We start from the raw sequence: 230,686 nt of genomic DNA, 5'->3' as shown, positions 1-230,686 counted from the left end.
AAGAGCCAAGTTGAAGTACTTTTCAGCTTTAGTTTTGTCTGAATCCTTAAATTTAATACCAAGGTTTTTGGCAAGTCCGTAAGTAGGCTCTTTTTCCTGAATTACTTGTCCGGCCTCTAACCATAGAGGATCATCAGTACATTTGCCGTTTAGCATAAAGGCAAATATTTTCTTAGCCAATTTAAGGTCTGTAGGATTTTCCTTGAATTTAGGAGCCAGATTGGCTCTTACGAAATCACAATCTACATCGATAACACTTACTAGCAATCCGTCGATTTTACTTTTATAATCCTCTAGTTTATCTACATACTTACCTCCTTCATTGATTTGGAAATCTACTGCTTCCATGATTTTATCATAGCGCTCTAATATTTCCATATCAGTAAGGTTGTCTAAATATTTTTTATTGTAAACTACGGCACTCATGTAAGGCACGTGCATGTAGTAAGGTATGTCGTTTCCATTAAGTTCATAGGCTTTATCAAAGTGAGTTAGCACTTCTTTAAGCTTATCTTTTTGTCTGATGTTGTAAACATAAAACTGATAAGCTTTTCTGGCGGTTACTTCGGCCTCTTCACCACAGTTTTCTATTCTCATATCATATATGAGCATAAGTGAGTCTACTAACGCTGCTTTTCTAGTTTCATCATCAGTAGCATCTATCAGACCTTTATATATTTTTTCTCCATTGATATATATGGAAGTGTTTAGTTTAGGTGCATTTTGCAATAACCACATATGCGGTTTTTGAGCAGCAGTGAAGTTATCATTTCTAACTGCGTCAGTGTAAAGTACGTTTTTTTCTTCTGCTTTTGCTTTGTCTTCAGGCCAGTTCCAGTCATTACATTGCGCCTGAAGCATGTAGGTCTGTAAACAAATAGCCGCTAACAAAAAGATGCGCTTCATTATTTTACTTTTCATCATTCTTAAAATTATTACTTAATCATATTTTCTTTTGATAAACCACTGGTCATTAAAGTTAAAGCCCAGGTTAACCTGGTAGTAGTCTTCTTCTATAGTGTTATCACTAATGCTTCCTCTTTTACCCACTTTAAAGGCAAAATCTAGACTTGACAAGCGGCCTACTGGTAATGACCAGCCAAAATTGATGCCAAGATCTTTCACTTGCTTTCCCGTTTCCGGATTTGGAAGCACATACGGTGTATTTTCATAATTAACACCTAGGCGATAAGTCACTCTTTTTAGATAACTATTTACCGAAGCATAATCTGGGGTGAATTCTCCTCCTAGAGCTATGTGATATGAGTTTTTCATGCCATCATCACTACCTCTGAAGTTTCTGAAATCAGACCATTGTTGTAGTTTTACGTCTATTCCTGCGGTCCATTTATAACCGTTGGTAAATGAAATTCCTGCGGTTAGTGCCTGAGGAAGCACAATTTCGCCGCGGTCATAGGATAGTGTGTCTGCTATTGCGGCTTGATTTCCCACCAGTTGTTCGGTGGCAATGTACCTTTTTGCTTTTACATTCGCTTTCATATCGTAAGTTAATCCTGCGTTGAACCTGATCTTGTTATTAAAGATCGAGTCTTTTCTAAATGCAACACCACCGCTAAACATGAAATCAGAAACACTGGTACGGGTTAAAAGGTTTGGGGTGTATGATATTCCATCAGAAAAACCTTCAATAGTATTGTTCAATTCGCGCTCAATACTACTAAAAAGGTATGTGATTTTTAAGCCCACACTGAAGTTCTTATTAAGAGCTACGCCATTAGACCAGTAAAGTTGATTGAACCCTCCACTACCTTGAGAGGTAATAAGTGCCCGCACCGAGTCGCTGGTATTAGCTACAGAGGTATAGTAACTATTTTGATAGTCAACATTGGAGTATGGCATGAGTCCAATTGACGAAGTCCATTTACCTGGTTTAATAGGTAATCCTAGTGCCAAATATCCTAAATTACCGCCTGAGTTAGATTCTGAGGTGGTTGCATTGCTAATATTTCTTTTCTCACCCAAAAAACCTGCAGTAAAAATGGTAAGCGAGTTGTATGGGAGTAATGCGGGGTTCAAATTATTAAGGTTCCAAGGAGTACCGTTACTAACACCAATTCCGCCCATTCCTTTATTATGAATGAGACCCATGCTATTAATGTCACCTATTCCGCGAGAAGTGAAAGGAGATTTGGAAGCCTGTCCTATAGCTACAGACGTGAAAACACAGAGAGTAACTACTAATAAAATTCCTGATTTTAGTTTATACATTGTAAAGTAATATCCTGTTTAAGCCCATTAATACCAATTCAGGGGCTACAAATATGTTAGCTTTGATTCTGTTTTCAAAGAATTTGGCATCTCCACCACACATAATAATCCGCAAATGTGCAAATTTGTCAGTATACATCCGAATTATTCCATCTATTTCGGAGATCATTCCGTTAATTACTCCAGAAAGGATAGATTCTTTGGTGGACTGACCTATGAGTTCAAATTCATTGGTAGGTTCTATTAACGGCAGTTTAGCCGTGAAATTATGTAATGATTTGAATCTCATTTTTAACCCTGGAGAAATGCCTCCCCCATGGTATACATTTTTCGAGTCGATGAGGTCATAAGTGATGCAAGTACCAAGGTCTATCACCAATACATTTTGATTTGGGAACAGCTCCTGGGCGCCTGCTATGCCTGCTATTCTATCGAGTCCAAGCGTTTGTGGTGTTTTATAGTTTATTTGGAACGGGAGTGGTAAAGAGGAGGATAGATATATGATATCCGCACCTAGTAGATTGGAGACTTCTAACTGACTCTTAGTTACACTGCTAACTATTAAATATTCAGGATTATTTTCCTTACTTAATTTTATTAGATGTTCAGTGGAAATACCTGTGTATGTTTCAATTAGCCTGGGTCCATCAAAAAGCGCTGCTTTGATAGATGTATTACCAAAATCAATTATAAGATTCACTAGAAATATTTTATGAATTTTAATGGGCTTTAAAGCTAAGATAGTTAAAGGTTTTGGACTAAATGAATTGAAGAAAAATATTGAGAAAGTGAAAGTAATTTGTAAGTTTAAGGATCTATAGATGACTTCATATCCATGCGATTTCCAAATTTCATACAGTTAGATGCTATGGACTGCGGTCCTACTTGCCTCAGAATTATTGCTAAGCATTATGGTAAAAACTACTCTTTGCAATCATTGAGGAAGAAGAGTCATATAACGCGAGAGGGCGTTTCTTTACTAGGTATAAGTGATGCAGCTGAAGCAATAGGGTTTCGTACACTAGCGGCAAAAATACAATATGATAAACTTCAAAAGGAAGCTCCTACTCCTTTTATCGCTCATTGGAGACAGAGACATTTTATTGTTGTTTATAAATTTAAAAAAAATACGGTTTTGGTTTCTGATCCAGCACATGGCTTAATGAAACTTAGTAAGCAGGAATTTCTTGATGGGTGGCTAAGTGATTCAGAAAAAGATACAGAAATAGGTGTGGTACTCTTTTTAGAACCTTCACCTGGTTTTTATGAGGCGCCAGGTGAAAAGTTAAATCGTTCTGGATTTCAATTCCTATTTAAATATTTTCGGCCTTATAAGAAATTCATCACTCAATTGATGCTTGGGATGATTTTGGGAAGTATTCTTCAATTAATATTTCCATTTCTTACACAGTCCATTGTAGATGTTGGAATCGCAAATCAGGATTTGAATTTTGTGACCCTGATTTTAGTTGCTCAGCTAATGCTATTTTTTAGCCGTACTGCAGTAGAGTTTATTCGAGGTTGGATCTTACTGCATATGGGTACTAGAATCAATATTTCAATTCTTTCGGATTTTTTGATCAAACTAATGAGGCTGCCGTTGTCATTTTTTGATTCTAAAATGGTTGGTGATCTTTTACAGCGAATAGGTGATCATAGTAGGATCGAGGCTTTTCTGACCTCTACTACACTCAATGTTCTTTTTTCATTTGTCAACCTCTTAATATTTGGAGTTGTACTAGCCATTTATGATTTAAAGATATTTTGGGTATTTCTTATAGGTAGCGCTTTTTATGTTTTGTGGATTTTTATCTTCATGAAGAAAAGACGGGACCTCGATTATAAAAGGTTCGATCAGATGTCGAGCAATCAAAGTAGCCTGATACAACTTATAACCGGAATGCAAGAAATTAAGCTGCATAATAGTGAGAAACAAAAGAGATGGGAGTGGGAGAGAATACAGGCAATATTATTCAAAGTGAGCATAAAAGGGTTGGCACTTAATCAATATCAGCAGGCGGGGTCATATTTCATTAATGAATTAAAAAATATTCTAATTACTTTTTTAGCTGCAAAGGCAGTGGTAAATGGTGAAATTACATTGGGGATGATGCTGGCCATACAGTATATCATAGGTCAGTTGAATGCTCCTTTGAACCAGCTTGTTGGTTTTATTCATACCGCACAAGACGCTAAAATTAGCCTGGAAAGATTAGGTGAGATTCATGGTCAGGAAGATGAGGAGAACGAGGAGGAAAAACAGGTAGATATATTTCCCGCAGACCTTTCATTGAAGTTGGAAAATGTTCAATTTCAATATGAAGGGCCTCATTCAGCATATGTTTTGGATGATGTGAGCTTTATGATCCCTGAGGGTAAGATCACTGCTATTGTAGGTGCCAGTGGTAGTGGGAAAACAACATTGATAAAGCTCCTTCTAAAATTTTATGAGCCAACTCAGGGAGAGATCAGATTAGGAGATATTAATCTGAGCAATTATGGCAATAAAATATGGAGAGAACAATGCGGAGCAGTGCTACAGGATGGCTTCATTTTTTCGGATTCTATAGCAAAAAACATTGCAGTGAATGATGAGGTAATTGATAAAGAAAAGTTGTTTTATGCCATACGAGTTGCAAATATTCAGGATTTTGTGAAAGCACTGCCTTTAGGTTATAACACTAAAATTGGCAATGATGGTCATGGTCTAAGTCAAGGCCAGCGCCAGAGAATTTTAATAGCCAGAGCAGTTTATAAAAACCCAAGATACCTATTCTTTGATGAGGCTACAAATGCTCTTGATGCCAATAATGAAAAAGTTATAATGAGGAATTTAAATGAATTCTTTGATGGCAGAACAGTTGTAGTGGTTGCACACCGATTAAGTACGGTGAAAAATGCGGATCAGATAATTGTTTTAAATAATGGACGAATAGCAGAATATGGTACACATAATGAGCTTGCAAATAGGGAGGGAGCATATTATGAATTAGTTAAGAATCAATTGGAATTAGGGAGATGATAGGTATGTGATTAACAGTATTTGGATCTATTATCATGTTCGTTCAACATTAATCCTTTTTTTATTATATTGTAAGAAATGATTATTCAATTAAATTTCATGGTTATGAAAAGTAAAAAATTAAAGATTGAAAATTTAAAGGTAAAAAGTTTCATTACAGAGGACTTAAAAGACGAGTCACAAACCATCAAAGGAGGTTATGTAACACATGATTGTACAGCTGGCTGGTCAGGTTGTCCTGTTGGTGGCGGTGGAGGTGGGGGCACATACGCGTCTTGCAAGCCTAATACCTGGCATACTCATCGACCTTGTGATACAGCAGAGCCTGTACATTGTAGCCCATGTGACTAGAATATGGACTAGGGCAATAAGGAGTATTGCCCTAATTTGCCTTTATGTATATAAAACGAAAGCTTTAATGCCCAATATTGATAATATTCGCTTAAGAAGTGAAGAGGTTCAGGAAATATTAAGTGACATTCCTCACTGGTTAATTCGTTGGGGTATCACAGTAATTTTTGTTGTATTAGGAGTGATCATCATATCTAGCTGGTTTATTAAATATCCGGATACTGCCAGTGCTAGATTAATTTTTACATCAGAAACCCCTCCTGTTCATCTAGTGTCGATGTCAGCAGGTAAATTGCTGTTGCAGACTGCTGATAAACAAAAGGTAGAAGAAAATACAATCCTTGGAGTAATAGAAAATCCTGCTTCATATAAAGATGTAATGTCCCTCGAGCAGCATTTAAAAGATATGAAGAGTGAGATCTATAACTATAGCTTTATAGGTAAATCAGCTGAATTAGATCAATCTTTAAACGTAGGCTCGCTACAAAATATTTATTTTTCTTTTACTTCGGCAGTAGAAGATGCTAAAAGATTTTCATCTATTTCTTTTTATAAAAATCAAAGATTGGCTCTTAGTAAGCGCATGAAATATTATGAAGAACTCAATGACGGTCTTCATGCACAAATAGTATTAGTAGAGAATGAAATTAAGATAGCAGAGAGTATATATAAAGATGATTCTTTACTTTTTAAACAGCGAGCAGGTACTAAGCCAGAAATGAATAAATCCAAATCTAATTACCTAGCGAGTAAAAGAAATAAGGAAAATTTACAGTCGTCTATTATACAGAATAGTATTCAAATAGCAGAAATACGTTCTCAAATTGATGAATTGCAGTTGAAGGAAATTCAGGAGATTGATAAGTTAAAAGCTAATGTTATAGTGAGTTACGAGCGCCTCGAAAGTGAATTAATGGCCTGGAAACAACAGTACCTGTTAATTAGTCCTATGGCAGGCCGAGTTTCATTTTCTAAATTTTGGAGTGATAATCAGTTTGTACAGACCGGTGAAGAGGTAATGACAGTTATTCCGCTCTCAGAGAAAGTTATTGGAAATGTTTCTATGCCCATATTGGGTTCAGGTAAAATAAAGACAGGCCAACGAGTTAATATTAAGGTAGATAACTACCCATCAAACGAATATGGGATGATTGTAGGTAGGGTAGAATCTATAGCACTTGTGCCAAGAGATGATACCTATAATATAAGAATAAGTTTTCCAAATGGGCTAACCAGTAATTACAATCAGATACTAGCATTTAGGCCGGAGATGCAGGGAACTGCAGATATTATCACTGAAGATAAAAGGTTAATAGAAAGAGTATTTAATCAATTTAGCTCCATTTTATACGGAATGGATTAATCCTGTCATTTCTGTCAACTATCCAATTACTAATTATTTCCAATGCAGTTATTTTCGAAAGCACTAGTAAGAATTGGAGGAGCTTCTTATGAAGAGTGGGAGTCATTCAGTTTCCCGGGTTTGGTTAACCTCATCAATCGGTTAGAAGTTTTAGAACTTAAAAGAACGGAAGCCAAGTCGATTCTATGTAATGATCTTTTTGATTTCATTAGTAATAGTAAAAGTGCTAATGATCAAAATAATTTACTGAATCTCAGACGAGATATTTATAATAACAGGAAGTTAAAAAAAAGCAAAATAGATAGGGCTTTATTAGTGCTTACACCGTCACTTACTACAAAGTTGTTAGATTATCTCACGCTTTTGGAGGAGATTAAGAGGGTAGAGAAGGAAGGTGAAGGAATATATATAAATGTAACTAGTGATGCCAAGGCAATCTTGAAGGATCTTGCTTCTTACCCCACTTTTCAAAAAGGACTCCTTCTATCTAGTAAGAGCCTTTTAGAAAGGATCTCAGCATATCAGAAGGGGAAAATTACAAGGAAAAGAGAGATGCAAGTGGAGAGTAGTCTACTTCAATACTTGTCCAGAATGTACACCAAAACTTCACCTTTTAGCACATTTACAAACCTATCTCTGATTCATTTCGATATTAATAATGAGGTTAGGAAAGATAATGTAGATTCTGCAACTCATTTCACATCACATATAAGATTAAACAATTATCTTTTTAAATACATATCAGATCTTCTTAAACATTATAGGGAGGCCTATTTAAACTTTTCGTTGAGGACTAACCCCACTATACAGCGTAATGAAGACCATTATTTATACCTAACTAATAGCAATAATATTGAATCATTTCAAAGAATACCACACAGTCCTCTGGTAAGCCATATCATTGAAATAGTTGATTTAAAAGAAGAAGGGGTCAAGTTTGACGAATTAATAACAGCTCTTCAAAATGATGTTGATGCCTCGTCGGACGAATTGGAAGATTACATCAATCAGCTCATCAATTATGGTCTTTTAGAGTATAACCTTGGTGTTTCTGGTATAGATCCGAATTGGGATGTTAAGCTTGTGAAAAAACTATCTTCATGGGCTGATTCAGTGCCATTCATGTCAGATTTGATTGAGGCTTTAAAGTCATTGAGAAGTTTTGCCATTAAATATGAAGGGGCTGATGTATTCGATAGAAAAAGGCTTTTGCATGAGGCATTTGAGGTGATTAGAGAAGCTTGCTTTAAGATTCATGAAGCAGCCAGATTGCCTGAAGATGAAAGAAAACCATTGAAGGAACTTGAGAAGCAGTGGAGGGAGACTAGTACTGATGAGAGCCCTCAAAATAATGAAGGTTCAGCTACAGAAGAAAAGAATTTTGAATTTAAGCACCGTGCCGTAACTATTTTCACATTCAAGCCTGAGCAGATATTTTATGAAGACACAACTCGTCAAAGTGCGATAACTTTTGAGCAAACAGAAATTGCTGAAGTGGTTCATAAATTCCAGCAGTTATTGAATCATATGAGGCTGTTAAGCCCTTATCAAAATGAGAAAGATAGAATGAAGGCCTACTTTCTTGAAAAATATGGTATGGAGAGAAAAGTTGATATTATTACATTTTATGAGGATTATTTTAGGGATATTAAAAGGCCCGAAAAAGAACAAAAGGAAGATTACGAAAAGTTAGAAATAGAGTCTAATAAGCTCAGAAGTCAACTTCTTGAAGATTGGAAAAGGAGTTTTATTGAGGAATTAGAGAAGCGAGAGTTAGGAACTGATGAAGTACATTTCGGCTTGGGTATCTTAGAGAAAGTAAATGACTTAAACCAATTTTCAGACACGGGACATCGGGCCGATTCTCATGGTGCTTTCTTTCAATTTTATTATGATAATGACCAATTAAGAGCTGTGCTAAATAGCAGCTTTCCTGGTTATGGTAAAATGTTTAGCAGATTTCTTCATGTTTTTGAAGAAGGTCTTACAAGCGAGCTGAAGGCAAGTAATGAGCGATTGGGAAATGAAAGAACGGTTATGTTAGAAAACTGTGACGCATCTTATTTTAACGCTAATTTGCACCCTCCGTTAATGCCTTATGAGGTCTGGATGCCCGGCGGGCATAATTCATTGGCAGAAGATAAACAGATCCCAATTACTGATTTTGCAGTGAGTTACAACCTCACTAATGAATCTTTAGAGTTAATACAGAAAACAACAAATAAGAAGTTGTATATCTTTGATTTAGGGTTTCAAGGGCAAAGCGGCAGATCGCAGTTGTTTCAACTTTTAGAAAAATTTACACCGACAGAGCAAGTCAACCCTAACATAATCATCAATTATATTAATCAGCTGATTGAAAAGCAGCAACATGATAGTGAGATAAAAGTTTATCCTAGGATTGTTTTTGAAGAGCGTTTAGTTCTACAGAGAAAAACCTGGGGTATACCTAAGGAGTTGTTGCCTTTTCGCCAACCCTTAGATACCGATTGGGATTATTTTAAAAGAGTTAACTTATGGAGAAAGGGGCAGGAAATTCCTCAAGAAGTTTTTGTACATGTAAATCAGGATAGATTTGGTAAAAATAAAGATATTGATGAAGAAGCAAGAAAGAAAATAACCAAGGATGATTATAAACCTCAATATATTGATTTTCGAAATCCATTGTTTGTGAATTTGCTAGAAAAGCTTTTTAAAAAAGTGCCTTTAAATCTACGTGTTGTAGAAATTCTCCCTAGCTCGAGCCAGATGCTTAGGGTTGATAATGAGAGGTTTGTTACTGAGTTTGTAGTTCAATGGTATACTAATAATTAATATGAGAGTACCTGAGCTAAATGAGGAAAAGTCGTGGATGGCAGCACATATCTATTATTCGGAGCCATGGGAAAATCTACTCATTAAAGGGTTGTTTCCTCTTATTATGAGTGAGGATTTTCGGAAATCCATGGATCAGTTCTTTTTTATAAGATTTTGGGAAAGAGGACCACATATTAGACTCAGAGTAAAGGGCGAAGAAAAAGTACTTGAAGATACTTTAAAGCCTTTGGTTTCAGCTCATTTTAATAGCTATTTCACCTCGTACTCATCAAAAAGAAATGGGTTTAATGAGCAGGATATATCTGGCTGGTATGATAATAATTCTATTCAATACCTGTCTTACGATCCAGAAATTGTAAGATATGGAGGGGCCTCCTTACTACCGCTTGCAGAGAAACAATTTCAGGCTTCCTCTTTTGCTGTATTGTCATTATTGAGAGATAATTCTGAGGAGTGGGACTATTCGAGCGCCTTGGGAGCAGGAATTCAGTTGCACTTGAGTTTCGCCTTTGCAGCCGGTATGAATGAACGTGAGGTTCTGTTATTCTTTAATCAAGTATTCCAAAATTGGTTTCCGAGGGCGTACCAGGTTTATGCTGAAAACATTACAAAAAGAGAGTTGAATGAGCGCAAACATCATACCTTGAAGGTGTTTAAGTCTAATCTAGACGCTCAAAAGGAAGTTTTGATTCCGCATGTTAAAACAGTATGGCAAGCTTTAAGGAGAGGTGAGGGTTTTGAGAATGACATTTTGAATGATTGGATAATCTCTAATCAAAAAATCACAAAAGAAATGACCAATGAGGTGAATTCTGATCGGTTTTCTTTTCCAAGTCTCTTTAAAGTATACAAGACACTCGAAACTTCTGAACAGAATCAAAGACTTTGGTCTGTGTATGATAGCTTAATACATATGACGAATAATAGGCTTGGAATTAGAAATCATGATGAAGGCTATTTAGCCTATCTTATGTATGAAAGTTTTAAAGCTTGATGAAAGATAAAGAATATTTAAAAGCATCTATAACCATTGCGGACGGGCTGCTGGATAAAGCTGAAGTTTCTGAAGGAGGTATTTTCTGGGAAACACTCAGTATGTTAAATAATAAGGATGTGGAATTTCAGGGTTCTGAGAGTCTTTATTCAGGTAATTCTGGTATCATCTATTTCTTTTTAAAGATGTATGAAGAAACAGCATTTGCCAGATATAAAGAGGCTTTAATTAAAGGGGTTGATTGGTTGTTAGGTTACTGTTATCGGCATCCTACATCTTATTATTCGTTTTTCACAGGTAGGGTGGGGGTTGCTTTCACCTTGATTGAAGTTGGCAAATCTCTGAAAGATCCTGATTATAGTAAAGAGGCTTTGAGATTAATAGAAGGTTGCGAGATGTTTTTGGAGGAAAAACCCATAATAGATGACCTCATAAATGGCATTTCTGGTACGTTACTGGGGCTTTTACATATTCACGCAGCTACCAATAATGATTTAGTTTTAGAAAAGATAAAGATCTACGTTCAGTATTTGGTCAATCGAATAAATATCGATGAAAATGGCTTTTACTGGGATAGAAATACAAAAGCCAGTAAAGGACTTTGCGGGTTTTCTCATGGCGTAGCTGGGGTGGCTTATGTATTTCTGGAACTGGGTAGGTACTTTAAGAATGAAACATTCTATTACATTGCAGCGGAGGCTTTTGCTTATGAAAACTATCATTTTAAGCAAGAGATAAATAACTGGCCAGATTTAAGAAATGGCTTTTACGATAAGGAATCTTTTAAAATTCAAAAAGAAGAATACCTTAATGGCAATAAGGATTTTTTCTTTCAGGAGAAAGATATGGTCGCCTGGTGCCATGGAGCTCCCGGGGTTGGGCTTTCTAGAATTAAGGCATGTCAGGTGTTAGAGAAAACTGATTATTTGAGAGATTTAAACATAGCTGTTAATAAAACAATTGATAGCCTAGAAAAACTGAATGCTTTGCCTGGTTGTTTTGTTCTTTGCCATGGGGGGGGAGGTAATGCTTTATTTTTGATGGAGGTAGATCGGTATAATAATACAAATGAACACTATCCTTTAGTTAAGAAAATTGCAGATAGTAGCATAGATTCCTATAATCGGTATGGATATTATAATTCAGGTTATGCATTTGCTAAAGATAATACTGATAACAGTCTGTTCATGGGAGATGCCGGCATAGGTTATTTTTATCTGTTAGTGTCACAAGGTAGGTTAAGAAACCCTTCTATTCTAAAGCCTGAGTTGTCAAAAGTTTACGATAAGAAGATTGAAGGTGTTTTATCATTAACCAAAAATCAGCTTTTTGATAGGTTGGTTAAGAAATGTTTCCCTTTATCAGGTTCGTATATCATTCATCATGTAAAACCTGATTTTAAAATTAGTTTTTTGAAGTATGTTACGGATGAATTGGCACTTATTTCATGTGATTTAGATGCATCGCTTAAATCTAAATTGAGTTACGAGCTTTTAAAGAAAAATATGGATAGAACTGAGCGAAGTGATGCTTATAGACATCTGAAAGCTGTCGTAGAAATCGAAAATAATAGATCAATTCTTCAGAGAAAGGAAGATTTGAAAAGTGCCATTTTAAAAGTACCTCATGATTATATGCTGGTTGATTATCCTAAGTTAGGATTGGAAGAGGGTGATTATGTATTGTTGGCTCCAGGCCCGTTTGGAGTTCGGGAATATTTTCTAGATGATTTCTCTTATGTTATTATCAAGAACTTTCTTCAACCTTCTAAAATTGAATTTGTAATAAAGAATGTAGCCAACTTATTTGAAGTGAATAGTGAGAATCAAAGGCAGGAAGTGGAGAATACTACCTTAGATCAAATAAAACAATGCCTTTTATCTGGTATGTTAGTAGAAGAAAGATGAAAAACAAAACTCAGTTTAATGTAATTGGCCTCATGTCGGGCACCTCGCTAGATGGTCTTGATATTGCCTATTGCCATTTTCGGTTGGATGATCAACAGTGGGGCTTTAAGATTATTCATGCAGAAACCGTAGAGTATCCGCTGGAAATGATTGAAAAGTTGATGAAGAGCACTACACTTTCAGGCCTTCAACTCACTCAGCTTGATCATGAATTAGGTAGTTATATTGGTAATGCTGTTCATAGGTTTGTTAATAAGTATCAGGTAGAAGTTGATTTGATAGCCTCTCATGGACATACGGTATTTCACCAACCTGAAAAAGGATTTACGCTGCAGATCGGAAATATTAATGATATCTCTGCTAAAACAGGTTTGCCGGTGATTGGAGATTTTAGGTCATTAGATGTTGCATACGGAGGGCAGGGCGCTCCTTTGGTTCCAATTGGGGACAAGCTGCTTTTCTCTGATTATGATTATTGCCTTAATTTGGGTGGTATTGCTAATATTTCATATGAAAACAATGGACAGAGAATAGCCTTTGATATTTCTCCGTGCAATATGGTTTTAAACCATCTTGCCGCCAGGCTCGGTAAATCTTATGACCATGAAGGTGGTTTTGCACGATCAGGGCACGTTGATAAGGAGCTGTTGAAGCAATTCAATAATTTGCCTTTTTATGCATCTCCAGCGCCGAAGTCCTTAGGGTTTGAGTGGGTGGAGAGGAACTTTTTTCCTTTGCTCGAGCCAGGTCAGCAATCCACGGAAGATCTTTTAGCTACATGTGTGGAGCATTTCGCTTTTCAAATATCTCGAACAATATCCAAGCCTGGGAGTAGGCTTTTGATTACAGGGGGAGGCACATTTAACAATTACTTAATAGAGCGAATTACTTCCCATTCTGGCGGTAGAAATACAGAAGTGATAATCCCAGATAAAGAAGTTATTGGTTTTAAGGAAGCATTAATTTTTGCTTTTTTAGGGGTTTTGAAAATCACAGGTCAGTCTAACTGTATGTCTAGTGTTACTGGAGCCAGCCAGAATACTTGTGGTGGTGTGAGTGTGGGGTTTATGTGAATCCTTTCTTTTACGTAGATTAGAGGCCTCATGAAATTGGATGCTATGAAAGAATTATTAGATAAATTTGAAAATAAGAGACCTGAAATAGTCTTTGAGTGGAGAGATAGTGAAACAGAAGCTGAAGGCTGGGTGGTTATAAATTCTTTGAGAGGAGGTGCGGCAGGAGGGGGAACCCGAATGCGGAAAGGCTTGGATAAGAATGAAGTAGAGTCATTGGCAAAGACTATGGAAGTGAAGTTTACTGTATCAGGCCCCCCAATTGGAGGTGCTAAATCAGGTATAAACTTTGACCCTGAAGATCCGCGAAAACAAGGGGTGCTGGAAAGATGGTATGCTGCAGTTAAACCTCTTTTAAAATATTATTATGGTACAGGTGGAGATTTAAATGTAGATGAAATACACGAAGTGATTCCTATTACTGAAGATGTAGGTGTTTGGCACCCTCAGGAGGGTGTTTTTCATGGGCATTTTCAACCTACAGAGGCCCAGATTATTAATAGAATTGGTCAGCTAAGACAAGGGGTTATAAAAGTACTGGAGAACGAAAGTTATACTCCCAATATAAAGAGGAAATATACCGTGGCTGATATGATCACCGGTTATGGTGTAGCTGAAGCGGTTAGGCATTATTATGCTATTTGGGGAGGTGATGTCACTGTTAAAAGAGCGGTGATACAAGGTTGGGGTAATGTAGGAGCTGCTGCTGGCTTTTACCTTTCTCAGATGGGTGTACAAATAGTAGGAATTATTGATCGTAATGGAGGGGTTATCAATGAAAATGGTTTTACTCATGATGAAATAACGAAACTATTTCTGAATAGAAAGGGCAACCAGTTAGTCTCTTCAGAATTGATTCCTTTTGCAGAGATGAACCAAAAAATATGGGATCTTGAATTTGAAGTTTTCATTCCTGCTGCTGCTTCGAGACTGATTACCCGTGACCAAGTAGAGAGAATGATAAATTCTGGCCTTGAGGTGTTTTCCTGCGGAGCCAATGTGCCTTTCGCTGATCCTGAAATATTCTTCGGACCTACCGGCTTGTATGCTGACAGTAACTTTTCAGTGATACCAGACTTCATTGCTAATTGTGGGATGGCTCGTGTATTTGCGTATCTTATGGAAAATGAAGTGAGTTTGGAAGACGAGGACATCTTCTCAGATACCTCTGAGAAAATTAGACAAGCACTGGAGAGAACTTATAGCTTAAATTCGAAAAAGACGGAAATTGCCAAAACTTCTTTGGCTTATGCTCTAAGTCTCCTAGTTTAATATAACTAAAAATTAGTGTGCAATTAACATTTTAAAAGCCTTTAATTTGAAGAGATTGCATACCTTTGAGAGGTAAGGGGTTAAATGAATTACCTTATCTTGCAAAACTTATTCATTGAATTAATAAAAACGTAAATTGGTGAGCAAAGCGCTATTTAAATTATTACTGGTTTTTTCATTATTTACCGCATCCACTTTATCGTATGGCTCAAATGAACCGGTTAGAATCGTAGAAGCAGAAGCACTTGAAGTAGTTCAAGAAGAAGAGCACGGGGCATCAACAGAGCATTCAGAGGAGTCGCATGTCTCAGAACATCACGCTCCTCCAGGATGGACGGTAATTCCTTTCGTAGTGTTACTTTTAATGATTGCTACTGGGCCCTTGTTTTATGAACATTTTTGGCATAAAAACTATCCGTTAGTTGCTGTAGCATTAGCGACTTTGGTGGTTCTATATTATTTATTTGGTCTCCATAATACGCATGGACCTATACATGCTTTAGCAGAATATGTGCAGTTTATCGCACTTTTAGCATCACTGTATATAGCCTCTGGGGGTATCATGATAGATATTGACAAGAAGTCTTCTCCAATTGCTAACGTCATTTTATTATTTGTGGGCGCTATAGTAGCGAACCTGATAGGTACTACGGGAGCTTCTATGCTACTAGTAAGGCCGTATATCCGACTCAATAAAACTAGAATAAAGGCATACCACATTATATTTTTTATTTTTGCTGTTAGTAATATAGGGGGCTCACTTACTCCTATCGGAGATCCTCCACTGTTTTTAGGGTTTTTGAAAGGAATTCCTTTTTTCTGGACTCTAGAACATAATATTGGAGCCTGGCTTTTTGCGCTAGTATTATTGCTTGCGGCATTTTATATTCTAGATAAAAGAAATCATTCAAACTACGGGTTGGCTGATGATGAGATCAGTTATACTAATAAAATTAAATTAGTAGGTTTTAGAAACTTCATCTGGCTTGCAGTTATAATAGGTTCTGTGTTTTTAGACCCTAATGTAATTAGCTGGGTGCCTGCTATTCATTACGATGGCCAGAAGTTTTCTTTTCTAAGGGAAGTTATTATGCTGGCAGTGGCATACTTCTCCTATAAATTTGCAAATAAAAAGGCTATTTATGGGAATGAATTTAGCTTTGAGCCTATTAGAGAAGTTGCCTTTATCTTCATAGGTATTTTTGGAACTATGATGCCTGCGCTTGCAATCGTTAGCGGCTTTGCGGCTTCGCCAGAAGGTGCTAAGCTGATCAGTCATAACACGTTGTACTGGGGCACTGGTATGTTGTCCGGTTTTCTAGATAATGCACCTACTTACCTTAACTTTCTAACTGCGGCTATGGCTTCACAAGGAGGGGAAATTGGCTCAATATCTCAAGTAGTGGACTTTGCTCGAGGAGGTGTTTTTCATGATAGTGTTTTAGACCTGAAAGCTATTTCAATTGCCGCCGTATTCTTTGGGGCATTTACTTATATCGGAAATGGGCCTAATTTCATGGTAAAGTCAATTGCTGAGCAAATTGGCATAAAAATGCCGAGCTTCTTCGGTTATATCATTAGGTTTTCAATCCCATTCTTATTGCCTTTATTAATACTTGTATGGTTAGTGTTTTTTGCATTTGTAGGCTAGGATTGGGTTAAAATAATAGAAAAGGCAGCTTAAAGCTGCCTTTTCTATTATTACTGTAGAGGTAATTATTAAAATATTGAATTAAGTTTTACAAGAACATCATTTTTATATTTACTATCTACTAGGATAGAGATGTTGTTTTTACTCCCGCCGTAAGAAACCATTCTTATAGTGATATCTTCAAGGGAGTCAAATATTTTAGTAAGTACACCTTTCTTTTCGGTTATCATGCTACCCACTACGCACACTATACTTTGGTTGTTGTCTACTTCTACATAACCAAAGTTTTCTAGTTCTTCCACTATTTCATGTAAATGAGTAAGGTTATCAATGGTTACTGAAACTGCTACTTCTGAGGTCGCAATCATATCAATCGAAGTTTTATACTTCTCAAATACCTCAAATAGCTTTCTTAAGAACCCATGAGCCAAGAGCATTCTTGTCGATTTAATTTTTATGGCGGTAATACCATCTTTAGCTGCAATAGCTTTGATGTCCGCAATGCCTGTAGTAGAGTTTATTAATGTGCCAGGAGCAGTGTGATCAATGGTGCTTTTTAATCTTACCGGAATGCCATATTTTTGAGCCGGTAATATAGATGATGGGTGCAATATTTTAGCTCCGAAATAAGCCAACTCTGCAGCTTCATCAAAACTGAGCTCAGAAATAGGGAAAGTGTTATCAACTATTCTTGGGTCATTGTTATGCATTCCATTTATATCAGTCCAAATTTGAACCTCTTTAGCTGTAATAGCAGCACCTACTAGTGAAGCAGTATAATCACTTCCTCCACGCTGTAAATTGTCGGTTTTGCCTTCATGGTTTTTGCATATGAAACCTTGAGTTATATATAGCTGCTTTTCATCCTGCTCAGCTAAAATGGCTTTGAGCTTTGTAGAAATTTCTTCTATCTCAGGCTCACCATTTTCATCGATAGACATAAAATCTAATGCAGGCAAAAGGCTACTGTCTATTTCTTTTTCTATAAGATATTGATGGAACAGGTTAGTGGCCATGATTTCCCCAAAGGCTAATAATGTTTTGTTATTACCTTCATTGAAATCAGGAATGTTAGTTAATGCATTGATGCTTTCAAAGAATCCTTCTATTAAGTCAGAACCTTTGTTTTTACTTTGTTCTGTGCTGTATAAATTATTGATGAAGTCGCTATAGTGCTTCTTAAGAATATCTACCTTAACCTTAGCCTCCTTTTGCTTCTTGTCTAAAAGCAAGTCTCCAATTTCAACTAGTGAGTTGGTAGTGCCGGATACAGCGGATAGAACCACAATTTTAGGCTCGCTATCTGCAGTAATGAGGTCCGCTACTTTGTGCATACGTTCTGGTAATCCTACAGAAGTACCTCCAAATTTGTAGATAATCATTTTGTAATCATTTTAAAATAAGACCGCTAAACTAAGATGATTTATTTAAAATCTTCGCACAGATATCCTTTTTTAATATAAAATGAGGTGTTTGTTTCTGTTTTTGGAATATATTATTGTTGATGTGTTTTTGGCGATATTTTATTCTTTATAAGTATGAAGTTAAAACATTTATGCGTTTGTAATTCCGGAAGGACATAAAAAAAGCCGTTTCAAATTTTGAAACGGCTTTCATGTTTATTTATTAGAGCGGATTATTTTTTATTATCATCCACCTCTTCAAATTCTACATCAGAAACGTCGCTGTCAGATCCACCTGCGTTAGCATCAGCGCCAGGTTGTCCTGCACCACCAGCTGCTCCTGCATCAGCGCCGGGCTGTCCGCCAGTAGCTGCATACATTTCTTGCGCCGCACCTTCCCAAGCGTTGTTCAGGCCTTCCATTGCTGTATCGATAGCGGCAAGGTCTTGAGATTGATGTGCTTTCTTTAATTCTTCTAGAGCAGAATTGATTTTACCTTTGTTGTCTTCAGATAATTTTTCTCCATACTCTTTCAACTGCTTTTCAGTTTGGAAAATTAAAGAATCAGCGGCATTTACTTTATTAATTTTCTCTTTAGCTTCTTTATCAGCATCAGCATTAGCTTGTGCTTCCTGCTTCATTTTTTCGATTTCTTCATCAGTTAAGCCAGAAGAAGCTTCAATTCTAATTTTTTGCTCTTTACCTGTTCCTTTATCTTTTGCAGATACGTTCATGATACCGTTAGCATCAATATCGAACGTTACTTCAATTTGAGGAACTCCTCTTGGAGCTGGAGGAATACCATCTAAATGGAATCTACCAATGGTTCTGTTATCCTTAGCCATTGATCTCTCTCCTTGAAGAACGTGTATTTCTACAGAAGGCTGGCTATCAGCAGCAGTAGAGAATACCTCTGATTTTTTAGTTGGGATAGTAGTGTTAGCTTCTATAAGAGGAGTAAATACACCACCCATAGTTTCTATACCTAAAGAAAGAGGAGTAACGTCTAATAGAAGTACGTCTTTCACATCTCCAGAAAGCACACCACCTTGAATAGAAGCTCCTATGGCTACTACTTCGTCAGGATTTACTCCTTTTGAAGGTTTCTTTCCGAAGAACTTCTCTACTTCTTCTTGAATTTTAGGTATTCTGGTTGAACCACCAACTAATATTACTTCATCAATGTCAGAAGCACTAAGACCAGCATCTTTAAGAGCTGTTTTGCAAGGCTCCATAGATCTTCTGATAAGATCATCACAGATTTGCTCAAATTTAGATCTGGTTAATTTTCTTACCAAGTGCTTAGGCACACCATCAACAGGCATGATGTATGGTAAGTTAATTTCTGTTTCAGTAGAGCTTGATAATTCTATTTTAGCTTTTTCCGCAGCTTCTTTCAATCTTTGAAGGGCCATAGGATCTTTTCTAAGATCTATGTTCTCATCTTTTAAGAATTCTTCAGCTAGCCAGTTAATAATGTGTTGGTCGAAATCATCACCACCAAGATGTACATCACCGTTAGTAGATTTTACTTCAAATACTCCATCACCTAGTTCAAGAATAGAAATATCGAAAGTACCACCACCAAGGTCATACACAGCGATTTTCATATCTTGATCTTTTTTGTCAAGACCATAAGCTAAAGCTGCCGCTGTAGGCTCGTTGATGATCCTTTTTACTTCTAATCCAGCGATTTGACCAGCCTCTTTTGTTGCTTGTCTCTCAGCATCATTGAAGTATGCAGGTACCGTAATTACGGCTTCTTTTACTTCTGTTCCTAGATAATCTTCTGCAGTAGACTTCATTTTTTGAAGTACCATAGCAGATAATTCCTGCGGAGTATAGTTTCTATCGCCTATTTTAACACGAATAGTGTCGTTGTTTCCTTGCTCAACCACATAAGACATGGCTTTTTTCTCATTACTAACTTCTGAGAATTTCTTACCCATAAATCTTTTTACAGAGCTTATGGTGTTATGAGGGTTGGTAATAGCTTGTCTTTTCGCAGGATCCCCGATTTTTCTTTCACCTTTACCATCTTCTAGAAAGGCTACGATGGAAGGAGTAGTTCTTCTTCCTTCACTATTGGGGATTACTACCGGCTCGCTACCTTCCATTACAGCCACGCATGAGTTGGTAGTTCCTAAGTCAATTCCAATAATTTTTCCCATGATAATTAAGTCCTTATTTATTTAATGAATCGTTTCTAATTTTCTCGTACTACAAACTTATCAATGGTTGTGCCAAAATACGGACTCTGACAGTATGGCAGTAGTGGCTGACATAAATGTAACAATAAAAAGAACTGCCAGAAGCAGTTCTTTTTATTGTTACATGTTGAATGAAGCTTACGATGGGGAATCTTCTACTCTATATACTTTAATATTTACTGCTCCAGACACCTTTAATTCGTGTTGCGTGGAATTATTTTCAGCCATTGAGGTTATTGAAAACTTAAAGCTCAACATGCCAGTGTTGGTGTCATAGTTGTAATCGGACACTGTGAAGGAGTCATTAGGATCATCATCAAAAGAAACCAAGTAAGCCTTAAAGTCATCAGTCTTTACAATGTAGGAAATTTGCATTTCTTGCAAAGTAAAGTTAACACTACTTATTAATGTATCTACTTGAAAGCCCATCGAAAGCGCAGAAGTTTCTGAAAATATTGGTATGGTAGGATCTTTAAACCTGTAAAATTGTATCCTATCTATTTTATCAATTTCATCATATGATGCTGTGGAAATAAATCCAGCTGAATATTTATAATTGGTAGTGTCTTTAAATGCCATATCATTAGGTAGTGTACCGTCAAAGTATAACATCACATTTCCGTCCTGGGTGAGCTCATCAAAGCCAACACCATCTTGTCCATCTACTCCGTCAGTACCATCAGTTCCGTCAGCCCCAGCCGGGCCGGGATCACCATCATCAGCGCAATTGATAAGCGAAATGGTAATAAGGAATGCACACAATAANATAAGCGAAATGGTAATAAGGAATGCACACAATAAGTAACTAATTCTTTTCATAGCTATAAAATTCGTTTGGTTAATAATTGAAAAAATAATACCGACCTGTATTTTAGGTTTTACTCAAATTAGTTATTATATGATGATAAATTAGAAGAGAATGGGCTAACTCTCTATTTGTGTAATTTTAAAGTGGAATTATGAAATGTGTAGATGTCTTTGGTTTTTTTAGAACTCAAGGGTATTGTTAACAATGGATGAGATGAATAAGATAGGGAAGTTATAGAGTTTCAGATTTGGTTTAATCGTTGACTAAATATGATTTAGTATTACTGATTTAAAATGGGCGCGCTAAAATGTAGATAGAGGAAGAGTGTAATATTGAAGGGATAAAGAGTTGTTATATTGAGAATTGTATTGATTATAATGTAACTCTTAAATAAAAAAGGCCGCTCCGTATTACTGAAGCGACCTGACTCTATGCCATTTTGATTATTTTACATTTGCTGTAGAACAATCGCGTCTACCTCTCCAGATACACTTAAGTCATTATCTGTAGCGTTGCTTGTTCCTGCTACATTGAAAGAAAATGTGAATTTCAAACTACCGGTGCTGGGTGTGTAACTATAGTTATCGATCACTAAATCGGTATAGTTTGAAGATGAAAAGGTATTACTCATATCAAACACCTTAAAGTCTGGAGTGACAATATCCTTGCTAATACTTATAGAAAAGTTAGAAAAAGTTGGAGTTGCCCCGCTCTCTACCGTTAGAGATAGATCTGAATATGCTTGTTGATATACATCGTCTGGGGCACTTATAAAGCGTTGAAGATTGAATGAATACCTTGTACCTGATATTGTAACAATATTACGGTCAGATAGATATTCTATAGGAACAAATTTGAAGTTAGAGGTATCCTTAAAAGCAATATCATCAGGCCTTATGCCATCTAGGTATGTCATAAAGCCGCCATATTTGGCTATTTCATCAAAGCCAACACCATCTTTTCCATCTACTCCGTCAACTCCATCAGTGCCATCAGCACCTGCCGGACCAGGATCACCATCATCAGCGCAATTGGTTAGAGAAAAGGTAATAAGTAATGCAAATAATAGGTAACTAATTCTTTTCATAGCTATAAAATTCGTTTGGTTAATAATTGAAAAAATAATACCGGACCTGTATTTTAGGCTTTACTCAAATTAGTTATTCTGTGTTAATTAGTTGTATTACAATTTGTTAAGTGCTGTAAATTGTAAGGTTCTGCTTATAATGGTTTAAATGAAAGGTAGTATTGAAAATTAGCCATATGATTTTCGTTGCTGGAAATTAAGCTATTGCAGGATTGGATATAAATTACAAGAAAAATATGGTTATTATTTTAATTAAAGGGATTAATCATGTATTTGGGCTGTCTAGTGAGATTCAATTAGAAGTGACAAATGTTATAAGCTTTACATGTATGAGATCGTTAAATATGTCTATTAATAACCATTGAATGTCAATGTTTTTTATAAAACGAATGTGTTACTTAAGATTCTATGAAATATCTATCTTTGCAGACTAATTCAAACTATTAGGTTAATTCATGGCACTGAAAGAAGAAATAGAGAAGCGAAGAACGTTTGGTATTATTAGTCACCCTGATGCGGGAAAGACCACGCTTACGGAAAAACTACTTTTGTTTGGTGGAGCTATTCAAACAGCAGGGGCCGTAAAATCCAACAAAATAAAGATGCATGCCCGCTCTGACTGGATGGAGATTGAAAAGCAGAGGGGTATTTCGGTGGCTACTTCTGTTATGGGCTTTAACTATAATGGCAAGAAAATTAACCTTTTGGATACTCCTGGTCACCAGGATTTTGCCGAGGACACCTATCGTACACTAACAGCTGTAGATAGTGTAATCATGGTGATAGACTGTGTGAAAGGTGTGGAGATACAGACCGAAAAGCTCATGGAGGTATGTAGAATGCGGAAAACACCTGTTATCTGTTTTATAAATAAGCTGGATAGGGAAGGACGGGATCCCTATGATCTTTTGGATGAGATAGAGGAGAAGTTAAATATAAAAGTAAGGCCTTTGAGTTGGCCCATAAGCATGGGAAAAACTTTCAAAGGAGTTTATAGTCTATTTAATAAAAGCCTGCATTTGTTTAAGCCTAGTAAATCCAAGTTGGAGGATGATGGAATACAGATAGCAGATATAAATGATCCTCAAATTGATAGAGAGGTAGGGGAAAATGATGCCGCACAGCTACGTGAAGATGTGGAGTTAATTGAAGGGGTATATCCTGAATTTGATGTGAACGAGTATTTGGCAGGTAATGTAGCCCCTGTGTTTTTTGGCAGTGCTGTTAATAATTTTGGAGTAAAGGAGTTGCTGGACTGCTTTATAGAACTTGCTCCAGCGCCTAAGTCAAGAGAGACGGAAGAAAGATTGGTAGCTCCTGATGAGAATAAGTTTTCTGGGTTTGTTTTTAAAATTCATGCTAATATGGATCCTAATCACAGAAATAGGATCGCTTTTATCAGGGTGTGTGCCGGTAAATTTGCCAGAGGAAATAACTATTACCATGTACGTGCAGATAAGAAAATAAGATTTTCCAATGTAACTGCCTTTATGGCGCAGGAGAAGGAACTGGTGGAGGAGGCTTGGCCCGGTGATATTGTAGGTCTTTATGATACTGGTAATCTTAAGATTGGTGATACCATTTCAGAAGGAGAGAAAGGCATGTACAAAGGAATACCTAGCTTCTCCCCAGAAATATTTAAGGAGGTAATTAATAAAGATGCCATGAAAACCAAGCAGTTGGATAAAGGTTTGAACCAACTCATGGAAGAAGGGGTAGCTCAGCTTTTTACTTATGAGATGGGGGCTCGAAAAGTTGTGGGTACGGTAGGAGCATTACAGTTTGAAGTAATACAACATCGATTAAAGCATGAGTACGGAGCTTCTTGTGATTTCATGTCAATGAATCTTTATAAAGCCTGCTGGATAACTAGTAAGGATAAGAAAAAACTCAATGAGTTTATAGATTCTAAGTATAGACACATTGCGAAAGATAAGGATGGTAAGTGGGTTTTCATGGCAGAATCCAGAGCGTGGCTCACTATGGTGCAAGATAACTTCCCAGATATAGAGTTTCATTTTACTTCTGAATTTTAAAATTGAGTTTGATGATTGACGAAAACAATGTTCTGTTTGAAGATAATCACTTATTGATTGTAAATAAGCCAGGAGGAGTGCTTGTGCAGGCAGATAAAACAGGCGATGTAACTTTAGCGGAGCATGCGAAGGATTATATTAAAGAAAAATATAATAAACCTGGAGATGTTTTTTTAGGGGTGATACATAGACTTGATAGGCCTGTAAGTGGGGCTGTAACTTTAGCTCGTACATCTAAGGCATTGGAGAGAATGAATAAGATGTTTAAGGAGAGAGAGGTAGAGAAGACTTACTGGGCTATCACTACTCATAGACCGCCTCAAACTCAGGATAAACTGGTACATTGGTTAAAGAAAAACCAAAAAATAAATAAGACCACAGCTTTCAATAAGCAGGTGAAAGAGTCTAAGAAGGCTGTTCTTTCTTACAAGCTCATAGGAAGAATCGCTGATTATTATTTATTGGAGATTACCCTGGAAACAGGAAGGCCTCACCAAATTCGAGTGCAGCTGGCAAAAATTGGCTGTGCTATTTATGGAGATGTCAAGTATGGCGAAGAAAAAGCAGCTAAAGATGGTAATATTTATTTGCATTCAAGAAGCATTAGTTTTAACCACCCGGTAAGAAAGGAGCCTGTTAATGTGATTGCGCCAGTGCCTGCTAAGGATCAAATCTGGAATTTGTTTGTACAAGGATGAGAAAACCGAAATGGCTGGATAGGTTAGAGAAGAGATGGCACGTCAATACCATCAGAGCTGTTTTAATTCTGGTTGTATTTGCTTGTACTGGTTTTACAGTTTTCTTTTTAAAAGAACCCATTCTAAATAACATAGCTCCTGGAGATGAAAGAACCTGGGTATTTTCAGTAGTTTATTATATCCTCATTTTTCCTGTTTATAATATTATTCTACTTTTTTACGGCTTCATCTTTGGACAGTTTAGCTTCTTTTGGGCCTTTGAGAAAAAGATGTTTCGAAGGATGACAGGAAAAAAAGACAAATAAAAAAGCCCTTAACTCTTAAGGGCTTTTTTAATATTTCTAGTATTATGGATTCTGTTATATGTTTTCTTCTAACAGACCATCAGCAAGTACTACGATCTTATTATTAAGCACTTCAGCTACACCTCCTGTTATTACAAAAGTGTCGGTTTCTCCGCTAGAAGTCTTATATGTTAATTGTCCTTCTTCTAAGGTGCTTACAAGTGGAGCATGGTCATTTAAAACCTGAAATGATCCTTCTGCCCCAGGAAGTGTAACTACACTTACCTTACCTTCAAATACCTTTTTAGATGGAGTAACTATTTCTAATAACATTTTACAGTTATAATTATAGAGTAAAGGCGCTCAACAAAAGCGCCTGTTATGATTTATTTTTTAGCTTCAGAGATCATTTTCTCACCTTTTTCTATTGCTTGCTCAATAGAACCTACAAGGTTAAATGCCATTTCAGGAAGGTGATCTAATTCACCGCTCATGATCATGTTAAAACCTTTAATAGTATCTTTAATGTCTACAAGAACTCCAGGGATACCTGTAAACTGCTCAGCCACATGGAAAGGTTGAGATAAGAATCTCTGTATTCTTCTTGCTCTATGTACTACTTGCTTATCTTCGTCAGATAGCTCGTCCATACCAAGGATAGCGATGATATCTTGCAACTCCTTGTATTTTTGGAGAATTTGCTTCACATTCTGAGCGCACTCATAATGATCTTTATCCAAAATCTGAGGAGACATAATTCTTGATGTAGAATCTAAAGGATCTACCGCAGGGTAAATACCTAGCTCTGCAATTTTACGTGACAATGATGTGGTAGCATCAAGGTGAGCAAAAGTAGTAGCAGGAGCAGGGTCAGTTAAGTCATCCGCAGGTACATAAACAGCCTGTACAGAAGTAATTGAACCTCTCTTTGTAGAGGTAATTCTTTCTTGCATAGCTCCCATCTCAGTGGCCAAAGTAGGCTGGTAACCTACTGCAGAAGGCATACGTCCAAGAAGTGCAGATACCTCAGATCCGGCCTGAGTGAATCGGAAGATGTTATCAACGAAGAAAAGAATGTCTTTTCCTTGTCCTTCACCGTCACCATCACGGAAGTACTCAGCAATGGTAAGACCTGAAAGCGCCACTCTGGCACGAGCACCAGGAGGTTCGTTCATCTGTCCGAATACGAAGGTGGCTTTAGATTCCTTAAGTTTTTCGCTATCTACGGTAGACAGATCCCATCCGCCTTCTTCCATAGATTTCATAAAATCATCACCGTAAGAAACAATGCCTGCTTCGATCATTTCACGAAGAAGGTCATTTCCTTCACGTGTTCTTTCTCCTACACCGGCAAATACAGAAAGACCTGAATAAGCTTTCGCAATGTTGTTAATCAACTCTTGAATAAGTACGGTTTTTCCTACACCCGCACCACCAAACAAACCGATCTTACCACCTTTTGCATAAGGTTCTATAAGGTCGATAACTTTAATACCTGTGAATAGAACTTCTGTAGAAGTTGATAGGTCTTCAAATTTAGGCGCAGGCCTGTGTATTGGAAGGCTAGTCTTTCCTGAAGGTTGTGCTATACCGTCAATTGCTTCACCTACTACATTAAAAAGACGACCTTTAATATCATCACCCGTAGGCATGTTAATAGGTGATCCGGTATCAGTAACTTCCATGCCTCTCACTAAGCCTTCAGTACTTTCCATAGATATCGTACGAACGCGGTCTTCTCCTAAATGCTGCTGACACTCAAGTACGACTTTCTGACCGTTTGCCTTAGTTACTTCTAATGAGTCAAGGATATTAGGTAACTTAGCTCCTTCTGTATCAAAGCTAACGTCTACTACAGGGCCTATTACCTGGGTAATTTTACCAATATTTGCCATTTTTTGTTATTTGATAGAAATGATTTAGTGCCTCGATAATTTTAGCCGCAAAACTAACGCTTAATCATACATAAAGCAAACTTATTTTACTACATAAAAAGCTTCAATGAATATAATTACGACTCGGTGCGAAGAATTATCCTGAAAGTGGTGCCTTTATTTTCTTCAGAGCTTTTTACGAAAATCTTACCATCATGATATACTTCTATTATTCTTTTAGCTAGTGTAAGGCCTAATCCCCAACCTCTTTTTTTGGTAGTAAAGCCTGGTGTAAAGATCTGTTTGATCTTAGATTTAGGTATTCCTTTACCAGTGTCAGATATGTCTACCAATACTCTATAATCACTACCTCTAAGTATGCTGATGTTTAACTCTCCTACACCACCCATGGCGTCTACCGCATTTTTACAAAGGTTTTCTATTACCCATTCAAATAGGGGTGGATTTACTATTGCATCTATATTCGGGGAGATGGCCTCAACATGCATGTTTACTTTTCTGGAAATTCTAGGCTTTAGATATTCTATGGTGTTTCTTATAATGATCTCTATATTTTCTTCTGAGAGTACGGGTACTGAGCCAATATTAGAAAATCGTTCTGTGATTATCTGTAGCTTATGAATGTCTTTGTCTAGCTCGCTAATCAGTTCTTTTTCTTCCATAGTAGCCTTGTCTTTGAAGTATTCAACCCATGCCATTAAGGAAGAGATTGGCGTGCCTAGCTGATGGGCAGTTTCTTTGGCCAGCCCTACCCAGACACGGTTTTGCTCTGCTGCCTTAGAATAATTAAAGGTCATAAATGCTATAAAGCCGAATATGGCAATTACAGAAAGCTGAATGTAAGGGTAGTACATCAGCTGGGTGAGTAAAAAGCTATTTTTATAGTAAACGTATTGAATGCCGTATATTTCGTCATTCTTGTCATCTCTAAGCTGTATTTCAATTGGCTCATAGGTAGCTCGCATTTCTTCGAGCTCATTATAAAGCTGTTTATTAATAGATACTTGGCTTTGGCTTGAATCTATATCGATGTTTTTAACACCATTGATCTTGCCATTTTCTGTGATCAGTAGGGTAGGAATGGAGTTATTTTGGAATAATATCTGATCAGTTACAAAGAAATAGGTTTCACTTTCCAGGGGCTGATTAGCCGTATATTCTAACGCCTTGGCGAAAAGTTCTATTTGTTGGCGCTCACGATCTTTTAGTTGATCTATAAGAATATCAGTATAATAAATAGAGGCTATACTTATGATTAGCGATACGGTAAGTACAATCCATTTAAGGTTAGACTTATCATAGTAGAATTCGGCGCTGGGTGTGATGCTGCTTTTTGCCATATAGACCCGGAAAATTAAATTAAAAAAACCGGATAGAAAACACTATCCGGTTCTAGTAACGCCTTATGTTAAAGTTAGTTTTTGAGCATAAACCATTTAGCCAGAGTTTTATAGTTCACTTTTACTCCATGCATGAGTATGCCTACTCGGTAGATCCTGCCGGAAAGCCATACTGTGCCAATAAAACCTGCAATGAGAAGGCTCATTGATAAGGCCAGCTCCCACCAGGGCACGCCAAAGCCTATGCGGCCCATCATTATTATAGGGGACGTGAAAGGTATAATGGAGAGCCAGAAGCTTACGGCTCCGTCAGGATTATTCACTACACTGCTCATGCCTATGATGCCAACAATTAAAGGCATCATAATAGGCATCATAAATTGCTGAGCCTCTGCAGGGGTGTCTACCGCTGATCCTATGGCAGCAAACAGAGATCCGTATAATAAGTACCCTCCTAAGAAATAGAATATAAAAGTGAGAATTATTTTAGTAAAAGGGATTGATGATATTAATCTCATAAATTTCTCCGTTTCCGCTGAGTTGCTGGCTTGCTGTGCGGCATCTGCCATCTGTGATGTTTGTGAAATGTCTACTCCGAAAATAGCACTGACTATTAAAGAAAATGTACTTACTATTACTATCCAAATGATTACCTGAAATAGTCCAACAGCAGCTACACCTAGTATCTTGCCCATCATGAGTTGAAATGGTTTTACAGTAGAAACTATTACTTCCACTATTTTACTGCTCTTTTCTTCAATTACTCCTTGCATAACCTGTCCGCCATAGGCAAACATGAAGATATAGATAAGAAAGCCGGTAGCGTAGCCGATTATGAATGAGATGCCTGCATCATTTTCCTTTTCTCCACCTTCACTTACGTTCAATGATTTAAGATCTATAGAGGTCTTTAGTTTTTCTAAAATCTCAGTATCTACCTTGTAGGCTTGTAGCTTTCTTTCTTTTACTGATTCTCTAATTTTTCCCTCAAGTTCATTTATTGTGCTAAAATGAGTATTGCTTTTAGCATATAGCCTAAAACCTTCGGGTTTTTCTATATCGTAGTCTGGTATATAAAGTAATGCAAAATCATCACTTTCCTTAAAGGCTTCTTTGGCATGATCTAAATTACCGCTTACTGACACAAATTTAAACTTAGCCAGGCTTTCCATACTTAGGCTATGGCTTTCATCAAGCACTTGTACCGTTTTTTGCTTGGCTGTATCATCTTCTTTTTTAATAAAATAAAATACTACCCCAATTATAGTAGGGAAAAGAAGGGGAACGAGAATGGTAGTAAGTAAAAATGATTTCTTTTTCACTCTACTTAGAAATTCTCTCTGTAAAATCAGAAACATCTTATTCATGACTTCCTCCTTCCACTAATGAGATGAAAATTTCGCTAACACTCGGTACTTTTTCCGTAAAGGAATGTACCTCTGTATTACTAATAAGAGAGGAAAGTAATTGGTTGGGGCTATATTCTGAAGGCATTTGAATAGTGCTTTTTTGGAGATTGTATTCTGTAGTAACCTGCTCTTTTATGGAGTATTCGGCTGATAAATCTTTTATAGGACCTTTGTGCTCTACGATGTAAGTATTAGATCTATAAGAATTTTTGATATCTACCTTGGTGCCAGATAGAATTAGTTTTGATTTATTGATCAATGCTATGTCATCGCACAGCTCTTCTACAGATTCCATTCTATGGGTGGAGAAAATGATGGTACTGCCTTTTTCTCTGAGCTCAAGAATTTCATCTTTAATAAGGTTGGCGTTTACAGGATCAAATCCTGAGAAGGGCTCATCAAGAATAATTAGTTTGGGCTCATGCAGCACGGTAGAAATAAATTGAATTTTTTGTGCCATTCCTTTAGAAAGGTCTTCTATCTTTTTATTCCACCAATCAAAAATGCCAAGCTTTTTAGTCCAGGCTTTACTTTTTTGTATAGCTTCTTTTCTGGGTAGGTCACGCAATTGGCCAAGGTACACGAGCTGCTCACCAACTTTCATTTTTTTGTAAAGGCCTCTTTCTTCTGGCAAATAGCCTATAGAAGCAATGTGTTTTTGAGATAACTTTTCTCCATTAATAAGTATTTCTCCCTCATCGGCTGCTATTATCTGATTGATAATACGTATAAGAGTAGTCTTCCCTGCGCCGTTAGGCCCTAGTAGACCATATATGCGCTGGGGGGAGATGCTTATGCTTACATTGTCAAGAGCAGTGTGTTCAGCATACCTCTTACTAATGTTAGATACAATAAGTGTTTCCAATATATACTTAGTTTTATGTAAATCTGTAGTCTTAAAAGTAGGGTGTTTATTACAGTACTTTTAATAAAATAAGATTGTAGTTTAAGCTTTCTATTGGAAAGAAAGAAGCTGGATGGTTTAAGCGGTTTGAAATATCAATGAATGAAAGAAACGATTGATAATCTGGGGCTTACTTTTCCTGGAATGTGATGCTGCCCATGCTTACATCTAAGTTAAAGCTGAGTAGATTTTTAGCATTTTCAGAATAAGCGGCATTAACAAAGGTATGTTCGTTAAGCTTTTTAAAAGACTTGGTCAGTTTTACTCTACAAAGCCATGAGTCATTTACTGTAACTATTACAGGAATTTTATTTTCTTCAGGCAGAACTATGAGGAGGTTTCCAGCACCTACACTACCTTTAATCGTACTGGCTACTTGGGGTTTGTCGCTAAAGTCTAAAAGAAGATTTCCAAAACCAATATCTGCTACTACATGTTTGGATTTGGAAAGGTTGAGCTGTTTTACATTTACCGAGCCCAGGTCTACCTTTACATAGAACGTATCCATTACTACGCCATTATCATTTCCTGAGAGGTAGCCAATATTTACATCTGCACTGCCGGTATATACCTTTAACTTACCCACAGAGAGACCAGAGAGATCAATATCAGCTTCTCCAATACCATATTTAAATTGGAGATCGTAGTTTTTATTTTCTTTGAGATATAATTTCCAAAGCTTTTGTTCAGAATCATTAGCTCCTCCAAACATACGGTAAGATATAGATTGGCTAAGACCTTCAGATTGATTGTCTTCAACGTGTAGGGCTACGTTGCAGGTTTTATTCGTTATATCTTTATCATAGGTATGAGAGTATCCGTTCTCATCTTGATTACTATAAACTGTTAAAACCTGACTGTTTAAACTAGGTTTTATAATGCAACTACCATTATTCACACTGAAATTGATATCAACTTTATCTATAGAAGAATCATCCTCTACAGAAAACTGTTTTTTAATTTGTGAGAATGTAGTAGTTACGCAAAATACGCTAACACCTAAGAAAAAAAGTTTTCTCCGCATGGAAGATTAATACGATATTCTAAAATATGTGTTGCGTGAAGAATAAAATTTTTCTACAAAAAAAGAGACAATTCAATCAATTGTCTCTTTTTTATGTAAAATATTATACTATTCGAAGAATTCTCTCATCTTCCCAAATATACTCTTATCATTTTTTCCAGGATTTGGCTTAAAGTTTTCGGAATCTCTCAGGCTTTCCAGCTTTGTTTTTTCATCAGAAGATAAATGTTTTGGAGTCCAAACATTAACATGAATGAGTTGATCACCTTTGCCGTATCCATTAAGGTCAGAAATACCTTTGCCTCTGAGTCTTAATATTTTTCCACTTTGAGTTCCTGCATCTATTTTTATTCGAGCTTTACCTCCTATGGTTGGCACCTCTACTGAAGTACCTAATGCGGCGTCTACAAAACTTACGTATAAGTCGTAAACTATATTATTTCCCTCTCTTACCAGTTCGTCATCTTCTTTCTCCTCTATCACAATCAGCAAGTCTCCTGGTATGCCTCCACCAGGTGCTTCATTCCCTTTGCCAGACATAGAAAGCTGTATGCCGTCACTCACACCACCAGGTATTTTGATGGATATCACCTCTTCTTTAGACTGTAGTCCTGAGCTGTCTACTCCTGGAGGTCTTTGATCTACTAATTGGCCAGAGCCGCCACAGGTAGGACAAGTACTGGTAGAAACCATTTGACCTAGCATGGTATTAACGGCTTTGCGAACCTGACCTGTACCTTGGCAGGTAGTACAGGTTTTGAAAGTAACGCCGTCAGCCTTAACCAGTCTGTTTACCTTTATTTTTTTCTCTACACCTTCAGCAATTTCCTGAAGAGTAAGTTTAAGCTTAATTCTTAAGTTAGATCCTTTTCGCTGACGTCGGCCACGGCCACCGCCACCACCAAAGAAACTGTCAAACGGGCTTCCGCCTCCTCCAAAAATATCCCCAAACTGAGAGAAAATGTCTTCCATGTTCATGCCTCCGGCACCGCCACCACCGAAGCCACCACCATTCATTCCGGCATGTCCGAATCTGTCGTAGCGCTGTCTTTTTTCTGCATTACCTAAAACCTCGTAAGCCTCGGCTGCTTCTTTAAATTTCTCTTCAGCTTCAGCGTTATCAGGGTTTTTGTCTGGGTGAAATTTTATAGCCACTTTACGATAAGCTTTTTTAATCTCATCCTGAGAAGCAGATTTGTCTACACCTAGTATTTCGTAAAAATCTCTCTTAGCCATATTGTTTAGTTTCTTTTATTAAAAAGGTTTAGTTGCCTATCACCACTCTAGCGTGTCTAATAACCTTTTCTTTTAATAAATATCCTTTTTCAATTACATCTACTACCTTTCCCTTGAGCTCTTCAGAAGGTGCAGGTATTTGAGTAATTGCCTCGTGAAGTTCTGTGTCGAAGTCCATTCCCTGTTTGTCTTCCATTGGCTTTAGGCCTTTTTGTTCCAGGGTTTTTTTAAATTTGTTTGAGATGAGAGATACACCTTCTTTTACTGCAGAAAGGTCTGTTTTTTCATCATCAAATGATTTTTCAGCTCTTTCAAAGTCGTCAACAACGGGTAAAAGTGCCGTCATTAGGTCTTCGTTAGCTGTTTGTACCAGATCCAATTTCTCTTTAGCTGTACGTCTTCTGAAATTTTCAAATTCAGAATAGAGTCTTAAATACTTGTCTTTACTTTCTGCTAACTCTTTTTTTAGTTTATCCACTTCACTCTCTGCCTTATTGTCTGTCACTTCTTCATTCTCTTCTGCCACCTCTTCCTGCTTTGTTTCAGATTCCTGCTTTGTTTCAGGCTCTTGGTTCTCTGTTTCAACGTTTTCTGGTGTCTCGTTTTGATCTATATTATCCTTCTTCATGGTTAAAGTAGTTCTAATCTGATTGAATATTACACTTTGGGACAATTATGCTGCCAACTATAATTTTATGTCAAATTGACATTTTTTACTTATTAAGAGACTTCCAGAGCATGTCTTTTAGCTCTAAAAGACCCTTTTGGGCAATGGATGATATGAAAATATGAGGGATGCTTTCTGGAAGTTCTTGCTTCATTTCTTCGATGAGTTCATCATCTAGCATATCTGATTTTGAAATGGCTAAAATGCGTTCCTTGTCCAGTAATTCAGGGTTATAGGTTCTAAGCTCATTTAGTAATATTTCATACTCCTGTTGAATACCCTCAGCATCTGCCGGGATCAAAAATAGAAGGATAGAGTTTCTTTCTATATGTCTTAGAAATCTAATTCCTAGTCCTTTTCCTTCCGAAGCCCCTTCGATAATTCCTGGTATGTCTGCCATTACAAAAGATTTATAATCTCTATAGGCAATAACTCCAAGGTTAGGCGTGAGGGTAGTAAAAGGATAATCTGCAATTTCGGGCTTGGCTGCCGAAAGTGCCGATAGAAGCGTGGATTTGCCTGCATTAGGAAATCCAACTAGACCTACATCTGCAAGTAGTTTCAGCTCAAGGATGATCCACTCTTCTATGCCCTCTTCACCTGGCTGTGCATATCGCGGCGCCTGATTAGTGGCAGTTTTGAAGTTTTCATTGCCTAGGCCGCCTCTACCTCCTTCGGTAAGTATTTTTTCTTCTCCATCTTCGGTTACTTCAAAGCGTATTTCACCTGTTTCCGCATCTTTGGCTACTGTGCCCAATGGCACTTCTAAAATAATATCTTCCCCTTGGGCGCCAGATCTACGACCTCCCTCACCGGGCTTACCGAGCCCCGCAATAACATGTTTTTTATATTTGAGATGCAACAGTGTCCATAGTTGAGAGTTACCCCTCAGGATGATATGGCCTCCTCGCCCGCCATTTCCACCGTCAGGTCCTCCTTTAGGAACGTGCTTTTCTCTTCGGAAATGGGCTGACCCAGCACCGCCTGCTCCTGACCTGGAGCAGAATTTTACGTAGTCAATAAAGTTAGATGATGACACGCAGTATTATTTTTCTACACTTAAAGAATCTACTACTTCGCTAATCTTGTCGAAGATTTTATCAATGCTGCCTACTCCGTCAATAGCATTGTATTTCCCTTGCTCTTTGTAGTACTCAGAAACAGGAAGCGTTTCTTCTTGGTAAACGTTTATTCTATTGTTGATTTTTTCTTCATTTTGATCATCTGCGCGGCCAGATACTTTTCCTCTTTCTAGTAAACGGGTTCTTAGTTCTTCAAAAGGAACTTCCAACGCTATCATACCTGAAATAGGAGTGCCTTTGCCATCCATAAGTTTATCAAGAGCCTTTGCCTGGGTTACAGTTCGAGGGAAGCCGTCAAAAATAAAACCATTAACATCTTCTGTGTTTTTGATTTTATCATCTACCATGCCTATTACTACCTCATCAGGCACGAGATTTCCGTCATCCATATATTTCTGAGCAAGTTTACCTAGCTCAGTACCCTCTTTTAAATGTTTTCTAAAAAGGTCTCCCGTAGAAATGTGTGTGAGATTGTATTTGCTAATGAGCTTTTCGCTTTGAGTGCCTTTTCCTGCTCCCGGAGGGCCAAATAATACTATGTTTAGCATGGAGTTGTGTTTTTTTATAAATATAAGGGAAATTAAGGGATTAGTCTTTGAGTTGATAAATGTCTTTTAAGTTTCTTCCTAAGCCATCATAATCAAGACCATAACCTAGTACAAATTTTTCTGGTATGCTGAAGCCTATGTATTTTATCTTATCTCCTAAATCATTAGAGGCTGGCTTTTGTAATAGCGTAATCACTTCCACTGAGCTGGCACCCAGTGATATGAATTCTTCTAGAATTTTAGTGATAGTTCTGCCCGTGTCCACAATATCTTCAATGATAATTACATCTTTGTTAAAGATGGTTTCGTTCAGTCCTATGAGTTGCTTCACATTTCCAGTGCTTTCCATTTCCTCATAGCTAGCTACTTTTACAAAGGAGATCTCGCATGGGATCGCCACTTCTTTAAGTAAATCTGCAGCAAACATAAATGAGCCATTCAGGATAGCAATGAACAAGGGGCGTTTATCCTTATAATCACTATTAATGGAGGTGCCCAATTCTGCTATTCTGCTAGAAATTTCGCTTGCGCTGATGTATTCTACGAATTCTTTATCCTTTACAATCATAATAATCAATAAAAAAGCCTTTTGTCTCCAAAAGGCCTGCAAATATAAAAATTATATTTTAATAAGTCATGTTTCAGCGTGTCGCAGGGTGTATTCTTTGCCTTCTCGGCCATAATTTAACACTTATTTAAAGCACTTTCATTAAGTATTGATAGAAACGGATCATGCAGCTAATGTCATGCTTATGAACTTTTTCATGAGGTGAATGTACATTATCTTCAGCAGCGCCTATAAAACACCAGTCGAAAGGATAGGGTGATGTTTGTAGCTCTCGACCATCACTAGATCCACTTCCTTCCACTTCTAGTTGGAAGTCTATGCTAGACTCATGGGCATGCTGAATGATTTTCTGAATATAAGCTTTTCTAGGGATGTTGCGGTCTCTCATAGATATTACAACTCCCTTTCCAGGATGTACACCATCAGTTATCCATGTAATGTCAGAAATGAGTGCTTGTTTAATCTTCCACTTTTCATAGATAAACTTGGCCAGGTAAGGAACGGAGCCGCCGCCATGTTCTTCCCAGGTGCTGAACACAATGACTCCATCAGTAAGTGTTTCGGCGAGTTTTAGAACATTATAAACGCCTAGCCTATTGTCTAGGTAGCAAGATGAGATGTATTCTTCTGTTTCTTCAAACTCACATTTAAAAACCAGATCAGTACCTGTTTCGATGGGGCGGCCAAACTTATAAAATAGCTGATGGTCCTCGCTCACTTCCAGCTCACATTCTATTGGCCCGAGGTTATCCTGGCCAACTAGCTGATAGCCGGTTTGAGCGTCTGGGCCTCCAATGGGTACTAATTGGTTTTGATACCTGACAGTAAAACCAATGGAATCTATATGAGCAAAAACGGCTGTCCTTGGGGAGCCAAATTTCAGAATGATACAGTCCTGAAAGTCATCACCTTCATATATCTCTGGAGAACTTTTCCAAAGGTGTTTGTTATCATTAATATAGTCAAGTAGGAATTTTTTCATTAAACCTTCGTTCCCAGAAGGAGCATGGACTTGACAAAGGCTTTGTAATAATTTCATAAAAACTGAAATTTGATTATATAATTAAATTTAAGAGAATGATAACCGGTTAATTGTTTAATTTTACCCTACATTAAAAGTTATTAAATAATAAGAATTATAAATAAATATCGTCCAAACCATTAAATGCTGAATATTCTAAACCATTCACCATCCGCCATTAATCATTTCTTATACGAAATGCGGCATAAAGATATCCAAAAGGACCGAGCCAAATTTCGAAATAACTTAAAAAGGTTAGGAATGATCATGGCCTATGAAATATCCCGAGAGTTCACTTATTCAGCAAAGACAATAACTACCCCGCTGGCAGAGCACGAGGTGCAGCTAATGGATGATAAACCTGTATTGATAGGTGTGTTACGTGCAGCCACCCCGTTTTTGGATGGCTTTATTGATGTGTTTGATGATTCTGACGTGGGCTTTATTGGAGCTTATAGAGTACAGGAAGGTGAAGAGGTAGGAGCTACGCTCGAGTATAAAGCCACTAATTCTTTAGAAGGGAAGGTTGTGATTTTGGTAGATCCTATGTTAGCTACTGGTAAATCTGTGCTGACCTCGGTAAATACCTTGATAATGAGTGGGAAACCATCTCATGTGCACATAGCCGCAGCAGTGGCGGCACCGGAGGGAGTGAATTATATTTCTGAAAATCTAAAAGTTAAACACACCATTTGGACAGCGGCACTTGACGAAAAACTCAACGAAAAGTCATATATAGTGCCTGGACTGGGAGATGCAGGAGATCTTTGTTTTGGCCCTAAACTGTAAGTAAATTTCTATGTTATCAGAAATATCTGTACTGATAGTTGGCTTAATTATACTTATAGTAGGAGGAGATCTTTTAGTGCGAGGCGCATCTAGTATAGCCTTAAGATCACATATCTCTCCCTTAGTGGTGGGGCTTACTATTGTAGCTTTTGGAACTTCTGCTCCTGAACTTTTAATCAGCATTAAGGCTGCTTTGGGAGGGAGTCCAGATATGACCATGGGAAACGTAGTGGGGTCCAATATATGTAACCTTGGTTTGGTGCTAGGTATTACTGCCATGATAGCTCCTATTATGGTGAGGCCAGATAGTATAAGAATAGACTGGCCAGTGACAATGGGAAGTTCTTTACTATTATACTATGTGGTGAAGGAAGATGTGTCCATGATTAAGGCTTATGAGGGGGCCATATTCATACTGTTTCTTGTCATATATACTGTTTTCATTATAAGGAAATCCAGAAAAGAAACTAAAGCCAAGATATCTAAAAGTGAAGGTTTAGATATTCCTAAGGCCTCCAAAAGTTTATGGAAAGACGTTTTACTAATCTTAGCCGGTTGTTTAGGACTTTACTTTGGCTCTGAGTGGTTTGTAGGTGGGGCTAAAGAAATGGCAGGATTCCTTGGAGTAAGTGAAAGGGTGATAGGAATTACCGTTCTGGCTTTAGGGACTAGCCTTCCTGAGTTAGTGACTGCCATAGTGGCATCCTTAAAAAAACAGACTGATTTGGCCCTGGGAAACCTCATGGGATCGAACATTTTTAATATCCTTTCCATTTTAGGTATAACAAGTATTATAAAAAATATTCATGTTAGTGATCAGATTATACATCATGACATGGTAGCTATGCTATTATTAACACTGATATTATTTCCTCTTATGATTTATAAACGAGTGGTTGGGAGAATAGCAGGAGCTTTTTTGTTATGCTTGTATTTAGTATATACTTATACTGTAATTATTTGATGGAACCAGATATATTTAAGGTATTAAGCATTATTTTACTCACAATGCTAAAGTTTATAGCAGGGCCTACATTAGGTTTTGCAGGAGGGTTTAGTTTGCTTAATACTATTCTTATCACTATCACAGGCATGATGTGCAGTGTATTTCTTTTTACTTTTTTGGGTGATTTTCTTAGAGAAAAGGTGTTTGCCAGATTTTTCAAGAAAAAACGAAGATTCACGAAAAGAAGCCGTCAGTTTGTTACTATCTGGAAGAAGTATGGAATAGTAGGCGTAGCTGCTCTTACCCCTTTAATATTCACACCTATAGGAGGCACGATACTGCTTAGCAGTATGGGCACTCCTAAAAAAACTATCATTTTTGTAATGTTACTCAGTGCTATATTTTGGGCCTGTTTCTTCTCTAGTATCATTCATTTTTTTGGAATGAAAATTCTGCCAGAATTTATGCAGTAATTTTTCTTATTCCTGATCTTCGTCTGACAGCATTTCGATATCCTGAATAAGTACAGATTTTGATATTTTCTGGCCGGTAGGTGTGGTAGCTAATCCACCTAGAGCAGTTTCTTTGTAGCGAGCTTCCATACTTTGCCCTACTTCACCCATTGCGTCTACACATTCATCTACAGGAATCACTCCGCTTAAATTTGCCAGAGCCATTTGTGCAGATGAATTAGCAATGGCTGCAGCGCTTGCGTTTCGGACCACGCAAGGTACTTCTACCAGGCCGGCTACGGGGTCACAGACTAACCCCAGCATGCATTGAATAGTGATGGCTACAGCATTGAAAATCTGATCCACATCTCCTCCCAGGCAGTATACTATAGCTCCAGATGCCATAGCGGCAGCACTGCCGGTCTCTGCCTGGCAGCCTCCGACAGCTCCTGCCAGTGATGCTTTTTGTTCTATAATAAGTGCTATGCCTGCTCCAATTAGCAAACCCTCTAGGATTTTCTGATCATCGAGGCCATGAATTTCTTGTAAAGTATAAAGAACACCGGGTAGAATGCCTGAGGCGCCAGCAGTAGGGGCAGCTACTATTCTTCCCATGCAAGAATTGACTTCTTTAGCCGCTAATGCTCTTGAAATAAGATTTTGAAATTCTTTTGATAACACTACTTGCTGGTGTTGAAAAACTTTTTTAGCTCCATTGTTGATCATTCCGGAGCGAGAACTCATATCTTCATTAAGGCCAGTTTCTACCGCTTCTTTCATTACTCCATATGCTTTTTGTAGGCCTGCCCATATTTCGTCAGGTATGCGCCCTTTCTGTTCCTGCTCGTAATCAAGAACAGTTTCGTGGAGCTTTAAATCGTGCTCAGCGCAGTATTTTTTCCAGCTTGCAAAGTCATTGAACAAAAAAGCCATATTATTTTTCGTTTAGGGTATTGAAATTATATTCAAAGGTATCATTAGGAGAGACACATCTGCAAATAGATAGCATACTATATAAAATTTTAGTGGAATATAGACTTTAGAAGTGTGATGATATGCCAAAAAAGAAAAGGCCGTCACAAACTAGTTGAGTGACGGCCTTTCTTATATGTTATTATCTAATGGGATTATCCATTCATAGAAATAAGGAATTCTTCGTTATTTCTGGTTCCTTTCATTTTAGAAAGTAAGAAATCCATAGCCTCATTAGAGTTCATGTCAGACATAAACTTGCGTAGGATCCATACTCTTTGAAGTTCTTCTTCAGAAAGTAATAAATCTTCTCTACGAGTACCAGAAGCAGGTACATCAATAGCAGGATAAACTCTTTTGTTAGAAAGTTTTCTATCCAGTTGAAGTTCCATGTTACCAGTTCCTTTAAATTCTTCAAAGATTACTTCATCCATTTTAGATCCTGTTTCTATTAGAGCAGTAGCTATAATAGTTAATGACCCTCCATTCTCTACATTTCTTGCAGCTCCAAAGAATCTTTTAGGTTTGTGAAGAGCATTAGCATCAACACCACCTGATAATATTTTACCTGATGAAGGTACAGTAGTGTTATAAGCTCTTGCAAGTCTGGTGATGGAATCAAGTAGAATAACTACATCATGACCACACTCTACCATTCTCTTTGCTTTCTCTAATACCATGCTGGAAACCTTCACGTGTCTCTCTGCTTGCTCATCAAAAGTTGAAGATACTACCTCTGCTTTTACGCTTCTGGCCATATCGGTAACCTCTTCAGGTCTTTCATCTATTAATAATATGATGAGATAGCACTCAGGATGGTTTTCAGCAATAGCATTTGCTATATTTTTAAGTAGTACCGTTTTACCTGTTTTAGGTTGTGCTACTATCATACCTCTTTGTCCTTTTCCTATTGGAGAGAAAAGGTCAAGAATACGTGCTGAATAGTTATCAGCCTTAGAGCTTAACTTAATTTTTTCTTCTGGAAATAGAGGCGTTAGGTACTCAAAAGGAACCCTGTCTCTTATTTCTTCAGTAGTCTTTCCGTTTACATTTTCTACCCTAAGTAGAGCAAAATATTTTTCCCCTTCTTTTGGAGGTCTGATTTGTCCTTTTACAGTATCACCAGTTTTAAGACCAAATAATTTGATTTGGGAAGGCGAAACGTAAATATCATCAGGGCTGGCAAGGTAATTATAGTCAGAAGAACGCAAGAAACCATATCCATCTTGCATGATTTCCAGTACACCTTCATTTTCGATTACCCCATCGAAATCGCGTACATTACCTTCTTTCTTCTTACCTCTGTTATTGTTGTTGTTATTATTGCTGTGACTTTCGCCTTTGCTGTCATTGTTATCTTTCGCTTTAACTTCAGCTTTCTCCTTATTTTCATTAGGAGCGGGCTTGCGTTCTCTGCGAGGTTTGTTTTCTTCAGCACTTTCCTTTTCCTTATCCTCTTTAGGTTTAGGAGCAGTCGCTTCTTTTTTAGGGTTTTCGTCAAAAGAAGTGATTTTATCATCTATCTCTATGTTAAAAGACTCAAGAAGCTCTTCAGCTGAAAGATCTGTATCTTTCTTGTCTTTTTTTTGAGCTTTTACATTTTCTCTTTTTCTAGGTCTTTTTGCTTTTTCTTCCTTAGGAGTTTCTGTAGCGCTGGTGGTTTTGCTATCGGAAGCTTTTTTCTTGGGTAGGTCGCTTTCGGGAGTTACGGCTTGCTGATCGAGTATTTTGTAGATTAACTCCTGCTTAGAAAGCCTTTTGTAGTTTTTCAGGCCTAGTTCCTCCGCTATCTCCTTGAGCTCTGAAAGAAGCCTTACGTTCAATTCTTCAATGGTGTACATAAATTCTTAGTGCTGAATTCTTTTTAAAATAAATGGGTAAATTTTAACAATTAACATGAGTTGTATCTTAATACGAACACTTGATTAAAGTGAATCTGTAGCTATTGAGTAGCTTATAAGATTGTTTCTAGATGGTATATTGAGTTGTTAGAAAAAATAAGCTTTAATGAATCGGAATGTCTTTTAAAGCTTCTTTAAAGTTATCTTTGATAATGCAATATTATACTAACCGCGCTCAATTGTCAAATTTTTATCACTAAATAATTATTCTTGAAGAGAAAAAGTGCGTTTTTACTTTGAAAATCCCTTATTTTTGCCACTGTTTTTAATATAATATTATGCTACAGGTAACCTATATTCGGGAAAATAAGGACCAAGTAATTGCTGGTCTCGGAAAAAGAAAGTTTGCAAACGCAGAAGATGTCATTAATGAAGTGTTAGAACTTGATGACTTAAGAAAGTCTACACAGCAGAAACATGACGAAGCTCAGTCGGAATCAAACGCGCTTTCCAAGGAAATAGGTACTCTTATGAAAGCCGGCAAGAAGGATGAGGCTGAAGAAATAAAACAAAAAACGGCGGACCTAAAAGTACAGGTTAAGGACCATGGAGAGAGGCTTACACAGTATGAAAGCGATTTAAAGGCTTTGTTATATAAAATACCTAATGTTCCTAATAACGACGTGCCTGAGGGGGCCGGAGAAAATGATAACGTTACGGTAGAGCAACATGGAGATGTGCCTGAACTTTTTGAAGGAGCATTGCCTCATTGGGAGCTCATAAAGAAGTATGATATCATTGATTTTGAGCTGGGAAATAAAATAACCGGAGCAGGCTTTCCTGTATATAGAGGCAAAGGAGCTCGTTTGCAGCGCTCTTTGGTTAACTATTTTCTAGATAAAGCGGTGGAAGCAGGTTATATGGAAGTGCAACCTCCAATTCTTATCAATGAAGAAAGTGGATATGGTACTGGTCAGCTTCCGGATAAGGATGGTCAGATGTACTTCGTGAGAGAAGAGAATTTCTACTTAATACCTACAGCAGAAGTGCCTATTACTAATATGTACAGAGATGTAATAGTTAATAGTGATGATTTACCTATTAAGCATGTTGGTTTTACACCTTGCTTCAGAAGAGAAGCCGGCTCATGGGGGGCTCATGTGCGTGGTTTGAATAGACTTCATCAGTTTGATAAGGTGGAAATTGTTGAAATTCATCATCCTGATGACTCTTACGCAGCTCTTGAAAGAATGTGTAATCATGTAAAAGGTCTGTTAGAAAGCCTTAATCTGCCATACCGTGTGCTTAATTTGTGTGGAGCAGATTTATCATTTACTTCTGCTCAGACATTTGATATGGAAGTGTTCTCTGCTGCGCAGCAAAAATGGCTGGAGGTAAGTTCTGTAAGTAACTTTGAGACTTATCAGGCCAATAGGCTTAAGTTGAGATGTAAAGGGAAAGATAATAAGAGCTTCTTTTTGCATACTCTAAATGGTAGTGCATTAGCTTTACCTAGAATTTTAGCGGCTATTTTAGAAAACAATCAGACTGAAGATGGAATTAAAATTCCAGAGGTATTAGTGCCTTACACTGGTTTTGATTCAATTAACTAATTTATAATACTTAAGATGGAGGGGGAATTCGCCATCCATCAATTTTTACTGGTAGATGTTTTTTACTTGTTCTAAATTTAGGTTCAATTCCAAGTTGACTATGAACATGAAACATCTATCAGTTTTTTTATTCCTACCATTATTAATTATATCCTGTAAAAAGAAGAAAGAGGTGGAAGATAACAAATTAACTTATCCTGAAACTGCAACGGTAGATACTGTAGATAACTATTTTGGAGAGAACGTACCAGATCCTTACCGATGGTTAGAAGATGATCAATCTGAAGCTACCAAGAGTTGGGTGAAAGCAGAAAACGAGGTCACTTTTGGCTATCTGAATAAAATCCCTTTTAAAGAAGATATAAAAGGCAGGTTGGAAGAGCTTTTTAATTATGAAAGGGTTTTCGCTCCTGCTAAACATGGAGATTATTACTATTTCTATAAAAATGACGGCCTGCAAAATCAGAATGTGCTTTATAGAAAAAAGGGTGAAGACGGTGAAGCAGAGGTTTTTTTAGATCCTAACAAATTTACTGAAGATGGCACTATTTCTTTAGCAGGTGCTTCTTTTACTAAAGATGGGTCTCTGTTTGGGTATCTCATTTCTGAAGGAGGTTCTGATTGGAGAAAGGCCATAGTTTTAAATGCTGAAACTAAAGAGCAGGTAGGGGACACTCTTAAGGATATTAAATTTAGCGGAATAGCCTGGAAAGGGACGGAGGGGTTTTACTACAGTAGTTATGATAAGCCGAAAGAAGGCTCTACATTATCAGGTAAAACCCAGCTTCATAAATTGTATTATCATAAAATAGGAACCCCTCAAGCTGATGATGAACTAATTTTTGGAGGTGAGCAGACACCAAGAAGGTATATTGGGGCTTACCTTACTGAAGATCAAAGGTTTCTTGTCATTAGTGCTGCTGAAAGGACCAGTGGCAATGAACTTTACATAAAAGATTTGAGTAAGCCCGATAGTGAAATTCAACCTATTGTTGAGGGCTATGATAGTGAACAATCTGTATTACTTAATGACGGAGATCGACTGATTATAAGTACTAATCTACATGCACCAAACGGTAAGTTAGTTGAAGCGGATATTGCTAATCCGACACCGGATTACTGGAAAGATCTGATTCCTGAAACAGAAAATGTGCTATCAGCTGGCAGTGCTGGAGGGAAAATATTTGCTGATTATATGATAGATGCTAAAACAGCGGTGAAACAATATGATCTTCATGGGAATTTTGAACATGAGATTGAGCTGCCAGGCATTGGTTCTGCCTATGGTTTTGAAGGTAAAGCAGAAGACAAGGAACTCTATTACACTTTTACCTCATTTACTTACCCTTCTACTATTTTTAAATATGATATAGCATCAGGTAAATCAACCTTATATCAGCAGGCTAATGTGGATTTTAATCCAGAGGATTATGAGACCAAGCAGGTTTTTTATAATAGTAAAGATGGTACGAAAGTGCCTATGTTTATAGTTCATAAAAAAGGGCTAGAACTAGATGGTAAAAATCCAACTTACTTATATGCTTATGGGGGGTTCAATGTTAGTCTTACACCTTCTTTCAGTACTAGCCGTATAGTGTGGTTAGAAAATGGAGGGGTTTATGCGCAGCCTAGCCTTAGGGGAGGAGGTGAGTATGGACAAGAGTGGCATAAGGCAGGTACCAAAATGCAGAAGCAAAATGTATTTGATGACTTTATTGCTGCGGGTGAATATTTAATAGAGAATAAATATACCTTTCATGATTATTTGGCGATATCTGGGGGTTCTAATGGAGGACTATTGGTAGGGGCTACCATGACTCAACGTCCGGATTTGGCGAAAGTGGCCTTTCCTGCAGTAGGTGTAATGGATATGCTAAGGTATCATACCTTTACCGCCGGAGCTGGTTGGGCATATGATTATGGTACTGCCGAAGATTCAAAGGAAATGTTTGAGTACCTATATGGCTACAGTCCGGTGCATAATGTGAGGGAGAATGTTGAGTACCCTGCTACTATGGTTACTACCGCTGATCATGATGATAGGGTGGTGCCAGCGCATTCGTTTAAATTTGCGGCTGAGCTTCAAAAACACCAAGTTGGAGATAATCCTGTATTGATAAGAATAGAAACGGATGCGGGGCATGGAGCAGGAAAGCCAATAGCTAAAATTATAGAAGAGGAAGCAGATAAATACGCTTTTGCTTGGTATAATATGGGTTACACTCCTCAGTTTGAGAACAAGAATGAATAAATAATGATCAGAGAAGGGAGAATAGAAGACCTGCCACAGGTATTGGCACTAATAAAAGAGCTGGCTGTTTATGAAAAGGCTGGTGAAGAGGTAGAAAATACCGTTGAGCAAATGGAAAGAGATGGCTTTGGCCCGAATCCAGCTTATGGGTTATTTGTAGCAGAGTCTGAGAAAGGTGATATTGTAGGTATAGCCATCTATTATTATCGTTATTCTACCTGGAAAGGCAGGAGAATATATTTAGAAGATATTGTAGTTACGGAAAGTGAAAGAGGTAACGGCTTGGGCAAGAAGCTTTTTGATACTGTAATAGCCAAAGGAAAAGAAGAAAAATGTACAGGAATGGTATGGCAGGTTCTAGATTGGAACGAACCTGCCATTAATTTTTACAAAAAATACTATGATGCAGATTTAGATTCTGAGTGGATTAACTGCAGCATAAATTTTTAAAATTTCAACTATAAACGATGTGCTCAAAAGGAACATCTACCATGTCGGCAATCTCTTTGCCTAGCTCTGCCATGTCTTCATCTTCAGGATCATATTTCCACCTTACCATGATCTGGTTGCCGAAAATGAAGAATTTGTTGAGCTCAAATAGAATATCCAAGAGCATTTTTGTGGAAGAAGTATTGAGATACTCCATTTCTAAGTCTAGAAAGGTCTCTTTCTGAGGACTTTGGAAATAGGTTCTTAGCCACCCTATTATAGCCTGATGAAAGGGGGCCGTGTCTTCCATGAATGATCTGCCTACTATAGATAACTTGCCTGAAGAGTAGTCCAGAAAAACTTTCGGACTGTCTTCGGTTGATTCTAGGTATAATGCATTCATGAAACAAAAGTAGGAAGAAATTGTAAAATTCATTTGAAAGTAAGTATTTTTTATATACTTAAATCAGAAGAATTAATCAACTTGTTGTAGTAACGTCCTGAATGCTACGTGTTTATCTTTGTAGTTTTTGTGTAACAGTTGAACTATAGAAGGAGCATGATTATCTAAATAATCGACCACCTTATCTACACTTTCTGTAAAGTATTGAAAAGAGTAAGAAACACTGGCTTCTTCGTCTTGACCCAAAACTTTATAAATCTGGCAATCTTTAAACAAACCTGTCGCCATTACCTTTGGAATATAAGTTGCCTTCATCCATGATAGCCACTCTTGCTCTACATCGCTGTCAATACCTATAGTTACGTTATAAAGAACCATGATTAATTATGTAAAATGATTAAATATTTAAAATTATTAATCTCAATTGCGAAAATTCTTTTGCAAAGCCAAAATTATGATTATTTTCATAGATTATGGCTTTATTATTTTACAAAAAAAGGCCTCTAAATTATTTCTATTTTGTGTTCATACTAGTGTTTATGGCAGGGTGCCATCAAACTACAAATGAAAGTAATGAACCGGAAGAAGAAGAGATTCCGACTGTTAGACCAGTTGATTTTGATCTTGAAGAAATTAGGAAAAGAGGCTCTATTATAGCTATTGTGGATAATAGCTCAACAGGCTATTTTCTATACAGAGGCCGCCCTATGGGGTATGAATATGATTTACTTTCTCTCTATGCTAAACAAATAGGGGTAACACTTGAAATAAAAGTTACACCCAGTATAGATGAGGCATTTGAAATGCTTAATAATGGAGAAGGAGATATCATTGCTTACTCTTTGGCTATAACCAGGGCTAGAAAAGAAATAGTTGATTTCACTCATAGTCATTATAGTACCCGGCAGGTGCTGGTACAGCGCAAGCCTAGAAATTGGAGGAGGATGACCCGTGAAGAGATCGATAAAAAGCTTATCAGAAATCAGGTAGATCTTATAGGTAAGGAGGTAAACGTGCGTAAGAGCTCATCTTTTGTAGATAGGCTGCAGAATCTTTCTGATGAAATAGGTGGAGATGTGCTAATTATTGAAGAACAAGACAGTGCTGAAGCAGAGGAGTTGATCAGAGAAGTAGCCTTTTCAGAAATAGATTATACCATTTCTGATGAAACGGTGGCCCTTGTAAATGCTTCTTATTATCCTATTTTGGATGTGAGAACGGCTATTAGTTTTCCTCAGCAGATTGCCTGGGCCGTGCGTAAAAATTCTGATGAGCTACTTACTTCTTTAAATGATTGGATAGCTCAAATAAAAAGGAAGCCTACTTTCAATATTATTTATAATAAGTATTTTAAAAGTCCCAGAGCTTCGTTAATTCGAGCTAAAAGTAGCTATTCTTCTATGGGAGGAGAGAAAATCAGCATTTATGATGATATTATAAAAGTAGCAGCAGATAGCATTGGGTGGGATTGGCAATTATTGGCAGCTCAGATATATCAGGAGTCACATTTTGATCCTAATGCAGAATCTTGGGCTGGGGCTATAGGTCTTATGCAGATAGTACCCGAAACGGGAGAGAGGTATGGCGCTACAGATTTAACTGACCCGATAGATAATATTATGGCTGGAGTGCATTTACTCAGATTTTTAGATGACCTATGGTCTAAAACCATTAAGGATGCCGATGAGAGAATCAAATTTGTGCTAGCCAGTTATAATGTTGGTCTGGGCCATGTGGTAGATGCACGCGAATTAGCTAAGAAGTATGGCCGAGATCCGGTTACCTGGGACCATAATGTGGAGTATTTCCTTTTAATGAAGTCTAAGCCAGAGTTTTTTCGTGACCCTGTTGTTAAGTCTGGTTATTGCCGTGGTGAAGAACCTGTCAATTATGTGAAGGAAATCTTAAGCAGGTATCAACAATATAGGCAGCTGATATCTACATAGAAGGTAGTTGGTTGATTATTGATTCAAAATCGAGGTGCTCCCATTGGCTTTCAAGATTAGGGGAAGCCATCACTTTATCCATAATAGAGGCCTGAAGCTTACCCAATGCCGCTGCTTTAGAATATCTGATGTTTTCGTTGAAAGTGACCATGGAATAAATAGGAATCCATTTTTCTGGATATAGCTCATTCAGTTTTGCTTCTATTTTTTTACGTAGAAGAAAATCGTTATCTGCTACATGATCTCGCATTTCGATGAAATTCTTGAGGGCCAGATCTGAAATAGCATTGGCATCAGGAGTTCTCATTTGGCTATATTCAGGAAGAGCTAAATCCCAATTATCTTCAAATTGGGTAAGTAAATCATTTAAAACTCTACAATCTTCAAAACCGCAGTTCATGCCCTGACCATAAAAAGGAACTATGGCATGTGCTGCATCTCCAATCAATAATGAACGATTTTTATACCATGGAGAGGATCTTACCGTGACTAGCGCAGAAGTAGGGTTGCTGTGAAAATCATTCAACAGGTCAGGCATCAGTTCATAAGCATCAGGGAATTCTTTCTTAAAGAAATTTATAATGGCCTCGTCAGAGTGCAGCTGATCAAAGGACTGGTCGCCTTCAAAAGGGAAGAATAGCGTACAGGTAAAGCTGCCATCCAGATTAGGGAGGGCGATTAGCATAAAATTTCCTCTAGGCCATATGTGTAATGAATTTTTATCTATTTTAAAATCATTGGTTGATGAGGGAGGAATCGATAGCTCTTTATAGCCATGTTCCAAATACTGCTGTGAATAATTGAAGCGGGAAGTGTGCTCCATTGCTTGCCTGATAACAGAAAAGGCACCATCTGCACCAATTATAATGTCAGAAGATATCTTTTTATCATTCAAGAGAAGAATGTTGTTATTTAAGTCTACTTCCTTACATTTTTGGTTGAAGAATACTTCAACGCCAGTGGCTTCTGCAGCATCTAGCAATAATGAGTTTAATCCACTTCTAGAGATAGAGTAAATGGCTTGTCCGCTTTTTCCATAAGGTTGAAAAGTTAACTCTCCTTTCTCATTGTGCATCATTCTGCCTTTCATAGGAATGGTCAGCTTTTCTGCTTTTTCTTTTAAGCCCACCTCCTGTAGCGGTAGCCAGCCTCTATTACTAAGAGCCAGGTTGATGGATCTTCCAGCAGAAATATCTGCTTTTCTAAGGTCAGGCCTGCTTTCGAATAATGAAACTTTATAGCCTCTTTTGGCCAGGTATACGGACATTAGACTGCCTACTAAGCCGGCACCTACAATAGATATTTTTTCAACTTTATTCATTGGGTACAGCTTGTTTTAAGATGTCATAAAATCGGTATACTTCTGAAAAGGTATTATAAAGGGGTACGGGAGCTACTCTGATGGCATTGGGTTCGCGCCAGTCAGCTACTACGCCTGCTTCTGTAAGTTGATTAAAGGCGGCTTTGCCATTCTTTTTAGCTTCTAATGACAGCTGGCAACCTCTTTCGGCGGGGTTCTCAGGTGTTATTATCCGGATACCCTCTAATTTTTTTAACAAAAACTCAAGAAAGCCAGTAAGCTCGATGCTCTTTTTTCTTAGGGCTTCCATACCTGCCTTGTCGAATATTTCCAAGGCCGCTAAGTTTATAGCGCTGCTCATAATGTTAACGTTGCTCGTTTGCCATCCATCGGCGCCGGGCATGGGTTTGAAGCCTTTTTCCATTTTAAATCGGGAGCTTTCATCGTGGCCCCACCAGCCCGCCAGGCGAGGAGTATCTGGGTTGAGGCCGTGCTTGTCATGAACAAATATGCCGCTGATTCCACCTGGCCCAGAGTTTAAATATTTGTAAGTGCACCAGGCGGCAAAGTCAACCTCATCATCATGAAGTGAAAGAGGAACATTGCCTGCAGCATGTGCTAAGTCAAAGCCAGCAATTGCACCCACTTTGTGAGTTGCTTCGGTAATTTCTTTTATAGGAAAGAATTGACCGGTGTAATATTGTACTGCTCCAAAAAGCACCAGTGCAAGCGAATCTCCTGCTTCATCGATGGCGCTGTTAATATCATCTATGTCTAAGGTATTCTTCCCTTCTTTAGGGTGTACCTCGATCAAAGCGTCTTCATAATCAAAGCCATGCAATTTTATCTGACTTTCTACAGCATATTGATCTGAAGGAAAAGCTCCTGCTTCCATGATGATCTTATACCTTTCTTTTGTTGGTCTGTAAAAAGAGATGAGCAAAAGATGGAGGTTAGTGGTAAGGCTATTCATAGAAACCACCTCGGAGGGGTTAGCCCCCATTATTTTAGAAAGTGTCTCTTTGCTGAATTTGTGATATTCAAACCAAGGTCTTTTGTTGGAATGAAAATGACCTTCTACACCTAGTGTGGCCCAACCTTCTAATTCTTCGTTTACATATTTTGCTGTGGTTTTGGGCTGAAGTCCCAGACTGTTGCCTGTAAAGTAAATACTGGCTTTGCCGTTGAGCTCAGGGATGTGAAATTGATCTCTGAAGTCTTTGAGAGAATCTATTTGGTCTTTATGTTGAGCAAATTCTAAAGAATCCTGATAGTCCATGGCTTTTACTTTTAACTCAATATTACCCAAAAATTTTCATCTGTGCGCCCTTGATAATGCCTTCGTGTTTTAAAAGCCATTCTTTCTTATCTAAGCCTCCGGCGAAACCAACTAGTTGGCCATCTTTACCTATTACGCGGTGACAAGGGATTATAATCGGTAACTTGTTCTTGCCATTTGCCGTGCCTGCAGCTCTTATACATTTGACATCTCCCAACCTGAGGGCAAGTTCAGAATATGAAATAGTTTTTCCATAAGGTATTTTTGTGAGTTCAGACCATACTTTATTTTGAAAGGCGGTTCCATTGAGCAGCAAAGGGACGGTAAAAGTTTTGAGGGTGCCTTTAAAGTATTGATCCAGTTCAGCAATGCAATGATCAATTACGTTGCTTTTTTTACTTTCTGATGGATCAATATCAGAAGGATTAAAAGTGATCGATAAAAGGCTTTCTTCATTAGCTTCAATACAAAGGGGGCCAACAGGAGATTGAAATAGTTTCTTCATTAACCTATTAAACAAATTTTTTGTCAGATTCCATTACATGGCCGCAGTTATCACAGGTCCGCAGCTTTTCAGAACTATAAAACTCTTTGAACCTGGGTAGAAAGTCTGTTTCAATATTATGAAGAGGAAAATAGGTTTCGTGTAGTTTGTGGTTGCATTTTTCACAATACCAGAGAAGGCCATCGGTAAAATTCTCGTCTCTTTTTCGCTCTATGACTAGCCCTACACTTCCGGCAGATCTGATAGGAGAGTGAGGTACTTTGGCAGGGTTAAGGTACATTTCACCTTCACTGATAGGTATATCTACGGCTTTTCCATCTTCCTGTATTTTCACCATTATGTCGCCCTCTAGCTGATAAAAAAGCTCTTCGGTTTCATTATAATGGTAATCTTTTCGAGCATTAGGTCCACCTACTATCATTACAATATAATCACCGGCATCTGCGTATAAGTTTTTATTGCCTACCGGAGGTTTTAAGAGGTCTCGATTTTCCTCTATCCACTTTTTAAGGTTAAAAGGTCTTTTAATAGCCATTATATTTCTAATTAATAAAATGATTATTGAACCAGTAAGCGGGGTTCGGCTTCCTGTTCATTTATTCTTAAATTTAGTGAATTTTGAACCTAAAAGAACATAAATAGTCATGGATATAGATTTAAGAGGCAAAAGAGCATTGGTTTGTGGTAGTACTCAGGGGATAGGTAAAGCTACAGCCATTGAGCTAGCCAGCTTAGGAGCTCACATTACCTTAGTAGCTCGAGATGAAAATAAGTTGCAAGAAGTGCTAGATGAGTTGCCTGTGGTAGGAGACCCTCAGCACCATTATATATGTGCTGATTTTGATGATCCTGAAAGCTTGAAAAATGGCGTTAATGCTTATCTCGTAAAAGAAAACGATATTCATATACTCATAAACAATACAGGAGGTCCGGCTGGGGGTGCAGCCATTGATGCTGAACTGGATGAGTTCACTCAAGCTTTTAAGAGACATTTGATATGTAACCAAATTTTAGCTCAGGCAGTAGTGCCATCAATGAAGAGTTTGGGTTATGGAAGAATTATTAACGTTATTTCTACCTCTGTAAAAGTGCCTATTCCAGGTCTTGGGGTTTCTAATACCATAAGAGGTGCAGTGGCTAATTGGTCAAAAACACTATCGTTGGAATTGGGATCATATGGTATTACTGTAAATAATATACTGCCTGGGTTTACAGAGACCGCTCGTCTTAGGTCCATCATCAGTAATAATGCTAAGAAGAATGGTATAAGTGAGGCTGAAGTTGAAGATAATATGAAACAGGGAGTTCCTGCACAAAGATTTGGTGAGGCATCTGAAACGGCAGCAGCAATAGCTTTTTTGGCTAGTCCAGCAGCAGCTTATATTAATGGTGTTAACCTCCCTGTAGATGGCGGCCGGTTAGGCTGCCTTTGATGGAGATTGTTTAAATTTTCAGTAACAATGCAGAAAATACAGAACTATATAGATGGAGAGTTAAATGATTCTTTGTCAAGGAATTATATTGATAACTATAACCCTTCAGAAGGGTCAGTGTATAGTTTGATTCCTGATTCTGACGAAAGAGATGTGCAATTGGCGGCAAAGGCAGCTGTCAGAGCTTTTCCTGTTTGGTCTGCTATGCCTGTGGCAGAACGCGCTGCATTGTTAATGAAAATTGCAGATTTAATAGAAAGAGATCATAACTTACTGGCTAAGGCAGAATGCATTGATAATGGTAAGCCATTGTCATTAGCTCGGTCTGTAGATATACCCAGGGCGAGTAGTAATATGCGCTTTTTTGCCAGTGCTGTACTTCATTTTTCTTCAGAATCTCACCTTACAGATGATAAGGCTATTAACTATACTACTAGAAAGCCAGTGGGGGTGGCAGGTTGTATTTCTCCATGGAACCTGCCTTTATATCTGTTTACCTGGAAAATAGCGCCAGCTCTGGCTGCAGGTAATACGGTAGTCGCTAAGCCTTCGGAGGTAACTCCCATGACTGCTTATCTCTTTTCAAAAATATGCATAGAAGCCGGTTTGCCAGCCGGAGTATTAAATATAGTGCACGGGTTAGGGGCAAAAGTAGGACAAGCTATAGTAGCGCATCCAGATATACCGCTTATTTCATTTACGGGAGGTACCACTACGGGTAAGGCTATCGCTGCTGCCGCAGCTCCAATGTTTAAGAAGTTGTCATTAGAGCTGGGAGGTAAAAATCCCAATATTATTTTTGATGATTGTGATTTACAAAATACTATCGAAGTCTCATTAAGGTCATCATTTTCTAATCAAGGCCAAATTTGCTTATGTGGATCAAGGATACTTGTTCAGAGCGGCATTTATAATCAATTTTTAAAGCAATTTGTAGACCGAGTGGCTGCACTGAAGGTGGGAGACCCGATGGAATCAGGTTCTGATATTGGGGCTGTAGTTTCGCAGGCTCATATGAATAAAGTATTAGCTTATATAGATTTGGCAAGGAAAGAAGGAGGTGAAATTCAATGTGGAGGACAGCAGGTGAAAGTATCAGGAAGATGTGAGAAGGGCTATTTTATAGCACCAACTGTAATCACCGGTTTAGATTATACCTGCAAAGTAAATCAAGAAGAGATATTTGGGCCTGTGGTAACTGTGATGCCATTTGATAGTGAAGAGGAGGTAGTTAATTATGCTAATAGTACGGTCTATGGACTTTCTGCTACTATTTTTACTGATAGCTTGAAGCGAGCCCATCGAGTTGCTGATGAACTCAAATGTGGTATAGTTTGGGTTAATTGCTGGTTATTGAGAGATTTGAGAACTCCTTTTGGAGGGGTTAAACAATCTGGTGTAGGTCGTGAGGGAGGGGAAGAGGCTTTAAGGTTTTTTACGGAGGCGAAGAATGTATGTGTTTCTTTAAAATAAAAGCAGGTTTTAGTGTTTCAAGCCTGCTTTTATTTTATTTCTAAATATTTTTTTTAGAATTTCTCTACTTCAGCAAAGAAGAATTTTCCTTCAATCTCAGCATTCTCATCAGAGTCTGAGCCATGTATTGCATTAGCTTCGATAGATTCTGCGAAAATTGCTCTGATAGTGCCTTCGGCAGCCTCTTTAGGGTTAGTAGCACCAATCAGTTTTCTGAAATCCTCTACTGCGTTGTCTTTTTCTAGTATCATAGGTACAATAGCGCCTGAAGACATATAAGTAGTAAGGTCGTTATAAAACGGTCTTTCTTTATGTACTTCATAAAACTGACCTGCTCTTTCTTTAGTAAGCAAGGCCTTTTTCATTGCTACAATTTTAAAACCTGCTTCTTCAATCATTTTAATGATTGCTCCTGTATTACCTGCACCTACTGCATCAGGCTTTATCATTGTGAAAGTTCTGTTTCCAGCCATAGTTGAATTTGTGTTTTGTTGATCTCAGGCAAAGCTAAAAACAATATTGAAATAAACGTTCTCTATGTTGTTAAAATCCTGCTTTTTGATAATCGTGGGTAGGTATTTTGTATATGAATGATTTTATTATCAATTTTGCCGTTTACCAAAACTTAAACCAGCCTTTTCTATAGGCAGAGATAAGCAACAATGCAAAATCTGGAAGCTTTTAAAACGCTCATCAGTACTCCGAAGAAGGTGGTTATTACTACACACCATAAGCCAGATGCTGATGCGTTGGGATCATCTTTAGGTTTAGCTGAGTATCTAAAAATGAAGGGACACGATGTTACCGTGATCACTCCCACTGATTATGCGGATTTTTTAACCTGGATGAAAGGTAATGATCAGGTTATAGTGTATGATGAGGGGAATGAGGAGGAGTCATGTCAACTCATTAAAGAGGCTGATATAATATTTTGTCTGGACTTTTCAAGTTTGCAAAGAATCAATGGTCTTGGAGATAAAGTGACGGAGGCACAGTGCGTGAAGGTGCTTATTGACCATCATCTTGAACCTGAAGACTTTGCAGACTTTCAAATGTGGAGTACAGATGCAGCGGCTACGGCGGAGCTTATTTATGATCTTATTCATATGTTAGGTGATGAGTCATTAATCAGTAAAGATATGGCGGAAGCTTTATACGCTGGTATTATGACAGATACAGGAGGTTTCAAGCATTCTAACACTACACGTCATGTGTTTAGAGTATGCGGGGAGCTGGTAGATAAAGGAGCTGATGCGGCTAAAGTTTCTAAACTGGTATATGATACGAACAGTTTGGATAAACTGAAATTCTTAGGCTACGCACTTAGTGAAAGGCTTACTGTAATGCCAGAGTTAAACACCGCTTACTTTGCTATATCTACTGAAGATCTGGAACAATTTCGGTCAAGAACAGGAGATACAGAAGGTCTGGTGAATTATGCACTTTCTATAGAAGGAATTAAGTTTGCCGCACTGATGATAGATAGGACAGATGTAGTTAAAATTTCTTTCAGATCTGTGGGAGGATTTTCTGCGAATGAATTTGCGCGCAAGCATTTTGAAGGAGGTGGTCATAAAAATGCCGCCGGTGGTAAATCTGATCTGTCTTTGGAAGAGACAGTGGATAAGTTTAAACAACTTCTCAACGAATATAAAAACGAATTAAGTAACCCTATAAATACATACGCTTAGATGATTAACAAAGTAAACCTAATGTTGGCGCTATTAATGGCAGTAGTCTTGCAATCTTGCGGACAAAAGGAAAAACAAACTGCTTCTGGTCTTACCTATACTGTCTTGGAAAAAGGAGATGGTGAAGTGATTAAAGATAGCCTCTTTCTTGTATTGAACATGTCATACAAAGATGATAATGATTCTACTTGGATGACTACCGCTGAAAAGGAGATCCCAGCCATCGTACCCAAAAATGATTCTATTTGGAGTTCTAGCCAGGGCAGTATTGAAGAAATATTAAATGAACTGAGTGTAGGAGACAGTGTTAGTTTTCAAATTAGCATTGCAGACTTTTTTGCTAACAGTGTAAAATCACCAGTTCCTCCTACTGTAAATAAAGAAGGTACACTTACTTTTAATATAGGAGTAGAAAAAGCAATGACTCAGGAGGAGTTTATGGCATGGAGACAAGAAATGATGCAAAAGCAACAAGCAAAAATGGCCGAAGAAGCAGACGCACAGTTAGAAACTGATGTTAAAATTATAGAAGAGTACCTTGCTGAAAATAATATTGAAGCAGAGAAAACTGAGTCTGGCTTATATTATGTAATTAAGGAAGAAGGCAGTGGAGATAAGCCTGAAGTAGGAGAAACAGTGTCTGTGAACTACGCAGGTCATGTATTAAACGGTCCTTATTTTGATACTAGCATTGAGTCTGTAGCGAAAGAACAAGGTATTTATAATGAAGACAGACCTAATGGGTATGGTCCTTTAGAATTTCCTTTAGGAAAAGGACGAGTTATAAAAGGATGGGATGAAGGCGTTGCTTTATTGAATGAAGGCGGAAAAGCTACCTTATATATCCCTTCAGGATTAGCTTATGGTCCACGTCAAAGAAGTGAAGAGATCACAGCTAATGCTATTTTAGTGTTTGATGTAGAATTGGTAGATATTAAGTCTGCTGACGATAAATAAAAAATATTAATAGGTTCAATCAAGTAAGATGAAAATCTGCTTTGCTACCAATAATAAAAACAAACTTGAGGAGGTGCAGAATATGTTGCCTCCTCATTTTGAATTAGTCTCCTTAGAAAAAATAGGCTGTACTGAAGAGCTTAGAGAAGACCAAGATACTTTGGAGGGAAACTCTCTGCAAAAGGCTCAATATGTGTTTGATACATTTGGCTATTCATGCTTCGCTGATGACACAGGTCTAGAGGTCTCTTCTATTAATGGAGAGCCAGGGGTAAGATCAGCCAGATATGCAGGGAATGAACGAGATAATGAAGCTAATATCCAGCTGTTATTAGATAAGCTTGAGGGAAAGGAAGATCGTAGTGCCCAGTTCAGAACAGTAATTACTTTGGTAACTCCTGATGGAACTAAACAGTTTGAAGGGATTGTAAAAGGCAAAATAATTTCAAAAAAGACCGGGGATAAAGGCTTTGGTTATGATCCTGTTTTTGTTCCAGAAGGTTATGATACTTCTTTTGCTCAGATGTCTATGGACGAAAAAAATAAAATAAGCCACAGAGCATTGGCTTTTAATAAACTATCAGATTATTTATCATCTTCAAAAATTTAATTATTAGTGAATCCTTATATTATAGGTATAACAGGCGGTAGTGGATCAGGGAAAACACTTTTTCTAAACAGCCTTTTACATCAGTTTGATAGCAATGATATCTGTCTCATTTCACAGGACAATTATTATCTGCCTCGAGAGAAACAACCGTTAGATGAAAATGGCGTTAAAAACTTTGATACTCCAGAGTCTATCGATGCTAAGGCTTTTGCTGATGATATAAGGAAAATCAAGTCTGGTCAACCTTTCGAACGGTTGGAGTATACTTTTAATAACCCTGCTATAACTCCCAAAACACTTACTTTTAATCCTTCGCCTATTGTAGTAATAGAGGGTTTGTTTGTGCTGTACTATAAGGAGGTGAGAGATTTATTGGATCTGAAGCTTTTTATATCTGCTAAAGATCATATAAAGCTAAAAAGAAGAATTATTAGAGATAAAATAGAAAGAGGGTATGATCTTGATGATGTGCTTTATCGTTTTGAGAAGCACGTAATGCCTACTTTTGAGCAATACCTGGAGCCTTTAAAGGATGATGCAGATCTTATCATTCCTAACAATAAGAATTTTGATTATGCATTAGAAGTTCTTTCTGGCTTTTTTAAGACTAAACTTAATGAGGCGCATTCTTGATATATTTATGAATATCACTACATTTGTAGGCTCTTGATATAATGAATACTAACTCAGCCATACGAAACTACAAGCATTCTATAGGTATTTGCCTGGGCATTATAGCCGCATTGGTAATAGTTACCTCAGAAACATGCTACTATGGCTATCTTGCTAGTCAGACTTCTACCATAGAAGTATCTCAAGATGACAATGGTGATAGCGAACAACATGCCATCATTAGCATTAGTAAAGATGCTGTGAGCTCTATGGCTCATATGTTTATTCAGCAAGTGCTACACTTCATTACTGAGATTTACTCTGGTAGTGCTGATGATGTAATTGAGATTCCTGAGAGTATTCCCGATTTCAACTCTTATTTTAGAACTCTTTTTCGGTTGATAATATCGCCGAATGCCCCTTAGTTTAGATAATCCTATCTAAAATAATAACATACTATTTAATTTATATAATCGCCTGAGGTGAGCGTCAGGTGTATTTATAACTATTCAAGCTTACTAACATAAAACAAACTTTTAAAACAATGCGAAATAAAGGTGCAGTTATCGTTTTAACCGTCGTGGTTACCTTGCTTTGTATCTATTATCTTTCGTTTACTTTCGTTTCCAGAGGTATTCAGCAAGATGCAATAGATTTAGCCACAGACGAATCTGGAGTAGTAGATTTAAGTAAGAAACAAGCTTATTTGGACTCCGTTTATAATTTACCTGTTTATAATCTTTTTGGTTTTGAATTTACCTATAAAGAAGTAAAAGATACAGAGCTTAACTTGGGGCTTGACCTTCAAGGAGGTATGCACGTTACTCTTGAGGTATCTCCTATAGACATTATTAAAGGGCTAAGTGGTAATAGTAATGATCAGGCTTTTCTGTCTGCCATAGACAAGGCAAAAGAAATGCAAAAGCAAAGCACAGGTCAGTTTGCAGATCTATTTTTGGAAGCCTATAATGAAACTACTGACAAACCTTTAGCTACTATTTTTGCTACTGCTGCTAATAGAGGGAGAATTAGCCGGGGAGATAGCGATGAGGCAGTGATGGACGTAGTGAAAAAGGAAATTGATGATGCTATCGATAGATCATTCATTATCTTAAGAACTCGTTTGGATGAATTCGGAACATCTCAGCCAGTTATTCAAAAACTAGAAGATCAAGGTAGAATTCAAATAGAAATACCTGGTGCTGATAACCCTGAAAGGGTAAGAAAACTTTTGCAAGGAGTGGCTAAGTTAGAGTTCTGGGAGGTAGCAGAGCCTGCAGCATTGAATAACTCTTTGATGGCTATTAATAGCATGTTGGTTAACGAGCAGAAAGCCAAAAGTACATTGGATCAAGGTGAAGAGGTTAAAGAAGAAGAAGAGGCGGGACAAGACTTAGGTTCAGCACTTTCTGCAGATGAAGATTCTTCAGATGATGAGGTAAGCTTGGACTCAGCTTTAGGTAAGTCTGATTCTACTAACAATACTGTTGATTCTTTAGCCAATCGTCAATCTCCGTTATTAGAGCTTTCTGTTGGTGGACTAATGTATGATGTGAGAGATACAGCCGTAATTGGTCAGATTTTAAGAAGGGCAGATGTGAGAGCAATGATGCCTAGAGCTGTGAAACCTCTTTGGGCTGTTAAGCCAGTAACGGATGAGCAATCTGGTCGTGATTTATTGCAGTTATATTTTGTGCAAACAGGTAGAGGCGGAAATGCGAGATTAACAGGTGAGGTAATTACAGATGCTCGTCAGGATCTTGATCAGTATAGCAGGCCTGCAGTAAGTATGCAGATGAATGCTTTGGGTACCAGAGTATGGTCTAAAATGACGTCTGAAGCATCAAGCAAAAATCCAAGAGGAAGAATAGCCATAGTATTAGATAACGTGGTGTATTCGGCTCCTTATGTTAACGGTGAAATTCCTAATGGAAACTCTCAAATTTCTGGTGATTTCACTATAGAAGAGGCGAAAGACTTGGCTAATATATTGAAGGCGGGTTCACTTCCTGCTCCTACAAGAATTGTTGAAGAAGCGATAGTGGGGCCTACATTAGGTAAAGTAGCTCGTAATCAGGGGATACTTTCTATGGTAGCAGGTTTGGCTATTGTGGTTATCTTCATGGTTGGTTATTACGCTAAAGGAGGTATTGTAGCTAACATCGCGCTAGTATTCAACATCTTCTTTATTTTAGGTATTTTGGCTCAGTTAAAGTCAGCTCTGACTTTACCTGGTATTGCTGGTATTGTTCTTACCATTGGTATGTCTATAGATGCTAACGTGCTTATTTTTGAAAGAATAAGAGAGGAACTAAGAAATGGAGTGAAATTAAAGGCCGCCATTACTGCAGGTTATCAAAAAGCATTTAGCTCTATTGTAGATGCTAACGTTACTACTTTATTAACTGCTGTTATCCTATTTGCTCTTGGTCAGGGGCCGATAAAAGGTTTTGCTATCACACTTATGATCGGTATTATATGCTCTTTCTTTACAGCGGTTTACATTACAAGAGTAATAGTAGAGTGGTGGACTAAGAAAGGTGACGAAAGCAAAATTTCTTTTGAAACTCCATTCTCAAAAAATCTTATGTCTAACATGAATATTGATTTCATGGGTAAGAGGAGAATGGCTTATATGATTTCAGCTGTAGTTATAGTTATAGGTATGGCTTTAGTTTTTATTCAAGGCTTAAACTTAGGGGTAGATTTTAAAGGAGGTAGATCATATATAGTAAACTTCGGAGATCCTGTAGTAGCTACTGATATGAAAGTGGCGCTGAGCAAGAGTTTTGAAGATGGAGGTACTGAGGTGAAAAACTTCGGAAGTAACAGTATAGTAAAAGTGACTACTTCTTATTTAATTGATGATGAGTCTGATGAAGCTGATGAGAAAGTTCAGTCTGTGCTTATTAGTGGAATAGAGGAATATACTGGTCAGAAGTATGTGGGAGATGATTCTCAAGTAGATGCTGATCATTTTACCATTTCAGGTTCTTCAAAGGTAGGAGCGACCATTGCCGATGACATTAAGAGCTCGTCTTTTGAGGCAGGTTTGTTTGCCATCATAGCTATATTCGTTTACATCCTCATCAGATTTAGAAGATGGCAATTTAGTACAGGTGCTATTATAGCTCTTGTACATGATAGTTTGTTCGTGTTTGCAGCCTTTGGTATTGCAGGAGCGCTAGGAGTTAAATTTGAAATTGATCAGGTTTTTGTAGCCGCCCTACTTACTATTATAGGTTATTCAATAAATGATACTGTGGTGGTATTTGACCGTATAAGAGAGTACTTAGGTTTGGGAGCTGGTCGTGATCGTTTAACAGTGTTTAACTCGGCTATTAATAGCACAATGAACCGTACTGTTATGACCTCTTTCACTACCTTAATAGTGGTATTGATCTTATTTATATTTGGAGGTGAAGTGCTTAGAGGATTCTCTTTCTCTCTATTAGTAGGTATAGTAGTAGGTACTTATTCTTCAATTTTCATTGCTTCTCCAGTAGTGGCAGATTTAGATAAGAAATTAACAGAATAGAACCTTAAAAAATATTATAAGTTCAATAATATTCTTCATAAAGCAGTAATTATTCAATAATTACTGCTTTTTTTATTATCAAAAATTGTTTATGATTTATATAACATCAACTTAAATTTCAATTAATATAATGTAAGTTTTAAGTTTAAAAAGTTAATTATTTATAGTTAAAATTCATTTTATAGTTTATTAGGTGTAACCCCTTTGTTTCTTTTTTTTATTAAAGCTCTGATATTCAGATGTTAAAAATTTACATAAAATCTGTTCTAAAGTATTTGTGTATAATTTTTACGCATACAATAAAGGCGTGTTATTTGAATTTTTTTGCAGGCCAATTTTGTGGAGGTTTCAGGTGTATTTAAAATTTAAACTATATTATGGCTGTTAAAACGTTACTAAAAGAAAGCTTTTGTGATATCACTTATGATGATGCTAAACAAGTGATTACTGCTCAGTGGATTGGTTTTCTAAAGACGGATCAAGTTAAAAGAGGGTGTGATCTCATGACCGAATTCATTAAAGAAAATGAAATAAAGTTTCACTTAAGTGATCACCGAAGTTTAAAAGTTCTTTCAAAGGAAGTGCAGGAGTATCTTGGAGGATCTTGGTTTCCAGAAGTGGAAAGCATAGGCTTAACCAAGCTTGCCGTTCTTGTTTCTGATGATGTGTTTACAAAAGCTACTGTGGACAAGGTGAATGAGTCAGCGGTAGGATCATTAAAAATCCATACTTTCAATAGCGAAAGGAATTGTTTTGACTGGTTCAAAGAGGATTAATATGTCTCACAGTTTTAAACGAAATTTTTTCTGGGAGCAAAGCCTTTTTGTGCAAGTAAATCAGAATCTGTCTATTGCAGATCTAGATCCTCTAGAAATGGATGATTTTTTCAGAATACTTCCAGAATATAATCAAAATGGTAATGTGAGGAAGCTTGTAGAAGCATTATACAAGCACTTGCCTTACCCTGATAAGTTGTCTGGCTTTAATTATGAAGAGGCTATAGCTGCCATGAGAGACATAGGTATTCTATTAGGCTCTATTAAAAGACATGGCCATGAGCCGATTGATGAGGTCCCTGAATTAGATTACGTTTTGGATATTTTGAGCGAAAAAACGGATCTGCCCCCGAGGGATACGCTTTTGCATTATTCGGTTTGGAACCCCTCCGGACAAAGGATGCGAACTTATACCCATTTTGAGGATGAAGCAGGGTTAATAGAAAGTGTTAAAATGGCGATGTCTCCTGTAGTAAAAGCAATTTATTATCTCGTAGAACTTCATAATACCGATGTAGATTCTGAGCAGTTTGCCGAGATCTGTCATCTTGCAGATAATAGCTTTAAGCAGATGGTGCAAGCTATAGTTTTTGCCATGAGAAAAGTGGATACAGGCGTGTTTTCTAAACATTTGCGATTTTATTATGATCCTATCAAATTATATGGTCGCGACTATTTAGGCCCTGGAGCAGTTGAGATGCCGGTATTCATTTATGACCACCTGCTGTGGGGGGCTGATTGTGACGACGAGCAGTATTATGCTTTTCAGAATACATATGTTCCTTATGTTTTACCGCAACTAAGAGATATTTACTATAACTATAAAGGAAGAGAGTCTCTTAGCTCTAAGGTGCAAGAGGCTTTGCTTCACAATAAGAATTCGGAAAATGTAATGAAATCTGCTGAAGCTTTGAGGAATATGTTCAAAACGCTGGTTAGCTTTAGAATGCCACATAAACGTATGGCGGAAGATGCCTACAGCAAACAATCCGAAAGAGCAACAGGAAGTGGTGGTTATAGCACAGGTATTTTAGGTGCGATCATTAAGATGATGAATGATAAAAGGCATGAGCTTGATTGTACCATGAAGCTGGTGGGATGTTTAAACACTGGCAATAGAATAGCCGGATAGAAGGTTATGATTGATTTTGAATTTAGCCAATTGTCTTAGCAATTGGCTATTTTTTCTTTATGCTAATATTATCAAGAAGGCCAATATTAATTTAATGTGAATTAACGACTTATCTTTCTACTGACTTTGTTTAAGTAATTGTTAAAATTCCTGTAAACGATTTCAATCCTACCTTTTACATTAATCAGGGCGATTTCTTATTTGCACTTATGAATAAGCTAAATGGATTAAGCTTCTTTTGTTAAACCATTGTTAATGAATGGCCTATTTCATTAGCACTCTCATAATGAAAGCTTAATTCTGAGTTTCCTCCCCCCGCGTATAATCTTCTCAACATTGCGGAAATAAATTTTTCAGATACCTGATCAAACTTATTTATATAACTAATCAAATCGTATGAAAAAATTCTATCAACTAGTTAAAGATACACGACATGGGCTACGTTCGGTAAGCATCATGTTGATGTCTCTTTTATTCTTGAGTGTGCAGTTCTCTGCTGGGCACGCCGAGATCATGACCATTTCTAATAAGGAAATGCGCGTGGTTGCAGCGATTACCGTAACAGGTACAGTGTTAGACGAAAACGGTATGCCTTTGCCAGGAGTGAATGTAGTAGAGAAAGGAACTAATAATGGTACTATTACAGATGCCAAGGGTAAGTTTTCAGTAAATGTAGCTTCTCCTCAATCTGTTTTGGTATTTAGTTTTGTGGGTACTACTACTGAAGAGGTAGTGGTTGGTAACCAGACCAGTATATCAGTAACACTGATGAACGATGTAAAGACATTAGGAGAACTGGTGGTGATGGGATACGGTACCCAAGAGAAGAAGGATGTTACCGGTGCTGTAGGTTCTATTGACAGTGAAGATTTTAATAAGGGTGTTATCACTTCACCTCAGCAATTACTTCAAGGTAAAATTGCCGGAGTAAGCGTTGTATCTTCTAGTGGTGAGCCTGGAGCTTCACAAAGCATGACTGTACGTGGCCCTAGTGGCTTAAGAAGTGGTAATAATCCTCTTTATGTGATTGATGGTATTCCTTTAGATAATTCTAACAGTGTAGGAGCTGTAGATCCGATGTCATTTATTAATCCGTCAGATATTGAATCTATAGATGTATTGAAAGATGCGTCAGCTACTGCTATTTATGGAGCCAGAGGAGCTAACGGTGTAGTAATGATCACTACCAGAAATGGGAAAGAAGGTCAATCAAGATTAGACTTCAGTTCTAGTGTTTCTTTTTCTAAAATAGCTCGTAAAATGGATGTTTACAGTGCTGATGAATTTAGAGAAGTGGTGCCTGCTATAGGTGGTGATTTAAATGATGGTGGAGCCTCTACAGACTGGCAAGATTTGGTGACACGCACAGCTGTGACTCAGAATTATAACATGGCATTGAGTGGAGGGACCAAAAGTACGCAATACTTTGCCTCTGTAGGTTATCAAGATCAAGAAGGTATTATTAAAGAAAATGAGCTTAAACGTTATAATGGTCGTTTGAAACTTACGCAAGCCTTGGTTGATGACAGAATTAAGGTTGATGTAAACCTAAGTGCTTCTAGGGTGGATAATCACCGTCCTAATTTTAATAGCGTAATTGGAGATGCGTTGGTAGCAAACCCTACCTATGCCGCGTATGATGCAGAAGGTAACCCCGCTTACTATGGAGATGTAAGCAATCCTCTTATACAACTGGAGCAATATGACGATATCACTTCAACTGATAGAATAATAGGAAGTATTTCTCCTTCATTAGAAATAATAAAGGGACTTACTTATAAGCTTAATTTGGGTGTTGATGTATCAAGAACAACCCGAGACGAGCAATATATTCCGAACTCCAGATATGACCAGGAAGGAAGGTTAAATTCAACTTTTTATGATAGAGATAATACTTTGTTGGAGCATTATCTTACTTATGACTTTACTAAGGAAGGGCATCATGCTAATATCTTAGCAGGATACTCTTATCAAAAAGTATTTGAGCAGGAGAGATGGTGGAGTATTAGCCGCTTCCCTGAGAATGGCGTAGAACCTAGATATAATCCAGGTCAAGGGCAGATTATCGATTTAAGTCAGGGGGATAGCTACAGAGGTACCAATAAGCCTGATGGATATGCTATAAAAAATGAGCTTCAATCATTTTTTGGAAGAATTAACTATGACTTGTACGACAAATATTTGTTTACTGCTAATATAAGGGTAGACGGTAGCTCTAAATTTGGTGAAAATAATAAGTATGGTACATTTCCTTCATTCTCAGCCGGTTGGAGGATATCGGAAGAAGGTTTTATGGGGAATGGTGCTTTTTCAGATCTTAAGCTAAGAGCAGGTTGGGGGCAAACTGGTAATCAGGAAATACCGGGCAAGCTAAGCCAAGAGTCTATCGAACTTAGTACTGACGGTAGTGTTAGTTATCCTTTTGGGGATCGAGATTACCCAGCAGGTATAAAATATAGCAGATATGCTAACCCTGATTTGAAATGGGAAGTAACTACTCAGACCAATATAGGATTAGACTTTGGCCTGTTAGAAGGTAGCGTGTCTGGTTCAGTGGATCTGTTCAGAAAAGTAACATCAGATGTATTATTGTCAGTTTTAGACTCAGATCCTTTACGTCCTCAAGATGCCATTTACTATGATAACATAGAGGATATGGAAGTGAGATCAAAAGGAGTAGAAGTGGCTCTAGATTATAAGCATAGCAATGCTGATGGAGTTCGTTATGGCATTGGAGCCAATGCCACTTTTCTTGATAATGAAATTACAGGATCACCTTATACTGTAATCTACTCGGGCTCTGCTCAAGGTGGAGGTATGACGGGAGCCCTTGTAAATGGTTATGTGAACCGTCAGCCAATAGGCACTTTCTACTTACTTGATTTTATAGGTATAGATGAAGACGGAGCAAGCATTTACAGAGATGTTAATGGTGATAAATCTATAAATGATCAAGATCGTATTGCAGCGGGTAGCTCGTTACCTAAAACTACTTATAACTTTTATGGAAATGTAGGGTATAAAGGGTTTGATCTATCTGTAAATTTTAATGGTGTGTCTGGCAACAAACTTTATAATAACACAGCTAACGCCTTATTTACAAAAGCAAGGTTATCAAGATCTCTTAATACTACGGATGCGGCTAATTCATATTCTAATGAGTCTATCAATAACTCTACAACTATATCCACAAGATACTTGGAAGATGCTTCTTTCTTAAGGTTAAACAACCTTACTCTTGCTTATACATTTAATACTGAAGATCTAAAAATTAATGGTTGGGTTAAATCTTTGAGACTATCTGTAACAGGGCAAAACCTGTTTGTGATTACCGATTATAGTGGGTATGATCCTGAAGTGGATGTAAAAAGTAATTCTGGCGGATATCAATCTTATGGTATCGATTATTTAGGATATCCTAAATCACGTTCGATTGTATTTGGCCTTAATATTTCATTTTAATTTATAGTAGAAAGGAATAATGAAAAAAATATTTTTATTAATCGGAATAATAAGTATTGCTTCTCTGTATAGCTGTACAGATTTAGAAGAAGATATACTGGATGAGTCCACAGATGTTACTGGAGATGGAGGGGCTGAATCACTTTTGGCACCAGCTTATGCTCCTTTGCCAGAATTTTACAGGCATACAAATTACTTTACTTTGCAAGAAGTGACTACAGATGAAGCTATTTTACCATACCGTGGAGGTACTGATTGGGGGGATAATGGTAAGTTTATCAATCTTCATCAGCATACCTTTACTTCTACTAACGGTGCGGTAAATGATGCCTGGAATTCTATCACCACAGGTCTTACTTATTCTACGTCTGCAGTAGTTAGGTTAAAAAATGCCAATGATCCTGCTTTGTCGAGCTTTCTAGCCGAAGCTCGTGGTTTAACAGCTTTTTATAATATGAAAAGTCTTGATTTGTACGGAATAGCATTTAGAAAAAATGGCGTGGATTCCACGTCAGTAGTGATGAGAGGAGAAGAAGCTTTCAACTATGTGGAAAGTGAGCTATTAGATATTGTAGATGATCTGAGTAATGATGTAGGTCCTGGTCGTATTTCTCAGGATGCAGCTTATGGCTTATTGGCTAGATTGTATTTAAATGCGGCTGTATATAGAGATGTATATGCAAATCCATCTTTCAGAAAAGAGGATATGGATAAAGTGATTGATTATACCACTAAACTTATTGAATCAGGTAGATATCAACTATCTCCTGAGTTTTTTGAAATATTTGATGATGAGAATCATACTAATCCAGAGTTGATCTTTGCTATTGATCAGAGAGCTGATCTTAATGGGCACAATCGTATGGCTTACTTCTCTTTATCAGGTAATCAGTTCCCTTTGGCTGCGTACCCAAGGGCGAACGGTACTGATGGAGCGGCAATTACTTCTGATTATTATAGAACATGGGTAGATGCCTACGGAGGGGATCCTCAAGGTATAGATCCAAGGTTTCATAAGCAGAATTTAGATACGACAATTACTTGTATTAGCGCTGCCGATTTTGAGATTGATCGAGGAATTTTGAGAGGACAGCAGTATGGCTTACAACATGATGCTAAAGGAGAGCCGTTCCAAAGATGTGATGGTGATGCTTACGTAGTAGGTAAACTATATAATGTAACTCGTTCTAAACCAGATGAACCGGTTGTTTTTACAGAAAAAATCGACTTTTCTTTAGAAGGAAGTGATTATGCTACCGGGTATAGAGTTGAAAAATATGAATTCAGTAAGCAGTCTGATACAGGTAGGAATAAAGGAGAAGCCGACCTGGTAGTATTGCGTTTAGCAGATATTTATCTAATGAGAGCCGAGGCATATTTGAGAGGAAGCAATAATACAGCTGCAGCTCTTGAGGATGTAAATACTATTAGAAGAGCAAGAACAGCTAGATTTACGGCTCCAGATTTAAATACAATGGATCTTGAGATATTGTATAGAGAAAGAGGTTTCGAGCTTTACTGGGAGCATCAAAGAAGAACTGACATGATACGCTTTGGAAAGTATGAGGATCGCTGGACGGAAAAGACAAATTCTGATGTAAAAAAGAGGCTTTTTCCAATTCCTCAGTCTGCGATAGATGCCGCGTCTGATAGACCAGGATATTTGGTTCAAAACGAGGGTTATTAATTTTCATTAACTCTTTTTTTAAGGATATCCGAATTTGTGTTCGGGTATCCTTTTTTGTTTATTATCATTTTAATTTTATATGAAAAGTACTTTAATATTATTGCTGATGAGCATCTCATCTGTAGTCTTAGGTCAGAAATATGCTACATCTATCATTTTTGCTCATAATGATTATCAACAGTCTATTCCATTATATGCGGCTTATCAGCAAAGGGTAGGTTACATAGAAGCAGATGTTTTTTTGATTGATGGTGAGCTGATGGTGGCACATACCAAAGAAGAAGTTAACGAAGGGCGTACCTTGGCAGTGCTTTATCTGGAGCCTTTGCACGAAATGGTGGCTAAAAACCATAGGCTGGCTTATGGAGAATCTCAGCAAAAACTAACCTTGATGATTGATCTCAAGACTGAAGGGATGGCTACCATAAAGGCGATAGTTAAGGAATTAGAAAAATTTCCTACCTTGTTAGAAAGTCCTACTTTTAAAATAGCAGTAAGTGGCAATGTGCCAGCCCCTGATCATTGGAATGAAGTGCCTGAATATATTCATTTTGATGGCCGTTTAACCGTTGATTATAGCCCAGCTCAGTTACAGCGTATAGAAATGATTAGTGCCGACTTTACCAAATTTACTAAGTGGAATGGTAAAGGGGTGCTTACTACGCAGGATGCTGAAAAAGTAAAGGCTGCGGTAGATAAAGCTCATAATATGGGTAAAAAAATAAGGTTTTGGGCAGCTCCTGATTTTACAAACGCTTGGATAGAACTTCGAGAGGCGGGAGTAGATATTTTAAATTCTGATCATGTAGAAGAGTTGGCCACTTTTATTAATGGAGCTGAAAAGAACTTTTATATAAATGATGACCTACACCAAGTGTATAGTCCTAAGCATGTTTTTAAAAAGAAGAAACCAAAAAACGTAATTCTTTTGATCGGAGATGGAGCGGGATTGGCTCATTGGTATGCTGGGTATACCGCCAACGGAGGAGCGTTGAACGTATTTAATATTAAGCATCTCGGCTATTCTAAAACGGATGCTAGCGATAGTTATATCACTGATTCAGCAGCGGGAGGCTCAGCTATGGCAGGAGGTAAGAAAACTAAAAACAGATACATAGGCATGGATCCTGCGGGTAATCCGCTACCGCTTATAACTGAAATATTGAAGCAGAATAATTTTAGTACGGCTATCATCTCTGATGGCAGTGTTACAGATGCTACTCCGGCATCGTTCTATGCTCATGTTCCGGAAAGGGATATGAGTGAAGAAATTGCAGCTGATTTTTTAAAGAGTGATAATGATATACTTATCGGTGGAGGATATAAAGCTTTTACAGAAAGAAAAGATCAAAGAAATCTCAAAGAGGAGCTAAAGGAGAAAGGGTATTTTGTTTCACCTTCTTTTGACGATATTGATAAGCAGCAGCCTAAAACAGTATTGCTTGATGAGCAAGTGACGGCTTCTGTAAGGGATGGTCGCGGAGATTTTCTCACTCAAGCTCTCATGGGATCTATAAAGATTTTTGAAAAGCAAAAGAAGCCATTTTTTATTATGGAAGAGTCGGCTCAAATAGATTGGGGTGGTCATGGAAATGATTTAGGCTTTTTGGTAAAAGAAGTTTTGGATTTTGATAAAACTATAGGAGAGGCAATGAAATATGTTGACCAAAATCAAGAAACGCTTCTTATCGTAACAGCAGATCATGAAACAGGCGGCCTTACTATCGTGGGAGGAGATTTTTCAGAGCATTCTGTAAGGTCTACTTTTACTACTAATGATCATACCGGAGTAATGGTGCCAGTGTTTGCCTACGGTCCAGGGGCAGAGCTGTTCCAAGGTATTTATGATAATACTGACATTTATTCTAAAATACTCTCTTTGTTAAATGTAGAATAATTTGTGCCTTGTTTCATTAATAAGAGGCTGTCACCCCAAAAGTGACAGCCTCTCGCATTACTACTATGGGGTAATAATTATTTTTCTATTTCGCTGTCAGAAATAATGGCACCTGGTCCAGTAGATTCGAAAAGGAAGCCTCCATAAGCAATGTTGCCATGTTCACTTAAGTCCATGCCTTCCATTTGTTCAGCATCGCTGGCCCTAAGGCCAATGGTTTTTTTAATGATGAAGAAAACAATAAACATGGCTATAAAGGTGTATACTAAAACAGATACGATACCTATCAGCTGTATCCATGTTTGTCCGAAGCCACCACCCATAAAGAGTCCATCTTGAATGGTTGAGCTCTCATCCCAATACTGAATGTCGATGGCTCTTTCTCCAAAAAGGCCAACCGCTAATGTGCCCCAAGCGCCGCAAATGCCATGTACACTGATAGCACCTACAGGGTCGTCTATTTTTAAAGTTCTTTCAAAAAATAAGCAAGAAAAGAAAACTATGATGCCTGCTATGAAGCCAATGATCACAGCACTGCTGGCACTAACTGAGGCACAGGGAGCAGTAATGCCAACTAGGCCTGCCAGTGTGCCATTTAAAGTCATAGAAAGGTCTGGCTTTTTAAATTTTATCCAAGAAACTATTAAAGCTCCTATAGCACCAGCTGCAGCAGCTAAGGTAGTGGTCACCGCTACATGGGAGATCCCTCCTATCGCTAAGAGGGTTGACCCAGGGTTAAAACCATACCAGCCAAACCAGAGTATAAAAACCCCTAATGCTGCCAAAGGCATGTTATGAGCAGGAATGGCATTTACTTTTCCGCTCTTAGAATACTTACCCAAGCGAGGTCCTACTAATATGGCTCCGGCCAGAGCTGCCCATCCGCCTACGGAGTGTACTACGGTAGAACCGGCAAAATCACGGATGCCCATGTCTGCTAACCAGCCTCCACCCCAGATCCAATGCCCACTAATGGGGTACACTATCGCTGATAAAATGCATGAGTACATGATGTATGAAATTAGTTTAGTTCTTTCAGCCATGGCTCCGGATACAATAGTGGCTGCAGTAGCCGCAAATACTACCTGAAACAGCCAGCCAGCGCTAAGGCTATACCCAGCATTATCGGTAGGTGAGTTGGCCGAGCTTAGAAAGGCAAAGCTGGTGTCGAAGCCAAGGAAATTGGCGTCTCCACTGCAATACATAATGGCATAGCCCACCGCCCAAAACAGGATAGCTCCGAAAGAGAAATCCAGTAGATTTTTCATCATGATGTTTACTGAATTTTTGGCTCGGGTAAGCCCAGATTCTACCATGGCGAATCCTGCCTGCATAAAGAAAACTAAAAAAGCGGCCAGGCACAGCCACATAATATCTGCCACTTCTTGAGGAAGGTAAGCTACCTCTTCAGTGGCAGGAGCTGGTTCCTCAATAGCTTCGTTGGCGGGTTCTGGTGTTACTACAGTTGGTTCAGTTAATGTTGTGCTACTATCTGAGCCTTCGTTAGCAGTGCTGTCTTGAGCTTGAGTGCTTTGCGTGGCCAACAGTAGGGAAAGTGTAATGATGAGATATAGAAAGTAAGATGTTGCCTTTTTTAAACGGGCAGAGATGAACCATCTGAAAGAGTCTGTTTTCAGATGAGTGACTAATGAGATGCTTTTCATTTACATTAGATTTTAGGGTTAAAAATTAGTTATGTCAGATTGTTTTAGGTAGGATAGGGGTGTTAGAGAGCTTCCTTACCTTTTTCTTTACTTCTGATTCTGTACAGTTCTTGCACTTCAGAAACGATGATTTTCCCATCGCCTACGTTTCCTGTATATGCTGTTTTTAGTATACAGTTAATCAGGTCATCCAATGTCTCGTCGGTCACAATTATTTCCAGACGAGTTCTGGGGATAAAGCCCATGTCATAAGAGGTGCCGCGATATTGCTGCTTGGCAGCATGTTCGGTACCAATGCCTTTAACTTCCGAATAGGTCATAAAGCCTATGCCTATTTTCGCAAGCTCAGCGTGAACTTCTTCAAATTTTGAAGTTCTGATGATTGCTTCAACTTTTTTCATATTGGCATAATGTTAATGTTACGTCTACGAAATTTAGTTTATTTTTTAACCTAAATCTTCTTATTCAATGAATAATTTTTAATTGATAGGGTATAATTTATTCCATAAGTCATGATTTTAACAAAAATTAACTAGTGTTAACCTGTTTTTTTTACCCATGGAGAATGGCTTTACGTTTATATGTTATATGAGGGCTGAAAGGGTATGTAGTGAGGTAAGACTATCTAGGCGGTAGGATTCTTCAAATTGCATGCAAAGAACTCCTCAGGCCAGCATATGCTATTAATAGATATGCGATGATAATTTAAAATAGAAAAGTATGAATGTTAAAACAATATCTCCCGAAGAGGCTACTGAAACACTCCAAGAGGTTTATAGTACGCTGAAAAAGAATAGAGGAAAAGTAGCAAGCTTATATGAGGCTCAAAGCCTTAATCCTCAGACACTGAAACGTAGTGTAGATTTTAATATTGAGGTGATGTTTGGGGCATCTCCTTTAAAAAGATATCAAAAAGAAATGCTGGCGGTGATGGTCTCAGTTTTTACTGACTGCTATTATTCACTGGAACATCACAAAGAGGCATTATCTTCTTATTGGAAGGCTGATCACAGGGTAACATCACTGATAGAGGATTATAGCACTGCCGAAATAGGAAGAGCTAACCGTGCTCTTTGTGCTTATGCAGAAGCACTTACTAAGAACTTTGACGGGGAAAAGGTAAGGGAAATAGTGCAGAGAATGAGGGAGTTAGGTCTCTCTGATAGGGAGGTGTTAGATGCCGCTACTATCATTAGCTATATTAATTTTCAGGTAAAAATGGTAAAAGGACTAGGAGTAGAGTTGGAGCCTGATGGAGGGGTAGGATATTGGTATGATTAATAAAAGAAATAAGGTTGTATCATAAGTATCCCTTGATTAGTGAACTTATTGATACAACCTTTTATTTAAATAGCTAATTATAACTAGTTTTTTGAATTTACTTTTACTGAAAATTACATTAATGATTTTTTAGTAAGAAGCTTGCCATTAGCATCAAAAGTGAGCAAAGTAGTTTCGGAAGCATCCGTTTCCATGCTGTCTTCGTCGTCTTCCATTTCTTCTTCATAGATTTCATCAGCCTGAATAGTCACCAGATATAAATTTTCATTTTTGCTGGTAGTACGGTGTTCGGCAGCTATAATACTGGAATCTAAAAAGTCACTAGAAATTTTGTCAGTAATTTTTTCAGGGAGCTCGGTCTCATCTATCATCTGAGAGGTGTATAACCAGGTGCCGTTCTGATCATAAGCTACATTTTGCTCGGCTTCATCCATATAAAAATTAGCCACATAGTGCTGAGCATCATCCTTATCCCAGTTTACATCTTCTGCTTTACTAAATTTAGACTTGAATGTTTTCTGAACTTTTTCAGGAACTTTCACTGATTGTGCATTAGCCCATGCGCAGCATAGAACTAATAAAATGGTTAATAGATTTTTCATAATTTTCGTTTTAAATAGGTTTAAGATTTCCTGTGAGTAGCTTTTTTTCTTCGCATATCACTGCATGATCAATGATTTGCTCTTCGCCATAGGCGAGGTTTATAGACGAGTACATCTGCTTGGTTTTTTTCATATAGATGAAAATTTTCAATATGACGCAGACTAGTAAATGAAGTCACCATCTTAATTCAGAATTATTTATTGTGACGTTTAAGAGTGATTGCCGTCTAATAGTGAATATTAAAAAGAATATGCAGGATTTTATAGAATACAAGTTAAAGGCTTATCACCTTAAGAATAATATTGACATATCTGAGTGTCGTAAGCAGCTTTTGGATATGGAGATTGCTGGCAGCAAAGGCGAGGTTTTTTATCAGTACGATGCCGAGAAATATGCTTATGTGTTTAATTATGGCGTAGTTGTTTTTTATAATTTCCGAAAGGAGGAAATAAATCAGGAGCTGCAGAGGTTATTTCCGGAAATAGAGAAGGAAGGTTTGCTGAAAGATGACTTTGCTCTTTTGCTAAATGCTGAAGATGACATGAATATAAAGTTCAACCATTTGTCATTAGCCATTATTAATGAAGGAGTGATAAAAATAGTTATGCTTAACCTCGCTCAAAGTCTTGCGCTCAATTATTATGATCAGGTTTCTCAGGAATTACTGGTGAAAATAAAGGTTTTTACTAATCAGATGGAAGAGGAAGGGAAGTTGGAAATAGGGCGGAAGAATATTCAAAAATTCATAGGAAGGGCATTGAACACGCAAAATAAAATCGCCGAAAACCTCTATATTTTTGATGCTCCGCCAGTAACGTGGGAGAATGAATACCTGGAGCAGGTGAACCGTGTGCTATCAAGACATTTTGATAGCGGTCCACGTTATCGGTCAATAGAAAATACATTTAAAATCGTAGAGGCTAATCTTCAGGCCTTTATGGAGCTTTCTCATCATAAAGAAAGCAGTAAGTTGGAGTGGATTATCATTATTCTTATTCTGGTGGAAATAATTGACACATTTGTTACTAAGCTCTTATAGGCTCAGTGAGATTTTTGTCGGTGGCTCATATAAAGTTTATTCAGCTTTTCTTTAGCTCTTTTTAGTCGCATTTTTACTGCACTTTCAGAGAGACCCAGAGTAAGCTGTATATCTTTTATATGGTGCTTCTCTTTGTACTTCATTAGTAAAAGAAGTTTTTCTTCGGGCGATATTTCTTCTAAAAGCTTGTTGAGAATGTTGATGGTTATTTCTTCAGGCATTTCATCTACTCCTTCAATCATTTCAGAAATTTCATCCACCATTTTTTCTGTAATTACCTGAGTAACATTCTTTTTACTTTTTCTTAAGTGATCTATACAGGTGTTATGAATAATAGAAAACAACCAGGTAGAGAATTTAGCCTGTCCTTTAAAGTCATTTACTTTTAGAAATAATTTAATGAGTATTTCCTGGCATAGGTCTTCTGCCTCGTCATCATCTTTTACATAACTCGCACATTTTTTTAAAATATATTTTTCGTGGCGTTCGGCCAAAAGTGTGAAATATTGGCCATTACCCCCTTGCTGGAGTAGTAAGATTAATTCTTCGTTAGAAATTTTTTTATCAATCATAGTCTTATAGTGACTTTATTAAAGCCTTGCCGTCATATGGTGAAACAAATAAAATCTTATTTCAAAATATCTCTGAGCATCCTTGAGGGAGCCTGAGTTCTTGTCTGGTTTTATTCGTGCGATATTAATTTAATGATAATGATTTACACAGTAAAATGTTGCTGAAACTGAAAGAGAAAATTTTAGATCTGAATATTAAAGCACAGCCAGATGATGTTACCTGTGGGCCTACATGTTTGCATGGGGTGTATCAGTTCTATAAAGATGTGGTGCCTCTAAAAGAGGTTATTAGTGAAGTGAAGCAGCTTTCTTCTGGAGGTACACTTGCTGTAGTGCTGGCTAATCATGCGCTGAAGAAAGGTTATAAGGCTATTATTTACACCTATAACCTGAGCACATTTGATATTTCCTGGTTTAAGAATAAAGTGGATCTGAAAGAAAAGCTGAAGGCTCAGTTAGCAGTGAAAGCGCATGATCCTAGGCTTAAAGTGGCTACTGATGAATATTTGCAGTTTTTAGAAAATGGAGGGCAAATTCGCTTTGAAGAGCTTACTCCTACTCTTATAAAAACAATACTAACTAAGGGCCACCCCATACTTACTGGGCTCAGTGCTACTTATTTATATGAAAGCCCCAGAGAAACCGGAGAAGTGATAATTCGATATGACGATGTGGAAGGAGAGCCAGCAGGTCATTTTGTGATTATTAATGGATTTAATCAGGAAGAAAGAATGGCCTATATAGCTGATCCTTTAGATCCTAACCCTATAAGTGAAAAACAATATTATAAAGTGAGCTTTCAAAAACTTATTAACTCTATTATGCTTGGTGTAATGACTTATGACGCCAACTTATTAATTATTTATCCTAAATAAAATCATGCCTAAACTAATTATTACAGAAAATCCGGAGAAGTGGAATTTGAATTTTGAAGGGGTTGACGTTACCTCACCATCAGAATATTTTAGTAAGCCAGAGTACCAAGAGACTAAGAGGTTTAAAATCATCAACCTATGTCGCTCTCATCAGTACCAAAGTTTAGGATATTACGTTTCGTTATTGGCAGAAGCACGAGGTCATAAGGTAATACCTGAAATAGGCACCTTGCAAGATTTTCGATTTCCTTCACTAATTAAAGATGATGCCGAAGAGTTTGATGTGCTTATTCAGAATAGCCTAAAAAAGGTTGCCGAAGACAAGGCCATCATTAACATATTTTTCGGACAGGTAGAAAATCCTGCATACGCTAAGCTTGGGGTTATGTTATTTAACCTTTTCCAGATCCCCATCATTCAGGCAGTGTTTGTGAATAAAGAAAAGAATAAGTGGCAGCTACATAGTTTAAAGCCGATGCACCTGAAAGAATTAGCAGCAGGTGATATCAGTAAGCTGCAAGAGGCACTTTATTATTATGCTACAGGTAAAAAAGTAGTACGTAAGAAATATAGTCGTAAAAAATATGACTTGGCCATAATGATGAGTCCGGATGATCCTAATCCGCCATCAAACGCGAAGGCATTACAAAAATTTATAGCAGCAGCTGATAAGTTAGGTTTTAATGCTGAGGTGATAACTAAAAATGATTTTGGTAAGCTTGTACAGTTTGATGCCTTGTTTATTAGAGAAACTACTAACGTGAATCATTACACCTATCGTTTTGCTAAAAAGGCAGAATCCGAAGGCTTGGTGGTTATTGATGATTCTAATTCTATTCTTAAATGTACTAATAAAGTGTATTTACATGAGCTCTTGGTAGCTCATAAAATAGCTGTACCTAAGTCACATATTATAAGAAAGGATGACCATCAAATACCCCCAGATTTCAATTATCCTTTGGTGATAAAGCAGCCGGATGGTTCTTTCTCTAAAGGAGTGAAGAAAGTGGCAGATGAAACGCAGCTCAAAGAGACGCTCAAGGCATTATTTCAAAAATCAGAGTTGCTCATTATTCAGGAGTTTGTGCCTACTGCCTATGATTGGCGCGTGGGAGTGATTAATAAGACGGCCTTATATGTTTGTAAATATTATATGGCACAAAACCATTGGCAAATAGTAGACTGGAAAAAGAACGGTGAACACCGTGAAGGTAAAAGTGAAACCCTGGCGGTAGAAGATGCGCCCAAAGCTTTAATTGATACAGCTTTGAAAGCTACTTCTTTAATAGGAAGTGGACTCTATGGAGTGGATATCAAAGAGATCAACGGCAAGTTTTATGTTATTGAGATTAATGATAATCCTAATATAGACGCAGGTATAGAAGATAAAGTAATTAAGAATGGCTTATACATGAAGGTTATGGAGACTTTCGTGGAACGCCTCCAGAAACGATGAATAACAGATTACACTTGTTCCAGGCCTATGGTGTAGAGCTGGAATATATGATTGTGGACAAGGAATCATTAGCCGTAAAACCGGTAACAGACTTACTTTTTAAGAAGATCACAGGTGACTTTGTGGGTGATGTTGAAAACGGGGTCATTACCTGGTGTAATGAATTGGTGCTGCATGTGGTGGAACTTAAATGTACTCAGCCTGAGCATAATCTATCTAAGCTTTTAGTGGAGTTTCAAGAAAATATTACTCAAGTAAATGCTCATTTGGAGGAGTTTGGAGCTATGCTATTGCCTACAGCGGCCCATCCGCTTATGGATCCGGCAAAAAACACATTTTTATGGCCTCATGATAACAATGAGATATATGCGGCTTATAATAAGATATTTAATTGTCATGGTCACGGATGGTCTAATCTCCAAAGTACTCACCTTAACCTTCCATTTTATGATGATGAGGAGTTTGCGGGGTTACATGCAGCCATCAGGTTGGTGCTGCCCATTCTGCCGGCTCTAGCGGCCAGCTCACCTATTTTGGGCGGTAAGGATACAGGCTTTTTAGATAAGCGATTAGATTATTATCAGAAAAACCAGAAGGTAGTACCTTCTATTACTGGCAAGGTTATTCCCGAAAGGGCTTTTTCTAAGCGTCAGTATCATAAGCTTATTTATGATAGAATAGCTCAGGATATAGCTCCCCATGATACTACGAATATTTTACAGCCTGTATGGTTAAATTCTCGTGGAGCGATCGCTCGCTTTGATAGGGGGTCTATAGAAATAAGGCTGCTGGATATACAGGAGTGTCCGCAAGCCGACATGGCTATAGTAGGCTTAATAATAGTGCTTTTAAAGATGTTAGTGAATGAGGAGTTGATATCTGCCCATGAGCAACAGCAGTGGGAGGTTCAGCCGCTAAATGATATTTTTCAGGAAACAGTAAAGTATGCTGAAAATACGATTATTACTAATCAGGAGTATTTAAAAATATTCGGAATAGAAAGTCAGTCGGCTACAGCCAAAAAAGTGTGGGATAGAATCATAGCTCTTGCTGAGAAAGCTTATCCCAAAGAGATGGAGCCTTTAATGCCCCCATTGAAGGTGATCTCTGAACAAGGTACTTTGGCTACAAGAATATTACATTCTCTGAGTGGAGAATACTCTACTGAGAATATTAAATTGGTTTACAGGGAGCTTTCAGACTGTTTGAGGTATAACGAAATGTTTCAGGTATGGATAAAAGAACAATCATAATTACCTGTGAGCATGCTGGTAACTATATTCCCAAAGACTATCACTTTCTGTTTAGTAATCAAGAAGATGTACTGGAAACTCACCGAGGCTGGGATCCTGGTGCTCTGATAATTGCAAAATATTTAGCAAGACAATTGGATGCACCGCTGTTTTATCAGAAAATATCCAGATTGTTATTAGAGACTAATAGGTCATTGCATAATTCAGAGTTGTTTTCTGTTTATGTGCAAATGTTAGGGGGAGGCGTAAAGCAGTACCTTTTGGATAAATACTACCACCCTTATAGAAATACAGTGGAGGATAAGATTAAGAAAGAGGTAGATATGGGCCATACAGTGCTCCATATTTCTATGCACACCTTTACTCCCGTGCTTAATGGTGTAGTGCGAACGGTAGATGTGGGGATTCTTTTTGATGAGCGTAGCTGTACAGAAACGGCCTTTTCCAAAGAATGGAAGAGCCGTCTCGATGATCAGCTTAAAGATTTTACGGTTATGCTTAATGTGCCCTATAATGGAGCTGACGATGGATTTACTACCTATCTGCGGACAAGGTTTCCAGAACAAAAGTACTTAGGTATTGAAGTAGAGGTAAATCAAAGGTATGTCAATACACCAGAGTTAAAGCATATAAAAGAGGCTCTCCTGATGGGATTGAGTGAAGCAACATATACTAAAGTTTAAAAGTAAAACCACCCGAAACAGTGCAGCCGGGTGGTTTTGGCTTTTATGAGAGATTAATTCTTAATTAACTTAACAGTTTTTATCTTGTCACCTGTATTTATTTCTGAGAAATAAATACCGCTTGGTAACTCTTCAGTTGAAAATTCTACTTGGTGGTTGCCGGCTTTCAAATTTTCGGAAAGAACGGTTTGCACTTGCTTACCTAGTTGGTTATATAGGATAATTGAAGTGAAAGTATCATGGGGTAATGATAGTTCTATGGTTCCATTATTTTTAATAGGGTTAGGATAAACGTTAATTTCAGTATTATTTACCTGTGAATCAGAAGTTTTTCTAGCTGCAATGCTTGAAGTACAAGGGCCGACTACTATCCATACTCCGGTAGGGTTCACTTCTGGGTCTTCCTCTTGAGTCCACCATTTTGCTTCATATTCAATTCCATTGTAAGATACTCTGGTGCCGCCTACATATGCTGTGCCGCTGTTCCAGGCGGGAGAGTTGCAAGAATCACCGCCATTTCCTCCTCCATCATCATCGCCGCAAGGGCCTATTTCTAACCATACTCCAGAAGAATTAGTGGCAGGGTTTTCTCCTTGAGTCCACCATTTAGCTTCGTATTCTATTCCATTATATGACACATGATCACCACTAACATATACATTAGTAGAGCCCCAGGCTGGCGCATTGCATTCGGTTCCATTCGTAATAGAAATGGTTACTTGTTTGCTGCTGGTTAGGCCGTCATTATCAGTAGCGGTAGCGGTTATGATATATGAGCCAGTGGCCCCAGTGCTCCATGTGGCAGAATAGGTGCTGCCATTGGCTGTGGCTACTATGTTTTCTCCATTTACATTAAATATTAAGCTGGTTATGCTGCCATCAAGATCAGAAGCCAAAGCTATAAGGTTGATGCTAGTATTCACCATAAAACTCTCGCCGTTAGTAGGACTGCTGAAACTAACAGATGGAGCATCCGGGTCTTCTTCACAATCTCCTAATGAGGCGTTTATTGCAGTAAGCAGCGAGGTATCATCCTGAGTGTCCTGAGATAACTCCCAGATCATAATCCCAGATGCTCTCTCTAAAGCTAAGCTGGTTTTCTGCTGAATAGTGTTGATGCCATTATAATAAACGCCATTAAATACGTCTTCATAAGGATCTGCTCCTTGAGAGATAAGAGCACTGTATGACTGCCATGTTGGTCTGCCGTAAAAAGGAACGCCTAATACAGCTTTAGAGGCAGGAAGTCCTCGTCCTAGCCAGTAGTCAAGACAAGAAACAGCATAACTGTAAGGCGAGTGAGCAGCGCCATTTCCTCCGTCATAAGCCATTAAGTTTAAAAAGTCTATATCATCAAATACTCCATCAAGAATGCCATCGGCATTCCAGCCAGATGCCACTACAGCTGCGGTAAGAATTTTGCCTTCTGCATGTAGTGCAGATCCTAAGGCCTCCATTAAAGATTCATAGTTTTGAGGTTCGTTACCTTCCCTTGGGTACTCCCAGTCCATGTCTACTCCATCTAGATTATACTGGTTTACAAAGTTCATTACATTAGTTACGAAAGCATTTCGTGTAGACACCTTAGATGCGAGTGAGATAAAATTTGAGTCGTTTCCGTCATTCCAGCCTCCAATAGCAATTTGCACTTTTACTCCTGCGGCGTGTGCTAGTGTGACTATTTGCTGTAGCTTACTTGCATTTTCTATGGATTGTAGGCTGCCATCAGCATTAGGTAAAATAAAAGAGTAATTGATGTGGGTTAGCTTATCGTATTGTATGGCTTGGGCGCTGCCAGACCAGCTTGGCATATATCCTACTACCCTAAAGTTAGCGTTGGGGCAGTTGCCGCCATCATCTTCAGGGTTTACAGTGATAGCTATGGATGAAGAAGAAGTAGCTCCTTCGTTGTCAATGGCCTTGGCGGAAAGAGTGTAGCTTCCTGATGGCGCTCCTGACCAAGTGTAGCGGTATGGGCTTGAGGCGTCTTCGCCTAACTTCACGCTACCATTATAAAATTCCACTCTAGAAACTGAACCATCGCTGTCTGATGCCATTGCTTCTAGGGTAATTGCTGATCCTTGAATAAAAGAAGCTCCATTAGTAGGTGAGGTGAGAGATATGGTTGGAGGTAAGTTGCTGCTACCTTCGTCACCGCCGTCGGCAAATTCTTCATTAATCAGGTTGATTAAAGGAGAGTTTACGTTAGACCACCTTTTAAGTTTAGTGCCAAAATTGGTAGGGCTACCACTAAATTCTAAATCGCCAAATACTGTCCATATGATCGTTCCCCCTAACTGATGATCGTTAATGTAATTGGCCTTTACTTCAATAGACTCTTCGTCATCATAACTTAGGAAGTATTTACCATTAGTCATGTAAGGCACTTTAGCCTGATCATCCCAATGTCTGGTCCAGCCAGAAGAGGTCTTTTGCTTGATGAAGAAATAGTTAGGGGTACCATCATATACATCTAAAGGCCAGTTTGTGTAGTCAGCACAAGTCGTGATAGGCCCGTCGGGCTGTACCGTTACGCTGGTTTTTTGGGTTGCTGCATTTAAAGCGGCATTTCCTTGGGTAATTACACCTCTTCCATAAAAGGGTATGCCGAAGTTTACCATGTTAGAAGGTACACCCAGATCCATAAGTGCATTATAAGTAGACTGCCAGTTAAATGTAGGCTCCTCAGCATCGTCATACGGATACACAGGGGCATTATGACCCGCTTTGTTAGACCAACCTCCGTTAAAGTCATAAGTCATCATATTGAAGTAATTCATCACATTGGTCATTACATTCCAGTTGAAGCCCTGAAGTTTTACGGGGTCAGCAGACATAGCGGCAGTTATAAGTTTGTCTGGGCCAATCGCATTTCGCAGTTCTGTTACCAAAGTGGTATAATTAGCGAAATCAGCATTAGATCCTGTGAAGTTCATTCCTGAGTATGGGCCTGGGTATTCCCAGTCAAGGTCAATGCCATCAAAGCCTGTAGCGATTAGCTTTTGACAATCAGCAATAAAGCGAGCTCGCTTAGTAGGGTCAGCTGCCATTTCAGGAAAATGCTTGCACATGCTCCATCCACCAATGGAAGCTAATACTTTTACACCATGGTTATGTGCCATTTCAATGAGACCGGGAGCGCCGTCTTCTTTATGTAGGGGTAGAGGCAGGCTTCCACTAAGGCCCCAATTGGTGTTAGTCCAGGTGGTGCCTCCCACTTCTACCTGAAAACCTTGTTCTTGAGCGCGTGCTTGTACTTGTTCATTCACCCATTGTATAGGCTCAATCTCTCCGAAAAGTATATGTAAGTCCCAGCTGCTGTATACATCAGTGTAAAATATATCGCCTGGCTGCTGCACAGCGCCTTCTTTATATATGTTTTTGTTTCTCAGATCTCCACTGTGAAGTGATCCATCATTGGCTACTCCAAAGAAGGAGTAGTTTAAAATGGTGTACTTGGAGTAATCAATATTCATATGAGTGAGAGCTCCCGCAGAAGGTAGTCCTGCTGCGCTACTCTTCCAGGCATCCCAGTTGGTGATATAACCGATCACTTGCTTTTTGTGATCAGACGTAGTGGCGTTTCCACCTGTGTTTACCTGTGCTAATGCTAGGTAAGGTGTAAGCATTAACAGTGTGTATAACAGGTTTTTGTAAAGAAGCCGAAGCTTTCTGAAAAATGTACTTAAGTAAAATGATTGGTACATGGTTTTAGGTTGTTTAATGAAAAAAAAATTAAAAATAGCGCGATTATTTCAATGAGGAATAGTGCGTGTGCGCGCACACCATGAGACGCGCCATTTGTATTCAATTTAGTAATAGCACATGTTTTTAAATAATTTTTTAGTTAAAGTGTAAAATGAATCTTTAAAATGTATAAAATTGAGGTCGAGTGAATATTGTATTTGTGTATTTTTTATTTAACGATGTATTATATATTGTTTTGTTCATTAATAATGGATGTATATTTGAAATCGTGTAATTATAATTTATGTGTAAACATTAGTTGAGTACTCTGAGTTTTAAATAGCTTTGTATTAAACCCTTAAGTCATATGAAAGTAGATTTACGAAGTGATACAGTTACCAAGCCTACTCAGGCCATGTTAGATGCTATGTTTATGGCTCAGGTGGGTGATGATGTCTTTGGTGAAGATGAAGAGGTAAACAAGCTGGAAGCAATGGCTGCCAAGAAGCTTGGAATGGAAGCGGCTTTATTTTGTCCTTCTGGTACTATGACAAACCAAATAGGTTTAAAAGTGTTGTCACAGCCTTACCAAGAGGTTATTTGCTATGAGGCGGCACATATCTATAAATACGAAGGCGGAGGTCTTGCTGGCACTAGTGGTCTTTCTACTAAATTATTAAAAGGAGATAGAGGTAGAGTTTCTTTAAAAGAAGTGCAAGAGGCGGTAAACCCTGATGATATTCATGCACCAGTTACTTCTATTGTGGCGTTAGAAAATACAGTTAATAAAGGAGGAGGAAGTTGTTATTCACTTCAGCAAATAAAGCCAATTTCAGATTTCTGTTTAAGACATAAAATTTCCAGACATCTAGATGGAGCCAGGTTGTTTAATGCATTAGTAGAAACTGGGGATGCATCAGAAGATTATGGACAGTATTTTGATACTATTTCCATTTGTTTATCTAAGGGGCTTGGGGCTCCGGTAGGATCTCTGCTTGTAGGCACTAAGGATCTTATACATCAAGCCAGGCGAGTACGCAAATATATGGGGGGAGGTATGCGACAGGCCGGATACTTAGCGGCGGCAGGAATTTATGCGCTACAAAATAATATTGATCGTCTCAAGGATGATCACGCCAGAGCAAGAAAGCTGGAAGAAGTACTTAAAAATAGAGCATACGTTAAACAGGTACTACCCGTAGATACTAATATCGTAATTTTTGAATTAGTAGATGGTGTAGATACTATGCAGGTTTTGGCTCAGCTAGCAGAGCACCAAATCTATGCAGTCCGTTTTGGTAATAATGAGATAAGATTAGTTACTCATCTGGATTTTACCGATCAGATGTTGGAATATACAGAAGAGGTGCTTCAGAAGCTAAAATTTTAAACGGCCCTTTTTTTATGGATAAAGTAATAGATGATAGCTGTTAAGAAATTAGCTATTACTGCCAGAATGGTCCATAAAACTTTTGTGGTTTCATCCATTGATTTATTTACGACCCACACATCGTAGATTACCCATATGGCACATATGAGTCCTATTAAATAAAGTATTCCGCCCATTGGTTCTTGAGATTAGGTTCGAATTGTGACTGGTTCCTAATAACAATAGTAATCAAATTTAGTTGAATGTAATTGGCACCTTTGAAATAATATTGAAATTTGCCGTAAAACAAACGAAAAAAATATAACCATGTTTGATCTTAATTTACCACTGGCAGAGCGAATGAGGCCTACTCAATTAGAAGATTTGATAGGACAGGAGCACTTGGTGGGACCGAATGGTATTTTAAGGAAGACTATTAAATCAGGAGTTATTCCTTCTATGATACTATGGGGTCCTCCAGGAGTAGGAAAAACTACCATAGCCAATATAATTGCCAACGAAATAAACTCTCCATTTTATACTCTGAGTGCTATTAGTTCCGGAGTAAAGGATGTGAGAGAAGTAATAGATAAGGCCAAGAGGCAGTCTAAGGCCATTCTTTTTATTGATGAGATTCACAGGTTTAATAAAGCACAGCAAGATGCACTTTTAGGGGCTGTGGAAAAAGGAACTATTACCTTAATTGGTGCTACTACCGAAAATCCTTCATTCGAAGTAAACTCTGCTTTGCTAAGTAGGAGCCAGGTGTATACGCTAAAGTCGTTAACCGAGCAGGACCAGATAAACCTTATTCACCATGTTCTGAATAAGGATGAGAAGCTGAAAAAGAAAACTGTTAAGTTAGAAGAGCATGCCGCCCTTCTAAGTATTGCTGGCGGAGACGCACGTAAGCTATTAAATCTACTGGACCTGGTTTGTGATTCTATCCCAGGAGATGAGATAAGTATTACTGATCAGCAGGTAATGGACATAGCCCAGCAAAAGGTGGCTATCTATGATAAATCGGGAGAGCAGCATTATGACATTATTTCTGCTTTTATCAAGTCTATAAGAGGTAGTGATCCGAATGCTGCTGTATATTATTTAGCCCGCATGATAGAAGGAGGGGAAGATATTAAATATATTGCTAGACGGTTATTGATACTTGCTTCAGAAGATATCGGTAATGCTAATCCTACCGCTTTGGTTATTGCCAATAATACATTCCAGGCGGTTACAGTTATCGGGTATCCTGAGGGGCAAATTGTACTTTCTCAGTGTGCTACTTATTTAGCTTGTTCTGCAAAAAGCAATGCTAGCTATAATGCCATTAATCGGGCTAGGGCGATTGTGAAGCAAACAGGTGATTTAAAAGTGCCTATGGCCATAAGAAATGCGCCTACTAAACTGATGAAAGACTCAGGTTATGGGCAAGGTTATAAATATGCTCATGACTATCCTAATAATTTTGCACCTATGGAATTTTTGCCAGATGAGATTAAAAATTCAGTTTTCTATGATCCAGGTAAAAATGCTAGGGAAGAAGAAATGAGAAAGCGTCTTCGTGCCCTGTGGAAAGATAAATATGGATATTAATTCCAGTATGTTGCCGCAATCGATTTCCTATAGAGTTATTCTTTTTATAATAATAATGTAAATAATCTTTTCATTCAAGGTTTAGGTTAAATAAAAAATAAAATTTGGATATATTGATAATAACAGAATAATATTCTTTATTGGTTCAGTTATTTGAAATTTTAAGCCTTACCTAAACCTAAATCAAATGAAAAGAACCGCACTTGCGTTAAGTGTCATTATTTTATGCTGTAGTAAAATATTGGCACAAGACACTATTAAGGTTTCAGGAAAAGTAAGTTCTGAAACTGATAATAAGCCAATCCCAGGGGTTAACATAGTGGTTCAGGGAACCTCTATAGGTACGCTTACCTCTATGAATGGTTTCTATTCCATTGAGGCCCCGACAGGGGCTACTCTTTCCTTTTCCTTTATTGGCTATGAAACTATAGAGGTTAATGTCTCGGGAAAAAATACTATTGATGTACAGATGAAGGAAGCTACATCCCAGCTGTCTGAAGTAGTGGTGGTCGGCTCCAGAGCTCAAGGACGCACTAAACTGGAAACTCCTGCTCCGGTAGATATTATAAACATAGACGAACTCAGTACCAACATGCCTCAGATGGGGCTGGCAGATATGTTGGTGGCTACAGCTCCTTCTTTTAATGCTGTTCGCTCACAAGGATCCGACCTTTCTTCTCATGTAGATCCTCCTACCTTGCGGGGGCTGGCTCCCAATCAGATGCTAGTGCTGATTAATGGAAAAAGAAGACATACATCTGCTTTGTTAAATGCATCTCAGACCGGTACTATGGCTAATGCCGTAGATATGAGCTTTATACCTACAGCTTCTATAGAAAGAGTAGAAATACTTAGAGATGGCGCGGCCGCTCAGTACGGTTCTGATGCTATTGCAGGCGTAATGAATATTGTGCAAAAAAAGGGTACAGGCCGCTTCTCAGGAAGCTTTACTGCGGGAGGGTATCCTAATATGGCTCCTGATTTTAGTAGTAGTGATCTGACGGCAGAAGAATTAGCACTCACAAGAGAAACAGACCCTGATGGCTTTAGCTATCAATTTCAGGCAAACTATGGGTTTCAGTTTAAAAATGATGGGTATTTGAATTTAACAGCTGCTATCAGGCAAGATAAACGTAGCATTAGGCCTACTGTGCTTTCTTTGGATAGAGCCCCACTTTACAATTCCAGCTATTTAAATAATGAAAGAACAGATATTAACGGTATGCCTATTATTACCAATCCAGAATTGGTGCAGGCTTTGGCTGCGGGAGATATGGCTTTGGCTGATGAACTAAGAACCGTAGAGGGATTGATGAATGCCCGTGGTATCGATCAGCTCGATGCAGCTACTTACGCAGGGCAACCGGCTATTAACTTAGGGTCCATGTCTTATAACCTTGGCATGCCAATAGGTGAAAGCACTAACTTTTACTCTTATGGGGATATTGGCTTTAAGTATACTGAGGGTTTTAGCTGTTTTTATAGAAGGGCATCTCAAACGGATAGGTTTAACTATGATTTATACCCTAATGGCTTTAGACCTCAGATGTATTCTAATCAGGTAAATGTATATTTCACAAACGGTGTTGATGGTAAGCTGGGTGACTTCAATTTTGATGTGAGTAATACCTTTGGTAGCAATGCTATGAACATAGGTATGTTTAATACTTATAATGCCAGTATAGGCCCTAATTCACCTATTGATATGGATCTGGGGAAGCATTCTTTTTTTCAGAATACCACCAATATAGATGTAAGTAGGTATTTAAATGATGTGCTCAAGGGGCTCAATATAGCCGGAGGAACGGAAATGCGTATTGAAAACTATCAGATAGAGGCAGGTCAGGAAGAAAGCTGGACAGCGGGAAACTATGGTATTAAAACTGCATCATCAGATGATGAAGAGCTGGTGGGGCCAGATGGTTTTCCTTTAGAAAATTTGGCCGGTGAGCCGATAGTGGATGCTAACGGAAATCTTATAACTCTTCCTTATGCTGGTTATAGCCAAGCCATTGTAAAAGGCTATTCGCTGAATTGCCAGTGCTTCAGGGGCTTTGGGCCAGAGAATGAAGGCAATGAGTATAGAACAGTAATGGCTGCGTACCTAGATTTAGAGCTGGATGTAACCAAAAAATGGATGGTAGGAACAGCCGCCAGAGCAGAGAATTATTCTGATTTTGGAAGTGTGATTACCGGGAAGGTAGCTTCCAGGTATTCCGTCACTGATGATTTTGCTCTTAGAGGATCATACAGTACTGGCTTTAGAGCGCCATCACTCCAGGAACTGAATTATTCTCATACTTATACCTTCTTTGTAGATCTTGTACCTTATGATGGTACCGTTTATCCTAATACCAGTACTGCGGCCAGGGCCATTGGAATTAAAGCGCTTAGTGAAGAGCGATCTACCAATTTCAGCTTTGGTTTTGCTGCTAAGCTTTTTGATAAATTGGAGATTACTGTAGATGCCTATAGAATTGATATTAAAGACAGAATATTTGAAACCAGTGAGTTCGACAAGGATGACGCGCCGGTGCTCGAGCCAATTATTGGTAAAGGCTTAGGTAGCTTTAGAATTAACGGGGGAGATGTAAGTACTCAAGGTCTTGAAATAGTGGCTAATTACAGTGCTAATCTTGGTCGAGGTGTATTAACCACCACTTTATCAGGAACCTTCAGGGAAAATAAATTCGAAGGAGCTGACGTGCCGCACCTCAATGTAATGCTTACTGAGCAGCAGCTTATAGAAAAATATGTAGATAGGGGAGATGTTGGTCAGTTTGAAACAGGTACGCCTACTGCTAATATCATAGGCTCCGTCTCCTACGGCATCGGTAAATTTTCTTTTATGCTTAGAGGACATTATTACGGGGAAGTAACAGACAGAGATAACCAAATAAGAGATTTATATAACGGTCAATCAGGGTATGCAGACCAGACTTTCTCTCCGCAGACTACAGTAGATCTTGGGGTGACTTATAAGATCATTCCTCAGCTAATGCTTACTGTTGGGGGTAATAATATCTTTAATAATTACCCAGATATTGTCAGGTATGAGAAAAGAGATTTTTATATCTATTCAAATTATCAACAAGGCTCTGCAGGAGCATATTATTTCGGAAGGTTAAGTTTCAATTTCTAAAAATGTGTCAATCATGAGAATTAATTCATTGACTCTTACTATATTTATTATAGCTACTACTATTATTCTCTCTTCATGTGAGCAAGAGAGACTGGAGCCTATTACAACAGCTGCTAAGGGTGGAGGTACAGTACAATCATACTATGCTTATGAAATAGATAGTGTGGTAGGTCAAGGTACTAACATTTATGGAAGAGTAGTCTTTTGGAAAGACCAAGGCGGCAATACCCTCATACAATTGGCTCTTTATAACACTGATGATAATTACTATCCGGTAAGTATATTATCAGGAAGCAAAGGTGAAAATACAGAAGAAATTTTATCGCTATATGATGTGGATGGAAATTCTGGAGAATTCTATCAATCAAAATTTTATGTAATAAGTGACTTAAATTACTTTCATAATATTTTGTTAATGAATGTCCATGTAAATGTTTATTTGACCGGTGATAAAAATACTATTGTTGCTTCTGGAAATATAGGCGTAAATAACGATCCCGTAGGATCTAAATAATTAATCAACACACAATCTAAACTAAACACAAAACATGAACGCAATAAATAGAAGAACCTGGCTTCGAAGTAGTCTTATGTCTGTTGGAGGGGCTGCTTTACTTCCACATCTATCATTTGGAGAAACAGCGAAAGCTCCTTTAAACATGGATAAGGAGGGAAGAGCATTATATAGCCCTTTTTTTAAAGAATATATCCCTGCCAATGGGCATGAGGTGATACTTAAAGCTAAGCTCAACGCAAATGAGAATCCCTACGGACCTTCACCTAAGGCAGTGGCGGCTTTCCGTGAGAAAGCCGATTTGGGTAACAGGTATGCATGGAAGGAGCTATTGGACCTGATAGAAAAAATTGCTGAGAAAGAAGGCGTTTCTCGTCAACATTTAATTATGGGTCCTGGGTCTTCTGATTTATTGGAGAAAGTAGGAATGGTTTTTTTCTTTGAAAATGGGGGTAATGTAGTATCAGCAGATCCCTCGTATATGTCATTAATGAAGGTGGCAGAAGCTACCGGAGCCGAGTGGAAGCCTGTTCCTTTGAAAGAGGACTGGTCGCATGACCTTGATGCCATGGAAAAGGCTATAGATGCTAACACTAAACTAGTATATATCTGTAATCCTAATAATCCTACCGGTACCATCACAGATGCAGATGCGTTATATGATTTCTGCTCCAGGGTTTCAGAAAAGGTGCCAGTATTTGTAGATGAAGCCTATTTGGATTTTCTTCCTGAAAAGGATCAGAGAAGTATGGTGTCATTAGTAAGTAAAGGTAAAAATGTAATAGTAGCTCGTACCTTTTCTAAGATTCATGGTATGGCTGGGTTAAGAGTTGGTTATGTGGTGGGGTTGCCAGAAACTCTCAACCGGATTAATAAAATTACTAGGGGTGGCATGGGTATTTCGCTGCCTTCGGTATACGCGGCAAAGGCTAGCATGGATGATCTGGAATTTCAGAATAAAACCAGAAAGCTGAATAATGATACTAAAGACTATGTGTATAAAAGCCTGAAAAAGCTCGGCTTTGAATATGTGCCGAGTTATACCAATTTCATGATTTTTCCTATAGCTATGGAAGGTCAGGCTTTTCTGGATAAAATGTATGCTCAGGGAGTCGGGGTAAGGTCTTTCAATATTCTAGGTAAAGATTGGTGCCGTGTAAGTATGGGCACAATGGATGAGATGAAAATGTTTACGGGAGCACTTCAAGATGTAGCAGGTTAGTGAAATAGCCTCAATTATAATGGTTTGCTCTCGAATGTAGGGAGCAGGCTGTTCTTGTTTACTTCTTTCTTCTTATTTAATATAACCATGGGATTAGCTTTACAAAAAACCATAACCCTCGTATTGTTTATAGGAATAGGTCTGGCTTTAAAAAAGAAATTTTCCAGCAAAGATCAGGTCACAGGGATAAAAAACATTATTCTTACTATCGCTTTACCTGCTACCATATTTGTGGCGTTGATGGGTGTAAATATTAAATTTTCACTTCTGATTTTGCCTCTATTGGCTTTGGTCTTTAACGTGTCTATGTTTTTGTTGACTCCGATGATTTTGAAGTTTTTTAATATTTCTGGAGACTCATCAAAAGGAAGAACAATAAGAATGTTATTGCCTTCTCTGGCTCCGGGGCTTTCATGCTTTCCTTTTATTTTGGAGTATTTGGGAGATAAGCCTTTGGCAGATGCTGCTTTAGCAGATGTAGGTAACAAAATATTTGGTCTTATATTTTTATATATAGTGGCCATGAACTGGTATTATAAAAGAAATCAAACTGATCATTCCTCTTCATCAAGTAAAATTAAGAGCTTGATAGGTTCTCTTCTTAAGGAGCCTATTAATATCATTATTATTCTGGCGCTTGTTTTGTTGAGTTTCGATTTTACTATGGAGGATTTGCCAGAGTTTTTGTCTAATGCATTCGTAAGAATGAGTGCATTGATGACTCCCTTGGTGCTAATGTTCATAGGTTTGGCGGTTAAGGTGAAAAAGGGGGGTGTTGCTCTGGTTGTTTCAGTGCTTTGTTGTAGAGCCGGTATATCTTTATTGTTAAGTGGAATACTTATATTCAGTCTCGGTCTCACTGGGGCCACTGCACTATTGGCTATCGTTTTTCCTCTTAGCTCATGTAGCTTCTGGCCCTTTGCTCACATGTCAGCTTTTTCCTTGAAAGAAGAGTTAAAGGATGTTGCCGAAGAAAACAAAACTTTTGATTCCGAATTGGCCGTCTTGGTATTGGCCTGTTCACTGCCTTTTTCTACTATATTGATACTATCTATATTGTCTTCAGGGTTGGTTTTTGTGCACATGCCGATACTTCTTATGTCAGGGGTAGCATTACTAGCATTTGGTATTTTGCCGAGATGGCTCAGAAGGTTTTTTAGTAGTGATTACAAAACTCAAGGTGAAATGGTGGAGCAGACTGATTGATAGTACTTCTAATTTATGTAATACTTCGTTTTTACCTTAGTTGAATATACCTTAATTTGCGCTACATCGTTTAAAGCTATGTGATGCAGAAACCAGCGTTAATTTTTGAAAGCTCGCCTTGGTTCATTTTACTATGTTTATTAGCCGGTTTAGGATATGCTTACCTGCTGTATCATAAAAATGGACCTTGGTCTGTTCAAACCAACAGAGTATTATTTGTTATTAGAAGTATAGTAGTGGCTGCTTTAGCTGCCTTGTTAGTTTCTCCTGTGCTAAAGCAGGTAATTAATAATGTAGAAGAACCTACTATTGTGGTAGCCATAGATAATTCAGGTTCAATATCTGAGGTGAATGATAGTTCTAGGCTGCTTCAAATAAAAGATAAACTCAATGCACTAGGTGAGCAGGTTTCAGGCGGGCAGCGAATAGAGTATCGAACCCTTTCTGGTGAAACTTTAGCTGAAATGCCAGATCAGATCCATTATTCTGAGCAGTCAACTGATTTAAATAACTTACTTGATAAGATAAAATCTGACTACGAAGGTAGGAATTTGGGCTCTGTAGTGTTGGTTTCTGATGGTATTTATAATCAGGGTATTTCGCCTACATTTTCAGATTATAATTTTAAAATTAATACGATAGGTTTGGGAGATACCATTCCTAAATCAGATATATCCATATCCTCATTACTTTATAATAAAGTTTCTTATCAGGGAAATAAGTTTCCTCTTGCTGTACAGGTAGATCATAAAAACTTTGATAATCAAAGTGTGACGGTATCAGTGAGTAAGAGTGGAAAGCTCATAGATAAGAAAAACGTAATGCTCGGTAGGTCAGGTGAACCTCGGGAAGTTTCTTTTTTAATAGATGCTGAAAATAGCGGATTTCAACGTTACCAAGTAGAAGTAGGTCGCAAAGATGGTGAGTTTACTTATTCTAATAATGTAAAGCAGGCGTATGTAGAGGTGATAGAAGGGAAGGAACAAATAGCTATCGTGGCATCAGCACCGCATCCTGATATTAAGGCTATTAAGGCAGCCATTGAAAGTAATGCCAATTACAGTATTGATGAATATATAATGAGCATTCCTAAGGATATTAACAGGCTTAATGCTTCTACAAAAAAATACGATTTAGTGATTTTTCATCAGTTGCCAGATGGTCGGAATATGGATAACAGGTTTAGACAAAGAATGGCAAAAGATGAGGTTTCTACTTTGTATGTCTATGGGGGTAATACTAGAATGTCTTCTTTTAATCAATTAAATGGCGTGCTTTCTATTCAGGCAGTTCCTAATGAGTATGATAATGTAGCGGCTTCTTTTAATCAGGGGTTCTCTAGCTTCAAACTCACAGATGAATTGCAGCAAGCTTTTAAAAATTGGCCGCCAATAGTTGTGCCTTTCGGCAGAATTAATCAGAGCCAAGGAGCAGAAATGTTGCTTAAGCAAAAGGTCGGGAGTATTGAGACGGCCAAGCCGTTGATCGCGGTAAGTGCTGAAGGGAGCTTGAAGAAGGGTCTTATATTGGCAGATGGAATATGGAAATGGAGAATGTTTGATTATGCTAGTAAGGGTAATAATGATCTTTTTAACGAGTTGATTACAAAATTGATCCAGTACCTTTCATCTAAAGAAGATAAAAGGAAGTTTAAAGTTTATCCATTAAAGAATGAATTCCTTACTAATGAAAAAGTGATTTTTGATACAGAAGTTTACAATGAGCTTTATGAAAGGGTTTATGGAAATAAAATAGATCTGGTAATCGAAAATTCTCAGGGAGAAAGTTTTAATTATTCCTATGTGACTAATGAAAATAACACTACTTACGTGATCAGTGGTTTAGATGAAGGTGTGTATACATATACCGCATCTACCTTATTGTCTAATAGCAGGAGAGAGGTGAAAGGGGAGTTTTTGGTGAAGGAATTACAGTTAGAAAATCTTAACCTCACAGCAGATTTTAATTTATTGCGGAAGTTATCAGACCAATCGGGTGGGGATTTTTATCATTCTTCAGAAATGAATAAGCTGGAAGCGCAATTAGTAGAGAATAAGGCTAAAGGTATTATTCATAGTCAAGAGAAGTATTTGCCTTTTATACAGTTGAAATGGCTGTTCTTTTTACTGTTAGCTTTGATTTCAACAGAGTGGTTTATTCGGAAATATAGTGGATCCTATTAATGAAAAAAGGAGTTGCTCACACTAAGAGCAACTCCTTTTCATTTATAGTTTGTAGCAAGTTATTTCTTGATTGTTCTCATTTACGAAAACTCTTTTATCAACTTCGTCAACTATGTAGCTAGGCGTTTTGTCTATAAGTTCTATTTTATAGTCAATGTTTCCGGTACTTTTATTGATGGCAAAGATAAAATTACGACCGCTGTCTTCATTCTTTTGTTTTGTGAGGATGAACTTGTGGTCTTTAGAGTTGCGAGAGTTATAATATCTGGTTTTAGTGATTTCAAAAACAGTGGCCATTGTGCTTGCATCAGAACCAACATATAATCCAGCTACTACACTAGTAGATGATGTGCCTTCATTTTGATCTCCTGCAGATCTATAGGCCCCATTTCCTAAACTTTTAAGAGTTTTTAGGTTATTGAGTGAGCCTTCTATGTCAATATCTACTCCGGCTACAGCCAAACCTTTTTGAGCTAAGTTAGTTAATCCACCAACAGAAGTAACAGGAGGGAAATACTTAGTATATACTACTTTTCCATCAGGGCTAAGAAGAGAAGCATGTTGATCAGCAGTGATGAAGTATCCTGCAGGTAAGTACTCGGCTTCAAGAGGTGTTGATTTTTTCACTTCTTCCAACTCTACATCTTCAGCAAATACAGTGATAACGCCTGTTGTTAGGTCAAACTTATATCCATTTTTATTCTCAAAAAGGATTACTTTATTTTCTTTTTCGTCATAAGTTACCGCAGGAATAGATTTAAACTTAACATCCTTGTCCCACACATCTTTACCGTCTTTATAACTAAGGATGTTAGATCGTTGAGTGGAAACGTAAAGTATACCTGATTGTGTAGGAGTAGCGTAATAAGCATATCCTTTAACTTTACTGTCCCATACTTTTTTTCCATCTTTATCAACATAGGAAATAGAGCCATTTTTTTCGTCTTTACCAATGGCAATAAACCCATCTTCGTAAGGGATTACTTCATCTAGGTATTCAATTTTATAGCTTTTTTTCCAAATGAGTTCACCACTTTTTGGATCTATTAAGTTGAACCCTTCTGTTTCTACTAATACCAAATGGCCAGCTTCGTCCTGAACAATGTCCAGCATGGAGCCTTTTAACTTCAGTTTTCCAGGTGTAATATCTTTTCCTGTTGCAGGATCTAACACAGTAAGTCTTTTGCTGTTTTTAACCCCCACATATAAGCTGTTGTTTAGCTTTGAATGCACCAAGGTTGTTATGTCTTTATCTGCGCTATAGTCCCAGATGAGGCTTCCAGTATTTTTATTGATTACGTAAACTTCAGATTTGATAGCTATTATCAGTTCTTCGTTTTGGCTGAATAAAGGTCCTTGAGTGATGAAGCTTAGTCCTGACAGGTTATTTAATTTATTAGTTAAGCCTTTGATTTTTCCTAAGTTGACTGTCCATTCAGACTTCCAGTTTTTAAGGCTAAATTTCATTAAATTTCGTTCCCCTTCACTTACTAGTTCAAAAAGGATGCATGCTTCTTCCGGTATGATATGGTATGCTTTAATGCTATAGCCGTCAGTTTGTGTGCTATAAACAATATCTCCATTAGAGGCATTGATGATCAACGCTCTTTTTTTTGCAGCTAATGGGTAGTACTCTGCAAAAAATAGAGGTAGTCCTTCTACATTTTGAAATGAGCTGCGATCCACGGCTTTTAATTCACTATTGAACCAAATTTCTTCACCCGTGCTGTTGTCAAGAGCCATGAGTCCTTTGTCTCCAGCTGCTATTATTACACCATTGTTAGCTTGCTCTATCCAACTAACGTTGTTAAGCTTAGCCTTTAAGTTGATTTTCCAGAGCTTTTCCTGGGAATAAGATATTGATGAAAGGAATATCATCAATAATGACAAATTAAAAAATAAAGATTTTTTCATAAAAAATGTTAATGTATTGTTTTGTCTGGAAAGTTATGAGAAAAAAATCAATTTGAAATAGAAAAGATTCTATTGAACTGTTAGAAAACAAAAAAGCCTTTCCAAACTAATGGAAAGGCTTTTTTTATGATTTTTAAGAAATTATTCTTCTTTACCTTCTTTCTTAGAAGTTTTAGGCTTTTTCGCTTTTAGTTTTAGCTCTTCACCTTTGCCATCATAATCAGCTAATATGATAGCACCATCTTCTAGTTCACCTTTAAGAATTTCTTCTGCTACCGGATCTTCAAGGTACTTTTGTATTGCTCTGTTTAGAGGTCTTGCCCCATATTGAGGATCATACCCCTTTTCAGATAAGAAATCCTTGGCAGCGGTAGTTAATTCTACCTCATAACCTAACGCTTTTATTCTTTGGAAAAGCTTGTCTAAGGTAATATCGATGATCTTATGGATGTCTTCTCTTTGTAAAGAGTTGAATACAATTACATCATCAAGCCTGTTTAAGAACTCAGGGCTAAAGGCCTTTTTAAGGGCACTCTGTATGGTGGCCTTCATTACTTCATCTTCATTATTCTTACGAGATGAAGGGGCGAAACCTATACCTGCTCCAAAGTCTTTTAAGTCTCTAACTCCAATATTAGAAGTCATAATAATGATGGTATTTCGGAAATCAACTCGTCTTCCTAGGCCATCCGTAAGTATACCGTCATCAAGCACCTGAAGCAATAAGTTAAATACATCAGGATGTGCTTTTTCAATTTCATCTAGTAATACTACGCTGTAAGGCTTTCTTCTTACCTTTTCAGTGAGCTGGCCACCTTCTTCATATCCTACATATCCCGGAGGCGCTCCTACCAGTCTGGATACAGAGAATTTCTCCATATACTCACTCATGTCAATGCGCACCAAGCTGTCCTCTTTGTCGAATAGGTAAGTAGATAGCATTTTTGCTAGCTCTGTTTTACCTACTCCTGTAGGACCTAAGAATATGAATGAACCTATAGGTTTTTTAGGGTCTTTTAATCCTACCCTGGTTCTTTGAATGGCCTTAGTAAGTTTTTTGATCGCTTCGTCCTGTCCAATCACTTTTCCGCTAAGCTCGTTGTTCATGCCGAGAAGCTTATTGCTCTCTTTTTGGGCAATTCGCTTAGTAGGTATTCCGGTCATCATAGCAATAACATCAGCTACATGATCTTCATCTACCGTATAGCGCTTACTCTTAGTTTCATCTTCCCAGCGTACTTTGGCTTGCTCAAGCTGCTCTAAAAGTTTTTTCTCTTTATCTCTTAGTTGTGCAGCCTCTTCGTACTTCTGGCTTTTAACTACTTTATTCTTTTCATCCTTAATGTCCTCAATAGCAGCTTCAAGCTTTACTATTTCATCAGGCACGTGGATATTGTTAATATGAACACGAGCACCAGCTTCATCCAGTACATCAATGGCCTTATCTGGTAGATAACGATCGCTGATATACCTGTCAGATAGTTTCACACAAGCTTCAATAGCTTCGGGTGTGTAATCTACATGGTGGTGGCTCTCATATTTTTCTTTAATGTTGTCCAATATCTGGATAGTTTCCTCAGGGGTAGTGGCATCTACCATTACCATTTGGAAACGTCTGGCTAAGGCTCCATCTTTTTCTATGTACTGGCGATACTCGTCAAGCGTGGTAGCACCAATGCATTGGATTTCTCCTCGTGCCAAGGCTGGTTTGAACATATTAGAAGCATCTAATGACCCTGAAGCGCCACCGGCACCTACGATTGTATGAAGCTCATCTATGAAAAGTATCACTTCAGGAGACTTTTCTAGCTCGTTCATTACGGCCTTCATTCTTTCTTCAAACTGACCCCTGTACTTGGTTCCAGCTACAAGAGAAGCCAAATCAAGAGTAACTACCCTCTTTCCGAAGAGTACTCTAGATACTTTCTTTTGAATGATTCTTAAAGCCAGGCCTTCCGCAATAGCTGTTTTACCAACCCCCGGTTCACCTATAAGAATAGGATTGTTTTTCTTTCTTCTACTTAGTATTTGAGCTACGCGTTCAATCTCCTTCTCACGACCAACAATAGGGTCCATCTTATTTTCTTCGGCTAGCTTAGTAAGGTCTCTTCCGAAATTATCTAAAACCGGAGTTCTAGATTTTTCAGTTCCTTTTTTGTCCTTACCTGATCCTGCGCTTGAGCCGCCTCCAAATATTTTAGATGAATCTTCGTCAGGGTCATCAGTGTCTGAAGATGCCATTGGGTTTTCTGCTTGATACTCCAATAGTTCTTTCACCACATCATAGTTGACATCAAATTTCTCTAAAATCTGAGTGGCAATGTTATCATCATCTCTAAGGATGCTTAATAACAAGTGCTCAGTGCCAATAAGCTGGCTTTTGAAAATTTTAGCTTCCAGATATGTTATTTTTAGTACTTTCTCTGATTGACGAGTCAGAGGAATATTAGCGAGGTTCTTTACGTCATGAGAAGCAGTTCCTTTAGAAACTTTTTCTACAGACGTTCTAAGATCTTCCAACGATATCCCTAGCTTTTTCAACAGACCTACAGCTACACCCTCCCCTTCTCTTATCATGCCAAGTAGAAGATGCTCAGTACCTATATAGTCATGCCCAAGCCTCAACGCCTCTTCCCTACTAAGGGAAATTACTTCTTTAACTCTATTTGAAAATTTTGCTTCCATATTTGAGCAATTCTAGTGACTAGTGTAAATGTATAATAACTTAAATATAAATACCACCATACAGATGATAATTTATTCTTTGTAAAAACGAAAAATTAATTCTAAATGTTCATTTTTAGTCGCGTGGACTGGTTGATGATATTTTTAGAATTAGGTCCTTCACAAAATAGTAAATCAATGATACTTAAATTTTCCACAAAACTCACGCCAAACACCTGAGGATATTCCTGAGGCTGATATATGAAGTTGGTTTTGTAGTCCTTTTTGGGATGTACGGCTGACCTGTAATCTACTATATTTGCTTCAGAGTATTTAATATACGAATTTGTGAACGTAATCGGTTTATTTATCTGAAGAAATTTCAAGCAGATTTTTAATAAATTTAAATTAAGGTCAAAAAGATATTTTTCTCTTTTTTGGAAAATTTCCTCAAAGTGATCTATAAAGTATTCGTAAAATGGAGCCTTGCCATAGGCCGATTGTATTGCTCTAATGTGGTTCAGTAGCCATTTTTGAGAATAATCAATTTTTATATCTTTTACCTTGATCTTTTTTCTGCCTCCTATTACTGGCACTACAAGTCTTTCTGCCTTATTGGCAGATAAGATGTGGCACCGGTTTCTGTAGGATTGCTTTTCGAAATATTCTTCTTGTTCTATTATGATATTATCAAACTGATTTATACAACAAAAATATTCCAGTGAAGGTAAGTAATGTAGATCTAATAATACTGAGCTCATTCAATAAAGTCTGTCAGATTTTATTATACGTAATCATTAATATTGCCGAGTCCTTCTCGTATTATTTCAAATTCATTTTGTGTGCAATCTACTACAGTAGAAGGTATGTTGCCTCCAAATCCGCCATCTATTATAATGTCGACATGATGCTTAAAGTCTTCATAAATAAGCTCAGGATCAGTAGTGTATTCCAAAATCTCATCATCGTCTTTTATAGATGATGTGATTATAGGGTTGCCTAATATTTGTACGATACCACGGGTGATATTGTTATCAGGAATACGAATTCCTACTGTTTTTTTATTGACATCTAATATTTTAGGCACATTGCTGTTAGACTCCAGAATAAAGGTAAAAGGCCCCGGAAGAGCTTTTTTGAGCACCTTGAAAGTAGGAGTGTCCATTCGCTTTACATAATTAGAAATGTCACTAATATCATGGCATATAAAGGAAAGATTGAGGTTTTTGGGTTTGATAGATTTGATTTTGCAAATTCGATCTATGGCCTTACGGTTAAAAAGGTCACAACCAATTCCGTAAACGGTGTCTGTGGGGTAAACGATTACCCCTCCTGATTTTAATACTTCTACGATGTGCTCTATTTTATGGCGTTCAGGGTTTTCTTCGTAGAGCTTGATAAATTCTGCGGGCATATGACAAAAATAAAAAAAATAACGCTAAGACTGCGATATCTGAAGGGATTATGGTTTATTTGAGCTAATAGTAATATTAAAAACATCAAATGAAAGCATTTTCTAAAGATACTTATAGCAAAAGAAGAGATATTCTAAAAAAGAATGTAGAATCAGGCATTATAGTACTTATGGGGAACCAGGAAAGTAGTGTCAACTTTAAGGATAACTGGTATCCTTTTAGGCAGGATAGTACTTTTTTATATTATATAGGCATAGACATACCTGATGTGATGGCTATTATCGATGTAGATTCGGGAGAAGAAGTGTTATTTGGAGATGATTTGAGCATTGATCATATCGTGTGGACAGGGCCTCAACCTACTGTTCAGGAGCTGGCTAGTGAAGTTGGGATAAGCAAAAGTTTGCCTTTGTCTAAGGTGGAAGAGTATATTAAATCTGCTAGCGGTAGAAATGTTCATATATTACCTCCTTACAGACCTGAAAATACAGTTAAGCTGCAATCATGGCTTGGAAAAGTAGCTCCTTCGGAAGAGTTGATCAGGGCTGTAGTGAAACAGAGATCTATCAAATCAAAAGAGGAAGTAGCTGAAATAGATAAGGCTGTGACCATAAGTGCGCAGATGCACCTGGAAATTATAAAGAATGCTCGCCCTGGTATGAAGGAACATGAGCTAGTAGGCATGGTGCAAGGGACGGCAGTAGGAGCTGGTGGTACTTTGGCCTACCCTGCTATAATAACTGTCAATGGTCAGATTCTTCATAATCATTATTATGGGAACACTTTGAAAGAGGGAGATATGGTTCTTTGTGATACAGGTGCAGAAGCTTCTAGTCATTACGCGGGCGACTTAACCAGAACTTTTCCTGTAAGTAAGCAATTTACATCAGAGCAAAGAGATTTATATCAGATTGTGCTGGATTCTCAGAATGCAGCTATTGACATGCTTAAGCCAGGAGTGAAATTTAAGGACGTGCATTTGACAGCTTGTGCCAAATTAGTGGATGGATTGAAGACGATAGGTCTTATGAAAGGAGATACGGCAGAGGCGGTAGATGCAGGAGCTCACGCTATGTTTTTTCAATGTGGGCTGGGGCACCTAATGGGGCTTGATGTGCATGATATGGAGGATCTGGGAGAGCAGTTTGTAGGTTATGATGAGCCTAAGAGCACTCAATTTGGCTTAAAATCTTTAAGGCTGGGCAAAGAACTGGAAGCAGGAAATATAGTAACGGTTGAGCCAGGTATTTATATTATTCCAGAACTGATTGATCTTTGGGGTAAAGAAAAGAAATTTGATCAGTTTATTAATTATGATAAGCTAAATGACTTCAGAGACTTCGGGGGAATAAGGATAGAGGATGATTTTGTGATAGATGAAGAGGGACATACCTTGCTAGGAGAGCCTTTAGCGAAGGAAATTAAAGATATAGAAGCGATTAGAGAAGCATCTTTTTCTTGATGAGATAGAGGGCAATTCATTTAATAGAGGGAATGGTGAAAGCTGTTCCCTTTTTTAATGTATTGTTTAGTTAGAAGAAGTTGTGTGAATTCTATATATCAAAGAGCTTAGGCTAAATAGATTTATGATTTTAATTATTTATTTGTGTTAGGGTAATTTGGGTATCTTTGAAGTTTGAAATAGTAATGCAATAGATAGAGATGAGAAATAAAAAAATATTTGTAATCTTCCTCCTCATATTTACGGTGCTTTTATCATCGTTTACCTTTTATGCGTATCAGGTTATTTTTACTCCGAATATTTTAGTGGAGAAGGATGATCGTATATTTATTGTAAGCGAAGATGAAACTTTTAAAAGCTTACAGGATAAATTACATAAGCATCAATACGTCAGTGATATGGTTTCCTTTAGCCTTTTGGCTAAGCTCATGAAGTATGATGAAAATTTAAAACCGGGTAGGTATCGATTAAAGGGTAATATGACCAATTTAGAGGCTGTCCGTTTGCTAAGATCTGGGAAGCAGGCTCCGGTAAACCTTACCTTTACAAACATTCGCTTAAAAAGTGAGCTGGCTGAGCGGTTAACCTCGCATTTAGCCGTAGGTGAAGAAGAGTTTAATCAGGCTTTGGAAAGGTTTATTGAGAATAATAAAGAAGGGTTCAATTCAAATAACGTCATCAGCCTTTTTATTCCTAACACTTATCAGGTGTATTATGATATTTCTGGTGAAGGCCTGATTGAAAGGATGCTTTATGAGTATAAGCAGTTTTGGAATGAAGAGCGCAAAGCAAAAGCTAAGAACATCGGCCTTACACCTTTAGAGGTGTCTACTCTTGCTTCTATAGTACAGGCAGAGAGTGTGAAAAGAGATGAAAGTAGTAAAATTGCGGGGCTTTATATGAACAGGCTGAAAAAAGGTATTGCTCTACAGGCAGATCCAACGCTAGTCTTTGCCTCTGGAGATTACGGATTGAAACGAGTGCTTAATGAGCATAAAGAAATAGATTCTCCTTATAATACTTATAAGTATGCCGGCTTGCCTCCCGGACCTATAAATATGCCTACCATTCATTCTCTGGATGCGGTTCTTAATTATGAAAAACACGACTATATTTATATGTGCGCTAAAGAGGACTTTTCTGGCTACCATAATTTTGCGGCTACCTACAGTGAGCATATTAAAAATGCCAAAAGATATCAAAGGCAGTTATCTATAGAGCAAAGAAAAGCAAGACTTAATAATCAGAATTAAATGTTTGAGCATAGCACAACAGTACGTGTAAGGTACGCAGAAACGGATCAGATGGGATATGTGTATTATGGTAACTATGCCACGTATTATGAGGTAGGGCGAGTAGAGTGTTTAAGAAGTCTTGGTTTAAGCTATAAGGAGCTGGAGGATCAAGGGGTGATGATGCCTGTATTGGAGTGCCGATCCAAATACATAGCTCCTGGTAAGTATGATGAACAGCTTACTGTAAAAACCTCTATCAAGGAAAAGCCTACAGTGAGAATTGCGTTTCACTATGAAATTTATAACGAATCCGATAAATTAATACATGAGGGCGAAACTACATTGGTTTTTGTTAATATGGAATCTGGTAGGCCCTGCCGTATGCCTGAGGCTATGGATAAGTTATTAAGCCCATTCTTTGATTAGATGAAGAAACGAATTACCAGATTAATAGTCAGATCTCAAACTTATAAAGCTTTTATTGAGCTCCTAAAAGGAATTAAATTTAAGAGGTATGAGGGGCTGAGCTTATATGAGGTAATCATTGTTTTTATAGAAAAACTATCAAAAGATGAAGTCATAGAGCGGGCCAATGGGGTAGCTTTTAATTTTACTATGGCTGTTTTTCCAGGTATTATATTTCTGTTCACACTCACCCCTTATTTACATGAAATAATACCAGGCGTAAGTAGAGCTAATATAATGCAGTTTATTGGGGATGTAATACCTCCAAATATGTATGAGACGGTTTATTCTACGGTAGATGATATAGTGGTTAACACCAGAGGAGGGCTATTGACATTTGGTGTGTTATTTTCGCTATGGCTGGCTACAAATGGCATGATGTCTCTAATGAAAGCTTTTAACTCGTGCTATAAGACTATTGATAAAAGGGGGTATTTTAAGATGAGGCTGGTGGCCACAGGACTAACTCTTATGCTGGCAGTAGTTTTGATCTTAGCTAGCGTACTTCTGGTTATCGGTAATTTTATAATAGACATGGTCAATAATGTGGAGTGGCTGGATATTGAAGAGTTTATGATCTATGTATTCTTCCTTATAAGGTTTCTGGTATTGTTTATGGTCTTTTTTCTTGCCATATCATTTATGTATTATTTTGGGCCTTCTGTGCATTATAACTGGCGTTTTTTTAGTGTAGGCTCCTTTGTGGCCACGTTTTTATGTATAGCCGTTACGTATGGGTTTTCTTTTTATGTTTCAAATTTTGCTAATTACAATAAATTGTACGGATCGCTCGGCGTGCTTATAGCGCTGATGATCTGGCAGGAATTACTATCAGTGGTTTTGCTGGTGGGTTATGAGATCAATGCCAGTATTCATCATGCCTATAGAATAGCTGGTATAGACGCGTCAAAAATCCAGTAAAACAAAATTAGAAAACTATGATTTCAATAAAAACTCCTAATATCAGGGAGACGGGAGCAATGGTATATGCTACTATTAAACGTTTTCCTTTGGCTGTTATCAGTGGTTGCATCGCTGTTTTTGCTTCTTGCTATTTTGTGGATCTGGATTTTGAAAGCACAGAGCTTAAAAATACTTTTTTGAGGCTTATAATGGTGTCTTCTCTCGGTATTGCCTATTTTACAGCACTCAAGCTGATGGCTGAAAGCCTTGGGCAGAGGTTTTGGAAATACGTATTAGGAGCACTGGGGGTAGTGTGTCTGGTGATATATTATTCCGTTATGTCAGCCGATCTGCAGGTGGTAGATTGGGTTCGATATATTTTATTCGGAATCATAGCCCATTTAATGGTTTCATTCGCGCCTTTTTTGTTAGTAAAAGGTAAAGAAGGGTTTTGGAGGTATAATAAAAATCTCTTTTTGCAGATAGTTACAGCCTTCTTTTTTGCCATGGTTATATACATGGGATTAGCTTTGGCTTTATTAGCACTTGATAAGCTTTTTGATATTAACTTTAGCTCTAAGCTCTATTTGAAGTTGTTTTATGTTGTGTCAGGTCTGTTTTCTATGCTTTATTTTCTTGGAGGCATGCCACGGCAGCAAGAGCTCTATGCTGACGAAGAAGCCTTTTCTAAGGGCCTTTCTGTATTCACGCAGTACATACTAATACCTTTAGTGGGCATTTATAATTTAATTCTTTATATCTACACTATAAAGATATTGATTAGCTGGGACTGGCCAAGAGGGTGGTTAGGCTATCTTTTCATAAGTTATGCTGTGCTAGGGATTCTGTCATATTTACTCATATATCCGCTGGCTCAATCAGGGGAAAGAGGTTGGTTAAGGGTTTTTTCTAGATGGTTTTTCTTTTCGCTGATACCACTGGTAGTAGTTTTATTTTTAGCCATCTATCGCAGGGTAGATGAGTATGGTCTTACAGAAAATAGGTATTTTCTATATTTATTGGATTTTTGGCTGTTAGGAATGGCTGTCTATTTTTCGTTTTTTAAAAATAAAAACATCAAGATAGTGCCCCTCAGTCTGGCTATAGTCATATTGCTGTCTTCTTTTGGTCCTTGGGGAGCATTTGGGTGGTCAGCAAGAAATCAGGTAAACCGATTTCAGGGTTTAATAAAAAAGGCCGAAGCAGGAGGTTTATCATTTAATGAGAGAAAAGATGTGTCTTCTGTGATTCATTACCTGGCTCGCCGTAGAAAGCTGGCTCATTTACAACCTTATTTCAAAGCAGATGTAGACTCATTGTATGATCATAATTACAGTGGCTATGCAGAAGTGTTACTTCGTGAATATGAGATTGACTATGTGAATGAGTGGCAGAGAGATAGTACGATGGCAAGTGCTTTTTCATATTACAGTATTAAGCAGAATTATTATCTCAATGTAGGAGATTATGATCAATTTTTAAGTTGTAGTCAGGTAGGCTCTTCTGGCCCAATTAAGGTTGAAGATTGGGAAAATCTGGTGATTGATTCTCTAAAGACCTCGATAAATTTAAAGCCTTTTATTACGCAGCTAAAGAAAAAACATTCTGGGGGTAGCTATGATATGGAGCCAGATCAATTGATGCTGGAGGGAGAAAATGACGATATTAAATTTAAGATTTATTTTCTGTCTGTTAGTTTGCGACGAGATGCGGATGGTCAATATGAAGTGCAAGGCTTAGGATTTAATATGTTTTTTAAGAAAAAAGGAAAAAAATAGACGAACAGTTTGTGTAATTAAAAATATAGTATACATTTGCAGTCCTGTTGGAAATCAGTTCCGGCAAAACAACATAGAGGAGTGGCAGAGTGGTCGAATGCGGCGGTCTTGAAAACCGTTGTACCGCGAGGTACCGGGGGTTCGAATCCCTCCTCCTCTGCAACTAAAAGCCTTCAAGCGTAAGTTTGAAGGCTTTTTTGTTTTAGAGATCTCGCTTTAGGTTATTAGGGCTTGTTAGTTACAGTTTATCATATTAACGAAATGCCTCTTTTGATTTCACTTATTTTATTCGGTCACAGTTAAAATTTATAAAATAGATTTTTATATAGCAGCATATTTTTAAATTCGCGCTTTTAAACCAAAATACAAAACATGAAATTAAAAAAAATGAAATTTAAAGTTGTAATGTTTATAATTTTAAATATGGTTCTATTTTCAGCATGTAATGACACTGAAATCAAACCGAGTGGACAGGGAAATACTTCACATCGATCTCAAATTGTACCCTATCCATTACCTCTACCTGATTTAAAAATCGAAGAAAGAAATACATTTAGAGTAAGTGGGGGAAAATGGCAAAAATTACCAGGCTGCGCAAAGGATATTGCTATCGGATCTGTGGGTGATATAGCAGCTATAGGTTGTAATGGAAAAGTGTATCGCTGGGTTAATAATGATTGGCAAGAAGATGCATCTTCGCAAAACGCATCCTCCATAACTGTGGATTCATGGGGTAGAATATTTGTAACAAATGACAGTAAGGAAATTTGGTTCCGTGACAATCCAAATACAGGTAATAATGGTTGGAAAAAGTTAGCGGGTAAGGCTTTAGATATTGAGGTTTCTGCTAATGGAGATTTATATTGCGTAGGAACTAATCACAAAGTGTTTAAATATGATTACTATAGCGATAAGTGGACTGAGGTGCCTGGATCATCAAGTGTTAGCAGAATTACGGTTGATTATTCTGGAGCTCCTATAATATCAAATTCAAGTGATAGGGTATGGAAATATCAATCATCTAGGTGGGAACATTTAGGAGGAAGAGTTGAGGATATTGCTGCAAATCGAACTGAATTATTTGCAACAGGAACAAATGGAAAAGTTTATTGGTTTGATTTTTTTAAAAATGACTGGGTAGAAGTAGCTGGTGCTCAAAAGGCTGAGCAAATAGCTGTTTATACCAATGATAGTCCCTGGGTAATTGTGGATGGAGGTACGATATATAGATATCAATAGGACAAAACATTGATCCATTCTCGGACGCGTTTGCACGTAGCCATAACGCGTCCGTTATATTAAAGTCTCTCTCACTGGATTTGCAACAAAAAAATAGACAATAAATTAATCACATTTATATTGGTTTTGTTTATTAAATTGTTCGGGTGTCATGTACCCTTGTCTTGAATGTTTTCTCTTCCTTTTATAATAAATTCCTAGTATTTCTTAGTCTGAGACTACCAACTTTTCAATGGTAGCTAGTGTCTCTGACACAGTATTAAGCAACAATATCTTGTCATTTTAAGCAATTATTGTTTAGGTTCATAACATGTCCGGTGGTTACAAAATAAGAAATCAATCAGGTGTTCATTTTCTTTTTCCCTCTTGTTCTAGGTTAAGCGCAGCGGTCCTACGACCTACCATGTGCAAGAGCATTTGCTCGGAATAATATAAACAGAAGCTTGAAGCCACAATGCTCGATTAGTTTTGAAGTATGTAATAGATATAGGGATAAGTACAGATTCCTCAACTCTTAGAAGGAACTCAAAAGCTATTTGAAAAGACTAAAGTGAAGCGGAATTTGAGTATCCTAATCAGAAAAAAATGATAAAAAATATGTTTATAATTTTAACAGCATGTCTAATTCAATTAGGCTGTGACTCAAAGTGTCTTAATCAGGTTAATGATTTTAGTCAGTTTAAAAACTCATCAAAAAAATTTAATGACGTTATTGCTGAGTATTCAAATACACATAAATTGGTTTTGTATGTTGATTCTGATGGTTGTATTTATTTAAATGATGAAATTTATAATTCAGGGTTAAAATCTACAATATATAGTTACCTTTCAAACGCTGAGGGGACTTCATATGAAGTTGTTTTATTTGCTGATCCTTTAATTTTTAATGAAAAATTCGGCGTCATCAGTGACATTTATACTAAGCTTAGAGAAGCATATATGAATGTGTGGCGTGATATTGCTTATCAGAAATTTAAAACCAGGGATTTCAGCAAATTAAGCTATGATGAGAAAGGTTATTTATGGTCTAATTTTCCGCCAAAAAATCTAATTCGATTTGATTACTTAACCGAAGCACAAGCTGAAGCTGTAAAGGATAATGTTGTAACAAAAATCCCTCCGGTAAATCTTCTTCTGGAGGAAGAAAAAGGTAATGGTTTAAAGCCTCGCTAATTATCCCTCTGTTCCTAGGTTAAGCGCAGCGGTCCTACGACCTACCATGTGCAAGAGCATTTGCTCAGAATAATATAAACAGAAGCCTGAAGCCACAATGCTCGATTAGTTTTGAAGTATGTAATAGATATACGGATGAGGGAAGAATTTGAGCGGATGCTAAAGCTATAATTGGATCGTAGCGGATGCTACGACCAGGCGGGTATATGGATTTAAAATACCAAAATTGAAATTAAGTTAAACGTTCATTTCTCTGTATATTCTGTTTTAACGGTCACTTTCACTCTCATTAAAGAGGGCTCTCACCTTTTTGACTTGGGTCTCATAAACCACTTTTTTGTTTCTAATATACAGAGTAGTTCCTAAGAGGGTTAAAATGAATACGGCAATGCAGGCACTGGCAATTTTAATGATAGTAGACCGTTCCTGATCAATTTTGGCCTGTTTTATGTCTCTGTAATATTTCTGAATTTGTGTGTCTAGTAAAACCTGTAATTTCTTGAAATCCAGCTGATCAGCCATTTTTGACTTTAGTTGTTCTTGATTTCTTCGAAGGTCTTCTATTTTAAATATATCGTCTATACTCACCTTGCCGCTTTGGTTAGCTAATGCTCTCTGAGATTTCGATATTAATTCTAATGTGTTAGAATAATAGGAGTTGATTATATTTTCATCTGCAATAGCAACTACATTGTTTAGGATTTCCAGTGCTTTTTCGTGGTTGCCTTGTAATTGATAAAACTCACCTTCAATATTACCTGTTTTTACCAGCATGTATACACCTAACTCTAATGAGGATTTAAGCTCTTTTGCTTTGCTTAAATAATTTTTAGCGTTTTTAAAATCTTTCTTATACATGTAAGCATTGATAAGATTGTAATAGGTTAGGAGTTTTTGATCATTTGAGATTCCTTGATAGGAGATGGATTGGATATAATTATTGATAGCTTCATCGTATTTTTCATCATAGTAGTTAATGTCTCCTTTTTGGATGTCTAAATAGGAGAGTTCATTTACATCGACTTTATTCAAGTGCTCAATAGCTTGTCTAGCCTCATCAACTGAAGCCCGGGCAGCTTCGTATTCATTTGTTTTGGTATAACAAACCGCAATATTAGAATGTACTAATGACAAATGTTTCCAATCTTTAGCTGTTTCGAATATTTTGGCAGCTTGTTCAAAATATGGAATGGCTTGGTCGTACCCTTCAATTTTCAGAAAAATAAAGCCTATGTCATTGCTGGCATCTCCTTTTCTAAGTAGGTCACCAGTATTTTTAAAAAGTTCTGCTGCCTTGAGGTAATGAATTACGCTTTGTTGATAATTCCCCCCCTTTCTTAACAATACCGCCTTGGCATATTCTCCCTTACCTTGGTATACTTGATTGTTAGTAGTTTCGGCTAAAGTAATGAGTTTTTCTATGTTGGCTTGCGCTATCTGAGGATCCGAGTTTTTATTGGTTTTGTATAACTCGTAATATATCGCCAAGCGAGTGTCTACCGTTAGCTCATCATTTTTCAAAAGAGCTTCTAACGATGTGGCATCTTTAGGTAGGCTTTTTTCTGTAATATTTTCTTCTTCAGTATTGCATGAGACGAAACAGAGACATAGAAGAAAGATGACCAGCGGGATTTTGAAATTTAGTTTAAAGGATTTCATTAGGTTAGGTTTAAATAGGTTGAAATGTGGCTAGTAGTGCAAAGTGCTTAACGAGAGCATGATTTAATCATCTCTATCATCTATACCCCTGCCATCAGAAGTGGCAGGATCAGTTGATAATTTATTTTTATTAATCTCATCATATGGGTCAGAGCAGGCATTCATAAAAAACATACCAGCTAACATGGCCACAAGAGAGAGTATTCTTAATATTTTCATATTTGATGTAATTTTAAGAGTTGTAACGTTCAAAGGGACAATATATAAAATTATAGTTATTTATAGAAATTATGTATTTGAATGTGATTCGATCTGTAGCTTGAGTTCGCAGTTTTATCATTCTATTTACTCAAAAAAATAAGATACATTACGTGTAAATAAGCTTTTGGATGACGGCGATATAAACACTAGAATTGGAGAATGGAGGTGTTTGAGGCTTGTATTTTGACTAGTGGATTGAATTTTCTTAAAAATTTTTCAAATAAATTTTACAGGATGAAGCTTGTGAATAGATGCCTGAAGCCACAATGCTCGATTAGTTTTGAAGTATGTAATAGATATACGGATAAGGGGAGAATTTGAGCGGATGCTAAAGCTATAATTGGATCGTAGCGGATGCTATGACCAGGCGGGGGTTTCATCTGGCGAAACTGAAACTTTAAAAGCAGTATTTTCAAAAAGTAAAAATAAATTTATTCCAGTAGATTAAATGTAAGAATGATTTTTAGAAATGGTCAATATACCAAATACAAAGGTTTTCATCTGATGATTCAAACAATAAGGGATGATGATGACAAGATTATTTTAATATGGATTGGTAAGGATTGTCCCTTGAAACAATTTTATTACGAAAAGGCTGAAGATGGCTTTGTGTCGATTATAGATAAAAATGAATTAACAAATGCATACTTGGTGAAGACTTTTGGTTATTATAAGGGATATAAATTTCAAATTTTTTCTAGGAGTGGAAGTTCGGAAGTAAGCATAGCAACCTCCGAGCTATTGGCATATCAACGATTAAGTTTAATTAAGATAGCTGAAAATTGGTTTGGAGAAGATGTTATGCCTAATGAATTAGAATCGACATGGGAGGAATATTTTGAGACTTTGAATCTGCCTTTACCTGATGATATTCAATTAAGTCAATAATTTATAATGTGAATCCTTAATTGAGTTGAGATTATTTGAGTACATATTGAAATATTTATTCCTTTTAGGAGTAACTGTAGGAACCTCTCTGTTCTTAGGACCTGGGTTACTAAAGCAAGCTTTTTTAGAAGAAGATGTTGATTTAAAAAAGTCCTACATTGAATCAATTAATGTAGATTATTTAAATCAAACTAATAGGAATTACATACGGTTCGATGTAAAACTAGATAATAGAAATTATAAAAAGGTTTATTATTTAATAGATGGTGAGCATATTCATTTGATAAAATTGATTCAAAAGTTAGCAGAAATTGATGATGAAAAATCAGTTTATACTCTATTGCCCATTTATGTGAATGATTTAAATGTTATTGCTTCTTATAAGATAGGAAATAAGGGAACTATTGAAAAATTAAAAATATATGATACTTATATAATTGGACGTGGTAATAGTACTGCTAAAAGAATTGCAATGGGATTAGTTGGTGGTTTGATGATAGTGTTAGGGATATCATTATTTTTTCTAGGAACGGTCTTTACTGTCCGAAACCTAATTGTGTATTTTAAAACGGGACAGTTGCCAGCCTTACCGAATATGGTGGAAAATATGTCAAATGGAATCAAGTTTCTGTTGGGTGAATCTTATAAGGATAAAAAATGAAAACATTTTCAGTAAATATATTTAGCTGGATGCTACGATCATGTTGAAGTAATGAATTTACTTTTTTCGGAATGCTGACAAACTCCTTTTTCGATATGAGTTGTCAGAATTATCTCTGGTAATAAAGATTGCCCTGGGGAATCTTTTGCTCGAAATATATTCTTCATAACTTGCCACTTCATCTACTTTTTCTGAAAAATATTCATGCCAAAACGTAACTTATTTATCATAATAGCAATAATCTCTATCGCTGGTTTTACTTGCTTCGGCCAGACACCAGCACAAAGCAATTTATTAGAAGGGAAATGGCGCATTGATGGCTGGACCTATATGAGTTTTGTAGGAAGAGGGCTTGATAAAAGTGAACGACAACATCTGTCTGAAGGGGTAAATGGTTTGATGATGGAATTTAGTTCTGACCACATTTTTTCTACCAATAAACCGGAGGTTTTTGGATTTAGCGACGTTAAATATGACCTTGAGGAGTCAAAATATTTGGTTTGCGATAATTATGTAGGAGAATTTGTAATACATGACCATAATGTTTTTTACATCCATTCCAATCTGATCTTTAAGCTTGAAAAGGTAGAAGACGTTCCAAACGCCAAAATACACCTGGGGGTGAATGAGATACACAGCCAAAATGTGCCGGAACTCACTGATAACAAAATGATTCCGGAAAACGATACGTATTTATTAAGGGAATTGGATGTATTGCCAATATTAAAAGAGTAAAAGGATTACCCTTGTGACGCTTTTTGCCTGGAGAGATTTTTCACGGACAGAATATTGGCAAATTTTGACTACGGCATGCTCGAATATAACGACATGATGTTCAATATCAATTTTGTTATAGACAAAAATGGACATTTTAATTCATTTGATATACGGGAAATGCGCTATTTCTGGGATGAAAAAGGACGGGAAGTGAAAGAAATCGTAGAAAAAGACAAAGGACTAGAAACCGACATGAAAAAAAACATCATGGCCAGTATCCTACAAGTCAAAGATGATTTTCTACCGGCACTCATAAATAATACTGCGGCTAATGCAAAGATCAATTTACAGTTAAGACTAATCTCGGAATAATACCCTCGCTGTCCATAGTCTGTGACTACGAACCTTCCCATACTAACTAGTTTCTCTGACACAGTATTAAGCAACAAAACCATATCCTTTTAAGCAATTATTGTTTAAATTCATTACCTGTCAGGCATTTATAACATAAGAAATCAGTCAGGCATTTGAGCGGACAAGTATTGATTATATGCATTTGAAACTGATGAAAGGGAAATTATATTATTTAAAAAATTCAGGGAAAATTGTGACCTTTTTTTTATTCGTGTTGTCGGGTCCTTTATTATCTCAAGATAAATTGACCTTAAGGGATTCATTATTATTAAGATATAGTGAGAATGAATTAAGGTCAATGACTTCTAGGGAATTAGGGAATGCTGTGAGAGCGATGAGAGGTGAGCCTGTTGCTCCTTTGATTGTTTCTAGTTCAAAAAAATTGCAAACTGATAATTATGGCTTTAATATAATTAGAGATATTAATATTGATTCACTCGAGGTGTTAATTAATAGGCGTGTTTCAGACATTTCTAAGAGGGATAGTAATTTTAATAGAATGGTTTTTCCTAATTCATATGTAGATATAATCAACAGGTTTGAGTATGGTTTTTATAAAAATTTAAGAACAAGAGAACTGCGACATAATGATTATCATAAGTTATATTATGATTTTGAAGGAGATGAATCTTTTAAATTAATAGGATACACAAATAACAGTAGAAGAACCTATTTTTTTGATGAAAGGGATTCATTACAAAAAATAGTAGTTGAGACTGGACATAGTGTGAATGAAGGAAGAAAATATTATTGGTCTATGCCAATGCAATATCAAAAGACTACTTTCTATCTATGGAATGGGCATCTTCAATATGTTGATCAATTAAAATTAGGGGAAGATGTTTTCGAATTTAGTAGATTAAATGACAATGATTCCACACAAAAACTTGAATCAAAAAGATTATATTTTTACAAGAATAATTGTATTTCTTCATATGAAGCAAAATCAGAAATAAGCATAGATTCTGATAAATATGTTGATAATTTGAATTACTCCAAGGTATACTGTAGTAATGAATTGGCAGCTTACTTAAAGAATTATCTAATTGAATTTAAGGAGTATGAGCATAAAGTAAATGATTTTTTGAACTCTCATGAAGGATCATATTTAAAACCATATTACATACCTAAAAATAATGAATAGGATTGAGAAAATGAATTAGTTATTTTCTCTCCTCCAAGAGCCCTAGCTGTTCGTAGTCTGCGACTACGAACTTTCTAATGGTAACTAGTGCCGCTGGCACGGTATTAAGCAACAAAATCATATCCTTTTAAGCAATTATTGTTTAAATTCATTACCTGTCAGGCATTTATAACATAAGAAATCAGTCAGGTATTTGAGTGGACGATGACCAGGCGGTGCCAGAGTACTACTATGCTGGAATGCAGGGCATGTTGAAAATTGAATTATATAAATGAATGGTGCCAAATTTACCGTGTCAGAGACACTCGTGGTATTTACAAATCCTTAGTCGCCCTTCGGTAAGACTAAAGATAGCGGGCTAATGATATAAAGTACTTCCACCATGCAGAGCATGGCGGGAACGAGGGGGGCAATAATACTGATTAAGATAGGTTTAACCCATGAACTGACTTTAGTTCATAAGTGGTCTTTGGTAGAACTTTTTTCGTGCCGTAAGTTGTCAGGCAAAGAATTGACTAAATTATGAAGACCTTTATTCTCTTTTTCCATAAGAATACTGCTTTCAACAGCATTTTTTAACCTTGGATGCATCTGCTCGCTATTTTCTAAAAAATCAAGGAATTCAGTCTCATTTTTAATTTTTGAAAGCCTTCGTCCTTTAGCTGTCAACGAAATAAAATAATTGTCCTTACCTAAAAACCTTACATAACCTTCTGTAACTAAAGTGTCTCTTACGTAAATTATTTTATAACTTTCTTAACTATCTTAACTATCATCATCAACTAAGTGAGGGTTTGTGATATCATCAGTATTTGCTCTCTCTTTTTTATCTAGATATTGAATTAGCTTAAATGCTAGTTTAATGCTTTTCTCATTCATATAATTTGACAAGATGTTGATTAACGTTAAAACCTATGTATTTTTATTTAATTATGAAACCAAACTATAATTATTATGAATAATCCTTCTTTTGTTTTACATAAAACTACATTATTAAACTCTGAAAAATTACATAAGGAGCTTTCAGGTTATTTAAATAAGAAATATGGTGACATAGATCCAGTTTCACTTATTGACGGTCCATCAAACTTATCTGGAGGCTATGCGGAAATAGTTAATTTCGATATAGTAGATGCTCAAATAAATTTTGTGAGGAATTTTCTTCCGGGTCAATTCAGCGAGTACGCATGTAACATAGATTTAAGCATTCACTTTGAATTGTTTAGGAATAATGAAATTCAGGGAACATTAAGTGATGCTGAATACTCTTATGAAGATACCAAATCTCTTGATACCACTATAGAGGTTCATATTCGAGTTGGTTCTAATGGTATAATACCTGACATTTATCTAAAGTAAACATACTTACTGACCTTCAATGACTTAACGTAAGGGATGCGAAGCCGCATAAAATACACTCCTTAAAGGTATTTCGCCCTCTGTCGCCAAATTATTACCAATCCAACAGTTGCTCGGCTCTTGCCGCGTGACGACTATTCCTTAGGCCTCTGGCCGGGTAAGTAGAGATGCATTTGCATAACAAAGGCTAACACCGCTCCCCCCACGCTCCACATAGTGTCCCACCTCCAACATCTCCCACCAATCCACAAAGCCCAAAACCCTCATCAACATACTTCAATCTCTTTGCTCTTAAAACAAAAACTTGTAAGTTAACGCTCCTTATAATTAACCTATTATCTTGAGTTTTTCGGAAGAACAAATCCAGTCTATTGCTCCCAATGCGTCAGCTTTTAGTGCTGGTAAAAAATTAAGTGGAAACAGTAAGTGGGAGTCGTTTGGTAAAAGTGATCGGGTGATCTGGGGTGCTATTAGAGGTAGTGGCAAAAATCCACATCTCACCCAAATTGATCTTAATGATATCGCTTTTAAATGCTCCTGTCCTTCTCGTCAGTTTCCTTGTAAGCATGCCATAGCGTTAATGCTTTTATACGGCAGTCAGGAACAAAATTTCTCGGTACAGGAGGAGCCGGAATGGGTGAGCGCCTGGATGGATAGTCGTAAGGCAAGGCAGGAAAAGGCGGCAGAAGCCCCTAAGAAAACTAAAGCTAAAAGTGCCGCTAAGGATACTGTTGCTAAACGATTAGAGCAGGTACAGGCAGGCGCCGCTGAGCTGGAGCTTTGGCTCAAAGACCTGGTAAGGATGGGCTTGTTGGAGCTTTCTTTTAAATCTGCTAAAGACTTTAAAAAAGTGGCGGCTCGCATGGTAGATGCCAAGGCTCCCGGACTCGCTTTTTGGGTGAGAGAACTCGGTCAGCTTAATTATAAAGACGGCAGCGTTTGGCAGGATGAATCCTTAAAGCTCATCTCAAAGCTTTTTCTACTGATCCAAGCCATTAAGAATTATGATCAATATGACTCACAGTGGCAATACACCATAAGAACCCTTGCCGGCTGGAGCCAATCCAGTAAAGAATTATTGGCTGATGCCAATGCTGAAGTGGTAGATGACCATTGGCTGGTAGTAGGGCAGCTGGAAGAAACCAATGATGATATTGTAACGCAAAGAAACTGGCTGATAGGTAAAAGAAGCAATAGAAAGGCATTAGTTCTTAATTTCTCTACACGCTTTTCTTCTTTTGAATCTATCATATTACCAGGCAGTTATATAGAAGGGCAGTTGGCCTTTTTTCCTTCCGTGCAGCCACAGCGGGCAGTAATAAAAACACAAACCAATGCTGCTGATAAGTTTGATGCTGATTTTACTTTCACTGAAAACTGGTTAGAAGCACACCACAAAAAGACTGAACTGATAAAGGAAAATCCATGGTCTAATGATCATTTGTTTATTTTAAATAACAGTAAATTGATCTTAAAAAATGATACATGGTTCATGGCAGATCATGATCACTATCTTATGCCGCTTATGAAAGGCTATGACATAGACAAGTGCCTAAAAAGTTTGGCCATATGCGGCACGGCTTCCCACCCTATGGCGGTAGTTATTCGCGATGGAAAGGCGATCCCTTTAGGCATATTTCAAAATAACCAATATACCATTTTGTAGCTATGTGGGAGTCATTTAGAAATATAGCCTTAATAGGCACGGAGAAAAAGCCGTTGGAAGCGAGTTTGCTGCCTTCTTCGATACAGGAAGCGCTGAAAGATACCGATCAAACGCCGGAAGAGCATTTACTGCAGGCTGCTGCATACTTAACCTATTACCAGGAGGCAGGAGCGCTACCGCCTTATGAGAAAGTAGAAGATAAAGCTGCTATTGAGGAAACATTAGCAGAAGCCCCTGAGCTGCCGATGAGGGTTTTCCAGGCTATAAAAAATGCAGGAGCTCAGTTGAGCGATTACCTGCTAGGTGACTGGCTGGACTGGCTAATTTCAAAACAGTGGAAAATAGCTGGTAGTGAGAGTGTTAATTTAGTAAATCTTACCCAAATCATGCGCCTGGAACTGCGTGAGAAAGCCGTAAAAGTGCTGGGCAACAAAGGCAGGTGGATGCTCTCTCATCACCCTAAAAAGGAGCTATTCTTAGATTTTGAAAAATCAGATATATGGGAAGAAGGTACTACCGCACAGCGGAAAAACTTTTGGGCTGAACTGCACGCCAGTGATCCTGAGACTGCAATACAGCTGTTAAAAAACACATGGGATGCCGAGGCTATTATAACCAAAAAGGGCTTTCTGGAAGTTATGAACAGTAACCTGAGCCGGCTGGATCAGGATTTTCTCACCCATATTTACAATAATGAATTCGCTTATAAGGCAAAGGAGAAAAAAACAGAAAAGGAATGTAGAGCGCTTGTAGCTGCCATGCTTTTAAGAATACCGGAAAGCGACTTGTATAAGTTCACGGCTCAAAAGTTATCTACTTACATTAAGACCTCAAAAAAATCAGCCCTTTTAGGTTTGATTTCATCTGATAATATCGCCATCTCAGTGCCTGATGAAAACCATCCTGATGACTTTTGGAATGACGAAAGTATGCTTATAAACTATGGCTTTGATCATCAATATGACATTGAATGGTTTAATGATAAACATCAATACTATTTGTCATCTTTTCTTGAAGTAATACCTCTCTCTTTTTGGGCACACCAGTTCACGAAAGGCACCGCGGCTTTTGTGGATTATATTTTAGGTAAAGATTTTCAAATGAATGCGAGAAAGAAAGTGCATGCTATGCATCAGGCAGCTCTTATTAAAAATGTCTCGTTAAACCATGACTCAGCGCTGGCCGAATATTTAATCAACAAACTACCAGCAGATCAAAATGTCTCTTTGTTATCTTATGTTAGTCAGGATGCTTTTGAGACTTATGTGAAAGAGAAAAAGCTTTGGACCTCCCATAATATTTTAGAGCAGACTCCGGGAAGAACCTGGTCATTACCTTTTTCAAATTATGTTTTAAAAGGACTATTTGAGTCCTACGGACAGCAGTATCATAGCATGCATTATCATGGTCAGGCATTATGTAAGTACCTGCATATTGATAGTGGTGATGAACTGCGCAGGCTTAATGAAAAAGCCCAAAGTGTCACTTATTATAAAAGCTGGGAGAAGAACGTATTTACTCCTGCTAAACTTGGATTAACCTTAAAAAAAGCAATCGCTTCATCTAATGAATAAAAGTATGGATATACTTAGACAAAATGCCGCCCTGCAGTTTGAAGAAGAACTGGAAAACCTGAAAAAACAAGACACTGGTGCTGTGCCTACAGGCTGGCAAATGTCGCCTCTGTCTGTAGTGACCTACCTGATGGGGGGTACCCTTAAAAATAAATTTGAAGTGACTCCGAAATACATCGGTAACAGAAGGTTAATGGAAATAGCCGTAGCCACGCTTACTACTGATAGAGCATTATTGCTATATGGTATACCGGGAACAGGTAAATCCTGGGTGTCGGAGCACCTTACGGCAGCCATCACTGGAGATCCTTCACTACTTATTCAGGGAACTGCCGGAACCGGAGAAGAAGCCATTCGCTATGGCTGGAACTACGCTAAGCTTTTGGCCGAAGGGCCTACAGAAGGAGCCCTGGTAGAAACACCCATGATGCGAGGCATGAAACAGGGTAAAATAGTTAGAATAGAAGAACTTACCCGTATTTCTGCTGATGTGCAGGATACCCTCATTACTATTCTTAGTGAGAAAATTATGCCTATCCCTGAGCTGTCTGCAGAAGTGCAAGCGGTGAAAGGGTTTAATGTAATTGCCACTGCCAATAACCGAGACAAAGGGGTGAATGACCTGTCTTCTGCCTTAAAAAGACGTTTTAATACCGTTATTCTTCCTGTTCCTAACACGCCAGAAGAGGAAATAAACATAGTGCAAACCAGAGTGGCCAGCCAGATGAAAGCCCTTGAATTACCAGCAGAATTACCCGGGCTGGAAGATATTAAACGGGTAGTGCAAATTTTTAGAGAGCTAAGAAATGGCGTTACCGAAGATGGTCGTACTAAGCTGAAGACCCCGAGTAGTACGGTAAGTACGGCAGAAGCCATTTCGGTGGTGAACAGTGGACTATCATTAGCGGCTCATTTTGGCAATGGAAAGCTTTCGGCTCATGACATGGCTTCAGGTCTAGTAGGGGCCATAGTGAAAGACCCTGTTCAGGATACCGTAGTGTGGAATGAATACCTGGAGACCGTAGTGAAAACCAGAGAAGACTGGAAAGACATTTACAGGGCTTGTAAAGAAATCACCTTCTAATTTATGGCCATTCACGTTTTAGGCATACGGCATCATGGAGTTGGGTCAGCGCGACAAGTCAAAAAAGAACTGGAACGCTTGCAGCCTGACATTGTATTGGTAGAGGGACCACCTGAAATAGCCGAGGTTTTTGAATATGTGGGACATCCTGACCTAAAACCTCCTGTGGCCATAATGGTGTACAATAGCAATGTGCCTCAAGAGTCTACCTTTTATCCTTTTGCTGAGTATTCACCGGAATGGGTAGCTATAGCTTATGCTAATGAGCATAAAATACCCGTTAAAGCCATTGACCTTCCGGCTAGTATTAGCTTTACCATGAGAAGGAAAGAGGCTAAAAATGAACCATCCACACCTCCGCCGGAAGATCCGCTAACACTCGTAGCCCAATCGGCCGGGTTTAAAAGTGGAGAAAGGTTCTGGGAACATCATTTTGAGCAATCTGCTGGCAATGAGCATTTTGAAAGTGTAATGCACGTGATGCAATCGCTACGTGAAGATGGACTGGAAAGCGCTATGGATGCTGAGAACACAAATCGTGAAGCGTATATGCGTATGCTTATTCAGGATAGTGTTAATGAAATGTATACCAACATTGCCATTGTATGTGGTGCCTGGCATGCTCCTACTTTGGTAGACCCTGCAGGGTATGCAAAAGAAGATAAGAAGGTGCTCAAAAAGCTGCCTAAAACTAAAACCAAGATCACCAGCACCTGGATTCCCTGGACTAATGACAGGTTAAGCATGCATTCAGGATACGGAGCAGGCATATTTTCACCCGGATGGTATTCGCACTTATGGCATAATACTGCTGAGTATGAAATTCCCTGGCTCATTAAAGTGGCCAGCATGTTTCGGGAAAAAGGCATGGACATGTCTACCGCTCATGCTATTGAAGCTTTCCGCCTTGCTCGCAGCCTGGCTATTCTAAGGAGTAATCATTATGTGTCGTTAGATGACTTAAATGATGCTGTGCTCTCCGTTATGTGTATGGGAGATGGCATATTGCTGGAACTGGTTAAAGACCAGCTCATTATTGGTGATGGCTTGGGAGAAGTGCCCGAAGACATGCCAAAAATGCCTCTTCAGGAAGACTTTGAACAGTCAGTAAAAAAGCTAAGACTCAAGCTTACAGCTGATCCTAAAGAGGTAAACCTCGATCTCAGAAAGCGCAACGATCTTGAGAAAAGCAAGCTCTTTCATCGGTTAGCCATTTTAGAAATCCATTGGGCCACACCCAGCTACTCCAGAGGTAAAGGTACCTTCAAAGAATCATGGCGACTGGAGTGGACAGTGGGCATGATGATAGAACTCATTGATAGAGCGTTTTTAGGAAACACCATTGCGTCGGCAGCTCAGGCAGTGCTGATCAAAAAAAGTAATGCAGCACAAAAGGTAGATGATGTGGCTAAACTCATAGACCTGTGCATACCAGCGGCCTTGTTCGATGAGCTGGATCATCTGTTAAACAAGGTGAATGAGCTGTCTAGTATTTCATCTGACATATTGGATCTGATGAAATCTTTACCACAGTTGATCAATGTAGCTCGCTATGGCGATGTGCGTAATTCGGATATGGATGTGCTTGATCAGATCATACACCAGCTGTTGATTAAGGTAAATATTGGTTTGCCCAATGCAGTATATGGTTTAGATGAGGACAATGCTCTGGAAATGTTCGGCCAGATTACTGCGCTGCACCAGGCTATAAAAATCTACTCAAAACCTGAAGAGGAAGCATCGTGGTATTTCACCTTGCATCAGGTGCTCAACAAAGAAGATGTGCACAGTGTAATACTAGGCTGTGTTTGTCGGCTTTTGTTGGATAGTCAGCAGCTTAGTGAAGATGAAGCTGACATGTATATTTCCTTCGCACTCTCAGTGAACAATGATCCTATGGCCGTGGCAGCCTGGATTGAAGGTTTCCTCAAAGGCAGCGGCTCTATTTTAATTTATGATAATCGCCTTTGGAATCTGGTTTTTGAGTGGGTAGAATCCTTAGATAAGGATACATTCATTCAGCTCGTACCCATGCTCAGAAGAACATTTTCAAAGTTTGAATATGCAGAAAGGCGTCAGCTAGGGCAGAAAGCCCGTCAGGGACTCGCCAATGATGAGCCAATTGCCACCTATAATACAGAGCAATTTGATGATGAACTGGCCGATTCAGTGGTACCTTATATTAGCAAATTCTTAACTCCAAACAGCACTCACCATGAATGATGATGAATTAGAAATCCTGGAAAAATGGCGATTGATACTTGGTGGCAACGAGGCCGATGGTACTGAGGTGAAGCTCTCTGACCAAATGGATGGACTGGACCAGACGCTTTCGGCTTTGTATGAGTTTGAGCGTACTAAAAGCTTTGACTATGGAGCAGAAAAAGGAGCCGGAGGGCAGGAGAAATCAAACCCGGGAGTGGCCAGATGGCTGGGAGATATTCGTAAGTATTTTCCTAACTCCGTAGTTCAGGTGATGCAGAATGATGCTTTGAAATATCCTGATTTGCAGAAGAAACTGATTTTTGAACCGGAAATTCTGGAACAGGCAGAAGCAGATATACACCTGGTGGCTACGCTGATGCAACTGGGCAAGCTTATTCCTGCCAAAACTAAAGATACCGCCAAGAGAGTGGTTCAAAAGGTGGTAGATGAACTTATGGGTAAGCTAGAGCAAAAAACCGTTTCAGCTTTAAGTGGAGCTCTCAATAAATCAGCTAAGAAGTTTCACCCAAGGTATAATGAGATCAACTGGGATGCTACCATTCGGAAGAATCTTAAGCACTATCAGCCAGATTATAAAACCATTATACCTGAGGTGAGAATAGGGTATGGTCGAAAGTCTAAAAGGTCATTAAAAGACATTGTGCTTTGCATAGATCAAAGTGGTTCTATGGGTACTTCCATTGTTTACTCTGGAATATTTGGCGCTGTAATGGCCTCGGTGCCGACTGTAAAAACAAAAATGGTGGTTTTTGATACGGCTGTTGCCGACCTTACTGAAGATCTGAAAGATCCTGTAGAGCTACTTTTTAGTGTGCAGATGGGTGGAGGCACAGACATTAACCTGGCCTTAAAATACTGTCAGGAACTAATAACAACAGCTGATGACACTATTCTGGTACTCATTACAGATTTGTATGAAGGTGGTAATGCCAAAGAAATGCTAAAAAGAGCACAGGACATGATAGATTCAGGTATTCAGTTTATTTGTCTGTTAGCGCTAAACGATGAAGGCAGCCCCAGTTATGATAGCAATATGGCATCCAAACTATCGCAGATGGGTGCTCCGGTATTTGCCTGCACCCCAGATCAGTTTCCAGACCTCATGGCTGCAGCCATTCAAAAGCAAGACTTAAAGCAATGGGCCGGAGAGCATGAGATTGTTTTGAAGGGGTAGTTGGCATCGCAGCCTCAATCGTCTACCCTTCGACGGAGTTTAGGGTGACTCGGATGATGGAGATAAACTTTGGGGTAAAAATCTCTGTCGGCTAAGTCGAGAGGTGAAAGAAGATTGAAAAATTACACTACCTCAAGTCTCTGGTGGAAGTGCTTTGTTATAAAATGCTTCAGCCAATACGTCACTCCGGCTGAAGTACAGCGGAGAGTCGGAGTCTTGCTGATCAGTACTGCTACCGAACGGTAAGATGGCGGATATTATTCCGCTACGCTACAGAATTCCGGCATGACGGTTTTTATTTTGCTTGCGCAATTAAAAAATCGCTTATACTCGTATACTCCCAGTCTATGTAATTTTACTATAATTAGAAATTTTTTAAAGGTAGATTAATTTCTGATCATCAAGGCTTTTGTGTATCGTTGTGAATAATCATTTACTATTGTAGTTTTTATTATGTGGTTCAAAGACCTAACAGGAATTGATGAAATATCTCCGGAATATGTAAGACAACATATTATAGTAGATGGAATGCATCTAATTTCAAAAGCAAACAAGAGATCCTTTCAGTTTGGGCAATTGGAAGTTCCTACCCTGAAAGAACTCAAGGAAAAATCACTGAAACTGCCAAACTATGATGGAGAGATTCATTTAGAGGAAGTAGTTGGGAATATTGGAAATATTCATGCTGATCCTTCAAATGCTGGAGCGCTGTTTCAGGCGGCTTCTCAATTTAACCTTTTAGAAATGGTCGGTCCACAGGTTACTCCTGAACAAGGTATTTCAGGCTATGAGCACGATTTAACACAGGGGCCGGCGTGTGCCATAGCCTGTGGCGCAGGAACCATTTATAGAAGCTATTTTGCATCGGTTGGAAATCAAATCGGGCAGTCAGAACATAAGCAAATCGACTGTTTGGAGTTAATAGATGCTGCATTAAAAAATGAAGGGAAAAACCTTTGGAAGATGTCCAACGGCTATGCCATGTTTACCCAAGAGGGGCTGCTACAGACCAATGCCATTCTAAGTAAATTTACCAAAACAGAGCGTGAGACACTCAAAGATCAACTTAAGATAGGTGTTCAATGGAACACAGAAGTGACCATTTCCAGTAATAAACAATTAGTTTCTCAAGCATATTGCTCAGCATTGCCAGTGGCGTATTCTCGTTTGGAACCTATCTACTGGGAAAAGTTTGCCAGAATTATTTTAGAAGCTACTTATGAGGCTACGCTTTATGCCGCTCTCTTAAATAGAGATAACACAGGTTGCAATAAAGTTTTTTTAACGCTTGTGGGAGGCGGTGCTTTTGGAAATGATAGTGGTTGGATATTGGACTCACTTCGGCTGGCATTGTCAAAATTCAAGAATACATCCTTAGACGTTAAAATTGTGAGTTATGAACAGTCATGTCCATTGATCAAAGATTTGATTGATAAATTTTCTTGTGACTAATTTGAGAGCCTTCCAATCTGGACTTAACTTAGACGCAGTAATCTTACGACCAATATGATCAAGTGCTCCCTCCGAGAAGAATCAACACCTTATAATAAAAAAAGTACATCTTATAGATCCATTAGGAATGAAATACTTACGCATAATATTAATTATATTTTCAGTTGCTTTGATTGCCACGAAATTTTGTTATGACTTTAAAAAGATTAAACTAGTTGTGCATTCATTTAATCCCCAAAAATATTTTATAGAAGATAGACTCTTTTTTGAAAGCAAAGTAGGGGGTAGCAATTCAGTCGGTTCTCAAGGTACTTTCTATTTTATGGAACATTGGAATCTACTGGTGAATCAAGTTCTTTGAACGGTACAATAAAAAAAATGGAGAGGTACATGCTGTATGACAAGGTGATAAATAAAAATTATTTTTTAGTCATGAGAGACGTAGAGACCAATTATATTACTTTAGATAAAGAAATTAACGCTTTTGAACATACAATAATACGATATGCGATGTCTTATATTTTTGTGCTAATTTCACTTGTATTAGTTTTAAAATTACTTATTAAAAGGAACCCGTTGTTCCGCGTATGTCCTTAACTGTTGACGCGCTGTTTTCAACGCGTGCCATTCTTTAGCTGGTAAGTCGCTCGGCTCTTACCAAGTGACGGATATTCATGAGGCCTCTTGCCGGGTAAGTAGAGATGCATTTGCATAATAAAGTCTAACAAATAGGTTAGGTCAAGTCAGTCTTTGCGAATTACATTCAGTTTCATATCTTGAGCGGTCAGTGGAAAATCGGCCAGAGGCCTAATGCATAATTATCACTCGGCTGGAGCCAAGAGATTGTTTTGGGTATGACGAGTTGGGAAAAGCAGGCTTTCACACATACGAATTAGCAAATAAAAGCCGTCATTCCTGAATCATCTAGCATAGCGCAATGATATCAGGAATCTCACTGTTCGGTTAGTGTTATCTCAACAGCGAGATCCCGGCTCTTCACTTGGTTGCGGCCGGGATGACGTTATAGAGTTATGACTAATCACTCAACCTGTTCCAAAGACCTAAACTCTGGCGCAAGTGTCCACTTGTGCCTTTTACGCAATGAAGCAATTGAGGAAAATCTGGATTATTTACACTTTAATCGTGTAGAATCGGGAGAAGTTGATGGGCCTTATCGTTATCTTTATAGCTCAGCTATCGACTGAGCAGGAGATTGGGCGTAAGCTTAATGAGATGAAGCAGTACCACCATGCAGAGCATGGCGGGAACGGAGGAAGATTAGTGATGTTATAGTACATATATTATTATTGGAAATGTGGCTTACTGATTTATAATTTTATTAACCCAATCTGGTTCAAGATCATCAACTCTGGGCAAGTGTCCTTTTCTGCTAATTTAAGTAAGTTTTATTTTTCCATTGTCCACTTTTTGGAGTCTTTTGACGTGTGAAATACCGCAAGGATAAGGATGGAATTTGTGGCTTCATTCACTTTGAAATGAATGCCAAATGGGAATTTCTTCAAGAAGAAAACCCGGATGCTGTCATACCGAATTTGAGTTTTAAAATATGCTTTTCGAAACGAAGCCCTAGATTATCATTTTGTCTTGGTACCAAAGAAATGCTTCTCTGATATCCACTTCAGCAGCCTCAGCAATAGAAACAGAGTAGTTCACTTTTTGAAGAGATCTTCTTTAGTATCTTTCAAATTCCGGGTTTTCATGTCTCCTTTATCAACTAGTTGCATTCTTCTGTTTACTTCATCTTTTTGCCATTGAGGTGTTTCATCTTCCTGATTAATAGAAACGTAATTCAATGTTTTGATGAATTTAAGAAAAGTATCATACTTGCTGTCTTGTATATCTAGTGTGATCTTCATGATTAATAAATTATAGATTGTTATAGAATATAGGTAAATATATTTTTACCGGTTTCAATCTGGTGAAAAGTTTAATTTTAAGTAAATCAATGATTAAGCTGTCTATGTACTTTTCCTTATTGTAATAATGAATGTTTTGTACAAACAAATATATATAATTAATCGATCCCGATCATTTTTAATTGGCTTAGTAAAGCATGCTTTGAAATATCAATCTCTTCAAAGACCTAAACTCTGGCACAAGTATTCACTTGTGCCTTTTACGTAGGTTAAGCATAGCGGTTTTCATTCTTCTCACTTTCCGCTATGCCCTACACCGTGATCAACTCCTGCCTCATCCCACATTCTAACTAGATAATTTCTTCCACATATAAATCAACCAACCAAAGCCAGTACCAGAAATGAGAGTGAGTACAAGGGCAATACTTATTTTTCCATAGATGAAATAGCCAGTGGCAAATAGGGCACTAAATACGGCTATTGTACCTATAAATACACTCAAAATTTCAAGAGTCAAGGTATGCTTATCTTTTGTTATGGTGATCCCCTCTTCGGCTACAGCCTTTTTTACTTTTGTCCAACCGGGGCCTGCTGGCCGTACTTTTACATAGAACTGAACCAGTTGCTTCATGTCTGTTTCTCTGGTTAAGAAAGTCACTAATAACCATGCGGCTGTAGTTACTCCTACACCTATTATTAACCTTTCCCATCCTGCCAGTGGAGCAAAACCAAGGCGCTCATGGATAAACTCAAAGTAGATAGCCATAAAAAAGGAAATAAACATGCCAGCTAGTTCTGTGAATGCATTAATTCGCCACCAAAACCATCTTAGAATGAAGATCAGTCCGGTTCCTGCACCAATGGTCAGTAATATCCTAAAGGCCTGAATAGCATTTTCCAGATAAAGCGCCAGTATCGCAGAAAGTATCATGAGCACTACCGTAGATATTCTACCTACATTTACTAAAGCCTTGTCTGAGCTTTCAGGATTGATGAAGCGTTTGTAAAAATCATTAACCAGATAGCTTGATCCCCAGTTAAGGTGCGTGGATATGGTAGACATAAAGGCAGCAATTAATGAAGCTATAACCACTCCAAGCAAGCCATGCGGCAGATAAGTGAGCATGGCTGGGTAGGCCAAGTCATTTTTAATAATGTCTGGTGCTACATTAGGAAATGCCGCTTGGATAGACTCTAGATTAGGGAATACTATAAGAGAAGCGAGCGCTATCAGTATCCAAGGCCAGGGTCTTAGGGCGTAGTGTGCTACGTTAAAAAACAAAGTGGCCCCTATGGCATTTTTTTCGTCTTTGGCGGAGAGCATACGCTGAGCTATGTAGCCGCCACCTCCAGGCTCTGCTCCTGGGTACCATACACTCCACCATTGTACGGCTAAAGGTATTATAAAAAGAGGTACAAGTGTCTCCGTTTTGGTGAAGTCTGGTAGTATATCCAGCTTAGTAGAGACTACCTCATGGCTGAGCATATTGCTGAGCCCGCCTACCTCTGGGAGGTTTATGATAACATAGGAGGCCCATATAGAACCAATCATAGCTATGATGAATTGAACAAAGTCAGTGATAAGAACACCTTTTAATCCACCGAGTGAGCTGTATATTACAGTTACTACAGAGGCTATCAATAACGTTTGTATAGGAGTCATGTCTAGCAGTACGCCTCCAATTTTTATAGCAGCAAGGCATACCGTAGCCATGATCATAACGTTAAAAAACACGCCTAGATAGATAGCTCTAAACCCTCTAAGAAAGGCCGCGGTTTTGCCACTATATCTCATTTCATAAAACTCCAGATCGGTAAGGACCTCAGAGCGGCGCCATAATTTTGAGTATACGAATACAGTGAGCATTCCTGTGAGCAAAAAAGCCCACCATTCCCAGTTTCCTGAAACGCCATTTTCTCTTACTATGTCAGTAACCAGGTTAGGGGTGTCTGCAGAAAAGGTAGTGGCTACCATAGATACTCCTAAAAGCCACCAGGGCATTTCACGGCCTGAGAGGAAGAATTCTGAGACGCTTGAGCCAGCCTGGCGGGCAACCCAAATACCTATAAAAAGAGAGACAGCAAAAAAAGCAATAATAAACAGCCAGTCAACAGTTTCGAGTATCATTAAAGTAATTTTAGGAAATGGTTATGTTTGGTTTTCGAAAAAAGCATGAGAACTTTCTTTCAATATAGGTTCAAATCCTCGAAGAACAATGACGTCTATGTAAATAATCTAATTTTGACAAAGCTTGTTTTTCTTATGAATTAAAATATCTCAACTTCACAGCATACAGATGTAGCTGTGTATATAACTATATTGAGAATAAAATAACTTTTTCAGATTAACCTGCTAAAAAAAATCAAATCGATTTACTTGACAATATTTCGTTTATAAATTTGCAGGCAAATGACTCTCATAATGAAAGTAACTTATTCGGTCTTATTGGTTTTCGTTGTATTATTTGGCACAAAAGCTCAAGCTCAACAGTTTGTTTTCCCCAGTGACCCTGACTGGAATGTACTTGAAGAAGGAGATTCTCTTTCTTTTACGTTGAAAGTAGAAGGAGATACTAGCTACGATTATAAGTTCTCTGTGTATGGAGACAGAGGGTTGGAATTGCATTTGGATTCTCTGGGCAATTTTGACTGGGTGCCTTCCTATGATCTGGTAGATAGGGTTACGGAGAAGCAAGACTTTAGTGTGATATTTGAGGCTATATCCAGTACTGGTAATAAGATAAGGAAAGAAATTCCATTGACTGTAATTCATAAAAACAGGCCTCCTTCTATAGGTGAATTGCCAGTGTTTTATGTTAGGCAATATTCGGAAAATGAGTTTAATTTAAAGCAATTAGATCAGATCAATGATCCGGACGATGACCCCATCGTTTTTAAATCGATTTTATCAGAAATGCCAGAAGGTGCTTCTCTTTCAGAGTTGGGTATTTTTAGTTGGAAACCTTCAAGAAACCAATTTAGAAGCATAAGAAGAGAGCATCTTAAAGTGCATTTTTTGGTACAGGATCAGCCCGAAAAGTCAGAAACTATGGGCACGCTTATTATTGCGCCTACTCAGCTAGATTTACCCCCTGAAATACTCATGGTGCCTAATGATACTTTAGTGACCATGAAGGAAGATGAGGTGCTAAATCTTAATTTTTATGTGTCTGATCCTAATGGAGATGATAATATCAGAGACGTATCTTTTGTGTCGAATGATTTGAGAATTCCTAAGAGCGGTCTTACCAGTAATACCTCTACTCAGTGGGAGTTTACCTGGACGCCGGGCTATGACTTTGTAGGTGAGCAGGAGCGTTCGGTTACAGTGGAGATTGTTTTTTATGTGTTGGATGAAAGTAACAAAAGAGCTGAAAAGAGCTTGAGGGTAGAGGTGTTGGATACAGAAAACTTAGAGCAAAAGGATAAAAGGCTTTATGCTAAATATAGAACTATGCTCATCCAAACAATGGATATGATTGATCAGCTAGATGAAAATCAAAAAAATCTCAACAAGCAATTAAAAAGAGCCAAAAAAGGGAAAAGACACAGGTCAATAGTCAATGCATCTTTGGGTGCGGTTACTGGTATTAGCCCTGTGTTTATGGAAGATAATAGCAAAGATTATGTAACTGGGGTGGGAGGTACTGCAGTACTTACTTTAGGTACGCTAGAGGCTACAGAAGTGTTAGGTAAGTCAAAAGATGATATTCTTGAAAAGCTGAAGCTTAATATTGATATTAGAAATGCTTTACAGGCCGAAGGAGATCAGTTTGCCCGAAAATATGCTTTGCGATCTCAAAGAAGAGATAAGAACTTTTACTCTGATGTTGATAAGCTCAAAGCCCAACTTAATAATAAGAAAATGATTCTGCTGGAGCTTGATGCCAGCTGGGAAAACCCCACAAAACCCTCAGATAAGAACTTGAAAAAGCAATTTCCTGATTTTAATAATGAAGGATTTGAAGACTAAGAAGGCAGAGGCTTTTTCTATCTAAAATTTATGAATGACTGAAGATTTCAAACACCTGACAGCCCTCCTTAAAAAGGAGAAAGAGGAAGATCTGCTGCAGTATAAGCTTAAAATGACAGGTACTTCTTTTAATGAAAGAAGGAAGAGGGGCGTGTGTTGGTATCCTGTATTTTTAGACAGGACCAAGTTCGATGCTGGAGAAAGGCTGGTAGTAAAGGTTTCGCGACCAAAGGAGCATACGGAGTCTCACATGTTTTCATCAGGTAAGCTGGTGAGCGTTTTTTCTACCGCCGGAGATAACAGTGAGAGCGAGGAGACAGTAAGTGGAGTGGTCAATTTTGTGAACAAACAGGAAATGATGATTACCCTAAATCATGATTTTGCTCCTGATTGGCTCAGAGATGGTCACTTGGGGGTGCAGCTACTATTTGATGAGAGCTCCTATAGGGAAATGGAGAAAGTGCTGAAGTACCTGGCTAAGGTTGACTCTGGTAGGCTATATCAATTAAAGAAAATATTGCTTGGCGGTAGTGAGGCCGGTTTTAAAAACTTAGCTCCACTCACTAGTCCTGGATTAAACGCTAGTCAGAACCAAGCACTAAATTTGGTGAACAGAGCCCAAGATGTGGCTATTATCCATGGCCCACCCGGTACAGGTAAAACTACCACGCTTATTGAAGCGATACTGCAAACCCTAAAACAGGAAAGGCAAACCCTGGTCTGTGCTCCTAGTAATGCAGCAGTGGATTTACTGGTAGAAAAATTAGGTGAACACGGGGTTAATGTGTTGCGCATAGGTCACCCAGCCAGGGTTACCGAAGAGACGCTTAGCAAAACTTTGGATGTGAGGGTGGCGCACCATCCTGATTATAAAGAACTGAAAAATCTTAAGAAGAAAGCCGAAGAATATAGAACCCTAGGGAAGAAGTATAAGCGTAATTTTGGACATGCAGAGAGGCAGCAGCGACGTTTATTATTAGATGAAGCTCGCAGCCTTAAAGATGATGCTGATCAACTCAGCTACTATATTACTAATGATATTTTAAATAAATCTCAGGTAATAGCTTGTACTTTGGTTGGTGCTAGTAATAATGTAATTAAAGGCATGTCTTTTAATACGGTTTTTATTGATGAGGCCGCTCAGGCTCTGGAGCCTGCTTGTTGGATTCCTATCATTAAAGCCGAAAGGGTGATATTTGCAGGAGATCATCAGCAGTTGCCTCCAACCATAAAATCATTTCAGGCAGCTAAAGAGGGGTTAGAGGTAACGCTATTTGAAAAGGCTATCAAAAATAATAGAGCCGATGTGATGCTGAAGGAACAGTATCGAATGCATACTGATATCATGAATTTTTCCAGTAGCATTTTCTATAATAATAAGCTTGTTGCCAATAAAAATGTGGCTTCTTGGACCGTGTTTGAAGGGGACCTCGCGGTTGAATTTATTGATACGGCAGGTTGTGGCTATTTTGAGCAAGTAGATCCGGAGAGTAAAAGCACTTTTAACAAGGAAGAGGCGGAGCTGCTTGGTACTCATCTCAAGCAATATGTAGAGCAAATAGAGGCCGTTAGCAAAATTGATGAGGTAGAAAGCATTGGGGTAATAGCTCCTTACAAAGCACAAACAGCAGCATTAGTAGAGCACCTTTTGGAAAACAAACACTTGCCTTCTTCTATCATCAATAAAACAGATATTAATACGATAGACTCCTTTCAAGGGCAGGAAAGAGATATTATTTACATTACCCTGGTTAGGTCTAATGAGAAAGGGGAAATAGGCTTTTTGTCTAACACCAGGCGCATGAATGTAGCTATGACCAGAGCCAGGAAAAAGCTGGTGGTAATTGGAGATAGTGCCACCATCGGTCAGCATGAGTTTTATGCAGCTTTTTTAGATTATGTCAATGAAATAGGTGCTTATAAAAGTGCCTTTGAATATATCTACTAGTGGAAATAGTCAGGCAAAGTACCTGACTATTTTTTTTTCATAATTATACATGAGGCAGTCATTATGGCTTGATAGGTGTTTCCTAAAATTGAATGGAGACAGTTTACTTAAGTCTTGTAGAGGTCTTTTACTCACTTGTATTTACTTAGATTATAGCTGCTTAATTATGAGGTAGTGAAATCTCTTGTTGATGAGCGCTAAACCTTTCATGTGTCATTATCATTTTGTAAACTCTCGCAGTTGATGGAAAAAATTAGATGTCTTTTCCAAGAGATTCAGTAGTTTGATGAATAAATTCTGAAAAATTTGATCTGGTGGCAATCATATGAGTGCATTAATTGTTGTTTAATAAATGGGCTTAAAAGCTGCTGGAAATGGGATTGTAGATAAAATTGATTAAAATTTTAAATTCATAAATTAAAACTATTTACTAAAACTAAATATATATTACATAAAGTAGAATAGATTTTATGTACTTTTAATTACACTTAAGTTATGTTTCAACCTATTTTCCAGAGAGCAAAGTGAAGTATTCAACATAATAGTTATAAGCATAAACATGAATTTATTGAACATATTCGGATCAGGAGATGAAAAGAGAAGGAGTCATGTAAAGAATCTTATTACCGTAGCCATGGCAGATGGTCATTTGGCTAAGGAGGAATGGGATCTTTTAGTGATTATTGCTCGCAAATTAGGAATGAATAACGAGGATATTCAGAGTATAAAGGACAATCCTGAAGATGTTAAATTTACTCCACCAAAGAAGTATGATGAAAAAATACAGCAAGTAGAGGATCTTGTATCAGTAATGATGATCGATGGGGATGTGGATAAAAACGAGATGGAACTCTGCAAGAAATTAGCTCTTAAGCTAGACCTCCTACCAAGGGTTATTAATGATTTAATATATCAGACTTATAAAAAGCGTATTACGCATCGTTAATTGTCTATAGGCCGGCTTCCCGGCCTTTTTTATGCGATGATATGTTCATTTATCTTTTCCTCTGCCAGCTTGGTCAGTTCATCAGCAGCATCTTTTTTCTGTTCCAAACTTTCCATTACTAAATCTGCCACTTCATCAGCATCAGCGCACCGTGCATAGTGTAGGATGGCGCCATAGCCGGCTATTTCATAATGTTCCATTCTGTGTAGTTGAGCTATTAGTTTAGCATCTATAACTTCGGCTTCGGCTCCCTCTTTTAAAAAATTCGTAAGCTCTTGTATAATTCCTGCTATAGCTATACAAATATGGCCTTCTGGAGTAATATCTAGCACCATACATGACTCTTCTAATCGCCTTTTCTGCTGCTTGATTTCTTTATAGTGTGCTTCAAAAGTTTTTTGGATACCTTGGTCAGTGGTCTTACTTACCATTATAGGTAGTACATTTAGCATCTGTGTTTCTGCACTGTACAGGTCCCTCAGCTCATGTTCTAAAAGATCCTGTAAGGTCTTCTTTTTACTCATGATATATGTTCGTTAGTTGGTTTCCTTTACCAATGAGATTATAGTGCCAAACTAAAATCAGTATTTAAACCTCATATTCTAACAAGTGAGGCTATATTACTGATGATTTTACACCCCGTTGGTAGTACTAGTATTCATCAGTTTTATAAATCCTGAATATGCTTCAAACCTCTATTTTTAATGTATTAAATAGTAGGTAGAAGTCATTGAGCTTAGCAATTACAGTAGCACCACTTAAGTTACTAATTATTTTGGAGTAAGCCCAAATATTATTATGATTATTAGGCCTATACAGGCTATAGCGGAAATTGTTTGTAAACCTTTCAATAACCTCATGAGCAAATAGATGGCCTTTATTATATTTATAAGAGGTCATTAGAGAGTTGTTGAAAGCGTAGTGTGAGTAAGAATATTGCTATGTTTGTAGTCATACTGAAAATAAATTACATTACGCAATAGGTATGTTCAACAAGGATGCCTCTTTTTCATCGATTTATAGAATTGTTCTACTGCTTTTTTTTACAATAATAGGTTGCTCACCAAAGGATCAGGTGTCAGAGGCAGATATTGAGCTTGTGAAATCACTTCAGTCAGATACACCCCAAGAGTCGATAATAACCTTAGATAGTGTTATTAAACAGCAAAAGTATGATGGAATACAAAAGGGCCTTATGTATTTCGAACAAGGTAAGCTATGGTCTAAAATACATAATTCCACTAAATCTATTCAGAGTCTGGAGGCCGCTTTAGAGATTTTTGAGAATAATGAAGACAAGCGTTATATAACAAAAACACACTGGCTGCTTGGCTCAGAAAATGCCTATATTTCAAATAAGGAAAAAGCTGTAGAACATTTGCTTAGAGCGCTAAGCTATGCGCAGGACCTTCATAACCAAACGGACGAAGCCAATACTTATTCCGCGCTGGCACATACCTATTTCAGATATCAAGATTATAACAGGGCTATTGAGTATACTCAAAAATCAATAGCTATTCAGAAAGAATTACAAGACTCTGCAGGCCTTTCTGCCACTTATAATAATATGGCTGTTATTTACCGTAACATGGCTGATTTGCCTGCTGCTATAGAATATAATCTAAAATCTCTGAGGCTTAATTTGGCCCTGGCCGATAAAAATGCTATTGCTAAGTCTTATAATAACCTGGGGTTGGTATCTCAAGAGTTGGGAGATGTAAAGGATGCGACTGATTATTTCAATAAGGCTATAAAAATTAATCATGAGCTTGGCACGTTTAACGCCAACCCACTTACAAACTTGGGCGATCTATATTTAGATGGTAATGAGCTGCAAAAGGCAGAGGAATGTTATAAGAAGGCTTTGGCTATATCCTCTAAAAATGAGGATTTGGCTAGTCAGAGGGATATTTATACTATTTTGCTCAACATATCGCTGAGGATGAAGGATTTTGACCAATCAATGGAGTTTGCCAAGTTGAGAGATTATTATATGGAGCTTCAAATAAAGCGCGATTTACAGGAAAAGCTAGCTTTGGCAGAGAATCAATATAAGCTGGCTGCTAAGGAAAAAGAGTTGCACTATGCTTTGGAAGTAAACCGAAGAGGTAAGATTATATTTATAGTAGCATTAGGTTTTTTATTGCTACTGGTGTTGTTCTGGATACAGAACGTAAAACACAAAAAGCTACAGGTAGAAAAGGAGAAAATGATGCTTGAGCAAAGCGTGTTGCGCTCTCAGATGAATCCTCATTTTATCTTTAATGCCTTATCGGCTATTCAAAACTCTTTGCTGGATAATAAGCCTATAGAATCAGCTACTTATTTATCACGCTTCGCCAGGCTTATACGGCAGAATTTCGAATTTATAAATAAGAAATATATTAGCCTTGCAGATGAGATAGAGTTACTGAAGAACTATTTTAGCACTCAAATGATCCGTTTTAAAGATCGGTTTGATTATAAAATAAATGTAGACAATCTCGATGAGGAGGATACAGAAATACCACCTATGTTATTGCAGCCATTCGCTGAAAATGCCATAGAGCATGGTTTTAAAGGTAAAAAAGAAAAAGGCCTTATTATCATTAATATTAAGGGAGAGGAAGAGCGGATTAGTTTTGAAATTATTGATAACGGCATAGGCTTCACGCCCAAAGAAAATGATGGAAAAACGCATTCTATAGATGTGTTTATGAAAAGGCTTCAGCTGATTGGCAAAGGAGATGAACGCTCAGTAAGTATAAACAGTTCGGAAGCAGGTACCACCGTAAAATTTCACCTCAGGAGATGATAAAAGTAGTAATAGTAGAAGATGAAATTAATGCCAGAAACAGCCTTAAGAAGTTGCTTTCTTTGCTTAATAGCGATATAGAGATAGTAGGAGAAACGGGCTATGTTTCTGAGGCATTGCAGCTTTTAAGTACACAGGAAGTCGATTTAGTGTTTTTAGATGTGAGGTTAGAAGATGGCACAGGGCTGGATATTTTAGAGCAGCTGGAAGATGTTTCTTTTAAAATTATTTTCACTACGGCTTATGATCAGTACGCTATTAATGCTTTTAAATATAGCGCTACGGATTATTTACTTAAGCCGCTAGATCCGCTAGAGCTAGATGAGGCCATAAAAAAGGCTCAATCATCAATAGAAAATGAAAAACAGCGACAGGAATTATTAGAAGTGCTAAAAAATAATTTAGCCAAAAAGGAAGCTCAAATAGTAGTAAAAACTACTGAGCAGCAGTATATCCTTAAACTGCAAGACATAGTCAGGCTCGAAGCAGATGCTGCTTATACTGTTTTTATTACTATAGAGTCACGAATTATCGCATCTAAAAACCTGAGGCACTATCAGGAAATGCTTAGTGAAGATTTTGTGAGGTGCCACCAATCACACCTAGTCAATATGAAGCATGTTAAAAGCTTGTACAAAGGCAAGTTTTTGAAAATGACTAATGATGATTTAGTAGCCATTTCCACTCGTAAGCGGTCCGATATCATTAGTTTGCTAGATCGAAATTAACCTTGTCCGTCACCTTCTTCCAAGCTCAGATAGAGCACTTTTTATTCAAATATCAACTGATCATTGACACTTATCAATTGATTTTCGCAGTTATCAGGTAGCATCATAGTTTTGAATTGTTAGCGCCGGAAAAAATATTTCCAAAGGCATTTTTAAAACAAATTCAAAACATGAAAAGAATAGGTTCTTCATTTCTAATATTCGGCTTAGCAGCCATAGTTCTCAACTTCCTTGATCTTGTGCCTCGCAGAGTCCGCTGGATCTACGCCTGGGGAGAAACCACAGCCTGGATCATCATGATCTCGCTAGTAGTGGTGGGCGCATTGATCACTCTTGCCTCCAAAAAACAAAACCAAAGCGACTTAAGTGTACAGCCTCAGGGAAAAGAAACCAAGGCTTAAGAAAAATTCGCTCATTAATAAATACAGACTTTAATAACAGAAAATACCATGTCATTTTTTAATTCATTTTTAAACAAAAGCAAACCTTTAGAGGAAGCTTTGCTAGAGGCCATAAAGAAGGATAATCGTAAAAAGGTAGAGGAACTGATGGCCATAGAAGACATCAATAAGGAAGATGATGAATTTATGACGCCGATTATGCATGCTTTGAAGTATGATAGCTTCAACGTATGTCAATTTTTAATGGATAATGGTGCTACATTAGAAGAGTCCATAGATTCCGACTCCATTATTTCTTATCTGGTGAAATGCAATGCTTCTACCGAGTTAATCAACTATATGCATAATCGCGGCGCTTCTACTGAAACACCATATGGTGTGCCCCCTTTTGAAATGGCAGTGCAGGTGGGGAGTGATTTTGACACTTTCCAAAACGTAGCTCGCATAGCAGGTACTAAAGAACGTGAAGGGGGTAAGCCGATGATCCATCAGGTAATAGAATCTGAGGCTATGGATCTTAAAACTAAGGTGCAGGTATTGATAATGCTTATCGAAGAATATGATTGTAACATTAATGAAGAAAGTAAAGAGCTGCCTGTAAGTACTAAATTATTCAATAAAAGAGATTTCGACCTACTGGCTGAAGTGATAAAATTAGGTGCTTCTGTAAATGGCATAGCAGGGAATCTGCAGCAATTTTTAGGAGCTAAAAAAGTGAAGGAGTTGGCACCGTATATCATGCAATACCCTGAGGTAAACAAGCCAGAGTATTTCCTTCAGATTTTAGATAAAAATACGTTTAAAGATTATATCCAAAGCCAGGGTAGTATGGCTGGTCAAGGGGTTATTCCGGCTATAGTGCTAAACTCTGTTATTAATGATAAAGAAAAAGCTGAGGTAACAGAATTGGCTTTGCAAAAAGGGGCTGATATTAATGAACTGAGCAGTGAGAATAACCCTACCAATGCGCTGTGTCTGTTTATAAGAAATTATGACATCGGTAAAAATGATCATTATGTAAAATTCCTGTTGGAGCATGGTGCTAAAATAGAAGATGAAGGTTTTAGTGCGCTGATGTTTGCGGTAATGCATAATGACGCTCATTTGGTAGAGCTTTTATTATCTCAAGGAGCTGATATTAACTATGTCAACTACTATGATAATACAGTGCTAAATGCAGTGATTATACCAGGAGATGAAGATTATTCCAATGAGCAAGAAAGACTTGACATGCTTAAGCTACTGGTTCAACATCATGTAGACATTCATCAGCCTATTTCTCATTATAAAGATGCTACTACTAATGATACCTCATTTTTTGAAGCTGTAATTGATCTGGAATATTCAGTTATAGGTCACTATCTGATTGATAATTTCGATGTAGAAATGAATGATGTTATCATGAGGTTAACCGTTAAGAGAGACCTGGATATCGATTTGGCTAAAAAGATAATTGATAAAAATCCGCAGGTAGTATTTACCAATTATCTCTATTGCAAGGTCAGAGATGCCTATTTCGATACTGGCCTATTGCCACTGGCTATCACTCATGATAAAATGGAGCTCGCCGAATATATTTTAGATAATTATGAAGGCATAATAGCTCACCATGAAACTAAAGCATTGCCTATGATTGCCTTGCGTAGTGGCTATAGCCTTGATTTTGTGAAGAAGCTGATCTCTTTAGATCCTGATATTAACAGGTTGTACTACAGCATTTATGATGATGATGCTGAAGGAGCTCATTCTAAAAACATCATAGATGTACTACTCAGAGGTAATCAGGATTATGATGAAGATATAAGAGTAGAGTTAGGTGAGCTCATGATAGAGAAGGGGATAGACCTGAGCGAACCCAACAAACGCCTGGTGGTAAGGCCTACTTTCCTGGATGAAGAAGGAATAATAATTGGAGCTATTAACTCTGAAAAATATGAAACTAAGGTGCTGAGCATGCTTATTAAGCATGGAGAAGATCCTAATAAACCAGTAAACAATCAAAATGAATCACAAATTCAAAGTATTGTTAACCGTTATGCAGGCATGCCTGATGATTTAATGGTGCAGTACCTGGATTTCTTTTGGGATGCCAGTGGAATTGATCTCACCTGGAGAAATAATTATGGCACCACTATACTACTAGGTGCAGCCATGCAGTGTAGACCTAAAACTATCAAATGGTTGGCGGAAAAAGGAGCTGATGTGCATGCGATAGGCGGTTTTGATAACTCACCTGCTTTGCATAAAGCCATCTCCAATTATAGTTCTAATAACAAGACAGATCGTGCTAACACCGTTCAGGCATTAATAGACTGTGGTGCAGATATAGAGCAGTTTGACTCTGAGCAGTTCACTCCTCTTATGAGTGCGGCTAACTATGGCTGTTTTGAATCAGTAATTTGCTTGCTGAAAAATGGAGCCAATCCTAATGCTATGAACGAAGCCGGAGAAACGGCGGCACACAGAGCTATACTAGGCACAGAAACATATGAAGATTCTGAAAATCCAGAACTTACCAGGTCTAAAATGTTGGCCGTTCTGAAAGACGGAGGTGCTGACCTGAATCTAGGCTCAGAGCAGCAGTTGCCACCATTATCATTGGCTATTGTAAACCAGCAAAAGGAATTCTTTAATACCCTTATGCAGCTGGAAATAAACATTAACCAACCTGATATGGCTGGTCGTACACCTATCATGCTGGCAGTGGCTTATGGTGATAGTTTCTTCATAAACACACTTATGAGTCAGAAGCAAATACAACTGGATGTGATAGATGCTAATAATGAATCAATCCACTTCTCAGCGGTAATGCGCATGAATGAAGAGGAAGGTGTAAATATGCTTAAGTATTTTCTGGAGCAGGGCATTCCGCTAAGTGAAGGACGAGACGGACTGAACTTACTGCATATAGCTGCTTATTACGTTAATCCATCAGCATTTGAAGTGATCAAACCTTTGTTTAGTGATATCAATCAGCCAGATATTAAAGGGTTTACACCGCTCTTCTGGGCTGCCTACTCTAACGTGGATGTCGATCCTCAGAAAAGGGTTTATATGTTAAAACTCCTTATTGAAAATGGAGCTGACCTGGAGCATCAGTTAGAAGATGGAGCCAATGCCTTAGCACTGGCAGTGCTGGCAGGTTACAAAGAGGTAGCGGATGCACTGATTGAAGCAGGAATAAACACAAAGGCCGCATTATATTATGTGGAAAAAATTGAGGGAATAGCACCTGAAGCAATAGAATATCTAAAATCAAATATCTGATAACATGTCATTTTTAGATAAACTTTTTGGAGGAGAGAAGAAAGAAGAGCCTATTTTTCAGGCGACCCAAAAGTTTTTTGAAGACCACCCAGAAAGCCTGGAACAAGTGATAAAGGGTGGCAACCTGGAGCGCATCAAGTCTTTACTTGATGCCTCCAACTTTCAAAAGGCTGATGAGAATAATCACAAGCCCTTTTTCTATGCTACCTTATATGCTAAAACTGATGTAATAGAATATCTTTTCTCTTTAGGTAGCGATTTTGAAGAAGCTCGTAAAACACCTATGAGCTCTGCTTTTAATACCCTTATTGAAAGTGGAAGTGCGGAGGTGTTGCAGACTTTTATTAACCACGGTTACATTGTGCCCTTGGGAGATAAAGGTGCTCCTGTAATTCAGAAGGCCATTCAGGCCAGAGCTTCTAAAGAATTTGTAGAGATCCTTCTGGATAAAGGCGCAGAGCTCAGTATTTATGAGGGCATGTCTCCTTTAGAAACGGCCATAGTAGAAAACAGTGATGAAGAGATTATTCTTTTGCTCATGGATGTGAACTGCCCGCTTAGTGAGGGGAGTAATATCAAGTTTGTGGAGCGACTGCTTTTGGCTCCATTAGGTCCGAATAAAAAAGGAAGAGTGTTGAAAAAGGCCGTGGAGCTTTACAATATTGACCTCAACCAACCCATTGAAGATAAAACCATTTTGGAATTAGCCATAGAATACAAGCTTAGCTCTTTTGTGTTGAATTTGATTATTAATGGTGTTAAGTTTCAATCACATTTACATGAAGTAACTTCACTTTTATCTCATAAGCAGATGGAGAAGTTGGCTGAATTTTTATCGACTGAGAAAAGTGATATTTCTGAATATCTGTCACTGCTTTCATATACTTATTTGAAGACTTATGTAGATGATAATAATGACCTCTCTGATAAGTATGTGGTAGAAGGAATTTCGCTAAACAGAAGAATCAAGTCTGATGAAAGGTTAGCGTTATTGCAAGCCTGCATAGAAAAGAAGGCAGATATTAACCTTTGTTCTGATGAAAGGCATAATCCCCTTTATGCCATGACTAAAAACATTCATCCTGAAGAGCCACTTGATGTTATTTCATTTCTTCTGGAAAATGGAGCGCTGATAGAATATAACGGTTATAGTGCGCTTTTTTATGCGCTCAGTAATTACCATATGGGTTTAATAGGGCTGTTTTTGGAAAATGGTGCTAATGTTAACTTCATAGATGCTAATGATGAAGGTGTGGCTAACTACTTCTTCAAAGAGCATGCTAACCTTAATTCTGCTTTAAAAAGACGGGAAGTACTTAAGCTTTTGCTAAAACATGGTTTGGATGTAAACAACAAAACTGTTTATATCTCAAATGCAAAGAAAGAAAATAAATCAGAGAAAGATCATAAACCAGAAAGGCAGGAGGTGAGTGCTGTTGGGCGTTTTATGATAGAGAAGGAGTTACGATTGGTAGATGTGATTTTGGAAGATCCTGCCATAAAAATCACAGATGAAGACATTATTTTCTATGCTATTGAAAATGTTTCCAGAGACCATTTCATTAAAGAGCTCATAGCACTAAATCCTGCTTATGTTAAAAAAGATTATTACAAAAAAGGTTCGCAAAGTGCAGATGCTAATATCCTCAATCTAGGGTTAAGGAAATTCACACCTCAGCTGCTGGATTTTATATTGGATAACTACCCTGAAATATCAGTAGATAATGAGGTAGAACCTGCTATACTGGATATTCTTGATAATAATTATTACCCTATAGAATTGGTCAAAAAGCTAATCAGCAAGCTTAGTGATATCAATCGAACTTATTTGTTTACTGAGGATAAAGCGCAGTATACTAGTACTTTGCTTTTAGAATATGCTAAAAAGAATAGAAAGGTAAGGGGCAATGAAAGGTATCATACCATTCTAAGCTATCTATTGGAGCAGGGCGCTGACCCTAAAGCTACAGCAAAATCAGAAGAAGTTGCTGAAGGCCAACTCAAAGAGAGAAGCATTTTTATAGAAGCCAGACCTATAGATATTTTGCCATTGGAGGTATACGATCTGTTGTATGCATATGGAGCTTCATTGAGTGCGCCTGTAGGAGAATCGTATGAAAGTCCATTGATGTCGCTAATCTCTCGTTATGATGTGAGAGATGAAACCCTGGGGGAATTGATGGGCTATGCCTTTTCAAAAGAGGCCTTTGATCTTGAACAAAAGGATAAGTCAGAATATACGCTTTTGTTGGCTGCAGCCGCCTATGGCTTGCCACATACTACGCAAAGTCTGATTACACTGGGTGCCGATATAGAAGCCAAAGGAGGAGCAAATCAGTCACAAGCATTGCATCATGCTATTACCAGTGTGCCTAATGTATTAGCTACATTGCGCTTGCAGGTATCTCAGAGACTGTTGGACGCAGGTATTAATTTCGAAGTCAAAGATAAATTTCAGATGACACCACTTATGGCAGCTGCTGAAGTGGGAGCAGGCAGCGTGGCGCATGAGTTAATCACTCGCGGAGCTGATGTAAACGCTACTGATGCTAATGGTAGTTCAGTATTGCACAGAGCTATTTTGGGTAGAAATAGCTATGATATGCCTCACCGACATGGTAGTGTTAAAAGCAAGATCATAGTAGAACTTGTGGAGGCAGGTGCCAATATTAATCATGTGGCAGATTACGGCGGTTCAGCTCTGGTATATGCCATTGATTATGGTGATAGAGAGATTTTTGATACGCTACTTAGGTTAAATGCAGATATCAATACTACTTGTAGTGAAGGCTTTTTGCCACTCTATTATGCTCAGCTTATTAGGGATCAGTATTTTGCCAATACGTTATTCAGGAATCCAGATCTCCAAATCAATAAGACTGATGTTCAGCATCGTACTATTTTACATCAGTTACTGGAAGTGGATTTTCCATTGGTGGTTTTCGAGAAAATATTGAAGAGCATGACAGATCATGGAGCAGATATTAACCATAAAGAGAAGGTTGATCCCGTGTTACTTTATTATGTGAAGATGATGAGTTTTGTGAGTCGTAGAGAGGTGGGATTCACCCGTAAGGAAAAAGCAATAGACCCGGTGGAGGATAAGAAAGCTAAAGCTCTCGTAGCTGCAGGAGCAGACGTGAAACAGGCCAAAGATATAGCAGAGGCTAATAACGAGAGTGATGAGATTATCGATTATTTAAGCAGCTTACCGATTGAATATTAAACCCTTACGGTAATCCTTCGTAATATCACTATTACATAAAAATTTTAAAAGGAGAATTAACGCCTGCATTAAGGTAGAATAAAAAGAATATCAAATGTCAAAATCATTTATAGAGGCCTGTGCCAATGGTAATCGTAGGATAGCAGAAATGCTACTGGAAAAAGATGAAGAAATAGAAGTAAACTATACTGACGAACAAGGTAGAACGGCCATGCACTTTGCTGCAGGTAGAGGATATCTTGATATTATTAAAAACCTGATTAATCAAGGGGCAGATAAGGATTATGAAGATCATAAAGGAGTTACTCCACTTTATTATGCGATTGAAGGTCGGCAGAAAAATGTAGCTCAGTTTCTGTTGGAAGAAGGTGCAAGGGCTGATATAAAAGATAAAGACGAAAACACGCTATACCATTTAGTGGCTACTTCTGGTCAAAAGGAATTATTGCAGTTGCTCTTAGACGCCGGGGTTGATATAAACATAGCGAATAGTCATTCAGAAACACCTTTGATATTGGCCATCGCTAAAAGGAAAAGAGACATAGTGCAATCGCTGTTAGAAAATGGTGCTGATCTATCAATTACTGATGAAGATGGCAATAGTCCGCTGTTAGTGGCTACTAGTACATTAAATAAGCCTATCATTACGCTTCTACTAGAAAATGGAGCGGACTTGAATGAAACTAATGACTCAGGTTATACCCCGCTTTTCTGGGCCTGTCTCAAGCACAATAATATGTTAGTGAAATATTACCTTGAGCAAGGAGCAGATCCATTTATAGAGTCTAATGAAGGGCTGTCACCAGTGTGGCTGGCTTGTTCAAATAACCAAAAGGATTTAGTAAAGGCCTTTTTAGACTTTGGTGTGGATGTAAATACCACCAAAAATCATCATGGAAGCTTTGTTCTTGAAAGCTACCTCAAGTGGATAACGGATAGCTTTAATGGCACTTCTGATGATTATAACCAGATGGCTTGTGATGGTGAAAGCCTACTACATGTGGCCGCTAAAAAAGGACATCTGAGTATGGTGAAGCTTCTTACTGATGCTGGTGCTGAAATTGATATAGTAGATCAAGCAGGAAATTCGCCTTTGCATTATGCCGCAGCGGCTGGTAAAAAGGATATTGTAAAACATCTGTTATCGTTAGATGCTGACTATACATTGGTAAATAAGGCCGAGCAAACAGCCATAGATTATAGTAATATCAAAGGGTATAATGAGATTACGGAAATGTTTTTGGCTAAAAAAATAGAAGGTTAAGATGGATAGAAAAAAGGCATCTCTAACAGAGGTAATAGCCAAAGATTTAAAGAAAGGATATTGGAAAGCATCAGATGCGGCACGTTATGCGCCGATGCTTTTTGCTATGGTTCCTCCATCAGATCTAGAGCGACAGGCCGTGGCCGCCATAGAGTGTAGTCAGGAGAAAGAGGCAAACCTCAAGCAACTACGCCTTTTTGTGCAAAAAGAGCAAGACGGACAAAGTATGTTGAAAGACTTTGAGCAAATAATGCGTGGAGGTAAAGACAAGTTGCTGGGAGGCAATGATGATAATAACCGTGATTACAAGGAGATTATAATGATGCTTCTCGCTACTAATTTTGCTTCCCATAAAAGTTCGGTGACGCTTTCTGCCAATGTTAATGACCTTTATAAGCAAGTGTATGAAGAATGTAGTGGCTGCGAGTTGCTTAAAAATTGCAAAAGTGCCTCGGCTATTTTAACAGAATACATTGTTAAAGCACTTAAAGAATTAGGCACGGATATTCTTAATAACCCATCTTAAATAAAAATTTTAAAATGACGCTTTTAGAAGCTATTAATAATAAAGATTATAATAAGGCTGCTGAGCTGGTAGGGGAGAGTGCAAAAAAGGATGTTAAAGCAGCGCTGGAGCAGTCCTTTTTCTTTCAGAATATGCATCAGCATGCGGCAGGGCTTGCTTTACTCAATGCTTTAGCTGATAAAGGATTGATTGAGCTGGATGTATACGAATACAATAATCTGGATACTTCAATACTGGGTAAGGTTATATCCTATTTCAAATGGAATGATCCTACTGATTCACTGGAGGAGTTAAAAGCACTGCTGCAAAAAGCTGATAACATAGATGAGCCTATCCGTGGAACGAATTTATTTAGCTTTGCTATCAGTCAAAACGTTCCGGTGGATGTGCTAAAATGTATGAATGAGGCGGGTTGTGATATCCAATTTGTTGATGATAAGGGTGAGAATTACTTGCATAAAGTTTCTGTGAAAGATGCGCAACTCGCATCAGATTATATAGAATATTTAGTGAGTGAAGGCGTAGATATTGATGCAGCAAATAATTGGGAGCAGACCCCCCTTCTGCGTCAGCTAACTAATAGTAATACCTATTCTAAAGCAACCTTTATAGCACTGTTAGAGAATGGGGCGGATCCTTTTGTAGAAGTGAAAGGTAAGAATGCATTAGAGCTGGCTTTAGCACATTTAAATGAAGAGCAATTTGAGATACTGGAAAATCACGGAGTAAGCCTTGATCTGGAAAAGCAGGATAATGAGCAGCAAAGCGTTGTTTTTCGCTTTTTAAATAGCACTTCTGACTCACTTAGCAGTACAGATGAGACCTTTTTTACTAAGTTTCTGGAAATAGGTTTTGATCCTTACCAAATTAATAAAGGCAATTATCAAAAGGAGCAGACGCCATTAGATCTAATACTTGATAAAAAGTCAGAGTACTTAGAGCTGTTCTTGGAATATGTAGATTTCGATCCGAATGTGGTTGATCATGAAGGGAACAGCAGTTTGCATAAGGTTTGTAACTATAATGTAAACTTTGAAGAAAGTAAGGCTAAAGAGGTATATAAAAAGGTGAAGCTATTAGTTAAAGCCGGGGCCGACCCTAGCCTCCAAAATAATAGCGGACAAACGCCACAGGATCTTGCAGCTCAGGATAGTAAAAAATATATGACAGTGGAGTATTTAATGAAGCAGAGCTAATAATCCTAAAAAGAGACCTTATAAAGGTTCGTCGGCGCAAGCAGGCGAACCTTTTTTTGTGCTGTTCAAATCAGTATATCCCAACTTTCATTGATACGAAGCTGAAATAAAAAGCTATGTTTTTATTCCTTCAAGACTAAGTTTAAAAGTCTATATAATATTTAATTATCAAAAATTCTTATTCAAAACCAGGTTATCCAAGTCTCGTTCTTAGGCCTTTGTGCTCCTGCTATCTTTAATAATTATAGTTTTTATTACTAATTACGATTAATTGGTTTTATATTAATATATGATTAGCAATAATTGTGAATTGACTTATTTTGATTGTGTTTATATTATAAAAACTTATATAAAATTTAAATACAAAGTGCTATGAAAGGAGTTTTTATTTGTCTGATCTTTATTTTTTTGTGTCCCCATTTGGTATCCTCACAAGTTAAATCCGATTCTACCCTTGGAAGTGATCTTACATTGGAAGAGTTGATGAACATCCCTATTGCAGTGGCATCTTCACAGGCACTTTCTCCACGTGAGTCTCCAGGTATAGTGAGCTTAATAACAGCTGATGATATCGCCAAAAGCGGAGCGCGGGATTTGATTGATGTTTTAAGAACAGTTCCAGGTTTTCAATTTGGTATGGATGTATCGGGAGCGTTAGGCATAGGTGTGCGGGGTAATTGGGCTTTTGAGGGTAAAATATTAGTTCTTTTGGATGGCCATGAAATGAATGAAACTTCTTATGCCACTACGGCTATAGGAGATCGTTTCCCATTAGATCAAATAGAAAGAATTGAGATTATAAGAGGTCCGGGATCAGCCCTTTATGGTGGTTACGCAGAATTAGGAGTAATAAATATTATAAGTAAAAAGGCGGAGAATATTGGAGGTGTGTCCGCTGCTGTATCTTATGGTCAAATGCAGAGTGATTTTGGTAGGTTTAGTAGTACGGTCATGGTGGGTAAGGAATTAGGAGATTTTGCTTTCGATGCCAAGGTCACGGCTTCCAAGCACTTAAGAAGCAATAGGACCTATACTGATATAGTCGGTTTTTCTTATGATATGACTGATGATTCTGATATTAAGAATATACATCTCAACGGAGGTTTTTCTTTTAAAGGTCTTTCTGTAAGGCTATTACACGAGAATTATAGACTGGAACAGAGAGATTTGTTTTATGTCTCCATGCCTGAGGCGGTGAATTTGGAGTTTAAAACCAATGCGGTAAATATAAAGTATAGCTGGGCGCTATCAGACAAAGTAACTATAATGCCTCAATTTCAATATAAGGATCAAGCTCCTTGGAAGTCTAATGGAGAGGCTGCCCAAAGAATGGATGCATTAGGGTACTTTGGCGCGTATTCATATAGGAAGTTGGCGAAGATATCAGGAAACATTAAATTGAACGTTGACTTTAACTCTTCAATAAATCTTAATACTGGTGTAGAGGTATATGAGAATAAAGGAGAATTTAAGACTGGTGTTTATAAATTAAATAATTCGCCGAATATTAGTTTTTATAATTTGTCAATTTTTAGCCAAGCGCTTTTTAAGACCAGCTTTGCTAATATTACTGTGGGTGCTAGATTTAATAATCATGAGCAGTTTGGTAGTTCTTTTGTGCCACGGCTGGCAATGACTAAAACCATTAATAACTTTCATTTTAAATTGCTGGCGAGCCAGGCTTTTAGAGCGCCAAGTATTCAAAATATTGATACTAATCCAGAAATAGACCCTGAGCGCACGTCCGTATTAGAAGTGGAGGCAGGCTATAAGCTAACGGATAATATGCTTCTTACCGCTAACTTATTTAAGACGGTGATTGATGATCCTATAGTGTTTTTTTATACTGCAGATGTTGATGGGTATGATAATTTCAATAAAACAGGTTCTGAAGGGATAGAATTAGTATATATATATCAAAGCAAAAGTATTTCAGCTAACCTTAATTACTCATACTATCTTACTAAAGATAATAAGGTGGAATCTTATAAGGTGCCAGGGGAAGATGATATGATGCTTGGGTTTGCTAAAAGTCAGATTAATTTGCTGGCAGGCTTACATATTACCGACAATTTCACCATAAACCCATCTGCAACATATCTTGGTAAACGCTACGGGTATAGTTCCATAGATGATAACTTTGAGCCGGTATTGGAAGAGTTCGATCCAGTAGTATTCGTAAATGTCTATTTAAATTACAATAACTTGTTCGTGAAAAACCTGGATGTGGGAGTGGGGGTGCACAATATTACCAATAACGATTATTCCTTTATTCAACCCTACAATAGTGGGCATGCTCCCTTACCTTCAAAATCAACTGAGTATGGAATAAAATTAGTTTATAAAGTAGGCTTTTGAGTTTTTATTATTGTTTTTTATAATTTTAAAGGTAAACGGCGGAGGTTTACCCTTATTAGGATGTGCTATTTCATTTGTAATTGAATTTATTTAACCGTTTTGTAAATAGGAGCCAAGAGATTATATTGGTCGTAATCATAAGGGGCGTGAGCTTTGGTAGGGGTATGATTAGAGATGTCTGAACTATTAAACCTGTTCCTCAATTGACCAAACCTGATCGATTACTCTCTTTAGATGTTTTTAGGGGCATTACCATAGTGGCTATGCTTATAGTAAATGATCCTGGCTCTTGGAGTTATATTTATTCTCCACTAGAGCATGCTTCATGGCATGGCTGTACACCTACCGACCTGGTTTTTCCTTTCTTTTTATTTATTGTAGGGGTTTCTGTTAGCCTATCATTAAAAAAGGTGAGGTATGAGAAGCAGCATCATAGTAGCCGAATAGGGCATATTATTAAGCGCAGTATAATCCTTTTTGGTATTGGCTTGTTTCTCAATGCTTTTCCTTTTTTTCATTTGGAAAGCATTCGTATTCCGGGGGTGCTGCAGCGGATCGCCATTGTTTTTTTAGTTTGTGCTGTCCTCTTTTTGAAAACAAGCTGGAAGTCTCAAGTGATTATTTCCATTATTGTGTTGCTGCTGTATTGGCTTTTAATGGCGGTATTGCCTATGTCTTATAATCAAAATTTGCTTCCGGGAGATAATTTAGCCGCACATATAGATGCTTATTTTCTATCTGGACATATGTGGTCATCTACTAAAACCTGGGATCCGGAAGGGCTTATGAGTACCTTTCCGGCAATAGTAACAGGCATAATTGGAATGTTGGCAGGGCAGTGGTTGCAACTAAAGCAAAGCAAAGAAACGATGGTCATAGGCCTGTTTGTCGTTGGAAATGTGTTAATAGTGCTTGGCTTGTTTTGGGATATGGCCTTTCCTATCAATAAGAGTTTATGGACAAGTTCCTATGTGTTGTACTCCGGAGGTATTGCTCTGAATTTTTTAGCCATATTATATTGGTTGCTAGATGTTAAAAGGTGGAGAGGTAAAGGATGGTTGATCTTTAAAGCTTTTGGGGTGAATGCTATTTTTGCTTACATCTTTGGGGTTTTGCTTTCTTATGGTTTTGGGTATACTATTCAGGTTCCTTTTTTTCGATGGTTAAAAACAATTACAGGAAACCCTGAATTAAGCTCACTCATTTACGCTTTATTTTTTGTCGGCGTCACATTTATTCCGGTTTGGGTACTGTACAAAAGAAGGATTTTTCTAAAAGTGTAGGATAATGCATCCGAGTCTACGCTTTTGAGTAAAGTATTTCTCAATAATTAGCGCTCAATACCCCGCAAATAGCCTCAGCTCTTCAAATTGGCCTTTTGGCATAGTTGTTTCATTATAGATTTCAAATTTAACGTAAACTAAAAATATGAAACAAATTAATTTTAAACTAGGAGTCGTGGCTGTCTTGTTAATGTTAGTAGGTGTTAAGCAAGCTAGTGCCCAGGAGGCAAGATCCGGTATAAAAGGTGGTTTAAACTTAAGTAATTTATATGTGGATGATGTAGATGACGAGAACGTAAGAGTAGGTTTTACCGCCGGTGTTTATACTCAGCTTATGTTAGGAGAATCATTCGCTATCCAGCCAGAGTTATTGTACGCTACTAAAGGGGCAAGTACTGAGTACGGAAGCAATGATGTTTTTGATATCGATGGAAAGGCCGATTTTAATCTAAACTACATTGAATTACCTGTGTTGGCTACTTTCAAGCTAGGAGATGCTGTAGATATTAACGTAGGTCCATATGTGTCTTATCTTGTAGGTACTAGTATAGATTCTGATGATGACATCTTTGGAGAAAACAGTTATGATCTTGATAGAGATGATTTTAAGAAATTTGACTATGGTTTATCTGGGGGTGTAGGGTTTAACTTCTCAGCTATAACTCTAGGAGCAAGATATAATTATGGTCTTGCTGAAATTGCAGACAGTGATGATGCTGAGTTCTTTTTGGGAGATGCTAAAAACTCATCAGCCACTGTATTTGTTGCTTTTAACTTGCAGTAAGTTAATTGAACTTAGATATGAAAGCCTTTTGATACTTATATCAAAAGGCTTTTTTAATTTCATTTAGAGGAGCTTTCAGCCTTTTGAGTAGAGGATGAACTAGTTGAATTATTATTGCTACTATGTTCAAACTCTATTTTCTTTACGGCTTGGCCCATATTACATTTTCCATCAAATTTAGCTCCGGCTTCTACTACCAATTTGTTAGTAATAATGTCGCCTTTTATAGTGCAGTTAGGTTTTAGCACCAGAAGATCAGATACTTCAACGGAGCCGTTTACTTCACCTTCAATTTCAGCTACCTGAGAAAGAATGTTACCTTCTATCACAGCGGACTGTCCTACCGCTACTTTAGACTTAGATCGTACATCACCGATGATGCGGCCTTCTACTCGCAGGTTCCCATAGGTTTCAATGTTACCTGAAAAGGTACTCCCTTTACCTATAATGTTATTAGAATTAATAAACTCTTGAGACGATTTGTCTTCTCTTCCTTTCACTTGATTATTCTTATTAAACATGAGTCACTTTTTTAACTAAGGTATAGAATGGAACTAATTCTAACTACTGGCTGTCTGTAGTTAGCAATAATACTAGGTTAAATACAAAATTATAAGATTATTGGTTTTCAATATGTTAGTTTTTTGTTGGTACAAATTTTAAGCAATATTTCATCAATGGAGCTGATGCAATTATGGTTACTACTACCATTACGAGTATAGCTACAAAAATCTCATCAGTAATCAGTCCCTCGTTTAGTGCTATGGCACCTAAAATTACTTCTAAAGTGCCATGAGTGTTCATCCCAAAGCCTACAGCCATAGATTCATACTTCGAGAGCCCCCCCATTCTGGCTCCCAGCGTGGCCCCCAATACTTTAAAAATAAAGGCCAGCACCAGCAGTACTAATATAATCTGTAGATTAAATGCCGAAATAAAGTCGATGCCTAGACCGATAGAAATGAAAAATAGTGGGGCAAATATGTTATTAATAAACTGATGAATGATTTCTTTGGCCCTCTCAGATAGGTGCTTGGAGTCTCCCAGAGCTACGCCTATTATAAAGGCTCCGAAAATACTATGTATGCCTATGTATTCTGTAAAAGCGGCTCCCAGAAAGCAAATGGCTAAGGATAGAGAAAGTAAACCGCCAGGCCATGCTAGTCTTTTATTGATCCAGGGCAGAACTTTATTAATGAGTCCCTTGCCCACCGTGAGCATAAGCACAGTAAACCCTACAGAGATCCAAATGGTTTTGCTTAAACTCAGGGATTCAGAGTTGCTGCCCATCATATTTAAAATGATAGTAAATATGATCCATCCTACTAGGTCTATAATCATCGCGGAGGCTATGATGAGCATGCCCATTCTGGTTTTAAAAACATCCAGATCCATTAATACACGGGCGACTACAGGTAAGGCCGTTATGGCCATTACAGTACCTATAAACATGGCAAATACTAGCTGCTTGCTATGATCAGTATAGTTAAATATTTCAGGAAAAAACCAAGTTACAATAAAGCCTGCCACAAAAGGTACTATTAAAGATACTAAGCTCACGTACAAGGCTTGCTTTCCTTGTTGCCAAACTATGTGGAGGTCTACCTCCAGACCTGCTATGAATAGCAGTAATACTACGGCTACTTGTATAAAGCCATCTAGTACTACGGCCGAAGCTCCGGAGGTAGGGAAGAGCATTTCGAATATTTCAGGAGTGAAATTCCCTAATATGGTTGGGCCTAAGATAATTCCCGCTAATATTTCTCCTACTACAGCAGGTTGTTTAAACTTTCTGGCAAGCTCAGCCATGAGTCTTCCTAGGCTTAGCATAACGCATAGCTGTATAAGCAGGTTGATTACTTCACTGTGGTTCAGCTTATCCATTGTTTTTTCGTTTGGGGTTAACAATAAGGATGTCGCAAGGTAAGTCAGCAAAGATATACTCAAGATCATGCGGAAATACTCTGTCGAAAATACCCATTTTCCGGTTGGGTGCACCCACTATGAGTAAGTCTGACTTGGTACGGTTGCAGAAGTTGGACAGTTCAAAGCCTGATTTTCCGGAAATGACTTTTATATTAATTTTTAGTCCAATGGTGTCTAATTCTTTAAGGATATCCTGTACTATTTGTATCTCTTCGTTTACGAGATTTCTTCTTATTTCAGATAACTCATCTTCTGTTCTTTCGCTGCTAGCAGACATAGCCAGCCCATATAATTTGATTTCTCTTACTATATGTAGCTGAGAGGTGCTTTGTACCTTGCCTATATATGTGCCAACTTTAATGGCTTCCGTAGCATAGGGGCTGTCTTCCGCATGTATCACCATACGTTTAGAAGGGTTGCTTTTCAGTGAAGGCTCAGTGAGCATAAGCACGGAGCAGTCAGCCTTTCTAAGTATTTTCCTGGCGATAGAGCCAAGGTAGTAATTGATGAAATCTTCCTTTTTAAGTGCGCCAGCTACCAGTAGGTCTACCTTCTCTTTTTTGCAAACAGATAATATGCGCTTAGCCGGGTCGCCAGATTCCCATATTACTTTTACTTTTTCTAGTAAATCAGCGTCTTTTAAGCTGCTTTCCATCTTCATGTTGTCTTCCTGCGTATGGCTACCCACATGGATGATGATCAGCTCACTATCAAAAAGCTGTTGTATACGATTGGCTTCAGCTAGCAAAGTTTGTAGTCGGGGAGAAAATGCTATGGCGATGGCTATTCGTTCAAACATATTGTTACTTTACGGATACACCTAAAATAATGATTTTAAATGAACTTACTTATTGTTCGTTTTATTAACTACCAATTAATTTGTGTAGTGTGTGCAAGAGTATATTAAATAATTATGGCTGATAAAGGAAGTTTTTTTGAAGATGTTTATGATGTTGTTCGTCTTATTCCCAAAGGGCGTGTTACCAGTTATGGGGCTATAGCTCACTACCTAGGAGCGGCCAAAAGTGCGAGGATGGTAGGCTGGGCTATGAATGCCGCTCATAACTTAGAAGATGTGCCGGCGCATAGGGTGGTAAACCGTTTAGGTATGCTCTCTGGTAAAGCGCACTTTAGCCCTCCAGAAAAAATGCAGCAAGCGTTGGAAGAGGAAGGATTGAAAGTGAAAGACGATATGATTCAAAATTTTCAACAGGCTTTTTGGAACCCCTCAGAAGAACTTACTATATAATCCCAGAATTGGAAGAGGTTTCCTGATTTTGTATATAGCAGATGTAGTACATATGTAATAAATAGGCTTTATTTTAACAAATTTAATATTGGCATAATCTTAGGTAATACACTTCATATTATTGTTAATCGCTATTATTTAAGTAAAATTTATGAAGGCTTTCAGGAATTTGAATTCGAGAGAATTCGTTGAGCTTTATAATTCTACTCCATTTGCTATTCTTTTAGATGTAAGAACTGAGAAGGAATTTAAACTAGAGGCTTTGAAAGGTGCTCTTAATATTCCTTCTACTCAATTGGATGAATTGAAGAAGCTGGATAAGAGTAAATCTTATTTTATACACTGTAGAATGGGAGGAAGGAGCGCAATGGTTTCTATGATTATGGCGCAAGAAGGGTTTAGCCACATTTATAATCTGAATGAAGAATTTAGTAAGCTACAAGCTCAGAGCATTGATGGAGATTTAAGAGCGAGAAAAGCTTCTTGAAAGGAACGATGGTAAATAGGCCTTGTGGTTTTGTTTTAATCTTTCTTATTCACACCTAGTATTATCTCCTTTCGAAATTCATTAATAGATTGTCTATTTTTCGTTTTAGTGAGTGTTAAATTTGGGTGTTAAAGCCGATCTCTATTTGAGGTCGGCTTTTTCTTTTTTTAGAACCGAGTTCTAACGGTTGGGGCCATCTGAGGTCATTGGTTTCATATGAGTGTCAGATATATAAGAAAATCTCAAAATGAAACTAATAAGCCTAAAATGGGAGAAAATTAAATTGTTAAATATTAAAATCCTCTTTTAAACAGTGCTTTTATGTGTTGGCACACCTATTGGCTAATGTAAACACGTTAGGTTTAGGTTAAGAATAAGCTGTAGTTGTATTTAGTTGGTTTTAGTATTTACAGCTTATGAAGCCGCCTTTGTGGTTAGGGGCGGCTTTTCTTTTTTACTAACATCAATAACCCGACAAAAGTAAAGGCTCCATTGAGTATTAATATCTCAAAACCAAACTCATAACCCTTCAATAGTTTCTCAGAGTAGTTGTTTATAAGTAAAGATAGGACAGGTGATATAATGCATACCACTGGTACCCATTTGTCTTTAATCTCCAGTTTGGTAAAAAGGCCAAAGGAATAAAGTCCGAGCAATGGCCCGTAGGTATAGCCGGCAGCTTTAAATACCGAACTGATTACAGCTTCATTATTGATTTCTTTAAAAATAATAATCACCAAAAAAAGTATAAAAGAAAAGGATAAGTGAACCATTAACCTCGTTTTCTTTTGTTTTTTCTGAGTTTCAGGAGAGTCGTCTTGTGGGTTGAAATTAAGAAAATCTACACAAAATGAAGTAGTTAGCGCTGTAAGAGCAGAGTCTGCACTGCTATAGGCGGCTGCTATAATTCCTAATAAAAATACTACTCCCGCAAATAATGTAAAATGGTTAAGCGCTAATAATGGAAATAAATCATCTGATTTTTCAGGTATAGCTATGCCATTTGCACCTGCGTACATATATAAAAGAGCTCCCATGGTAAGGAAAAGTAAGTTCACAAATACTAAAATGATGGAAAACCAAAACATATTTTTTTGTGCTTCTCCTATAGTTTTGCAAGTAAGGTTCTTTTGCATCATGTCCTGGTCAAGGCCAGTCATCACAATAGCGATGAAAGCACCTGAAATGAATTGCTTGAAAAAGTTGTTGCTGCTTTTCCAATCCCAAAATAAGACTTTTGAATATTCACTACTTTTTACTGCGCTGATCATTCCATTAACAGAAAGGTTCAAATCCTGGCTGATCAGATAGATAACAGTAATTACGGCTGTTATCATAAATAGTGTTTGCAAAGTATCTGTCCATACAATAGTTTTTATGCCGCTTCTAAAGGTGTAAATCCAGATCAGGGCAATGGTTACTAATACCGTTACTGAGAAGTCTACACCCAGCTGACGAAAAACAGCAAATTGTAATACGCCCGATACTAAAAATAACCTGAATGAAGAGCCTATGATTCGAGAAAATATAAAATAGAACGCCCCCGTTTTGTATGACCAAAAGCCAAATCGCTGCTCTAGGTATTCATATATAGAAGTTAGGTTTAACTTGTAGTATAAAGGCATAAGAATGGTTCCTATTACCAAGTAGCCTACCAGATAGCCCAGTACCACTTGCATGTAGCCAAACTGAGTAGATGCCACCCAGCCAGGGATCGATACGAATGTTACCCCTGAAAGAGACGCTCCGATCATTCCAAAAGCTACCAAATACCATGGAGATTGCCTGTTGGCAGTGAAAAATGTTTTAGAATCCGTGTTTTTTCCTGTAATGAAGGAGATAAGGATTAATACAGCAAAATAGATTGCAATAACAGATAGTACTAAAGTAGGGGTCATAAATTGTGGTCTAATTCGGGCTAAAGTTCTAATTTTTTTTTACTTTTGACAAGTAACGCTAAAGCTCACTTTATGGATTTTGGATATAAAGAAGAAGAATTAGTTGATGTCTTAGAGGATGTTGATGGTGTACGTGACCTAATGGTGTTCAATGATGACGTGAATACTTTTGATCATGTTATTGAAACATTGGTGAGAGTATGTAAACATAGTACCACTCAGGCTGAGCAGTGTGCATATATCATACACTACAATGGGAAGTGTTCTGTAAAGAAGGGATCTCTAGCTAATTTAAAGCCTATGAAAGAGGCTATTTGTGAAGCAGGGATCGACGCTCAGGTAGTTTAGCCAGTCCTTTAATAATTCAAAAAATGCAATAATCCCAGATAACAGTCTGGTAATGGGATCTTTGTATCTAAATTAAATCATTCTACCTTGTCTTTTATGTAGGTGCAAGTCTTGTATCTTTGAGGTGATATGGAATACCCTTCTAAATTAATAGAGCAAGCCGTGGAAGAAATCTCAAAACTTCCAGGCATAGGCAAAAAAACAGCACTGAGGTTGGCTCTTTATTTATTAAAGGAATCTGAAGATCAGACGCTGGCCCTTTCCCATGCGCTCAATGAGTTGAGGCAAAATATTCGCTATTGTAAATATTGTCATAACATTTCTGATGATGAGATTTGTAATATTTGTGTGAGCCATAGACGCGATAAATCTATCATTTGTGTGGTGGAAGATACTCGAGACGTTATGGCCATTGAAAATACATCTCAATATACAGGGTTGTATCATGTGTTGGGAGGTGTAATCTCACCTATTGAGGGTGTTGGTCCATCAGATCTGAATATTGATGCTCTGGTAAATAGAGTGAAAGATTCTCATGGAGCAGTAAAAGAGGTGATTTTTGCTTTAAGTTCTACGATGGAAGGCGATACTACCACTTTTTATCTTACTAAAAAACTAAAAGAATACGAGGTGAAATTGAGTACTATCGCCAGGGGGATACCTATTGGAGGTGAGCTTGAGTATGCTGATGAAATTACTTTGGGAAGGAGTATTTTGAGTAGAACAGCTTACGCTAAAGATTGACGCTTAAAGTAAAGCGATTAATAATCTGATAATAATTTGTTAAATCATAATTATTAGATTTAAATAAAGAGTTTCATTGAACGTTCTTCTATCAATATAAGGGTTTCATTAAAAGTATTTCAATTTTGTGGTAACTCTTTGGTAGAATCTATACTTTTGACCCGTTTTTAAAAATAAAATCAAAATGAGTGAATTACTAACCTTTCAATTGTCTGACAGAATTGCAAACATGGAGGAATCCGCAACTTTAGCTATGGCGGCTAAGGCCAGGGAATTTAAGTCCAAGGGAATTAATGTTATTAGTCTAAGTCTGGGAGAACCCGATTTTAAGACCCCTAAGCATATTCAGGAAGGAGCTAAACAGGCGATTGACGAAGGTAAGTATTTTGCTTACCCTCCTGTTCCTGGTTATCAGGATTTAAGAGAGGCTATTGTAAAGAAATTCAAAGAAGAAAATAATATCTCTTACCAGCCAGAAAACATAGTGGTATCTAATGGCGCGAAGCAATCCATAGCTAATGTTATGTTTGCCTTGCTTAATCCTGGAGATGAAGTGATTGTATACTCTCCATACTGGGTTAGCTATTCAGCTCTAATTGAATTGGCAGAAGGTAAGCCGGTATTTATTAAGGGAGTTATCGAAAATGAATTTAAGGCATCTGCACAGCAGTTAAAAGAAGCTATTACAGATAGAACTAAAGCAGTAATATTTTCATCTCCTTGTAATCCTACGGGTTCTGTATTTACTAAAAAGGAACTGGAAGAAATGTCTCAGGTTATATTAGAGCATGATAACATTGTTGTTATTGCTGATGAAATCTATGAGCATATTAACTATACTGAAGAGAAAGTGAGTATCGCATCTCTTCCTGGAATGGTAGATAGAACGGTAACTGTAAATGGTTTTGCTAAAGGTTTTGCCATGACAGGCTGGAGAGTAGGGTACATAGGAGCTCCGGCTTGGTTGGCTAAAGGCTGTACGAAGATGCAAGGACAGTTTACATCAGCTAACTGTTCTATAGCGCAAAGAGCAGCGCTTACAGCACTAACTAGTGATTTAGGCCCTACTTTTGAAATGAAAAAGGCCTATGAAGAGCGTAGACAATTAGTTTTTGATTTACTTTCTGATATACCTGGTATCAAAACTAATATGCCTAAAGGTGCTTTTTACTTCTTCCCTGATGTAAGTAGTTACTTTGGAAAATCTGCTGAAGGTGTTCAAATCAATAATGCCACTGACCTTTGCATGTATATTTTAGACAAAGCGCACGTGTCTCTAGTAACAGGAGAAGCTTTTGGAGATCCTAATTGTATTCGTCTTTCATACGCCGCGTCAGAAGTAGAGTTGAAAGAAGCTCTTAAGAAGATTAAAGAAGTGTTGAGTCTATTATCATAAAATGTCGTACCGCTCAGTAGAAGAGATATTCGAGTCATTCAATAATTTAAAGGTATTAATTATAGGCGATGTTATGGTAGACGCCTATATATGGGGAGTGGTGGAGAGGATTTCTCCAGAAGCTCCCGTGCCTGTAGTAAGAACCACAAAAAGAGATTTTAGGCTGGGCGGTGCGGCTAATGTGGCGCTCAATGTACAATCATTAGGGGCTACGCCTCTGTTATGTGCTGTAGTAGGAGATGATGAAAGTGGCAAACGGTTCATTGGCCGCCTACAAGAAAAGGCTATTTCTGCGGAAGGTATAGTAGTCAGTGATAGCCGTCCTACCACAGTAAAAACCAGAGTGATGACTTCTCATCAGCACGTAGTGCGAGTAGATGAGGAAACGGACGCCTTGCTTAATAAAAAGGAAGAAGCCGCGGTTACTCAGAAAATAGAAGAGCTAATACAAAAGGCCGATGTGGTAATATTTGAAGATTATGACAAAGGCGTACTTAGTAAAGGGTTGATTGCTAAAGCTGTGGATATGGCTCGTGCAAAGGGTATTCCTACAGTAGTTGATCCTAAAAAAAGAAATTTTCTCCATTATAAAAAGGTCACTTTTTTCAAGCCTAACTTGAAGGAACTAAAAGAAGGTCTTAAAGTAGATTTTGAAAAACATGATCAAAAGGCCATCGAAAAATCAGTAGAGCAGCTCACCCAAAAGCTCGAAAGCGAAGGAAGTTTGATTACACTTTCTGAAAGAGGTGTTTTTATTTCCTATAAAGGAGAAAAACATTTGGTGCCTGCTCATATGAGAGAAATATCAGACGTGTCTGGTGCAGGAGATACCGTAATTAGTATAGCTGCAATGTGTGTAGCTCTTGGTTTACCCCCATTTTTAATAGCCGCATTATCTAATTTAGGAGGAGGGTTAGTATGTGAGCATATAGGTGTGGTGCCAATTAATAAGGACTCACTATTAAAAGAAGCTTCAAAGCAAGGTTGGATATAAAGTGAAATGCTTTTAAAACAAAAAACATCCGTGGCACCTAGGCTCACGGATGTTTTTGTTGTCTATAGTTGGCTTTAATTGATACTAAGTACGGCTTTTCTTTAAAAATCAGAAAGTGATGATCGTTAGAGTTGATGTTTGGGACGTTGAGCAGCGGTATTCGCCGATTAATAATCGAATTGATCTTCTAGGTTGCCTTGTCTTTCCAAATCTGCCATTATTTCTTTGTCAAGAGGAGTATCCTTAATTACGTTGTAATTTTCCCAAAAGCTTTTATTGTATTTTTCATCTTGATACTGAAGGCCATATCGTCTCATTTTTCTAGTGTTGGCTATGCGGTGTTCTGGCGAGGTATGAATCTCATTAATTAGAAGTTCTTGATAGAGTTCTGTTTCAAATTTAAGTGTATCTGTTTTTGCGTCATACCAGTTTACTTTTGATATTAACTTCATATAATTAAGGTACATTTTTCCTTCGTATTCTTTGAAATCAATAACCTTCCTATCACTGATGTACTTACTCACAGCTTTGTTTTTCCTTTTTATAATATAATCCTTAGGGTATATCTGTTCTAGCTCCAGGCGAATAATGGCATAAGACTTAGTGTCTATATATAGCTTTAAGGAGTAATCTCTAGACGCAGCTACTACAAAAACTCTATGTCCGTTGTAATAGGTAATACGTTCTCTTTTGAAGTCGTCATAGAATTCTTGGGCGTCGGGAAATTGACGATAACGTATATTATTATTGAGAAGAAGGTCTTCAAGCAGGTTATTCTGGTCAAAGTAATTGGTGAATTTATTATTATAACCATAGCTTTTGCGTACTTCTACCAAGGCTACACGCTCCCTTAGTCTATATTTGTTTCTAGGCTCTTTATAATCTTCGTCATAAATTTTTACAGCGGCTTCTAATAAGGAATAATACGTGCCACCTATCTTTTTGAGATCACGGTAAAATCCATCTAATAGAAAAGGAGTGGTGGGAAAATTCTGATCAATACGAGAAAATGCAATGCCTACTATATCTCCACCACTAAGAGAATCTTGAATAACAACCTCATCTAGTAGCTGTACAGCTTTTTTGAGGGCAAATATTATTGTATCTTGTTGTGGAAGGCTTCGGATGTTGGTTTCTACATTTTCATATCCGAGCATTCTTATAACAAGTATTTTATTTTTATAATCTGCAGGTATATGAAAATCAAACTCGCCCAATGCGTTAGAAACTGTACTTATAGACTCTCCTTTAATGCCTACAGAAGCAAAAATGAGAGGGTCATTGGTCTCTTTGTCTACTATTTTTCCTGATATGGTTATAGTAGCCTGAGCTTGACAAAGTACGGGTGATAAAATAATTAATATTAGAAAACAAAGCAGGCGCATACGATTTTAGCGATAGAACTTAAAGCCACGTGTGACAAATATCAAAACGAAACCACAATTAATCAATATATAATCTCCCTATATTAAATCAAAATGATTGTTTTGTAAGTTTTTAATTATAATGATGTATTTAAAAAAACGTCTTGAATAGATAAAGTTATATCTTTGAGTTTAACTTTAATTCTTTTTATTGAATTTATATTGAATAAAAATATTCTGTCTTGAGAATTATAGAGAAGATACCCAGGATCTGGAAGATAGCCTATTTGCTGATATGTGCCTGGTATGCCATTAATTATACCATAGGATCTATTATGAAATGGCAAATATTGCAGCCATATAATAATGCGGTGCTGTGGAATGGGTTTTATCTTTTTGAAGCTATATGTATTCTTATAGCGCTCACTTTTATCTATAGTAATTGGCTTTTTAAATTTCGTCTTCCTTTTCAGGTAGCAGGGCATTTGTGCGGGTTGGTCGTGTATTTCATGGTCATAAGCTATTTTTCTTACTACTTTGATTATTATTTGGATGGAAGAGTTTATTTGGATGATTGGAAAGAGTATATGCAAGACCTGCTTAGTTTCGAAGCTATGCGGTTTTATGATCAATACTTGATTACAGTGGCCGTATATTATGTTATCCGGTATTTTGAAAGCTTACAGCGAAAAGATCAGGAGAAGAGCGAATTAGCCTTGAAAAACAAAGAGATGGAGCTTTCTTTATTGAAATCACAAATCAATCCTCACTTTCTTTTTAATACGCTAAACTCTATTAGCACGCTAATTAGCTCTAATAAAGAGAAAGCCCGGAAGGTAATCACGCAGCTTTCTGATGTGTTCAGATATGCTTTGGATTCGCATTCAGGGCAAAATGTAAGGCTTATTCATGAATTGGATTTTATTGAAAATTATTTAAAGATACAGCAAGTGCGATTTGGAGAGCGGTTACGTTATGTTACTGAGGTAGAATCTACTTGCTTGAGTGTGGAAATACCCCCAATGGTGTTACAACCGTTAGTGGAAAATTCAGTGAAGTATGGAATAGGTCCCAAAGAAGATGGAGGAACTATTTGGATGATCGTTAAACGTACCGAATTTGGAATCTACTTTGAAATTACAGATGATGGACTAGGGATCAATGCTAAGAAGGTGCTCGATGGCAAGTCTTCTGGAGTTGGTCTTAAAAATTCTGATAAAAGGCTTCAAAGTACCTATGGGAAGTCGGCCTGTCTGCATATTAATGCAGGAAAATATGGTTATTCTGTTAGCTTTACCTTACCCTCTAACTGGGAGGAAGTGAGAGATGAGCAGAGAAAACTGGAAGCGGTTTAAAAAAATTATTAAATTGAAGAACTTATGAAGATAGATTGCTTAGTTATAGATGATGAAAAATTGGCTCGAGATTTATTATTGGAATTTCTGGAGCCGTATCCTGAAATAGAGGTTATAGCCGAGTGCTCTAAAGGACAAGAGGCGGTAGATAAAATAGATAAAATGAAGCCCAAGCTCATATTTCTGGACGTACAAATGCCGGGTATGAATGGTTTTGATGTGCTAGAGGCTATTACCCATAAGCCTTATGTGATATTCACTACCGCTTATGACCAGTATGCTATACAAGCCTTTGATAAAAATGCAGTCGATTATGTGCTAAAGCCTTTGGATGAAGAACGCTTTAAATTGGCTATTAAGAGAGCTACAGATAGAATATCGGCAGAAAAGTCTAATGTGGAAGACATATTGATGAATCTTCAAACCAATAAGAAAGAAGACGAACAGTATAGCAGCCATCTTTTTGTGCAGAAATCTGAGAAGCTACTTAATTTGGACGTGCAAGACATTGTACACTTAGAGGCATCAGGTGATTATACTGTGCTTACTACAAAGAATGATCAATACCTGAGCTCTTCTGGTATAGGTAAGCTAGAAGAAAAGCTGGACCCTAATAAGTTTATAAGAATACACCGCTCTACCATTATTAACCTTAGCTATTTAAAAGAAATAGAAAAGCATTTCAATGGAGGTCTTATTGTAAAAATGGAAAATGGTAAGAGCTTCCCTGTAAGTAGAACTTATGCTAAGCAGATAAGGAAAAAAGTAGTCTGATTACTGACTACTACTTAATTTCTCCTTTATTAATGTCGCCTCATCAGCAGTGCTTACTTCTGATGAGGACATATAAGTTACTATATAATCAACAATATCCTGACCCAATTCTTTTACATTGAGTTGATCAAGGTTAGCCATGATTACTTTTTTATCCTCTTTAATATTCTTGCTCATGCCCATATAGCTGGGTATGCTTCTTTGAATATATAGCCTTAAAAACCTTATCTCCAGGTTATCATCATCTTCAGAAACAGCTTCAGAAAGTAAAGATTCACTTTCTCTTAAATAGGAATATTTGCTTACAGGGTTCCAGCTATGCTTAGCAATAAGGGCTTCAGAAACAGCCAGATAAGCTTTTATGAGTGGTAATTCTGAGTTCATTTCTTCTATGCTGTCATGAAATTCCCAGCATTTGTCTAAATCAAACTCAGAGTAGAACAAATCTTCTCTGATGGACTTAATATCACCATCTTTAGGCTGTGCGTGCAGATGATGAGAAGTGACTAAAAGCACTACCGAAAGGACTAGTGATAGATGTTTTTTCAATTTACAAAAACTTAATATTTTTTTAAAACGAGCTTCATTTTAGAAAGTTTGCAACTTTAGTATTTTTTTGATTTACATCATATACATTCTTTCTAGTTTCTGCCTTATCCTTCTCCACACGCATAAAAAAGCTTTGTTGTCTTGATTTATTTATTAGATTTGCCAACCTATCCTAAACTATAAACTTAAAGCATGCAGACACTTAACGATATTCTTGTTCTAATTGATAGCTACATTGGTAGCGCAGGGTGGTTTCCATACGCCTTGTTAGGAACAGGACTTTTCTTTACTCTTTATCTTGGTTTTCCTCAAATTCGATATTTTGGCCACGCTCTGCGTATAGTTACCGGTAAATATGACAAAGACGGTGATCAGGGGGATGCCACACACTTTCAGGCTTTAGCCACTGCACTTTCTGGTACTGTGGGCACAGGAAATATAGGAGGCGTAGCACTGGCTATTCACCTTGGCGGGCCCGGAGCTTTGTTCTGGATGCTCATTACAGCTTTCTTGGGTATGACTACCAAGTTTGTGGAGGTAACACTATCTCACAAATATCGAGAGAAAGATGAAACGGGTCGTATCGCTGGTGGGCCGATGTATTATATGAAGAATGCAGAGTTTAAAATGTTTGGTAAGAAATTCCACTTGGGATGGCTTGGTGGCATATTCGCATTCGCAACTATTCTTTCATCTTTTGGAACAGGTAACTTGCCTCAGATCAACCAGATAGCTAGTTCAATTTTTGCTTCTTTTGGATTAGCTCAGTGGATAACGGGAGCTGTATTGGCAGTGATTTTGGCTCTGGTAATTTTAGGAGGAATCAAAAGGATTGTTCAGGTTACTGAAAAGTTGGTGCCGGGCATGGCTATTATATATTTCCTTGGAGCTTTAGCGGTAATATTTACTAATTATGAAAATATAATCCCTTCATTCATCTCTATTTTTGAGGATGTACTTACTGGTTCTGCAGCAGCAGGAGGTTTCTTGGGAGCTAATTTTGCTTTTGCTTTTAATAGAGGTGTAAACAGAGGCCTTTTTTCAAATGAGGCAGGACAAGGATCTGCACCTATCGCTCATGCTGCGGCCAAAGCTCATGAGCCTGTATCTGAAGGAATGGTGGCTATATTAGAACCATTCATAGATACCATTATCATATGTACACTTACTGGTTTGGTGCTATTGTCTTCTGGAGCATGGAAAGATAAAATCCATAATCAGTTTGAATATACGGAATTAGATATACTTACTTCTAGGTTTGACGAAACCAAGCCGGAGGATCGTAAAAAACTATATGACTACTTGGTGAATGACAAGAAAATGACCAAGTATACAGGAGATTTAGAAATTAAAGAAGGAGAGATCATTAGTGACGTTACCTTAGTTCATTCACGTTCTTTTGCGGATAATGTGGAGGTGCTAGGGGCTAATGGTAATCCGTACACGGGTACTCTTCATGTAAAAGACGGAGATGTAATAGATCCTGATAGGTCCATTGCTTTCTGGGGAGAATCATTAGTGCATAGTGCACCTCTTACGGCAGAGGCTTTTAGAAGGAGTTTCTTGGGTAAATATGGCGAGTATATTGTTACGTTCGGTCTGCTATTATTTGCTTTCTCTACTGCCATTTCTTGGTCTTATTATGGAGATAGAGCTACTACTTTCTTGTTTGGAAGTGAATACATTGTGTTTTATAGGATATTATATATTGTGGGTTTCTTTCTGGCTTCATTTGCGGATACCACGATCATTTGGACACTGTCAGGTATTACCATTGCTCTGATGACCTTACCTAACTTGCTCGGAATTTTGCTTTTGAGCAAGGAAATGAAAACCACGGTTAAAGAATACTGGGAGGACTTTAAAGCAGGTTTTCCTGATGATAGAAACTCTAAAAGGAAGAATTAAAACTAAGGGTTAAATTTTATTTTAACCTTTACATTTTCTTTTTCTGAAACAGAATTGTGGCTAGCCGGTATCCAGGCTGGCCCTTTTTTTATAAGACGAATAGCCTCATTATCATAAGCCTTTCCTAAGCTCTTTTTCACTTCAAAATTAGATAGCTTGCCATTGTCAGATACATCAAAAGTGATTACTACAATGCCCTTAACACTATCATTCGGGTATTGAATATTCTCCTTAATATATTCTTCATAAGCATCCATTCCTCCTTCAGGTACAGCTTTAGTAGTTGTTTTCTTACCTTTTTTCTTGGCATATCCAGTTGTAACTATTTCGGCCAGTTGCAAGGCGTCATTCTGTAGTTCTACATCTATTTCATTTTGATCATCGATTGCTATTTCTTTGGAGGTAAGGCCTACAGAACTAAAAATTAATGATCTGGATTGCAAGTTGTCAGGAGATACTATGGTGTATTCCCCATTAGTATCAGACACGGTGCCCGTAGTAGTGCCTGCAATAGTCACATTTACACCGGGTAGAGGAGATCCATCTTCAGCTTTTACTACACCTGTAATTACTTTTGGAAAATCTTCTTTAGTGGCCTGGTTAGGTAAGGGCTCTTCAAGGTCGGCAGATATATTCACCAGTTCGTTACTAGGAATAGGAGTGCCAGTTACTCTTCCTCGTAATTTTGGAGTTGGAGCAATGAGTGTGTCTGTTTCAAAAGTGATTTCTGATAGCTCGGCTTCCGCTATATTTAGTGTGCTTACTTTTGGAGGTGAGGGTGTAGCTTCCTTTTTTGATAGTATACTTTGTCTGGTCTCCATGGCTTGTCGAGAAGTACCTACAGGTGCCTTTAGCTCTATGCTTTCTTCTGCTTTTATCGGCTCAGCGGCTATAGGAGTTTTTTGTAAAGCCAGTAATGAGTCGCTATTATCTTGTTCTGAAGTGTTTTGAGAAAGCTCCTGGTCTTCTGTAGTTTCTTGTTTTTCTGAAGAAGAATCACTGTTTTGAGCGGTGTTTTCTTGAGTCGGCACTCCTTCATATTGAAAAACGAAAGTGAGGGCAACGGCTATCAGAAGCAGAGAAGCTGCTACTTTTAGCCATATTGGTAAGGTCTTTTTCTTTTTGTTAATTCGAGAATCAAGCTGCTGGTTGAGTTTTTGAAGATCATCAGCTATAGAGCCTTCATACTGTTCAAAACCCTCCATCGCTTCTGACTCAAAGTCATTATTGAGCATGAGCTTTTCTACCCTGTTTCTTTCCAAATTAGAAAGTTCATCATTCAGGTATTTCTCCATCAACTCAGGTGTGAGTATATCTTCAGTATGGTGATTATTATCTTTCACTATTTTTCTCCATGCATATTTTTAAATTCCTTTTTCCGTTTTGAATATAACTTTTTACCTTCTTCAAATCATAGTTGGTGGCTTCTTCCACTTCTTTATATGATCTGTTTTCAAGATAAAACAATTCTATACACCTTTTCTGTTCATTTTGAAGTTCTTCTATACATTTTTCTAATTCTTGCAGGTCTTCTTCTAAAAGTGGCTCATCATTATGATGCATAAGCAAGTCAGATTCCACATGGGTAGAGTCAATATCTTTAGTGACTTGCTGATTTTTATATTTAACAGATCGTAACTGCATCAAACAATGATTTTTAGACAGTACGTAAAGCCAGCTTTTAAAATTATCTACTTCCTGAGTTTGTAATTTATCAGTCAATTTCTCAAATATCTGCATTACAGCATCCTGACTTTCTTCTTTGTTTTTGAAGTACTTGAGGCAGACACCATACACTAGGTGCATATATTTTTTAAAAAGCACGCCCACTACCTGCATATCTCCTGAGTTTTGATACGCTCTTATCAGCGACTCGTCTTCATGTATGTCTGGTGTTTGCTTTGGCATGTATTTGATCTTGCAGCTTTAAACTTAAAAAAAATCATTGGCATTTATGGAAAATTTTATGGTAGTGCATCCTGTAAATAAGTTTCATTTAATTATAAAGTCATGAAGAATATAATAGTTGTTGGTTTATTGCTTATAAGCGGTATCCTCTATGGGCAGAAAAAAGTATCAGGTACCGTGATTGATGAAAATGATGGAAGCCCTTTACCAGGTGTAAGTGTGACAGTTAAGAATGGCATACATCAAGTGATTACAGACTTAGAAGGTAAATATGAGGTAGACGTAACTCCGGAAGATGTCCTGGTCTTTTCATTTATAGGATATGAAACAAAAGAAGTACAGGTTGGAACCAATTCTGTAATTAATGTGGCTATGTTAGCAGGTGGAGCTGAGCTTGAGGAAGTGGTAGTAGTTGGCTATTCTTCAAGAAAAATGGGTGTGGCTAAGAGAATAAGTGGGGTGTTCAAAAGAAAAAATTCGGCTCCAGCCTATGACTCACAGCCTATAGAATTTAATACGGAAGGTTATAATACGATTGAGGAAAATGTGTTTAAAGATGCTATAAAAAACCCTCTATCAACTTTTAGTATAGACGTAGATGCGGCCTCTTATAGCAATGTACGCCGATTTTTAAATAATGGTCAAATGCCACCAAAGGATGCGGTAAGAATTGAAGAGATGATTAATTATTTTGATTATGATTACTCGGAGCCTGCCAAGGAAGATCCTTTTTCAATAAATGCAGAGGTCTCATCTGCTCCATGGAATCAAAAACATAAGTTGGTGCACATAGGCTTGCAAGGAAAGAATATTCCTGTAGAAGATTTGCCTGCTGTTAATCTGGTTTTTTTAGTGGATGTATCCGGCTCTATGAGCGATGCAAATAAGTTGCCTTTACTGAAGTCCTCTTTTAGAATGTTAACACAGCAATTGCGTCCTCAGGATAGGGTAGCCATAGTTGTATATGCAGGAGCCGCGGGAGTGGTTTTACCCTCTACTTCCGGAGATCATAAAGGTAAAATATTAAAAGCTCTTAACGGATTACAATCAGGAGGGTCTACTGCTGGTGGAGAAGGAATAAAACTGGCTTACAAAGTGGCTAAGGAAAATTTTATTGAAGATGGGAATAATAGAGTTATTCTGGCTACTGATGGAGATTTTAATGTAGGAGAATCTAGTGATGCACAGATGCAGCGCCTGATAGAAGAAAAGCGAGATGACGGTATATTTTTAACCGCCTTGGGTTTTGGTATGGGTAACTATAAGGATTCGAAAATGGAGACTTTGGCAGATAAAGGCAATGGAAATTATGCTTACATAGATAATATTCTGGAAGCAAAGAAAGTGCTGGTGAGTGAATTTGGAGGGACATTGTTTACCATAGCTAAAGATGTGAAGATACAGGTTGAGTTCAATCCTGCTAAGGTGAAAGCCTATCGTTTGATTGGGTATGAAAACAGACTGCTTAATGACGAGGATTTTAATGATGATAAAAAAGATGCTGGAGAGCTAGGCGCGGGACATACCGTAACGGCTCTATATGAAATTATCCCTTTTGGTGTTGATAGCAAGTTTTCTCCTATTGATGATCTTAAATATCAAAAGATTGAAATATCTCAGGAGGCTGAAGGTTCAGATGAATTACTGACGGTGAAGCTGAGATACAAAGATTCGAGGGGGAGTGAAAGTAAATTAATAGAAAAACCATTGAAAGATACAAGCATTAAATGGGCAGACACCTCTGAAAATTTCAGATGGTCAGCGGCCATAGCCAGTTTTGGTATGTTGCTGAGACAATCGGAATATGTCGATGATATGAATTACCAGGATGTGCTGGAATTGGCTCAATCGGCTGAGGGTAAAGATGAACAAGGGTATAGAGCAGAGTTTATTCATTTACTCAAAAGCTGCATGCTTATGGCCCGAAATTAAAATGAAAAAAGAGCATCTGTGACCGCATGATGCTCTTTTTATTTACCTAAACAAAACAATTTTGAGTTTTTTGACCTATTGCTTTATCAATCTTGAGTTTTTTGACCTTTTTGTTGAGATGATTCACCTTATACCAACAGTGTGCCAAAATATAAAAAGTGGCTTAAGCGAGTTTATTAGCTATTCTATAAAATTATATAATTGAAATATGTTCATATCTGAACGCTAAGGTGAACGGTATTAATTAGGGTAATTATTGATTGCAATTGTATAATTATAGAAAAGTGATATTATTGCGGCTAATACATTGATGCTAAACCTATTTTTTGATCTATGACTTTTTTTATCAATTTAAGTACTGAGCTAGCTAAACAAAGGGTAATAAAAGCTATTCTGCTGCTTATGTTCAGTTTGTTGCTTTTGAGTTTATATCATCGCTATATTCAACAGGATGAGCCTTGGTTTGGAGAACAATCTTATTGGTTACTTAAAGAGGGAAATGTTAAGCTCACGAGTATGCCAGGTGTTTTTAATTGGGATTCACACATGCTAATTTATCATAAGTTGTTTGTTTGGATAGGTGTACTAATCATCTATGTGTTTGGATGGTCTTTATACCTGTTTAAAGGATTCATATTTCTTTGTTTTTTGACAACAATTTTTTTTATTAGAAGATACTTACTAGGGGTGGAAAGGGCTCCGAGTTTGTTATTATGGCTGACAATTTTGGTGCTGATAACAATTCCAGAATTAATCCATAGAAGTTTCATGTTTCGGCCTGAAGTATTGATTATGATGTTGGGATTTTTGTCATTTTATTTTACCTGTGTTGGGGTGAAAAATGTAAAAGTATACCCGATAATGTTGTCAGGGCTGTTTGCCGGACTAGCTTTTGTGACCCATTTAAATGCGCTAGTTTTTCCTGTAGTTGGTTTTTTCTTTTTGCTTTTTAATAAGAAATGGAATTTACTTATTTACTATACTTTAGTTTGTAGTGGTGTATGTTTGTTATACACTCATGAACTCTGGAATCAAACTAATCTTGAAACGTTTCTATACCAGCTAAAGCATTGGCCTACCCATCAGGAAACTTTTGGAGAAAAGGTGGATGGTGGTATTTTAATGGCGATTTGGAATAATATACTTAGAGTGCTAAATGAGCACAAACGATATTTTTGGGATCAGGATGTATGGGGTATTAGCGCATTATTTCTCGTGACATTAATATCACAATTTAAACACTTATGGAATAATTACAAGAGCCTTACAATTTATACGCTTTTGTTAATGTTTTTTCTTGCGGTACTCAGCAGTAGTCATGGGGCTCGTTACTTGGTGTATTTAATGCCTTTTATGTCTGTGATAATAGGTTTAGGAGTTTTTAGAGTCATACAGACCCCGGAACTTAAGATTATAAAGTGGGTTTATCTCCTTATTTTTTTAGTTCAAATGGTTTTTGTGGGCATGACATATGGCTCTATTTTTGAAAAGAATTACAATCATGTCAAGGAGCATCATAGATACCTTTCCAAAGTAGAAAAGGGCTCTCGGGTTCTTGGCCCTTGGGAGTTTGTATATAATGAGATTGATGAATATGAGATTTTCTCGTTCAAGACGTATGAGTATATAGAAGATCGTGAGCATATAGAATTAACGCAACGTCAACTTTTGGAAAAAGCAGCCTTAGATTTTGAGATGGATTACATAATATTAAATAAGGAAAGAAAGAATAGTAAAGAGTTTCCTTGGTTTAAAAACTGGAATATTGTTCCTAATCCTTATTTTGAGGAAGTTTTTAGGGATGAAAATTATCTTATTCTTAAGAGGCAGAGCTCATCGGTGTAATCCGATGAGTCTTTTCAATTTTCTTCTTCCACGTACAAACTTACGTTCATAGATATCATAGTAGAAAGCAAGCTTGTAAAGCCACCAATCATTAATCTTTCCAAAGTATTTTTCTATACCCGGGGCACTCTTTCTTAGGTAAGCAAACTCATAGGCCTTTGAAAAATTAAATATTCCGGCTGGTTTAGGGTTGCTATCTATAACATATATTTCGTCTTCCTGAGGTTCATAGAGGAAGTTTCGTATTTGTGGGTCTCCGTGTAAGTAGCCTTTAAGGTGTATTTGTTGTAGCTTATCTATTACTCTGGGGTATAGTGGCTCATTGTCAAGGCAGGGCTCGCCATCTAAATACTTGTAAAGTAGCCAAGAGTCTACCACCATTCCTTTATTTCTTTTTTCAGCTGCCATGATGGGCTTGGTAGAAGGTATGCCCATTTGTTCATAGGTAAGCATTCCTTTTATATTCTTAAATGCTTCCCCATCTCTAAAAAGAGTGGTAAACCTAATCCATTTCTTTTTATTCTTCTCACGAGGTATCTTCAGAACATACTTTTCGTTGCCTATTTTAATTACTCGAACTTTACTTCTATGGTTCTTTTTTAAGGTGCCTCTCTTTTTATAGCGCTTCTTTTGTATCTCTTTGAAGAAGTGTAGATCCTCCGGCTTAGAGAGTATATTCCACTTTTTTTTCTTGTGCACATCCATGAAGCACAAAATTACACGATAAAATTTATTTCTTTTTGATAAGGCTTATTTTAACCAATCTCTTAAATTGTTGTTTATAAAATAACTGTTCGAAAAAACAATTATTAAATTAAATAGGCAGGAAATAAAAAGATGTGTAAGTATTAACATCAACTGCGTTTGTTTTTTGTAGAGTTAGTTATTAAAGCTGTATAAGCTATTAATTAAAATGTATAATTATTACTTTTGAAGAAATGTCCGATAACAAAAGACAAAGTTATTCTCAGCGTGAAAAGGAAAAGACTTTTGAACAAGAGTTTCTTCCGCACATTGATTCTATGTATAACTTTGCCTACCGATTAACATTTGATGAAGATGATGCCAAGGATCTGGTTCAGGATACTTATCTGAAAGCATATCGCTTCATTGAATCCTTTGAAAAAGGAACTAATGCAAAAGCATGGTTGTTTCGGATACTGAAAAATAGCTTTATTAATGACTTTAGAAAGAAAAGCAAGCAGCCTGCTAAGGTAGATTATCAAGAGGTTGAAACTTTTTATAATTCTGAAGATGTTGATAAGTCTATAACCACAGATTTAAGAATAGAGACCGTTCAGGATATGATTGGAGATGAAATTTCCAATGCCTTGAACTCACTGGATGTGGACTTTCGAACAGTAATTATTCTGTGTGACCTGGAAGGTTTTAAATATGATGAGATGGCTAAGATATTAGACATCCCTATAGGTACAGTACGGTCCAGATTGCATAGAGCCAGAAACCTTTTAAAAGAAAGGCTAAAGGAATATGCACAAAAAATGGGTTATAAAAATTAATAGTTTATATGTCATTATCCTCTACAAATTCATTTGAAAAGAGTCCGGTAGAAAAATCGGATAAAGGAACGCCTGATCATGGTGAGTGTCTCAAAGTTCTAAGTCTGGTATTGGATCAGGAAGCTACAGATGAGGAGCAAGCTTACTTTAAACAGCATATAGAGAACTGTATGCCTTATTACGAGATTTACAACGTAGATAAGGCTATTAAAAGTATGATTAAAGATAGGTGTCTTAATCAAAAAACCCCTTCTGACCTGGTAGAAAGTATCAAATCAAAAATCTATCAACAGGCCGACTAAATTATGCATAAAGGGAAGGCAATTATATTTTCCGCTCCGTCCGGATCGGGAAAAACTACTATTGTTAAACACTTATTAGAAACTAATCCTAAGCTTGGCTTTTCTATTTCGGCTTGTACAAGAGACAAACGAGGCAGAAAAGAAGAGCATGGCAAAGACTACTACTTTCTAACTCCTGATGAATTTAAGAAAAGCATTGATAATGATGAATTCATAGAGTGGGAGGAAGTATATGCTGGAAATTTCTACGGAACACTTAAGGCTGAGGTTAACAGAATATGGGCTGAAGGACGCCATGTAATATTTGATGTAGACGTAAAAGGAGGTTTACATTTAAAAAATTATTTCGGAGATAAGGCGCTTGCCGTGTTTGTGAAGGTTCCTTCATTAGAGGAGTTAAAAGAAAGGCTTCATGACCGGAAAACAGAAACGGAGGATAGTCTTTCACAAAGAATATTCAAGGCAAAATTTGAAATGAGCTTTGAAGATAAGTTTGATGTTACTTTAGTGAACCAGGATCTTGAAGAGTCTTTAAAGAAAGCCGAAAAGCTGGTAAATGATTTTATAGAATAGTATAATATCAATAACTCAATGACAGTAGGCTTATTTTTCGGTTCATTTAATCCAATCCATATCGGTCATCTCATTATAGCCAATGTAATGGCAGAGGCGCCTGAAATCTCTCAGGTTTGGTTTGTGGTTTCTCCGCAAAATCCCTTCAAACAGAGGAAATCACTATTGCACGAGTTTGATCGGTTGGATATGGTGAATGCGGCTATTCAGGATAATTTTAATCTCAGAGCCTCAGACATTGAGTTTAATATGCCTAAACCTAGCTATACCATAGATACGCTTACCTATCTAACAGAAAAACATCCGGATTACACTTTTAAGCTGATCATAGGTCAGGATAACCTGAAGAGTTTTCCAAAGTGGAAAAATTCAGATCAAATACTCTCCAAATATGGCCTTTATGTATATCCCCGGCCAAACTCTCAACCATCAGAGTTGCTAGATCATGAAAATGTAAAGGTAATAGATTCACCTATGTTAGATGTTTCTGCTACTTTTATTAGAAAATGTATCAAAAAAAATCAATCTATAAGGTATCTTGTGCCTTCCGAGGTGGAAAAGTTAATTGTAAGTAAGAAGTTTTACTTGTAATAACTTGGCATTGCGGTTCTTCGTTATTCTTCTGTAATTATAATTTAGAATCAATAACGAGCGTATGTTATTGACTTTTCCCTTTACCTATGAAACAGTTTTTGTTGTTAATCTTTATCCTTTCTGCTTACTGCAGCTACGCAGGCGGAGTGAGGGGAGTGGTAAGAAATGAAAAAGGAGAGCCTTTACCTTATAGTACCATATATGTAAAAGAAACAGGCAGTGGCACCACTACTAATGATCAGGCTTATTATGAAATAAACCTTGATCCAGGTAATTATCAGCTAATATTCCAATTTGTTGGTTATGCTTCTTTAACTAAAGAAGTGATTGTAGAAGAGGGCTTTGTGGACCTTGATGTGAAGCTTGAATCTCAGGTTATCATGCTCAGAGATATTGAGGTTAGGGCTGGGAAGGAGGACCCTGCCTATACTATTATGCGAAAAGCGATTGCCAAGAGTAAATTTCACACTCAGCAAATTGATAAGTATACAGCTAAAGTGTATATGAAGGGGACTGGTAAACTCAAGGATTATCCTTTTTTAATGAAAGGGCAAATAAAAAAGGCAGGAATAGACCCGGATAGGGTATTTATAACGGAGTCAGTGAGTGAAGTCGAGTACATTAGGCCGAACACTTATAATGAAAAAGTAATTTCTATTTATACTACTGGCGATAATAGAAATACGATGCCTAACCCGTACATAAATGGCTCCTTCTATGAGCCTGAGTTAGCTAAATGCGTTTCCCCTTTATCTCCAAAAGCTTTTTCTTATTATAAATTTAGGTATGAAGGCACTTATCAGGATCAGGGGGTTGAGGTAAGTAAAATCAGGGTGATACCACGCTCCAAAGGAGATAATGTGTTTAGAGGGGTTATAAATATTGTGGAGGACTACTGGAGTATTTATAGCTTGAATTTACACGTGACTAAATTTGGTGTTGATTTTCATATTAAACAGGTCTATAAACCTATTGAGGAGGGTGTATGGTTGCCCGTAACTCATAAATTTCATGTAGAAGGCAAGGTGCTAGGATTTGAGTTTGAAGGGGATTACCTCGCTACAGTAAATAACTATGAGGTGCAGGTGAATCCTGATCTAGACATGCAGATAGAGGTTATAGATGAAAAGGTGGAAGAAGAGTTAGCTGAAAAATTGCAAGAGCAAGTGCAAGATGAGGATGAGAAGGAAATCCAGGAGATATTGACTTCTGGTAAGGAAGTGACCAGAAAGCAGCTCAAAAAAGTTTTGAAGGCTTATGAAAAAGATGAGTTAAGAGAAAGCGATAATGCAGATATTTTAACTAATCGTACATTTGAAATTGATTCAAATGCATATTCTCACGACTCATTATATTGGGCTAAGATAAGGCCTGTTCCTTTGAATAAAGGAGAAAAAAGAGGGTATGATATACTTGATAGCTTAAATCAGGTCAGAGAGAGAGAGGAAAATGGTGACACCCTTAGGAATACGAAGAGAAAGGGGGTTCATTTTCAAGATTTGGTTCTTGGTAACAGGTACGACTTGGGAGATAAGGCCTATTTAAAAATAAGGAGTCCATTTTTAGGCTTTAACTATAATACTGTAGAAGGGTTTAATCTAGATTATAAGCTTACGTATTCCAAAACTTTCAATAAGAAGAGTTGGCTAAGTGTGAGTCCACTTTTAAGGTATGCTTTTGCGAGAAAAAAGCTGTCAGGTACTTTAAGAACTCATTATGGATTTGGAGATAATGATTCTAGAAATAATTTGATATTAACCGCAGGGAGATACGTAAATCAGTTTAATAGAGATAACCCTATTCATCCTTACATTAATACTTTCATGAGCCTGTTTGCAGAGCGTAACTATATGAAAATATATGAGCAGGATTTTGTGAACTTAGCTTATGAAAAGAATTGGAATGAGGAAGTGAGGCTCAAACTAAACTCAGAACTCAGTAGAAGACGACAGCTTCATAACAATACTGACTTTACTATATTTGATTGGAGTGGTAAATATTTCACATCTAATACCCCTGTTAGTTTAGAACTTGCGAATACTTCATTTCCGGAGAATAATGCTCTGTTATTAGGAGGTGAGATAGAGTACAAGCCATTTATCAAATATGCTATTTATAATGACAAGAAAATAGCTATTAATGATTCTTCACCAATATTTGCGGTTTCTTATAAAAAAGGAATTTCCTCTGTATTTAATAGTGAGGTGGATTATGATTTGCTAGAGGTGAGTTATAAAGATCAGTATAAACTTGGAATTAGAGGCTTACTGGATGTTTATTTGAAAGCAGGAATATTTCTTAACTCAAAAAAGATGTATTTCACTGATTATAAGCATTTTTTGGGTGGTAGAACTCCTTTTACGACCTTGGATCCTGTGGGAAGCTTTCGATTGCTAGATTACTATGCTTACAGTACAAATGATCAGTATTTTGCAGGTAACGCAAATTATCAATTCCGTCAGTTGCTCGTTACCAGAATTCCAATTGTCCGTCTTTCAGGAGTTAGAGAAAACTTTTTTGTGAACTACCTGGCTAATGACGTCTCATCGAACTATACAGAGCTTGGATATGGTATAAATTACATATTTAGGGTCTTCAGGCTGGAGCTAGTTACCGCTTTTAAAGAAGGTAAATATGAAGACTGGGGAGTGAGGGTAGGAATTGCCAGTAATTTGGGAAGTATATTTTAGGATAAAAATAAAGGCTGCCTTGGATTAAGACAGCCTTCTTTTACTCTATGTATTATCTACAAGAAGTGATTTAGTTTGTGATACCATTGAATAGTATGCCATTAGCTTCTACTATATTATCAGCTTCCAGTTCACCAAAACCTTCTATATAAGTCCATTCTATATGAATGCTGTCATTTTCAGGAAATACTTCCCCTTGCACATTGGCACGTTTTCCTTTGAAAATATCCAGCCCGTTTATAGCGGATAATTTATTACCTTCTAATCTTGCCTTTATTTTTGATTTGAAAAAATCTTCATCTTCAATCCAAATAGAGTCGTTCGAAGTTGATGTATTTGATAAAATGATCGTTACATGGTCACTAGTCTCGAATGGAGATGTAAGCTGCACATCTACCACATATTCTCCTACAACCTCGGTATATGGAAAGGTGACTTTGTCATAGTCATTTTCTTCAGTGCAAGATGTTAAACCACCAACTAGCGTTAATAAAAATATGATATACTTAGTATAGTTTTTTAAATTTTGCATGTCTTTTATTGTTTAGTTAAGGTACGACTTAGCACTGCTCCAGCATTACCACCTTCAATTATTTCAAATCGAAGAGATATGGTACCATCGCCATTAATAGTGCCTGATCCGGTATATGCTCCGAATGGAGAATCTTGTTGAGGAACCAAAATGGTTGATCCTTCAGTGTGCAGGAAGTATCCTGATACTCCATTGGAGTCTGCCCATAAGTTTTCTCCGTAGTATAGTCCTGAAGCTCGTTGTTCATAGTTAACACTTCTTGATCCACTTAAGTAAGGGCCAGATAGATCTTCACTGCTCACATCTTCTTCTGTCACCGCAATTACTCTTTGAGCACTACCATCGTAACCATCACTATTAGTGGCGGTGTAAGTAATGGTGTAAAGTCCTGGTGTATCAGAGTCAACGGAGCCAGATGACGTAACTTCTAGTTGATTTTCTCCTTCTGTAGCAATTGCTCCAGCATCTTCATAGGAGTTTCCTGAAACTATTGATAAGTATGTCCCTCCCTGAATTTCAAAGTCAGGGTATGTGGTTATGAAGGACACATCATCAGTGTCATCATCACATGATATGCAGAGAGTTACTGCTGCAAATAAGATTAGTATATTTATAAATCTATTTTTCATAATTGTAAAAATCTATATTAAGAAGGATCCCACCAGATTCTTTCGATAACTTGTTTTTGCCCTCCTGCTTGTTGAACATTTTCTGAATTGTTGTTTAATTCAGTTGTGGGATATGGCAATCTCTTAGGTGACACATCTCCAGTTACATTATTAGGTGTTGCAGTTAAGAAATTTGGATATCCTGTTCTTAAGTGTTCGAAATGTGCCTCTAACCCCTGATAGTTAGCAAAGGCTATCCATTTTTGCGTTAAGATGGCATCTAATTGGTCTTCAGGAGAAGTAGAAGGGAACTCATATACATTATCTGTACCGTAGTAATTCGATGCATTATCCACCTCTAGCTTAGCAAAAGATTCTTCTATACCTTCATTGTAAAGTTGCTCAGCATCTCCAGCTACACTATACCTGATTACTGCCTCAGCTTGCAAAAATTTACTTTCTGCGGCACTAATTAATACGACAGGAGTTGTAGCGGCTATATTAGGTTGTGATAATTCTCTGGCACTTTTAAACGAGGCATTGGTGTAATCTCCTTGATTTATGCCAACATGCGCACCTCCTTCTTTAGGAGTACTGTAAATGGCGTCTAATCTAGGGTCTCCATTGTTTTGTAGATAGTTTAGAAGAGTGTTAGATGCCACGATGTCGGTATAACCTCTTCCGCTACCTGCAGAGCTTACTTGGGCTGCATAAAATGGATTTCTGAAATTTTGCACATCTATGAACTCAGCCATTTCGGCATCTGTATTTAAAAAGGTAGCACTATTTTGAAATAAACTGGTGATACCGGCTGAGGCAACTGACGGGTTGATTTCAGATTGTCTCATGTATATCTTCAGCTTTAAGGTATTGGCAAATCGAATCCAATTATCCATTACTCCTTGAAAAATGATGTCCTCTTTCCCTAAACTTTTTGAAGTTGCTGCTGATAAATCCTTTGATAGAGCATTGTCTATTTTTTTGATTAGGTCCGCGTAAACATTAGCTCCCTTGTCAAATTTTGGATTCTTGTTTTCCAAACCACTTAATGCTTCAGTATAGGGTATATCGTCATAAAGATCTACCATAATTTGAAAAGTATAGGCTTTCATCACCTCAGCAATCAGGTAATAATTCCAATTGTTATTTTCTTCTGCTGTTTTCGAAACGTAATTGAAGTCATTAAGGGCTCCTGCGTAAATTTCGATATACTGCCTGTTAAATGTGGTTTCATTGATGTTGTAGTTATCAATGTTAGCATACTGGTTGGCTCCAGGTGATTGAGTCCAGTGTTGAGCCCATAATTCACCTAATATTTGCCATTGACCTCCAATAGTGAAGGCTACTGAGTTGATAGCGGCTGGTAGCACGGTTTCAACTGTGGCGTTCGCAGGATTATTGGGGTCTTCGTTTATGTCCAAGTAGTTCTCTTGGCAAGATGTTGACAATAGCATTATCGCCAACATGAATGCGCTTAATTTTTTAAATATTGTCATTTTATTTTTTTTAGAAAGTAAATCTTAAGCTAACTCCATAACTTCTGGTGGTAGGAGTAGCTCCATAATCACCAAATTCTGAACTAATATCGTTTCCAAATGTAGTTTGCTCTGGATCAATAAAGAGGTTGTCTTCAGGAACCCATAAAAGAAGATTCCTTCCTATCAAACTGATGTTAGCACTACCAAACGGTGTTTTTTCTAAAAGAGAAGCGGGTAGATTATAAGATAACACCACTTCTCTGAGTTTTACGAATGATTTTGAAACAAAGAAAGATCTGTCCATATCAAATCCACCATTTCCCCAGAATGTATTTAGAGAATTGTTTGTATGGGAGATTTGTTGTGTGTTTTCTTCATAAACTGGGTTGCCTTGATCATTGTATACTAAATTGTCGTCGGCATCAACAGCTTGAACCACAGAATTAGGTACAATAAATGGCCTTCTGTCATTATATAATGTCTGAGGAGCTGTTCCTGCGAAGTATCCAATGCTTGCTGTTCTGCTATACATTAACCCTCCTTTTCTACTATCAAGTGTAAAAGATAGAGAGAAGCCCTTATAAGAAAGTTTGTTGTTAAGACCTCCTACCCAATCATATTGAGTTGTTCCAAGTACTTGTTTTTCAGGGTTTGGTCTAGGAATACCTGCCGCATCTACTACTATATTGCCATTTTGGTCAGTTAATGGAACGCTACCTTTAATCTCGAAAGCAGGTCCACCTACTCTTGCTATTAAAGAATTAGATGAAAGACCACCTAGGCTAATTTCATTCGGGCCTCCTAAGTCGAGAATTTTCGAGTCATTTTTACTCCAGTTAACAGAAATGTCCCATTGAAAATTAGTAGTTCTTATTGGGGTGGCTGTAAGTAATAGCTCTATTCCTTCATTACTTAATTCCGCAATATTTAGCACTTGGCTAGTGTAACCTGTAGATGCTGTCATAGGGACAGTTAAAATGTTTTCTTTAACATTTCGCTTGTAATAAGTTGCATCAAGGCCTATTCTATTATTAAAGAATCGAATGTCAGCTCCAAATTCAATTTCTGTAGATATCTCTGGCTGTAGGTTAGGATTACCTATCTGATTACTCATTTCATAAGCTGCGATAGATTGAGCTATTGGTGAGTTTAGGTCAATAAAACCATCAGATTGAGATGCTTGTAAGAATAAAGTTTGTTGTACTTTATAAGGGTCTGCGCTTTTACCCACTTGAGCCCATCCACCTCTTACTTTTAGGTAAGATAAAGTTTGACTGTCTATGCCTAGAGCTGAAGTTACATCTACCCCTGCGTTAACACCAGGATAGAAGAATGATCTGTTGTCTTTTGGTAAGGTAGAAGACCAGTCATTACGAGCTGTTCCTGTTAAGAATAAGAAATTCTTGTAGGTAAAATCAACTTGTCCGTATAGTCCATAAAGTCTTCTTAAGTTCTCTTCGTTAGAAGATATTGGGCTATTTGATGTGTTTGAAAGGTTGTAAAAGTTAGGTATCACCAAATCGTTAATTTGAGATCTCAAATATTTAGATTCTCTTTGATTGATGTTAAAGCCTACGACTCCTCCAATATTTATATCTTGATTAATATCCTTATTAATGTTCATTAATAAGTCTGTATTGAACTCTCTTGCGTAGCTTTCCTCTATTTTGTATTGACCAGGGTTTGATCTAGCGTTGTTTCTTCCTTCAATAACGGCTTTTGGCTGGAATTGCTCCATTTCAGTAGAGGTAAGGTCTGAACCTACTCGCCCTGTGAATGACAACCAATCTGTGGCTTCGTAAGATAACTCAACGTTTCCGTAAAATCTATCAATGATAGCATCGGAGCCATGTTCTTTTAAAATGTACCACGGGTTAGTAGTATATGGAGAATAGTAATTCTCAAGAGTATTGAACTTATTATTTAAATCTTGAAGCTCAAGTAGAGAGATATCTCTCGGAGTTTGGAGTACATTATTATATACTGTTGATCCTTGTCCGGTAGGCACAAAGCTAGACTTTGTTCTGGCATAGTTGAATGAAGCAGAACTACGTAGTTTGTCTGATAATTCTGAAGAAGCCCTTACTGCTATTGTATTCCTAATATAAGAATCGGCATCTGTGGGCATAATACCATCTGCATCAACGTTTGAGTATGATACGTAATAGTTGGCCTTTTCTCCGCCTCCTTGAAGTGATACTGAATTATTGAAAGTTCTTCCTGTTTCGAAAAATTCTTTCACGTTATCTTCTAATGCAGAATAAGGTTTAACTCTTTGTTGTCCATCTACTGTCGTTCCCCATGGCTGATTTTTTCCGGTAAATTTAGAGCCCCAGCTAGTGTTTTCTGTGAGGTATCTATTTGTGCTGCCGTAGAAACCCTGTCCTCTTTCATTTTGGAATTCAGGAAGTTTAAGAACATTGTCAAACATAACAGATGAAGCGACTGATATCTCAGCTTTTTTTCCTCTTTTAGCTGCGTTGCTCCCATTTTTTGTGGTAATTACAATTACACCAGATGCGGCGCGAGACCCGTATAGAGCAGTGGCTGCAGCACCTTTCAAAACGGTCATAGAGGCAATGTCTTCAGGGTTAATGTCATTGATACGACTACCAAAGTCAACCCCTCCATTTATTGAGTTGTCACCAGTAAAGGAGTTGTTCATAGGAACACCATCTATAACATATAAAGGGTTATTATTGCCACTTAAAGACGTAAAACCTCTAATGATAACTTTATTCGATGATCCAGGAGCCCCTGAGCTGCTAGAAATTTGAGCTCCAGCTACTTTTCCTTGTAGGGAGTTTAGAACGCTGGTTGATTTTCCTTGCGTAAGTTCTTGATTATCTAGTTTAGTGGCTGAATATCCCAGCTTACGGGCATCTTTTTCAATACCAATTGCTGTTACCACTACTTCACTGAGTTCCTGTACATCTGAGGACATTTTAACATCAATAACTGACTGGCTGTTGATGTTTATTTCTTGTGATTTTAACCCTATAAAGGAAAATAACAAAACCTCTCCGGATTCAGGTACGGAGACAGAGTAGTGTCCATCAATATCAGTAACGGTTCCTGACGAGGTTCCTTTAATTATTACATTAACGCCAGGTAAACTGGAACCATCTTCTGCTGACGTCACTTTCCCAGTAATTGTTCTGCTTTGAGACCAAACATTATTGGAAATAAAGCAGAACGATACTAGAAAACTAACTAGTAAAAAGTTCTTCATGTGATCTGATTTTTTTAGAAAAATTTTAGAACGTCAAACGTAAACCAAAAAAATATGACCACATAATTTTAATGTAAGATAAATACGCTTAATTACTATTTTAGAGGCGGTTTTTGCTATTATTTAATACTGTTGTGTTGGGGTTTTGTCAAATAAAAGCTTAAAAATGTTTAATTTGATTTTTGAGCGAGGTTTTTTAGGTGTGCGTGTATTTTCGATTGATAATTTTGATGAAAAAAGGATATGTAATATATTGTTCTGTTTTTTATTTTTATGTCAAGTTCAGTGGCTGTGTAAAGTGATTTTTCAGAATAAAAAAAGCAGCATTTTCTGTAATGCTGCTTCTCAATTATATCTATATAATTATAACTGATTATACAGTCATAATTTCTTTTTCTTTTTTCTCAAGAAGTTCCTCTATTTTTTTTGTAAAATCATCTGTTAGAGCCTGTACTTTGTCTTCAGCTCTTTTGATTTCATCTTCTGACGCTCCGTCTTTCTGAAGTTTTTTCAGGTTGTCATTAGTCTCTTTTCTTACGTTTCTAATGCTTATTTTGCCTTGTTCACCTTCAGCTTTAGCCTGCTTTACAAGGTTTAATCTTCTTTCTTCAGTAAGCTGCGGAATACTGATTATTACCTGCTCGCCATCATTTTGAGGATTCAGCCCTAAGTCACTATTAATGATAGCTTTTTCGATTTCAGGGATAACGTTTTTTTCCCAAGGTTTAATCATGAGAGAGCGAGCATCTGGAGCCGTAATAGAAGCTACCTGATTTATTGGAGTGGGATTACCATAATATTGTACCATTAGACCTTCTAAAATGGCAGGGCTGGCTTTTCCAGCTCTTATTTTTACAAGTTCGCCAGTGAAGTGCTTTATTGCTTTGTTCATTAAGTCCCTGGCTTCATCCAGGTACATATTAATTTCTTCTTCCATGGGTGTTTCAGTGTTGTTAAATGATTAATTAATAAGTGTTCCGGCGTTATCTCCTTTTACTATTTTCATTAAATTGCCAGGCTTGTTCATGTCAAACACAATTATGGGAAGGTTGTTTTCCTGACAAAGTGTAAAGGCTGTCATGTCCATGATGTTCAGATTTTTCTCATAAGCCTCTTGGAATGATAGTTCTGAATATCTGGTAGCAGTTGGGTCTTTTTCAGGATCCGCAGTATATACTCCGTCTACACGAGTTCCCTTCAATACTACATCGGCCTGAATTTCTATAGCTCTTAAGCTAGCAGTAGAGTCAGTAGTGAAATAAGGGTTGCCAATACCCGCTCCAAAGATCACTATACGCCCTTTTTCAAGGTGTCTGATCGCTCTTCTGCGAATGAAAGGTTCACAAACTTGTTCCATTTTAATACCAGACATTAGTCTAGTATAAAGGCCTACTTTTTCAAGAGCACTTTGCAATGCCATACCATTAATAACAGTAGCAAGCATGCCCATATAATCTCCTTGTACTCTCTCTATTCCTGATCCCTCAGCCTGTACACCTCTGAAAATGTTTCCACCTCCAATTACGATGGCCACTTCAATGCCCATTTCTTTTATGGCTTTTATTTCGTTGCCATACTGTTCTAGTCTTTTAGGATCGATACCATATTGACCTGATCCCATTAGAGATTCGCCGCTAAGCTTGAGTAAAATTCTTTTGTATTTCATGAAGAATCGAAAGGTGTAATATTAGATTTAAATCACTGCAAATATAAGAGGGATAAATGAATAATTAAGGAGAGAGGTTTAAAATTGAACTAACACCTGGTTTTTTTCTACACCATCTCCTTGGTTTACATTTACTGCCTTAATTATGCCGTCTCCTGGTGCTTTCAATACATTTTCCATTTTCATGGCTTCTAATATCATCAAAGCATCTCCTTCTTTTACTTCATCCCCTTCAGAAACATTCACCTGCAAAATAAGTCCAGGCATGGGAGCTTTGACCTCATTTATATTTGGAGCGGTAGACATGTCCATACCCAATTTTTCTAACAAAAGGTCTAACTTGTCTTTTACTTTCACCTCGTATTTATGGCCGTTAATTTTTAAAATGACCTCTTTAGTCTTATAGTTAATTTCAGCTACTTCTATTCTGTAAGAAATATCATTTTTTAGGATGTGGTAAGAGTGTTCATTTACCTTAGAAATATCCCAGGAAAACAATTTATCGTTGATGAGTATCTCATCTTCCTTAAGCTGAATATTGAAAGGCTTATCTCCTATAATGGCTTTATACATAATTTCGGGATTGTGTCTAATCAAATATAAGTTTTATTATTAAAAGGAGAGCTAATAAGAAAATGGTATTTAGAGTCTTGTTGTTGAAGAATCTTAGGTGTGTTTATGATTACTTTTAAACAAATGGTCAATTTAACTGATCGCTTTTAGTATAGCGTTGTTTTTTGAATAACTTTGTTGTTAATAAAGGGGTGCCCTAATATACCGGGCTGAGATTATACCCATGATCTGATTAGTAGTCAGATCGCACCTGATCCAGGTAATGCTGGCGTAGGGATGGTATGTTAAAATTAAGTTGAGAAATCCCCTGTTCTCAATGGGTTTAACAAAGAAAATAAAAAATAATGAGATTAAGTATTCTGACGGTAATGCTACTGTCAATTATGCACGCCTATGGCCAAAATTCAGTAACAGGACGAGTTACTGATAAGGAAACTAATGAGGTGTTGCCCGGGGCTACCGTAAGACTAAGTAACAGAGCTACGGCTACAGCCTCTGATGGCACATTTAGTTTTAAAGGGGTAACTAAGGGTAAATATTACCTTAAAGTAACTTTTGTAGGCTATGAGAGCCAAGAGCAAATGTTAATAGTAGGTGATGGTGATGTAAATGTGGAGATTAGCCTTAATGAAGAAACTTTAGTTACTGATGAGGTCGTCGTTTCTTCTACAAGAGCTAATGAAGATACGCCAACCACCTATAGTAACTTAAGTAAAGAAGATATAGAAGAAAATAATTTAGGGCAAGACCTTCCTTATGTACTTAATATGACGCCTTCATTAGTTACTACTTCCGATGCTGGTGCAGGAGTTGGCTACACAGGGCTGAGGATTAGGGGCTCAGATGCCACCCGGATTAATGTTACTATTAATGGCGTACCGTTGAATGATAGCGAATCTCAAGGCGTTTTTTGGGTAGATATTCCTGATATTGCTTCATCTACACAGAGTATCCAGGTGCAAAGAGGTGTGGGTACTTCTACAAATGGAGGAGGAGCTTTTGGTGGTACAATTAATCTGCAGACCAACTCCAGAGAAATGAAGCCCTATGCTGAGCTTATTAATTCTGTTGGATCTTATGACACATGGCGGCATACATTGGGTTTTGGTACAGGCCTTATTAAGGATCATTGGTCTTTTGATGGGAGACTTTCTAAGATTAACTCTGATGGATATATTGATAGAGCAAAATCAGATTTGGATTCATATTATCTTTCTGGTGGGTATTATGGTGAAAAGACTATGGTTAAAGCTATAATGTTTGGAGGAAAGGAACGCACTTACCAATCTTGGTATGGCACCCCACAGGCTGTATTAGAAAATGACCGAGAAGGTATAGAAGAGGTGATTGCAAATAATGGGGTTACTGAAGAAGAGGCTGAAAACCTAAGAGAAGGAGGCCGAACTTTTAATTGGTATTTGTATGATGATCAGGTAGATGATTACAAACAGGATCATTATCAACTTCATGTTTCTCAATCTATTTTGCCTAATCTGGTAGGTAATGTTTCTCTACACTACACCTATGGAAGAGGATATTATGAAGAGTATAAAAGTGGAGAAAACTTCACTTCTTATGCATTGCCAACCCTGCAGATAGGCGATTCTGTTATTTCTTCCACTGATTTGGTAAGAAGGAGGTGGCTTGATAATGATTTTTACGGAGCTACTACCTCATTTGAGTATGTAGCTGGTAATTTAACTTTGAATTTAGGAGGGGCATATAACGAGTATAGAGGAGATCATTTTGGAGAGGTCATCTGGGCTGAATTTGCACCAACCATACCCAATGATTATAGGTATTATGATAATGATGGGGTAAAGAAGGATGGAAATGTTTATTTGAAGGCCAATTATGCCTTCGATGAATCGCTACATGCGTTTGTAGATGTGCAATACCGTTCGGTAAATTATGAAATTGAAGGTATAGACAATGATTTAAGAACACTGGATATGGATAATAATTATAATTTCTTCAATCCTAAGTTAGGTTTTGTTTATGACCTAAAGAATAGAAGTAAAGTATACGCTAGCTATAGTGTGGCCAATAGAGAGCCGGTAAGAACGGACTTTGTGGATTCCCCTTCAACTCCTAAGCATGAAACTTTGTATGATTTAGAAGCTGGCTATAAGTATGAAAGCTCAGATTACCAGTTTTCAGCTAACTATTACTACATGGATTATAGTAATCAACTGGTGCTTACAGGAGCACTTAACGATGTAGGTAGTTCACTTAGAACCAATGTGGAAGATAGTTACCGGATGGGAGTGGAGTTGGTAGGAAGTGCCAGGCTTACTAATAAGCTTTACTGGCAGCTGAATGCTACCTTCAGTCGGAATAAGATAAGTAATTTCACAGAAGTATTTTATGACTACGGCTCTAATTGGGATCAGTATAATGAAGTGCAGGTAGAACATGAAGACTCTGATATTGCTTTTTCTCCGAATGTTATAGCTGGCTCACAACTTTCATTCCTTCCTTTGAGGGATGTTAAACTTAGCTTGCTGAGTAAGTATGTGGGGAAACAATATTTAGACAACACATCAAATGACAACAGGTCGATTGACGCATATTTTGTGAATGACCTTAGAGCAACCTATACTGTAAGAACAGATTTTATAAAAGAGATTAACTTCACCTTTCAGGTGAATAATATTTTTGAAGAACTATATTCTTCTAATGGGTACACTTTTGGCTATGCAGCAGGCGATTATGAAGTGAGAGAAAACTATTATTATCCTCAAGCTACCAGGAATTTCATGGCTTCGCTTAGTTTAAAATTTTAATATCCTAAGTTACATTGCTTTGGAAACCATCAGAAGCTAACTTTACACTGCCAAAGTATAACTTCTGATGGTTGCTGACTTAAAAACCAAACCAAACAATTTTTCCCTTTTAGGATTTATCCAGGTCACTCGATTTTGGAACCTGCTGATCATTTTTTTGGCTCAGTATTTTACTGCCGTCTTTCTTATAGATCGTTCAAAAGGTCTTTTATATTACCTTCAGGATTATAGCCTATTCTTACTTTCACTCTCTTCAGTACTCATTGCTGCTGCTGGCTATATCATTAATGATTATTATGATGTGAAGATCGACCTTATTAATAAACCAGAACGGGTAGTAGTAGGCAAAACACTTAAGAGGAGGATCGCCATGATTTCGCATACTGTGCTAAACTTCACAGGGGTAAGTTTAGGTATATTACTATCCTATAAGATTGGGCTGTTCAATTTTGTATCAGCAATGCTCCTATGGTTATACTCTAACCAGCTGAAGAGAATGCCTTTTATAGGAAATTTTGTGGTGGCGTTATTAACGGGCCTTTCTATCTATATTGTAGGAGTCCTTTATTATAGAGTAGATGAGTTGGTGATTTCCTACTCATTGTTTGCTTTTGCGTTTACGCTTATTAGAGAAATAATAAAGGATATGGAAGACCTGAAAGGAGATGCATCCTTCGGTTGTAAAACTTTGCCGGTGGTTTATGGTCTTCGAAAAACCAAAATTATCATCTATACATTGTGCATTATATTTATAGTGTCACTTTCTATGATGGCATATTTGCTAGTAGGCACAGAAATGACGTACTTTTGCGTAGGTCTTGTTTTGCCGTTGAGCATATTGGTATATAAGCTCTATGTTTCGGATACGGTAAAGGATTTTAACTACTTAAGTAATTATTGTAAGGTAATCATGCTCTTAGGGATAATGAGTATGATATTTTTTAAATAGAAATGACGAGAATAGCCATTTTTGCTTCGGGCAATGGATCTAATGCGCAGAAGATCGCAGAGTATTTTAAAGATAGCAGCACGGTAGAAATTGTGCTCATTTTATCAAATAAAAAAGATGCCTATGTGCTGGAACGCGCAGATCAGTTAGGCATACCTTCTTATGTATTCACTAGGTCTCAGTTTAATAATACTCATGAAGTGTTAGATGAGCTGAAGAAAAATGATGTGGATTTTATAGTGCTGGCAGGTTTTCTTTTGCTCATACCAGAATACCTGGTAGATTCTTATCCTGAGAAAATCATAAATATACACCCTGCACTTTTGCCTAGTTATGGAGGTAAGGGTATGTATGGAGAAAAGGTGCACCAAGCAGTATGCGAGGCTAAAGAAAAGGAGACCGGAATCACTATTCATTATGTGAATAATAAATACGATGACGGCGAAATTATTTTTCAGGCCCGAGTAGCTTTAAATAATAATGATACGCCTGAGCAGGTCGCTCAGAAGGTTCATCGATTAGAATATGAACATTATCCGAAGGTTATAGAATCTGTGATTAATAATTAGGTGAAAAATTTATAGCTTTGCAGCTTCATTTTTAAAACAGCAAACATGTCTCTCTCGAAGATAAAATCAGCTTTAATATCAGTATTTTATAAGGATAATCTTGAGCCTATCGTAAAATTACTTCATGCGAATGGAGTGCAGATCTTTTCAACCGGCGGAACTCAAAAATTTATTGAAGATTTGGGTATAGAAGTAACTCCTGTAGAAGATCTTACTAGCTATCCCTCAATATTTGGAGGAAGAGTAAAAACTTTGCATCCTAAAGTGTTTGGTGGAATCCTTCATCGTAGAGAGCTGGCTGATGATGTAGAACAAGCTAAAGAATTTGAAATCCCTTCTATAGATCTAGTTATTGTAGATCTTTACCCTTTTGAAGAAACGGTAGCTTCAGGGGCTAAAGAGCAAGATATTATAGAAAAAATAGATATAGGTGGTATTTCTCTTATTAGAGCAGCGGCCAAGAATTTTAAAGATGTATTAATTGTTTCTTCAAGAGAACAATATACAGAAGTTGAAGAGCTGCTTAGAAAAAATGAAGGTGCCACTACTATCGAAGATAGGAAGAAGTTTGCCGCTAAGGCCTTTGATATTAGTTCTCATTATGATTCGGCTATCTTCAACTACTTTAATACTAATGAAGAAGTGCCAAGCTTTAAGCAAAGTTTCAGAGAGAAAAAAGCCTTGAGATATGGAGAGAACCCACATCAGAAAGGGGCTTTTTATGGAGATCTTTCTTCTATGCTTGAGCAGCTGAATGGAAAAGAGCTTTCTTATAATAACCTGGTAGATGTAGATGCTGCAGTTTCTTTAATAGAAGAGTTTGATGAAACTACATTTGCTATATTAAAACACACTAATGCATGTGGTGTATCTACTGGAGCTACTGTTAAAGAGGCATATCAGAGGGCTTTTGCCGCTGATACTATCTCGGCTTTTGGAGGAGTGCTAATCACTAATAAAACAGTTGATAAAGCTGCTGCTGAAGAGATGCATTCGCTGTTTTTTGAAATATTAATAGCTCCTGATTTTGATAATGATGCTTTAGAGGTTCTAAAACAAAAAAAGAATCGTATTTTGTTAAAGCAAACGCAAAAGTTAAAAACTACTAAGCAGTTCAAGACTTTGTTGAATGGGGTGGTAGAACAGGATCGTGATTTAAAAACCGATCAGATAGAAGATATGAAATCGGTAACTAAAAAGGAGCCTACAGAAGAAGAGAAACAATCTTTATTGTTCGCCAGTAAAGTTTGTAAACATACCAAGTCTAATACTATAGTACTGGTGAAGGATGGACAGTTACTGGCAAGTGGTGTAGGTCAGACCTCAAGGGTAGATGCACTTAAGCAGGCTATTGAAAAAGCTAAGTCTTTCAATTTTACACTTGAAGGATCAGTAATGGCATCAGATGCATTTTTCCCATTTCCTGATTGTGTAGAGATCGCGTATGGAGAAGGAATCAGTGCTGTAATACAGCCAGGAGGATCTATAAAAGATCAAGATTCAATAGATTTTTGTGATAATAATGATATGTCTATGGTATTTACAGGCATTCGTCATTTCAAACATTAAAAAAAACTTTAATTATAAAGTTAAAAGGAAACAAATTTGTAAATTTCACGCTTTATTCATAAGCCTAACCTATTGAAGACATAACATGGGATTGTTCGATTTTTTTTCAAGTGATATAGCAATGGACCTTGGTACAGCTAATACGCTTATCATTCATAAAGATAAGATCGTGGTAGATGAACCATCTATTATTGCTATTGATAAGAACGTTAATAAGGTTTTGGCCATCGGGAGAGAGGCCATGCAGATGCATGAAAAAACCCACGAAAACATCAAAACTATTCGTCCTCTTAAGGATGGTGTGATTGCCGATTTCCATGCTGCAGAGCATATGATCAGAGGCATGATAAAGATGATTGATAGTGGAAATAAAATTTTTCCTGCCTCGCACAGAATGGTGATCTGTATTCCTTCAGGCATTACCGAAGTAGAGAAACGGGCTGTAAGAGACTCAGCGGAACATGCAGGTGCGAAAGAGGTCTACATGATTTATGAACCTATTGCTGCAGCTATTGGTATTGGCATAGATATAGAAAGACCCGTAGGCTCTATGATTGTCGATATAGGTGGAGGTACTACTGAAATTGCCGTAATAGCACTTAGTGGTATTGTATGTGACCAGTCAATAAGAGTAGCAGGAGATACCTTTAATAGAGATATTCTTGACTACATGAGAAGGCAGCATAACCTGCTTATAGGTGAAAGATCTGCTGAAAAAGTAAAGATAGAAGTAGGGTCTGCACTTACGGAGCTTGATGATGGGCCTGAAGATTATGAGATTAGGGGTAGAGACCTAATGACAGGTATACCTAAGGTAATAAAAATATCATATTCTGAAATCGCTTTTGCCTTGGATAAATCAGTATCTAAGATAGAGGAGGCCGTGCTGAAAGCTCTTGAGATTTCGCCGCCAGAATTATCAGCTGATATTTATGACAATGGTATTCACCTTACAGGTGGAGGAGCATTACTCCGAGGCCTAGATAAGAGATTAGCCCTCAAAACTAAACTTCCTATTCACGTAGCGGAAGATCCGTTAAGAGCTGTAGTAAGAGGTACAGGTCAGTCATTGAAGAATTTAAATTCTTTTAAAGCGGTATTAATGACCTAAGACCACAGTCTGGAAGAGACTTTTTTTGTTGGCACTGTTTATTTTTTGATTTTGAACCAATCTGGATAAATGCAGAGACTGTTTCTGTTTCTATATCAGTATAGAGCTTTTTTGATATTCCTGTTTCTGGAGGTGATCTGTCTATGGTTAATAGTTCGAAACAACAGTTTTCAGAGTGCAGGTTTTTTTAATTCCTCAAACAGAATAGCAGGAAACTTATTGCAGTCTTCTGATAATGTGTCTGATTATTTTAATCTGGCGGATGTGAATAACAACCTGGCAGCAGAGAATGCCAGGTTAAAACAGGAGTTGGAGGCATTAAACTCGCGCTTACAATATCTGAAGCTGGATACTACCTATGAAACTACAGATACCACCTTAGTAACAGATATAGACACATTAACGCAAGATAGTTTGCAGATAGAAAAATATCAGTTTCTAAGTGCTAAGGTTATCAACAAGTCTGTAAGAAACTACAATAATTACATTACTATCAATAAAGGTAGAAGTGAGGGGGTAGAGCCTGATATGGCTGTTATCGGTAATGATGGTGTGGTAGGTAAAGTTAAAGCAGCCTCTCAGCATTTTGCTGTAATTACTTCTGTACTGCATAGCGATTTTCAAATTTCTTCTAAGATTGATAAAACAGGGGACTTATGTACTGCCAAGTGGCCAGGAAATGATCCTTATCATGCAGAGCTACTTTTTGTACCTCGTCATGTAGAGGTGGAAGTGGGAGATAGTATAGTTACCTCTGGCTATAACGCCATTTTTCCTGAAGGGGTCCCTGTAGGAGTGGTTAGTGACGTAGAGATTACTGAAGATGCCTTATTTTATAACATCACTATTGATCTTGCTAGTAATTTTAATGAAATAGGGTATGTATACCTTATTAAAAATAGTCTGAAAACAGAGCAAGATTCAATACAACAAGAAGCAGAAAAATTCTATGCTCAATAAAGGGATTATAACGCAAATATTTTCATTCATCCTGTATGTGTTAGTACAGGTATTGCTTTTGAAGAACATTGTCCTTTTTGACAAGTCTTTCTGTTTTTTATATATAGCTTTTTTGCTTCTTATCCCTGTAGAGGCTAAAGTGTTAGGGTTAATGGTTGTGGGTTTTATTACAGGCCTTGCTATTGATACTTTTTATGATAGTTTGGGAATTCATGCGGCCGCTTCCGTGTTTATAATGTTTGTTAGGAATTACTGGTTAAATATGCTTACTCCACAAGGAGGGTATGATTCTGGCACGGTACCGACTATTAGCTCTAATGGTTTGAGGTGGTTTACTTCTTACGTTTTACCGCTAATTTTTTTACATCATTGTGTACTGTTCCTGCTAGAGTCTTGGGGTTTCGGTCTTTTGGGGTTTACTCTTTCAAAAGCTTTTTTTAGTACCTGCTTCACTTATATAGTAATGCTTATTACCCAGTATCTTTTTTATACTAAGAAAAGATCATTATGAACGAATCGCGCAAAAATATTATCCAAATGGTCATCGTTGCCGTAGCGGTAATTTTTTTAGTGAAACTGTTTTCTATTCAGGTGCTGGATGATAAATATGCTCAGGCTGCTACCAGCAATATTATTCATAAGGTAATAGAGTATCCTTATAGAGGTACTATTAGAGATAGAAATGGTAAATTAATAGTTTATAACACACCACAGTTTGATATTACTATTACCCCTAAAGAGGTAAAAGTCCTGGATACTGCCAAATTTTGTAAACTCTTTGAGATTACCCCTGAAGAGCTCAGAAATAAATATGCTGCATTGAGAGAGAGTAAAGGCTTTTCATATGTGAAGCCTAACGCATTTATTAAACAATTATCTGAGCGTGACTTAGCCCGAATACAAGATTATTTAATAGATTTCCCTGGTTTTGATTTGCAACCCAGAACCAGTAGAGCTTATACTTATCCGGTTTTGGCTAACGCACTTGGGTATGTAAGTGAGATTAATAAAAGACAGCTAGATAGAGATACTGCGGATTATTACCATCAGGGAGACTACATAGGGCAAAGTGGACTGGAAGCTTACTATGAAAACCAGCTGAGAGGAAAACGAGGGGTTAGATATAAAAAACGTAATGTGCGAGGCATAGAAATGGGAGACTTCGAGGATGGTAAGTTTGATACACTTGCTGTGAGAGGAGAGAACCTGATATCTACCATAGATATAGACCTACAAAGATATGGAGAGGAGTTATTGAAGGGGAAATCTGGAAGTATTGTGGCAATAGAGCCATCTTCTGGTGAGATCCTATCCTTAGTTTCTGGCCCTTCTTATGACCCTAACGACCTTTCCGGGAAAAAATATAGTAAAAATTATTACAAAATAAGCTCTGATAGCTTAAAGCCTTTATTTAATAGGCCATTGATGGCTCAGTATAGACCTGGCTCCATTTTTAAAATTATTCAGGCAATGGTGGGTCTTCAAGAAGGTGTAATTACTAAACAGACTTATATACCTTGTATAAAATATCCCATGAATTGCCATCATCATGGACCAGGAGAAACATTGGTCGGTGCAATTACACATTCATGCAATCCTTATTTTTATAATGTTATGAAAAGAATGGTGAATCAGGGGGTTTCTGAGGATCCATTTGAAGATACACGTATAGGAATAAGGAAGTGGAATGATTATATTGAAAGTTTCGGATTGGGTTCACCTTTAGGTATTGATCTTCCGAGTGAAAAAAGTGGAATGGTGCCTAGTGTAGAGTATTATGATCGTGCTTATAATGGCAGGCCTTGGAAATTCTCAAACATTTATTCTATATCTATCGGAGAAGGTGAAAACCTGGTAGTTCCCATTCAAATGGCCAATTTTGCAGCTTTGGTAGCTAACCGTGGCTATTATTATATTCCTCATTTGGTGAAATCCATCGGTGGTTCAGGAAAACCTCTACCTCAGTTTACTGAAAAACATCATACTATGGTAGATGATAAGTATTTTGATATAGCAGTTGAGGCTATGGCCAATGTAATAAAAGAGGGAACAGGACAATATAGAGCTAAGCTGAAGGATATTGAGGTGTGCGGTAAAACGGGTACTGTTCAAAATGACCCCCTGCCTGATCATTCTGTTTTTATAGCTTTTGCTCCAAGAGATAACCCTAAAATAGCAGTATCTGTATATGTGGAAAGTGCCGGCCAGGGAGCTAGGGCTGCGGCGTCAATCGCCAGTCTTATGATAGAAAAATATTTATTAGGAGGTACAGAGAGACCAAATATTGAAGCATACGTTAAAAAAGGAGATTTTTTATAGTGAGAAGAGGTGATAGCATACTTTCAAAGATTGATTGGCTTACCGTACTTTTATTTTTTGTTATTGTAATGTTGGGCTGGCTCAATATTTATGCTGCTGTATATGATGAAAATGCCACTCAGAACATTTTCAGTATGTCTCTCAATAGTGGTAGGCAGCTGATATTTATAGCAGTTATCATTGTGCTGATTATCGTGATGCTCGTAGTAGATTTCAAGTTTTATGATACTTTCGCCTTTGCCATATATGGTAGTGTTTTATTCCTGTTAATATTTATTCTCATTTTCGGGAGGGAGGTAGCAGGATCCAAGTCATGGTTTGAGCTGGGAGCTTTTAGGTTTCAGCCGTCTGAATTCGCTAAATTCGCCACTTGCTTGGCTGTTGCCAAATTCATAAGTACGGGTGGCTTTCGGATGGATCAGCTCAGAAATCAAATAGTTCTTTTTGCTATTATAGGGGTGCCAGCCGTTCTTATTATACTACAAGGAGACACCGGTACGGCATTGGTTTACTCTGTCTTTATATTGGTTTTTTTTAGAGAAGGAATGGCTCCTACACTTTTAATCTTGGGAGTCTCTGCTGCTATAATTTTCATACTAACGCTAATGGTAGAAAATCATTGGTATTTGTATGGAGGTATTGTTTTAATTGCGGCGGCCGCGATTTTTTTTAGCAAAAGGACCAGAAAACGTATAGTTATGGTAGTGTTAGGTGCTGCTATTATTGTACTTGTGATAAAAAGTGTTGATTATGTAGTTTCTGATATCTTAAAGCCGCATCAGCAGAATAGGGTAAAGGCTTTTATTAATCCAGATGCGGATCCTCTAGGGTTTGGCTGGAACGTAACACAATCTAAGATTGCCATTGGTAGTGGAGGAGCGTTTGGTAAAGGCTTTTTGAAAGGAACACAAACTAAATTTGATTTTGTGCCTGAACAGAGTACAGATTTTATTTTCTGTACTATAGCCGAAGAGCATGGATGGTTTGGTAGTTTCATTATTATTGGTCTCTTTGTTTGTTTACTACTCAGGTTGATTTTTGTGGCAGAAAGACAGAAATGGAGATTCGCCCGTGTTTATGGATATAGTGTAGCTTGTATATTGTTCTTTCACTTTGCCGTGAATATTGGAATGACTATCGGGCTTTTTCCTGTAATAGGTATACCTTTACCTATGTTTAGTTATGGAGGTTCTTCACTTATTGGTTTTACTGTGCTCATCTTTATTTTAGTGAAACTCGATGCTCATAGAGGGCAGGTGTTGGTTCATTAGTAAAAAAATAAGGCTTACCTTCTTTAGGCAAGCCTTTCAATTTTTTAAGATGGATATGGTTAATTATGTCTTTTACTTATAATCTCCATAAATTCCTGAACCTCTTCACTTTCATGATCCCAAAAAGGATATTGAGTAGCGATGAAACCCTCAGCATCACGCTGGCTGTCTAAGGTCTCCAAGTAGTCTATTACACTGTTAAATGCGCTTTCATCACCGTCAAAAAGTAGGTTTATAAACATAAAACGCTGATTGATGCTAATGCTTTTTTTTATGCTCTCTATTTTTCGGTTACGGTGAACGTCTCCAAGAGTTTGCTTGTTTTCAGCATGAGAGTCATTTAAGATGGACTTTTTTACGTCAAAGCGACTATTGATTTGAGGCTTTGCGTTTGGCTCAGAGTTTCCATAGTATTTTGAGTTTCCATAAATTATATTCTCGTCAAGCGGTAATACCTTGGAGAATTTATCTATATAAACATCTACATCTTCAGGGCTTTCTAAGGTTTGCTCAAAGGCTTCATTTAATAATTGAGCGGCCTCATCTTTAGATATTTTCTCATAACCTTTTTCCTCTGCCTGCTCTATTATGCTAAGCAGTACATTTTGGTTGATTTTTACATACTTAGAAATTCTCTTTAGATCTTTCACCATTAAACTTTTAGCCTTTGGGTTATTAATGAGGTGAGTGTAATAATCGTATGGAGAAAATATAAGTAGAATGGTTTCTTGAGTGGCTTGTAACAGCAGAGGTCCAAAGTTTTCCTGTGTAATGGCTATATTTCTAGAAAGAATATTCATAAATTCTTTCTGAGCCTCTTTTACTTCGGGTGCATCATAATTAAAGTATGGACTTTGAATCTTGCTTGTCTCTTTTCGCCAGGCGTTAAGCAGGTTTTTCATTACAAATAAATTGATTTGCCTGATTTCCTGGAGCTCTAATATTTGAGGGCCGGTAATGACATCGTGCTGTGAAAAATGTGCTTGCAGCAGTCGATCACAAAACTCATTACTATATCTTTTTATACCCTCTTGGTTTAGAATGTTTTCCATACTCTTAAAAATCGCTTAATTTACATTTTGCCTTATAAAGTTAAGAAATATGCCTAAGATCGTCATCAAAAATCTTTTTGATAAGACCATAAGTGCTCCTAAAGGAGAAAAATCAGTGTTGAAAATTATGCAAGAAGATTTTCAGGATTGGATGCATGCCTGTGGAGGAAAAGGAAGATGTACTTCCTGTAAAATGATAGTAGTGGAGGGGATGCAAAACCTTTCAGAAGTGAATGAATTTGAGAATAGATATAAGGAAAAAGGAGCTCTAAATGCCAACGAAAGGCTTGCTTGCCAGAGTATACTTGAGGAAGGTGAGATAACTATTGAGGTGCCGGATAGAAATAAATTGCCACACCTAACTTATTCATATTAAGTGGATGAGCTAAAAATAAACTTGAATGCTTAATTTTGAAGTATGTTTATAGAGCCCAACTTTGGAAAGACGAAAAGGACCGGATGGATAGAGGTTATTTGTGGATGTATGTTTTCTGGTAAAACCGAAGAATTGATCAGGAGGCTCAATAGATCCATTATTGCCCGCCAAAAAGTAGAAATTTTTAAACCTACTATAGATAAAAGGTACCATAATGAAGATGTAGTGTCTCATAATAGTACATCTATCCGTAGCACGCCAGTAGACTTTGCTAATGACATAATTCTTATGGCCGGAAATTGTGATGTTGTAGGTATCGACGAAGCACAGTTTTTTGATCCTGAAATAGTTAATGTTTGTAATACGCTTGCTAATAACGGTAAGCGGGTCATAGTAGCTGGGTTGGATATGGATTTTGAAGGAAAACCATTTGGCCCTATGCCTAATCTGCTGGCTGTTGCTGAGTTTGTAACTAAGGTACATGCTATTTGTGCCACTACAGGAGAGCTAGCTTCTTATTCTTTCAGGCTTACTGATGAAAAGGGTAAGGTTTTAGTGGGTGAAAAACAGGAATATGAAGCACGTAGCAGAGCCAGCTTTTTTGAAGGAATGAAAGGAAAGCAGAATTCATAATGATGGTGAAACAGGTACTTTTCCTGATCTCTTTATCATTAATGAGCATATTGTCTCCGGCTCAGGATATACCTATAGGTACCTGGCGTACTCATTTTTCTTATAACAGCATTTCTTTGGTACTCAATACGTCAGATAGAGTTTATGCATCATCAGGAGATGGCCTTTTTTATTTTGATCAATCAGATAATAGTTTTAATAAAGTTTCTAAAATACAAGGACTGCAGGATAACCGAATCTCTGCCTTAGGGTACGCGAAAAATTTTCATGCCCTCATGATTGGTTATGCTTCTGGTAATCTGGATGTAATTATTGATGGCGATATTTTTAGTTTTGATTTAAATACCAACTCTCAGATAGTAGGGTCAAAGCGTATAAACGATTTTATTTCTTTCAATAACAGTGTTTATATAGCCACAGATTATGGCATTTTAAAGTTTGATCTTGAAAAGATCGAGGTGCAAGAGGTATATCGTGAGATGGGGGAAGAAGCTTCTCAGGTAGCAGTGAGTGATTTAATGGTTTTTGAAAATCAGCTGTTTGCTATTACTGATCAAGGGCTGCTTTCGGGAGAGATAGATGATGCAGTGAATTTGTTGGATTACAAGAGCTGGCAAAATCATGCTGAAGATATAGGTATGCCGGAAAATTATCCGGATGTCATTTCTATATTGAATAATGAGCTTATTATTGGTGTAAATAGTGATGGCCTATTTTTATTAGAGGGTGACGAGTGGGTTGCTTTAAACCAGCTAACCAAGCAGACTTTCAACAGCGCTGCTACAGTAAATCAAAAAGTGATTTTTGCCCTTGAAAAATCTATAGCTTCTGTTAGTGCCAGTGGTAATGTTGAGTTAATCACCAATGCCCTGATAGATCAGCCCTTAATGTCAGTGAGTGATGGCGTTAATCTTTGGGTAGCTGACGCTGCCAATGGTCTAGTTTCTGATTATGGAGGAGCCTTTAGTGCATTTATGCCCAACGGCCCGGTAAGTAATGATATCTATAAGCTAGAAGAGCTAGGGGGGATAATAGCTTTATCTCCTGGAGGCTTTAACCAATCAATGCAGCCTCTAAACAATGACTCAGGGTATTCTTATTTTGAAAATGGCTCTTGGTCTACACATACATGGAAAGCCGGAGATGAATCCCTTTTCAAGGATGTAACTGATGTAGCCTATCGTGCTTTAGGAGGAGAAACTACATTTTATACCTCTTCAGCCGGTTATGGCATTCTGAAACAGAATCAGGATGGAAAATATACCATCTTTAATGAAAACACCGCCGGGTGTACTTTGGAAAATACTACTGGAGATATACATGGCATTTTGGTTCCAGCCATAACCGCGGTAAATGAAGGGATCTGGATCTTAAACTATGGCGCAGAAAAGCCGCTCCACTTTCTGAGTTATGATGATATGTGGACGGCTTATGATATTCCTGGTTCTATGGCTAATTATTCCAAGGATTTGTTACATGTAGGGGGTAGAATATGGCTACAGATAGATGCCAATAGGGGTGGAGGGATTGTTATTTTTGATCCTGAGACCGGGGATAGCAGATATCTAAGTGCTAAGGTAGGAGAAGGCGGCATCTCTAATAATGCTGTAAATACTATGGTGGTTGATAAAAGTGGCTATGTGTGGGTGGGTACTGATGATGGAGTTTCTGTTTTTACCAACCCAGAGGCAGTTATGCAAGGAGCCGTGGATGCTTTGGAGCCTATTTGGGAGGGAATGCGTTTGTTAGCTGGAGAAAGAGTAAATAGCATAGCGGTAGATGGAGGTAATAGAAAGTGGTTTGCTACTAGTAAAGGAGCATGGCTTTTTAATGAAGGAGCAGATGAGCAACTATCATTTTTTAATACAGAGAATAGTCCACTTTCTTCTAATGAAATCTATCATATAGCGATTGAAGATAATACCGGAGAGGTATTTATGTCAACTAAAGAAGGGCTTTTATCTTACAGAAGTGTAAGCTCAGAGGCTGAAGCTACTCATGACAATGTAAAAGTTTTTCCTAACCCTGTTACCAGAGACTTTACAGGTATGGTAGGTATAACTGGCTTAGCACAGAATGCCCAAGTGAAGATTACGGATATAAGTGGTAAGCTAGTTTGGCAAACCAGAGCCAATGGAGGTACAGCCTCTTGGAATGTTACTGACTACAAAGGGAATAGGGCTGAAACAGGTGTTTATCTGGTATTTAGCTCCACAGATGATGGCGAGGATGCCTATGTGGCTAAAATCGCAGTGGTTAACTGATATAAATTAAAATTTACGATAAGGGAGACGTAGGGTATGTTACACAAAACAAGGGGTGTTGTTTTTAAGTACTTCAAATATCGTGATACTTCCATTATAGTTAAGGTGTTTACGGAAGCTTTTGGCTTGCAGACCTACATTGTTAATGGCGTAAGGAGTAAGTCATCTCGGAGTAGAATTGCGCTTTATCAACCACTTACTTTATTGGATATGGTGGTGTATAAAAAAAATGCTACCGAAATAAACAGGATTTCTGAGGTGAAATGTAATCATCCATTTTCAACAATTTCTACCGATATAAAGAAAACGTATATTGCTATCTTCTTGGCAGAAGTTCTATACAAGTGCGTGAAAGAAGAGGAAGAAGATGTATCTGATCTTTTTAACTTTATTTATCATTCCATCGAAATATTAGACCATTTAGAATCTGGGTACGAGAATTTTCATTTGCAGTTTTTGCTTAAACTATCGCATTATCTAGGTTTTGGGCTGGAGTCTCCAAAAGACCATTTTCTAACAATGGAGGATGAAGACCTTGGTCTGCTAACCCACCTTGTAAATAACTCGTATGAGGCACATGTGAAGATTTCTAATTCCTTGAGAAGAACTTTACTAGATCATATTGTGAGGTTTTATAAAGTGCATATTGAGTCTCTGAAAGAGATTAATTCTTTAAATATATTGAAAGAGGTAATCTAAGTTATTACATTTGAAAATTATTAATTAAATAACTTTAAATATGAGAAAAAGAGTCTTATCTCTTGTGCTAATATTGCTTTGTTGTCTGGCAGTAAAAGCTCAAGATAATAATACTAAACTTTTTACAGCTACAAATGTGGTTTGGTGTGGGTTAGATTATTCTTATGTGAAATGTATTGGTAGTGAGGGTTTTACTGATCCTGAAGATATAACTCGTCGGTTCTTTGATAGCTGGAATAAGCTGATGCTGGATGAAGCTAGTAAGTATGATTTTCGAGAGGAGTATGAATTTAAAGGATTATTGTATGATCTAAGCGTAGTAAAGGAAAGAAATGATATTCCGAAAGCAGATGAGTTAGTTATTAATACAGATTATTCATTACCTGAAGGTAAATTAAAGGAGATAGTATCAGATTATGATTTAGATAAAGTCTCTGAAGGGCTGGGTTTAGTGTATGTAATGGAGAGTTTGAATAAGTTTGAAAAGAAGGCATCTATCTACGTAGTATTTTTTGATATAGCGACTAAAGAAATTGTTTGGAGTAAAAAGTATTACGGTAGTGCCGGAGGTTTTGGGTTAAGAAATTATTGGGCACGGTCAGTGCTTGGAGTGTTAAATCAGAGTGCTTACGACATTACCAGAGATAGAAAGAGGTTTGCTAAAGGCAAGTTGTAATTTTACCTGATTTATAAGAAGAATGTGCATGACCTGTTAGAAATGACAGGTTTTTTAATTATTGATTACCTAGAGATGTCGAAGAGCTTATTCATAATTATTTTTTTAATTTATTTTCCATTCATCAAGAGTCAGAGCTAAGATAAAAGTTCATTACTTTATGATGCTACTACCGTGGTTTGGTGTGGTTTAGATTATTCACATGTGAGATGTATAGGGGAGGAAGGTTTCACTGATCCTGTTAAAATAGTTAATACCTATTTTGATGCATGGAATGATCTCATCCTATTTGAGTCTGATAAATATCATTTCCGTAAATATTATCACTTCGTGCAAGTAATGACTGACTTAAGTGTGGTGAGAAGGAGGAATGAAATGCCTTATCCCTTTGATCTAATAATTGAGGATGAAGATTATGTTATTTCTCAGGATGATCTGGTTAATATAATTTCTGACTATGACTTACATAGCGTTAAAGATGGTTTAGGGCTTGTTTATGTAGTGGAGAGTTTAAATAAAATTGAACGAAAGGAGACTATTCATGTTCTGTTTTTTGATATTTCTACTAAAGAGATTCTCTGGCATGAGAGGTATGTGGCTTCGGCCTTTGGATTTGGTTTTAGGAATTACTGGGCTAGTCCTATTCACGAAACCATTCAGAACAGTGGAGCCCTAATCAGGTATGAAAGGAAAAAGTTTAAAAAAGGTAAGCTATAAGGCTTACCTGATTACTTGAGATAAGTTTGCTAATATTCTCTCTGGTTTTGTTACAAAAGGGTTGTTTTGATCCCATACATAACCTGCGAGCACTGAACATATCTGTTTTCTGATTTTTTCATTACGGTTTTCGCTAAAGAATATTTTTTGCAAGTCGCCTCGGTACCAGGCTTCAATGAATGCTTTGAATACCGCATTTCCTTTCTTGATGTGCTCAGTATAGCTCAGGTCCCAGTCTACTGGCTCGCCCTCTAGCTCTTTTTCTATTAGCTCCGCTGCTAGTGCGCTAGATTCAGTAGCTAGTGTTACACCTGAAGAGAATATGGGATCTAAGAAGCCGGAAGCATTTCCGGTAAGCACATAGCCTTTACCATGAAGTTGTTTCACATCAGAAGAGTAGCCCGCTATTTTACGGGGCTCAAATATAAACTCACTATCAGTGAACCTATCTCTAAGTGCTTGTACATTGGCAATCCAATGGCGCATTTGTTCTTCCATGCTACCTTTTATATTATCCATCTCTTCAGAGTCTCCCACCATACCTATTGATGAGGTTCCGTCAGAAAAAGGAATAACCCAACCCCAGACATTATCAAGATGTACTATTATAATGATCCTCTTCCTTTCAGGGCTTTCAGATACCTGCCTTGGCTTTACATGACAAAAGATGGAGGTACGAGGAGGTAAATTAGAAGGTTTTTCTAAATTTAGTAGTCTTGGGAGTACTTTTCCATAACCACTAGAGTCCACTATATATCTTGCTTTTATATAATATTCAGAATCCTTGTTTTTTACCGTGGTGGTAGAAGATCCGTCGTTTTCAAATTTCACATCCGTAACTTCAGTTTCATATTCCAGAGTAACTCCTCTATTCTGAACTTCTTCCGCCAGTACTTTATCAAAATCAGCCCTTTGTACCTGCCATGTCCAGCCCCAGCCTTCGGTAAATTGATTGGCAAATTCGAAATCACAATATTCATCAGCTTTAGCAAACATAGCTCCGAATTTTTTTTGAAAACCATGAGATTCAATGGTTTCTATCAGATTAGCTTTCTGGAAATTTTCCATACACCTGGGTAGCAGGCTTTCGCCGATTACAAAGCGTGGAAATTTTTGCTTTTCTACAATATGAACCGTATAGCCTTTTTTATGAAGAATAGAGGCTGCTACAGTTGCTGATGGTCCGGCTCCTATTATTAGGACGTCTACTTCTTTTGTATTGCTTTTAAAATCAGGCATATATTTTAAAAAATGCTTTTTGCTTTCATCTAAAAAATGACAATTTATGACATTGTTTGCTCATAGCTTAATTATTTGTTTTGTAATTTACCGACTAGTTAAAATATTAATGTCATTTTTTAATAAAACGTTTCACATTAATGGTAAAAATAGAAGTCGGCTCATTATCACTAGCTGATGTTGAGAAGGTTGTATTTGAAGCTGAATCTGTCAAATTATCTGATAATACAGAAAAAGTAATTAGAGAAAGCCATAATTTTTTAAGCGAATTTTCTAAAAATAAAGTCATTTATGGAATAAATACCGGGTTTGGCCCTATGGCTCAATATAAGATAAATGAGTCTGATCAAAAAGACCTACAGTTTAACCTTATCAGAAGTCACTCTTCGGGGCAGGGAGAATTAATTAACCCCATGGCAGTGAGAGCATCTATGTTGGCCAGGTTAAATACCCTCTCGCTAGGATACTCTGGCGTGCATGAGTCATCGGTGAATATTCTTATTCAACTCATCAATCATAACATTACTCCTGTTATCTTCAAACATGGCGGTGTGGGCGCTAGTGGAGATTTGGTGCAGCTAGCGCATTTGGCTTTAGTAATGATAGGTGAAGGGGAAGTGATATACGAAGGGCAAAGGCGGCCCACAAAAGAAGTTTTTGAAAGGCTAGCTATTGAGCCCATGCAGATTAAACTGAGAGAGGGGCTGGCGGTAATGAATGGAACCAGTGTGATGACAGGTATAGGCATTGTAAATGCCGTTAATGCCCAAATTGCCATAAGTTGGTCGATCGCTATTTCTGCTATGATATGTGAAATGGTAGATTCTTATGATGACTACTTCTCTGCTCAGCTTAATAGAACTAAAAAGCATGCAGGACAGCAGCATGTAGCTGCACTTATGAGAGGCATCATGGATGATAGTAAATATATTCGAAAAAGGGAAAAGCAGCTATATGAAACTCTGGTGGAAGAAGAGGTCATTTCTAATAAAGTTCAGGAATACTATTCATTACGGTGTCCACCTCAGATTTTAGGAGCTATTTATGAAACTATTAAAGCAGCACAAAAGCTGCTTGTAGAAGAGATAAATTCGGCTAATGATAACCCTATAGTGGATGTTGAAAACCAAAATGTATATCATGGCGGAAACTTCCATGGAGATTATGTGGCGTTTGAAATGGATAAGCTAAAAATAGCTGTGACCAAGTTATCAATGCTGGCTGAGAGGCAGTTAAACTTCTTGATGAACCCTCACCTTAATGGTATATTGCCTCCTTTTGCTAATTTGGGTAAATTAGGATTTAATTTTGGTATGCAAGGAGTTCAGTTTACGGCCACTTCCACTACTGCAGAAAATCAGATGCTCGCTAATCCTATGTATGTACACAGCATACCTAACAATAATGACAATCAAGACATAGTAAGTATGGGTACTAATGCTGCCAGCTGTGCAGAGAAAGTAATAGAAAATACTTTTGAGGTGCTAGCCATAGAAGTAATTTCCGTAGTTCAGGCATTAGATCATTTGAAAAAAGTAGAAGGACTCTCTTCTCAGAGTAAAATGATATATAACAAGGTGCGAGAGATAGTCCCCTTATTTAGAGATGATTACCCTTTGTATGCCAAAATAAAGGAGGTTAAGGAGTTTATGATGAAAAATTCTTTCTTGAAGGTATAAGCATTTATTGGAAGTGAAATATTATATGGATAAATTGCAAATCCTTTTTTTTAAGTGAAAAACGAATTATTAGGGGTATGAGTTATGCATTAGTTACGGGTGGATCCAGAGGGATTGGAAGAGCCATTTGTGTGCAATTAGCCAAGCAAGGTTATGACATTTTAATTAACTATTCTTCCAATAAACAAGCTGCGGAAGAGACTCAGGAAGCTGTAGAGCAAGAGGGTAGAAAAGCAGCTTTGCTCCCTTTTAACGTAGGTGATAGGGTCGCTTGCAGAGAGGCAGTAGAACAATGGTATGCTAATAATACTGATGAAAAAATTGAGGTATTAGTAAATAATGCAGGGATCCGTAAGGATAATCTCATGGTTTGGATGAAAGATGAAGAGTGGGATGACGTGATGGGAATTAGTCTTGGAGGATTTTATAATGTTACCAAAAGTGTTTTACCGGAATTGATAAAGGAGAAAAAGGGAAAGATCATAAATATAGTATCATTGTCAGGGTTGAAGGGTTTGCCTGGGCAAACTAATTACTCAGCGGCTAAAGCTGCAGTCATAGGGGCTACAAAATCATTAGCCCAAGAGGTAGCTAGAAGAAATATTTCTGTAAATGCTGTGGCCCCCGGCTTTATCAGAACAGAAATGACAGAAGATATTAATGAGAAAGATGTCAAAGGACTCATCCCTATGAGAAGGTTTGGAACGGCAGAAGAAGTGGCGAGTGTGGTAGGATTTTTGGCCTCAGATGCTTCTTCTTATATAACAGGAGAAACTATATCCATAAATGGAGGCCTATATTAGTAAGTTGGAGTTAAATGAAAAGAGTTGTTATCACCGGGATAGGTATTTACTCGTGTATAGGTAAAAATCTTGACGAAGTAAAAGATTCCCTATATAAGGGCAAATCAGGTATTGGAATCGATCCTCAAAGGAAAGAGATGGGTTTTAGGTCAGGGCTCACGGGTATTTTAGAGAAACCGGATTTAAAGGCCAGCCTAACCAGAAGACAGAGGATAGGACTTGCTGACCAAGGTGAGTATGCCTACGTTTCTACCGTAGAGGCCATGAAGCAGGCGGGCATGGATGAGGATTTTCTCGCTTCAGGAGATGTGGGTATCATATTTGGGAACGATAGTTCTGCAAAACCATGTATAGAAGCAGTAGATACCCTTAGGCTCAAAAATGATACGGCTCTGATAGGCAGTGGTTCTATTTTTCAGTCAATGAATAGTACTGTTACTATGAATCTTTCAACCATTTTTAAGCTCAAGGGCATTAACCTGACCGTAAGTGCAGCTTGCGCCAGTGGTTCTCATTCTATAGGCCTTGCTTATATGATGATTAAAAGTGGCCTTCAGGAAAGGATTATCTGTGGAGGCGCTCAGGAAGTCAACTATCAATCTATGGGGAGTTTCGATGGCTTAGGTACATTTTCAGTGAAAGAAAGCGAACCTCATAAAGCTTCTAAGCCTTTTGATAAAAATAGAGATGGACTTATTCCAAGTGGTGGTGCTGCTACCGTAATAATAGAAAGTCTGGAGTCTGCTCAGGCACGTGGTGCTAAGATCTATGGTGAAATTCTAGGATATGGCTTCTCTTCTAACGGAGATCATATTTCTCACCCTAATGTAGATGGACCTACCAAGTCTTTAGAAATGTCACTGAAACAGGCAAATTTAAAGCCTTCTGATATAGAGTATATTAATGCGCATGCTACTTCTACTGTGGCAGGCGATTTAAATGAAGGCCAGGCAATCCTCAATGTATTTGGTGATAAGCAGCCTTTGCTGAGCTCTACCAAATCTATGACAGGGCATGAAATGTGGATGGCTGGTGCCAGCGAAGTAGTCTATTCGTTGTTAATGATGCATAATTCTTTCATCGCACCTAATATTAACCTGAAAGACCCCGAAGATGAACTTAAATCTTTGAACTTTGCGTTTGATACGATAAATAAGGATTTCAATATATTTTTATCCAACTCGTTTGGGTTTGGAGGAACTAATTCTAGCTTAATCATTAAAAAATTTGATTAATATTTTTACGACGAGATGAACAAGGACGAAATCATAGAAAGAATAAACGGGTTCTTAGTAGAAGAATTTGAGGTGGAGCCAGAGGTGATAGAACCTGAGGCAAACTTGAAAGAAACGCTGGATCTGGACAGTTTGGATTATGTAGATCTTGTAGTAGAGGTTGAAAGCAATTTTGGCTTCAAGGTTAATCCTGAAGATTTTGGTGGTATTACTACTTTTCAGGATTTTTATGACTATGTGATTCAGAAAGCGGAAGAAGTGTAATGTCATCCTGGAAAGGGAAGACCCGAGGCGGCCTTCTTGGGTACCAAATATTTATTTTCTTGATCAGAAGGCTTGGGTTGGGGGCTGCTTACCTGCTTCTTCGATTTGTAGCTATGTACTACGTTTTATTTGCGCCCAAGTCTACAGCCGGTATTTATAAGTACTTTCGTATTATAAAAATGGGTTGGCCCAAAGCTATGTTGTCGGTTTACAAAAGCTATTATGTTTTTGGACAAACGCTAATAGATAAAGTGGCAATAGGAGCTGGAGGTGCTAGCAAGTATTCTTATACTTATGATGGCATTGAACACCTGAGAAGTTTAAAAGATACTGGAGGAATTGTAGTTGGAGCTCATTTTGGTAATTGGGAAATTGCAGGTATTTTACTTAATGACCTTAATTTAACTACCAATATCCTTATTTATGAGGCTGAACATGAGAAGATAAAGAATTTTCTCGATAAGGTGATGAAAAGCAAGCATGTGAATGTTATTCCCATCAAAAGTGACCTTTCGCATTTATTTAAAATCAATAATGCCTTAAGAAATAAGGAGGTGATTTGTGTGCATGGAGATAGGTTTATGGATGGAGCCAGAATACTGCAAAAAAAGTTTCTTGGGAATAAAGCATTTTTCCCATTAGGTCCTTTTAGTATGCTTACTAAGCTAAGGGTACCTTATACTTTTGCCTATGCTGTGAGGGGGAAAGGAAGAGTATATCATCTTTCTGCTACTCCAATACAAGAGGTAACTACTTCTGATGAACAGATACTAGATGATTATATCCAACACTTGGAAACTAAAGTGCTAAACTACCCTCTTCAGTGGTTTAATTACTATGATTTTTGGAGTAAAGATGTGAAAGGAGCCAGTGTAGAATCATAAATAATGATAGAAATAACAAGAGAAAAAATTGCTAGCCTTTCTCCTCAATTTCAAGGAGATGATATTCTTAAATTTATTCCTCAAAGGGATCCTTTTGTTATGGTGTCTGCCATGTATCAATATGATGCAAACTCGGTGCTTTCTGGTTTGGAAATAACAGAAGATAATATTTTAGTGAAAAATGGGGTCTTTACAGAAGCAGGGCTTACTGAAAACATGGCTCAAACAGCCGCTCTTTTTGCAGGTGCTAATGCTCAGCAAAAAGGAGATGAGGCGCCAGTAGGTTTTATAGCTTCCATCAAAGGCTTGCAAATAGAAAGACGTCCGATAGTAGGGCAAAATCTCTATACTACTATAGAGATTGTGAATGAAGTGATGAACGTGCAGATAGCAAATGCTCATGTTTTTGATGAGAATTTGAAAACGTGGGCTAAAAGTGAGATAAGGATTTTTCTGCAATCTACAGAGTTATAAATATGCTGGTAGATAATACAATAATAAAGGTACGTTTTAGTGAAGTTGATAGTATGGGCATTTTGTGGCATGGGCATTATATAAAATACTTCGAAGACGGCAGGGAGAGTTTTGGCGCAAAATATGACATAGGTTATATGGATGTATTTAATAACCATGGGTACCTTACTCCGATAGTGAAGGTCGATTGTAATTATAAAAGACCTATAAGATATAATGATAAGGTGGCAGTAGAAACAACCTTCGTCAATACTCCTGCAGCCAAGCTAATCTTTAAATATCGTATCTATAATACTGAAAATAACGAGACTTATGCTACGGGTAGGTCTGAACAGGTTTTTCTTACTGAAGACCATCAGCTACACCTTACAGTCCCTGATTTTTTAGTGGAGTGGAAAAAAAACTGGAATATTGAAATCTAAGAAGATGAAGATTTATTCCGTTGCCGATAATATAACAAGCCCTCTGGGTATTACTACCATAGATAATTTTGAGGCATGTTTAAATGATGAAACCGGTATTAAAACTATAGAGAATTCTGATCTTTACCCAACCTCTTTTTTAGGAGGGTTGATAGAAAAGAATACATTTCCGGAGCTTTTTCAGGAAGACAAATATACTCATCTGGAAAACTTATTTATCCACTCTATTAAAGATGCTTTACAAAAGGCTCCAGAAATTGATGAAGGGAGAACGGCATTAGTAATATCTACAACCAAAGGCAATATCGATTTATTAGCTCCTACTTATAAAGGTGAGATGCCAGCAGAGCGAGTTTTATTGTCTAGTCTGGCAAAAACTTTGTCAGTCTATTTTGGGCTAAGCCACTCAGGAGTGGTAGTATCTAATGCTTGTATTTCAGGAGTGTCGGCCCTGCTTACTGCTAAAATGTTGATTGAAACCGGCCAGTATGATCATGCCATAGTTACTGGTGGGGATATTTTGAGTGAGTTTACCATAAGCGGTTTTCAATGCCTCAAAGCAATGAGCGATGAACCTTGCCAGCCCTATGATACAGATAGAAAAGGGATAAGTTTGGGCGAAGCATGCGGCACTATGATTGTGAGCAATCAACACCCGATTGAAAAGGAGGATAGACCTATGATAGAAATATTAGGAGGAGGTCAGGCCAATGATGCTAATCATATCAGCGGGCCATCTAGAACGGGGGAGGGGTTGAAAAACGCAATAAAGAGAGCTATAAAAGCATCTCATATTTCTATAGAAGATATTGATTATATTAACGCTCATGGCACTGCCACTTCCTTTAATGATGAGATGGAGGCCATTGCTTTTGATACTTTGGGCTTGTCTCAGATTCCTTTGAATAGTTTAAAAGGCTTTTTTGGTCATACGCTTGGAGCGGCCGGAATTATAGAGTCCATAATGACTATTGAACAGATGCGTAGAAATTTACTTATTTCTACCAAGAATTTTAAAAATATGGGAGTAAGTAAAAAGTTGAACATTGTTGAAGAGATTATACCTGAGTTTAAATCTACTTATGCTCTAAAGACCACCTCAGGTTTTGGTGGATGTAATGCTGCTATAATATTTCAGAAATATGGAAACTAGGGTGTTAAAATACGCGGAGATTAATAGTTCTAAAGCCATTAGAAATGGAGAAGTTGTAGTAGATAACCCCAGCCAACTGATAGCAAAAGAATATTTTAAGGAAATATATATGGCTTTGGATCTGAAGTACCCAAAGTTTTATAAAATGGATGGCCTTTGTCAGCTGGCGCTACTGGCTACTGAGATGCTCATAGGAGATGGCGATTATAAGGGGGATGAAATAGCTATTATACTAGGTAATAAAAATGCTTCTTTATCTTCTGATAAACAGCATTATGCAGCAATAGCATCTAAAGAAAACTATTTCCCTAGTCCGGCCGTTTTTGTGTATACCTTGCCTAACATTATGTTGGGGGAGATCTGTATTAAACATAAAATTACCGGTGAGAACTCTTGCTTTATGATGGAAAACATAGATGCGGATTTTTTACATACTTATGTATCCCATTTATTTGAAGCAGATAATTATAAATATTGTATAACAGGTTTTGTGGATTTTACCGAAGAAAATTACATTGCAAAACTTTTTCTTGCAGGAAGTGTAGATAGTTCAGATTCAGAGGCTACCTACAAATTCGATAAAACTTTCAATAAAATTATACCTTAATTAATGGAACAACTGAAGGAAAATTTAAAGGTAGCTATTATAGAAGCGCTAAACCTTGAAGATGTGAGCAAAGAAGAAATTGATAATGAGGCGCCGCTTTTTGGTGCTGGTTTGGGCTTAGATTCGATCGATGCATTGGAACTAATAGTGCTTTTAGAGAAGGAGTATGGAGTAAAGGTGGAGAACCCTGAAGATGGGAAGGATATTTTTCAATCTATCAATACCATTGCGGCCTTCATAGAGAAGAATCAAAAGTAAGTAAATAATGTCTAAGGTATACATTACAGGTTTTGGGATAGTTTCCTCATTAGGAGTAGGGGTAGAATTAAACCTGGCGTCACTAAAAGGTTTTAAGAGTGGTATTAGTATGCCTTCATTTTTACAGACAAGTCATAAAGAATTGCCAGTAGGGGAGCTCAAATTTTCTAATGAGGAGCTGGGTGAGAAACTGAGGATTAAAAAATGCCAGTCTGTATCACGTACTGCTTTGCTAGGCCTTTTGGCTGCAGAGGAGGCTTTAGAGATGGCTTCATTGCAAGAAAGTGATCTTAAAAGAGCAGCATTAATTAATGGAACGAGCGTAGGAGGCATGGATGTGTCTGAGCTGGCTTATCCCTCTGTATTAAACAATTCGCTTAAAGAATATCGTAATGCTTTCGAAAACCATGATTGTGGTGCTATTTCTCAGTACATGGCACGGCATCTGAAAATTCATGGACATATAGAAACTATAAGTACGGCATGTTCTTCTTCCGCTAATAGCATAATGAATGCGGGCCGATTAATTAGAGCAGGTATGGCTGATAAGGTATTAGCTGGAGGAACAGATGCACTTTCTATTTTTACATTAAATGGATTTGGTGCATTAAAAATATTGGATCCACAACATTGTAAACCCTTTGATGCCACCAGAAAAGGGTTGAATCTTGGAGAAGGAGCCGCCTTTTTGGTCTTAGAATCAGAGAGATCTGTGGAAGAGCGAGGAGCGCCAGTACTTGGAGAGCTAGTGGGCTATGGAAACTGTAATGATGCTTATCATCAGACGGCCTCATCGCCAGATGGTCTTGGTGCTTACCTTGCAATGGGTAAAGCACTAAAAATTGCCAATTTATTACCCCAAGAGGTTGATTATATAAATGCTCATGGTACAGGCACACAAAATAATGATATGTCTGAAAGTAAGGCTATAAAGAAGCTTTTTTCTGATGATATTCCGGTTTATAGTTCTACCAAGGCATATACCGGCCATGCACTAGGGGCTGCTGGTGCCATTGAAGCGGTATATTCGCTACTGTCTATTAGAGAGCAAGTAGTATTTCCTAATTTAAATGTTGAAGCACCTATGGATATTCTTCCAGATCCTATCACCAAAGTGCAACCTGCTAAAATTCAGAAGGTTTTGTCTAATTCTTTAGGGTTTGGAGGTAATAGTACGTCCTTAATTTTTTCATCAGCTTCATGAAGGTTTACATTAATTCTACATCGTCCATAAGTCCTCAGCAGTCATTTGATAAAGAAGAATATTTAAAGGATTGGGCTAGTCATGAAGGTACATATCTTAAAGCTCAAGAGCCTATTTATAAAGATATAATTAATCCTCGTCTGCTTAGAAGGATGAGTAGGATTATTAAAATGGGAGTAGCGACCAGCCTTACTGCCTTAAAAGAGGCCGGGGTAGAGAAGCCCGGAGCCATTATAGTGGGTACAGGTTTGGGCTGTATTCAAGATACTGAAAAATTTCTGTCAGACATCGTTACCTCAGAAGAAGGAATATTGTCTCCAACAGCTTTCATACAATCTACCCATAATACCGTAGCTGGGCAAATTGCCTTACTCATCGGTTGTAATGAAGATAATTTTACATACGTGAACAGAGGGCATTCTTTTGAAAATGCGCTTATGGACGGCGTACTTAGAATAAAGGAAGGCAGCAATAATATATTAGTAGCCGGGGCCGATGAAATGACGGATGAAGTGGCCGCTATTATTAAAGCCATGGATTATGACCAAGTGGATGTTTGGGGCGAAGGAGCAAGTGCTTTCGTTTTATCGGTAGAGGGTAGTGAGACATCAGTGGAATTAGTAGGAACGCGGTCACTCAATAACCTTTCAGAGGAAGAGGTCAGTGGCGAGGCTATTGAGTTTCTTTCGCATCATAACCTTACCTCTGAAGATATAGATGTGGTGATAGTAGGTATGAATAAAGAAGAGGACAGCTATATACAAGCTATAAAAGCAGTGATTCCTGATACTACCTTGGTTAATTTCAAGAGGGTGACGGGAGAATTTTTAACGGCAGTGGCATTTGGATATCAGCTGGGAGTAAATGCTTTGTTAACGCAATCTATCAATGATCATTTGATTATTGATAAAGGAGAAAAGACATCTTTTAAGAAAATATTGGTATACAATCATTACTTTGGTTTTAACCACTCATTTGGATTATTATCAAAATGAGTAAGTTTCAAAAGCTTCGGATTATATTCATTGTTACACTGATTATATTATTAGCTTGTGATTATTTTTTGATAACCATTTCGTGGTGGGTATATACACTTCCTTTGAGTCTTTTCATCGGTTGTATTGCAATAGGTTCATCTGTAATGAGGTATAACTTTTTCGTTGACAGTTATAATCACACAGATGCAAAAGAAAACAAGATAGCTATTACTTTTGATGATGGACCTACTGAATACACTCAAGAGATTCTTTCACTTTTAGAAAAATATGAAGCTAAGGCTTCTTTTTTTGTTATAGGAAGAAAAGTGGAAGAGAAGCCAGAGGTAGTTAAGCGTATTTCAGATGCTGGCCACGTTATAGGCAATCACTCATATTCTCATCATTTTTTCTTTTCTCTATTCTCTAAAAGAAGAATTGCTTCAGAAATCATAAAAACCAAAGAGCTGATACAAAGTATCACAGGTGAACCAGTGTGTTATTTTCGCCCACCTTATGGAGTTACAAATCCAGCTATTGCCGCAGCCGTTAATGAGTTAGCAATACCTGTGATTGGCTGGAGTATTCGGTCTTTTGATACACGTACCAGCGATGCTAAAAAAGTAGCAGCTAAAGTAATTTCTATGATAAAACCCGGAAGCGTTATACTTTTGCATGATAGTTTGCCGCATGCGGTTTCCATTTTGGAAGAAATTTTGCAGTATAGCAAACGTAAAAATTATAAATGTGTGACCGTAGACGAGGTCTTTAAGCTTAGGTGATTATGTATAAGTTAGTTATTGGGTTGTTGCTTATTTCAGTTTCAGCAGTTTATGCTCAAAATGAAGAGTTTGCGGCCATGCAAAATATAGAGACTTTTAAAAAAGGGATTAGTGATATGGCCAAGAGCACTACCTCTATTAAAGCTTCTTTTAAACAGGAAAAGTATTTGAGCATTTTGTCAGAGGCAGTTGCCTCTTCAGGTGAAATGTACTTTAAAAAACCAGGAAGGCTTAAATGGGCATATACCAGTCCATATAACTATGCCATAGTTTTAAATGGTGAAGAAATTAAGATTAATGATGAAGGAAAGGTGAATTCATTTGCTATCAACAATAGTAAGGTTTTCAAACAGATTAATGACCTAATCATTAAGAGTGTTCAGGGAGATGTCCTTCAGGAAGATGAGTTCGATATAGTTTTTAAAGAGAGCAAGAGTTTATACCTTGCACAACTTACTCCAATAAATAATAACATTAAAGATTATATCACTCACATAGACGTGTACTTTGAAAAAAATGATTTTAGTGTTAAAAAAATTAAGCTATTTGAGTCTGAGGATGACTACACTTTGATAACTTTTCAGAAAAAGCAGTTTAATGTGAGCATCTCTGATAATGAATTTTCTTTCTAGTAGACTGATTAAAGTAATTTTATTTTTTTCCTTTTGTACCCTATTTGGTAAAACAAGAGCTCAGGAATTCTTAACACCCAATTCATTTCTAGATTCTGGTAAGCCACTGGTGTATAATGCAGTATTTCAATATAAAGAATATAGCTTTAGTGGATTAATGGTTCTAAAAAAGCAAGAGGAAGATTATCGTGTGGTTTTGCTCTCGAAACTGGGGCCCACTATAATGGATTTTTTGCTTACTGAGAATGGGTTGGAGTACATTACCGCACCAGAGGTGATGAAAAAGAAGATAGTGGCTAATCTCATGGAGCAGGATTTTGACCTGCTGGTGTTACAAAAATTAGAAGATGAGCAGAAAATAAGGAATAAGGGAAAAGGATTTAAAGTTAAAGGGAAGCAGCCAATAAAGATTATGTTAGACGAGGAGGCCAGAATTATAGAAGCGAAAACAAATAAATTCTTTTCTATATTGAAGAGTAGGGCCTTATTTTATCATACTAATGATGATGCTATACCGGACGAAATATGTCTTTCACATAAATTTGTGAAAATGAAGATAGAAATGAACCTCTTAAGGCAGTAACTATGTTAAACGGAAGTTTATATAAAATCAATACATGTGAAGATATTGATGATCAAATAGAGGCTGAACTGACTTTGGATCAGAATCACCCTATATTTGAAGGTCACTTTCCAGGGCAGCCAGTATTACCTGGAGTTTGTTTATTAGAAATACTTAAAGACCTGCTAAACACGTATAATGATACCGAATATGTGCTTAGAGATGGTAGTAACATAAAATATATGAAGATGGTAGATCCCAGGCAAAGTCCTGAACTCACCTTTAAAATTAATCAGAAGGCTGAGGACGATAGCCTTCAGGTAAGTGCTACTTCATATATGACTAACGGTGAGGCTAATTTTAAGTTTAAAGGCCTTTTTGTAAAAGAATAGTCATTGAATGGATTACAAGTCTCGTTTCAAAGCACATAAGTGCTGCATCATTATGCCTACCTATAATAATGACCAAACACTGGAGCAGGTCATTACGAGCATATTGCCCTATACTGATGATTTGATAGTGGTAAATGATGGAGCTACAGATAAAACTGCTGATATTCTGGATAAATTCCAGGGACAGATTCAGGTGCTGACCCATGAAGAGAATAAGGGCAAGGGCACAGCTTTACGTAATGGTTTTAAGTATGGAAGGCAGAAGGGGTACGATTATGCCATCACCATAGATAGCGATGGACAGCATTTTGCAGATGATTTTTCCTCCTTTTTAAATGAGATTGATGACAACCCTGATACTTTGGTTATAGGTGCCAGAAATATGACTCAGGAAAATGTGCCTGGTAAAAGTAGCTTCGGCAATAAGTTTTCCAACTTCTGGTTTTTTGTGGATACGGGTATTAAGCTTACAGATACACAGTCGGGCTTTAGGCTCTATCCTATTAAGGCCATGGAGGGCGCCCGCTATATTACTACCCGTTTTGAATTTGAGGTGGAGGTAATAGTGAAAGCCGCATGGCGAGGCATAAAGGTGAAGAATATTCCTATCAAAGTACATTATGAGCCAGGAAAGAAGCGAATTTCTCACTTTAAACCAGCAAAGGATTTCACAAGGATAAGCATATTAAATACCTGGTTTTTTATATTGGCACTGGTTTACTACATACCTAAGCGCTTCCTATTGTCGCTAACTCGGGAGAATATTAGGAAGTTTTTAAAAAAACACCTCTTTAATAAGGATGAGCCGGTTAGAATAAAAGTTTTTTCCATTGGATTTGGTGTGTTTATGGGCATATTCCCAGTCTGGGGCTACCAGATGATTATTGGAGTAGCCATATCTCACTTATTGAAATTGAATAAGGCCTTATTTTTAGTAGCGTCTAATATTAGCTTACCACCATTTATTCCTTTTATAATTTTTGGTAGCTATAAATTAGGAGGTGTTTTTATGGAAAACCCTAAAGACGATTTACTGTTTAGTTCAGGCATGTCATTTGAAACGATAAAAGATAATTTATTTCAATATTTGCTGGGAGCGGTTATACTTTCCTCCGTTATGGGGGCTTTGGCAAGTTTAGTGACTTGGCTATATTTTTTAATAAAAGGCTCAAAAGAACATGAAAAGGAAAATTCTTTAACATCTCACTGATAATCTCCTTACATTTACTAGCATTTTATCGACGCTTTTTTGATCAGCAAATTTGAATGTCTACTCTATTTCATCAGATATATAATCTTATAAGGGCAAGGAAGTTGTTGTCATTATCCTTGCTCGCAATCATCTTGGGGTGGGCTGTTTTTGCCTCTATAAATATTCGGCTGGAAGAGAATATCATCAATATAATGCCTAAAGATGAAACCGTGATGGAGGTAAATGAGGTCTTTGAAGGTATTAAGATTAATAACCGAATAGTATTTCATGTATATAATGTAGATAGTACTAAAGTTACACCCGATTCATTAGTGCAGGTAGCGGCGTTGTTTGCTGATTCTTTAAAAAGTAGTTATCCGGAATATTTTACAGAAATAAAGCTAGAAATTCCTGATCAGCAACTGATGCAGATGTATAATTATTATTATAACAATCTGCCCTATTATCTATTGCCTGAGGACTATGATCACTTAGATAGCACCTTATCAGAGCAAGCTATAAAAGGGTCTATAGAGAGGGTTTATAAGCAACTACTTTCTTCAGTAGGTGTGGCTTCAAAATTCATGATAAAAGATCCTCTAGGCCTTACGGGGAGGCCTCTTCGGCGAATGCAGAAAAATCAGCTGGATGGTAATTTTGGCTTGTATCAGAATAATATTGTAACCAAAGATCATAAGCATCTTATTTTTTTCGTGGTGCTTAGTAATCCGCCTAATGAGACTTCTAACAATGGTAAGTTTATTGAAGGAATAAATCAGCTTCAGAGTAAATTCCGAGAATCACATCCTACGATCGTAGTTGATTATTTTGGCCCTGCGGCGGTAGCTGTAGCCAATGCCAGCAGAATTAAGGCGGATGTGTTTATGACCGTTGGGGTTGCTATGGTAGCTCTTTTAATCTTTATTTCACTGTTTTATCGAAATATAGGTACGTTTTTCATCGTGGTAACTCCAGGTCTTTTTGGAGGTATTATGGCCATTGCTTTTTTAAGTACAGTTCGTCCGGGAGTTTCTATTATTTCGTTAGCAGTGGGATCGGTATTGCTAGGTATAACAATTGATTATGCTCTTCATTTTTTCACACACTACAAAAAGGAGAAAAATTTAAAGAAGTTATTTGAAGATATTACAGGGCCAATGCTTATGAGCAGCCTTACCACTTCTTTTGCCTTCTTTTCATTGATTTTTATTCGATCTTCGGCGCTTCAGGATTTAGGGATTTTTGCCGGAGTCAGTGTTTTAGCTTCTGTCTTTTATACATTAGTTGTGTTGCCTCATGTGGTAAGTAAGCTTGCCCAAAAGGAAGAGGACCATAAGCGTATGAACTTAGTGGAGAGGGTGGTGGATAAGATAGCTACTTATCCTTTTTATAAACGGAAATGGGCTATTGGTGTGTTCGTACTACTTTCTGTGGTGAGCTTGTTTACGTGGAGGCATGTTACTTTTGAAAGTAATATGCTAGAGTTGAATTATATGCCAGATCAGCTACAAGCAAGTCAAGATCGAATAAATACCATCTCTAATTTTACAGCGAATAATATTTATGTGGCATTTAGAGGAGAAAACCTTGATGAAGTACTCCAAAAGAATAAAATCCTTAATCAACAACTTCAGGCGCTAAAAGATGATAGTGCAATCTTTGATTTTTATTCTTTAAACCAAATTATACCTGCCCCTGACCTGAGAGAGAAAAGGGTGAATCAATGGAATGCATTCTGGTTAAAGCATGCCGATGATAGCGTAATGATTCATGTGAATGAAGCTGCGAGGAAATTTGGGTTTAAGGATAATACTTTCAAATCATTTAATAACCTCTTAAATAAAGAGTATAACGATATTTCAAGAGAAGACAAGGAGTCGGTACTTGAATTATATGGTAATGAACTAATTATTGATGAAAGTGATAACCGAGTATCTGTACTTACGGCTGTAACCCTTGAATTATCGAATAAGTCAGCGGTACTTGGAAAGCTGGAGAATATACCTGGTATAATCATTTTAGACAAAGCATACTTAACTAGTAAGCTTGTAGAATTATTAAAACAGGATTTTGGTAGGTTAGTAAATATTTCGCTGGCTGTGGTTTTCCTGATCATCTTAATAAGCTATGGTCGTATAGAACTTACTTTGATTACATTCACCCCTATAATATTAAGTTGGTTATGGGTCTTGGGTCTTATGGGGTGGTTAGGGCTAAGCTTTAACATAGTAAATATTATCATTTGCACTTTCATATTTGGACTCGGAGTAGACTACAGCATCTTTGTGATGCGAGGATTGACCCAAAAATATGCCTATGGTGTTGATAACCTGGTGTCTTACAAGAAGTCTATCATTCTCTCAGTGGTCACTACACTTTTAGGTATTGGAGTGCTGGCTTTAGCTAAACACCCTGCTTTACAGTCAATAGCACTTTTAGCCATTATAGGTATTTTATCAGTAGTGTTTATAACCTTTACAGTGGAACATCTGCTCTATGATATCTTCATTCTTCGTAGAAAGAAGAAAGGGGTGGTGCCTTTTACTCTGAGAGCTTTTGTACTTAGTAGCTTTGCGTTTGGGTGTTTTCTATTTGGTTGCCTGATGCTTTTTTTTGCTAATATTTTATTTAAAATACCAATCGGATCTTTAAAAAGAAGGAAAAGAAGCTTTCATCAGATTATTATGTTTTTCTCCTATTTCGTGATGTACGCCATGCGAAGTGTAAAGAAAAAAATTGAAGGTAAAGAGTATATCGACTATGAAAACCCTTCAGTAATCATTGCCAATCATCATTCATTCATAGACATTTTAGTATTACTCATGCTAAATCCTAAGGTGGTGATGGTCACTAATGACTGGGTGTATAACTCTCCATTATTTGGTAGGTCTATTCGATATGCAGATTTTATTCAAGCTTCTAAAGGCATAGAAAATCAGATAGATAAGATTAAGGATTTGGTAGCAGATGGTTACTCCATTATAGTTTTTCCTGAAGGTACGCGGAGTAGAACTGCTAATTTAGGTAGATTTCATAAGGGAGCTTTTTTTCTGGCAGAGACCCTTGAGCTGGACATTCAACCCGTGGTATTGCATGGCACACATATGTTGATGCCAAGTGGTGATGACTATTGTTTAAGAAGCGGAACTGTAACAATAAAATTCTTACCTAGAATCTGCCACAATGATCGTTCTTATGGAGAAGATTATCGAGAGCGTGCAAAATCAATCACTAAATACTTTAAGGCTGAATATCAGCTGTTGAGAGGGCAGCAGGAGACCATCACTTATTTTAAGAGGAATTTGCTGAAAAATTATTTATACAAGACGCCTGTTATAGAGTGGTACATTAAAATTAAGTATAATATGGAAGGTGGATATAAACTCTTCGATGAGCTAGTTCCACTAAACGCAAAGGTGGTAGATATTGGCTGTGGCTATGGCCCTATGTCTTATGCGTTAGGCTTTAGAAGTTCTCAAAGGGAAATTTTCGGTATTGATTATGATGATCTTAAAATTTGTGTAGCAAATAATTGTCCTGTAAAGCCTGATAATATTCATTTTGAGACATGTGATGCATTAACTTATGAGTTCAGCCAATCAGATGTCTATATTATTAGCGATGTGCTACATTATTTGACTCCAAAAGAACAGAAGTTATTACTGCAAAACGTAGAAAAAAATCTAAGTGCTGGGGGTAGAATTATCATTAGGGATGGTGACAGCTCTAAAAAAGAACGACATAAAGGCACAGTGCTAACGGAAATTTTTTCTACCGGAATAGGGTTTAATAAGACAAGAAACAAGCTTTCATACATTTCATCTGATATGATATCGGATTTTGCAAAGGCTAATAATTTACATTTGGAAATAATAGATAACACCAAGAGGACGTCAAATACCACCTTTGTGTTGAGTCGAAATTAGAGAATGGAGAAATTTGATATCATAATTATAGGTAGTGGACTAGGGGGCTTAGAGTGTGGTACTATACTTAGCAGGGAAGGGTATAAGGTTTTAGTGCTGGAAAAGAATAAGCAAATAGGAGGTAATCTACAGATTTTCTCAAGAAACAAGAGGATTTTTGATACAGGTATTCATTACATAGGCGGGTTAGATGAAGGTCAGAATCTGAATAGGTATTTTAAATATCTAGGTATTATGGATGACCTGAAGCTAAAGAAAATGGATGAAGATGGCTTTGATGTAGTGTCTTTTGAAGGAGATGCTCAGGAATATAAATATGCTCAAGGATATGATAAGTTCATAGATACCATGGTCAGTTATTTCCCTGAGGAAAAAGAGGGAATAGAACAGTATTGTATGAAGATAAAAGAGGTTTGTGCTCACTTTCCAATGTATCGAGTGAAGCCTATGAATCAGTCACCGGGAAATGCATCCTATCTTGATATTAATGCCCGAGATTTTATTAATTCGTGTACCAGTAATAAAAGGCTACAGCAGGTGCTGGCAGGTACTAATGTTTTGTATGCAGGCGAGGGAGATGAAACACCTTTATACGTACATGCCCTCGTTATTAATTCTTATATAGAGAGTTCTTATAAGTGTATAGATGGAGGAGCTCAGATTGCACGTTTGTTGTCAAGGCAGATAAAAGAAGCCGGAGGGAAGATCATTAAACGGGCTAAAGCTACTGATTTTGGGTTTTCTGGTGATAAAATCGAATATGTGCAATTGGATGATGGAAGAAAGTTTTATGGAGATACTTTCATTTCTAATATTCACCCTACGCTTACTTTAGATATGATAGAGGAAGGAAGGATCCGAAAGGCATATCGAAAAAGATTAGAAAGTCTGGAAAACTCCGTTTCAGTATTTATAGTATTCATAGTTCCAAAAAAAGGAGCTATCGAAAATTTCAACTGCAATTATTACCACTACATAAATCATGATGTGTGGAGTGGGGCTCACTATGAAAAAGATCAATGGCCAAAAAGCTATGCTCTTTTTTCAGGAGCATCGAGCAAAGATGAAAAGTATGCGGAAAGCTTAATAGTGATGTCTTATATGAAGTTTGAAGACACGCAGAAGTGGTCTGATAGTTATAACATTGTTTCTAAGGAGTCATACAGAGGTGATGATTATGAACTATTCAAGAAGCAAAAAGCAGAATTACTAATTGATGAATTAGAGAAGAAATTTCCGAATATTAGAGATAAAATCCAGGCTTATTACACATCTACCCCATTAACCAACCGAGATTATATAGGCACTAAAGATGGCGCGCTATATGGCATCAAAAAGGATTATAAAAATCCTATGAAATCATTCATCTCTCCCAAAACTAAGGTTCCAAACTTATTGTTAACAGGGCAGAACTTAAATATGCACGGTGTGCTAGGGGTTACAATTGGAGCAGTTACAACCTGTTCTGAGATTTTGGGGCACCAAACGCTTATGAAGAAAATTTCAGAAACTACCGCAGCTTTGCAGAAGGGATGATTAAGAAGTTTTTCAAATATAAAGTGGTAAGAATTATTCTTTGGCTGCATGTAATAGCCATAGTAATTATCGTTGCACTTGTTCTTTTTTTAACACATTCCACATCGAAAGCCTATCAGGCCGGAATTAAGCATGTCCCTTATGATGCTATTATTGTTCCTGGTTACCCTTATACAGGGTCTTGGCATGATATAATGAAAACGAGAGTTTATTGGGCTGCTCACCTTTGGCAGAAGGGGGCAACGAATCATATTATATTTTCTGGTGGAGCCGTGTATTCTCCCTACGTAGAAAGTATTATTATGAAGCAGTATGCAATAAAATTAGGAGTGCCGGAAGAGGCTATTTTCACAGAAAAACAAGCTGAACATAGTACTGAAAATCTTTTTTATTCTTACCAAATTGCGCAAAAACAAGGATTTCAGAAAGTGGCACTGGCCACCGATCCTGTTCAGTCATTTTTTTTAACTCAATATGCTGATAATAAAGCCTATAATTTAGGTTATTTGCCTATTCAATATGAAATATTGGAAGCCAAAGAGCTTAAAGATTTTTCAATAGATGATAAAGTGGCCTATATTGAAGATTTTGAAGCTTTGCCAGATAGAGAAAGCTTCTGGACTCGTATGAAAGGAACTTTAGGAGGAAATATAGAGTACTTGGAGGTAGAGTAGAGAAAGAAGGAATGAAGAAGAAATTATTAATATCATTTGCTGTACTAGCAGTTGTATGTGTAGTACTGGTTTTTACTTATTATTTGCAGGTAAGGCTTGCACCTCCGGTAGCGCAAAGTGAATTGCCCAAAATATCAGTAGTAAAAAGCTCTAGCAATTATTATCAAACCTCAGATAGCTCTTGGATACAGAGAAATGATCAAGGTATATGGGAGCTGTATCTGCATGGAGGCCCCTTGCAGAGAGGCGTGGCCTTTGGTGAATTGTGCAAGCCGCTCCAAGCAGAAAAGGAAACGGCATTTGTAGGCGAAATAGAAAACAGGGTGCCATCAGCATCCTATTTAAATTTTTTAAAATATTTGGTAGGGTGGTTTAATCGTGATCTTGATGAATACGTTCCAGAAGAATATCTAAAAGAAATCTATGCGGCCTCTCAATACATGCCTGATTCATATGATTATATTGCGCCTAAATACCAAAGAGCTTTAAGTTATCATGCCGCTCATGATATTGGACATGCCCTACAGAATATGAATTTGGTAGGTTGTACAGCATTTGCTGTAAAAGGAGATAAAACGGATAATGGCAAGTTATTATTAGGACGAAATTTTGACTTTTATTTTGGAGAAGATTTCGCAAAAGATAGGGTGGTAGCTTTTTACAACCCTGATAGAGGGCATAAGTTTATGTCTGTAACCTGGGCTTGTTTTAGTGGTGTGGTTTCTGGTATGAATGAAAAGGGACTTACTATTACTCTAAACTCTGATAAATCATCCATTCCTAAAAAAGGAAAAACCCCTGTGTCTTTAATGGCTAGAGAAATATTGCAATATGCTTCTAATATTCAGGAAGCTTATGATATTGCCAAGTCATATGAAACCTTTGTGGCAGAGTCATTTCTGATAGGCTCCAAAGTAGATGGAAAAGCGGTAGTTATAGAAAAAACACCAGATATTACAGCTATCTATGAGGAGGCCGACAATGACTTGGTGGTCACTAATCATTATCAGAGTGAGGAGTTAAAGAACGATGCTCTGAATCAGGAGTACCTCTCAGAGGGAGTCTCAGATTATAGATATGAGCGTGTCCAAGAACTTTTAGACTCTCTTGCTCCACTTACTCCAAATAAGGCCGCCTTTTTATTAAGAAATAAAGAAGGTCTTGGCGGAAATTTCATTGGGTTAGCCAATGAAAAGGCAGTTAATCAGCTAGTTGCGCATCATTCTATTATATTTTCACCAGAAGATATGATGGTTTGGGTCTCGGCTCCCCCATATCAATTAGGTAAATATTTGGCATATGATTTAAATGAAATATTTAGTGCTGAATCAGATAATGTACATTTCAGTTACACTGATTCGGTTAGCATAGATCAAGATCCTTTTTATTCATCAGGTGCTTTCGATGATTTTCGAGACTTTATTGTAGTTAAAGATAAAATACAGCGGTATCTGGCTAAGGGAGAAGGAGAGCTTATAACTGAACAGGAACAGCAGGAATTCATAGATAGTAATCCGAAAGGATATCTCACTTACTATTACTTAGGCGACTATAATAAAACCCTGGAGTTGTGGAGTAAAGCCAAAAAATATTATAATATTGCCCTGCAGTTAGAAATTGCTAGAAAAAGTGAAAGAGAGCATATCCTAGATGGAATAAAGGAATGTGACGCTCATTTAAATTAGATTCAGCTATCAGGTAAATGTTTATCCCTTCTTTAGAAACCTTAGATCATAGTCAGATTAGAGCTTTTCAGCTTCGGGAACTAAAAAAACTATTGACCTACGTAAGCGAATCATCACCATTTTATATAAGCCTCTTTAAGCAAGCTGATATTATGGTAGATGACATCAACTCTTTCACTGATTTTGAAAGGATTCCTCCTACTGATAAAAGTAATCTGCAGCAATTTCAAAAAGATTTTTGGTGTGTATCAACAGATAAGATTCTCGATTATTGCAGCACATCAGGCACTGAAGGTAGGCCGGTGATAGTGCCTCTTACGTCTAATGATTTGGATAGGCTTGCCTATAACGAATCCACATCGCTGACCTGTGCTAATGGGAGCGACAAAGATATTTATCAGCTTACTACCACTATTGATCGTCAGTTTATGGCAGGTTATGCTTATGCTCTGGGCGTAAAAGCAATGGGAGCGGGTATGGTTAGAGTAGGCCCGGGGCTACCGGAACTACAGTGGCGAATGATTAATGAGATAAAGCCTACTGCATTAATAATAGTGCCATCCTTCTTAAATAAGATAATAGACTATGCTTTAGCTAATGATATTGACTTTCAATCGAGCAGTATCACTAAAGCTGTATGTATTGGCGAACCTATTAGACATGCCAATTTTGAACTAAATGCTATTGGTAAGCGAATTACTGAAAAGTGGAATATCAACCTATACTCTACTTACGCATCTACTGAGATGGGTACTGCTTTTACAGAGTGTGAGGCAGGAAGAGGAGGCCACCTAAGACCGGAGTTATTGATCGCTGAAATACTAGATGATAATAATCAACCTGTGAAACCAGGTGAAACCGGAGAGTTAACAATCACCACCTTGGGAGTGGAAGCAATGCCTCTTATCAGATTTAAAACCGGAGATATTTGCTACATGGACTATGAGCCTTGTTCGTGTGGTCGAAATACCTCAAGGTTGAGCCCTATTCTTGGCAGGAAATACCAACTCATAAAGTATAAAGGAACTACATGTTATCCACCCGCTATTTTTGATTTGCTAGATGCCGAAAGAGATATTCTGCATTATCAGGTAGTGGTTGAGTTTGATGAATTTGGTAATGATCTTCTTAAAGTGTTGTACTGTGGAAGGGCTGGATTTGAATCTGGACTTTTATATAAAAAATTCAAGGCAATATTGAGAGTTACGCCGGAATTATATGAGGTATCTGAAGAAGTACTAGTAGCCAGAGTATATCCTAAGACTAGCAGAAAGCCCCTAAAATTCATGGATATGAGGAAATAAGCAAAATTTCTCATAGTTTTGCATCACTCACACGGCTATTCAGATTTCCTGTTTGAATAATGCAAAAATTTAACAGGGAGTATTTGCTTACTCGCATTAAATTACTATCTTTGCAGTCCTTTTGCGGAAAAACCGTAAGAGATATAGCTAAAGTATGCTTATAAAGATTTTAAAATGTCTGGTATTATAGGAAAGAAAATCGGGATGACTAGCGTATACAGTGCCACTGGGAAAAATATCCCATGCACGGTGATAGAGGCTGGTCCTTGTGTGGTTACACAAGTAAAAAATGATGAGACAGACGGATATACGGCTGTTCAGTTGGGCTATGGAGAGCGTAAGGAGAAAAATACTCCTAAAGCTTTACAAGGTCACTTCAAAAAAGCTGGTACTACTCCTAAGAAAGAAGTTGCTGAATTTAGAGATTTCAGAGTAGAGTTTGAAGGATGCGTGCAACTAGGACAAGAAATCAAAGTTGGCGATGTATTCGTTGAAGGAGATTTCGTAGATGCTATTGGAACATCTAAAGGTAAAGGTTTCCAAGGCGTTGTAAAAAGACACGGCTTTGGTGGGGTTGGTCAAAGAACTCACGGACAGCATAATAGAGAGAGAGCACCTGGTTCAATAGGTGGTGCTTCATTCCCAGCTAGGGTATTCAAAGGAATGAGAATGGCTGGAAGAACAGGTGGTAACAGAGTAAAAGTTATTAACCTTCAGGTAGTTAAAATCATACCTGAAAAGAATTTAGTATTAATAAGTGGTTCTGTACCAGGAGCGAATAATTCAACTGTAATTCTCGAGAAGTAATGGACATTTCAGTAGTAAAATATAGTGGTGAAGATACCGGAAGAAAGATAAGTCTTTCTAACGAGGTTTTTGGTGTTGAGCCTAATGATCATGCAATATACCTTGACGTTAAACAATACTTAGCTAATCAAAGACAAGGTACGCATAAGTCGAAAGAAAGAGGTGAGATCAGTGGATCTACCAGAAAGATAAAGAGACAGAAGGGTACTGGTACTGCCAGAGCAGGTAGCATTAAGTCTCCTGTTTTTAGAGGTGGTGGTAGAGTATTTGGTCCTCAGCCAAGAAATTATTCTTTCAAACTGAATAAAAAGTTGAAAGAATTGGCACGTAAGTCAGTACTTACTTATAAGGCTAAGGATAATAGCATCGCAGTAGTAGAAGACTTCAATTTTGAAGCTCCAAAAACTAAGGAGTATATCAAAATGTTAGAAGCTCTTTCTTTAGGAAATAAGAAGACATTACTGGTTCTTTCTGAGGGCAATAAAAATATTGTATTATCAGGAAGAAACGTGCAAAACACAAAAGTGATTACAGCTGATAGCTTAAACACATACGATGTATTGCATGCTGATAATCTAATATTGAGTGAAAGCTCTCTTGAGAAGATTGATAACTTATTGAAGAAATAAAAATGAGCGTTTTAATAAAGCCATTGGTTACAGAGAAAGTTTCTGCTTTAAACGAAAAAGGCAAGTATGGTTTCGTAGTAGACCGCAAAGCTAATAAAGTGGACATAAAAAAGGCTGTAGAAAAGATGTACGGGGTAACCGTAGAAGATGTGAACACGATGAACTATTTGGGTAAAACAAAATCCAGATATACTAAGTCTAAAGTGATCACTGGAAGAACTCCGTCGTTCAAAAAGGCTATCGTTACCGTAGCGGATGGTGAAGTAATCGATTTTTACAGCGAAATTTAATCATTAGAAAAGATGGCAATTAAGAAATTAAGACCGATTACTCCAGGACAGAGATACAGAATTGCTCCAGCTTTTACTGAGGTAACTAAATCTACTCCGGAGAAATCTTTGGTCTCTATTAAAAAGAGATCAGGAGGTAGAAACAACAGCGGTAAGATGACCATGAGATATATTGGTGGTGGTCACAAAAAGAAAAGCCGTATCGTTGATTTCAAAAGAAATAAGTTTGATATACCAGCTACTGTAAAGGCGATAGAGTATGATCCTACTAGATCAGCTCGTTTAGCTTTATTATATTATGCTGATGGAGCAAAAACATATATTTTGGCTCCAGAGGGATTGGCAGT

198 protein-coding genes and 1 tRNA gene (2 of these 199 only partly in view) are annotated in these 230,686 nt (G+C 37.5%); 136 read left to right on the top strand and 63 right to left on the bottom strand.

All coding sequences use genetic code 11. The features are described 5' to 3' along the window. The 3 genes in view from JL102_RS12790 to JL102_RS12780 are tightly spaced (at most 33 nt apart) and all read right to left on the bottom strand, a layout consistent with a single transcriptional unit that may run on beyond the window. Positions 1–906, bottom strand: partial view of a tetratricopeptide repeat protein gene (locus tag JL102_RS12790; RefSeq protein ID WP_202244810.1) — the 5' portion only. Its footprint begins 378 nt before the window's first position; the window shows 906 of its 1,284 coding nt (coding positions 1–906); it begins with the start codon at positions 904–906; its stop codon lies off the left edge, out of view. Positions 907–939: 33 nt separating this feature from the next. Then, a complete protein-coding gene (locus JL102_RS12785) occupies positions 940–2,229 on the bottom strand; it encodes a hypothetical protein (RefSeq protein ID WP_202244809.1) in 1,290 nt (429 codons plus the stop codon). Beyond that, the gene (locus tag JL102_RS12780) at positions 2,222–2,929 is read right to left on the bottom strand and encodes a type III pantothenate kinase (RefSeq protein WP_202244808.1); all 708 of its coding nucleotides are present in this window, start codon (positions 2,927–2,929) and stop codon (positions 2,222–2,224) included. Before JL102_RS12780 ends, JL102_RS12785 begins: the two co-directional genes overlap by 8 nt. 135 nt (positions 2,930–3,064) lie before the next feature. On the opposite strand from JL102_RS12780, the gene JL102_RS12775 reads away from it, so the two are divergent. The 9 genes from JL102_RS12775 (at position 3,065) to JL102_RS12735 (ending at position 16,679) form a co-directional block, all read left to right on the top strand. Beyond that, the gene (locus JL102_RS12775) at positions 3,065–5,251 is read left to right on the top strand and encodes a peptidase domain-containing ABC transporter (protein WP_237390573.1); all 2,187 of its coding nucleotides are present in this window, start codon (positions 3,065–3,067) and stop codon (positions 5,249–5,251) included. A gap of 105 nt (positions 5,252–5,356) precedes the next feature. Then, a complete protein-coding gene (locus JL102_RS12770) occupies positions 5,357–5,602 on the top strand; it encodes a pinensin family lanthipeptide (RefSeq protein ID WP_202244807.1) in 246 nt (81 codons plus the stop codon). Between the two features lie 67 nt (positions 5,603–5,669). Continuing rightward, positions 5,670–6,965: an HlyD family secretion protein gene (locus JL102_RS12765; protein ID WP_202244806.1), complete on the top strand. Its 1,296-nt coding sequence runs from the start codon at positions 5,670–5,672 to the stop codon at positions 6,963–6,965. A 42-nt stretch (positions 6,966–7,007) separates the two neighbouring features. Then, positions 7,008–9,779 carry a lantibiotic dehydratase gene (locus tag JL102_RS12760; RefSeq protein ID WP_202244805.1) on the top strand — a complete coding sequence of 924 codons (2,772 nt, stop codon included), beginning with the start codon at positions 7,008–7,010 and terminating at the stop codon, positions 9,777–9,779. 1 nt (position 9,780) lies between these two features. Beyond that, positions 9,781–10,776 (top strand): lantibiotic dehydratase C-terminal domain-containing protein, encoded by a 996-nt coding sequence (locus JL102_RS12755; RefSeq protein ID WP_202244804.1) that lies wholly within the window; start codon positions 9,781–9,783, stop codon positions 10,774–10,776. Beyond that, positions 10,776–12,683 carry a lanthionine synthetase LanC family protein gene (locus JL102_RS12750; protein ID WP_202244803.1) on the top strand — a complete coding sequence of 636 codons (1,908 nt, stop codon included), beginning with the start codon at positions 10,776–10,778 and terminating at the stop codon, positions 12,681–12,683. Before JL102_RS12755 ends, JL102_RS12750 begins: the two co-directional genes overlap by 1 nt. Next, entirely contained in the window at positions 12,680–13,756 is a 1,077-nt protein-coding gene (locus JL102_RS12745) for an anhydro-N-acetylmuramic acid kinase (RefSeq protein ID WP_202244802.1), read from the top strand. Before JL102_RS12750 ends, JL102_RS12745 begins: the two co-directional genes overlap by 4 nt. A 45-nt stretch (positions 13,757–13,801) precedes the next feature. Next, positions 13,802–15,028: a Glu/Leu/Phe/Val dehydrogenase dimerization domain-containing protein gene (locus tag JL102_RS12740; protein WP_202244801.1), complete on the top strand. Its 1,227-nt coding sequence runs from the start codon at positions 13,802–13,804 to the stop codon at positions 15,026–15,028. Positions 15,029–15,167: 139 nt separating this feature from the next. Then, complete coding sequence (locus tag JL102_RS12735) at positions 15,168–16,679, top strand: sodium:proton antiporter (protein WP_317191638.1); 1,512 nt, start codon at positions 15,168–15,170, stop codon at positions 16,677–16,679. Positions 16,680–16,747: 68 nt separating this feature from the next. Here the strand turns inward: JL102_RS12735 and JL102_RS12730 are convergent, their stop codons facing one another. From JL102_RS12730 to JL102_RS12715, 3 genes are all read right to left on the bottom strand, one after another. Continuing rightward, positions 16,748–18,061: an aspartate kinase gene (locus tag JL102_RS12730; protein ID WP_202244799.1), complete on the bottom strand. Its 1,314-nt coding sequence runs from the start codon at positions 18,059–18,061 to the stop codon at positions 16,748–16,750. Between the two features lie 254 nt (positions 18,062–18,315). Beyond that, positions 18,316–20,253: a molecular chaperone DnaK gene (gene dnaK / locus JL102_RS12725; protein WP_202244798.1), complete on the bottom strand. Its 1,938-nt coding sequence runs from the start codon at positions 20,251–20,253 to the stop codon at positions 18,316–18,318. Positions 20,254–21,548: 1,295 nt separating this feature from the next. After that, positions 21,549–22,187 carry a hypothetical protein gene (locus tag JL102_RS12715; protein ID WP_202244796.1) on the bottom strand — a complete coding sequence of 213 codons (639 nt, stop codon included), beginning with the start codon at positions 22,185–22,187 and terminating at the stop codon, positions 21,549–21,551. 455 nt (positions 22,188–22,642) lie between these two features. Between JL102_RS12715 and JL102_RS12710 the strand changes: the two genes are divergently transcribed. From JL102_RS12710 to JL102_RS12700, 3 genes are read left to right on the top strand one after another with little or no spacing between them, the layout of a single operon-like run. After that, the gene (locus JL102_RS12710) at positions 22,643–24,223 is read left to right on the top strand and encodes a peptide chain release factor 3 (RefSeq protein ID WP_202244795.1); all 1,581 of its coding nucleotides are present in this window, start codon (positions 22,643–22,645) and stop codon (positions 24,221–24,223) included. Positions 24,224–24,234: 11 nt separating this feature from the next. Then, positions 24,235–24,921, top strand: coding sequence for an RluA family pseudouridine synthase (locus tag JL102_RS12705; RefSeq protein WP_202244794.1), 687 nt, complete (start codon positions 24,235–24,237; stop codon positions 24,919–24,921). Beyond that, the gene (locus JL102_RS12700) at positions 24,918–25,226 is read left to right on the top strand and encodes a DUF6787 family protein (protein WP_202244793.1); all 309 of its coding nucleotides are present in this window, start codon (positions 24,918–24,920) and stop codon (positions 25,224–25,226) included. The genes JL102_RS12705 and JL102_RS12700 overlap by 4 nt, the downstream gene beginning before the upstream one ends. A 54-nt stretch (positions 25,227–25,280) precedes the next feature. Here the strand turns inward: JL102_RS12700 and atpC are convergent, their stop codons facing one another. The 12 genes from atpC to JL102_RS12640 form a co-directional block, all read right to left on the bottom strand. Beyond that, a complete protein-coding gene (atpC, locus tag JL102_RS12695) occupies positions 25,281–25,538 on the bottom strand; it encodes an ATP synthase F1 subunit epsilon (RefSeq protein ID WP_202244792.1) in 258 nt (85 codons plus the stop codon). A gap of 53 nt (positions 25,539–25,591) precedes the next feature. Then, positions 25,592–27,100, bottom strand: coding sequence for a F0F1 ATP synthase subunit beta (gene atpD / locus JL102_RS12690; RefSeq protein WP_202244791.1), 1,509 nt, complete (start codon positions 27,098–27,100; stop codon positions 25,592–25,594). Between the two features lie 116 nt (positions 27,101–27,216). Beyond that, entirely contained in the window at positions 27,217–28,440 is a 1,224-nt protein-coding gene (locus tag JL102_RS12685; RefSeq protein ID WP_202244790.1) for a sensor histidine kinase, read from the bottom strand. A 74-nt stretch (positions 28,441–28,514) separates the two neighbouring features. Next, the gene (locus JL102_RS12680) at positions 28,515–29,807 is read right to left on the bottom strand and encodes an ABC transporter permease (RefSeq protein ID WP_202244789.1); all 1,293 of its coding nucleotides are present in this window, start codon (positions 29,805–29,807) and stop codon (positions 28,515–28,517) included. After that, entirely contained in the window at positions 29,800–30,714 is a 915-nt protein-coding gene (locus tag JL102_RS12675) for an ABC transporter ATP-binding protein (protein ID WP_202244788.1), read from the bottom strand. Before JL102_RS12675 ends, JL102_RS12680 begins: the two co-directional genes overlap by 8 nt. Positions 30,715–30,883: 169 nt before the next feature. Then, positions 30,884–31,777 (bottom strand): hypothetical protein, encoded by an 894-nt coding sequence (locus tag JL102_RS12670; RefSeq protein WP_202244787.1) that lies wholly within the window; start codon positions 31,775–31,777, stop codon positions 30,884–30,886. Positions 31,778–31,885: 108 nt separating this feature from the next. Next, complete coding sequence (dnaJ, locus tag JL102_RS12665; protein ID WP_202244786.1) at positions 31,886–33,013, bottom strand: molecular chaperone DnaJ; 1,128 nt, start codon at positions 33,011–33,013, stop codon at positions 31,886–31,888. 28 nt (positions 33,014–33,041) lie between these two features. Next, positions 33,042–33,641: a nucleotide exchange factor GrpE gene (locus JL102_RS12660; protein WP_202244785.1), complete on the bottom strand. Its 600-nt coding sequence runs from the start codon at positions 33,639–33,641 to the stop codon at positions 33,042–33,044. A gap of 85 nt (positions 33,642–33,726) precedes the next feature. Then, the gene (gene obgE, locus JL102_RS12655) at positions 33,727–34,719 is read right to left on the bottom strand and encodes a GTPase ObgE (protein WP_202244784.1); all 993 of its coding nucleotides are present in this window, start codon (positions 34,717–34,719) and stop codon (positions 33,727–33,729) included. Between the two features lie 6 nt (positions 34,720–34,725). After that, positions 34,726–35,310 carry an adenylate kinase gene (locus JL102_RS12650; protein WP_202244783.1) on the bottom strand — a complete coding sequence of 195 codons (585 nt, stop codon included), beginning with the start codon at positions 35,308–35,310 and terminating at the stop codon, positions 34,726–34,728. A 40-nt stretch (positions 35,311–35,350) separates the two neighbouring features. Beyond that, complete coding sequence (gene hpt / locus JL102_RS12645; protein ID WP_202244782.1) at positions 35,351–35,878, bottom strand: hypoxanthine phosphoribosyltransferase; 528 nt, start codon at positions 35,876–35,878, stop codon at positions 35,351–35,353. A gap of 127 nt (positions 35,879–36,005) precedes the next feature. Further along, positions 36,006–36,917, bottom strand: a complete 912-nt coding sequence (locus JL102_RS12640) for a M20/M25/M40 family metallo-hydrolase (RefSeq protein ID WP_202244781.1) — start codon at positions 36,915–36,917, stop codon at positions 36,006–36,008. A gap of 126 nt (positions 36,918–37,043) precedes the next feature. Between JL102_RS12640 and upp the strand changes: the two genes are divergently transcribed. The 3 genes from upp to JL102_RS12625 are packed head-to-tail and all read left to right on the top strand — an operon-like array spanning position 37,044 to position 39,107. Then, on the top strand, positions 37,044–37,688 hold the full coding sequence (upp, locus tag JL102_RS12635; RefSeq protein WP_202244780.1) for a uracil phosphoribosyltransferase: 645 nt from the start codon (positions 37,044–37,046) through the stop codon (positions 37,686–37,688). 10 nt (positions 37,689–37,698) lie between these two features. After that, positions 37,699–38,652: a calcium/sodium antiporter gene (locus JL102_RS12630; protein ID WP_202244779.1), complete on the top strand. Its 954-nt coding sequence runs from the start codon at positions 37,699–37,701 to the stop codon at positions 38,650–38,652. Continuing rightward, the gene (locus JL102_RS12625) at positions 38,652–39,107 is read left to right on the top strand and encodes a hypothetical protein (protein WP_202244778.1); all 456 of its coding nucleotides are present in this window, start codon (positions 38,652–38,654) and stop codon (positions 39,105–39,107) included. Before JL102_RS12630 ends, JL102_RS12625 begins: the two co-directional genes overlap by 1 nt. Before the next feature lie 6 nt (positions 39,108–39,113). Here JL102_RS12625 and sdaAA read toward each other — a convergent pair whose 3' ends face one another. After that, the gene (gene sdaAA / locus JL102_RS12620; RefSeq protein ID WP_202244777.1) at positions 39,114–40,019 is read right to left on the bottom strand and encodes an L-serine ammonia-lyase, iron-sulfur-dependent, subunit alpha; all 906 of its coding nucleotides are present in this window, start codon (positions 40,017–40,019) and stop codon (positions 39,114–39,116) included. Between the two features lie 194 nt (positions 40,020–40,213). Further along, the gene (gene rho, locus JL102_RS12615; RefSeq protein WP_202244776.1) at positions 40,214–41,899 is read right to left on the bottom strand and encodes a transcription termination factor Rho; all 1,686 of its coding nucleotides are present in this window, start codon (positions 41,897–41,899) and stop codon (positions 40,214–40,216) included. 338 nt (positions 41,900–42,237) lie between these two features. On the opposite strand from rho, the gene serS reads away from it, so the two are divergent. The 3 genes from serS (at position 42,238) to JL102_RS12600 (ending at position 46,213) form a co-directional block, all read left to right on the top strand. Then, on the top strand, positions 42,238–43,512 hold the full coding sequence (serS, locus tag JL102_RS12610; RefSeq protein ID WP_202244775.1) for a serine--tRNA ligase: 1,275 nt from the start codon (positions 42,238–42,240) through the stop codon (positions 43,510–43,512). Positions 43,513–43,618: 106 nt separating this feature from the next. After that, positions 43,619–45,763, top strand: a complete 2,145-nt coding sequence (locus tag JL102_RS12605; RefSeq protein WP_202244774.1) for a prolyl oligopeptidase family serine peptidase — start codon at positions 43,619–43,621, stop codon at positions 45,761–45,763. Between the two features lie 3 nt (positions 45,764–45,766). Then, on the top strand, positions 45,767–46,213 hold the full coding sequence (locus tag JL102_RS12600; RefSeq protein ID WP_202244773.1) for a GNAT family N-acetyltransferase: 447 nt from the start codon (positions 45,767–45,769) through the stop codon (positions 46,211–46,213). A 4-nt stretch (positions 46,214–46,217) separates the two neighbouring features. On the opposite strand, the gene JL102_RS12595 is transcribed toward JL102_RS12600, so the two are convergent. After that, entirely contained in the window at positions 46,218–46,595 is a 378-nt protein-coding gene (locus tag JL102_RS12595) for a DUF1987 domain-containing protein (protein WP_202244772.1), read from the bottom strand. A 72-nt stretch (positions 46,596–46,667) separates the two neighbouring features. Beyond that, positions 46,668–46,973, bottom strand: a complete 306-nt coding sequence (locus JL102_RS12590) for a DUF4286 family protein (protein WP_202244771.1) — start codon at positions 46,971–46,973, stop codon at positions 46,668–46,670. A gap of 161 nt (positions 46,974–47,134) precedes the next feature. On the opposite strand from JL102_RS12590, the gene JL102_RS24020 reads away from it, so the two are divergent. Then, positions 47,135–48,541 carry an MltF family protein gene (locus JL102_RS24020; RefSeq protein WP_202244770.1) on the top strand — a complete coding sequence of 469 codons (1,407 nt, stop codon included), beginning with the start codon at positions 47,135–47,137 and terminating at the stop codon, positions 48,539–48,541. Here JL102_RS24020 and JL102_RS12580 read toward each other — a convergent pair. From JL102_RS12580 to JL102_RS12565, 4 genes are read right to left on the bottom strand one after another with little or no spacing between them, the layout of a single operon-like run. Then, complete coding sequence (locus JL102_RS12580) at positions 48,534–49,862, bottom strand: FAD-dependent oxidoreductase (protein WP_202244769.1); 1,329 nt, start codon at positions 49,860–49,862, stop codon at positions 48,534–48,536. The genes JL102_RS24020 and JL102_RS12580 overlap by 8 nt on opposite strands. Next, positions 49,855–51,120 carry a kynureninase gene (gene kynU, locus JL102_RS12575; RefSeq protein ID WP_202244768.1) on the bottom strand — a complete coding sequence of 422 codons (1,266 nt, stop codon included), beginning with the start codon at positions 51,118–51,120 and terminating at the stop codon, positions 49,855–49,857. Before kynU ends, JL102_RS12580 begins: the two co-directional genes overlap by 8 nt. 22 nt (positions 51,121–51,142) lie before the next feature. Further along, on the bottom strand, positions 51,143–51,625 hold the full coding sequence (locus tag JL102_RS12570) for a methylated-DNA--[protein]-cysteine S-methyltransferase (protein WP_202244767.1): 483 nt from the start codon (positions 51,623–51,625) through the stop codon (positions 51,143–51,145). A gap of 7 nt (positions 51,626–51,632) precedes the next feature. After that, positions 51,633–52,160 (bottom strand): 3-hydroxyanthranilate 3,4-dioxygenase, encoded by a 528-nt coding sequence (locus tag JL102_RS12565; RefSeq protein ID WP_202244766.1) that lies wholly within the window; start codon positions 52,158–52,160, stop codon positions 51,633–51,635. A gap of 109 nt (positions 52,161–52,269) precedes the next feature. Here JL102_RS12565 and JL102_RS12560 point away from each other — a divergent pair, with 109 nt between their 5' ends. Next, positions 52,270–53,058 (top strand): SDR family oxidoreductase, encoded by a 789-nt coding sequence (locus JL102_RS12560; RefSeq protein WP_202244765.1) that lies wholly within the window; start codon positions 52,270–52,272, stop codon positions 53,056–53,058. Between the two features lie 27 nt (positions 53,059–53,085). Continuing rightward, the gene (locus JL102_RS12555) at positions 53,086–54,531 is read left to right on the top strand and encodes an aldehyde dehydrogenase (protein ID WP_202244764.1); all 1,446 of its coding nucleotides are present in this window, start codon (positions 53,086–53,088) and stop codon (positions 54,529–54,531) included. A 53-nt stretch (positions 54,532–54,584) separates the two neighbouring features. On the opposite strand, the gene JL102_RS12550 is transcribed toward JL102_RS12555, so the two are convergent. Continuing rightward, positions 54,585–55,004: a nucleoside-diphosphate kinase gene (locus JL102_RS12550; protein ID WP_202244763.1), complete on the bottom strand. Its 420-nt coding sequence runs from the start codon at positions 55,002–55,004 to the stop codon at positions 54,585–54,587. 189 nt (positions 55,005–55,193) lie between these two features. Between JL102_RS12550 and JL102_RS12545 the strand changes: the two genes are divergently transcribed. The 11 genes from JL102_RS12545 (at position 55,194) to JL102_RS12495 (ending at position 70,893) form a co-directional block, all read left to right on the top strand. After that, positions 55,194–56,222 (top strand): DHH family phosphoesterase, encoded by a 1,029-nt coding sequence (locus tag JL102_RS12545; RefSeq protein ID WP_202244762.1) that lies wholly within the window; start codon positions 55,194–55,196, stop codon positions 56,220–56,222. After that, positions 56,223–57,179: an FKBP-type peptidyl-prolyl cis-trans isomerase gene (locus JL102_RS12540; protein ID WP_202244761.1), complete on the top strand. Its 957-nt coding sequence runs from the start codon at positions 56,223–56,225 to the stop codon at positions 57,177–57,179. A gap of 28 nt (positions 57,180–57,207) precedes the next feature. Next, positions 57,208–57,789 (top strand): non-canonical purine NTP diphosphatase, encoded by a 582-nt coding sequence (locus JL102_RS12535; RefSeq protein ID WP_202244760.1) that lies wholly within the window; start codon positions 57,208–57,210, stop codon positions 57,787–57,789. A 6-nt stretch (positions 57,790–57,795) separates the two neighbouring features. Continuing rightward, positions 57,796–58,422: a uridine kinase family protein gene (locus tag JL102_RS12530; RefSeq protein ID WP_202244759.1), complete on the top strand. Its 627-nt coding sequence runs from the start codon at positions 57,796–57,798 to the stop codon at positions 58,420–58,422. Between the two features lie 41 nt (positions 58,423–58,463). Next, complete coding sequence (locus JL102_RS12525; RefSeq protein ID WP_202244758.1) at positions 58,464–58,826, top strand: hypothetical protein; 363 nt, start codon at positions 58,464–58,466, stop codon at positions 58,824–58,826. 119 nt (positions 58,827–58,945) lie between these two features. After that, the gene (gene secDF, locus JL102_RS12520; protein WP_202244757.1) at positions 58,946–61,939 is read left to right on the top strand and encodes a protein translocase subunit SecDF; all 2,994 of its coding nucleotides are present in this window, start codon (positions 58,946–58,948) and stop codon (positions 61,937–61,939) included. A gap of 377 nt (positions 61,940–62,316) precedes the next feature. Further along, the gene (locus JL102_RS12515) at positions 62,317–62,715 is read left to right on the top strand and encodes a hypothetical protein (RefSeq protein WP_202244756.1); all 399 of its coding nucleotides are present in this window, start codon (positions 62,317–62,319) and stop codon (positions 62,713–62,715) included. A 1-nt stretch (position 62,716) separates the two neighbouring features. Further along, complete coding sequence (locus tag JL102_RS12510; RefSeq protein ID WP_202244755.1) at positions 62,717–63,847, top strand: monodechloroaminopyrrolnitrin synthase PrnB family protein; 1,131 nt, start codon at positions 62,717–62,719, stop codon at positions 63,845–63,847. Positions 63,848–64,243: 396 nt separating this feature from the next. Then, positions 64,244–67,309 (top strand): SusC/RagA family TonB-linked outer membrane protein, encoded by a 3,066-nt coding sequence (locus JL102_RS12505; RefSeq protein WP_237390572.1) that lies wholly within the window; start codon positions 64,244–64,246, stop codon positions 67,307–67,309. 19 nt (positions 67,310–67,328) lie between these two features. Next, a complete protein-coding gene (locus JL102_RS12500; RefSeq protein ID WP_202244754.1) occupies positions 67,329–68,996 on the top strand; it encodes a RagB/SusD family nutrient uptake outer membrane protein in 1,668 nt (555 codons plus the stop codon). Positions 68,997–69,075: 79 nt separating this feature from the next. Continuing rightward, a complete protein-coding gene (locus JL102_RS12495) occupies positions 69,076–70,893 on the top strand; it encodes an alkaline phosphatase (protein WP_202244753.1) in 1,818 nt (605 codons plus the stop codon). Between the two features lie 77 nt (positions 70,894–70,970). On the opposite strand, the gene JL102_RS12490 is transcribed toward JL102_RS12495, so the two are convergent. Both JL102_RS12490 and JL102_RS12485 read right to left on the bottom strand, forming a co-directional pair. Further along, positions 70,971–72,557: an ammonium transporter gene (locus JL102_RS12490; protein WP_237390571.1), complete on the bottom strand. Its 1,587-nt coding sequence runs from the start codon at positions 72,555–72,557 to the stop codon at positions 70,971–70,973. 62 nt (positions 72,558–72,619) lie between these two features. Beyond that, positions 72,620–72,958, bottom strand: coding sequence for a P-II family nitrogen regulator (locus JL102_RS12485; RefSeq protein WP_202244752.1), 339 nt, complete (start codon positions 72,956–72,958; stop codon positions 72,620–72,622). Positions 72,959–73,277: 319 nt separating this feature from the next. On the opposite strand from JL102_RS12485, the gene JL102_RS12480 reads away from it, so the two are divergent. After that, on the top strand, positions 73,278–73,838 hold the full coding sequence (locus JL102_RS12480; RefSeq protein ID WP_202244751.1) for a peroxidase-related enzyme: 561 nt from the start codon (positions 73,278–73,280) through the stop codon (positions 73,836–73,838). Between the two features lie 113 nt (positions 73,839–73,951). On the opposite strand, the gene JL102_RS12475 is transcribed toward JL102_RS12480, so the two are convergent. Both JL102_RS12475 and JL102_RS23820 read right to left on the bottom strand, forming a co-directional pair. Beyond that, positions 73,952–74,440: a PepSY-like domain-containing protein gene (locus tag JL102_RS12475; RefSeq protein WP_202244750.1), complete on the bottom strand. Its 489-nt coding sequence runs from the start codon at positions 74,438–74,440 to the stop codon at positions 73,952–73,954. Positions 74,441–74,450: 10 nt separating this feature from the next. Further along, positions 74,451–74,573 (bottom strand): hypothetical protein, encoded by a 123-nt coding sequence (locus JL102_RS23820; protein WP_262896862.1) that lies wholly within the window; start codon positions 74,571–74,573, stop codon positions 74,451–74,453. A 118-nt stretch (positions 74,574–74,691) separates the two neighbouring features. Here JL102_RS23820 and JL102_RS12470 point away from each other — a divergent pair, with 118 nt between their 5' ends. Then, a complete protein-coding gene (locus JL102_RS12470) occupies positions 74,692–75,480 on the top strand; it encodes an RMD1 family protein (RefSeq protein ID WP_202244749.1) in 789 nt (262 codons plus the stop codon). Positions 75,481–75,482: 2 nt separating this feature from the next. On the opposite strand, the gene JL102_RS12465 is transcribed toward JL102_RS12470, so the two are convergent. Continuing rightward, a complete protein-coding gene (locus JL102_RS12465) occupies positions 75,483–76,052 on the bottom strand; it encodes an RNA polymerase sigma factor (protein ID WP_202244748.1) in 570 nt (189 codons plus the stop codon). Between the two features lie 155 nt (positions 76,053–76,207). On the opposite strand from JL102_RS12465, the gene JL102_RS12460 reads away from it, so the two are divergent. From JL102_RS12460 to JL102_RS12445, 4 genes are read left to right on the top strand one after another with little or no spacing between them, the layout of a single operon-like run. Then, complete coding sequence (locus tag JL102_RS12460) at positions 76,208–76,927, top strand: C39 family peptidase (RefSeq protein ID WP_202244747.1); 720 nt, start codon at positions 76,208–76,210, stop codon at positions 76,925–76,927. Between the two features lie 4 nt (positions 76,928–76,931). Then, positions 76,932–78,383, top strand: a complete 1,452-nt coding sequence (locus JL102_RS12455) for a RimK family protein (protein WP_202244746.1) — start codon at positions 76,932–76,934, stop codon at positions 78,381–78,383. Next, entirely contained in the window at positions 78,380–79,636 is a 1,257-nt protein-coding gene (locus JL102_RS12450; RefSeq protein WP_202244745.1) for a carboxylate-amine ligase, read from the top strand. The genes JL102_RS12455 and JL102_RS12450 overlap by 4 nt, the downstream gene beginning before the upstream one ends. Then, on the top strand, positions 79,615–80,319 hold the full coding sequence (locus JL102_RS12445; RefSeq protein WP_202244744.1) for an N-formylglutamate amidohydrolase: 705 nt from the start codon (positions 79,615–79,617) through the stop codon (positions 80,317–80,319). Before JL102_RS12450 ends, JL102_RS12445 begins: the two co-directional genes overlap by 22 nt. A gap of 53 nt (positions 80,320–80,372) precedes the next feature. Here the strand turns inward: JL102_RS12445 and JL102_RS12440 are convergent, their stop codons facing one another. After that, on the bottom strand, positions 80,373–84,026 hold the full coding sequence (locus JL102_RS12440) for a glycosyl hydrolase family 18 protein (RefSeq protein ID WP_202244743.1): 3,654 nt from the start codon (positions 84,024–84,026) through the stop codon (positions 80,373–80,375). A 347-nt stretch (positions 84,027–84,373) separates the two neighbouring features. Here JL102_RS12440 and JL102_RS12435 point away from each other — a divergent pair, with 347 nt between their 5' ends. Then, a complete protein-coding gene (locus tag JL102_RS12435) occupies positions 84,374–85,396 on the top strand; it encodes a threonine aldolase family protein (protein ID WP_202244742.1) in 1,023 nt (340 codons plus the stop codon). Here the strand turns inward: JL102_RS12435 and JL102_RS12430 are convergent. Then, complete coding sequence (locus tag JL102_RS12430) at positions 85,393–85,572, bottom strand: PLDc N-terminal domain-containing protein (RefSeq protein WP_202244741.1); 180 nt, start codon at positions 85,570–85,572, stop codon at positions 85,393–85,395. The genes JL102_RS12435 and JL102_RS12430 overlap by 4 nt on opposite strands. Positions 85,573–85,702: 130 nt before the next feature. On the opposite strand from JL102_RS12430, the gene JL102_RS12425 reads away from it, so the two are divergent. The 6 genes from JL102_RS12425 to JL102_RS12400 all read left to right on the top strand — a co-directional run bounded on the left by JL102_RS12425 (position 85,703) and on the right by JL102_RS12400 (position 95,238). Then, positions 85,703–86,971: a replication-associated recombination protein A gene (locus JL102_RS12425; protein WP_202244740.1), complete on the top strand. Its 1,269-nt coding sequence runs from the start codon at positions 85,703–85,705 to the stop codon at positions 86,969–86,971. A 187-nt stretch (positions 86,972–87,158) separates the two neighbouring features. Next, complete coding sequence (locus JL102_RS12420; RefSeq protein WP_202244739.1) at positions 87,159–90,113, top strand: TonB-dependent receptor; 2,955 nt, start codon at positions 87,159–87,161, stop codon at positions 90,111–90,113. A 13-nt stretch (positions 90,114–90,126) separates the two neighbouring features. Then, positions 90,127–90,627, top strand: coding sequence for a hypothetical protein (locus JL102_RS12415; protein ID WP_202244738.1), 501 nt, complete (start codon positions 90,127–90,129; stop codon positions 90,625–90,627). Positions 90,628–90,661: 34 nt separating this feature from the next. Beyond that, a complete protein-coding gene (locus tag JL102_RS12410) occupies positions 90,662–91,849 on the top strand; it encodes a pyridoxal phosphate-dependent aminotransferase (protein ID WP_202244737.1) in 1,188 nt (395 codons plus the stop codon). 87 nt (positions 91,850–91,936) lie between these two features. Next, positions 91,937–93,055, top strand: coding sequence for an AEC family transporter (locus JL102_RS12405; protein ID WP_202244736.1), 1,119 nt, complete (start codon positions 91,937–91,939; stop codon positions 93,053–93,055). An 83-nt stretch (positions 93,056–93,138) separates the two neighbouring features. Continuing rightward, positions 93,139–95,238: a VWA domain-containing protein gene (locus JL102_RS12400; protein WP_202244735.1), complete on the top strand. Its 2,100-nt coding sequence runs from the start codon at positions 93,139–93,141 to the stop codon at positions 95,236–95,238. Positions 95,239–95,280: 42 nt separating this feature from the next. Here JL102_RS12400 and JL102_RS12395 read toward each other — a convergent pair whose 3' ends face one another. From JL102_RS12395 to JL102_RS12380, 4 genes are all read right to left on the bottom strand, one after another. Continuing rightward, entirely contained in the window at positions 95,281–97,152 is a 1,872-nt protein-coding gene (locus JL102_RS12395) for an outer membrane protein assembly factor BamB family protein (protein WP_202244734.1), read from the bottom strand. Between the two features lie 141 nt (positions 97,153–97,293). After that, on the bottom strand, positions 97,294–99,837 hold the full coding sequence (locus JL102_RS12390) for an ATP-dependent Clp protease ATP-binding subunit (RefSeq protein ID WP_202244733.1): 2,544 nt from the start codon (positions 99,835–99,837) through the stop codon (positions 97,294–97,296). A 101-nt stretch (positions 99,838–99,938) separates the two neighbouring features. Further along, entirely contained in the window at positions 99,939–100,577 is a 639-nt protein-coding gene (locus JL102_RS12385) for a WbqC family protein (RefSeq protein ID WP_202244732.1), read from the bottom strand. 23 nt (positions 100,578–100,600) lie between these two features. Further along, positions 100,601–101,230: an L-threonylcarbamoyladenylate synthase gene (locus JL102_RS12380; protein ID WP_202244731.1), complete on the bottom strand. Its 630-nt coding sequence runs from the start codon at positions 101,228–101,230 to the stop codon at positions 100,601–100,603. 89 nt (positions 101,231–101,319) lie between these two features. Here JL102_RS12380 and JL102_RS12375 point away from each other — a divergent pair, with 89 nt between their 5' ends. The 8 genes from JL102_RS12375 to JL102_RS12340 all read left to right on the top strand — a co-directional run bounded on the left by JL102_RS12375 (position 101,320) and on the right by JL102_RS12340 (position 109,486). Next, positions 101,320–102,693 carry an aminopeptidase P family protein gene (locus JL102_RS12375; RefSeq protein ID WP_202244730.1) on the top strand — a complete coding sequence of 458 codons (1,374 nt, stop codon included), beginning with the start codon at positions 101,320–101,322 and terminating at the stop codon, positions 102,691–102,693. A 200-nt stretch (positions 102,694–102,893) separates the two neighbouring features. Further along, positions 102,894–103,946 (top strand): endolytic transglycosylase MltG, encoded by a 1,053-nt coding sequence (gene mltG, locus JL102_RS12370; RefSeq protein WP_202244729.1) that lies wholly within the window; start codon positions 102,894–102,896, stop codon positions 103,944–103,946. After that, complete coding sequence (locus JL102_RS12365; protein WP_202244728.1) at positions 103,947–104,354, top strand: acyl-CoA thioesterase; 408 nt, start codon at positions 103,947–103,949, stop codon at positions 104,352–104,354. Continuing rightward, a complete protein-coding gene (locus JL102_RS12360) occupies positions 104,355–105,314 on the top strand; it encodes a YihY/virulence factor BrkB family protein (RefSeq protein WP_202244727.1) in 960 nt (319 codons plus the stop codon). Between the two features lie 17 nt (positions 105,315–105,331). Beyond that, positions 105,332–107,074 (top strand): DUF4153 domain-containing protein, encoded by a 1,743-nt coding sequence (locus JL102_RS12355; protein ID WP_202244726.1) that lies wholly within the window; start codon positions 105,332–105,334, stop codon positions 107,072–107,074. A 75-nt stretch (positions 107,075–107,149) separates the two neighbouring features. Then, positions 107,150–107,234, top strand: a tRNA-Ser gene (locus JL102_RS12350). A 212-nt stretch (positions 107,235–107,446) separates the two neighbouring features. Then, a complete protein-coding gene (locus tag JL102_RS12345) occupies positions 107,447–108,313 on the top strand; it encodes a tectonin domain-containing protein (RefSeq protein WP_202244725.1) in 867 nt (288 codons plus the stop codon). Between the two features lie 597 nt (positions 108,314–108,910). Further along, positions 108,911–109,486: a hypothetical protein gene (locus JL102_RS12340; protein WP_202244724.1), complete on the top strand. Its 576-nt coding sequence runs from the start codon at positions 108,911–108,913 to the stop codon at positions 109,484–109,486. A 267-nt stretch (positions 109,487–109,753) separates the two neighbouring features. Here the strand turns inward: JL102_RS12340 and JL102_RS12335 are convergent, their stop codons facing one another. Both JL102_RS12335 and JL102_RS12330 read right to left on the bottom strand, forming a co-directional pair. After that, positions 109,754–111,145 carry a tetratricopeptide repeat protein gene (locus JL102_RS12335; protein ID WP_202244723.1) on the bottom strand — a complete coding sequence of 464 codons (1,392 nt, stop codon included), beginning with the start codon at positions 111,143–111,145 and terminating at the stop codon, positions 109,754–109,756. 63 nt (positions 111,146–111,208) lie between these two features. Further along, a complete protein-coding gene (locus JL102_RS12330; RefSeq protein ID WP_202244722.1) occupies positions 111,209–111,364 on the bottom strand; it encodes a hypothetical protein in 156 nt (51 codons plus the stop codon). A gap of 498 nt (positions 111,365–111,862) precedes the next feature. Here JL102_RS12330 and JL102_RS12325 point away from each other — a divergent pair, with 498 nt between their 5' ends. The 6 genes from JL102_RS12325 to JL102_RS12300 all read left to right on the top strand — a co-directional run bounded on the left by JL102_RS12325 (position 111,863) and on the right by JL102_RS12300 (position 116,589). After that, entirely contained in the window at positions 111,863–112,294 is a 432-nt protein-coding gene (locus JL102_RS12325) for a hypothetical protein (RefSeq protein ID WP_202244721.1), read from the top strand. A gap of 46 nt (positions 112,295–112,340) precedes the next feature. Further along, the gene (locus JL102_RS12320; protein WP_202244720.1) at positions 112,341–112,955 is read left to right on the top strand and encodes a hypothetical protein; all 615 of its coding nucleotides are present in this window, start codon (positions 112,341–112,343) and stop codon (positions 112,953–112,955) included. Between the two features lie 204 nt (positions 112,956–113,159). Next, positions 113,160–113,690 (top strand): hypothetical protein, encoded by a 531-nt coding sequence (locus tag JL102_RS12315; protein ID WP_202244719.1) that lies wholly within the window; start codon positions 113,160–113,162, stop codon positions 113,688–113,690. 75 nt (positions 113,691–113,765) lie between these two features. Further along, positions 113,766–114,044, top strand: a complete 279-nt coding sequence (locus JL102_RS12310; protein WP_202244718.1) for a hypothetical protein — start codon at positions 113,766–113,768, stop codon at positions 114,042–114,044. 193 nt (positions 114,045–114,237) lie between these two features. Beyond that, positions 114,238–115,230 carry a hypothetical protein gene (locus JL102_RS12305; RefSeq protein ID WP_202244717.1) on the top strand — a complete coding sequence of 331 codons (993 nt, stop codon included), beginning with the start codon at positions 114,238–114,240 and terminating at the stop codon, positions 115,228–115,230. Positions 115,231–116,184: 954 nt separating this feature from the next. Then, the gene (locus tag JL102_RS12300; protein WP_202244716.1) at positions 116,185–116,589 is read left to right on the top strand and encodes a hypothetical protein; all 405 of its coding nucleotides are present in this window, start codon (positions 116,185–116,187) and stop codon (positions 116,587–116,589) included. A gap of 141 nt (positions 116,590–116,730) precedes the next feature. Here JL102_RS12300 and JL102_RS23815 read toward each other — a convergent pair whose 3' ends face one another. Continuing rightward, a complete protein-coding gene (locus JL102_RS23815) occupies positions 116,731–116,862 on the bottom strand; it encodes a hypothetical protein (RefSeq protein ID WP_262896861.1) in 132 nt (43 codons plus the stop codon). A gap of 67 nt (positions 116,863–116,929) precedes the next feature. On the opposite strand from JL102_RS23815, the gene JL102_RS12295 reads away from it, so the two are divergent. The 6 genes from JL102_RS12295 (at position 116,930) to JL102_RS12270 (ending at position 125,765) form a co-directional block, all read left to right on the top strand. Further along, positions 116,930–118,255, top strand: a complete 1,326-nt coding sequence (locus tag JL102_RS12295) for an SWIM zinc finger family protein (RefSeq protein ID WP_202244715.1) — start codon at positions 116,930–116,932, stop codon at positions 118,253–118,255. Between the two features lie 2 nt (positions 118,256–118,257). Then, positions 118,258–119,829, top strand: coding sequence for a DUF5691 domain-containing protein (locus JL102_RS12290; protein WP_202244714.1), 1,572 nt, complete (start codon positions 118,258–118,260; stop codon positions 119,827–119,829). A 4-nt stretch (positions 119,830–119,833) separates the two neighbouring features. Next, positions 119,834–120,913 carry an ATP-binding protein gene (locus tag JL102_RS12285; protein WP_202244713.1) on the top strand — a complete coding sequence of 360 codons (1,080 nt, stop codon included), beginning with the start codon at positions 119,834–119,836 and terminating at the stop codon, positions 120,911–120,913. A gap of 3 nt (positions 120,914–120,916) precedes the next feature. After that, a complete protein-coding gene (locus tag JL102_RS12280; protein ID WP_202244712.1) occupies positions 120,917–123,136 on the top strand; it encodes a DUF5682 family protein in 2,220 nt (739 codons plus the stop codon). After that, positions 123,129–124,313: a VWA domain-containing protein gene (locus JL102_RS12275; protein WP_202244711.1), complete on the top strand. Its 1,185-nt coding sequence runs from the start codon at positions 123,129–123,131 to the stop codon at positions 124,311–124,313. The genes JL102_RS12280 and JL102_RS12275 overlap by 8 nt, the downstream gene beginning before the upstream one ends. A 453-nt stretch (positions 124,314–124,766) precedes the next feature. Continuing rightward, positions 124,767–125,765: a hypothetical protein gene (locus tag JL102_RS12270; RefSeq protein ID WP_202244710.1), complete on the top strand. Its 999-nt coding sequence runs from the start codon at positions 124,767–124,769 to the stop codon at positions 125,763–125,765. Between the two features lie 1,670 nt (positions 125,766–127,435). Here the strand turns inward: JL102_RS12270 and JL102_RS12265 are convergent. Both JL102_RS12265 and JL102_RS12260 read right to left on the bottom strand, forming a co-directional pair. After that, positions 127,436–127,642, bottom strand: a complete 207-nt coding sequence (locus JL102_RS12265; RefSeq protein WP_202244709.1) for an addiction module protein — start codon at positions 127,640–127,642, stop codon at positions 127,436–127,438. Positions 127,643–127,988: 346 nt separating this feature from the next. After that, the gene (locus tag JL102_RS12260; protein WP_202244708.1) at positions 127,989–129,770 is read right to left on the bottom strand and encodes a sodium:solute symporter family protein; all 1,782 of its coding nucleotides are present in this window, start codon (positions 129,768–129,770) and stop codon (positions 127,989–127,991) included. A 294-nt stretch (positions 129,771–130,064) separates the two neighbouring features. On the opposite strand from JL102_RS12260, the gene JL102_RS12255 reads away from it, so the two are divergent. The 3 genes from JL102_RS12255 to JL102_RS12245 all read left to right on the top strand — a co-directional run bounded on the left by JL102_RS12255 (position 130,065) and on the right by JL102_RS12245 (position 134,509). Beyond that, the gene (locus JL102_RS12255; protein WP_202244707.1) at positions 130,065–131,615 is read left to right on the top strand and encodes a hypothetical protein; all 1,551 of its coding nucleotides are present in this window, start codon (positions 130,065–130,067) and stop codon (positions 131,613–131,615) included. Positions 131,616–131,649: 34 nt separating this feature from the next. Beyond that, the gene (locus JL102_RS12250) at positions 131,650–133,563 is read left to right on the top strand and encodes an AAA domain-containing protein (RefSeq protein ID WP_202244706.1); all 1,914 of its coding nucleotides are present in this window, start codon (positions 131,650–131,652) and stop codon (positions 133,561–133,563) included. 559 nt (positions 133,564–134,122) lie between these two features. After that, complete coding sequence (locus tag JL102_RS12245) at positions 134,123–134,509, top strand: TerB family tellurite resistance protein (protein WP_202244705.1); 387 nt, start codon at positions 134,123–134,125, stop codon at positions 134,507–134,509. Positions 134,510–134,538: 29 nt separating this feature from the next. Here JL102_RS12245 and JL102_RS12240 read toward each other — a convergent pair whose 3' ends face one another. Beyond that, entirely contained in the window at positions 134,539–135,033 is a 495-nt protein-coding gene (locus JL102_RS12240; protein ID WP_202244704.1) for a YciE/YciF ferroxidase family protein, read from the bottom strand. 163 nt (positions 135,034–135,196) lie between these two features. Continuing rightward, a complete protein-coding gene (locus JL102_RS12235; protein WP_202244703.1) occupies positions 135,197–135,409 on the bottom strand; it encodes a hypothetical protein in 213 nt (70 codons plus the stop codon). 85 nt (positions 135,410–135,494) lie between these two features. Between JL102_RS12235 and JL102_RS12230 the strand changes: the two genes are divergently transcribed. The 11 genes from JL102_RS12230 to JL102_RS12180 all read left to right on the top strand — a co-directional run bounded on the left by JL102_RS12230 (position 135,495) and on the right by JL102_RS12180 (position 152,336). After that, positions 135,495–137,303: a tetratricopeptide repeat protein gene (locus JL102_RS12230; RefSeq protein ID WP_202244702.1), complete on the top strand. Its 1,809-nt coding sequence runs from the start codon at positions 135,495–135,497 to the stop codon at positions 137,301–137,303. Continuing rightward, on the top strand, positions 137,300–138,031 hold the full coding sequence (locus tag JL102_RS12225; RefSeq protein WP_202244701.1) for a LytR/AlgR family response regulator transcription factor: 732 nt from the start codon (positions 137,300–137,302) through the stop codon (positions 138,029–138,031). Before JL102_RS12230 ends, JL102_RS12225 begins: the two co-directional genes overlap by 4 nt. A 170-nt stretch (positions 138,032–138,201) precedes the next feature. Beyond that, positions 138,202–138,432 carry a hypothetical protein gene (locus tag JL102_RS12220; RefSeq protein WP_202244700.1) on the top strand — a complete coding sequence of 77 codons (231 nt, stop codon included), beginning with the start codon at positions 138,202–138,204 and terminating at the stop codon, positions 138,430–138,432. A 48-nt stretch (positions 138,433–138,480) separates the two neighbouring features. Beyond that, positions 138,481–141,699, top strand: coding sequence for an ankyrin repeat domain-containing protein (locus tag JL102_RS12215; RefSeq protein ID WP_202244699.1), 3,219 nt, complete (start codon positions 138,481–138,483; stop codon positions 141,697–141,699). 4 nt (positions 141,700–141,703) lie between these two features. Then, a complete protein-coding gene (locus tag JL102_RS12210) occupies positions 141,704–144,925 on the top strand; it encodes an ankyrin repeat domain-containing protein (RefSeq protein ID WP_202244698.1) in 3,222 nt (1,073 codons plus the stop codon). 94 nt (positions 144,926–145,019) lie between these two features. Continuing rightward, positions 145,020–146,189, top strand: coding sequence for an ankyrin repeat domain-containing protein (locus JL102_RS12205; protein ID WP_202244697.1), 1,170 nt, complete (start codon positions 145,020–145,022; stop codon positions 146,187–146,189). Between the two features lies 1 nt (position 146,190). Beyond that, complete coding sequence (locus JL102_RS12200; protein ID WP_202244696.1) at positions 146,191–146,715, top strand: hypothetical protein; 525 nt, start codon at positions 146,191–146,193, stop codon at positions 146,713–146,715. A 14-nt stretch (positions 146,716–146,729) separates the two neighbouring features. Beyond that, positions 146,730–147,911, top strand: a complete 1,182-nt coding sequence (locus JL102_RS12195; protein ID WP_202244695.1) for an ankyrin repeat domain-containing protein — start codon at positions 146,730–146,732, stop codon at positions 147,909–147,911. A 372-nt stretch (positions 147,912–148,283) separates the two neighbouring features. Continuing rightward, positions 148,284–150,269 (top strand): TonB-dependent receptor plug domain-containing protein, encoded by a 1,986-nt coding sequence (locus JL102_RS12190; protein WP_202244694.1) that lies wholly within the window; start codon positions 148,284–148,286, stop codon positions 150,267–150,269. Between the two features lie 203 nt (positions 150,270–150,472). Beyond that, a complete protein-coding gene (locus tag JL102_RS12185; RefSeq protein WP_202244693.1) occupies positions 150,473–151,552 on the top strand; it encodes an acyltransferase family protein in 1,080 nt (359 codons plus the stop codon). Between the two features lie 145 nt (positions 151,553–151,697). Next, on the top strand, positions 151,698–152,336 hold the full coding sequence (locus JL102_RS12180; protein WP_202244692.1) for a porin family protein: 639 nt from the start codon (positions 151,698–151,700) through the stop codon (positions 152,334–152,336). A 59-nt stretch (positions 152,337–152,395) separates the two neighbouring features. Here JL102_RS12180 and JL102_RS12175 read toward each other — a convergent pair whose 3' ends face one another. The 3 genes from JL102_RS12175 to JL102_RS12165 all read right to left on the bottom strand — a co-directional run bounded on the left by JL102_RS12175 (position 152,396) and on the right by JL102_RS12165 (position 155,061). Then, positions 152,396–152,857: a bactofilin family protein gene (locus JL102_RS12175; RefSeq protein WP_202244691.1), complete on the bottom strand. Its 462-nt coding sequence runs from the start codon at positions 152,855–152,857 to the stop codon at positions 152,396–152,398. A gap of 115 nt (positions 152,858–152,972) precedes the next feature. Then, a complete protein-coding gene (locus JL102_RS12170) occupies positions 152,973–154,220 on the bottom strand; it encodes a cation:proton antiporter (protein WP_202244690.1) in 1,248 nt (415 codons plus the stop codon). After that, positions 154,213–155,061 carry a universal stress protein gene (locus JL102_RS12165; RefSeq protein ID WP_202244689.1) on the bottom strand — a complete coding sequence of 283 codons (849 nt, stop codon included), beginning with the start codon at positions 155,059–155,061 and terminating at the stop codon, positions 154,213–154,215. Before JL102_RS12165 ends, JL102_RS12170 begins: the two co-directional genes overlap by 8 nt. Positions 155,062–155,175: 114 nt before the next feature. Between JL102_RS12165 and JL102_RS12160 the strand changes: the two genes are divergently transcribed. After that, entirely contained in the window at positions 155,176–155,511 is a 336-nt protein-coding gene (locus JL102_RS12160; protein WP_202244688.1) for an MGMT family protein, read from the top strand. Positions 155,512–155,662: 151 nt separating this feature from the next. After that, positions 155,663–155,998, top strand: coding sequence for a rhodanese-like domain-containing protein (locus JL102_RS12155; protein ID WP_202244687.1), 336 nt, complete (start codon positions 155,663–155,665; stop codon positions 155,996–155,998). Between the two features lie 434 nt (positions 155,999–156,432). On the opposite strand, the gene JL102_RS12150 is transcribed toward JL102_RS12155, so the two are convergent. Continuing rightward, positions 156,433–157,896: a sodium:solute symporter gene (locus JL102_RS12150; RefSeq protein WP_202244686.1), complete on the bottom strand. Its 1,464-nt coding sequence runs from the start codon at positions 157,894–157,896 to the stop codon at positions 156,433–156,435. 72 nt (positions 157,897–157,968) lie between these two features. Between JL102_RS12150 and JL102_RS12145 the strand changes: the two genes are divergently transcribed. From JL102_RS12145 to JL102_RS12130, 4 genes are all read left to right on the top strand, one after another. Further along, complete coding sequence (locus JL102_RS12145) at positions 157,969–158,244, top strand: ATP-dependent Clp protease adaptor ClpS (protein WP_202244685.1); 276 nt, start codon at positions 157,969–157,971, stop codon at positions 158,242–158,244. A 129-nt stretch (positions 158,245–158,373) separates the two neighbouring features. Next, positions 158,374–158,988 carry a recombination mediator RecR gene (gene recR / locus JL102_RS12140; protein WP_202244684.1) on the top strand — a complete coding sequence of 205 codons (615 nt, stop codon included), beginning with the start codon at positions 158,374–158,376 and terminating at the stop codon, positions 158,986–158,988. Between the two features lie 184 nt (positions 158,989–159,172). Further along, positions 159,173–160,384 (top strand): pyridoxal phosphate-dependent aminotransferase, encoded by a 1,212-nt coding sequence (locus JL102_RS12135; protein WP_202244683.1) that lies wholly within the window; start codon positions 159,173–159,175, stop codon positions 160,382–160,384. Between the two features lies 1 nt (position 160,385). Continuing rightward, positions 160,386–161,378 carry a bifunctional heptose 7-phosphate kinase/heptose 1-phosphate adenyltransferase gene (locus JL102_RS12130; protein ID WP_202244682.1) on the top strand — a complete coding sequence of 331 codons (993 nt, stop codon included), beginning with the start codon at positions 160,386–160,388 and terminating at the stop codon, positions 161,376–161,378. A gap of 167 nt (positions 161,379–161,545) precedes the next feature. Here JL102_RS12130 and JL102_RS12125 read toward each other — a convergent pair whose 3' ends face one another. Continuing rightward, the gene (locus JL102_RS12125) at positions 161,546–162,763 is read right to left on the bottom strand and encodes a carboxypeptidase-like regulatory domain-containing protein (protein ID WP_202244681.1); all 1,218 of its coding nucleotides are present in this window, start codon (positions 162,761–162,763) and stop codon (positions 161,546–161,548) included. A gap of 221 nt (positions 162,764–162,984) precedes the next feature. On the opposite strand from JL102_RS12125, the gene JL102_RS12120 reads away from it, so the two are divergent. Both JL102_RS12120 and JL102_RS12115 read left to right on the top strand, forming a co-directional pair. After that, positions 162,985–164,097: a sensor histidine kinase gene (locus JL102_RS12120; RefSeq protein ID WP_202244680.1), complete on the top strand. Its 1,113-nt coding sequence runs from the start codon at positions 162,985–162,987 to the stop codon at positions 164,095–164,097. Positions 164,098–164,121: 24 nt separating this feature from the next. Beyond that, a complete protein-coding gene (locus JL102_RS12115; RefSeq protein WP_202244679.1) occupies positions 164,122–164,871 on the top strand; it encodes a LytR/AlgR family response regulator transcription factor in 750 nt (249 codons plus the stop codon). Here JL102_RS12115 and JL102_RS12110 read toward each other — a convergent pair whose 3' ends face one another. After that, on the bottom strand, positions 164,872–165,420 hold the full coding sequence (locus tag JL102_RS12110) for a hypothetical protein (RefSeq protein ID WP_202244678.1): 549 nt from the start codon (positions 165,418–165,420) through the stop codon (positions 164,872–164,874). It abuts the gene before it with no gap. A gap of 192 nt (positions 165,421–165,612) precedes the next feature. Between JL102_RS12110 and JL102_RS12105 the strand changes: the two genes are divergently transcribed. Beyond that, the gene (locus JL102_RS12105) at positions 165,613–167,328 is read left to right on the top strand and encodes an alanine/glycine:cation symporter family protein (RefSeq protein ID WP_202244677.1); all 1,716 of its coding nucleotides are present in this window, start codon (positions 165,613–165,615) and stop codon (positions 167,326–167,328) included. A 2-nt stretch (positions 167,329–167,330) separates the two neighbouring features. On the opposite strand, the gene JL102_RS24015 is transcribed toward JL102_RS12105, so the two are convergent. Together JL102_RS24015 and JL102_RS12095 are read right to left on the bottom strand one after the other, a co-directional pair. After that, positions 167,331–168,671: a TonB family protein gene (locus JL102_RS24015; RefSeq protein WP_202244676.1), complete on the bottom strand. Its 1,341-nt coding sequence runs from the start codon at positions 168,669–168,671 to the stop codon at positions 167,331–167,333. Continuing rightward, positions 168,661–169,236, bottom strand: a complete 576-nt coding sequence (locus tag JL102_RS12095) for an RNA polymerase sigma factor (protein WP_202244675.1) — start codon at positions 169,234–169,236, stop codon at positions 168,661–168,663. Before JL102_RS12095 ends, JL102_RS24015 begins: the two co-directional genes overlap by 11 nt. A 102-nt stretch (positions 169,237–169,338) precedes the next feature. Here JL102_RS12095 and JL102_RS12090 point away from each other — a divergent pair, with 102 nt between their 5' ends. Beyond that, positions 169,339–171,168, top strand: coding sequence for a vWA domain-containing protein (locus JL102_RS12090; protein ID WP_202244674.1), 1,830 nt, complete (start codon positions 169,339–169,341; stop codon positions 171,166–171,168). Positions 171,169–171,936: 768 nt separating this feature from the next. Further along, a complete protein-coding gene (locus JL102_RS12085) occupies positions 171,937–173,013 on the top strand; it encodes a hypothetical protein (RefSeq protein WP_202244673.1) in 1,077 nt (358 codons plus the stop codon). On the opposite strand, the gene JL102_RS12080 is transcribed toward JL102_RS12085, so the two are convergent. Next, a complete protein-coding gene (locus JL102_RS12080) occupies positions 173,002–173,718 on the bottom strand; it encodes a protein kinase family protein (RefSeq protein ID WP_202244672.1) in 717 nt (238 codons plus the stop codon). The genes JL102_RS12085 and JL102_RS12080 overlap by 12 nt on opposite strands. A gap of 233 nt (positions 173,719–173,951) precedes the next feature. Between JL102_RS12080 and JL102_RS12075 the strand changes: the two genes are divergently transcribed. The 5 genes from JL102_RS12075 to JL102_RS12055 all read left to right on the top strand — a co-directional run bounded on the left by JL102_RS12075 (position 173,952) and on the right by JL102_RS12055 (position 178,692). Continuing rightward, positions 173,952–174,533, top strand: coding sequence for a sigma-70 family RNA polymerase sigma factor (locus JL102_RS12075; RefSeq protein WP_202244671.1), 582 nt, complete (start codon positions 173,952–173,954; stop codon positions 174,531–174,533). Positions 174,534–174,541: 8 nt separating this feature from the next. After that, positions 174,542–174,835, top strand: a complete 294-nt coding sequence (locus JL102_RS12070; protein WP_202244670.1) for an anti-sigma factor — start codon at positions 174,542–174,544, stop codon at positions 174,833–174,835. A gap of 3 nt (positions 174,836–174,838) precedes the next feature. Further along, positions 174,839–175,408 carry a guanylate kinase gene (gene gmk, locus JL102_RS12065; protein ID WP_202244669.1) on the top strand — a complete coding sequence of 190 codons (570 nt, stop codon included), beginning with the start codon at positions 174,839–174,841 and terminating at the stop codon, positions 175,406–175,408. Between the two features lie 18 nt (positions 175,409–175,426). Then, entirely contained in the window at positions 175,427–175,999 is a 573-nt protein-coding gene (gene nadD, locus JL102_RS12060) for a nicotinate (nicotinamide) nucleotide adenylyltransferase (RefSeq protein WP_202244668.1), read from the top strand. Between the two features lie 89 nt (positions 176,000–176,088). Continuing rightward, positions 176,089–178,692, top strand: a complete 2,604-nt coding sequence (locus JL102_RS12055) for a DUF5686 and carboxypeptidase regulatory-like domain-containing protein (RefSeq protein WP_202244667.1) — start codon at positions 176,089–176,091, stop codon at positions 178,690–178,692. 70 nt (positions 178,693–178,762) lie between these two features. Here JL102_RS12055 and JL102_RS12050 read toward each other — a convergent pair whose 3' ends face one another. The 7 genes from JL102_RS12050 to JL102_RS12020 all read right to left on the bottom strand — a co-directional run bounded on the left by JL102_RS12050 (position 178,763) and on the right by JL102_RS12020 (position 186,781). Continuing rightward, positions 178,763–179,224: a hypothetical protein gene (locus tag JL102_RS12050; protein ID WP_202244666.1), complete on the bottom strand. Its 462-nt coding sequence runs from the start codon at positions 179,222–179,224 to the stop codon at positions 178,763–178,765. Between the two features lie 5 nt (positions 179,225–179,229). Beyond that, positions 179,230–179,853 (bottom strand): immunoglobulin-like domain-containing protein, encoded by a 624-nt coding sequence (locus tag JL102_RS12045; RefSeq protein ID WP_202244665.1) that lies wholly within the window; start codon positions 179,851–179,853, stop codon positions 179,230–179,232. Between the two features lie 17 nt (positions 179,854–179,870). Continuing rightward, positions 179,871–181,328, bottom strand: coding sequence for a SusD/RagB family nutrient-binding outer membrane lipoprotein (locus JL102_RS12040; protein ID WP_202244664.1), 1,458 nt, complete (start codon positions 181,326–181,328; stop codon positions 179,871–179,873). A 10-nt stretch (positions 181,329–181,338) separates the two neighbouring features. Then, entirely contained in the window at positions 181,339–184,542 is a 3,204-nt protein-coding gene (locus JL102_RS12035) for a SusC/RagA family TonB-linked outer membrane protein (RefSeq protein WP_202244663.1), read from the bottom strand. Positions 184,543–184,915: 373 nt separating this feature from the next. Beyond that, a complete protein-coding gene (gene frr, locus JL102_RS12030; protein ID WP_202244662.1) occupies positions 184,916–185,479 on the bottom strand; it encodes a ribosome recycling factor in 564 nt (187 codons plus the stop codon). A gap of 24 nt (positions 185,480–185,503) precedes the next feature. After that, positions 185,504–186,208: a UMP kinase gene (gene pyrH, locus JL102_RS12025; RefSeq protein WP_202244661.1), complete on the bottom strand. Its 705-nt coding sequence runs from the start codon at positions 186,206–186,208 to the stop codon at positions 185,504–185,506. Between the two features lie 78 nt (positions 186,209–186,286). Further along, positions 186,287–186,781 (bottom strand): acetyl-CoA carboxylase biotin carboxyl carrier protein subunit, encoded by a 495-nt coding sequence (locus tag JL102_RS12020; RefSeq protein WP_202244660.1) that lies wholly within the window; start codon positions 186,779–186,781, stop codon positions 186,287–186,289. A gap of 344 nt (positions 186,782–187,125) precedes the next feature. On the opposite strand from JL102_RS12020, the gene JL102_RS12015 reads away from it, so the two are divergent. From JL102_RS12015 to rodA, 9 genes are all read left to right on the top strand, one after another. Next, entirely contained in the window at positions 187,126–189,567 is a 2,442-nt protein-coding gene (locus JL102_RS12015; RefSeq protein WP_202244659.1) for a TonB-dependent receptor, read from the top strand. Positions 189,568–189,634: 67 nt separating this feature from the next. Beyond that, positions 189,635–190,516 (top strand): geranylgeranylglycerol-phosphate geranylgeranyltransferase, encoded by an 882-nt coding sequence (locus JL102_RS12010; RefSeq protein ID WP_202244658.1) that lies wholly within the window; start codon positions 189,635–189,637, stop codon positions 190,514–190,516. A gap of 2 nt (positions 190,517–190,518) precedes the next feature. Further along, on the top strand, positions 190,519–191,085 hold the full coding sequence (gene purN, locus JL102_RS12005) for a phosphoribosylglycinamide formyltransferase (RefSeq protein ID WP_202244657.1): 567 nt from the start codon (positions 190,519–190,521) through the stop codon (positions 191,083–191,085). 45 nt (positions 191,086–191,130) lie between these two features. After that, positions 191,131–192,654 (top strand): bifunctional phosphoribosylaminoimidazolecarboxamide formyltransferase/IMP cyclohydrolase, encoded by a 1,524-nt coding sequence (gene purH / locus JL102_RS12000; RefSeq protein WP_202244656.1) that lies wholly within the window; start codon positions 191,131–191,133, stop codon positions 192,652–192,654. 85 nt (positions 192,655–192,739) lie between these two features. Beyond that, positions 192,740–193,765, top strand: coding sequence for a rod shape-determining protein (locus JL102_RS11995; RefSeq protein ID WP_202244655.1), 1,026 nt, complete (start codon positions 192,740–192,742; stop codon positions 193,763–193,765). Positions 193,766–193,834: 69 nt separating this feature from the next. Further along, a complete protein-coding gene (mreC, locus tag JL102_RS11990) occupies positions 193,835–194,725 on the top strand; it encodes a rod shape-determining protein MreC (protein WP_202244654.1) in 891 nt (296 codons plus the stop codon). Next, the gene (locus tag JL102_RS11985; protein ID WP_237390570.1) at positions 194,715–195,236 is read left to right on the top strand and encodes a Rod shape-determining protein MreD; all 522 of its coding nucleotides are present in this window, start codon (positions 194,715–194,717) and stop codon (positions 195,234–195,236) included. The genes mreC and JL102_RS11985 overlap by 11 nt, the downstream gene beginning before the upstream one ends. After that, positions 195,233–197,044, top strand: a complete 1,812-nt coding sequence (gene mrdA, locus JL102_RS11980) for a penicillin-binding protein 2 (RefSeq protein ID WP_202244653.1) — start codon at positions 195,233–195,235, stop codon at positions 197,042–197,044. The genes JL102_RS11985 and mrdA overlap by 4 nt, the downstream gene beginning before the upstream one ends. After that, positions 197,044–198,315 (top strand): rod shape-determining protein RodA, encoded by a 1,272-nt coding sequence (gene rodA, locus JL102_RS11975; RefSeq protein WP_202244652.1) that lies wholly within the window; start codon positions 197,044–197,046, stop codon positions 198,313–198,315. Before mrdA ends, rodA begins: the two co-directional genes overlap by 1 nt. Before the next feature lie 59 nt (positions 198,316–198,374). Here rodA and JL102_RS11970 read toward each other — a convergent pair whose 3' ends face one another. Then, positions 198,375–199,367, bottom strand: a complete 993-nt coding sequence (locus JL102_RS11970; RefSeq protein ID WP_202244651.1) for a hypothetical protein — start codon at positions 199,365–199,367, stop codon at positions 198,375–198,377. A gap of 49 nt (positions 199,368–199,416) precedes the next feature. Here JL102_RS11970 and JL102_RS11965 point away from each other — a divergent pair, with 49 nt between their 5' ends. From JL102_RS11965 to JL102_RS11940, 6 genes are all read left to right on the top strand, one after another. After that, positions 199,417–199,743: a 2Fe-2S iron-sulfur cluster-binding protein gene (locus JL102_RS11965; protein WP_202244650.1), complete on the top strand. Its 327-nt coding sequence runs from the start codon at positions 199,417–199,419 to the stop codon at positions 199,741–199,743. Positions 199,744–199,785: 42 nt separating this feature from the next. Next, positions 199,786–200,376: a thymidine kinase gene (locus JL102_RS11960; protein ID WP_202244649.1), complete on the top strand. Its 591-nt coding sequence runs from the start codon at positions 199,786–199,788 to the stop codon at positions 200,374–200,376. Next, a complete protein-coding gene (gene porZ / locus JL102_RS11955; RefSeq protein WP_202244648.1) occupies positions 200,376–202,640 on the top strand; it encodes a type IX secretion system anionic LPS delivery protein PorZ in 2,265 nt (754 codons plus the stop codon). The genes JL102_RS11960 and porZ overlap by 1 nt, the downstream gene beginning before the upstream one ends. A gap of 36 nt (positions 202,641–202,676) precedes the next feature. Beyond that, positions 202,677–203,339, top strand: a complete 663-nt coding sequence (gene recO / locus JL102_RS11950) for a DNA repair protein RecO (RefSeq protein WP_202244647.1) — start codon at positions 202,677–202,679, stop codon at positions 203,337–203,339. Between the two features lie 40 nt (positions 203,340–203,379). Next, positions 203,380–204,015 carry a hypothetical protein gene (locus JL102_RS11945; protein WP_202244646.1) on the top strand — a complete coding sequence of 212 codons (636 nt, stop codon included), beginning with the start codon at positions 203,380–203,382 and terminating at the stop codon, positions 204,013–204,015. Positions 204,016–204,219: 204 nt separating this feature from the next. Beyond that, positions 204,220–204,732, top strand: coding sequence for a hypothetical protein (locus tag JL102_RS11940; protein ID WP_202244645.1), 513 nt, complete (start codon positions 204,220–204,222; stop codon positions 204,730–204,732). A gap of 3 nt (positions 204,733–204,735) precedes the next feature. On the opposite strand, the gene JL102_RS11935 is transcribed toward JL102_RS11940, so the two are convergent. After that, a complete protein-coding gene (locus JL102_RS11935; protein ID WP_202244644.1) occupies positions 204,736–205,971 on the bottom strand; it encodes an NAD(P)/FAD-dependent oxidoreductase in 1,236 nt (411 codons plus the stop codon). A gap of 140 nt (positions 205,972–206,111) precedes the next feature. Here JL102_RS11935 and JL102_RS11930 point away from each other — a divergent pair, with 140 nt between their 5' ends. The 26 genes from JL102_RS11930 to rplB all read left to right on the top strand — a co-directional run. Then, positions 206,112–207,650, top strand: coding sequence for an HAL/PAL/TAL family ammonia-lyase (locus JL102_RS11930; RefSeq protein ID WP_202244643.1), 1,539 nt, complete (start codon positions 206,112–206,114; stop codon positions 207,648–207,650). Between the two features lie 77 nt (positions 207,651–207,727). Beyond that, complete coding sequence (gene fabG / locus JL102_RS11925; RefSeq protein ID WP_202244642.1) at positions 207,728–208,453, top strand: 3-oxoacyl-ACP reductase FabG; 726 nt, start codon at positions 207,728–207,730, stop codon at positions 208,451–208,453. A 14-nt stretch (positions 208,454–208,467) separates the two neighbouring features. Next, a complete protein-coding gene (locus JL102_RS11920; RefSeq protein WP_202244641.1) occupies positions 208,468–209,688 on the top strand; it encodes a beta-ketoacyl-[acyl-carrier-protein] synthase family protein in 1,221 nt (406 codons plus the stop codon). 15 nt (positions 209,689–209,703) lie between these two features. Continuing rightward, the gene (locus JL102_RS11915) at positions 209,704–209,952 is read left to right on the top strand and encodes an acyl carrier protein (protein WP_202244640.1); all 249 of its coding nucleotides are present in this window, start codon (positions 209,704–209,706) and stop codon (positions 209,950–209,952) included. Continuing rightward, entirely contained in the window at positions 209,952–210,836 is an 885-nt protein-coding gene (locus JL102_RS11910) for an LpxL/LpxP family acyltransferase (RefSeq protein ID WP_202244639.1), read from the top strand. Before JL102_RS11915 ends, JL102_RS11910 begins: the two co-directional genes overlap by 1 nt. A 3-nt stretch (positions 210,837–210,839) precedes the next feature. After that, positions 210,840–211,310 carry a hypothetical protein gene (locus tag JL102_RS11905; RefSeq protein WP_202244638.1) on the top strand — a complete coding sequence of 157 codons (471 nt, stop codon included), beginning with the start codon at positions 210,840–210,842 and terminating at the stop codon, positions 211,308–211,310. 2 nt (positions 211,311–211,312) lie between these two features. After that, positions 211,313–211,732 (top strand): acyl-CoA thioesterase, encoded by a 420-nt coding sequence (locus JL102_RS11900; protein WP_202244637.1) that lies wholly within the window; start codon positions 211,313–211,315, stop codon positions 211,730–211,732. Between the two features lie 4 nt (positions 211,733–211,736). Beyond that, positions 211,737–212,885, top strand: coding sequence for a beta-ketoacyl synthase N-terminal-like domain-containing protein (locus JL102_RS11895; RefSeq protein WP_202244636.1), 1,149 nt, complete (start codon positions 211,737–211,739; stop codon positions 212,883–212,885). Continuing rightward, positions 212,875–213,492, top strand: a complete 618-nt coding sequence (locus JL102_RS11890) for a beta-ketoacyl-[acyl-carrier-protein] synthase family protein (protein ID WP_202244635.1) — start codon at positions 212,875–212,877, stop codon at positions 213,490–213,492. Before JL102_RS11895 ends, JL102_RS11890 begins: the two co-directional genes overlap by 11 nt. Before the next feature lie 3 nt (positions 213,493–213,495). Further along, positions 213,496–213,750, top strand: a complete 255-nt coding sequence (locus JL102_RS11885) for a phosphopantetheine-binding protein (protein WP_202244634.1) — start codon at positions 213,496–213,498, stop codon at positions 213,748–213,750. A 7-nt stretch (positions 213,751–213,757) separates the two neighbouring features. After that, positions 213,758–214,954, top strand: coding sequence for a beta-ketoacyl-[acyl-carrier-protein] synthase family protein (locus JL102_RS11880; RefSeq protein WP_202244633.1), 1,197 nt, complete (start codon positions 213,758–213,760; stop codon positions 214,952–214,954). After that, entirely contained in the window at positions 214,951–215,949 is a 999-nt protein-coding gene (locus JL102_RS11875) for a beta-ketoacyl synthase chain length factor (RefSeq protein WP_202244632.1), read from the top strand. Before JL102_RS11880 ends, JL102_RS11875 begins: the two co-directional genes overlap by 4 nt. Then, a complete protein-coding gene (locus JL102_RS11870) occupies positions 215,946–216,710 on the top strand; it encodes a polysaccharide deacetylase family protein (protein ID WP_202244631.1) in 765 nt (254 codons plus the stop codon). The genes JL102_RS11875 and JL102_RS11870 overlap by 4 nt, the downstream gene beginning before the upstream one ends. 2 nt (positions 216,711–216,712) lie before the next feature. Continuing rightward, a complete protein-coding gene (locus JL102_RS11865; RefSeq protein WP_202244630.1) occupies positions 216,713–217,342 on the top strand; it encodes a LolA family protein in 630 nt (209 codons plus the stop codon). Next, complete coding sequence (locus JL102_RS11860; RefSeq protein ID WP_202244629.1) at positions 217,326–217,925, top strand: hypothetical protein; 600 nt, start codon at positions 217,326–217,328, stop codon at positions 217,923–217,925. Before JL102_RS11865 ends, JL102_RS11860 begins: the two co-directional genes overlap by 17 nt. Positions 217,926–217,927: 2 nt before the next feature. Further along, positions 217,928–218,296: a 3-hydroxyacyl-ACP dehydratase gene (locus JL102_RS11855; protein ID WP_202244628.1), complete on the top strand. Its 369-nt coding sequence runs from the start codon at positions 217,928–217,930 to the stop codon at positions 218,294–218,296. A gap of 7 nt (positions 218,297–218,303) precedes the next feature. Next, a complete protein-coding gene (locus JL102_RS11850) occupies positions 218,304–219,506 on the top strand; it encodes a DUF2062 domain-containing protein (RefSeq protein WP_202244627.1) in 1,203 nt (400 codons plus the stop codon). 56 nt (positions 219,507–219,562) lie between these two features. After that, positions 219,563–223,414: a 1-acyl-sn-glycerol-3-phosphate acyltransferase gene (locus JL102_RS11845; protein ID WP_202244626.1), complete on the top strand. Its 3,852-nt coding sequence runs from the start codon at positions 219,563–219,565 to the stop codon at positions 223,412–223,414. Between the two features lie 3 nt (positions 223,415–223,417). Next, complete coding sequence (locus JL102_RS11840; RefSeq protein WP_202244625.1) at positions 223,418–224,950, top strand: phytoene desaturase family protein; 1,533 nt, start codon at positions 223,418–223,420, stop codon at positions 224,948–224,950. After that, positions 224,947–225,624 (top strand): YdcF family protein, encoded by a 678-nt coding sequence (locus JL102_RS11835; protein WP_202244624.1) that lies wholly within the window; start codon positions 224,947–224,949, stop codon positions 225,622–225,624. The genes JL102_RS11840 and JL102_RS11835 overlap by 4 nt, the downstream gene beginning before the upstream one ends. 11 nt (positions 225,625–225,635) lie before the next feature. Beyond that, a complete protein-coding gene (locus JL102_RS11830; protein WP_202244623.1) occupies positions 225,636–227,309 on the top strand; it encodes a C45 family autoproteolytic acyltransferase/hydolase in 1,674 nt (557 codons plus the stop codon). A gap of 17 nt (positions 227,310–227,326) precedes the next feature. Next, complete coding sequence (locus JL102_RS11825) at positions 227,327–228,613, top strand: phenylacetate--CoA ligase family protein (RefSeq protein WP_202244622.1); 1,287 nt, start codon at positions 227,327–227,329, stop codon at positions 228,611–228,613. A 174-nt stretch (positions 228,614–228,787) separates the two neighbouring features. After that, the gene (gene rplC / locus JL102_RS11820; RefSeq protein WP_202244621.1) at positions 228,788–229,420 is read left to right on the top strand and encodes a 50S ribosomal protein L3; all 633 of its coding nucleotides are present in this window, start codon (positions 228,788–228,790) and stop codon (positions 229,418–229,420) included. Further along, entirely contained in the window at positions 229,420–230,049 is a 630-nt protein-coding gene (gene rplD, locus JL102_RS11815) for a 50S ribosomal protein L4 (RefSeq protein WP_202244620.1), read from the top strand. Before rplC ends, rplD begins: the two co-directional genes overlap by 1 nt. A 2-nt stretch (positions 230,050–230,051) precedes the next feature. Beyond that, a complete protein-coding gene (gene rplW / locus JL102_RS11810) occupies positions 230,052–230,339 on the top strand; it encodes a 50S ribosomal protein L23 (protein ID WP_202244619.1) in 288 nt (95 codons plus the stop codon). 12 nt (positions 230,340–230,351) lie between these two features. Continuing rightward, positions 230,352–230,686: the start of a 50S ribosomal protein L2 gene (rplB, locus tag JL102_RS11805; protein ID WP_202244618.1), read on the top strand. 496 nt of this gene lie beyond the right edge of the window; only the first 335 of its 831 coding nucleotides appear in the window; the start codon lies at positions 230,352–230,354; its stop codon lies beyond the right edge, outside the window.

Source organism: Fulvivirga sediminis, from assembly GCF_016757215.1.
GTDB lineage: Bacteria > Bacteroidota > Bacteroidia > Cytophagales > Cyclobacteriaceae > Fulvivirga > Fulvivirga sediminis.
Note: the sequence above shows the minus strand (reverse complement) of the source record. Positions and strands in the feature narration are given on the sequence as shown.

Bases quoted from the DNA above. Each gene is read 5' to 3' on its own strand.
- JL102_RS12785 (WP_202244809.1), bottom strand. From the start codon at position 2,229: ATGTATAAACTAAAATCAGGAATTTTATTAGTAGTTACTCTCTGTGTT.
- JL102_RS12775 (WP_237390573.1), top strand. From the start codon at position 3,065: ATGCGATTTCCAAATTTCATACAGTTAGATGCTATGGACTGCGGTCCT.
- JL102_RS12770 (WP_202244807.1), top strand. From the start codon at position 5,357: ATGAAAAGTAAAAAATTAAAGATTGAAAATTTAAAGGTAAAAAGTTTC.
- JL102_RS12765 (WP_202244806.1), top strand. From the start codon at position 5,670: ATGCCCAATATTGATAATATTCGCTTAAGAAGTGAAGAGGTTCAGGAA.
- JL102_RS12760 (WP_202244805.1), top strand. From the start codon at position 7,008: ATGCAGTTATTTTCGAAAGCACTAGTAAGAATTGGAGGAGCTTCTTAT.
- JL102_RS12755 (WP_202244804.1), top strand. From the start codon at position 9,781: ATGAGAGTACCTGAGCTAAATGAGGAAAAGTCGTGGATGGCAGCACAT.
- JL102_RS12750 (WP_202244803.1), top strand. From the start codon at position 10,776: ATGAAAGATAAAGAATATTTAAAAGCATCTATAACCATTGCGGACGGG.
- JL102_RS12745 (WP_202244802.1), top strand. From the start codon at position 12,680: ATGAAAAACAAAACTCAGTTTAATGTAATTGGCCTCATGTCGGGCACC.
- JL102_RS12740 (WP_202244801.1), top strand. From the start codon at position 13,802: ATGAAAGAATTATTAGATAAATTTGAAAATAAGAGACCTGAAATAGTC.
- JL102_RS12730 (WP_202244799.1), bottom strand. From the start codon at position 18,061: ATGATTATCTACAAATTTGGAGGTACTTCTGTAGGATTACCAGAACGT.
- dnaK (WP_202244798.1), bottom strand. From the start codon at position 20,253: ATGGGAAAAATTATTGGAATTGACTTAGGAACTACCAACTCATGCGTG.
- JL102_RS12715 (WP_202244796.1), bottom strand. From the start codon at position 22,187: ATGAAAAGAATTAGTTACCTATTATTTGCATTACTTATTACCTTTTCT.
- JL102_RS12710 (WP_202244795.1), top strand. From the start codon at position 22,643: ATGGCACTGAAAGAAGAAATAGAGAAGCGAAGAACGTTTGGTATTATT.
- JL102_RS12705 (WP_202244794.1), top strand. From the start codon at position 24,235: ATGATTGACGAAAACAATGTTCTGTTTGAAGATAATCACTTATTGATT.
- JL102_RS12700 (WP_202244793.1), top strand. From the start codon at position 24,918: ATGAGAAAACCGAAATGGCTGGATAGGTTAGAGAAGAGATGGCACGTC.
- atpC (WP_202244792.1), bottom strand. From the start codon at position 25,538: ATGTTATTAGAAATAGTTACTCCATCTAAAAAGGTATTTGAAGGTAAG.
- atpD (WP_202244791.1), bottom strand. From the start codon at position 27,100: ATGGCAAATATTGGTAAAATTACCCAGGTAATAGGCCCTGTAGTAGAC.
- JL102_RS12685 (WP_202244790.1), bottom strand. From the start codon at position 28,440: ATGGCAAAAAGCAGCATCACACCCAGCGCCGAATTCTACTATGATAAG.
- JL102_RS12680 (WP_202244789.1), bottom strand. From the start codon at position 29,807: ATGAATAAGATGTTTCTGATTTTACAGAGAGAATTTCTAAGTAGAGTG.
- JL102_RS12670 (WP_202244787.1), bottom strand. From the start codon at position 31,777: ATGCGGAGAAAACTTTTTTTCTTAGGTGTTAGCGTATTTTGCGTAACT.
- dnaJ (WP_202244786.1), bottom strand. From the start codon at position 33,013: ATGGCTAAGAGAGATTTTTACGAAATACTAGGTGTAGACAAATCTGCT.
- JL102_RS12660 (WP_202244785.1), bottom strand. From the start codon at position 33,641: ATGAAGAAGGATAATATAGATCAAAACGAGACACCAGAAAACGTTGAA.
- JL102_RS12650 (WP_202244783.1), bottom strand. From the start codon at position 35,310: ATGCTAAACATAGTATTATTTGGCCCTCCGGGAGCAGGAAAAGGCACT.
- hpt (WP_202244782.1), bottom strand. From the start codon at position 35,878: ATGATTGTAAAGGATAAAGAATTCGTAGAATACATCAGCGCAAGCGAA.
- JL102_RS12640 (WP_202244781.1), bottom strand. From the start codon at position 36,917: ATGAAATTATTACAAAGCCTTTGTCAAGTCCATGCTCCTTCTGGGAAC.
- upp (WP_202244780.1), top strand. From the start codon at position 37,044: ATGCTGAATATTCTAAACCATTCACCATCCGCCATTAATCATTTCTTA.
- JL102_RS12630 (WP_202244779.1), top strand. From the start codon at position 37,699: ATGTTATCAGAAATATCTGTACTGATAGTTGGCTTAATTATACTTATA.
- JL102_RS12625 (WP_202244778.1), top strand. From the start codon at position 38,652: ATGGAACCAGATATATTTAAGGTATTAAGCATTATTTTACTCACAATG.
- sdaAA (WP_202244777.1), bottom strand. From the start codon at position 40,019: ATGGCTTTTTTGTTCAATGACTTTGCAAGCTGGAAAAAATACTGCGCT.
- rho (WP_202244776.1), bottom strand. From the start codon at position 41,899: ATGTACACCATTGAAGAATTGAACGTAAGGCTTCTTTCAGAGCTCAAG.
- serS (WP_202244775.1), top strand. From the start codon at position 42,238: ATGCTACAGGTAACCTATATTCGGGAAAATAAGGACCAAGTAATTGCT.
- JL102_RS12605 (WP_202244774.1), top strand. From the start codon at position 43,619: ATGAAACATCTATCAGTTTTTTTATTCCTACCATTATTAATTATATCC.
- JL102_RS12600 (WP_202244773.1), top strand. From the start codon at position 45,767: ATGATCAGAGAAGGGAGAATAGAAGACCTGCCACAGGTATTGGCACTA.
- JL102_RS12595 (WP_202244772.1), bottom strand. From the start codon at position 46,595: ATGAATGCATTATACCTAGAATCAACCGAAGACAGTCCGAAAGTTTTT.
- JL102_RS12590 (WP_202244771.1), bottom strand. From the start codon at position 46,973: ATGGTTCTTTATAACGTAACTATAGGTATTGACAGCGATGTAGAGCAA.
- JL102_RS24020 (WP_202244770.1), top strand. From the start codon at position 47,135: ATGGCAGGGTGCCATCAAACTACAAATGAAAGTAATGAACCGGAAGAA.
- JL102_RS12580 (WP_202244769.1), bottom strand. From the start codon at position 49,862: ATGAATAAAGTTGAAAAAATATCTATTGTAGGTGCCGGCTTAGTAGGC.
- kynU (WP_202244768.1), bottom strand. From the start codon at position 51,120: ATGGACTATCAGGATTCTTTAGAATTTGCTCAACATAAAGACCAAATA.
- JL102_RS12570 (WP_202244767.1), bottom strand. From the start codon at position 51,625: ATGAAGAAACTATTTCAATCTCCTGTTGGCCCCCTTTGTATTGAAGCT.
- JL102_RS12565 (WP_202244766.1), bottom strand. From the start codon at position 52,160: ATGGCTATTAAAAGACCTTTTAACCTTAAAAAGTGGATAGAGGAAAAT.
- JL102_RS12560 (WP_202244765.1), top strand. From the start codon at position 52,270: ATGGATATAGATTTAAGAGGCAAAAGAGCATTGGTTTGTGGTAGTACT.
- JL102_RS12555 (WP_202244764.1), top strand. From the start codon at position 53,086: ATGCAGAAAATACAGAACTATATAGATGGAGAGTTAAATGATTCTTTG.
- JL102_RS12550 (WP_202244763.1), bottom strand. From the start codon at position 55,004: ATGGCTGGAAACAGAACTTTCACAATGATAAAGCCTGATGCAGTAGGT.
- JL102_RS12545 (WP_202244762.1), top strand. From the start codon at position 55,194: ATGCAAAATCTGGAAGCTTTTAAAACGCTCATCAGTACTCCGAAGAAG.
- JL102_RS12540 (WP_202244761.1), top strand. From the start codon at position 56,223: ATGATTAACAAAGTAAACCTAATGTTGGCGCTATTAATGGCAGTAGTC.
- JL102_RS12535 (WP_202244760.1), top strand. From the start codon at position 57,208: ATGAAAATCTGCTTTGCTACCAATAATAAAAACAAACTTGAGGAGGTG.
- JL102_RS12525 (WP_202244758.1), top strand. From the start codon at position 58,464: ATGAATACTAACTCAGCCATACGAAACTACAAGCATTCTATAGGTATT.
- secDF (WP_202244757.1), top strand. From the start codon at position 58,946: ATGCGAAATAAAGGTGCAGTTATCGTTTTAACCGTCGTGGTTACCTTG.
- JL102_RS12515 (WP_202244756.1), top strand. From the start codon at position 62,317: ATGGCTGTTAAAACGTTACTAAAAGAAAGCTTTTGTGATATCACTTAT.
- JL102_RS12510 (WP_202244755.1), top strand. From the start codon at position 62,717: ATGTCTCACAGTTTTAAACGAAATTTTTTCTGGGAGCAAAGCCTTTTT.
- JL102_RS12505 (WP_237390572.1), top strand. From the start codon at position 64,244: ATGAAAAAATTCTATCAACTAGTTAAAGATACACGACATGGGCTACGT.
- JL102_RS12500 (WP_202244754.1), top strand. From the start codon at position 67,329: ATGAAAAAAATATTTTTATTAATCGGAATAATAAGTATTGCTTCTCTG.
- JL102_RS12495 (WP_202244753.1), top strand. From the start codon at position 69,076: ATGAAAAGTACTTTAATATTATTGCTGATGAGCATCTCATCTGTAGTC.
- JL102_RS12490 (WP_237390571.1), bottom strand. From the start codon at position 72,557: ATGAAAAGCATCTCATTAGTCACTCATCTGAAAACAGACTCTTTCAGA.
- JL102_RS12485 (WP_202244752.1), bottom strand. From the start codon at position 72,958: ATGAAAAAAGTTGAAGCAATCATCAGAACTTCAAAATTTGAAGAAGTT.
- JL102_RS12480 (WP_202244751.1), top strand. From the start codon at position 73,278: ATGAATGTTAAAACAATATCTCCCGAAGAGGCTACTGAAACACTCCAA.
- JL102_RS12475 (WP_202244750.1), bottom strand. From the start codon at position 74,440: ATGAAAAATCTATTAACCATTTTATTAGTTCTATGCTGCGCATGGGCT.
- JL102_RS23820 (WP_262896862.1), bottom strand. From the start codon at position 74,573: ATGAAAAAAACCAAGCAGATGTACTCGTCTATAAACCTCGCCTATGGC.
- JL102_RS12470 (WP_202244749.1), top strand. From the start codon at position 74,692: ATGCAGGATTTTATAGAATACAAGTTAAAGGCTTATCACCTTAAGAAT.
- JL102_RS12465 (WP_202244748.1), bottom strand. From the start codon at position 76,052: ATGATTGATAAAAAAATTTCTAACGAAGAATTAATCTTACTACTCCAG.
- JL102_RS12460 (WP_202244747.1), top strand. From the start codon at position 76,208: ATGTTGCTGAAACTGAAAGAGAAAATTTTAGATCTGAATATTAAAGCA.
- JL102_RS12455 (WP_202244746.1), top strand. From the start codon at position 76,932: ATGCCTAAACTAATTATTACAGAAAATCCGGAGAAGTGGAATTTGAAT.
- JL102_RS12450 (WP_202244745.1), top strand. From the start codon at position 78,380: ATGAATAACAGATTACACTTGTTCCAGGCCTATGGTGTAGAGCTGGAA.
- JL102_RS12445 (WP_202244744.1), top strand. From the start codon at position 79,615: ATGGATAAAAGAACAATCATAATTACCTGTGAGCATGCTGGTAACTAT.
- JL102_RS12440 (WP_202244743.1), bottom strand. From the start codon at position 84,026: ATGTACCAATCATTTTACTTAAGTACATTTTTCAGAAAGCTTCGGCTT.
- JL102_RS12435 (WP_202244742.1), top strand. From the start codon at position 84,374: ATGAAAGTAGATTTACGAAGTGATACAGTTACCAAGCCTACTCAGGCC.
- JL102_RS12430 (WP_202244741.1), bottom strand. From the start codon at position 85,572: ATGGGCGGAATACTTTATTTAATAGGACTCATATGTGCCATATGGGTA.
- JL102_RS12425 (WP_202244740.1), top strand. From the start codon at position 85,703: ATGTTTGATCTTAATTTACCACTGGCAGAGCGAATGAGGCCTACTCAA.
- JL102_RS12420 (WP_202244739.1), top strand. From the start codon at position 87,159: ATGAAAAGAACCGCACTTGCGTTAAGTGTCATTATTTTATGCTGTAGT.
- JL102_RS12415 (WP_202244738.1), top strand. From the start codon at position 90,127: ATGAGAATTAATTCATTGACTCTTACTATATTTATTATAGCTACTACT.
- JL102_RS12410 (WP_202244737.1), top strand. From the start codon at position 90,662: ATGAACGCAATAAATAGAAGAACCTGGCTTCGAAGTAGTCTTATGTCT.
- JL102_RS12405 (WP_202244736.1), top strand. From the start codon at position 91,937: ATGGGATTAGCTTTACAAAAAACCATAACCCTCGTATTGTTTATAGGA.
- JL102_RS12400 (WP_202244735.1), top strand. From the start codon at position 93,139: ATGCAGAAACCAGCGTTAATTTTTGAAAGCTCGCCTTGGTTCATTTTA.
- JL102_RS12395 (WP_202244734.1), bottom strand. From the start codon at position 97,152: ATGAAAAAATCTTTATTTTTTAATTTGTCATTATTGATGATATTCCTT.
- JL102_RS12390 (WP_202244733.1), bottom strand. From the start codon at position 99,837: ATGGAAGCAAAATTTTCAAATAGAGTTAAAGAAGTAATTTCCCTTAGT.
- JL102_RS12385 (WP_202244732.1), bottom strand. From the start codon at position 100,577: ATGAGCTCAGTATTATTAGATCTACATTACTTACCTTCACTGGAATAT.
- JL102_RS12380 (WP_202244731.1), bottom strand. From the start codon at position 101,230: ATGCCCGCAGAATTTATCAAGCTCTACGAAGAAAACCCTGAACGCCAT.
- JL102_RS12375 (WP_202244730.1), top strand. From the start codon at position 101,320: ATGAAAGCATTTTCTAAAGATACTTATAGCAAAAGAAGAGATATTCTA.
- mltG (WP_202244729.1), top strand. From the start codon at position 102,894: ATGAGAAATAAAAAAATATTTGTAATCTTCCTCCTCATATTTACGGTG.
- JL102_RS12365 (WP_202244728.1), top strand. From the start codon at position 103,947: ATGTTTGAGCATAGCACAACAGTACGTGTAAGGTACGCAGAAACGGAT.
- JL102_RS12360 (WP_202244727.1), top strand. From the start codon at position 104,355: ATGAAGAAACGAATTACCAGATTAATAGTCAGATCTCAAACTTATAAA.
- JL102_RS12355 (WP_202244726.1), top strand. From the start codon at position 105,332: ATGATTTCAATAAAAACTCCTAATATCAGGGAGACGGGAGCAATGGTA.
- JL102_RS12345 (WP_202244725.1), top strand. From the start codon at position 107,447: ATGAAATTAAAAAAAATGAAATTTAAAGTTGTAATGTTTATAATTTTA.
- JL102_RS12340 (WP_202244724.1), top strand. From the start codon at position 108,911: ATGTTTATAATTTTAACAGCATGTCTAATTCAATTAGGCTGTGACTCA.
- JL102_RS12335 (WP_202244723.1), bottom strand. From the start codon at position 111,145: ATGAAATCCTTTAAACTAAATTTCAAAATCCCGCTGGTCATCTTTCTT.
- JL102_RS12330 (WP_202244722.1), bottom strand. From the start codon at position 111,364: ATGAAAATATTAAGAATACTCTCTCTTGTGGCCATGTTAGCTGGTATG.
- JL102_RS12325 (WP_202244721.1), top strand. From the start codon at position 111,863: ATGATTTTTAGAAATGGTCAATATACCAAATACAAAGGTTTTCATCTG.
- JL102_RS12315 (WP_202244719.1), top strand. From the start codon at position 113,160: ATGCCAAAACGTAACTTATTTATCATAATAGCAATAATCTCTATCGCT.
- JL102_RS12310 (WP_202244718.1), top strand. From the start codon at position 113,766: ATGCTCGAATATAACGACATGATGTTCAATATCAATTTTGTTATAGAC.
- JL102_RS12305 (WP_202244717.1), top strand. From the start codon at position 114,238: ATGAAAGGGAAATTATATTATTTAAAAAATTCAGGGAAAATTGTGACC.
- JL102_RS12300 (WP_202244716.1), top strand. From the start codon at position 116,185: ATGAATAATCCTTCTTTTGTTTTACATAAAACTACATTATTAAACTCT.
- JL102_RS23815 (WP_262896861.1), bottom strand. From the start codon at position 116,862: ATGTTGATGAGGGTTTTGGGCTTTGTGGATTGGTGGGAGATGTTGGAG.
- JL102_RS12290 (WP_202244714.1), top strand. From the start codon at position 118,258: ATGTGGGAGTCATTTAGAAATATAGCCTTAATAGGCACGGAGAAAAAG.
- JL102_RS12285 (WP_202244713.1), top strand. From the start codon at position 119,834: ATGGATATACTTAGACAAAATGCCGCCCTGCAGTTTGAAGAAGAACTG.
- JL102_RS12280 (WP_202244712.1), top strand. From the start codon at position 120,917: ATGGCCATTCACGTTTTAGGCATACGGCATCATGGAGTTGGGTCAGCG.
- JL102_RS12275 (WP_202244711.1), top strand. From the start codon at position 123,129: ATGAATGATGATGAATTAGAAATCCTGGAAAAATGGCGATTGATACTT.
- JL102_RS12270 (WP_202244710.1), top strand. From the start codon at position 124,767: ATGTGGTTCAAAGACCTAACAGGAATTGATGAAATATCTCCGGAATAT.
- JL102_RS12265 (WP_202244709.1), bottom strand. From the start codon at position 127,642: ATGAAGATCACACTAGATATACAAGACAGCAAGTATGATACTTTTCTT.
- JL102_RS12260 (WP_202244708.1), bottom strand. From the start codon at position 129,770: ATGATACTCGAAACTGTTGACTGGCTGTTTATTATTGCTTTTTTTGCT.
- JL102_RS12255 (WP_202244707.1), top strand. From the start codon at position 130,065: ATGAAAGTAACTTATTCGGTCTTATTGGTTTTCGTTGTATTATTTGGC.
- JL102_RS12250 (WP_202244706.1), top strand. From the start codon at position 131,650: ATGACTGAAGATTTCAAACACCTGACAGCCCTCCTTAAAAAGGAGAAA.
- JL102_RS12245 (WP_202244705.1), top strand. From the start codon at position 134,123: ATGAATTTATTGAACATATTCGGATCAGGAGATGAAAAGAGAAGGAGT.
- JL102_RS12240 (WP_202244704.1), bottom strand. From the start codon at position 135,033: ATGAGTAAAAAGAAGACCTTACAGGATCTTTTAGAACATGAGCTGAGG.
- JL102_RS12235 (WP_202244703.1), bottom strand. From the start codon at position 135,409: ATGACCTCTTATAAATATAATAAAGGCCATCTATTTGCTCATGAGGTT.
- JL102_RS12230 (WP_202244702.1), top strand. From the start codon at position 135,495: ATGTTCAACAAGGATGCCTCTTTTTCATCGATTTATAGAATTGTTCTA.
- JL102_RS12225 (WP_202244701.1), top strand. From the start codon at position 137,300: ATGATAAAAGTAGTAATAGTAGAAGATGAAATTAATGCCAGAAACAGC.
- JL102_RS12220 (WP_202244700.1), top strand. From the start codon at position 138,202: ATGAAAAGAATAGGTTCTTCATTTCTAATATTCGGCTTAGCAGCCATA.
- JL102_RS12215 (WP_202244699.1), top strand. From the start codon at position 138,481: ATGTCATTTTTTAATTCATTTTTAAACAAAAGCAAACCTTTAGAGGAA.
- JL102_RS12210 (WP_202244698.1), top strand. From the start codon at position 141,704: ATGTCATTTTTAGATAAACTTTTTGGAGGAGAGAAGAAAGAAGAGCCT.
- JL102_RS12205 (WP_202244697.1), top strand. From the start codon at position 145,020: ATGTCAAAATCATTTATAGAGGCCTGTGCCAATGGTAATCGTAGGATA.
- JL102_RS12200 (WP_202244696.1), top strand. From the start codon at position 146,191: ATGGATAGAAAAAAGGCATCTCTAACAGAGGTAATAGCCAAAGATTTA.
- JL102_RS12195 (WP_202244695.1), top strand. From the start codon at position 146,730: ATGACGCTTTTAGAAGCTATTAATAATAAAGATTATAATAAGGCTGCT.
- JL102_RS12190 (WP_202244694.1), top strand. From the start codon at position 148,284: ATGAAAGGAGTTTTTATTTGTCTGATCTTTATTTTTTTGTGTCCCCAT.
- JL102_RS12180 (WP_202244692.1), top strand. From the start codon at position 151,698: ATGAAACAAATTAATTTTAAACTAGGAGTCGTGGCTGTCTTGTTAATG.
- JL102_RS12175 (WP_202244691.1), bottom strand. From the start codon at position 152,857: ATGTTTAATAAGAATAATCAAGTGAAAGGAAGAGAAGACAAATCGTCT.
- JL102_RS12170 (WP_202244690.1), bottom strand. From the start codon at position 154,220: ATGGATAAGCTGAACCACAGTGAAGTAATCAACCTGCTTATACAGCTA.
- JL102_RS12165 (WP_202244689.1), bottom strand. From the start codon at position 155,061: ATGTTTGAACGAATAGCCATCGCCATAGCATTTTCTCCCCGACTACAA.
- JL102_RS12160 (WP_202244688.1), top strand. From the start codon at position 155,176: ATGGCTGATAAAGGAAGTTTTTTTGAAGATGTTTATGATGTTGTTCGT.
- JL102_RS12155 (WP_202244687.1), top strand. From the start codon at position 155,663: ATGAAGGCTTTCAGGAATTTGAATTCGAGAGAATTCGTTGAGCTTTAT.
- JL102_RS12150 (WP_202244686.1), bottom strand. From the start codon at position 157,896: ATGACCCCTACTTTAGTACTATCTGTTATTGCAATCTATTTTGCTGTA.
- JL102_RS12145 (WP_202244685.1), top strand. From the start codon at position 157,969: ATGGATTTTGGATATAAAGAAGAAGAATTAGTTGATGTCTTAGAGGAT.
- recR (WP_202244684.1), top strand. From the start codon at position 158,374: ATGGAATACCCTTCTAAATTAATAGAGCAAGCCGTGGAAGAAATCTCA.
- JL102_RS12135 (WP_202244683.1), top strand. From the start codon at position 159,173: ATGAGTGAATTACTAACCTTTCAATTGTCTGACAGAATTGCAAACATG.
- JL102_RS12130 (WP_202244682.1), top strand. From the start codon at position 160,386: ATGTCGTACCGCTCAGTAGAAGAGATATTCGAGTCATTCAATAATTTA.
- JL102_RS12125 (WP_202244681.1), bottom strand. From the start codon at position 162,763: ATGCGCCTGCTTTGTTTTCTAATATTAATTATTTTATCACCCGTACTT.
- JL102_RS12115 (WP_202244679.1), top strand. From the start codon at position 164,122: ATGAAGATAGATTGCTTAGTTATAGATGATGAAAAATTGGCTCGAGAT.
- JL102_RS12105 (WP_202244677.1), top strand. From the start codon at position 165,613: ATGCAGACACTTAACGATATTCTTGTTCTAATTGATAGCTACATTGGT.
- JL102_RS12095 (WP_202244675.1), bottom strand. From the start codon at position 169,236: ATGCCAAAGCAAACACCAGACATACATGAAGACGAGTCGCTGATAAGA.
- JL102_RS12090 (WP_202244674.1), top strand. From the start codon at position 169,339: ATGAAGAATATAATAGTTGTTGGTTTATTGCTTATAAGCGGTATCCTC.
- JL102_RS12085 (WP_202244673.1), top strand. From the start codon at position 171,937: ATGTTTCGGCCTGAAGTATTGATTATGATGTTGGGATTTTTGTCATTT.
- JL102_RS12080 (WP_202244672.1), bottom strand. From the start codon at position 173,718: ATGGATGTGCACAAGAAAAAAAAGTGGAATATACTCTCTAAGCCGGAG.
- JL102_RS12075 (WP_202244671.1), top strand. From the start codon at position 173,952: ATGTCCGATAACAAAAGACAAAGTTATTCTCAGCGTGAAAAGGAAAAG.
- JL102_RS12070 (WP_202244670.1), top strand. From the start codon at position 174,542: ATGTCATTATCCTCTACAAATTCATTTGAAAAGAGTCCGGTAGAAAAA.
- gmk (WP_202244669.1), top strand. From the start codon at position 174,839: ATGCATAAAGGGAAGGCAATTATATTTTCCGCTCCGTCCGGATCGGGA.
- nadD (WP_202244668.1), top strand. From the start codon at position 175,427: ATGACAGTAGGCTTATTTTTCGGTTCATTTAATCCAATCCATATCGGT.
- JL102_RS12055 (WP_202244667.1), top strand. From the start codon at position 176,089: ATGAAACAGTTTTTGTTGTTAATCTTTATCCTTTCTGCTTACTGCAGC.
- JL102_RS12050 (WP_202244666.1), bottom strand. From the start codon at position 179,224: ATGCAAAATTTAAAAAACTATACTAAGTATATCATATTTTTATTAACG.
- JL102_RS12045 (WP_202244665.1), bottom strand. From the start codon at position 179,853: ATGAAAAATAGATTTATAAATATACTAATCTTATTTGCAGCAGTAACT.
- JL102_RS12040 (WP_202244664.1), bottom strand. From the start codon at position 181,328: ATGACAATATTTAAAAAATTAAGCGCATTCATGTTGGCGATAATGCTA.
- JL102_RS12035 (WP_202244663.1), bottom strand. From the start codon at position 184,542: ATGAAGAACTTTTTACTAGTTAGTTTTCTAGTATCGTTCTGCTTTATT.
- frr (WP_202244662.1), bottom strand. From the start codon at position 185,479: ATGGAAGAAGAAATTAATATGTACCTGGATGAAGCCAGGGACTTAATG.
- pyrH (WP_202244661.1), bottom strand. From the start codon at position 186,208: ATGAAATACAAAAGAATTTTACTCAAGCTTAGCGGCGAATCTCTAATG.
- JL102_RS12020 (WP_202244660.1), bottom strand. From the start codon at position 186,781: ATGTATAAAGCCATTATAGGAGATAAGCCTTTCAATATTCAGCTTAAG.
- JL102_RS12015 (WP_202244659.1), top strand. From the start codon at position 187,126: ATGAGATTAAGTATTCTGACGGTAATGCTACTGTCAATTATGCACGCC.
- JL102_RS12010 (WP_202244658.1), top strand. From the start codon at position 189,635: ATGGTTGCTGACTTAAAAACCAAACCAAACAATTTTTCCCTTTTAGGA.
- purN (WP_202244657.1), top strand. From the start codon at position 190,519: ATGACGAGAATAGCCATTTTTGCTTCGGGCAATGGATCTAATGCGCAG.
- purH (WP_202244656.1), top strand. From the start codon at position 191,131: ATGTCTCTCTCGAAGATAAAATCAGCTTTAATATCAGTATTTTATAAG.
- JL102_RS11995 (WP_202244655.1), top strand. From the start codon at position 192,740: ATGGGATTGTTCGATTTTTTTTCAAGTGATATAGCAATGGACCTTGGT.
- mreC (WP_202244654.1), top strand. From the start codon at position 193,835: ATGCAGAGACTGTTTCTGTTTCTATATCAGTATAGAGCTTTTTTGATA.
- JL102_RS11985 (WP_237390570.1), top strand. From the start codon at position 194,715: ATGCTCAATAAAGGGATTATAACGCAAATATTTTCATTCATCCTGTAT.
- mrdA (WP_202244653.1), top strand. From the start codon at position 195,233: ATGAACGAATCGCGCAAAAATATTATCCAAATGGTCATCGTTGCCGTA.
- JL102_RS11970 (WP_202244651.1), bottom strand. From the start codon at position 199,367: ATGGAAAACATTCTAAACCAAGAGGGTATAAAAAGATATAGTAATGAG.
- JL102_RS11965 (WP_202244650.1), top strand. From the start codon at position 199,417: ATGCCTAAGATCGTCATCAAAAATCTTTTTGATAAGACCATAAGTGCT.
- JL102_RS11960 (WP_202244649.1), top strand. From the start codon at position 199,786: ATGTTTATAGAGCCCAACTTTGGAAAGACGAAAAGGACCGGATGGATA.
- porZ (WP_202244648.1), top strand. From the start codon at position 200,376: ATGATGGTGAAACAGGTACTTTTCCTGATCTCTTTATCATTAATGAGC.
- recO (WP_202244647.1), top strand. From the start codon at position 202,677: ATGTTACACAAAACAAGGGGTGTTGTTTTTAAGTACTTCAAATATCGT.
- JL102_RS11945 (WP_202244646.1), top strand. From the start codon at position 203,380: ATGAGAAAAAGAGTCTTATCTCTTGTGCTAATATTGCTTTGTTGTCTG.
- JL102_RS11935 (WP_202244644.1), bottom strand. From the start codon at position 205,971: ATGCCTGATTTTAAAAGCAATACAAAAGAAGTAGACGTCCTAATAATA.
- JL102_RS11930 (WP_202244643.1), top strand. From the start codon at position 206,112: ATGGTAAAAATAGAAGTCGGCTCATTATCACTAGCTGATGTTGAGAAG.
- fabG (WP_202244642.1), top strand. From the start codon at position 207,728: ATGAGTTATGCATTAGTTACGGGTGGATCCAGAGGGATTGGAAGAGCC.
- JL102_RS11920 (WP_202244641.1), top strand. From the start codon at position 208,468: ATGAAAAGAGTTGTTATCACCGGGATAGGTATTTACTCGTGTATAGGT.
- JL102_RS11915 (WP_202244640.1), top strand. From the start codon at position 209,704: ATGAACAAGGACGAAATCATAGAAAGAATAAACGGGTTCTTAGTAGAA.
- JL102_RS11910 (WP_202244639.1), top strand. From the start codon at position 209,952: ATGTCATCCTGGAAAGGGAAGACCCGAGGCGGCCTTCTTGGGTACCAA.
- JL102_RS11905 (WP_202244638.1), top strand. From the start codon at position 210,840: ATGATAGAAATAACAAGAGAAAAAATTGCTAGCCTTTCTCCTCAATTT.
- JL102_RS11900 (WP_202244637.1), top strand. From the start codon at position 211,313: ATGCTGGTAGATAATACAATAATAAAGGTACGTTTTAGTGAAGTTGAT.
- JL102_RS11895 (WP_202244636.1), top strand. From the start codon at position 211,737: ATGAAGATTTATTCCGTTGCCGATAATATAACAAGCCCTCTGGGTATT.
- JL102_RS11890 (WP_202244635.1), top strand. From the start codon at position 212,875: ATGGAAACTAGGGTGTTAAAATACGCGGAGATTAATAGTTCTAAAGCC.
- JL102_RS11885 (WP_202244634.1), top strand. From the start codon at position 213,496: ATGGAACAACTGAAGGAAAATTTAAAGGTAGCTATTATAGAAGCGCTA.
- JL102_RS11880 (WP_202244633.1), top strand. From the start codon at position 213,758: ATGTCTAAGGTATACATTACAGGTTTTGGGATAGTTTCCTCATTAGGA.
- JL102_RS11875 (WP_202244632.1), top strand. From the start codon at position 214,951: ATGAAGGTTTACATTAATTCTACATCGTCCATAAGTCCTCAGCAGTCA.
- JL102_RS11870 (WP_202244631.1), top strand. From the start codon at position 215,946: ATGAGTAAGTTTCAAAAGCTTCGGATTATATTCATTGTTACACTGATT.
- JL102_RS11865 (WP_202244630.1), top strand. From the start codon at position 216,713: ATGTATAAGTTAGTTATTGGGTTGTTGCTTATTTCAGTTTCAGCAGTT.
- JL102_RS11860 (WP_202244629.1), top strand. From the start codon at position 217,326: ATGAATTTTCTTTCTAGTAGACTGATTAAAGTAATTTTATTTTTTTCC.
- JL102_RS11855 (WP_202244628.1), top strand. From the start codon at position 217,928: ATGTTAAACGGAAGTTTATATAAAATCAATACATGTGAAGATATTGAT.
- JL102_RS11850 (WP_202244627.1), top strand. From the start codon at position 218,304: ATGGATTACAAGTCTCGTTTCAAAGCACATAAGTGCTGCATCATTATG.
- JL102_RS11845 (WP_202244626.1), top strand. From the start codon at position 219,563: ATGTCTACTCTATTTCATCAGATATATAATCTTATAAGGGCAAGGAAG.
- JL102_RS11840 (WP_202244625.1), top strand. From the start codon at position 223,418: ATGGAGAAATTTGATATCATAATTATAGGTAGTGGACTAGGGGGCTTA.
- JL102_RS11835 (WP_202244624.1), top strand. From the start codon at position 224,947: ATGATTAAGAAGTTTTTCAAATATAAAGTGGTAAGAATTATTCTTTGG.
- JL102_RS11830 (WP_202244623.1), top strand. From the start codon at position 225,636: ATGAAGAAGAAATTATTAATATCATTTGCTGTACTAGCAGTTGTATGT.
- JL102_RS11825 (WP_202244622.1), top strand. From the start codon at position 227,327: ATGTTTATCCCTTCTTTAGAAACCTTAGATCATAGTCAGATTAGAGCT.
- rplC (WP_202244621.1), top strand. From the start codon at position 228,788: ATGTCTGGTATTATAGGAAAGAAAATCGGGATGACTAGCGTATACAGT.
- rplD (WP_202244620.1), top strand. From the start codon at position 229,420: ATGGACATTTCAGTAGTAAAATATAGTGGTGAAGATACCGGAAGAAAG.
- rplW (WP_202244619.1), top strand. From the start codon at position 230,052: ATGAGCGTTTTAATAAAGCCATTGGTTACAGAGAAAGTTTCTGCTTTA.